Source organism: Micromonospora sp. LOL_014 (assembly GCF_048060245.1).
Lineage (GTDB): Bacteria > Actinomycetota > Actinomycetes > Mycobacteriales > Micromonosporaceae > Micromonospora_E.
Genome location: NZ_JBHMIP010000012.1, coordinates 1 through 176,175 on the forward strand (window position 1 = coordinate 1; position 176,175 = coordinate 176,175).

At 71.0% G+C, this 176,175-nt stretch carries 153 protein-coding genes and 1 pseudogene; 115 read left to right on the forward strand and 39 right to left on the reverse strand.

The annotated features are described in order from the left end of the window. Positions 1-425: 425 nt before the first annotated feature. Both ACFHW1_RS12660 and ACFHW1_RS12665 read right to left on the reverse strand, forming a co-directional pair. Entirely contained in the window at positions 426-899 is a 474-nt protein-coding gene (locus ACFHW1_RS12660; RefSeq protein ID WP_416552470.1) for a hypothetical protein, read from the reverse strand. 1 nt (position 900) lies between these two features. Then, positions 901-2,157: a helix-turn-helix domain-containing protein gene (locus tag ACFHW1_RS12665; RefSeq protein WP_416615467.1), complete on the reverse strand. Its 1,257-nt coding sequence runs from the start codon at positions 2,155-2,157 to the stop codon at positions 901-903. Between the two features lie 548 nt (positions 2,158-2,705). Between ACFHW1_RS12665 and ACFHW1_RS12670 the strand changes: the two genes are divergently transcribed. Continuing rightward, positions 2,706-3,071, forward strand: a complete 366-nt coding sequence (locus ACFHW1_RS12670) for a hypothetical protein (protein WP_416552474.1) — start codon at positions 2,706-2,708, stop codon at positions 3,069-3,071. Continuing rightward, on the forward strand, positions 3,065-3,688 hold the full coding sequence (locus ACFHW1_RS12675) for a GNAT family N-acetyltransferase (RefSeq protein WP_416552758.1): 624 nt from the start codon (positions 3,065-3,067) through the stop codon (positions 3,686-3,688). The genes ACFHW1_RS12670 and ACFHW1_RS12675 overlap by 7 nt, the downstream gene beginning before the upstream one ends. A 103-nt stretch (positions 3,689-3,791) precedes the next feature. Here the strand turns inward: ACFHW1_RS12675 and pepN are convergent, their stop codons facing one another. Continuing rightward, entirely contained in the window at positions 3,792-6,344 is a 2,553-nt protein-coding gene (gene pepN, locus ACFHW1_RS12680) for an aminopeptidase N (protein WP_416615469.1), read from the reverse strand. A 220-nt stretch (positions 6,345-6,564) separates the two neighbouring features. On the opposite strand from pepN, the gene ACFHW1_RS12685 reads away from it, so the two are divergent. The 4 genes from ACFHW1_RS12685 (at position 6,565) to ACFHW1_RS12700 (ending at position 9,568) form a co-directional block, all read left to right on the forward strand. Continuing rightward, positions 6,565-7,191, forward strand: coding sequence for a DsbA family protein (locus tag ACFHW1_RS12685; RefSeq protein ID WP_416552477.1), 627 nt, complete (start codon positions 6,565-6,567; stop codon positions 7,189-7,191). A gap of 150 nt (positions 7,192-7,341) precedes the next feature. Next, on the forward strand, positions 7,342-7,575 hold the full coding sequence (locus ACFHW1_RS12690) for a hypothetical protein (RefSeq protein ID WP_416552479.1): 234 nt from the start codon (positions 7,342-7,344) through the stop codon (positions 7,573-7,575). Positions 7,576-7,835: 260 nt separating this feature from the next. Further along, entirely contained in the window at positions 7,836-9,035 is a 1,200-nt protein-coding gene (locus tag ACFHW1_RS12695) for a DUF1015 family protein (protein ID WP_416552481.1), read from the forward strand. Positions 9,036-9,100: 65 nt separating this feature from the next. Further along, a complete protein-coding gene (locus ACFHW1_RS12700) occupies positions 9,101-9,568 on the forward strand; it encodes a ribose-5-phosphate isomerase (RefSeq protein ID WP_416552483.1) in 468 nt (155 codons plus the stop codon). A gap of 57 nt (positions 9,569-9,625) precedes the next feature. Here ACFHW1_RS12700 and ACFHW1_RS12705 read toward each other — a convergent pair whose 3' ends face one another. Continuing rightward, entirely contained in the window at positions 9,626-10,126 is a 501-nt protein-coding gene (locus ACFHW1_RS12705) for a hypothetical protein (RefSeq protein ID WP_416552485.1), read from the reverse strand. A gap of 23 nt (positions 10,127-10,149) precedes the next feature. Then, positions 10,150-11,409, reverse strand: coding sequence for a GNAT family N-acetyltransferase (locus tag ACFHW1_RS12710; protein ID WP_416567875.1), 1,260 nt, complete (start codon positions 11,407-11,409; stop codon positions 10,150-10,152). Positions 11,410-11,523: 114 nt separating this feature from the next. Here ACFHW1_RS12710 and ACFHW1_RS12715 point away from each other — a divergent pair, with 114 nt between their 5' ends. From ACFHW1_RS12715 to ACFHW1_RS12725, 3 genes are all read left to right on the forward strand, one after another. After that, positions 11,524-12,150, forward strand: coding sequence for a hypothetical protein (locus ACFHW1_RS12715; RefSeq protein WP_416552488.1), 627 nt, complete (start codon positions 11,524-11,526; stop codon positions 12,148-12,150). A 90-nt stretch (positions 12,151-12,240) separates the two neighbouring features. After that, the gene (locus ACFHW1_RS12720) at positions 12,241-13,149 is read left to right on the forward strand and encodes a phosphatase PAP2 family protein (RefSeq protein ID WP_416567876.1); all 909 of its coding nucleotides are present in this window, start codon (positions 12,241-12,243) and stop codon (positions 13,147-13,149) included. Positions 13,150-13,197: 48 nt separating this feature from the next. Further along, positions 13,198-14,088: a hypothetical protein gene (locus ACFHW1_RS12725; RefSeq protein WP_416552492.1), complete on the forward strand. Its 891-nt coding sequence runs from the start codon at positions 13,198-13,200 to the stop codon at positions 14,086-14,088. A 27-nt stretch (positions 14,089-14,115) separates the two neighbouring features. On the opposite strand, the gene metH is transcribed toward ACFHW1_RS12725, so the two are convergent. Continuing rightward, entirely contained in the window at positions 14,116-17,763 is a 3,648-nt protein-coding gene (metH, locus tag ACFHW1_RS12730) for a methionine synthase (protein WP_416567914.1), read from the reverse strand. Between the two features lie 346 nt (positions 17,764-18,109). Here metH and ACFHW1_RS12735 point away from each other — a divergent pair, with 346 nt between their 5' ends. The 5 genes from ACFHW1_RS12735 to ACFHW1_RS12755 all read left to right on the forward strand — a co-directional run bounded on the left by ACFHW1_RS12735 (position 18,110) and on the right by ACFHW1_RS12755 (position 22,317). Further along, on the forward strand, positions 18,110-18,640 hold the full coding sequence (locus ACFHW1_RS12735) for a hypothetical protein (RefSeq protein ID WP_416552494.1): 531 nt from the start codon (positions 18,110-18,112) through the stop codon (positions 18,638-18,640). Positions 18,641-18,759: 119 nt separating this feature from the next. Further along, positions 18,760-19,860, forward strand: a complete 1,101-nt coding sequence (locus ACFHW1_RS12740) for a WD40/YVTN/BNR-like repeat-containing protein (RefSeq protein ID WP_416615471.1) — start codon at positions 18,760-18,762, stop codon at positions 19,858-19,860. 1 nt (position 19,861) lies between these two features. Then, the gene (locus ACFHW1_RS12745) at positions 19,862-20,137 is read left to right on the forward strand and encodes a ubiquitin-like small modifier protein 1 (protein ID WP_416552498.1); all 276 of its coding nucleotides are present in this window, start codon (positions 19,862-19,864) and stop codon (positions 20,135-20,137) included. 46 nt (positions 20,138-20,183) lie between these two features. Continuing rightward, complete coding sequence (locus ACFHW1_RS12750; protein ID WP_416552500.1) at positions 20,184-21,458, forward strand: MFS transporter; 1,275 nt, start codon at positions 20,184-20,186, stop codon at positions 21,456-21,458. A gap of 100 nt (positions 21,459-21,558) precedes the next feature. Next, on the forward strand, positions 21,559-22,317 hold the full coding sequence (locus ACFHW1_RS12755) for a beta-ketoacyl-ACP reductase (RefSeq protein ID WP_416552502.1): 759 nt from the start codon (positions 21,559-21,561) through the stop codon (positions 22,315-22,317). Between the two features lie 13 nt (positions 22,318-22,330). On the opposite strand, the gene ACFHW1_RS12760 is transcribed toward ACFHW1_RS12755, so the two are convergent. Further along, positions 22,331-23,956 carry a glycoside hydrolase family 43 protein gene (locus ACFHW1_RS12760; RefSeq protein ID WP_416552504.1) on the reverse strand — a complete coding sequence of 542 codons (1,626 nt, stop codon included), beginning with the start codon at positions 23,954-23,956 and terminating at the stop codon, positions 22,331-22,333. A gap of 260 nt (positions 23,957-24,216) precedes the next feature. Between ACFHW1_RS12760 and ACFHW1_RS12765 the strand changes: the two genes are divergently transcribed. The 3 genes from ACFHW1_RS12765 to ACFHW1_RS12775 are packed head-to-tail and all read left to right on the forward strand — an operon-like array spanning position 24,217 to position 27,332. Beyond that, a complete protein-coding gene (locus ACFHW1_RS12765) occupies positions 24,217-25,500 on the forward strand; it encodes an extracellular solute-binding protein (protein ID WP_416552506.1) in 1,284 nt (427 codons plus the stop codon). 9 nt (positions 25,501-25,509) lie between these two features. Beyond that, positions 25,510-26,439 carry a carbohydrate ABC transporter permease gene (locus tag ACFHW1_RS12770; protein WP_416552508.1) on the forward strand — a complete coding sequence of 310 codons (930 nt, stop codon included), beginning with the start codon at positions 25,510-25,512 and terminating at the stop codon, positions 26,437-26,439. After that, a complete protein-coding gene (locus tag ACFHW1_RS12775; RefSeq protein WP_416552510.1) occupies positions 26,436-27,332 on the forward strand; it encodes a carbohydrate ABC transporter permease in 897 nt (298 codons plus the stop codon). Before ACFHW1_RS12770 ends, ACFHW1_RS12775 begins: the two co-directional genes overlap by 4 nt. Positions 27,333-27,688: 356 nt before the next feature. On the opposite strand, the gene ACFHW1_RS12780 is transcribed toward ACFHW1_RS12775, so the two are convergent. Next, on the reverse strand, positions 27,689-28,696 hold the full coding sequence (locus ACFHW1_RS12780) for a sigma-70 family RNA polymerase sigma factor (RefSeq protein WP_416615473.1): 1,008 nt from the start codon (positions 28,694-28,696) through the stop codon (positions 27,689-27,691). A gap of 123 nt (positions 28,697-28,819) precedes the next feature. Here ACFHW1_RS12780 and ACFHW1_RS12785 point away from each other — a divergent pair, with 123 nt between their 5' ends. From ACFHW1_RS12785 to ACFHW1_RS12810, 6 genes are all read left to right on the forward strand, one after another. Next, a complete protein-coding gene (locus tag ACFHW1_RS12785) occupies positions 28,820-29,464 on the forward strand; it encodes a maleylpyruvate isomerase family mycothiol-dependent enzyme (RefSeq protein WP_416552514.1) in 645 nt (214 codons plus the stop codon). Positions 29,465-29,914: 450 nt separating this feature from the next. Further along, on the forward strand, positions 29,915-30,697 hold the full coding sequence (locus ACFHW1_RS12790; protein WP_416552516.1) for a hypothetical protein: 783 nt from the start codon (positions 29,915-29,917) through the stop codon (positions 30,695-30,697). Between the two features lie 456 nt (positions 30,698-31,153). After that, on the forward strand, positions 31,154-32,515 hold the full coding sequence (locus ACFHW1_RS12795; protein ID WP_416552518.1) for a Rieske 2Fe-2S domain-containing protein: 1,362 nt from the start codon (positions 31,154-31,156) through the stop codon (positions 32,513-32,515). Next, entirely contained in the window at positions 32,508-34,040 is a 1,533-nt protein-coding gene (locus ACFHW1_RS12800) for a glutamine synthetase family protein (protein WP_416567879.1), read from the forward strand. Before ACFHW1_RS12795 ends, ACFHW1_RS12800 begins: the two co-directional genes overlap by 8 nt. A gap of 12 nt (positions 34,041-34,052) precedes the next feature. Further along, complete coding sequence (locus ACFHW1_RS12805; RefSeq protein WP_416552522.1) at positions 34,053-35,507, forward strand: aldehyde dehydrogenase family protein; 1,455 nt, start codon at positions 34,053-34,055, stop codon at positions 35,505-35,507. A 101-nt stretch (positions 35,508-35,608) separates the two neighbouring features. Beyond that, positions 35,609-38,155 carry an aminotransferase class V-fold PLP-dependent enzyme gene (locus ACFHW1_RS12810; RefSeq protein WP_416552524.1) on the forward strand — a complete coding sequence of 849 codons (2,547 nt, stop codon included), beginning with the start codon at positions 35,609-35,611 and terminating at the stop codon, positions 38,153-38,155. On the opposite strand, the gene ACFHW1_RS12815 is transcribed toward ACFHW1_RS12810, so the two are convergent. Further along, complete coding sequence (locus ACFHW1_RS12815) at positions 38,091-38,846, reverse strand: GntR family transcriptional regulator (protein WP_416552526.1); 756 nt, start codon at positions 38,844-38,846, stop codon at positions 38,091-38,093. The genes ACFHW1_RS12810 and ACFHW1_RS12815 overlap by 65 nt on opposite strands. A gap of 308 nt (positions 38,847-39,154) precedes the next feature. Between ACFHW1_RS12815 and ACFHW1_RS12820 the strand changes: the two genes are divergently transcribed. The 14 genes from ACFHW1_RS12820 (at position 39,155) to ACFHW1_RS12885 (ending at position 55,625) form a co-directional block, all read left to right on the forward strand. Next, a complete protein-coding gene (locus ACFHW1_RS12820; protein ID WP_416552528.1) occupies positions 39,155-41,176 on the forward strand; it encodes a primary-amine oxidase in 2,022 nt (673 codons plus the stop codon). Between the two features lie 181 nt (positions 41,177-41,357). Beyond that, a complete protein-coding gene (locus tag ACFHW1_RS12825) occupies positions 41,358-43,004 on the forward strand; it encodes an ABC transporter substrate-binding protein (protein ID WP_282231900.1) in 1,647 nt (548 codons plus the stop codon). Between the two features lie 30 nt (positions 43,005-43,034). After that, positions 43,035-43,904, forward strand: coding sequence for an ABC transporter permease (locus tag ACFHW1_RS12830; RefSeq protein WP_416552530.1), 870 nt, complete (start codon positions 43,035-43,037; stop codon positions 43,902-43,904). Beyond that, the gene (locus ACFHW1_RS12835; RefSeq protein WP_282231899.1) at positions 43,901-44,953 is read left to right on the forward strand and encodes an ABC transporter permease; all 1,053 of its coding nucleotides are present in this window, start codon (positions 43,901-43,903) and stop codon (positions 44,951-44,953) included. Before ACFHW1_RS12830 ends, ACFHW1_RS12835 begins: the two co-directional genes overlap by 4 nt. Before the next feature lie 7 nt (positions 44,954-44,960). Then, positions 44,961-45,653, forward strand: a complete 693-nt coding sequence (locus ACFHW1_RS12840; protein ID WP_416591602.1) for an alpha/beta fold hydrolase — start codon at positions 44,961-44,963, stop codon at positions 45,651-45,653. Then, the gene (locus ACFHW1_RS12845; protein ID WP_416615475.1) at positions 45,650-46,708 is read left to right on the forward strand and encodes an ABC transporter ATP-binding protein; all 1,059 of its coding nucleotides are present in this window, start codon (positions 45,650-45,652) and stop codon (positions 46,706-46,708) included. The genes ACFHW1_RS12840 and ACFHW1_RS12845 overlap by 4 nt, the downstream gene beginning before the upstream one ends. Further along, on the forward strand, positions 46,705-47,712 hold the full coding sequence (locus tag ACFHW1_RS12850; RefSeq protein ID WP_416552535.1) for an ABC transporter ATP-binding protein: 1,008 nt from the start codon (positions 46,705-46,707) through the stop codon (positions 47,710-47,712). The genes ACFHW1_RS12845 and ACFHW1_RS12850 overlap by 4 nt, the downstream gene beginning before the upstream one ends. Next, positions 47,709-48,473, forward strand: coding sequence for an amidohydrolase family protein (locus tag ACFHW1_RS12855; protein ID WP_416615476.1), 765 nt, complete (start codon positions 47,709-47,711; stop codon positions 48,471-48,473). The genes ACFHW1_RS12850 and ACFHW1_RS12855 overlap by 4 nt, the downstream gene beginning before the upstream one ends. Next, positions 48,470-48,925, forward strand: coding sequence for a hypothetical protein (locus ACFHW1_RS12860; RefSeq protein WP_416552539.1), 456 nt, complete (start codon positions 48,470-48,472; stop codon positions 48,923-48,925). The genes ACFHW1_RS12855 and ACFHW1_RS12860 overlap by 4 nt, the downstream gene beginning before the upstream one ends. Before the next feature lie 56 nt (positions 48,926-48,981). Further along, positions 48,982-49,794: a creatininase family protein gene (locus ACFHW1_RS12865; RefSeq protein WP_416552541.1), complete on the forward strand. Its 813-nt coding sequence runs from the start codon at positions 48,982-48,984 to the stop codon at positions 49,792-49,794. Positions 49,795-49,838: 44 nt separating this feature from the next. Continuing rightward, complete coding sequence (locus ACFHW1_RS12870; protein ID WP_416552543.1) at positions 49,839-50,471, forward strand: cyclase family protein; 633 nt, start codon at positions 49,839-49,841, stop codon at positions 50,469-50,471. A gap of 5 nt (positions 50,472-50,476) precedes the next feature. Further along, positions 50,477-52,042 carry a gamma-glutamyltransferase gene (locus ACFHW1_RS12875; RefSeq protein ID WP_416615478.1) on the forward strand — a complete coding sequence of 522 codons (1,566 nt, stop codon included), beginning with the start codon at positions 50,477-50,479 and terminating at the stop codon, positions 52,040-52,042. Continuing rightward, positions 52,042-54,003, forward strand: a complete 1,962-nt coding sequence (locus ACFHW1_RS12880; RefSeq protein ID WP_416552547.1) for an FAD-dependent oxidoreductase — start codon at positions 52,042-52,044, stop codon at positions 54,001-54,003. The genes ACFHW1_RS12875 and ACFHW1_RS12880 overlap by 1 nt, the downstream gene beginning before the upstream one ends. Continuing rightward, positions 54,000-55,625, forward strand: a complete 1,626-nt coding sequence (locus tag ACFHW1_RS12885; protein ID WP_416615479.1) for an amidohydrolase — start codon at positions 54,000-54,002, stop codon at positions 55,623-55,625. Before ACFHW1_RS12880 ends, ACFHW1_RS12885 begins: the two co-directional genes overlap by 4 nt. Before the next feature lie 76 nt (positions 55,626-55,701). On the opposite strand, the gene ACFHW1_RS12890 is transcribed toward ACFHW1_RS12885, so the two are convergent. Then, a complete protein-coding gene (locus ACFHW1_RS12890) occupies positions 55,702-57,735 on the reverse strand; it encodes a cellulose binding domain-containing protein (RefSeq protein WP_416552551.1) in 2,034 nt (677 codons plus the stop codon). Positions 57,736-58,129: 394 nt separating this feature from the next. On the opposite strand from ACFHW1_RS12890, the gene ACFHW1_RS12895 reads away from it, so the two are divergent. The 3 genes from ACFHW1_RS12895 (at position 58,130) to ACFHW1_RS12905 (ending at position 60,007) form a co-directional block, all read left to right on the forward strand. After that, the gene (locus ACFHW1_RS12895) at positions 58,130-58,255 is read left to right on the forward strand and encodes a hypothetical protein (protein WP_255500449.1); all 126 of its coding nucleotides are present in this window, start codon (positions 58,130-58,132) and stop codon (positions 58,253-58,255) included. Between the two features lie 169 nt (positions 58,256-58,424). Continuing rightward, entirely contained in the window at positions 58,425-59,495 is a 1,071-nt protein-coding gene (locus tag ACFHW1_RS12900; protein WP_416552553.1) for a TauD/TfdA family dioxygenase, read from the forward strand. Between the two features lie 98 nt (positions 59,496-59,593). Further along, complete coding sequence (locus tag ACFHW1_RS12905; protein WP_416552555.1) at positions 59,594-60,007, forward strand: hypothetical protein; 414 nt, start codon at positions 59,594-59,596, stop codon at positions 60,005-60,007. A gap of 60 nt (positions 60,008-60,067) precedes the next feature. Here ACFHW1_RS12905 and ACFHW1_RS12910 read toward each other — a convergent pair whose 3' ends face one another. Then, complete coding sequence (locus ACFHW1_RS12910; RefSeq protein WP_416615480.1) at positions 60,068-62,314, reverse strand: cytochrome P450; 2,247 nt, start codon at positions 62,312-62,314, stop codon at positions 60,068-60,070. Between the two features lie 125 nt (positions 62,315-62,439). Beyond that, positions 62,440-63,522 carry an NAD(P)-dependent alcohol dehydrogenase gene (locus tag ACFHW1_RS12915; protein WP_416552559.1) on the reverse strand — a complete coding sequence of 361 codons (1,083 nt, stop codon included), beginning with the start codon at positions 63,520-63,522 and terminating at the stop codon, positions 62,440-62,442. A gap of 75 nt (positions 63,523-63,597) precedes the next feature. Between ACFHW1_RS12915 and ACFHW1_RS12920 the strand changes: the two genes are divergently transcribed. The 8 genes from ACFHW1_RS12920 (at position 63,598) to ACFHW1_RS12955 (ending at position 73,875) form a co-directional block, all read left to right on the forward strand. After that, positions 63,598-65,067 (forward strand): aldehyde dehydrogenase family protein, encoded by a 1,470-nt coding sequence (locus ACFHW1_RS12920; protein WP_416552561.1) that lies wholly within the window; start codon positions 63,598-63,600, stop codon positions 65,065-65,067. After that, complete coding sequence (locus tag ACFHW1_RS12925) at positions 65,064-66,242, forward strand: PucR family transcriptional regulator (protein ID WP_416552563.1); 1,179 nt, start codon at positions 65,064-65,066, stop codon at positions 66,240-66,242. Before ACFHW1_RS12920 ends, ACFHW1_RS12925 begins: the two co-directional genes overlap by 4 nt. Before the next feature lie 190 nt (positions 66,243-66,432). Continuing rightward, positions 66,433-67,452: a zinc-binding dehydrogenase gene (locus tag ACFHW1_RS12930; protein WP_416615482.1), complete on the forward strand. Its 1,020-nt coding sequence runs from the start codon at positions 66,433-66,435 to the stop codon at positions 67,450-67,452. After that, on the forward strand, positions 67,449-68,927 hold the full coding sequence (locus tag ACFHW1_RS12935) for an amidohydrolase family protein (protein WP_416552567.1): 1,479 nt from the start codon (positions 67,449-67,451) through the stop codon (positions 68,925-68,927). The genes ACFHW1_RS12930 and ACFHW1_RS12935 overlap by 4 nt, the downstream gene beginning before the upstream one ends. A gap of 11 nt (positions 68,928-68,938) precedes the next feature. Further along, positions 68,939-70,018, forward strand: a complete 1,080-nt coding sequence (locus ACFHW1_RS12940) for a BMP family ABC transporter substrate-binding protein (protein WP_416552569.1) — start codon at positions 68,939-68,941, stop codon at positions 70,016-70,018. 49 nt (positions 70,019-70,067) lie between these two features. Further along, positions 70,068-71,666 carry an ABC transporter ATP-binding protein gene (locus ACFHW1_RS12945; RefSeq protein WP_416552571.1) on the forward strand — a complete coding sequence of 533 codons (1,599 nt, stop codon included), beginning with the start codon at positions 70,068-70,070 and terminating at the stop codon, positions 71,664-71,666. Beyond that, positions 71,666-72,964, forward strand: coding sequence for an ABC transporter permease (locus ACFHW1_RS12950; protein WP_416552573.1), 1,299 nt, complete (start codon positions 71,666-71,668; stop codon positions 72,962-72,964). Before ACFHW1_RS12945 ends, ACFHW1_RS12950 begins: the two co-directional genes overlap by 1 nt. Then, positions 72,961-73,875, forward strand: coding sequence for an ABC transporter permease (locus ACFHW1_RS12955; protein WP_416552575.1), 915 nt, complete (start codon positions 72,961-72,963; stop codon positions 73,873-73,875). Before ACFHW1_RS12950 ends, ACFHW1_RS12955 begins: the two co-directional genes overlap by 4 nt. A gap of 43 nt (positions 73,876-73,918) precedes the next feature. Here ACFHW1_RS12955 and ACFHW1_RS12960 read toward each other — a convergent pair whose 3' ends face one another. Continuing rightward, positions 73,919-74,437 carry a DUF421 domain-containing protein gene (locus tag ACFHW1_RS12960; protein ID WP_416615517.1) on the reverse strand — a complete coding sequence of 173 codons (519 nt, stop codon included), beginning with the start codon at positions 74,435-74,437 and terminating at the stop codon, positions 73,919-73,921. Positions 74,438-74,611: 174 nt separating this feature from the next. Here ACFHW1_RS12960 and ACFHW1_RS12965 point away from each other — a divergent pair, with 174 nt between their 5' ends. Further along, entirely contained in the window at positions 74,612-75,649 is a 1,038-nt protein-coding gene (locus ACFHW1_RS12965; RefSeq protein WP_416552577.1) for a sodium:calcium antiporter, read from the forward strand. A 19-nt stretch (positions 75,650-75,668) separates the two neighbouring features. On the opposite strand, the gene ACFHW1_RS12970 is transcribed toward ACFHW1_RS12965, so the two are convergent. Next, positions 75,669-76,697: an aldo/keto reductase gene (locus ACFHW1_RS12970; protein WP_416552579.1), complete on the reverse strand. Its 1,029-nt coding sequence runs from the start codon at positions 76,695-76,697 to the stop codon at positions 75,669-75,671. Positions 76,698-76,864: 167 nt separating this feature from the next. Between ACFHW1_RS12970 and ACFHW1_RS12975 the strand changes: the two genes are divergently transcribed. The 3 genes from ACFHW1_RS12975 to ACFHW1_RS12985 are packed head-to-tail and all read left to right on the forward strand — an operon-like array spanning position 76,865 to position 78,528. Further along, positions 76,865-77,314: a VOC family protein gene (locus ACFHW1_RS12975; protein WP_278170800.1), complete on the forward strand. Its 450-nt coding sequence runs from the start codon at positions 76,865-76,867 to the stop codon at positions 77,312-77,314. Then, on the forward strand, positions 77,302-77,712 hold the full coding sequence (locus ACFHW1_RS12980) for an ester cyclase (RefSeq protein ID WP_416552581.1): 411 nt from the start codon (positions 77,302-77,304) through the stop codon (positions 77,710-77,712). The genes ACFHW1_RS12975 and ACFHW1_RS12980 overlap by 13 nt, the downstream gene beginning before the upstream one ends. Before the next feature lie 36 nt (positions 77,713-77,748). After that, positions 77,749-78,528: an IclR family transcriptional regulator gene (locus tag ACFHW1_RS12985; protein ID WP_416552583.1), complete on the forward strand. Its 780-nt coding sequence runs from the start codon at positions 77,749-77,751 to the stop codon at positions 78,526-78,528. On the opposite strand, the gene ACFHW1_RS12990 is transcribed toward ACFHW1_RS12985, so the two are convergent. Beyond that, complete coding sequence (locus tag ACFHW1_RS12990; RefSeq protein ID WP_416552585.1) at positions 78,525-79,385, reverse strand: IclR family transcriptional regulator; 861 nt, start codon at positions 79,383-79,385, stop codon at positions 78,525-78,527. The two genes, ACFHW1_RS12985 and ACFHW1_RS12990, sit on opposite strands and share 4 nt — an antisense overlap. 101 nt (positions 79,386-79,486) lie before the next feature. Next, positions 79,487-80,800, reverse strand: a complete 1,314-nt coding sequence (locus tag ACFHW1_RS12995; protein ID WP_416552587.1) for a hypothetical protein — start codon at positions 80,798-80,800, stop codon at positions 79,487-79,489. Between the two features lie 183 nt (positions 80,801-80,983). Here ACFHW1_RS12995 and fdxA point away from each other — a divergent pair, with 183 nt between their 5' ends. The 7 genes from fdxA to ACFHW1_RS13030 are packed head-to-tail and all read left to right on the forward strand — an operon-like array spanning position 80,984 to position 86,526. Continuing rightward, complete coding sequence (gene fdxA, locus ACFHW1_RS13000; RefSeq protein ID WP_416552589.1) at positions 80,984-81,298, forward strand: ferredoxin; 315 nt, start codon at positions 80,984-80,986, stop codon at positions 81,296-81,298. Further along, positions 81,295-82,275 carry an NAD(P)/FAD-dependent oxidoreductase gene (locus ACFHW1_RS13005; RefSeq protein ID WP_416552591.1) on the forward strand — a complete coding sequence of 327 codons (981 nt, stop codon included), beginning with the start codon at positions 81,295-81,297 and terminating at the stop codon, positions 82,273-82,275. Before fdxA ends, ACFHW1_RS13005 begins: the two co-directional genes overlap by 4 nt. After that, a complete protein-coding gene (locus tag ACFHW1_RS13010) occupies positions 82,272-83,204 on the forward strand; it encodes a fumarylacetoacetate hydrolase family protein (protein WP_416567888.1) in 933 nt (310 codons plus the stop codon). The genes ACFHW1_RS13005 and ACFHW1_RS13010 overlap by 4 nt, the downstream gene beginning before the upstream one ends. Next, positions 83,204-84,391: a hypothetical protein gene (locus ACFHW1_RS13015; RefSeq protein WP_416615483.1), complete on the forward strand. Its 1,188-nt coding sequence runs from the start codon at positions 83,204-83,206 to the stop codon at positions 84,389-84,391. Before ACFHW1_RS13010 ends, ACFHW1_RS13015 begins: the two co-directional genes overlap by 1 nt. Positions 84,392-84,403: 12 nt before the next feature. Next, the gene (locus ACFHW1_RS13020) at positions 84,404-85,201 is read left to right on the forward strand and encodes an aldolase/citrate lyase family protein (protein WP_416552597.1); all 798 of its coding nucleotides are present in this window, start codon (positions 84,404-84,406) and stop codon (positions 85,199-85,201) included. A 25-nt stretch (positions 85,202-85,226) separates the two neighbouring features. Then, entirely contained in the window at positions 85,227-85,607 is a 381-nt protein-coding gene (locus ACFHW1_RS13025; protein WP_416615484.1) for a cupin domain-containing protein, read from the forward strand. Between the two features lie 4 nt (positions 85,608-85,611). Continuing rightward, on the forward strand, positions 85,612-86,526 hold the full coding sequence (locus ACFHW1_RS13030) for a ribokinase (RefSeq protein ID WP_416552601.1): 915 nt from the start codon (positions 85,612-85,614) through the stop codon (positions 86,524-86,526). A gap of 125 nt (positions 86,527-86,651) precedes the next feature. Here the strand turns inward: ACFHW1_RS13030 and ACFHW1_RS13035 are convergent, their stop codons facing one another. After that, a complete protein-coding gene (locus ACFHW1_RS13035; protein ID WP_416552603.1) occupies positions 86,652-87,758 on the reverse strand; it encodes an acetamidase/formamidase family protein in 1,107 nt (368 codons plus the stop codon). A gap of 277 nt (positions 87,759-88,035) precedes the next feature. Here ACFHW1_RS13035 and ACFHW1_RS13040 point away from each other — a divergent pair, with 277 nt between their 5' ends. The 4 genes from ACFHW1_RS13040 to ACFHW1_RS13055 are packed head-to-tail and all read left to right on the forward strand — an operon-like array spanning position 88,036 to position 91,224. Beyond that, positions 88,036-89,463: an aromatic ring-hydroxylating oxygenase subunit alpha gene (locus ACFHW1_RS13040; RefSeq protein ID WP_416552605.1), complete on the forward strand. Its 1,428-nt coding sequence runs from the start codon at positions 88,036-88,038 to the stop codon at positions 89,461-89,463. 4 nt (positions 89,464-89,467) lie between these two features. After that, positions 89,468-89,989: an aromatic-ring-hydroxylating dioxygenase subunit beta gene (locus ACFHW1_RS13045; protein ID WP_416552607.1), complete on the forward strand. Its 522-nt coding sequence runs from the start codon at positions 89,468-89,470 to the stop codon at positions 89,987-89,989. Between the two features lie 14 nt (positions 89,990-90,003). Continuing rightward, positions 90,004-90,309, forward strand: a complete 306-nt coding sequence (locus ACFHW1_RS13050) for a Dabb family protein (RefSeq protein WP_416591219.1) — start codon at positions 90,004-90,006, stop codon at positions 90,307-90,309. Between the two features lie 21 nt (positions 90,310-90,330). After that, a complete protein-coding gene (locus tag ACFHW1_RS13055; protein WP_416615485.1) occupies positions 90,331-91,224 on the forward strand; it encodes a VOC family protein in 894 nt (297 codons plus the stop codon). 28 nt (positions 91,225-91,252) lie between these two features. Here the strand turns inward: ACFHW1_RS13055 and ACFHW1_RS13060 are convergent, their stop codons facing one another. The 3 genes from ACFHW1_RS13060 to ACFHW1_RS13070 form a co-directional block, all read right to left on the reverse strand. After that, positions 91,253-91,516, reverse strand: coding sequence for a hypothetical protein (locus tag ACFHW1_RS13060; protein ID WP_416552611.1), 264 nt, complete (start codon positions 91,514-91,516; stop codon positions 91,253-91,255). A 98-nt stretch (positions 91,517-91,614) separates the two neighbouring features. Then, positions 91,615-92,679 carry a 3-deoxy-7-phosphoheptulonate synthase gene (gene aroF / locus ACFHW1_RS13065; RefSeq protein ID WP_416615486.1) on the reverse strand — a complete coding sequence of 355 codons (1,065 nt, stop codon included), beginning with the start codon at positions 92,677-92,679 and terminating at the stop codon, positions 91,615-91,617. 54 nt (positions 92,680-92,733) lie between these two features. Then, complete coding sequence (locus ACFHW1_RS13070; RefSeq protein ID WP_416552615.1) at positions 92,734-93,537, reverse strand: TIGR03084 family metal-binding protein; 804 nt, start codon at positions 93,535-93,537, stop codon at positions 92,734-92,736. A gap of 407 nt (positions 93,538-93,944) precedes the next feature. Between ACFHW1_RS13070 and ACFHW1_RS13075 the strand changes: the two genes are divergently transcribed. Continuing rightward, complete coding sequence (locus ACFHW1_RS13075) at positions 93,945-94,475, forward strand: DUF5987 family protein (protein WP_416552617.1); 531 nt, start codon at positions 93,945-93,947, stop codon at positions 94,473-94,475. Further along, positions 94,472-96,124 carry an FAD-dependent oxidoreductase gene (locus ACFHW1_RS13080; protein ID WP_416552619.1) on the forward strand — a complete coding sequence of 551 codons (1,653 nt, stop codon included), beginning with the start codon at positions 94,472-94,474 and terminating at the stop codon, positions 96,122-96,124. The genes ACFHW1_RS13075 and ACFHW1_RS13080 overlap by 4 nt, the downstream gene beginning before the upstream one ends. Before the next feature lie 39 nt (positions 96,125-96,163). Here the strand turns inward: ACFHW1_RS13080 and ACFHW1_RS13085 are convergent, their stop codons facing one another. Next, positions 96,164-96,622, reverse strand: coding sequence for a winged helix-turn-helix transcriptional regulator (locus ACFHW1_RS13085; RefSeq protein WP_416615487.1), 459 nt, complete (start codon positions 96,620-96,622; stop codon positions 96,164-96,166). Between the two features lie 57 nt (positions 96,623-96,679). On the opposite strand from ACFHW1_RS13085, the gene ACFHW1_RS13090 reads away from it, so the two are divergent. Then, on the forward strand, positions 96,680-97,759 hold the full coding sequence (locus ACFHW1_RS13090; protein ID WP_416552623.1) for a carboxymuconolactone decarboxylase family protein: 1,080 nt from the start codon (positions 96,680-96,682) through the stop codon (positions 97,757-97,759). A gap of 37 nt (positions 97,760-97,796) precedes the next feature. Here the strand turns inward: ACFHW1_RS13090 and ACFHW1_RS13095 are convergent, their stop codons facing one another. Continuing rightward, positions 97,797-98,825: an NAD-dependent epimerase/dehydratase family protein gene (locus ACFHW1_RS13095; protein WP_416552624.1), complete on the reverse strand. Its 1,029-nt coding sequence runs from the start codon at positions 98,823-98,825 to the stop codon at positions 97,797-97,799. 31 nt (positions 98,826-98,856) lie between these two features. Then, positions 98,857-99,510, reverse strand: a complete 654-nt coding sequence (locus tag ACFHW1_RS13100; RefSeq protein ID WP_416552626.1) for a MerR family transcriptional regulator — start codon at positions 99,508-99,510, stop codon at positions 98,857-98,859. Between the two features lie 801 nt (positions 99,511-100,311). On the opposite strand from ACFHW1_RS13100, the gene ACFHW1_RS13105 reads away from it, so the two are divergent. Continuing rightward, positions 100,312-101,217: a helix-turn-helix domain-containing protein gene (locus ACFHW1_RS13105; protein WP_416552628.1), complete on the forward strand. Its 906-nt coding sequence runs from the start codon at positions 100,312-100,314 to the stop codon at positions 101,215-101,217. Here ACFHW1_RS13105 and ACFHW1_RS13110 read toward each other — a convergent pair. Beyond that, the gene (locus ACFHW1_RS13110) at positions 101,153-102,178 is read right to left on the reverse strand and encodes a sigma-70 family RNA polymerase sigma factor (RefSeq protein ID WP_416552764.1); all 1,026 of its coding nucleotides are present in this window, start codon (positions 102,176-102,178) and stop codon (positions 101,153-101,155) included. The two genes, ACFHW1_RS13105 and ACFHW1_RS13110, sit on opposite strands and share 65 nt — an antisense overlap. Before the next feature lie 217 nt (positions 102,179-102,395). Between ACFHW1_RS13110 and ACFHW1_RS13115 the strand changes: the two genes are divergently transcribed. Beyond that, positions 102,396-104,045, forward strand: a complete 1,650-nt coding sequence (locus tag ACFHW1_RS13115; protein WP_416552766.1) for an MFS transporter — start codon at positions 102,396-102,398, stop codon at positions 104,043-104,045. Between the two features lie 103 nt (positions 104,046-104,148). Here ACFHW1_RS13115 and ACFHW1_RS13120 read toward each other — a convergent pair whose 3' ends face one another. Genes ACFHW1_RS13120 through ACFHW1_RS13130 form a run of 3 tightly spaced genes read right to left on the reverse strand, consistent with a single transcriptional unit; the run spans position 104,149 to position 107,048 of the window. After that, the gene (locus ACFHW1_RS13120) at positions 104,149-105,714 is read right to left on the reverse strand and encodes an amino acid adenylation domain-containing protein (protein ID WP_416615489.1); all 1,566 of its coding nucleotides are present in this window, start codon (positions 105,712-105,714) and stop codon (positions 104,149-104,151) included. After that, positions 105,711-105,965 (reverse strand): acyl carrier protein, encoded by a 255-nt coding sequence (locus tag ACFHW1_RS13125; RefSeq protein ID WP_416552632.1) that lies wholly within the window; start codon positions 105,963-105,965, stop codon positions 105,711-105,713. Before ACFHW1_RS13125 ends, ACFHW1_RS13120 begins: the two co-directional genes overlap by 4 nt. 36 nt (positions 105,966-106,001) lie before the next feature. After that, positions 106,002-107,048 carry a ketoacyl-ACP synthase III family protein gene (locus ACFHW1_RS13130; RefSeq protein ID WP_416552634.1) on the reverse strand — a complete coding sequence of 349 codons (1,047 nt, stop codon included), beginning with the start codon at positions 107,046-107,048 and terminating at the stop codon, positions 106,002-106,004. Between the two features lie 245 nt (positions 107,049-107,293). Between ACFHW1_RS13130 and ACFHW1_RS13135 the strand changes: the two genes are divergently transcribed. From ACFHW1_RS13135 to ACFHW1_RS13235, 21 genes are all read left to right on the forward strand, one after another. Further along, complete coding sequence (locus ACFHW1_RS13135; RefSeq protein ID WP_416552636.1) at positions 107,294-107,845, forward strand: dihydrofolate reductase family protein; 552 nt, start codon at positions 107,294-107,296, stop codon at positions 107,843-107,845. Positions 107,846-108,079: 234 nt separating this feature from the next. Further along, entirely contained in the window at positions 108,080-108,334 is a 255-nt protein-coding gene (locus ACFHW1_RS13140; RefSeq protein WP_416552638.1) for an acyl carrier protein, read from the forward strand. Next, on the forward strand, positions 108,331-109,716 hold the full coding sequence (locus tag ACFHW1_RS13145; RefSeq protein ID WP_416552640.1) for an aminotransferase class III-fold pyridoxal phosphate-dependent enzyme: 1,386 nt from the start codon (positions 108,331-108,333) through the stop codon (positions 109,714-109,716). The genes ACFHW1_RS13140 and ACFHW1_RS13145 overlap by 4 nt, the downstream gene beginning before the upstream one ends. Continuing rightward, positions 109,713-110,153 (forward strand): acyl-CoA thioesterase, encoded by a 441-nt coding sequence (locus tag ACFHW1_RS13150; RefSeq protein WP_416552642.1) that lies wholly within the window; start codon positions 109,713-109,715, stop codon positions 110,151-110,153. Before ACFHW1_RS13145 ends, ACFHW1_RS13150 begins: the two co-directional genes overlap by 4 nt. Beyond that, the gene (locus ACFHW1_RS13155) at positions 110,146-110,625 is read left to right on the forward strand and encodes a 3-hydroxyacyl-ACP dehydratase FabZ family protein (protein WP_416552644.1); all 480 of its coding nucleotides are present in this window, start codon (positions 110,146-110,148) and stop codon (positions 110,623-110,625) included. Before ACFHW1_RS13150 ends, ACFHW1_RS13155 begins: the two co-directional genes overlap by 8 nt. Continuing rightward, entirely contained in the window at positions 110,622-111,752 is a 1,131-nt protein-coding gene (locus ACFHW1_RS13160; RefSeq protein ID WP_416552646.1) for a beta-ketoacyl synthase N-terminal-like domain-containing protein, read from the forward strand. Before ACFHW1_RS13155 ends, ACFHW1_RS13160 begins: the two co-directional genes overlap by 4 nt. After that, positions 111,739-112,254, forward strand: coding sequence for a beta-ketoacyl synthase N-terminal-like domain-containing protein (locus tag ACFHW1_RS13165; protein ID WP_416552648.1), 516 nt, complete (start codon positions 111,739-111,741; stop codon positions 112,252-112,254). The genes ACFHW1_RS13160 and ACFHW1_RS13165 overlap by 14 nt, the downstream gene beginning before the upstream one ends. A gap of 5 nt (positions 112,255-112,259) precedes the next feature. After that, positions 112,260-113,651: a class I adenylate-forming enzyme family protein gene (locus tag ACFHW1_RS13170; protein WP_416552650.1), complete on the forward strand. Its 1,392-nt coding sequence runs from the start codon at positions 112,260-112,262 to the stop codon at positions 113,649-113,651. Then, on the forward strand, positions 113,652-114,368 hold the full coding sequence (locus ACFHW1_RS13175; RefSeq protein WP_416552652.1) for a thioesterase II family protein: 717 nt from the start codon (positions 113,652-113,654) through the stop codon (positions 114,366-114,368). It begins immediately after the preceding gene. Positions 114,369-114,444: 76 nt separating this feature from the next. After that, positions 114,445-116,028 carry an MFS transporter gene (locus ACFHW1_RS13180; protein ID WP_416552654.1) on the forward strand — a complete coding sequence of 528 codons (1,584 nt, stop codon included), beginning with the start codon at positions 114,445-114,447 and terminating at the stop codon, positions 116,026-116,028. 321 nt (positions 116,029-116,349) lie between these two features. After that, positions 116,350-117,663, forward strand: coding sequence for an extracellular solute-binding protein (locus ACFHW1_RS13185; protein ID WP_416615490.1), 1,314 nt, complete (start codon positions 116,350-116,352; stop codon positions 117,661-117,663). Positions 117,664-117,842: 179 nt separating this feature from the next. After that, on the forward strand, positions 117,843-118,058 hold the full coding sequence (locus ACFHW1_RS13190; RefSeq protein ID WP_416615491.1) for an MbtH family protein: 216 nt from the start codon (positions 117,843-117,845) through the stop codon (positions 118,056-118,058). Between the two features lie 27 nt (positions 118,059-118,085). Then, positions 118,086-119,168: a 4-hydroxyphenylpyruvate dioxygenase gene (hppD, locus tag ACFHW1_RS13195; protein WP_416552658.1), complete on the forward strand. Its 1,083-nt coding sequence runs from the start codon at positions 118,086-118,088 to the stop codon at positions 119,166-119,168. 32 nt (positions 119,169-119,200) lie between these two features. Next, the gene (locus ACFHW1_RS13200; protein WP_416552660.1) at positions 119,201-120,442 is read left to right on the forward strand and encodes a cytochrome P450; all 1,242 of its coding nucleotides are present in this window, start codon (positions 119,201-119,203) and stop codon (positions 120,440-120,442) included. 74 nt (positions 120,443-120,516) lie between these two features. Then, on the forward strand, positions 120,517-122,286 hold the full coding sequence (locus ACFHW1_RS13205; protein ID WP_416552662.1) for an amino acid adenylation domain-containing protein: 1,770 nt from the start codon (positions 120,517-120,519) through the stop codon (positions 122,284-122,286). A 57-nt stretch (positions 122,287-122,343) separates the two neighbouring features. Continuing rightward, on the forward strand, positions 122,344-123,726 hold the full coding sequence (locus ACFHW1_RS13210) for a condensation domain-containing protein (protein WP_416615492.1): 1,383 nt from the start codon (positions 122,344-122,346) through the stop codon (positions 123,724-123,726). 77 nt (positions 123,727-123,803) lie between these two features. Continuing rightward, positions 123,804-124,985, forward strand: a complete 1,182-nt coding sequence (locus ACFHW1_RS13215; protein WP_416552666.1) for an acyl-CoA dehydrogenase family protein — start codon at positions 123,804-123,806, stop codon at positions 124,983-124,985. Between the two features lie 222 nt (positions 124,986-125,207). Then, a complete protein-coding gene (locus ACFHW1_RS13220) occupies positions 125,208-125,627 on the forward strand; it encodes an SgcJ/EcaC family oxidoreductase (protein ID WP_416552668.1) in 420 nt (139 codons plus the stop codon). A 43-nt stretch (positions 125,628-125,670) separates the two neighbouring features. Continuing rightward, positions 125,671-127,056 (forward strand): FAD-dependent oxidoreductase, encoded by a 1,386-nt coding sequence (locus ACFHW1_RS13225; RefSeq protein ID WP_416615493.1) that lies wholly within the window; start codon positions 125,671-125,673, stop codon positions 127,054-127,056. A gap of 24 nt (positions 127,057-127,080) precedes the next feature. Continuing rightward, on the forward strand, positions 127,081-128,241 hold the full coding sequence (locus tag ACFHW1_RS13230; RefSeq protein WP_416552770.1) for an epoxide hydrolase family protein: 1,161 nt from the start codon (positions 127,081-127,083) through the stop codon (positions 128,239-128,241). 29 nt (positions 128,242-128,270) lie between these two features. Beyond that, complete coding sequence (locus ACFHW1_RS13235; RefSeq protein WP_416615495.1) at positions 128,271-129,752, forward strand: multicopper oxidase family protein; 1,482 nt, start codon at positions 128,271-128,273, stop codon at positions 129,750-129,752. Positions 129,753-129,918: 166 nt separating this feature from the next. On the opposite strand, the gene ACFHW1_RS13240 is transcribed toward ACFHW1_RS13235, so the two are convergent. From ACFHW1_RS13240 to ACFHW1_RS13280, 9 genes are all read right to left on the reverse strand, one after another. Then, entirely contained in the window at positions 129,919-131,283 is a 1,365-nt protein-coding gene (locus tag ACFHW1_RS13240) for a cytochrome P450 (protein WP_416552674.1), read from the reverse strand. Then, complete coding sequence (locus tag ACFHW1_RS13245) at positions 131,280-131,816, reverse strand: flavin reductase family protein (protein WP_416552676.1); 537 nt, start codon at positions 131,814-131,816, stop codon at positions 131,280-131,282. Before ACFHW1_RS13245 ends, ACFHW1_RS13240 begins: the two co-directional genes overlap by 4 nt. Before the next feature lie 21 nt (positions 131,817-131,837). After that, the gene (locus ACFHW1_RS13250; protein WP_416552678.1) at positions 131,838-132,275 is read right to left on the reverse strand and encodes an acyl-CoA thioesterase; all 438 of its coding nucleotides are present in this window, start codon (positions 132,273-132,275) and stop codon (positions 131,838-131,840) included. 5 nt (positions 132,276-132,280) lie between these two features. Beyond that, a complete protein-coding gene (locus tag ACFHW1_RS13255) occupies positions 132,281-138,055 on the reverse strand; it encodes an SDR family NAD(P)-dependent oxidoreductase (protein WP_416615496.1) in 5,775 nt (1,924 codons plus the stop codon). Then, the gene (locus ACFHW1_RS13260) at positions 138,052-139,062 is read right to left on the reverse strand and encodes an enediyne biosynthesis protein (RefSeq protein ID WP_416552682.1); all 1,011 of its coding nucleotides are present in this window, start codon (positions 139,060-139,062) and stop codon (positions 138,052-138,054) included. The genes ACFHW1_RS13255 and ACFHW1_RS13260 overlap by 4 nt, the downstream gene beginning before the upstream one ends. Positions 139,063-139,066: 4 nt before the next feature. After that, a complete protein-coding gene (locus ACFHW1_RS13265; RefSeq protein ID WP_416552684.1) occupies positions 139,067-141,013 on the reverse strand; it encodes a CRTAC1 family protein in 1,947 nt (648 codons plus the stop codon). Positions 141,014-141,016: 3 nt separating this feature from the next. Continuing rightward, positions 141,017-141,991 (reverse strand): DUF1702 family protein, encoded by a 975-nt coding sequence (locus ACFHW1_RS13270; RefSeq protein WP_416552686.1) that lies wholly within the window; start codon positions 141,989-141,991, stop codon positions 141,017-141,019. A gap of 194 nt (positions 141,992-142,185) precedes the next feature. Continuing rightward, the gene (locus ACFHW1_RS13275; protein ID WP_416615497.1) at positions 142,186-143,208 is read right to left on the reverse strand and encodes a DUF1702 family protein; all 1,023 of its coding nucleotides are present in this window, start codon (positions 143,206-143,208) and stop codon (positions 142,186-142,188) included. A 78-nt stretch (positions 143,209-143,286) separates the two neighbouring features. Beyond that, on the reverse strand, positions 143,287-144,390 hold the full coding sequence (locus ACFHW1_RS13280; RefSeq protein ID WP_416552690.1) for a carboxymuconolactone decarboxylase family protein: 1,104 nt from the start codon (positions 144,388-144,390) through the stop codon (positions 143,287-143,289). A gap of 242 nt (positions 144,391-144,632) precedes the next feature. On the opposite strand from ACFHW1_RS13280, the gene ACFHW1_RS13285 reads away from it, so the two are divergent. Genes ACFHW1_RS13285 through egtD form a run of 4 tightly spaced genes read left to right on the forward strand, consistent with a single transcriptional unit; the run spans position 144,633 to position 148,910 of the window. Next, positions 144,633-145,913: a glutamate-cysteine ligase family protein gene (locus ACFHW1_RS13285; protein ID WP_416615498.1), complete on the forward strand. Its 1,281-nt coding sequence runs from the start codon at positions 144,633-144,635 to the stop codon at positions 145,911-145,913. Then, complete coding sequence (gene egtB, locus ACFHW1_RS13290) at positions 145,910-147,217, forward strand: ergothioneine biosynthesis protein EgtB (RefSeq protein WP_416552694.1); 1,308 nt, start codon at positions 145,910-145,912, stop codon at positions 147,215-147,217. The genes ACFHW1_RS13285 and egtB overlap by 4 nt, the downstream gene beginning before the upstream one ends. Further along, the gene (gene egtC, locus ACFHW1_RS13295) at positions 147,217-147,969 is read left to right on the forward strand and encodes an ergothioneine biosynthesis protein EgtC (RefSeq protein ID WP_416552696.1); all 753 of its coding nucleotides are present in this window, start codon (positions 147,217-147,219) and stop codon (positions 147,967-147,969) included. Before egtB ends, egtC begins: the two co-directional genes overlap by 1 nt. Beyond that, positions 147,948-148,910 (forward strand): L-histidine N(alpha)-methyltransferase, encoded by a 963-nt coding sequence (egtD, locus tag ACFHW1_RS13300; RefSeq protein WP_416615499.1) that lies wholly within the window; start codon positions 147,948-147,950, stop codon positions 148,908-148,910. Before egtC ends, egtD begins: the two co-directional genes overlap by 22 nt. 23 nt (positions 148,911-148,933) lie before the next feature. Here the strand turns inward: egtD and ACFHW1_RS13305 are convergent, their stop codons facing one another. Next, positions 148,934-149,332: a rhodanese-like domain-containing protein gene (locus ACFHW1_RS13305; RefSeq protein WP_416552700.1), complete on the reverse strand. Its 399-nt coding sequence runs from the start codon at positions 149,330-149,332 to the stop codon at positions 148,934-148,936. Next, positions 149,329-149,529 (reverse strand): hypothetical protein, encoded by a 201-nt coding sequence (locus ACFHW1_RS13310; RefSeq protein WP_416552702.1) that lies wholly within the window; start codon positions 149,527-149,529, stop codon positions 149,329-149,331. Before ACFHW1_RS13310 ends, ACFHW1_RS13305 begins: the two co-directional genes overlap by 4 nt. A 409-nt stretch (positions 149,530-149,938) precedes the next feature. Here ACFHW1_RS13310 and ACFHW1_RS13315 point away from each other — a divergent pair. The 7 genes and pseudogenes from ACFHW1_RS13315 to ACFHW1_RS13345 form a co-directional block, all read left to right on the forward strand. Beyond that, positions 149,939-150,220, forward strand: a pseudogene (locus tag ACFHW1_RS13315) (helix-turn-helix domain-containing protein); the annotation flags it as partial. A gap of 204 nt (positions 150,221-150,424) precedes the next feature. Continuing rightward, positions 150,425-151,321, forward strand: coding sequence for a hypothetical protein (locus ACFHW1_RS13320; RefSeq protein ID WP_416615518.1), 897 nt, complete (start codon positions 150,425-150,427; stop codon positions 151,319-151,321). A gap of 83 nt (positions 151,322-151,404) precedes the next feature. Further along, entirely contained in the window at positions 151,405-152,046 is a 642-nt protein-coding gene (locus ACFHW1_RS13325; RefSeq protein WP_416552704.1) for a hypothetical protein, read from the forward strand. Between the two features lie 50 nt (positions 152,047-152,096). After that, entirely contained in the window at positions 152,097-152,732 is a 636-nt protein-coding gene (locus ACFHW1_RS13330) for a hypothetical protein (protein WP_416552706.1), read from the forward strand. Positions 152,733-152,913: 181 nt separating this feature from the next. Beyond that, entirely contained in the window at positions 152,914-154,452 is a 1,539-nt protein-coding gene (locus ACFHW1_RS13335; protein WP_416552708.1) for a type I restriction-modification system subunit M, read from the forward strand. Beyond that, positions 154,449-155,648: a restriction endonuclease subunit S gene (locus ACFHW1_RS13340; RefSeq protein WP_416615500.1), complete on the forward strand. Its 1,200-nt coding sequence runs from the start codon at positions 154,449-154,451 to the stop codon at positions 155,646-155,648. Before ACFHW1_RS13335 ends, ACFHW1_RS13340 begins: the two co-directional genes overlap by 4 nt. Then, positions 155,645-159,076, forward strand: a complete 3,432-nt coding sequence (locus tag ACFHW1_RS13345; RefSeq protein WP_416615502.1) for a DEAD/DEAH box helicase family protein — start codon at positions 155,645-155,647, stop codon at positions 159,074-159,076. Before ACFHW1_RS13340 ends, ACFHW1_RS13345 begins: the two co-directional genes overlap by 4 nt. A 147-nt stretch (positions 159,077-159,223) precedes the next feature. Here ACFHW1_RS13345 and ACFHW1_RS13350 read toward each other — a convergent pair whose 3' ends face one another. Then, positions 159,224-159,460 (reverse strand): winged helix-turn-helix domain-containing protein, encoded by a 237-nt coding sequence (locus ACFHW1_RS13350; RefSeq protein ID WP_416567903.1) that lies wholly within the window; start codon positions 159,458-159,460, stop codon positions 159,224-159,226. Between the two features lie 222 nt (positions 159,461-159,682). Here ACFHW1_RS13350 and ACFHW1_RS13355 point away from each other — a divergent pair, with 222 nt between their 5' ends. The 15 genes from ACFHW1_RS13355 to ACFHW1_RS13425 all read left to right on the forward strand — a co-directional run bounded on the left by ACFHW1_RS13355 (position 159,683) and on the right by ACFHW1_RS13425 (position 176,078). Further along, positions 159,683-160,015 carry a hypothetical protein gene (locus ACFHW1_RS13355; protein WP_416615503.1) on the forward strand — a complete coding sequence of 111 codons (333 nt, stop codon included), beginning with the start codon at positions 159,683-159,685 and terminating at the stop codon, positions 160,013-160,015. Further along, positions 160,012-160,731, forward strand: a complete 720-nt coding sequence (locus ACFHW1_RS13360; protein ID WP_416615504.1) for a hypothetical protein — start codon at positions 160,012-160,014, stop codon at positions 160,729-160,731. Before ACFHW1_RS13355 ends, ACFHW1_RS13360 begins: the two co-directional genes overlap by 4 nt. After that, on the forward strand, positions 160,728-161,195 hold the full coding sequence (locus tag ACFHW1_RS13365; RefSeq protein WP_416615505.1) for a hypothetical protein: 468 nt from the start codon (positions 160,728-160,730) through the stop codon (positions 161,193-161,195). The genes ACFHW1_RS13360 and ACFHW1_RS13365 overlap by 4 nt, the downstream gene beginning before the upstream one ends. 82 nt (positions 161,196-161,277) lie before the next feature. Further along, positions 161,278-162,117 (forward strand): maleylpyruvate isomerase family mycothiol-dependent enzyme, encoded by an 840-nt coding sequence (locus tag ACFHW1_RS13370; RefSeq protein ID WP_416615506.1) that lies wholly within the window; start codon positions 161,278-161,280, stop codon positions 162,115-162,117. A gap of 195 nt (positions 162,118-162,312) precedes the next feature. Beyond that, complete coding sequence (locus tag ACFHW1_RS13375; protein ID WP_416615507.1) at positions 162,313-164,517, forward strand: acyltransferase family protein; 2,205 nt, start codon at positions 162,313-162,315, stop codon at positions 164,515-164,517. After that, complete coding sequence (locus ACFHW1_RS13380) at positions 164,517-166,046, forward strand: hypothetical protein (RefSeq protein WP_416615508.1); 1,530 nt, start codon at positions 164,517-164,519, stop codon at positions 166,044-166,046. The genes ACFHW1_RS13375 and ACFHW1_RS13380 overlap by 1 nt, the downstream gene beginning before the upstream one ends. Positions 166,047-166,071: 25 nt before the next feature. Next, on the forward strand, positions 166,072-166,800 hold the full coding sequence (locus ACFHW1_RS13385; RefSeq protein ID WP_416552772.1) for a sugar phosphate nucleotidyltransferase: 729 nt from the start codon (positions 166,072-166,074) through the stop codon (positions 166,798-166,800). A gap of 47 nt (positions 166,801-166,847) precedes the next feature. After that, entirely contained in the window at positions 166,848-168,149 is a 1,302-nt protein-coding gene (locus tag ACFHW1_RS13390) for a nucleotide sugar dehydrogenase (RefSeq protein WP_416615509.1), read from the forward strand. Beyond that, entirely contained in the window at positions 168,149-169,189 is a 1,041-nt protein-coding gene (locus ACFHW1_RS13395) for an NAD-dependent epimerase/dehydratase family protein (RefSeq protein WP_416615510.1), read from the forward strand. The genes ACFHW1_RS13390 and ACFHW1_RS13395 overlap by 1 nt, the downstream gene beginning before the upstream one ends. Then, a complete protein-coding gene (locus ACFHW1_RS13400; RefSeq protein ID WP_416552732.1) occupies positions 169,180-170,013 on the forward strand; it encodes an FkbM family methyltransferase in 834 nt (277 codons plus the stop codon). Before ACFHW1_RS13395 ends, ACFHW1_RS13400 begins: the two co-directional genes overlap by 10 nt. Beyond that, positions 170,013-171,032 (forward strand): sulfotransferase, encoded by a 1,020-nt coding sequence (locus ACFHW1_RS13405; RefSeq protein WP_416615511.1) that lies wholly within the window; start codon positions 170,013-170,015, stop codon positions 171,030-171,032. The genes ACFHW1_RS13400 and ACFHW1_RS13405 overlap by 1 nt, the downstream gene beginning before the upstream one ends. A gap of 46 nt (positions 171,033-171,078) precedes the next feature. Next, the gene (locus ACFHW1_RS13410; protein WP_416615512.1) at positions 171,079-172,341 is read left to right on the forward strand and encodes a glycosyltransferase; all 1,263 of its coding nucleotides are present in this window, start codon (positions 171,079-171,081) and stop codon (positions 172,339-172,341) included. Next, complete coding sequence (locus tag ACFHW1_RS13415) at positions 172,338-173,570, forward strand: glycosyltransferase (protein WP_416567908.1); 1,233 nt, start codon at positions 172,338-172,340, stop codon at positions 173,568-173,570. The genes ACFHW1_RS13410 and ACFHW1_RS13415 overlap by 4 nt, the downstream gene beginning before the upstream one ends. Then, the gene (locus ACFHW1_RS13420; protein ID WP_416615513.1) at positions 173,567-174,925 is read left to right on the forward strand and encodes a lipopolysaccharide biosynthesis protein; all 1,359 of its coding nucleotides are present in this window, start codon (positions 173,567-173,569) and stop codon (positions 174,923-174,925) included. The genes ACFHW1_RS13415 and ACFHW1_RS13420 overlap by 4 nt, the downstream gene beginning before the upstream one ends. A 19-nt stretch (positions 174,926-174,944) precedes the next feature. Next, entirely contained in the window at positions 174,945-176,078 is a 1,134-nt protein-coding gene (locus ACFHW1_RS13425; RefSeq protein WP_416615515.1) for a DegT/DnrJ/EryC1/StrS family aminotransferase, read from the forward strand. The last annotated feature ends 97 nt before the right edge of the window (positions 176,079-176,175 follow it).

Sequence of the window (176,175 nt, forward strand, 5' to 3'; positions counted from 1 at the left end):
GATCGAAGTTTTCAACGATCTGGTCAAGAACGCAGTGTCGCCATGATCACTTGATCCCGCCCTGGTTCGCTATTGGTTCGCTGAATAGTGTAGATTCAATCCAAATCTACCAGTTGTGTGACGGCGAGTCGATCCCTCGGCTCTGCGACCGATTGACCCCGCCGTTCAATCCGTTACCAGGGGAGTAGGCTGCGTTTGTAGAAGAGTTGGCCAGCGGCTCGGTCGTCGAAAGAAGTATGGCCAGCCAGGCGAAGGTGCTGGCCGCCTTACAGGGGTATGGCCGGCTTTTCCGCAGGCGAGGCGGTGTTGGCCCTGCCGGGGATGTCGTTGGGTTGGTTCCGGTGATCACTGCAGCTCGCTGGCGAACCGAGGCCACGCCGATACCCACCGCCGTTTCCTGGCCACACGCCCGCTGCCAGCGAGACTCAGTCACGATGGGTACCGGGTGGCCAGATGACTGTCACTGGGACGCCGTTGTTTTCGGCGTAGGCGACGACGTCGGCGGTTCCGCCGTAGCTTCGGGCGGGCATGCCGTCCCAAACGGCGAAGAGCTGATCCGATTGGTCGACCATCAACTCGCTTGCGGCCATGTGGGCAGTCGAGTCGGAGATGTGGTAGTCGCAGCGGTGGACAGCTACGGCCTGGCTGATCAACTTGTCGTACGCAGCATGGGCGTGCTCGGGTAGTCCGTCGCGGTACTCCTGGGCGGGGACGACGACTTCAAGCTGACCGCCGTGCCGGAGCACCGCCTCGGCAAAGAGTTGATCGGCTCCGTCGGCGAGGCAGGTTAGGCCGACGATTTCCTCCTTGACTTCGGACAGCCTCATGTTCAAGGTTTCGGTGACCTTGGCTGTGACTTCGTCGTTCAGTCCGCGATGTCCGGTGATGGCAATCCGCAACTTAGCGATCCTCCTGGTATCTTCCGTAGAGTCGTTCGTCCAGATCGAGCGTCAGTTTTCCGGCCCGTCCTCCGAGGGATTCGCGGAACCGCGAGACTGATTGGAGGATCTTCTCTGACTCGTACTTCTTGCCTGCGTCGAAAGCCTCACAGGCGATGTTGCATGCCTCGTCGAGGCGTCCAGACTTCGCCAGGATCTGGGCTCGTAGGACGTCTGATAGGGCTTTGGTCTTCGGACTCTGGGCTGGACCGCTGGCTGCTATAGAGAGCGCCCGGCTGGCCAGGCTTGGTTGATCCAGCTTGCTTGCGACTTGCGCTCGAAACGACGCCAGTTTTTGGTGATCGAAGCGGAAGATCCAAGGCCAGACAGGTTCATCGTTCCGGGCCTTCGCTAGGCGATCCTCGGCGTGGTTCAAGAGGTGCAGCGACTTTTTGTCGCCAGCCTCAGCGAGCGCGAGTGATTCGATCGCGTCCATCCAGACTGTGGAGATGGCGGGCGCTGAGCGGGGAAGGGCGCGGCGAGCGGATGCGACGATCTGGACGGCTTCGCGTGCGTCGCCGCAGTTCGCTGCGAACTGGCCCAGGCTAGCCCGCATGTATGCGAGTAGCAGCGGGTGTCCAGACCGATCTGCCGCGTGGACCGCGAGTTGGTAGTGTCGGCGGGCGTTGGCTCGGTCGTCGACATCCACGTACAGCCAGGCGGTCAGCCCGGCGGTTTCGCTGAGCACCGAGTAGAGCTGGCGGGTGTGCACAGGTGAGCGTTCGTTCCGCGATGCGAGTTGGCGGATGAGCGCGAGGTGTGCGCTCACCGGCGGAAGCAGGCTACGCGCAGGCATGCGCTGCTCCAGCCTGCGGTAGGTGGTCGAGGGGATGGTCAGTAGTTGCTCGTCGTCGCGTGATTCGAGGGGAACGCCTCCAGCAGCTGTGCCGACCAGGGCAACCCGCGTGGCTGCTGCGGCTGCGGCGACGAATTGGCGGCGGTTCGTGTCACTCTCCTGTTCATCCAGCGAGCCGGCCAGAGATCGAGGTATCCCCAGGCCGTCGCAAAGTGCCCGCACGGTGCGAAGCCCCGGATCTCGGCTCCGTCCGGTGAGCAGGCGGGAAACGTGTGGCTGCGATATGCCAACGGCTTGCGCGATCTCCGTCTGCGACACCCGAGTTTGGGTCGTGACGACCTGAAGGACGGTAGCCCAGTCGCCGGCCTTCAACGCCTGGCGGACATCTACTCGCTCCAGGATCTCGGGTGGCAGCTTGATCATTTGCTCATGCCTGCGCAGCTCGGCGTTGGTTCCTGCTCTTGCATCTGTCCCTCCTGCGGTGCTGCGCGTCCGTCCGCTAGGAAAGCGAACCGGACCTCCTCTACTATGCCGCTTCCGTGTCGGAGGCGCATGCCTGAAGGTATAGATCTTGATTCCTATGCCGCTGGGAGTGGCGCTGACTATCTGTGATCGCCAAGCTGCGTGTCGTCGCGATCCGCGACAGGACAACTCAGACGATCAGGAGCACGCCGATTGGCCACGGCCGCACCGGCGTGGTGGGGAGGATCAAGAGTGTTGACCTTGGTAGGAGTCGTGTTGGCGGCGCTGGGCGGGTTGTGCGTCGGCTTCTTCACGTTCCGGGTGAAGCAGCGGTGGTGTCCGGTGTGTGGGGCGACGTTGCGGTGTCCGGAGTGTGCGCCTCGGCATTCGATGCGGTTCAGCCCGACGGGCCCGTCCGGCGTGCCTGGTTCGGCGGGTGCTGGTCGGGCTGGTGCTGTGGGGCGGGCGGCGGTGGATGCGGCTCGGGTGAACCGTGGCCGGTGGTCGCGGTGAGGGCAGAGTTGCGGGAGTTGGCCGCCGCTGGTGGTGGGGTGCTGGTGGTCCGGCATGACGGGCGACCTGGGGTCGGCCGGGGCGCGGGTGCGGCGTACCGCGATGTGACCGGTGCGGAGCCGGTGGCCGACAGCGGTGGCGGTGGTGGTCATGTGGCGGTGCGGCCGTCGTGGTCGTGTGCCGGTTGCGGCGAGTTGTGGCCGTGTCTGGTGGCGCGGGTCGAGTTGGCGGGGGTGTTCGGGCCGGTCGCGTTGGCGACGTACATGGTTGAGCGGATGACCGAGGCGGCGTTCGACCTGCCCGACGTCACCGCGGCCGAGTTGTTCGACCGGTTCCTGGTGTGGACGTGGCGGCCATGCTGACCGTACGGCCGGCGACGGCCGCCGACGTGGAGCCGTTGGCGGAGTTGTTGGCGCAGTCGTGTGTGCTGGACCCGGTGGTGTCCTGGCTGATCGGCGACCATGCGCTGCGCTATCTGACGATGCACCGGTTCTTCACCGCCGAGCTGGAGTTCGCCGTCCGGCACGGGATCGTCGACGTGGTCGGGCACTGCGACGGGGTAGCGATCTGGTACCCGCACCCGTTCGACCGGCTGCTCGGTGCGGAGCATCAGCGGCGGCGGTTGCGCGCCTGCGGCGACCGGCACGGCCCGTACGCGCACTACACCTTCACCGCCGGCCGCGTGGAAGCGACCGGCCGACACCACCACCTGGCGTTCCTGGCGGCGGCACCCTGGCTGAGACGGCAGGGGATCGGGTCGGCGCTGCTGGCCGCGCACCACACCCGGTTGGACCGGATCGGCATGCCGGCGGTGGTCGAGGCGAGCAGCCCACGCTCCCAGGCGTTCCACCTGCGCAACGGCTACCGGATCGTCCGGGTGGCGCACCTGCCGGCCGGCGGACCGCCGCTGTGGGCGATGCGCCGGGGCGGCGCACCACCCGACCAACCACCCCTGGCCGCCGCACTGCGCGTCGGCTGACCAGGTGACCCGAGGTCCTGCATCGAGGTGAGGCTGAGACACCTCAAATCTGCGTCGTAAGGTGTCTCAGCCTCACCTCGATGATGCCCGGGACGGGAGTCGCTCAGCGGGCGGCGGCCGTGTCGGTGGCCCGTGCGGTCAACGCCCGGACCACCCCGTCGCGGCCCTCGGCGACCAGCCGGCGCAGCGGAGCCGGATGCCCCTCACTGGCCAGCCACTCGTCCGTCGCCGCGACGGTCTCCTCGGAGACCAGGTACGCCGGGTAGGCCAGCGTGACGAACTCCTGCGCCGGCTCGCTGTCCCGGGTGGCCCAGATCCGGCCCACCACGTCGAAGTACGCCGTCCGGTACGGCTCGGTCAGCTCCACCTGCGTCGAGTGCTGGAAACCCTGCAGCAACGCCCGGTGCTGCCAGTTCGGCAGGCTGTCCGGCCCGGTCAGCTTGGCCCAGATGGCGGCCTTGTTGGCCGGGTCCGGCAGCAGGGCGCGGGCCAGCGCTGCCTCCCGCTCACCGCTGGCGGTCCGGTCCCGGGCCAGCTCCGCGTCGATCTGCTCGCCGGTGGCGGCACCGTTGGCGGCCAACGACTGCAGCACCGTCCAGCGCAGCTCGGTGTCGATGGTCAGCCCCGGCACCACATCTGCCCCGTCGAGCCAGCCACGCAGCACCGCCAGGTCGCCGTCGGAGCGGGCCGCCGTGGCGTAGCTGCGCGCCCAGGCCAGCTGGAAACCGCTGCCCGGCTCCGCCGCCTGCAGCGCCGTCCGGGCGGTACGGGCCAGGTCGGCCCAGCCCTGCGCCGCCCAGCCCGGCTCGGCGTAGAACGTCAGGGTGTTGGTGGCCTGCCGCAGGGTCGCGGTCACCAGGTTGATGTCGGTCTCGTTGGGCAGCCCGGTGAGCACCAGGGCGACGTAGTCGCGCGCGGCGAGTTCCCCGTCCCGGACCATGTCCCAGGCCGCCGCCCAGCACAGTGCCCGCGCCAGCGACGACTCGAACGCGCTGATGTGCTGCACCACGTTGGCCATCGACCCCGGGTCGAGCCGCAGCTTGGTGTAGCTCAGGTCGTCGTCGTTGAGCAGCAGCACGTCGGCGGCGGGCAGCCCGGCCAGCCCGGTCAGCTCGGTGCGTTCGCCGCTGATGTCGACCTCGACCCGGTGCCGGCGGACCAGCCGGCCGTCGGTTAGGTCGTAGAGGCCGACCCCGATCCGGTGGGTACGCAGCGTCGGGTGCCCGGCCGGTGCCTCCTGAAGCACCGTGACCTGCTGGTAGGTGCCGTCCGGGCCGACCGACAACTCCGGCCGCAGCGTGTTGACCTGGGCGGTCTCCAACCACTGGGCGGCGAATTTGCGCAGCTCCCGGCCGGAGGCGGCCTCCAGCTCGGAGAGCAGGTCGTCGAAGGTGGCGTTGCCCCAGGCGTGCCGCTGGAAGTAGGTGCGCAGACCGGCGAGGAAGGGCTCCAGACCGACGTACGCGACGAGCTGCTTGAGCACGCTGGCGCCCTTGGCGTACGTGATGCCGTCGAAGTTGACCTCGACCGCCTCCAGGTCCGGCATCTCGCAGTAGACCGGATGGGTGGAGGAGAGCTGGTCCTGCCGGTAGCCCCAGTTCTTGCGGACCGACAGGAAGGTGGTCCAGGCGTCGGTGAACCGGGTCGCCTCCGAGTTGCACCAGTGGCTGGCCCATTCGGCGAACGACTCGTTCAACCACAGGTCGTTCCACCAGCGCATGGTCACCAGGTTGCCGAACCACATGTGGGCCAGCTCGTGCAGCACGGTGTTGGCCCGCTGCTCGTACTCGAAGTCGGTCACCTGGGAACGGAAGATGTAGTGCGCCTCGGCGTGGGTGACCGCGCCGAAGTTCTCCATCGCACCGGCGTTGAAGTCCGGCACCCAGATCTGGTCGTACTTGGGCAGCGGGTAGCGGACCCCGAACTGGGCCTGGAAGAAGTCGAAACCCTGCGCGGTGATCAGGTGCAGGTCGTCGACGTCGAGGTGCTCGGCCATGCTGGCCCGGCAGAAGTAGCCCAGGTCGACGCCGTCGTGGCTGCGTCGCACCTCGTGGTACGGGCCGGCGCACAGCGCGGTGATGTAGGTGCTCATCCGGGCCGACTCGGCGAAGTGGACGGTCTTGGTGTCCGGCCCGGCCGGCTCCTCGGTGGCCACCGGCATGTTCGAGATGACCCGCCAGTGGGCCGGCACGACAGCGTGCCAGGTGTAGACGCTCTTCAGGTCGGGCTGGTCGAAGCAGGCGAACACCCGCTGCGCGTCCGCGGTCTCGAACTGGCTGTACAGGTACGTCTCGCCGTCGACCGGGTCGACGCTGCGGTGCAGCCCCTGCCCACTGGCCGAGTAGATGAAGTCGGCCTCGACGACCAGCGTGTTCTCCGCAGCCAGGCCCGGCAGGGCCAGCCCGGACTCGGCCGACCAGCCGGACGGGTCGAGTCGCTGGCCGTTCAGCGTCGCCGAGTGTAGCTGGTCCGCCGCCACCTCGATGAACGTGCTGGCTCCGGGCTCGGTGCAACGGAAGGTGACCGTTGTCGTCGAGCGGAACACCCGGTTGTCCGTTGCGCTGCCGGCGGCGGACAGGTCGAGGTGGATGTCATACCCGGTCACGTCGAGCAGGCGGGCGCGTTCGGCCGCCTCGACCTGGGTCAGATTGCGCACTCCAGCCACCGTGTGCCTCCGTCCAATCGTTCAACCGCCGACGTCGACGTCGGCGGCGTCGGGGACAGCTGGGAATGACCCCGTTCGGCCAAGTCTTTCACGTCGTGGGGGCCTGGCGAGGCCGGCCCAGATCCTGGACTTGGTGGGTTGGGGCGCCGTCTGGCGAGGTGACCCGGACAATGGCGGCGGACAGCCGCCGGACAAAAAGAAGGAGAGTCTGATGTCGGACCGTCAGACCGTGGACATGTACTTCGATCCGTTGTGCCCGTGGGCCTGGATCACCTCACGTTGGTTGTTGGAGGTCGAACAGGTCCGGCCGGTCGACGTGCGGTTCCGGGTGATGAGCCTGGCCGTGCTCAACGAGGGCCGTGACCTGCCGGAGAGCTACCGGAAGCTGCTCGACGGGGCCTGGGGGGCGGTCCGGGTCGCCGTCGCGGTCCAGCAGGACCACGACGACGCTGCGGTACGGGCGCTCTACACCGCGCTGGGCAACCGGATCCACCTGGAGAAGCAGCCGACCGCACCGGAGCTTTACACCGCCGCGTTGACCGAGGCCGGGCTGGACCCGGCGCTGGCCGCCGCCGCCGACGATCCGGCCTGGGACGGCCCGCTGCGGGCCAGCCACGCCGCCGGGATGGCCCCGGTCGGGATGGACGTCGGTACGCCGGTGATCCACGCCCCGGGCCCGGAGGGTGCCGGCCCGGTCGCGTTCTTCGGCCCGGTGATCACCCCGGTGCCGCGCGGGGAGGCCGCAGGGCGGCTCTGGGACGGTGTGCTGCTGGTCGCCGGGACGCCGGGATTCTACGAGCTGAAGCGGTCCCGCGAGGTGGATCCCACGTTCGACTGACCAATTTGTCGGTGTCGGCGACGAGTTCCACGTCGCCCGGCGTGTCGCTGCGCGGCGCACGTGACGCGTCCCAGGCCACGTCGTTGCCCAGGATGTTCACCCCGCCGGCCCGGTAGGAGACCGGGCCACACCGACGCATCGGAGGTCAACATGCTGGTCGACATCGACTCCGACTACTGGGATCTGCCCGTGCTGCGCGAGGCGATCGCAGCCCAGGTCTGGGGCGCGCCGAGTGACGGCAGCCGGCACCGGCGGGAACCGTCGGTCCACGAGGCGGAGCGGGTGCCGGTCGCCGTACCGTCGGGGCTGCCGGCGTCGACGGTCGGCACGGTCCCAGCGGCCCGGTCCGGCGGCCGGCACCGGCGCCCGACCCCGGTCGGGTGATCCGGTCCGGCCGGTCACTGCGACCACCGCCGTCGACAGCGGCCCGGGCGACCGGGCCGCTGTCCGTTCCGCTTGCCGGGGCCCCCGGGCCCCCGGGGCCCCCGGGCCCCCGGGGCCCCCGGGCCCCCGGGGCCCCCGGGGCCCCCGGGCCCCCGGGCCCGCGTCCGTCGGGCCGGTCCGGCGACCAGGTCGGCGTCCATCCGGTGGACACGGCCGATGTATCGGTCGTCACAGCGGACCCCGCCGGTAGCGTCCGCGCCATGACGGTCGTTCACCCGATTCCCCGCGCCTGGATCACCACCGGTGAGACCGGTGCGCAGAACTACGACGAGTTCGCCGACGACGCCGAGATCACCGCGATCATCGGGGCGAATCCCCGTAGCGCGCTGGCAGTGGAGATGCCGCACCGGGCGCCGGACAGCCTCGGCCGGTCGTTTCTCGACTGCCTGCCGTCGGCCGCCCGACGGCTCGCCGAGGCCCGCGCCGACGGTAGCTACACGCCGGCCGAGCAGGTCGCCGTGCTCTACCGGATCACCGAGCCGGCCAGCGACGCGGCTGCGTACGGCCTGTTCGTTATGGTCGACACCGACCAGATCTCCACCAGCGCCGACGAACCGGGCCTGGTGATCCGCAACGAGGACGTGTTCATCGCCAAGGTCCGGGAGCGGGTGGCGCTCGCCGAGGCGGTCGGACATCTACTCTCCCCGGTGCTGCTGCTGCAGACCGGGCGCGGCGACGAGCTGCACGCCGCGCTCGCCGAGGCGGCGGAGGCCGCCGGCGCTCCGGCCGCGACCGATCTGGACCAGGCCGGCCGTACCCATGCAATCTGGCCGGTCGGTCCGGGAGAGCTGCAGCAGCGGCTCTGTGCCCTGGCCGGTGGCGGTGAGCTGGTCGTCGCCGACGGCAACCACCGCAGTCTGGCCGCGCAGACCGGCGGCCTGTCCCGGTTCCTGGCCGTGGTCACCACTCCCGCGTCGGTGGCCATCCAGCCGTACAACCGGCTGGTCAGCGAACTGACCCTGAGCCCGGACGAGACGCTGGCCGGGCTGCGGGCCGCCGGTGCGGCGGTGGCCGCGCTCGACGGCGCGCCGACGGTTCCGGATGTCGGCGGCGAGGTACGGCTCTACCTGGCCGGAGGCGGCTACCAGGTCACCCTGCCTACCAGCGGCGGTGACCGGGTGGACAACCTCGACCACGCCCTGGTGGAGCGGGTGCTGCTGCGCGGTGTGCTCGGCCTCGACCCGGGCGACAAGCGGATCACCTACGTCGGCGGCGACTATCCGGCCAGCTGGCTCACCGGCGAGGTCGACGCCGGTCGGGCCGAGCTGGCCGTGCTGATCGCCCCGGTCACCGTCGACGATTTCGTCGCGGTGAACCTGGCCCGGCAGAAGCTGCCCCGCAAGAGCACCTGGTTCACCCCGAAGGCGCGCGGCGGCCTGGTGCTGGCCGAGATCGGCTGAGCCGTTACGCGGGACCGGCTGACCCGGCTGTACGGCCTACCTGCCGGCGCTGAGAGACTGCGGGTATGCGCGTCTACCTGGCAGCCGACCACGCCGGCTACGAGCTCAAGGTGCATCTGGTCAACCACCTCGTCAAGCAGGGGTACGAGGTGACCGACGTCGGGCCGCACGAGTTCGACCCGGACGACGACTACCCGGCGTTCTGCCTGCACGCCGGAACCCGGGTGGTCGCCGACCCGGGCAGCCTCGCAGTGGTGATCGGCGGCTCCGGCAATGGCGAGCAGATCGCCGCCAACAAGGTGCCCGGGGTGCGGGCGGCCCTGGCCTGGAACCTGGAGACCGCGCAGCTGGCGCGCACCCACAACGACGCCAACGTCGTCGCGATCGGCGCCCGTCAGCACACCCTCGACGAGGCGACCACGCTGGTGGAGGCGTTCCTGGCCACCGGTTTCTCCGGCAACGACCGGCACGCCCGCCGGATCGCCCAGGTCGCCGCGTACGAGGTCGACCGGGAGTTGCCCGCGCTGCCCTGACCAGGGACGCCACGCGCTGCGTTCCGGCGTCCGGTGGTTCGCGGGGAACCGGCCGGTTCACCGCTCCCGGCGGGGCAGTTCCTCCCGGGGTACCCAGTGCCGGCGGACGATGGTCAGGGTCTCCTCGGCCCGGGCGAGGTCGTCCTCACTGGGGCGGGACGCGTCCCGCGCCCGCAGCGCCGCCGAGGTGCTGACCTGCGAGGTGCCGGAACCGACCAGTCCGCGCAGGCCACGGTCGGCTTCCCGGTCGTCGCCGCCGGACCCGCCGCCGGCGGAACGGCCCGACGTCTGCCGGCGCTGACGGTGCGTCGGCGGTGGCTCCGGGACGCGCTGCGACGGCTCTGGAGCACGCGGTCCCAGTGGCTGCGGGCGCGGCCCCGGCCCTGGTACCGGCCTGCCGTCCGGCTCCGGAGTGCTCGGAGTGCTGCCCGGCTCCGGCGTACCGTCCTGCTCCGGGTCGTGCACCTCAGCGGTGCTGGCGCTGGCCGGTCCGCTGTCGGGGCGTCGCGGCGGGCCGCCGTGCCGGTGCCGTCGCCTGCGCCGTTCGAAGTCCGCCATCCGCCGACCGTACCGCGACCGGCTCAGAAGATCTCGATGCCGGCGGGGGCACGGTCCCAGCCGAACGCGGTGTTGGCCTCGGCCACCGCACCGTGGCGCAGCTCGCGCACCCGGCCGGCGTCGGCCAGCGACCGCAGCGACGGGCCGCCCAGGTACACCGCCGCCAGATCGGCGACCCCGCAGGCGAGGTCCGCCGGTTCGTCGGTGGGTACGCAGCGGGCCTGTTCCCGGCCGCCGGTCAGCCGCCAGCGGCCGGAGTTCTCCGGCAGCAGCGGATCGGTGACGTCGACGACCACGTCGACTCCGGTGGCGTACCGACGGGCGGACAGCGCCGCCGCGACGTCGACCAGCCGCACCCAGAGGCTGTCGGCGAGCGCTGCACCGAGTTGCCGGGGCTCGTCGACCAGTTGGAACAGCGGCTCGTCCAGCGCCGCGAACCGGAAGGAGAGCGTCCGGCTGAGGTCGATGCCGGTGAGGAACCGCCACAGGGCCCGGTATCCGTCGACGCTGCCGGCCACCGCCTCGGTCACCCGTACCCGGCCCTTCGGCCCACGGGCGTCCCAGTCGCTCACCGTGCGCCACAGGGCGTAGCCGTCCGGGCCGGTCGGACCGTCGTGCAGCACCACCCGCAGCGCGGTCTGGCCGGATCGGCGGGCCGGGCCGTCGGCCAGCACGTACCGCCACCACCGGTCGTCCCGGCCGGACCAGCCGGGACGATTGGGGCGCAGCCGTTCGTACACCGCCGCCAGCTCGGGCCGCAGCTGCCCGGGGTCGCCGACGCGCAGCGACCCGACGCCAGGGCCAGCGGACAGGTCGGCACCCGCGCCCGGGCCGGTCGGGTCGAGCACCCGGGTCTCCCGCAGGTCGACATCCAGTTCCAGCCGCTGTGCGGCCATCCCGTAACCGTACCGCGGGTAGATGCGGCCCTCGCTGGCCCACAGCACCGCGACCGATTCGCCGCCGTCGCGTAGTTGGCGCAGCTGGCGGTGCATCAGCCGGGTCAGCAGCCCGCGCCGACGGTCGGTCGGGGCGACCACGACCATGGAGACGTGGGCGGCGGGCAGCATCGCGCCGGGCACGGTCAACTCCCTGGTGTACGCCCCCGCGTGCCCGACCATCCGGTCGCCGTCGGTGACCACCAGCGACCGGTCCGACTCGAAGACGTCCCGCTCGACGTGGTGCAGGTCCGGGTCCGGGTTCTGGTGGAAGGCCGCCAGCAGCAGCTCCATCACTGGGTCGAAGTCCTGCGGCACGCCGGCCCGGATCGGAAACGGTGCATCCATCTGCTCTGTCTAACCGATCGGTGGCGGGGTCGGCGAGTCATTTGCCGGCTCGCTACTCTCGGATGTGAGCGTCTAAATGGTACGGGGGTCCGCCCGCACCCGTGGGGAGGAAAGATGGCAGATCGGCATACACCCTGGGCCGAGCGGACCGTGGAGGTGCCGCCGCAGCGTACGGTCCCCGGCGCAGCGGACGCGGACCAGCCGACGACACCGGACGCGGACCAGCCGACGACACCGGGTGTCGCCGGCCTTTTCCGGCGTGGGGTGGCGCAGGTCGGCCGGGGCGGGCCGCCGCCGACCGCCGAGTTCACCGCGTCGCACGAGCCGACCGGCACAGGCTGGCCGTCGGAGGTCGGGCCGGGCTGGTCGGACGGCCGGATCCGGCCGCCCCGGCCACCGCTGAGTCAGCAGCTCGCCCAGCTCCGTCGTGGCGGCGAGTGGAGCGTGCTGGGTGGCTTGTTCGCCTTCGTCTGTTGGGGGGTCTGGGCCATCTCCGCCCGGGGGGACCTGGCCAGCCCGGTGCTGACCTTCGCGCTGACGATGCTGGTCGGGGCGGGTCTGTTCGCGCTGTGCCGGGTGATCGGCCGGGTGGTGCTGGAACGCCAGCTGGGTCGGGTCCGGCACGGTGCCCGTGCCTCGCACATGGTGACCGGGGCGTACCTGATCGTCGTCGGGTTCGCCTACCTGCGGCAGACCGAGTGGGTGGTCAGCGTCTGGAACTGGTTCGCTGGTTGGTTCTGAGGTGCTGAGCTTCCGGGTTCCTGCGTTGTGACCGAGCGCGGGACGTTCTGACCGAGCGCGGGAGCCGGGCCGGGCGGCTACCGTGACGGCATGCGCAGTCGCGGCGCGGTGTTCCTGGGCGTCTGGTGCCTTCTGCTGGCCGCCGGCCAGACCGCGGCCTTCGGCGTGGTCTGGTGGGTCTTCGTGCGGACCTGGCGCGGCCAGTGGCTGGACACCATCGCGCTGACCGGCAACTCGATTGGCCAGGACGAGGCGTACGGGCCGGCGAACACCGTGCTCGGTGTGGTCTCGGTGGCCTCGCTCGCCCTGGCCACCGGGGTGATCGGGTTCATCGCGCTGATCCGGGGCCGGGTCCTGCTGGCGGTGGTCGCCACCGGGGTGATCGCCGGCTCCAACCTGACCACCCAGTGGGTCAAGTACGCCGTCGCCCGGCCGTCGCTCGGGGTCGATCCGGTCGACGCGAACTCGGCCAACAGCCTGCCCAGCGGGCACACCACGGTAGCCGCCTCGGTCGCGGTGGCGCTGGTCCTGGTACTGCCGGCGGCGCTGCGCGGCATCGGGGCCCTCGCCGGTGCCGGCTACGCGGCGGCCGCCGGGGTCGCCACCCTGTCCGCGGGCTGGCACCGGCCCAGCGACGCGGTGGCGGCGCTGCTGGTCGTCGGGGGGTGGGCGGCGGCCGGGATGCTCGCACTCACGCTGGCCCGGTCGCCGGACGACGAGCTGCGCCCGAGCGGACACCACCCGATGTCGCTGGCGCTGCTGCTGCTCGCCGGGGTCGGACTGCTGGCGGCGGCCGGGGCCGCGATGGCGGTGACCGACCAGGTGACCGGGCTGCCGCTGGAGGCGCTGAGCCGTCGGCGGCTGTTCGTGGCGTACGCGGGCAGCGCGGCGGGGATCGCCGGCACGGCAGCGGTCACCATGGCCCTGGTGCTGGGGACGGCCGGCTACGCCGTACCGGCCTCGGCGTCCACCGGCCCGGATCCGGCGGGTGGGAATTGAACCGGGTTGGGGTGGAACCGATCGGGAACAAGTGACGTCTCAGCAGACATGACGATTCTTCGAGGCGTACGGGCGGCGGCCACCGCCGCCTCCCTGTTGCTGCTCACCGCCGCGTGCGGACAGAACCCGGGCACCGACTCGTCCACCGGCGGCACCGCCGGCGGGTCGTCGCTGCCGGCCGACACGCTGGTCCTGCGGGTGGACCACACCGGCGGTTTCACCATGCCGGCGGCGTTGCTGACCCGGCTACCGGTGGTCAGCGTGTACGCCGACGGCCGAGTGATCACCCAGGGCCCCACTATCCTGGTCTACCCCGGTCCGGCCATGCCGAACCTGCAGGTGCAGACAATCAGCGCGGAGCAGGTCGACGAGCTGGTCAAGCAGGCGCTGGCCGCCGGGGTCGGCACCGAGCAGGACCTGGGCCGGCCGCCGGTGGCCGACGCGACGTCGACCCGGTTCACGGTGCTGACCGACAACGGCGTCGAACAACTCGAGGTCTACGCGTTGTCCGACGACGCCTCGGGTGACGCCGGGCTGACCGACGAGCAGATCGCCGCCCGGGACAGGCTGCGGGACTTCGCCGACTCGCTCACCGAGCTGTCCGGCGGTGTCGGCGCGGCACCGGAGGACTCCGAGCCGTACGTCGCGCACGCGATCGCCGCGGTCGCCGAGCCGTGGGTGGCGGTTGACGAGCCCGTCGACGCCAGCCAGCCGGAGGTGGCCTGGCCCGGCCCGGAACTGCCCGGCGAATCGCTGTCCGAGACGCTCGATCTCGGCTGCGTGACGGTCACCGGTGAGGCGTTGGAGGAGTTGCGATCCGCAGCGACGGACGCGACGACCGCCACCCCGTGGACGTCGGCGGGTAAGCGGTGGACGGTGACCCTGCGCCCGCTGCTGCCGGACGAGACGGACTGCTCGGACCTCACTGCCGCGGGCTGACTCCTCCCCAGCCCGCGCGGTGCGGTTTCAGTCGGTCTCGTAGCCGAGGTTGGGGCGCAGCCAGCGCTCCACCTCGGCGAGCGGCATCCCACGCCGGGCCGCGTAGTCCTCGGCCTGGTCCCGGCCGATCCGCCCGACGGTGAAGTACCGCGACGCCGGGTGGGCGAAGAGCAGGCCGCTGACGCTGGCCGCCGGGGTCATCGCTCCGGACTCGGTCAGCTCGATGCCGGCCCGCCCGGCGTCCAGCAGGTCGAACAACTGCGACTTCTCGCTGTGGTCCGGGCTGGCCGGGTAGCCCAGCGCCGGCCGGATTCCCCGGAACCGCTCGGCGTGCAGGTCGGCCACGTCCGGGTCGGCGTCCGGCTCGTACCAGTCCCGTCGGGCCCGCAGGTGCAGGTGCTCGGCGAACGCCTCGGCCAGCCGGTCTGCCAACGCCTTCACCATGATCGCCCGGTAGTCGTCCTGAGCGGCCTCGTATCCGGCGGCCAGCTCCTCCGCGCCGTGCACGGCCACCGCGAAGCCACCGAGGTGGTCCCCGGCCGGGGCCACGTAGTCGGCGAGGCAGCGGTTCGGCCGCCCGGCGGGTTTGGTGGTCTGCTGGCGCAGCATCGGGATCCGTACCGGCTGGTCGGTGTCGGTGCCGCCGCCCGGCGGGTCGGCCTGTCCGGCGGCGATGACCAGGTCGTCGCCCTCGGAGTGGGCCGGCCAGAAGCCGTAGACGCCGTGGGCCCGCAACGAACCGTCGGCGATGATCTGGTCGAGCATCGCGTTGGCGTCGTCGAACAGTTCACGGGCGACCGGCTGCTCCAGGATCGCCGGGTACTTGCCCTTGAGCTCCCAGGCGAGGAAGAGGAACTGCCAGTCGATCATCGGCCGCAGCTCGTCGAGGCCGGGCTCGACGTACCGTACGCCGGTGAACGCCGGCACCGGCAGATCCTCGAAGGACACCGGCTCCGCGTTGGCCCGGGCCTGGGCTAGGGTGAGCAGCGGCTGCCGTCGGTTGGTGTGCTGCTCGCGCAGCCGGTCCTGCTCGGCCCGGTTGTCCCTGTCGAACTGCTCCACCCGGTCGGCGCTGAGCAGGTCGGAGACCACCCCGACCACCCGGGACGCGTCGAGCACGTGCACGGTGCTCCCGTCGTACGCCGGTGCGATTCGCACCGCGGTGTGCTGCCGGGAGGTGGTGGCCCCGCCGATCAGCAGCGGTAGTTTCAGCCCACGCCGCTGCATCTCCCCGGCGACGGTGACCATCTCGTCCAGCGACGGGGTGATCAGGCCGGACAGCCCGACCGCGTCGGCGTTCTCAGCGACCGCGGTGTCCAGGATCTTCGCGGCCGGCACCATCACCCCGAGGTCGATGACCCGGTAGTTGTTGCAGCCCAGCACCACCCCGACGATGTTCTTGCCGATGTCGTGCACGTCGCCCTTGACGGTGGCCAGCACCACGGTGCCCGGCCCGCGTTCCCCACCGCCCTCGGCAGTGGTCTCCTGCCCGGCCGGTGCGTTCTCGGCGTCCTGCCGGGCCTGTTCCTTCTCTGCTTCCAGGAACGGTTCCAGGTAGGCCACCGACCGTTTCATCACCCGGGCGCTCTTGACCACCTGCGGCAGGAACATCTTGCCCGAGCCGAACAGGTCACCGACGACCTTCATGCCGTCCATCAACGGCCCCTCGATCACGTCGAGCGGCCGGGCCGCCAGTTGGCGGGCCTCCTCGGTGTCGGCCTCGATGAAGTCGACGATGCCGTGCACCAGCGCGTGCGACAGCCGGCCGGCGACCGGGGCGTCCCGCCAGGACAGGTCGACGGCGCGCTTCGTGCCGGAGCCGGAGACGGTGCCGGCGAAGGTCACCAGCCGGTCGGTGGCGTCCGGGCGGCGGTCGAACAGTACGTCCTCGACCAGCTCCAGCAGGTCGGCCGGGATGTCCTGGTAGACGGTGAGCTGCCCGGCGTTGACGATGCCCATGTCCAGCCCGGCCCGCACGGCGTGCAGCAGAAACGCCGAGTGCATAGCCTCGCGGACCACGTCGTTGCCCCGGAACGAGAACGACAGGTTGGAGATGCCGCCGCTGGTGCGGGCACCCGGGCAGCGCTGCTTGATCAGCGGCAGCGCGTCGATGAACGCCTTGGCGTACCCGTTGTGTTCGCTGATCCCGGTGGCGACGGCCAGCACGTTCGGGTCGAAGATGATGTCGGTGGGGTCGAACCCGGCTTCCCCGGTGAGCAGGTCGTACGCGCGGGCGCAGATGTCGACCTTGCGTTCGGTGGTGTCGGCCTGGCCCAGCTCGTCGAAGGCCATCACCACCACCCCGGCCCCGTACTCGCGGATTTTGCGGGCCTGGTCGAGGAAGACCTCCTCGCCCTCCTTCAGGCTGATCGAGTTGACCACGGCCTTGCCCTGTACGCACTTGAGGCCGGCCTCCAGCACGCTCCACCGCGAGCTGTCGATCATGATCGGGATCCGGGCCACCTCGGGCTCGGTCGCGATCAGATTGAGGAAGGTCACCATTGCCTGCTCGCTGTCGAGCAGGTCGGCGTCCATGTTGACGTCGAGCAGGTTCGCCCCGCCCCGGACCTGGTCCAGCGCCACGTCTACGGCGGCCTGGAAGTCGCCGGCCTCGATCAGCCGGCGGAACTTCGCCGACCCGGTCACGTTGGTCCGCTCACCGATCATCACGAACCCGGTGTCCGGGCCGATCTCGAACGGCTCCAGCCCGCTGAACCGGCTGGTCCGCGCCGGCTGCGGCACCGGCCGCGGTGCCTTCCCGGCGACCGCCTCGGCGATCCGGGTGATGTGCGCCGGCGTGGTGCCGCAGCACCCGCCGACCAGGTTGACCATTCCGCTGTCGGCGAAGTCGGCCAGCATCGCGCCGGTCTCGTCGGGGGTCTGGTCGTACCCGCCGAACGCGTTCGGCAGACCGGCGTTCGGGTGGGAGGCGACATAGCTGTCGGAAATGCGGGCCAACTCGGCCACGTGCGGGCGCATCTCCTCCGCGCCGAGCGAGCAGTTCACCCCGACGACCAGCGGCCGGGCGTGCTCGACGGAGCGCCAGAACGCCTCGACGGTCTGCCCGGACAGGGTCCGCCCGGACAGGTCGACGATGGTCACCGAGATCCACAGCGGCAGCTGCGGCACCACCTCGCGGGCCGCCGCGATCGCCGCCTTCGCGTTCAACGTGTCGAAGATCGTCTCGATGAGCAGCAGGTCGACGCCGCCCTCGGCGAGCGCCGCCAGCTGCTCGGCGTACGTTGCCTTCACCCGGTCGAAGGTGACGGCGCGGTAGGCCGGATCCTCCACCCGGGGCGACAGCGACAGCGTGACGTTGAGCGGGCCGACCGAGCCGGCCACGAACCGGCCGCCGAACTCGTCGGCTGCCTGCCGGGCCAGCTGCGCGCCGCGCAGGTTCATCTCCGGCACGTACGCCTCCAGACCGTAGTCGGCCTGGGCGATGCTGGTCGCGGTGAAGGTGTTGGTGGTGGTGATGTCCGCGCCGGCGGCCAGATACTGCCGGTGAACGTCGAGGATCACGTCCGGGCGGGTCAGGTTGAGCAGGTCCGGGTCGCCGGTGACGTCGCGGGGGTGGTCGCCGAACCGGTCGCCACGGTAGTCGGCCGGGGTGAGACCGGCACCCTGCAACATGGTGCCCCAGGCACCGTCGAGCACCGCGATCCGCTGACTCAGCAACTCCCGCAGCGCCCGCTCGCTGTCGCTGGTGCGTGACAAATGCTTCACCTGACACCTCCGCTGGTAGCTCGGAGGCGCCCTTGTCTGGTGGTCACGCCCAATCAGGGGCCGTGATCGTGGCCGAGCGTGGCGGGCTTCTCGCGGCCCGTCGCAGCGCCTCTCGACCTCGTGATGATCCTACCCGTGGCCCGGTCCGGTCACCCGGCTGATTCTAGCCGGCCCGGTCGGACACAACAGTGACCAGGCTGTTGCGGTCTTCGCACACCTGTCGGGTAGCTTCGGTGACCGGCTCCGCCGCCAGCGGACGCCGGCAGCCATCCGGACCGACGGGAGATCTATCGACATGGGCAGGAAGACGGTGTACGTCTCCGATTTCAGCGGTGCCGTGCTGGACTCGGCGGACGAGCTGGTACGGATCGTCGTCCTCGAACATCCCGACCTGGTCGCCGGTCCGGTGCGGCTGGAGGCCCGGCCGGACGAGGTGGAGAGCATTGACGACGCGGCGCTCGACGTCGCCGTCGTGGAGATCCACGACGGACAGGGCGATGGCGAACCGCGTCGGGTGGTACTGACCGCCAGCGAGTTCGACTCGCTCGCCACCGACGCGCCGATGGCCCAGCTGCTGCGTACCGCAGAGCGGGTCAAACCGGCTAAGACCAGCCGCAAGGCCGTCGAGCGGGTGGACTACGCGACCCTGGAGCACGCCGGCAAACCACACCGAGGCAAGACCACCGATGAGGAGGCCCGGCTGGTCCGCGACCACCTCGACGAAATCAACAAGCGGTTGGCCGACGAAGGGCTGCGCCAGATCGACCCGGCCGATCCCGACCACGCCGAGCGGTACGGCTTCGCCCGCTCGGCCGATCCCGACTGACGCCGGGCTCGCCACCCCAGCTGACCTGACCTGACCTGAATTGTCGGTCCGCCTCGGCATACTCCGGTTCCGGCCGGCGACGTCGCCGGCCGGTTACCAGAGGTGACCAGGAGGAATCGATGGGGACACCGCATACCGGGGCGCTGCTCGCGATCGGCACGGAGAAGGGTCTGTTCCTCGCGACCAGCACCGACGACCGGCGCGGCTGGCAGGTCAGCGGCCCGCACTTCCCGATGACCGCGGTGTACGCGGTGGCGATCGACAAACGCCGGGCGGCGCCCCGGCTGCTCGCCTCGGTCGCCAGCTCGCACTACGGGCCCAGCGTCGCGACCAGCGACGACCTCGGGCACACCTGGTCCGAGCCGGAGCAGCCGCCGGTCGCCTTCCCGGCCGGCACCGGGGCCACCCTGGAACGGGTCTGGCAGCTCACGCCGGCGTCGGCCGACGAACCCGACGTGGTGTACGCCGGCAGCCAACCCTCGGCGCTGTTCCGGTCGACCGACGGCGGGGCCAGCTTCGAGCTGGTCCGGCCGTTGTGGGAGCACCCGCACCGGCCGCAGTGGGAGGCCGGCTTCGGCGGCCAGGCGATCCACACCGTCCTGCCCGACCCGCGGGACCCGGCGGCCATGCTGGTCGCCATGTCCACCGGCGGCGTCTACCGTTCCGCCGACGCCGGGGCGAGCTGGGCACCCGGCAACACCGGCATCCGCGCGTACTTCCTGCCCGACGAGTGGCCCGAGTTCGGCCAGTGTGTGCACAAGGTGGCCCGGGACGCCGTCGACCCGGACCGGCTGTACGCGCAGAACCACCACGGCGTCTACCGCTCCGACGACGCCGGCGCCACCTGGTCGTCGATCGCCGACGGCCTGCCCAGCGACTTCGGCTTCCCGATCGCCGCCCACCCGCACCGGTCCGGGGTGATCTACACGTTTCCGCTGGTCGCCGACTCGCGGCGGTTCCCGGTCGACGACCGGTGCCGGGTGTTCCGGTCCGCCGACGCCGGCGCCACCTGGCAGCCGCTCACCGTCGGGCTGCCGCAGCATCCGTACTATCCGGCGGTGCTGCGCGACGCGCTGACCACCGACGACGCGCCGACCGCCGGGGTCTACTTCGGCACCCGTAGCGGGGACGTGTTCGCCAGCCGTGACGAGGGCGACTCCTGGCAGCCGGTCGCCACCGGCCTGCCGGACGTGCTCTGTGTCCGGGCCGCGGTGGTGTGACATGGTGGTGCTGCTGGTGCCGGGCGCGCTGCGGGCGGACAGTGGTGGGCAGGCCCGGCTCACCATCGACGCGGACGGCACGCTGCGGGCGGTCCTCGACGAGGTGACCCGCCGTTGGCCGCGACTCGCCCGCCGGATCCGCGACGAGCAGGGCCAGATCCGGCGGTACGTGAACATCTACGTCGACGGTGCGGACCACCGGCACAGCGGCGGCCTGGACACCCCGGTCTCGGCCGGTGCCCAGGTACAGGTGGTCCCGTCGGTCGCTGGCGGGTGACCCGGCACACGTCACTGCGGGCGGCGGCACGGGGCATGATCCACGGGTGCCCAGTCTCCTGATCGACCTCGGCCCGTTGCGGGCCAGCGCGCCGTACCGCCGGATGTGGCTCGGTGCCTCGCTGTCCGGCATCGGCACCAGCCTGACCACGGTGGCGGTCGGTCTGCAGGTCTACGACCTCACCGGCACCACGTTCCACGTCGGCCTGGTCGGGCTTTTCGCGCTGGTGCCGCTGGTGGCGTTGGGCCTGTACGGCGGCGCGGTGGTCGACGCGCACGACCGGCGGCGGGTGGTGGTCGCCACCTCCACCGGCCTGCTCCTGGTCGGGGTGGGTTTCTCCGGGCAGGCGCTGTTCGACGTCGGCAGCGTCGGGCTGCTGTACGGCCTGGTCGCGGCGCAGAACGGACTGTTCGCGATCAACAATCCGGCCCGTACCGCGATCGTGCCGAGGCTGCTGCCGATCGGCTTGCTGCCGGCGGCGAACGCCTTGTCCAACCTGTCCATGGGTGTGGCATACACGGCGGGGCCGCTGCTGGCCGGGGTGCTGGTCGGCTGGTGGGGCTACCCCGGGACCTACCTGATCGAGGTGGCGTTGGTCGCGGTGGCCCTGGCCACCCTGGTGGCGTTGCCGTCGATCCCACCGGAAGGCGAGGTCCGCCGGGCCGGGCTCGCCTCGGTCTGGGAAGGCCTGCGGTTCCTCGGCACCCGGCCGAACGTGCGGATGACGTTTCTGGTCGACCTGGCGGCGATGGTGCTGGCCATGCCCCGAGTGCTGTTCCCGGCGATCGGCGCGACCGCGCTCGGCGGCGGGGCCACCACGGTGGGGCTGCTCACCGCCGGCATCGCCGGCGGCACCATGGCGGCGAGCCTGCTCTCCGGGCCGCTGGATGCGGTGCGCCGGCAGGGCCTGGCGGTGCTGGTGTCGGTGGCCGGCTGGGCGGTGGCGATCACCGTGTTCGGGTTGATCGTCGTGGCGGCGCCAGGGCCGGGGCCGGGCGGTGGCGCGCATCCGCTGCTCTGGGCGGCGGTGGCGGTGCTGCTGCTGGCCGGCGCGGCGGACGCGGTCAGTTCGGTGTTCCGGATGACGATCCTGCAGGCGGCGACGCCGGACGCGTTGCGCGGCCGGCTGCAGGGGGTGTTCATCGTGGTGGTCGCCGGTGGCCCGCAGCTGGGCCAGCTGGTGCTCGGCACCACCGCGCAGCTGACCGGTGAGGCGGTCGCGGCGGTCGCCGGTGGCCTGGCCTGCCTGGTGGTGCTGGCGGCGCTGGCCCGCCACCAGCCGACGTTCGCCCACTACGACGCCCGGGATCCCACCCCGTGAGCGGACCCCCGGCACCGGGCACAATGGTCTGCGCCGACCCGAGGGTCCGCACCGGCGAACACCCCCGCCGGTTCACCCCAGCGCCGAAGGAGCCGCTTCAATGGACAGATTCGCCGACCGGGTCGCCCTGGTCACCGGAGCCGCGCAGGGTATCGGGGCAGCCACCGCCCGGCGGTTGGCCGCCGAGAGCGCCACGGTGGCGGTGGTCGACCTGACCGCCGAGCGGGCCGGTCCGGTGGTCGACGAGATCGTCGCGGCCGGCGGCAGCGCGGTCGCGGTCGGCTGTGACGTGACCGACCCGGTCGCCGTCGACGCGATGGTCGACCAGACGGTCGACGCGCACGGGCGGCTCGACATCCTGGTCAACAACGCCGGGATCACCCGGGACAACCTGTTGTTCCGGATGCCGGCCGACGACTGGGACGCAGTGCTGCGCACCAATTTGTCCAGCATGTTCCACTGCTGCCGGGCGGCGCAGCGGCACATGGTGCCGGCCCGCTACGGCAAGATCGTTAACCTGAGCAGCCGGTCGGCGCTGGGCAACCGTGGCCAGGTCAACTACGCCGCCGCCAAGGCCGGCGTGCAGGGGCTCACCGCCACCCTGGCGATCGAACTGGGGCCGTACGGGATCAACGTGAACGCGGTCGCACCCGGCTTCGTGGCGACGTCGATGACCGCGGCGGTGGCCGCCCGGATCGGGGTCGACCCGGACGAGCACCGCCGGCAGGTCGCGGAGCAGACGCCGCTGCGCCGAGTCGGCCAGCCGGCCGAGATCGCCTCGGTGATCGCCTTCCTGGCCAGCGAGGACGCGTCCTACGTCAGCGGGCAGACGCTGTACGTCAACGGTGGTGCCCGGTAAACCGGCCCGCCGCTCACAGCTCCCGGTAGGTGGCGTGGTCGAAGTCGGCGTACCCGCCGTCGTTGCCGATGTCCTGCACCCAGAGCCCGACGAACGCGCCGGTGAAGCCCCATGCCTCCGGCTCGCCGTCGGTCATCCGGGCGGCGTACTCGTCGGACAGGATGGTGGCGTCCAGCTCGACCGGCAGCTCGCGCCAGTGGTCGCCCCGGTGGTAGCCGAACCGCAGCACCGGGCCGCCGAACACCACCCGCAGCCCGAGCCGCGCGATGTCGGTGACGTCGACGCTGACCTGCGGGTGGGACTGTCGGCGGCCGCTGTCGCAGCTGAGCAGCTGCAGCACCTGGCGACCGTCGTCGGCGCGGGTCAGGTAGGCGTAGTGCCAGTTCTCGGTGTTGTAGTAGCCGGTGACCCCGGCGAGCTGGCGGGGGGTGGCCGCGCGGAACTCGACGAGCGTCTCAAAGACGCAGTTCGGTGCGGTCACCCGGCGGGCGACCAGGCTGGGACGTTGCCGTCCGACCGGGGACTGGCCGCCGACGATCCGCAGGTGTGACGGGCGGCTGGTCAGGTCGGTCCAGTCCGGCCCGGCCGGTCGGCGCAGGGTCGACCAGCGCGGGCCGAGGGTCGCGGTGTCGAAGTGGTCGGTGGACGGCTCGGCAGGCCAGGGGTGCGCCGGCAGGTCAGGGGCGGGCACCTGCTCGGCCGGGATCTGGCCGGCGACCCGCGGCCAGCCGTCGGCGGACCAGTAGATCCGCTGGATCGCGGTTTCCCGGCCGAGGACGCACCGCCCGAGTGGGGTGTAGGGCCGACCGACCAGGTGGGCGAGGTACCACTCGCCGCGCTGGGTCTGCACCAGGCTGCCGTGCCCGGCCTTCTGCAGGGTCAGTTCGGGGCGACCGGCCGAGGTGAGCATCGGTCCGGCCGGGTCGGCCTCGTACGGCCCGAGCAGGGCGCGGGACCGGGCGACCGTCACTTGGTGCTCCCAGCTGGTGCCGCCCTCCGCGGTGACCAGGTAGTACCACCCGCCGTGCCGGTAGATGTGCGGGCCTTCGGTGAGCCCGGTCGGCGTACCGGTGAAGATGGTGACCGGGTCGCCGACCAGCCGCCGGGCGTCGCGGTCGTAGCGCTGGATCTCGATGCCGCCGAACCGGTCGCGCCCCGGCCGCCAGTCGGCGGTCATCGCCAGCAGCCAGGTGCTGCCATCGTCGTCGTGGAACAGCGACGCGTCGAAGCCGTGGGCGTGCAGCGGCACCGGGTCGGACCACGGGCCGCCGATCGACGGGGCGGTGATCAGGTAGTTCTGCGGGTCCCAGTAGCCACTGGCGAAGCTGGCAACGTCGCTGTAGACCAGGTGGAACAGTCCGTGTGCGTACGTCAGGTCGGGTGCCCACACCCCGCACGAATCCCCGGCACCGGTCAGGTCCAGCAGCCGTCGTTCGGTGAGGATCCCGTCGAGCGGGCGCCAGTGCACCAGGTCCCGAGAGTGGTGCAGGGTCACTCCCGGGTACCACTCGAAGGTCGACGTGGCCAGGTAGTAGTTGTCGCCGACGCGCAGCACCGACGGGTCGGGGTAGAACCCGCGCAGCACGGGATTGGTGATAACCCGGGCCGAGGTGGCCACGTCGGTCGTGTCGGTCGGCATCGGTGGTCCTCCGGGCTCGGCTCTCGGAAGCTTCGGCAGGTTTCCGGAAAGTATGCCACCCGTAGAGGCTTCTGTGGTCCGTTGGCGACGGTCGCTGTTTGGAGATCGGGTCTTGACCGGGCGGTAACGCCGTCGTAGCGTGCGCAACGTCACCAGTTCATTGGCGTTACGCAGGTGAAATTTTCGGTGACACTGGTCGATTGCTCGGCATCCAGCGGTGGGTGGGGACCAGGCCCGCTGCTTACCTGAGGGGACGGCACATGGCGACACCGATCCACCTTTCCCGCCGTACGCTGCTGAGCCTCGCCGGCCTCGGAGCCGGCGCGGTCGCGCTCGGCGGGTGCGGCGACTCCGGAAGCGACAGTGCGGGCATCGAGTGGTGGCACATCCAGAACACCGACCCGATGCTGCCCGTCTGGGCGGCGTTCGCCGAGGAGTTCCAGGCGCAGAACGAAGGCGTCGGCATCACCATCACCCCGCTGGAGAACGAGGCGTTCAAGGCCAGGCTGACCACGGTCACCCAGGCCGGCGACCCGCCGGACATCTACCACACCTGGGGCGGTGGCGTGCTTCGGCAGCAGGTCGAGGCCGGGCTGTGCCAGGACATCACCGACGCGGTCGCCCCCTGGCGGGATATCCTGCAGCCGGCCTCGACGCTGCCGTACGAGATCGACGGACGACTTCACGGCGTCCCGTTCGACATCGGCATGGTCGGCTTCTGGTACAACAAGGCACTGTTCGCCGACGCCGGCATCACCGCGCCGCCGCAGACCTGGGCCGAGTACCTCGAGGTCGTCGGCCGGCTCAAGTCCGCCGGGATCACACCGATCGCGCTGGCCGGCGGCGAGAAGTGGCCCGGCCACTACTACTGGGCCTATCTCGCGATGCGCATCGGTGGCATCGAGGCGCTGAGTCAGGCCGCCGAGGACGACGATTTCACCACCCCGGCGTTTATCGGCGCCGGCGAACGGTTGGCCGAACTGGTCGCCCTCGAACCGTTCCAGCAGGGTTTCCTCGGCGCGTCGTACGGGGAACCCGACGGCCAGGCCGCCGCGATGGGCAATGGCGACGTGGCGATGGAGCTGATGGGCCAGTGGGCCCCCGTCGTCCAGGAAGAAGCATCAGGTGTGGAGGGCGGGCTCGGAACCGACCTCGGTTTCTTCCCGTTCCCGGCGGTCGACGGCGGTCAAGGATCGGCGTCCGACGCGTTCGGTGGCGGCGGCGGGTTCACCATCGGCCGCGACGCCTCGCCGGACGCGATCCGGTTCCTGGAGTTCATCAGCCAGGTGGACAAGCAGCGCCGGGCCGCCGCAACCGGCGCGATCCTGCCGGTCACTATCGGTGCCGAGGACGCGATCGAGGACCCCAACCTCGCTGCCGTCGCCGATACCCTGGCCAACGCCAGCAACTTCCAGCTCTACCTGGACCAGGCGTACGCCCCGGCGGTCGGCCAGGAGGTCAACGACCGGGTCGCCGAGCTGATCGCCGGGCAGATGACCCCGGAGCAGGTCGCCGAGGCCGTCACCGTTGTCGCGCAGCGCTGACCGGCGACGATGGACCGCAGCCTGAGACGTCGCCGGATCAGCGACCGGATCACCATCGCCCTGTTCCTGCTGCCGGCGCTGGTGCTGTTCGGCGCGCTGGTCGTCGCCCCGATCCTGGTCGCGGCGTACACCAGCATGTATCGCTGGAACGGGTTCGGCGGCGTACCTACCGACTTCATCGGACTGGACAACTTCGTCCGGCTGCTCGACGACCCGGTTTTCATCGGAGACCTGCGACGCGGAGCCCTGCTGGTGGTGCTGTCGGTCACCGTCCAGTTGCCGCTGGCGTTGGGGCTGGCCCTGCTGCTGAACCAGAAGCTGCGCGGCCGGGCGGTCTACCGGGTACTGTTCTTCGCCCCGTACGTGCTGTCCGAGGTCATCACCGCGGTCCTGTTCACCATGGTCTTCAGCCCGAACCGGGGCCTGGCCAACCACGTGCTGGGCCTGATCGGGCTGGAGAGCCTGAGCTCGACATGGCTGTCCGACCCGTCGACCGTGCTGTACTCGGTGTTCCTGGTGATGACCTGGAAGTACTTCGGCTTCCACATGATCCTGCTGCTCGCCGGCAGACAGAACATCCCCCGGGAACTACACGAGGCGGCAGCGACCGACGGTGCCGGCGGCTGGCAGATCTTCCGGCATGTCACGCTGCCGCTGCTGGCCCCGACCATCCGGATCTCGATGTTCCTGGCCGTGATCGGCAGCATCCAGCTGTTCGACCTGGTTTGGGTGCTCACTGGCGGCGGCCCGCTGAACGCGTCCGAGACCATGGCGGTGACCATGTTCCAGTACGGGTTCCGGCGCTTCGAAGTGGGCTACGCCAGCGCGATCAGCATCGCGATGTTCCTGATCAGCCTGACCTTCGCGGTCCTGTACCAACGCTTCGTCCTGCGCCGCGATCTCGAAGGAGCGATGACCACCATGGGGGACCAGCGATGAGCGCCCCGACTCGGACCCCGCGGACCCGGCCGGAACGGGGAAACCAGGGTGGCAGCCCGACGTCGCGGCCGCCCGGCCCCGCGCGGGTCCTGTCGCTGCACGCCGTCTCGATCATCGTGGGGCTGATCATCGTCGTCCCGATCGCCTTCGCGCTGCTCGGCGGGTTCAAGGACAACCGCCAGCTGTCCACCGACCCGTTCGGTCTGCCGTCGCCGTGGATTCCGGACAACTACCTCGAAATTCTCATCTCCGGATCGTTCTGGCGGCAGTTGTTCAACAGCACGCTGATCGCGCTGGCCACTGCGGTGATCGTGGTCGGGGTGGCGGCGCTGGCGTCGTTCGTCTTCGCCCGGTACGCGTTCCGGGGTCGCGAACTGCTGTTCCTGTTCTTCACGATCGGGCTGATGTTCCCGTTCGCGGTCGCCATCCTGCCGCTGTTCATCCTGCTGCGCACCATGGGTCTGCTGGACCATCCGCTCGGGGTGATCCTGCCGCAGGCCGCGTTCGGCCTGCCAGTGACGATCATCATCCTGCGGTCGTTCTTCCGGGCGATACCGGGTGAACTGGAGGAGTCGGCGATCCTCGACGGCTGTACACCGTTCGGCTTCTTCTGGCGGATCCTGCTGCCGATGGCCCGGCCGGCGATCGCCACCGTGTCGGTGCTCGCCATCGTGACCAGCTGGAACAACTTCATGCTCCCGCTGGTGGTGTTCAACGACCCGAACTGGTGGACCATCCCGGTGGGTGTGCAGCAGTTCCAGGGCCAGTACGCCGACGACAGTGCCAAGGTACTGGCGTACGTCGTGCTGGCGATGGTCCCGGCGCTGGCCTTCTACTCGATCGCCGAACGTCAGCTGATCGGCGGCCTCACCGCCGGTGCCACCAAAGGCTGACCGGGCGACCCGGATGACCGCCGCGCAGGCGGCCCTGGCGCTGCAACGCGGAATCAACGCCAACCGGTACGTGCCGGAATCGCCGGCATCCTGTCCGTACCGCCGCGGTTGGAGTGCCGCTACCAGGCCCTGCCGGTCCGGGTCGAGCTGGACAACTCCGTCCCCGGCCTGGAGATCTGTGCGACCTCCCACCCCGACCGCGACCGGCATCTAAGCGCCGACGCTCAACCAGCCGAGGCACTCACCCTCTCCGGCCCGCAGGGCGAGCGTGCCCACCTGTCTTCCGTTTCCGCGATCCGTCGGCGGAACTCACGACCGTTGGCTCCCGGTACAGGTACTCCGTCTCGCGTCAGTCGTCATCGTCTGGCTTGACCGACCCGCGCCACCGGACCGTGAGTGTCCCGCGACGGTCGCTGCCGGAACAGCGTCAACAGTCGATCGGCGTCGAGGTACGTGGTGATACCAGTGACCTGGCCGTCCAGCACGTCGAGCAGGACCAGGGCGAACGGTGCGTGCCCGGTCGAGCCAGGCCGGGTCTGCCAGAACGCCGGGGAGCCGTTCGCGGCGGTCGGCAGCAGCCGTGCACCGGCACAGCCCGACCGGGGGTCGAGCAACGCGGTCCGGATGTGCTCGCGACCCCGCAGCGACCACCGGAACGGCGGCATGGACATCGTGGCGTCCTCGCGCAGCAGGGCGACGAGGGCCGAGACATCATGCTGCTCGAACGCCGTGCAGTAGCGGGTGAGCAGGTCGCGTTGCCGGCTGTCGGACGGTCGCAGCGGTTCCCCCGGGTCGGGGGCGGCGGTGCGCAGCGTCGCCCGCGCCCGTTGCAGCGCGCTGGTCACCGACGCGACGCTGCTGTCCAGCAGCTGCGCGACCTCGTCGGCCCGCCAGCAGAGCACGTCGCGCAGGATCAGCACCGCCCGCTGCCGGGGCGGCAGGTGCTGCAGCGCGGCGACGAACGCCAGCCGCAGCGACTCCCGCTGCAGCACCACGCTCTCCGGGGACGCGTCGACTGGCACGACCAGGTCGTCCGGGACCGGCAGCACCCAGGCCCGCTCCGGTACGGGCGGGCCGAGGCCGCCACCGGCCTGCGCTGTCGGGTCGAGTTCCATGGTCAACGCCCGCCGCTGCGCGCTGCGCAGCATGTCGACGCAGACGTTGGTCGCGATTGAGTAGAGCCAGGTGCGCAGCGAGCCGCGCCGCCCGTCGTACCGGTCGAACGAACGCCAGGCGCGGACCAACGTCTCCTGGACCGCGTCCTCGGCCTCGAAACCGGAGCCGAGCATCCGGTAGCAGAAGCCGGTCAACTCGACGCGGAACGGCTCCAGCCGTTCCGCGTCGCTGGTCGAGGTCGGTGCCACCCGCCCGACGATACGGGCCACCGCCAGGCCGGGCAGATCCGGCGACGACCGATGAGTTCCGCCGGCCCACGCCGTACACCCTCGGAGGGCGCGATTGTCGCGTCGGTCACGGAGGGACGAATCATGGAATACACCGACGAGGTACGGGCAGCGGTCGTCGCGCACCGCCGCGACCTGGTGACGCTGCTCGCCGAACTTGACCCGGGTCAGTGGGACGGGCCGACGCTGTGCGCCGGCTGGCGGGTACGTGAGGTGGTCGCCCACATCACCATGGCCTTCCGTACCTCACCGGGCCGGATGATGCTGGACCTGGTCCGCGCCGGTGGCCGGTTCGACCGGATGGCCGACCGCAGCGCACGACGCGACGCTGCCGCCATGTCGCCCGAGCAGTTGCTGGCCGCGTTGCGGGACAACGTCACCCACCCGTGGACACCGCCCGGCGGCGGCCCGGCCGGGGCGCTCGCCCACGAGGTCATCCACGGTCTGGACATCACCGTGGGACTCGGGCTCGGCCACCGGGTGCCGCTCGACCGGCTGTCCCTGGTGCTGGTCGGGCTGCGGCCCCGCAGCATCGCCTACTTCGGCACCGACCTGACCGGCGTCCAGTTGCAGGCCACCGATCTCGACTGGCGGCACGGCACTGGAACGCCGGTGCGTGGGACGGCGCAGGACCTGCTGCTGGTCTTGTCCGGCCGTCGCCTCCCGCCGGGCCGACTCGTCGGCGACGCCGCCGACCGGTTCACCGGCCGGTCGGCAAACCGGCGCTGACCTGGTCGGCCCCCGGCCTTCGGCGAAGACGCCGGGACGGCGTAGCGCCTGCTTGAAGACGCGGGCGCTGACCGGGATGCCGTCCCGGTCAGGGCGGTCGCTGGCTTCGGCGCCGAGCGCCACCGTCTGCCACGCCAGGTCCGGTGTTGTCGCGGGAGTGCCGGTCGTCGGGGCGGGCGGCGACGAAGGTCCGGCCGGTAACAGCGGACCGGCTCACCGGGCTCGCCCTCGGCGCGCTGGGGGTGCTCGCGTTCAGCATGTCGCTACCCGCCACCAGGGTCGCCGTTCAACGACTCGACCCGTGGTTCGTCGCCCTCGGCGTCGTCGTCGGGTTCCCGCTGTTCACCTCGCTGGCGTTGACCACCCAGCCGTCGGCGCACGCATCTAGCGCCTGGTCTCGGCCCTCGACGAGGTCGGCTGCTGCTGGTCAGGTGGTGCCACAATGCGTCCATGAGCGACGGTATACGCGGGCTGGCGATGGTGCGTGCCGTTCCGTGGTGGACGGTGCTGCGGCTGGTGCTCGTCCTGCTGTGGCTGGTCGCTGCGACGACCGCCTGGTGGACAGCGCCCCGGCAGCACGACTACGACCAGGCGAAGGCGGACGTTGCAGCGGGTCGGGTGGTGGCGTACCAGTGGGGTGACAGCTGGGGCCAGAGTCGACGCGGATGGTTCGACGTCGCCGAGCTGCGGTCGTCCGGTCAGCTCGGCCCGCTGTTCGGCTGGCGTACCGCCGACGGCCGGGTGCGCTGGACCAACACCGCGACCTTCGGTGCGGTGACCGCTGCCGCTGCCGCTGCCGACGGCGGCAGCAGCTACGCCGGCCCGGGTGCCGCCGCCCTGGCCCGCGACCTGCGCGCCGCCGGCCTGGAAGAGCGGGTCGGCGGCGTGCAGACCTCGGTCAGGATCGGTACCCAGATCGGTTTCGTGCTGCTCGTGACCTTCCTGGTGGTGCTGGTCGGTGGGCCGGCTCCGGCGCTGGGCACCCGGTGGTACTGGTTCTGGCTGGTCTTCCTGGCCCCGTTCGGGCTCGGTCTGCTGTGGTGGCTGGGTCTGGAGCGTCCGTGGTCGGGCAGGGCGGCGGCGTTGCCTGGCGTGGTCGGCGTCGACCGGCGTCGGTACCCCGGCGTTCTCGGCTTCGCGTTCGGGCTGCTCGCGGCCCTCGGGATCAGCCTGCTGACCATGGTGCTGCACATTGTGCTCGGCGACTGGTGGGCGCCTCGGCCCGGCGGTTAGCGGCGGAGTGATTTCGCCGGTAGCGGTCAGGGAGTCAGGACGACCGGCGACGGTGCCGGACTCGGCAAGCCGCAGCGCGGCGAGGACCTGGGCCAGGTCGGCCCCGCAGCCGGGTTCGGAGCCGATCCTTGACCTCTAGGCGAGGAGGATGTCAACCAGGACGCTCTCCGGCAACTGTCGCCGAGCCGCTTCCGGTGAGGTTCCTGCGGTAGTGCATGGTGCGCTGTCGTGCGTAGGCAGGTACTGCGCTCGATGCTGGGATGCTGGCCGAGGCGTCGGGCGTCCCGCGCGCCGGAAGCGGCGGTCGCCGCCGGCGTGAGTGACCTCGCGGTACGACGGGGCAGAAGCGCTGATCGTCGGTGGAAACCGGGATGCTGCATCTATCGCTCTGCCGACATCTGTGCCAGGATTGGATCCAATGCACGCTTGATAGGATGCCTAGCTGGGAGGGGTGCCATGCTGCGGCGCGAGGAGAACGAGCGAATCACCCGCTCCGGGCCGGGCACGCCGCTCGGTCGGCTGATGCGCGCGTACTGGCAGCCGGCGGCGCTGGTGTCGGAGATGGACCCGCAGCGGCCGGTCAAACCGGTCCGGCTGCTCGGCGAGGACCTGGTGCTGTTCAAGCAGGCCGACGGCGGCTGGGCGCTGGTCGGGCGGTTCTGCGCGCACCGGGGCGTCGACCTGGCGTACGGCCGGCACGAGGACGGCGGGCTGCGCTGCCTCTACCACGGTTGGCTGTACGGGCCGGACGGGCGCTGCCTGGAGCAGCCGGCCGAGCCGCCGCACAGCACCTTCGCCAGCAAGGTGCGCATCCCCAGCTACCCATGCGTCGAGCGCAACGGGATCATCTTCGCCTACCTCGGCGAGGGCGACCCGCCGCCGATGCCGCACTACGACTGCTTCCAGGCCCCCGACGAGTACACCTTCGCCTTCAAGGGGCTGTGGGAGTGCAACTGGCTGCAGGGCGTCGAGGGCGGCATCGACCCCAGCCACGTCTCGTTCCTGCACCGGTTCATCGACGAGGATCCGCGCGACGTCTACGGCCAGCAGTTCAGCGAGGAGGTCGCCGGCACCGGGCAGAAGCTGTCCAAGCTGGTCGGCGACGCCTACCGGCCGGACATCGAGGTCGAGCAGGCCGAGCACGGCCTGCGGGTGTACGCGCTGCGCCAGCTCACCGACGAGATCCGGCACGTACGCATCACGAACCTGGTCTTCCCCAACGCGTTCGTGGTGCCGTTCGGCAACGACAAGGTCTTCTGCCAGTGGCACGTGCCGATCGACGACCACCACCACTACTGGTACATGATCTTCTACGACTTCGCCGAGCCGACCGACAAGCAGACCCTGCTCGCCCAGCGGCTCGACGAGGTCTCCCTGCCGGACTATCGGCCGCTGCGCAACCGGGCCAACAACTGGGGCTTCGACCCGGCCGAGCAGCGTGACCTGACCTACACCGGGATGGGCCTGGACATCAACGTCCACGACCAGTGGGCGGTGGAGAGCATGGGCCCGATCCAGGACCGCACCGTGGAGCGACTCGGTGTCTCCGACCGGGCGGTCACCGCCAACCGCCGGCTGCTGCTGCGCGCGATCGACGCGTTCGAGGCCGGTAACCCGGTCCCGGCCCGCCCAGCCGACGAGGCCGCCGCCGCCGAGCTGACCGGCCCGCTCGCCGTCGACACCGTCGCCCCGACCGACAGTTGGGAACAGACCTGGCGTGAGCGCGAGGCACAGCGGCGGGCCGGCTCCCCGTGGGCCAGCGATTCGGCCCGGTCGGCGGTCGGCGGTCCGACGCGGTCGGCGGCCGGCGATGCGTAGCCTCGACGAACGGCCCGTCGCCGACGGTGGGGACGGCCGCCGCGCCGTGCCGATGCTCGCCGCCGACCGGGGCGGCTTCATCGATCGTCACGGACTGTGGACCGACACCCAGTACGCCGCCGCCGGCCAGCTGCGCCGGGTCGTCGACGAGCTCGGGATCGAGCTGATCCGGTTCTCCTTCGCCGACCAGCACGGCGTGCTGCGCGGCAAGACGTTGACCCGCGAAGCGGCCGCCACGGCACTGCGGTCCGGGGTGACCGCGCCGTCGTCGCTGCTGCTCAAGGACCCGTCGGGTGCGTCGGTATTCCCGGTCTTCGCCGCCGACACCGGCGTCGGGGTGGACGGGTTCGCCGGTGCCGGGGACATCGTGCTGGTGCCCGACCCGACCACGTTCCGGGTGCTGCCGTGGGCGCACCGGACCGGCTGGGTGCTGTGCGACCTGCGGTTCCCCGACGGTGCCACGGTGCCGTTCTGCACCCGTGGCCTGCTGCGCACGCAGCTCGACCGGCTGGCCGCCGCCGGGTACGCGATGACCGTCGGCGCCGAGCTGGAGTTCCACGTCTTCGCCACCGACGGTCCTACCGACGGCGGGCTCGACGACGACCAGGTGGGCCGGCCCGGCGCCCCCGGCCAGGCCAGCGGCACCCGGCCGCTGAGCCGGGGTGCGCAGCTGCTGCACGAGGACGGGCTGGACCGCGCCGACGAGGTGGTCCAACTGCTGCACCACGGGCTCACCCGGCTCGACCTGCCGCTGCGATCCCTGGAGCTGGAGTTCGGGCCGAGCCAGTTCGAGATCACCATGACCGCCGGGGACGCGGCGGTCGCCGCCGACCAGGTGCTGCTGGCCCGCTCGGCGATCCGCCAGCTCTGCCGCCGGCACGGCTACCACGCCACGTTCATGTCCCGCCCGGCTGGTGCCCAGACCGCCTCCACCGGCTGGCACCTGCACCAGTCGCTGCGTGAGCTGGCCACCGGCGCGGCGGCGTTCGACCCGACCACGCCGGGGGAGGCGCTCTCCCCGGTCGCTGGGCACTACCTCGCCGGTCTGCTGGAGCACGCCGGCGCGGCCGCCGCCTTCGCCACCCCGACGGTCAACGGCTACAAGCGCTACCTGCCGTTCTCGCTCGCCCCGGACCGGGTGGCCTGGGGCGTCGACAACAAAGGGGCCATGGTCCGCGCCGTCGGTGCCGGCTCCGACACTGGGGTACGGCTGGAGAACCGGTGCGGCGAGCCAGCCGCCAACCCGTACCTGTATATCGCGTCGCAGCTGGTCAGCGGCCTGGACGGGATCGACCGGCGGCTCGCCCCGCCACCGGCGGTGCGGGATCCGTACGCCGCCGACGCGCCCCGGCTGCCGGACTCGCTCGCCGAGGCGCTGACCGCGCTGGAGGCCGATCCGGCGTTCACCGCCGCGCTCGGCGCCCCGGTGATCTCCTGGTACGCGACGCTCAAGCGCCGCGAGTTCGCCCGCTACCTCGCGCACGTCTCCGACTGGGAGCAGCGCGAGTACTTCGATCTGATCTGAGGGAGTAGCCCGATGACGTCGTCTGTCGCCCCGCTGGCCGACCTGGAGCCGTTTCACGTCGACGGCGAGTGGATCGCCCCGGGCGGGCGCGCGCTGATCGAGGTGCGTGACCCGTCCACCGGTGCGGTGATCAGCCGGGTCGCCCAGGCCACCGCCGACGACGTGGACGCGGCGGTGGCCGCCGCCACTCGGGCGTACGCCGACCGCCGGTGGAGCGGGCTGGCCCCGCTGGAGCGCACCCGGGTGCTGCACCGGCTCGCCGACCTGATCGAGGCGCACCTCGAGGAGTTGGCGGTGCTGGAGACCCGGGACAACGGCAAGCCGATCGAACGTTCCCGGGCCGACACCGGCGCGGCGGCCCGGGCGTTCCGGCACTTCGCCGGGGCGACCAGCCGGCTGACCGGCACCGTGGTGCCGATCGACGGCGGCGGTCACCACGTCTACACGGTGCTGGAGCCGGTCGGCGTGGCGGCGCTGATCCTGCCGTGGAACTTCCCGATCATGACCGGCTGCTTCAAGATCGCCCCGGCGTTGGCCGCCGGCTGCCCGATCGTGGTCAAGCCGGCCGAGCAGACCCCGCTGACCATGTTGCGGGTGGCCGCGCTGGCCGCCGAGGCCGGCGTACCGCCGGGGGTGTTCAACGTGCTCACCGGCGACGGCGAGGTCGGCGCGGCGCTGGTCGCCCATCCTCAGGTGGCGAAGGTGTCCTTCACCGGCTCCACCGAGGTGGGTCGGCTGGTGATGGCCGGGGCGGCACCGACGATGAAGCGGCTCACCCTGGAGTTGGGCGGCAAGAGCCCGAACATCGTCTTCGCCGACGCCGACCTGGACGCCGCGGTGCTGACCGCGATGCGGGCGTCGTTCGGCCACTCCGGGCAGATGTGCACCGCCGGCAGCCGGCTGCTGGTGCAGCGGTCGATCCTGGACGAGATGACCGAGCGGCTGGCGGCGGCGACCCGCCGGGTGCCGCTGGGCAACGGACTGGACGGCGGGGTGACCGTCGGCCCGCTGGTCTCCGAGGAGCAGCGCCAGCAGGTGCTGTCGTACATCGAGACCGGCGTGCGGGAGGGCGCCACGGTCGCGGTCGGCGGCGGGGTGCCGGACCGGCCCGGCTACTTCGTCGAACCGACCCTGTTCACCGGGGTACGCAACGACATGGTGATCGCCCGGGAGGAGATCTTCGGGCCGGTGACCGGGGTGATCGCCTTCGACGACGAGGACGAGGCGGTCGCGATCGGCAATGACACGTCGTACGGGCTGGCCGCCGGGGTGTGGACCCGGGACCTGTCCCGGGCGCACCGGATGGCGGCCGCGCTGCGGGTCGGCACGGTCTGGGTGAACACGTATAACATCTTCGACCCGGCGTTGTCCTTCGGCGGGGTCGGGGACTCCGGTCTGGGCCGGGACCTGGGCGACGAAGCCCTGCATTCGTACTGCGAGCGCAAGGGCGTCGTCGTCGCGCTTTGACCGGCGGTGCCGGTCCGGTCGGTGGCACCTCGCCGGACCGGGCACCGCCCCGATCACCGATGGGATCCATCTTGAAAGACACTGCATCCCAGACTGGACCGGTGGGCGCGGTCGCGGAACCCGCCGACCCGGCGCCCGCACCGCTCGACCCGGCGGCGCTACGGGCCGTCACTCCCGGCGCGACCCTGGCCCACCACCTCAACGCCGCCGGCGCCGCACTGCCCAGCCTCGCCGTCCTCGACGCGGTCATCGACCACTTGCGGCTGGAGTCGCGGCTCGGCGGCTACGAGGCGGCCGAGGCCGCAGCCGAGCGGACCGCCGACGTCTATCACCTGGCCGGCCGGCTGATCGGCGCGACCGGGGAGGACGTCGCCCTGGTGGAGAGCGCCACCGTCGCGTGGCACCGGGCGATCGACGCGCTGCGTCTCGGCCCCGGTGACCGGATCCTCGCCTCCGCCTCCAGCTACGTCAGCTCCGCACTGCACCTGCTCGAGCTGCGCCGCACCCGGGGCATCAGCGTCGAGGTGCTGCCCACCGACGACTCGGGCGGCGTCGACCTGGACCAGTTGGAGCAGGCACTGCGGCAGCCGGCCGCGCTGGTCACCGTCGCCCACGTACCGACCTCGTCGGCGCTGATCGAACCGGTCGCGCAGATCGGCGCCCGGGTCGCCGCGGTCGGCGTGCCGTTGCTGGTCGACGCCACCCAGTCGGTCGGCCAACTGCCCGTCGACGTCGGCGCGATGCGCGCCGACATCCTGGTCGCCACCGGTCGCAAGTTCCTGCGTGGACCGCGCGGCACCGGGCTGCTCTACCTCGACCCGACGCTGCGCGAGCGCGCCCGGCCATTGACCCCGGACGTGCGTGGTGCCCGGTGGACCGGAGACGAGGAGTACGACCTGCTGCCCGGCGCCCGACGGTACGAGACCTGGGAGGCGTCGCACGCGCTGCGGCTCGGCCTGGGCGCCGCGCTTACCGAGGCGCTCGCCCTCGGCGTCGACGCCATCTCGGCGTACGTCAGCGGCCTGGCCGCCCGGTTGCGGGCCGAGCTGGCCGAGCTGCCCGGGGTGACCGTGGTCGACCCGCCGGCGGCCGGCGGCGGCATCGTCACCTTCGTCCGCGACGGCGAGGAACCGACCACCACGGTACGCACGTTGCGCGCCGCCGGACTGCACCTGGTCGCCGTGCCGGCCAGCCACGGCCAGTGGGACCTGGGCCGGCGCGGCCTGCCGGCGGTGGTCCGCGCCTCGGTGCACGTCTACAACGACGACACCGAAGTGGACGCGCTCCTGGCCCGACTGGCCCGTCCGACGGCCACCGGTGTGCCGACCCTACCGTCCGTGCCGACCCCACCGTCCGTACCGGCTGTTTCGGAGGCTGCGCCTCCGCCGTCGGCTGTGCCCACGGCGACGACGGCCGCGCCGGGCCCGGCTCCCGCGCTGCAGACCGGTGCAGACCGCCGGGCCGAGGTGATCGTCGTCGGTGCCGGCGTCCACGGTCGCAGCGCTGCCTGGGCGCTCGCCGCGCGGGGCGTCCGGGTGATTCAGCTCGACCGGCTGCCGGCCGGGCACACCGAAGGATCGTCACACGGACGGACCCGGATGATCCGCCGCGCCTACCCGTCGCCGGTCTGGGACGACCTGGTGGACCGCGCGTACACCGGTTGGCGCCAGCTGGAGCAGGCCGCTGGTCGCCGGTTGGTGAGCACCGTCGGGGGCCTGTACGCGCGACCGGCCCGGACCAGCAGCACCCTGCGTGGGCCGGATTGTGTCCTGGTCGACGCCAACCAGGCCGCCGGCATCGCGCCGGGGCTGGTGCTCGGCGCCGACATGGTGGCCGTACACGATCCGGCGGCCGGCGTGATCGACGCCGCCGCCGTGATGGACGCGCTGGCCGGGCTCGGCCGGACCGCCGGGGTGCACCGCCGCGACGGCTGCCGGGTAACCGGTTGGCATCCGGACGGTGCCGGGGTCCGGGTGCACACCGACTCCGGTGACTTCCTCGCCGACCGGCTGGTCATCTGCGCCGGACCGTGGACCGCCGACCTGGTGCCGGAGTTCGCCGGCCGGCTGACCACCGTGCGGATCGTCAACATCCACATCGGCTCGTCAACCCCGGCGTTGCTGGCCCCACCGGCGCTCGGCCCGTTCTCGGTCGAGGTCCCCGGCGTCGGTCTGCTCTACGGCATCCCGGCGTACGGTCCGGACGCCGTCAAGGTGGGGTTCGACCACGGGCCGGTTGACGACCTGAGCCGGGCACCCGGGCCGGTGACCGCCGCCGAGCGGGCCGAGCTGCTCTCTGTCGCCCGTCGGTTCCTGCCGGCCGCCGACGGCCCGGTCACCGCCGAGCTGGCCTGCCGTTACACCATGGCACCGGGCAACCGGTTCGCGGTCGGTGCGCTGCCGGCGCATTCGCAGGTGTTGATCGCGGTGGCCTGTTCCGGGCACGGGTTCAAGTTCGGGCCGGCGATCGGCACCGCGCTGGCCGACCTGGCGACCGGGGTGCCCCGGCCGGATCTGGAGTTTCTCGCTCCGGAGGCGATGGGGGTCGCCGGGGTGCCACCCGGGGACTGGGCCGCCGACCGGGTCAACCCCGGAACACCGTCGCCGATCGCCGCTCGTACCAGCGAGCCAACTGCTCACCGGCGCTGATCACATGGGCCTGCATCTCGCGCCGAGCGCGTTCGCCATCCTCCGCGGTGAGCGCGGCGATGATCCGTTCGTGCTCGTGGAAGTTGTCGTCGCGGTGCCGCGGATTGTCCTGCAGCACGAGTGCCGAGACGTTGCGCGGGAACGCCTCGTTGATCTCCTTGATCACCCTGGCCAGCCAGTCGTTGCCGGCCACCTGGTGGATGAGGGTGTGGAACCGGTCGTTGGCGGTGTTGGTGGAGCCGGCCAGGGCCACCCGGGCGCGGGCGACCCCCGGGTCGTCGTCGACCCGTCGCTGCGGGATGCTGCCCCGGGCGGCCTGCTCGGTACGCCGCAGCAGCGAATTGGCCTCCCGCAACTCGTGCAGGACGTCGTCGGTGATCCGGCTGACCGCCCGCTCGCAGGCCAGCGCCTCCAGCTCCGCACGGACCTCGTAGGCTTCCCGGACCTCCCACGGCGCCGGGACCCGGACCACTGCCCCACGGTGCGGCACCACCTCGATCAGCCCGCCGGTCTGCAGCTGCCGCAGCGCCTCCCGGACCGGGGTGCGGCTGACTCCGAGGAGCTTGGCCAGCTCGGCCTGGCGCAGTTGGGCGCCGATCGGGATCTCACCGGACATGATCTTGGCGCGGATCTTGGCCGCGGTGGCGTCGACGAGGGCACTGCTCGTGGTTTCCGTCGAGCTGACTGGCATGCCCGGTGCCCCTGTCTGATCGGTGTGCGGCCCAGCCGGCCGGGTTCCGGCCCGGCTGCCATCGTCTCCACAGTGGTGCGATGTGAGTGTCACGATAGCAAGCCGGCCGGCGACCCTGCGGGTCCCGTACATTTCGCTTTGGATCCTGGTTTTGGATCCAATGATCCTACGGTAGTATCCGAGACTACCTTGGCCAGGGAGTTCTTAGGAAGCACCGGCCCGCCGCAGCCACCACGACGCGACGCAGACCGACCCCAGACGAGCCGGACCGCATCGGAACGACTCCCGCGACGGCGACAGGAGCAATCGTGAGCGCGTGCCACCCCAGCCCGGACGGGCGCAACCACCGTAACCATCCGCTCGACCCACCCAGCCCGGCGGAGATCGCCCGGGCCGTCGCCGTCGCCCGCGCCGACGGTCGGCTCGGCGAGCGAACCCGGTTCTGGGGGGCCACGCTGGACGAGGCGCACGCCCGGGCCGTCCTGGCCGGCGCGGCCGCGGCCGGGGAGGTCCGACTCGGACTGGTGGCCATGGACCATGCCGCCGGCACCGCCTGGGAGATCGACGTCGCGCTGGCCGTCGGGAGCCGGGACGACGGTGCGGCGTCGAACCACGCTGCAGGCGACGGTGCCGCCGACCGCTGCCTGGACTGGCGTCCGCTCGACCCGCGTCGGCCCGGCATCACCTCCGAGGAGGCCCGCGCGGCCGCCCAGGCCTGCCGGCAGAGCCCGAGGTTCCGCGAGGTGCTCGCCAAGCGGGGCATCCACGACGTCTCCCTGGTGGTGGTCGACGCCGAGTCGATGGGCGGCTTCGAGCCGAAGCGGTACGCCGACCGGCGGCTCACCTGGGGCACCGTCTGGCACCGAGTCAACGAGGGCGACAACGGTTACGTGCGCCCGGTGCAGGGCGTGGTGCCGATCATCGACATGGCGACCATGGAGGTCCTGGAGGTCGAGGACCACGGCGTGGTGCCGATCTCGGACGAGGCCGGCCCGCTGGAGGCCGAGGCCTGGCCGGCCCGGCCCGGGCTGCGGCCGTTGGACGTCGTGCAGCCCGACGGTCCGAGTTTCGACGTCGACGGCTGGCAGGTCAGCTGGCAGGGCTGGCAGCTGCGGGTCGGCTTCACCCACCGCGAGGGCCTGGTCCTGTACGACCTGGAGTTCCAGGGCCGGCCGGTGGTCAAGCGGGCCGCCTGCAACGAGATGTACGTGCCGTACCTCGACCCCAACTCCACCCAGTACCGCAAGAACTTCTTCGACTGGGGTGAGTACGGGGCCGGGCCGTTGACCAACTCGCTTGCCCTCGGCTGCGACTGCCTCGGCGTCATCTACTACTTCGACACCGCCTACCTCGGCGGCGACGGCGACCCGGTGACCATCCCGAACGCGATCTGCATGCACGAGGAGGACCACAGCATCCTCTGGAAGCACAACGACCTGCGGCGCGGGGTCAGCCAGGTGCGCCGCTCGCGTCGGTTGGTCATCTCCAACTTCCAGACCGTGGCCAACTACGACTACGGCTTCTACTGGTCGCTCTACCAGGACGGCCGGATCGAGCTGGAGGTCAAGTTGACCGGGATGCTCTCCGCCTCCGGCATCGCTGACGGCGACGAGGTGCGCTACGGCCGGGTCGTCGCGCCGAACGTGCAGACGCCGACCCACCAGCACTACTTCGGGCTACGCCTGGACATGGCGGTGGACGGACCGCGCAATCGGCTGGTCGAGGAGCACGCCGAGGGCGAGACCGACCCGGAACTCGACCCGTACGGCAACGCGGTACGCAACGTGCGTACCCCGCTGCTGCGTGAGTCGCAGGCGGCGCGCCGCACCGATCCGTCGTCGGCCCGCCGCTGGCGGGTGGAGAGCACCACCCGGACCAACCGGTTCGGTGAACCGACGGCCTATCGGCTGCTGCTGCCGAACACCACCCGGTCGTTCGCCCGGCCGGACTCGGTGATGGCCCGCCGCGCACCGTTCATCCACCAGCACCTGTGGGCCACTCCGTACGACCCGCAGGAGCAGTTCCTCGGTGGCCGCTATCCCAACCACGCCGAGCCGGGCGACGACGGTGTGCAGGTCTGGCAGCGCCAGGACCGGTCGATCGACGGTGTGGAGCTGGTGCTGTGGCCGGTGCTCGGCACCCACCATTTCCCGCGTCCCGAGCAGTGGCCGGTGATGCCGGTGGACGCGATCCACATGATCCTTGAACCGGACGGCTTCTTCGACCGCAATCCGGCGATGGACGTTCCGGATCCGGCCACTGCCCGCGGCGCGGGCAGTGCCTGCTGCGCCACCGGAACAGACGGAACAGACGTGGTGCCGGCCGACTGACCCGGCCGGTACGTCGGCCACCGCGCCGGCCATGGGGGAACCTGTCCATTCTCGACATCCCGACACCAGACGTTCACAATCGCGATACGGACCCGAATCGGGTACCGCAGATGATGATTTTGGATCCAATCCAAATGAAATTTCATCCATCTTCGTCCCATACCCTGCCGAGGAGCGCACTATGTCGGACGATCCCCGCAACCTCCCGCAGAACCTGATAACCCGCCGCGCGATGCTGCGTGGCACCGGACTGCTCGGCCTCGGCTTCGGCGCCAGCAGCCTGCTCGCCGCCTGCGGCGTCGCCTCCGACGGCAGCGAAGACGGCGACGACGGCACCAGCAGCGGCGGCACCCTCACGCTCGGCATCGACGCCACCAGCGCCGTCCACGACCCGGCCTTCTACACCTCACTGGGCGACTGGATGGCGGTCGACTGCATCTGCCGTGGGCTGACCTTCATCTCCTTCGAGACCAACGAGCCGCAGGCCGACCTCGCCGAGAGCTGGGAGATCTCCGACGACGGGCTGACCTACACCTTCACCCTCCGCCAGGGCGTCACCTTCCACGACGGCACCACCTTCACCTCGGCGGACGTGCTGGCCAGCCTCGGTCGGCAGTTCAACGAGGACGACCCGACGCTGCCCGAGGGGTCGTCCCGGCCGCTGCGCAGCCTCGGTGCCAACGTCGCCTCGCTGGACGCCCCCGACGAGTACACCGTGGTGATGGTGCTCAACAGTCCGGACGCCACCGTGCTCAACCGGCTCTCCGACATCGGCGGCCGGATCATCTCCTCCGCCGCACTCGCCGAGTACGGCGCCGACATCGGCAAGAACCTGGTCGGCACCGGCCCGTTCCAGTTCTCCTCGGCCACCGCCGGGCAGCAGGTGGTGCTGACCGCTTTCGAGGACTACCGCACCGGCCGGCCCAAGGTCGACCGGCTGGTGATGCAACAGGTCCAGGACCCCTCGACCATCGTCAGCTCGCTGCTCAGCGGCGACCTGTCCGCCACCCAGTTCACCCCGTACTCGGCGGTCGAGCAGCTCAAGGCCGACGACGCGGTGACCTTCCACGAGACGCCGTACAGCTTCGACGCGATGATGATGATCGACGCCCGGCGGATCCCGGAGCTGGAGGTGCGCCAGGCGATAAACCTGGCAGTCGACCGCGAGGCGATCATCGCCCAGGCGTTCTTCGGGATCGGCGCGCCACCCGACGGCTACACGATCCCACCGTCGCAGGACGGCCACGACCCGAGCCTGGCTGACCTGAGCCGGTTCGATCCGGACGAGGCCCGGCGGCTGATCGAGTCGGCCGGTGCCAGCGGCCGGCAGGTGGCGTTGATGGCGGCCAGCGACTCCTGGCACCCGCGGGCGGCGCAGATCGTCGCGCAGAACCTCACCGACATCGGGCTGACGGTCGTCACTGACTCGGTCGACCCGGCGACCTACTTCAGCCGGCTGCTCGACCCGGACGACGAGTTCCACGAGCTGATGATCTGGGAGCGCAACTCCTACATCCCGGACCCGGACAACATGATCGGGGCGATGGGCCTGCCATCCGGGGTGTACGGCGACTTCACCTCCGGATTCAACACGCTGCCCGGATCCGAGGCGTTCGCTGACGACCTGGCCGCCGCGAAGAACCTGCCCAACGGTCCCGAGCGCACCGCCGCGTACAGCGACATCCAGCGCCGGTTCGCCGAGCAGTACATGGTGCTGTCGATGCTGTGCTACTCGGCGAACCCGGTGGTGACCGGGGCGAACGTCGAGGGCGCCAACGTCGCCGCGCTCGGCAACCACCGCTGCTTCATGGAGAACGCCAGTGTCTGATCCGATCCGCACGGCCCGGCCGGGGGACCGGTGACGGTCGCCGGGGCGCGGCCGGTCGGGCGATGGAGAGCCGCCTTCGCGCGGCGCTCCATCGCCCGGTCCTGGCTGGCCACCGTCTCCTGGCTGGTGGTCGTCGGTTTCGTGCTGATGGCGACAATCGGGCCGCTGATGATCGGCGCCGACCCGGAGCGGCAGTCCAACGTCACCCTCGCCGGGTTCGGCACCGCCGGGCACCCGCTCGGCACCGACGATCTCGGCCGTGACTTCCTGGCCCGGCTGGTACACGGCGCCCAACCACTGCTGCTGGTCGCGTTCCTCGCCACCGTCCTGGCCGCGCTCATCGGCACCACCGTCGGCATGCTCGCCGGCTACCTCGGCGGCTGGGGTGAGCAGATCCTGATGCGGGTCACCGACGTCGGGCTGGCCTTCCCGTCGATGCTATTGATCATCCTGGTGGTGGCGGCCAGCGGACCCGGCGTACGCAGTCTGGTGGTCGGGGTCGGGGTCGCGCTGTCACCCGGCCTGGCCCGGCTGGCCCGGGCGTTGACCGCCCGGGAGGCCGCCCGCGACTACGTGCTCGCCGCCCGGCTCGGCGGCACCCGGTCGCCCCGGATCATGATCCAGGAGATCCTGCCGAACATCGCCGGCCCGCTGCTCGCCCAGATCGTGATGACCCTGTCGGTGGCCGCCGGATTTGCCGCCGGCCTGTCCTACCTGGGCCTGGGCATCCAGCCGCCCACCCCGGACTGGGGCTACATGGTGCAGGCCGGCCAGGAGTTCATCTACTCGGCACCCCGGATGGCGGTGCTGCCCGCAGCGTTGACGCTGGTCTTCGTGGTCGCCAGCAACTTCGTAGGCGACGACCTGCGCGACGCGCTGGACCCGAGGAGCCGCCGATGATCCGGCTGCTGCGCGGCAGGTCACTGCCGATGCTTACGGTCCGCCGGCTGGCCAGCGTGCCGGTGGTGCTGTTCGTCCTGGCCTCCCTGGTGTTCCTGGCCATCCGCCAGCTGCCCGGCTCACCGTCGTCGACCCTCGCGGCCAGCGGCACCCAGGGCCTCAGCGCCGAGCAGATCTCGGCCAACGAAGCCCGGATCAACGAGGCACTCGGCCTGGACCGGCCGATCTGGGAGCAGTACCTGCGCTACCTCGGCGATCTGTTCGGGCTGGATCTCGGGCGTTCCTTCTACGGCGGCAACAGCGTGCTGGACCTGCTGGGTGGTGCGTTGCCGGCGACGATCGAGTTGACCGTCGCGGCGATGCTGATCGCCATCCTCATCGGGGTCGTCACCGGGGTGATCGCCGCGCTGCGCAAGGACACCTGGGTGGACACCGCCACCCGGTCCATCGCCACGGTCAGTTTCTCGCTGCCCTGGTTCGCCCTCGGCGTACTGAGCATCGTGGTCTTCGGCGTGTGGCTGCGCTGGATGCCGGTGATCGGTCGGCTGCCCAGCCAGCTCGACTACCAGCCCACCACCAACTTCGTACTCCTCGACGCGATCCTGCAGGACCGGCCCGAACTGGTCGGGCCGTGGCTGCATTACCTGATCCTGCCGGCGACCACCCTCGCGTTGGCGATGGCCGGCTTCATCACCCGGATCGTGCGGGCCTCGGTGCTGGAGGTGCTCAGCGACGACTTCGTGCGGACCGCCCGGATGAAAGGGCTGCGGGAGCGGACCATCCTGCGCCGGCACGTGCTGCGCAACGCCGGCCTGCCCATCGTGACCGTGCTCGGTCTGCAATTCGGTTCGCTGCTCGGTGGCTCGGTGATCACCGAGACCGTCTTCTCGTACCCGGGCGTCGGCAACCTGCTGGTCAGCTCGGTGCTGCAACGCGACTACCCGGTGGTGCAGGGCGCCGCGCTGGCGATCGCGCTGCTCTTCGTGCTGGTCAACGCCGTAGTCGATCTGTTCTACCTGGTCCTGGACCCGCGCCTACGGAGAGGATGAATCCATCATGGATATCGTGCTGGTGCACGGTGCTGGCGGCACCCCGAGCACCTGGGCCCACGTGGCACCGTTGCTGCGCGCCACCGGACACCGGGTTCACTTGGTGACCAATCCGATGAACTCGCTCGTCGAGGACGTCGCCAACACCACCGCCGTGCTTGCCGACTGCACCGCACCGGTGTTGCTGGTGGGTCACTCCTACGGCGGGGCGGTGATCACCAACGTCGGCCGGGACGAGCGGATCGCCGGGCTCGTCTACGTCTGTGCGTTCGCCCCCGACAATGGCGAGTCGATCCAGGACATCATCGGCCGCTACCCGCCCGCCGAGGTCAGTCGGCACATGCGACGCGGTCCGAACGGCGAATGGGCCTCGGAGCACAGTCCCGAGTACTGGGCGGAGATCGGCTGGGACGTGCCGGAAGCCGAACGGGACAACTTCGACGCCGACTCGCGCCCCAGCGCCGACGCCATCTTCGCGCAGCCCACCGGGGTGCCCGCCTGGCGCGACAAGCCGACCTGGTACCTGGTCGCCGCCGAGGACCGGACGCTGCGGCCGGACACCCAGCGGGACATGGCCGCCCGCGCCGGCGCTGCCGTCTCCGAGGTCGGCGGCAGCCACTTCACTCCCCGCGTGCGGCCCCACGCTGTCGCCGACCTGGTTGAGCAGGCCGTCGCCAGTATCACCGGAGCGCCCCGGTGACCTCCACCCCGACCGGCCCGGCCCCGACCGGCCCGGCGGCGCCGGTACTGTCCGTGCGCGGACTGCGGGTCGAGTTCGACGTACCGGCCGGTCGGCTGCCGGCCGTCGCCGGCGTCGACCTCGACCTGCACGCCGGTGAGATTCTCGCTCTGGTCGGCGAGTCCGGCTCCGGCAAGTCCGCCCTGGCGATGAGCCTGGTCGGGCTCAACCGGGCACCCGGCACGCACATCACCGGCCGGGTGGAGTTCGACGGGCGGGACCTGACCACCGCCAGCGAGGCCGACCTGCGCCGGGTCCGGGGCCGGGACATCTCGGTGGTCTTCCAGGACGCCCTCGCCGCGCTCAACCCGTTGCAGCGAGCCGGGGCCCAGGTCGCCGAGATGATCCGTACCCATCAACGGATCAGCCGGGCGCGGGCCTGGCAGCGGGCCGAGGAGCTGCTCGCCGACGTCGGCATCGCCAACCCGGCCCGTAACGCGCGCGCCTACCCGCACCAGCTCTCCGGCGGCATGCGGCAACGCGTCATGATCGCGATCGGGCTGGCGAACGACCCGACCGTGCTGATCGCCGACGAGCCGACCACCGCCCTCGACGTCACCATCCAGGCCCAGGTGCTGGCCACCCTCAAACGGCTGCAGGCCGAGCACGGCACCTCGATCGTCCTGATCACCCACGACCTCGGAGTGGTCGCCGAGGTCGCCGACCGGGTCGCCGTCATGTACGGCGGCCGCATCGTCGAGCAGGGCACCCGCGACCAGGTGCTGTACTCACCGCAGCACCCGTACACGATGGGGCTGCTCGACTCGGTGCCCCGGGTCGACGGGCCGGTCGCCGACCGGCTGCCGGCCATCCCCGGCAGCCCGCTTACCGGCGTCGACCGACCACCCAGCTGCGGCTTCGCCCCACGCTGCGCGTTCGCCCACGCCGACTGCGACACGTCGCCGCCCGAGCTTGTCAACCGGTACGGCGAACCGGGCCATGTCGACGCGTGCCTGCTCGACGCGTCGGCCCGGCACACCGCCCGCACCCCGACAGCGGTCGGAGGTCGACCGTGACCAGCGTGCCACTGATCCAGCTGACCGGCCTGCGGGTGGAGTACCCGGGGCGCGGCGGTGATCCGGTCCGCGCCGTGCGCGACGTCGACCTGGAGATCCGCGAGGGTGAGACCCTCGGCCTGGTCGGCGAGTCCGGTTGCGGCAAGTCCACCCTCGGCCGGGCCGTCCTGCGGATCACCGAACCCACCGCCGGCAGCATCCGACTGCTCGGCCGGGAGATCACCGGCCTGCGCGGGGCCGTGTTCCGGCAGATCCGCGCGGATCTGCAGATGGTCTTCCAGGATCCGTTCAGCTCGCTCAACCCGCGGCGGCGGATCGCCGACAGCGTCGCCGAGCCGCTGCTGCGCGGCCGGGGGGCCAGCCGGGCCGACGCCAGCCGGGCCGTCGACGAACTGCTCGACCTCGTCGGGCTGGGCCGCGACGCCGGCCGACGCCGGCCGCACGAGTTCTCCGGCGGCCAGCGGCAGCGCATCGGCATCGCCCGGGCGCTCGCCCCGTCACCCCGGTTCATCGTCGCCGACGAGCCGGTGTCCGCACTCGACGTCTCCATCCAGGCCCAGGTGGTGAACCTGCTCGCCGACCTGACCCGGGAGCGCGGGCTGACCATGCTGTTCATCTCGCACGACCTTGGCGTGGTGCGGCACATCGCCGACCGGATCGCCGTCATGTACCTCGGCCAGATCATCGAGGTCGCCGACCGGGACACCTTCTTCGGCAGGCCGGCACATCCGTACAGCGAGGCACTGCTGTCGGCCGTGCCCACCCTCGACCGGAAGTCCGACCGGGAACGGATTGTGCTCGCCGGCGAGCTGCCTGATCCCGCTCACCCACCGGCCGGCTGCCTGTTCCACACGCGCTGCCGGTACGCCGTCGACCGCTGCCGCATCGAAGCGCCGGCGCTGCGACCGATCCACCCGGGCCGTACGGTCCGCTGCCATTTGCCCTTGGTGCCGGCTGACATTCCGGCACCGTCGACCGTCACCACCGGAGGCACAGCACAGTGATCATCGACGCATACAACACCACCCAGGACGTCCGGGGCAGGTCCGACTACCTGACCGGTGCCCGGCCGGGGCAGGCGCCGCCACCGTACACGCCGTTCGACCCGCGACGAATCCTGGACCGGATGGACGCCGCCGGGGTCGACATGGCAATGGTCTGCTCCCTGGCCCAGCGGATCGAGAACGACTTCATTATCGGCCTGACCAAGGCCCACCCGGACCGGCTGTTCGGCTTCGGGCAGGTCCGCCCGGCCGACGACGACGCGCTCGACGAGATCGCCCGGATCGCCAACGCCGGCCTCAAAGGGCTCAAACTGCACCCCAGCCTGCACGGCTACCACGTCGCCGACCACGGACTGCTCGACCCGGTCTTCGCCGCCTGCGCCGAACACGGCCTGATGGTGCTGATCAACGCCCTCGATGACGCGTTCTGCGCGCCGCTCGCGATTGAGGAGATCGCCAAGGGGCACCCGCAGGTGCCGACGATCATCGCCCACATGGGAGCGGTCTGGAACGTTCCCGAGGCGATCATCGTCGCCGAACGGAACCCGCACGTCTACCTGGAGACCTCAGCCACGCTGATCAGCGACGTCAAGCGGGCGTACGCTCGGCTCGGCCCGGAGCAGATCCTGCTGGGCAGCGAGTGGCCCGGCTCCGACTTCGACCTGGAACGGATGAAGATTGCCAAGGCGATCCCGGACGCCGCGGACCGGGCACTCGTCGAGGGCGGCAACATGGCCAGGCTGCTCGGGATCACCGCATGATCACCGAGGATGTCGCTCCGGTGCCGGCACCGGCCGGGATGACCCCGGGCGAGGTCGAGTTGCTCGACGTCGCCCAGCGGCTGCTGTCGAAGGTCTGGGTCGCCGGCCGGCACGAGGTCGCCACCGCGCTGCGCGCCCCGGACGGCACCATCCACACCGGCGTACACCTGGAAGGGTCCTGCCGGCGCAGCTCGATCTGTGCTGAAGGTGTCGCCCTCGGCGCGGCCCGCGCCGCGTTGCCCGCCGGGACGCCGCTCACCGTCGACAGCGTGGTCTCGGTGCAGATCAAGCCGGCCGGCCGGTTTCGGGTCATCGCCCCGTGTGGGGTGTGCCGCGAGCTGATCAGCGACTACAGCCCGCAGGCCCGGGTCTGGATCACCACCGTCGACGGCGCCGTCACCGCGATGGAGGCCATCGACCTGCTGCCGGAGAAGACTCGCCGGGCCTGGTGACCCGTCCACGTATCGCACCGCGCCCGACTCCGTCCATGTACCGAGAGAGGAACACCGTGTCTGAACCGTCCCGCACCGACCTTGACCGGGCGGCGCTCGCCGCCGAGCTCGGCGGCCCCGGCACGCCGGTCGCCTGGGCCGACCTGACCTGGCCCGAGGCCGGCCAGACGGCGACCACCGTCGACTCGGTGATCATCCCGGTCGGCGCCACCGAACAGCACGGCCCGCACCTGCCGCTCGCCGTCGACACGCTGATCTGCGACGCGGTCGCCCGTGACGTCTCCGCGCTCACCGGCGTGCCGGTGGTGCCCCCTATCGGGTACGGCGTCTCCGCCTCACACGGCGACTTCGCCGGCACCATCGCGCTGCGCCCGGAGACCCTGATCGCCGTCGTCGAGGACGTCATCGACTCACTGCACGCCAGCGGCGTCCGGCAGTTCATCCTGCTCAACGGGCACATCTGGAACAACGGCTCGCTCGACGTATCCGCCGAGAAGCTACGGGTACGCCACCGCGACTCACGGGTACGGGCGTTGGCCTACGTGACCATGTACCCCGGACCGGAGGTCGACGGCCACGTCTACCACGGGCGCGGGCTGATGCACGCCAACTACTTCGAGACCTCGGTGATGCTGCACCTGTATCCGGACCTGGTCCGGATGGACAAGGCCACCTCGCACCGCGACGTCGACTCGTTCTGGGACTACCGGATGGACCAGGTCAGTGACACCGGTGTGTGGGGCCGCGACGTCGCCGACGCCACCGCCGAGCACGGCCGGGCCGAGTTCGACCGCTGCGTGGCGACCACCGCGCGGGCTGTCGCCGCCGCCGTGCGCGAACCCTGGCCCGACCCCACTCACCGGCCCTGACTGTCCGTTCATCGGCCGACCAGTGCCGCGAAGGAGCACTCCGCGTGAAAATCTACGACATCACCCTGCCGATCCACCCGAAGATGCTGCACTGGGGCCGCAAACCTGAGGTGGAGATCGTCGAGTCGCTGGCCAACGGCGACGCCTCCAACGTCACCCGATGGCGACTCGGCGCGCACACCGGAACCCACGTCGACGCACCGGCGCACTTCGTCGACGGTGCCACCCCGATCGACGAGGTGGCGCTGGAGACCCTGGTCGGCCCGGCCGTGGTCGCCGACCTGACCGCCGTCGACGGGGACGTGTCCGTCGCCGACCTGGTCGCCGCCGGAGTTGCCGGTACCACCCGGGTGCTGCTCAAGACCAGCAACTCGGCCGGCCCGTTGCGCGAGACCGAACGCGCCGAATCCTGGGTCGGGCTCTCCCCGGAGGCCGCCCGCTGGCTGATCGACCAGCAGGTCGCGCTGATCGGCATCGACTACCTGACCATCGAGAGCCACCGGCGCACCGATACCTGGGACGCCCACCACGCGCTGCTCGGCTCCGGCGTGATCATCCTGGAGAACGCCGATCTGGACGCCGTGCCGCCAGGGGAGTACGAACTGGTCTGCCTGCCGACGAAACTGGTCGGCGCCGACGGGGCGTTCGCCCGTACCATCCTGATCCAGCGAGACTGACCTACATGTCGATCGAGATCGCGCTCGCCGCGCCACATCCGTCCGCGCTGGACGCCGCCGCCGACGTGGTGGCGGCCGGCGGCGGCGTCGTCGACGCCGCCCTCGCCGCCGCCGCGGCGCTCACCGTCGCCTACCCGCACCAGTGCTCGGCCGGCGGTGACCTGATCGCTCTGGTCCGCACCCCCGACGACCGAGTCCGGGCGGTGCTGTCGGTCGGCGCGGCTGCCGCCGGCGTCGACGTCGCGGCGCTGCGCGCAGCCGGGGACCGGATGCCTGCCGGCGGTCCGCTGACCGTCACCGTGCCCGGTGTCGTCGCCGGCTGGGCCGCGCTCGCCGATCTCGGCGGCCGGCTGCCGCTGGCCCGGGTGCTGGCACCCGCCGTCGAGTTGGCCGCCGGCGGCGTCCCGGTCAGCCTCGGCCTGGCTGCGGCGATCCTGCGCAGGCTCGATGTGGTCCGCGCCGATCCCGGCCTGGCCGCACTGCTGCTCGACGGCGACGGTACGCCGCTGCCGGCCGGGGCGGTGCTGCGCCAGCCGGCGCTGGCCCGCACCCTCGGCACCATCGGCGCCGACTGGCGCGACTACTACCAGGGCGAACTCGCCGATACGCTGACCGCCGGGCTGGCCGCACTCGGCAGCCCGCTGACCACCGCCGACCTCGCCGGGCACGCCGCCGAGCTGACTGATCCACTGCGGTACTCCGCCGCCGGTTCCCAGGTGACCTGGTCGGTCGCGCCGCCGCCCAGCCAGGGCGCCACCCTGCTGGCCATGCTCGCCGCCGCCGGCCGCACCGCCGACGGCGGCCCGGCGGCCGGCGGTGCCACCAGCGCCCGGCCCGCTGACGCCGCCGCGCTGACCACCGCGCGGACCGCCGAGCAGCGCCGCGACACCCTGCTCGGGGATCCCCGAGTCGGCCCGGTCGACCTCGACGGGCTGCTGCTGCGCACCGACCCGCCGACCGGACCGGTGCCGCCGCCCGGCCCGAAACCGGCCGGCGACACCGTCGCGGTCACCGCCGTCGGCAACGACGGCACCACCGTCACCCTGATCCAGAGCGTCTTCCAGACCTTCGGCGCCGGCATCTGCGAACCCGGCACCGGCCTGGTGCTGCACAACCGGGGGTCGGTGTTCAGCCTCGACCCGGCCCACCCCGGCCGGCTGCGCCCCGGTGCCCGGCCACCGCACACTCTCTGCCCGGCGATCGCCACCGGCCCGGACCGGGTCGTCGCGCTCGGCTGCCAGGGCGGCCGGGCCCAGCCGTGGATCCTGGCCCAGGTCGCCGCCGACGCGCTGACCACCGCCGACCCGGCCGGCCTGCTGGCCTGCCCCCGCTGGGTGATCGGTGCCCGCGACGTCGGCCAGGACCGGCCCAGCCTGCTGCTCGAACCCGACACGCCGGCCACCGACGCGCTGCGGGCCGCCGCCGCCGATCTCAACCTGCGGGTGGTGCAGTTGCCACAGCGCCACGACGACGCCGGGCACGTCCAACTGGCCCGGCTCACCCCCGCCGGCCTCGACGCGGCCAGCGACCCCCGCGCAGACGGCGCCGCCCGGGTGCTGCGGGGCCACTGATGGACTCCGCCGAAGCGGCCACTCTGCTCGCCGACCCGTACCGGCTCGGGCCGGTCACGCTGCGGTCCCGGATCGTCAAGGCACCCACCTCGACCGGTGCGGCCGACGCCGGCGGGTACGCCCAGCCGTGGCACCGGGACCACTATGCGCGGGTCGGCCGGGGGAGCGCGTTGACCATCGTCGAGTTCACCGCGATCGACGACGGGACCGCCCTTGGCTTCCCCGGCCATCTCAGCATCGCAAGTGATGACCACGCCGCCGCGTTGGCCCCGGTCGCCGAGCGGATCCGGGCCGGCGGTCGCGTCGCCGGGCTGCAAATCGCCCACGCCGGACGGCAGCGCACCCTGCCGGGGGAGGCACTTGCCGCGTCGGCGGTGCCCTGGCCCGCCATCGAACACCGGCTCGGCCTGCGCCCCCGCGCGATCACCGTCGACGAGATCGCCGCCGTCGTCGACGGATTCGGCCACGCCGCCGCCCGTGCTGCCCAGGCCGGCTTCCAGGTGGTGGAGATCCAGGCGGCCAACGGCTACCTGCTCGCCGGATTCCTCTCCCCGCACACCAACCGGCGCGACGACGACTACGGCGGCGGTCCGGCCCGGCGACGTCGCATCCTGCTGGAGGTGGTCGCCCGCTGCCGGGCCGCGCTGCCGGCCGAGGTGGCGCTCACCGTACGGCTGTCTGACCGCGACCACGAACCCGGCGGGCAGGATCTGGCCGAGACCGCCGAGTTGGTCGCCGCCCTGGCCGTCACCGGCCAGGTCGACGCGGTGCACGTGTCGTCGGGCAACCACGCCACGCGGGTACGCCAGGTGCCGCCGGCCGCCGTACCCCTCGGAGCCGCCTGGCGCTCGGCCCGGACCCTGCGGGCCGCCGGGCTGCCCACCATCGCCTGTGGTGGGATCACCGAACCGGCACAAGCCGCCATGCTGCTCCGCGACGGCACCGCCGACCTGGTCGCGCTCGGCCGGGCTTTCCTCGCCGACCCGGACTGGGCGGCCAAGGCGCTGGCCGGTGCCGCCGGACGGATCCGCCCCTGCGTACGCGGCAACGACGGCTGCCACGCCCGTGCCGCCCTGGTCGGTCGGCCGGTCGCCTGCACCGTCAACCCATCGCTGAGCCTGCCGCCAGCCACCGCGCCGCCCGCGCCAGAGTCGTCCGACCCGGTGCAACCGGACGCGCCAGTGCTCGTCGCCGGGGCCGGTCCGGCCGGCCTGGAAGCCGCGCACCGGCTCGCCGGGTCCGGACACCGGGTCCGGCTCTACACCGGCGGCCGGCTCGGCGGGGCCCTGCGGGACGCGGTGGACAGCGGGGTGCACGACAGCTTCACCCCGTACCTGCGCTGGTTGACCGACCGGCTTACGGCGAGCACCGTCGAGGTGATCGACGCCCCGTTGCACCCGACTGACCTCGGTAGACAGTGGGCCGGGCTGCTGGTCGCCACCGGCGGCGTGGCGCGGCCGCTGCCCGGCGCGGTGCCCGCGCTCGACGTGTTGCGCGGCCTGGTGCCGCTGCCCGCCGACGGTTCGGTGCTGGTGATCGGCGCCGGCCGGACCGGCACCAGCACGGCGGCGTCGCTGGCCCGGCGCGGTGCCGACGTCACGCTGCTCGGCGACACCACCCGGGTGCTCGACGACGAACCCCCCGACGACCCACCGACCTGGGCCGACCTGCTCGCCTCGGTCGGTGTGCGGACCGTGCTCGGCCACCGGGCCAGGGTTACCAACGACCAGGAGGTGCAGGTGGACGGAACGGTACTGCGGGCCGGGCTGATCGTCGCGGCGGTCGGTCGCGAACCCCACCACGACCTGTACGAGGCTGTCGTCGAGGTGGCCGCCGGCCGGCCAGTGCTGCGCTGCGGCGACGCGCTGCGCCCGGGGCGGCTGCACGACGCGGTGCACGCCGGGGCGCGGGCCGCCCGGACCGTGCACGAGGCCCTCGCCTTCCGGCAGGTGACCCGGTGACCGGCGGTGACCTGCTCGTTGTCGGCGACGTGCGGACGATGGATCCGGCCGGCCCGCGGGCCGAGTCGGTGGCCGTGCGTGCCGGGCGGATCGCGGCCGTCGGTGACCTGCGCGCCGCCCGCGCCGCCGTCCCCACCGGTACGCCGGAGCTCGCCCCGCCCGGCGCGGTGGTGCTGCCCGGCTTCGTCGACAGTCACGTCCATCTGATCTGGGCCGGCCGGGCCGCTGCCCGGGTCGGGCTGGACGACGCGGTCAGCGTCCGCGCCGTCTGCGACCGGATCAGCGGGTACGCCCGCCGGCATCCCACCCGCCGATGGATCGAGGCCGACGCCGGCTTCGACCCAGGTGATCTGGCCGAATGTCGGCTACCCAGCGCAGCCGAGTTGGAGGCCGCCGCCCCCGGTCGGCCGGTGCTGCTGGATCGCAAGGGCCACGACGGCATCGCCAACCTGACTGCGCTGCGGCTGGCCGGGATCACCGCCGACACCCCGGACCCGCCCGGCGGGCGGATCGACCGGTACCCCGACGGCACCCCGACCGGGCTGCTCGTCGAACATCCGGCGGTCGCCCTGGTCCGGGCGGTGGTCCCGGAGCCGGACCAGCGGACGAGGATCGACTGGATCACCGCCGGGCAGGCGGAACTGCTCGCCCACGGGATCACCACGGCCGTCGACCCGGCGGTGCCGGCCGCAGAGCTGGCCGCCTACGCGGTGGCCGGACGGGCCGGTGCGCTGCGGTTGCGTACCGTTGCGATGCCGTTGGGCGGCGACGACGTCAACGACGCGCAGCTTCGCCGTACCCTCGATGATTGTGACTTTGACCGGGCCACGCCGGGTCTGCTGCGCGCCGGGCCGACGAAGCTGTTCCTCGACGGCGGCGGCTCGCTCGGCACCGCGCTGCTGTCGGCACCCTGGCCGGGCACCAACGGCTACCACGGTAACCAGAGTCTGCGTACCGAGACGGTGCGGGCGCACTGCGCGGCGGCTGCGGCCCATGGGCGCGGCGTCGGTGTGCACGCGGTCGGCGACGCCGCGATCGACCTGACGCTGTCGGTCTTCGCCGAGGTCGCGGCCGGTACGCCAATCGCCGGCCTGGGTTTTCATCTGATCCACGCCTATCTCGGTCCAGGGCCGGAGGCGATGGCGACCGCCCGGCGGCTCGGCGTGTCGGTGTCGGCGCATCCGGCGCTGCAGTGGGCGTTCGGGCTCAACCTGATCGACCGGCTCGGCGAGCCGGCGGCGGCCGCCGCCAACCCGCTTCGCTCATGGTTGGACGCGGGCGTGACGGTCGGGGGCGGCTCGGACGGCCCAGGGCCGCCGATGTCGGTGCTGCACGGCATCTGGCAGGCCCGTACCCGTCGGGTCCGGGGCCGTGACGAGCCGCTCGGTCCGGACCAGGCCCTCTCCGCCGCCGAGGCCTTGGCGCTGTTCACCACCGGCGCGGCGCAGGTCGCCGGCAACCCGCAGGCCGGCTGGGGCGGCGGGATGCTCCGGGTCGGCGAACCGGCGGATCTGACCGTGCTCGACGTCGATCCGCTCACCCCGGACGCCGACGTGCTGACCGCTGGCACCGTGCTGGCCACCATCGTTGCCGGCGAGGTCCGGCACACCGCCGCAGACTGACCGGCTGTTGCGCCTTCACCCGGCCGGGGTTCGGCCGGCACCGCTGGCCCGAGGGCCACCGGTGCCGGCCGGTTGATCAGGCGAATGCGCAGGCGGTGCCGTTGAGTGTGAACGAGGACGGTCGCCCGGTGTTTCCGGTATGGGTGGCCTGGAAGCCGAAGTCGACTGAGGAGTTCGGTGCGATCGTGCCGTTGTAGGAGACGTTGCTGGCTTTGACCGGTCCGCTCAGCGGGGAGTAGGTGGCGTTCCAGCCATTCGTGATGGTCTGCCCGCTGGGCAGCGTGAACGCCAGCGTCCATCCGTTGACCGTCGTAGTGCTGGTGTTGGTCACGCTGATGGCCGTGGTGAGCCCGGAGTTCCAGGCGTTGACCGTGTACGTGACCCGGCATCCTGTCGTGGGTGGTGCGGTGGTGGGTGGTGCGGTGGTGGGTGGTGCGGTGGTGGGTGGTGCGGTGGTGGGCGGCGGGCCGCCGTTGCCTCGTACCAGGACGCCCACCCCAACCGGGCCGAAGCTCAGCCCGGTGGCCGGGTCGGTCGCGGTGTAGGTGAAGTTTGCCAGCCCGCTGTAGTTCGTCGCCGGGGTGAAGCGGGCGGTGCGGCCGTCACCCAGCAGGGTGACCGTGCCGTTGCGACCGGAGGCCGCGGTGAAGTTCAGGTTCGATCCGCCGTTGAGGGCGCGCAGGTCCACGTCCACGGAACCGTTCCGGTCGACCACAGCGTGGCCCTCAGCCAACCAGTTCAGGTAGTTCTCGAGCATCGTGTAGCCGGCCGCGTCGGTGTTGTTCCGGTCCGCGGCGTTGCTCGGGTTGAGCCCGAGGGCCTGCTCCCAGTAGTCCGGCATGCCGTCACTGTCGGTGTCGGTGGGCGCCGGCTCCGAGACGAGAGTGGGCCAACCGCCGACGTCAGAGACGTTGTTGATGATTCTCCCGTTTTGCTGGCGGACGGAGTCGATGATTCGTCTGTCGACCGAGTCGCGACGCCACGGCATTGCGCCGCCCTGAGCAAGCACTCGCGCGTATGCCGCGCCCGCGGAATCGGTCGTTACCGGCGGGACGGGCCACTCGTTGCCGTGTTTGGTGTAACTGCCGCAGAACATTCCCCACCCGGTGTCGCTACCGTCGACCCGGCCGTTCCTGTTCAGGTCGATCATGTTGCCTGACTGGTAGTTCTGGAGACTACCGCCGCTGTCCATGGCACATGTCTCAGTCGAGTTCGGCCCGGCCACGAGGTAGTTGTTGACGTAGTTCAGCTCGATCCGGCCGTCGTCGCTGCCGCTGTAGCCGGCGGCGTAGCCCCAGTTGGAAAAAACGTTGTTGCGCAGGTCCAGCCGGAAACCGGGGTCTGGGGCGTCGGTACCCGGACGCGGGTTGCGGCTGACGTTGTTCGCCCACAGGTTGTGGTGCCAGGAGTACGTGGTGTCGTGTGCGGAGGCGATGATGCTGCCGAAGCCGTGGTTGGCGCGGTTCAGCGCCTCAGAGATGATCGTGTTTTGTACCGTCAGATCTTGAACATCGCGACTTGCCGAAATCACCTCGTCCGATCCCCATGACGCGGATACGTGGTCGATGATGATGTTGCGGCCAGACGAGATCCACATGCTGTCGCGCGAGTCGTTCGCCCCGGTGCGCAGCCGGATGTGACGGATCACCACATCATGTGCGCCGTTGCCGATGCCGATGGTGTAGTTGCGGATCGCGATCCCATCGCCGGGCGCGCTCTGGCCGGCGATCGTTATGTTCGACTTGTTGATCCCGAGGTTTGAGTTCAGTGCGATCGTGCCAGAGACCTTGAACAGAATCGTCCTACCGCCGGCCGGCGCGCTGTCGATGCCGGCCCGTAGCGACCCGGCGCCGCTGTCAGCGAGTGTGGTCACGTAGTAGACGTCACCGCCACGGCCGCCTTTGGCGTTGGCTCCCGCTCCCTCTGCCCCGGGAAAAGCGGGTGGGACTGCCGCCGCTGCGGGTTCCGAGTCCGCCGCTGCCACAGCGCGTGACGCGAGGGTGGACTCAGCGCCCAGCGCCGGACCGACAGTGACCACCATCGCTGCCACTGTGAAGACTGCCCACCGCCGGCTGCGCCGGCGGACCGACAGGATTTCACCTGCTTTCATCCTTGCCTCCTCTTGGGGTGTGCAAACAGGAGATCGGGATGCATCGAGGCATCCTGAGGCGGGCTCCAGTGGAGCGCCCCGGTGGACGAGCCATGATCGTCCACCATCCCGTCATGAGTGGCTGTCCGGTCGCGGCCTCGGCTGACCGGCATCGTCGCCATGAATATTCAGATATGCATGAATATCGATGTGCGCGGCTAAGGGTAGGCTTTGTTGGGGTGGATGTCAAGGTAGAGGCGTCCGTCAAGATCTCCGCTTGGTGTGGGTTCCCTGCGCGGCCTGCGTCTGGATGGATCCTCATGCGCTGTCGTCTTGCGAGATGGCGTCTCTGTTGACGGTTGATGGGTGCTGGCCTAGGCTGGAGACCACGACCAAACAGCCGCAGGAGACCGCCATGATCCGAGTTCCGCAAGGTGCTGGATTGCTGGTGCGCGGTTACGAGGAGCCGCTGCGGGTCCACCCGCCGCGTGAGGGCATGCGCCCCGGGACCGCTGCCGGGGACCCGCAGACCCCGTTCTGATTGTCGAGTACGCCCGACCGTCGCACCCCGGCACCTGACACACGCCGTGGACACGGCGGGCACGCCACCCCTGTCCTGACCGAACCGGTCCGCGCACGCCACCACGCGTAGTACCCGGGACACCGGCCGACTCTTCCATCAGAACCGACGACCCTCGGAGCGCATCATCATGACGACCGCAATCGACCTGGCCCCGATCTCCGGCCCGTCCGCCTGGCGCGGCGACGAGCTGAGCGAGTCCACCGAATGGATCTACCACCTCAGCGACGCCGAGCGGACCGAGTTGGAGACCGTCGGGCGCAAGTTCGTCGCCGACGACCCCGACCTGCGTACGGTGACCGCCGCCGACTACCCGCTGCCGGTCTGCGCCGGCCTCAACGCCGAATGCGCCCAGCAGATGGACTCGGGCCGCGGCTTCATCCTGGTGCGCGGGCTGCGCACCGAGGAGTACGGCGACACCCTCGCCGGCGCGATCTTCTTCCTGATGGGGCTGCACCTCGGCGTACCGATGGGGCAGAACCAGATGGGTGACGTGCTCGACCACGTCATCGCCACCTCCAACAAGACCCTCGACGACCCGTCGGCGCTGCCGTCTCGGGTGCGTGACCGGCTGCCGTTTCACTCCGACAGCTCCGACGTCGTCGCGCTGATGTGCCTGCGCGCCGCCAAGGACGGCGGGTCGAGCAGCCTGGTCAGCGGCACCACCATCTACAACGAGATTCTGCGCCGTCGGCCCGACCTGGCCCCGCTGCTGTTCGAGCCGTGGCACTGGGACTGGTACAAGCAGGACCACGACGCCCCGGCCAAGACCTACCTGTCACCGATCTGCAGCTACGTCGACGGCGTCTTCAGCACCTACGCCGGCAGCTCGATGATCTTCTCGGCGCAGGACTACCCGGAGGTACCCCGGCTCACCGAGGCCCAGATCGAGCTGCTGCACCTCTACGACGAGATCGCCCAGGAGCCGGGCCTCGCGCTGGACATGGACTTCCAGCCCGGCGACGTGCAGTGGCTGCTGAACTATGCCGCTCTGCACTCGCGGACCGGCTACGTCGACTACCCGGAGCCGGAGCGTCGACGGCACCTGCTGCGGCTGTGGCTCAAGCGCGACGTCGGCCGTCCGCTAGTTGACGGATTCGGTAAGAACGTGGTCACCGACCGCAGCGCGGCGGCCGTGGTGCCAGGTGGCCGGTTCAAGATCGCCGAGGCCGCTGAGCCGAACTTTGAGTGGGGCAGCTGACCTCACCCGCCGATACGTGGACGGCCCGCCGCGCTCCAAAGTCGTAGCGCAGCGGGCCGCCCGCATTCCCACTCCCGCTGACCAGCACACTGGCGGGTATGAATTTTCGCCAGACGTACGAGTCGGCTGCGTCGACCTACGCCGAGCTGGTCCATCGGGTGCCGGCCGACCGCTGGACCGGTCCAGGACTCGGTGAATGGTCCCTTGCTGATCTCGTCGGCCACACGGTCAGCGCGGCGCTACGTCAGGTGCCCGAGGTGCTGGCCACGGCCGGGCAGGCCGTACTGCCCACCACCGGGCCGGTGCCCGCGCCGGCCACTGCGCCGACGGTCGGAGTCGCCTCGCCGGAGGCCTACTGGGCGGCCCGGTTCGGCGTCCCGGCCGAGGCGCTGGCGGCGGCGGTGGCCGCGTCGTCGGCGAGTTCGCGGCACCGGCCCTCGCCGAGACGGCCGCGCAGGCAGCCCGGCTCGCCGCCGTCGTGGGTGACGGACCGCTGGTGCTGCGAGCGCTGACCGGCCGAGGCACGTTGCCGCCGGGCTTCTCCGTCGTGTAAGTCCGGTATTTCCCAGGGGTCAGAGGTCGAGCACCAGGCGGTCGGAGCTGCACCGGCCGACGCAGATCATCATGCTGCGGCCGGCGGCCCGTTCGCCCTCGGTGAGCAGCGAGTCGCGGTGTTCCGGCGTACCCGCCAGTACCCGGGTCTCACACGCCCCGCAGTAGCCCTTCTCACAGTCGTAGGTCAACCCGGGCACGGCCTCGCGCAGTACCTCGATCATTCGCTTGTCCTTCGGCACCCGCAGGGTCACCCCGGTGCGGGCCAACTGGACGTCGAACTCGGTGTTGGCCGCCGGGTCGAACGCCACCTCCAGGTCGTCGCCAGCGGCAAAGCGCTCCACGTGCAACTGCCCGGTGCGTCCGGCGTCGGCCCACACCTGCTCCACCGCGTTGATCATCGCGCCGGGTCCGCAGCAGTAGACGGCGGTGCCGTCGCCGACGCCACCGATCAGCCCGGCGAGGTCGGGCAGCCCGGCCTCGTCCTGCGGCAGCAGCACGGCCCGGTCGCCGGCGAGGGCGGCCAGTTCGTCGGCGAAGGCCATCGAGACCCGGCTGCGGCCGCCGTAGACGACCCGGTACGGCGTGCCGCGTCGGACAGCTTCGCGGACCATGGCGAGGATCGGGGTGATCCCGATCCCGCCGGCCAGGAAGAGGTACTGGTCGGCGTCGACCAGCGGGAAGTGGTTACGCGGGCCGCGTACTGTCAGCGTCGTGCCGGCGGCGGCGACGGCGTGCAGCTCGACGGAGCCGCCGCGCCCGGCGGTCTCCCGCAGCACGCCGATCCGGTAGCCGCCGGTGTCGGCGGGATCGCCGCAGAGCGAGTACTGCCGGACCCGGCCGGACGGCAGCCGCACCTCCAGGTGGGCGCCGGGTGCCCAGGCCGGCAGCGGTGCGCCGTCGGCGGCGGCCAGCCGTACCTCCAGCACCTCGTCGGCGGCCCGGGTGACCGCCGCGACGACCAGTTCCCGGTCGCCGCCGGGGCGGGTGAGCGCCGGGGCGCCGCCGGCCGCCGCGTCGGCGGCGCGGCGGCCGGCGGTGAACACGGCCGGGATGGCGTCCCAGCCGGTCTGGTTGCCCTTGGTGGGGTAGCCGACGAGACCGTCCTCGACGACCTGGTAGTCCGGCAGCCGGGTCAGCACCTGGGTGATCATTTCGCGGAACATCAGCCGGGCCAGGTGGGCGCCGGCGCACCGGTGGCTGCCGATGCCGAAACTGAGGTGCCGGGTGGCGTCGCGGTCCAGCCGGACCTGCTCCGGCTCGGGGAAGACCGCCGGATCGTGGTTGGCGGCGACCCAGGGGATCAGGATCCGTTCGCCGGCGCTGACCGGGCAGCCGCCGACCTCGGCGTCGGCGCGTGCGGTGCGGGCCATCGACTGGGACGGCGCGAAGACCCGCAGGAACTCCTCGGTGGCGCCGTCGAGCAGGTCGGGTGAATCGATCAGCCGTTGCCGCTGCTCCGGGTGGCGGCTCAGGTGCACCAGGGTGGAGCCGGTCAACGAGGTGGTGGTGTCCACCCCGCCGGCGATCAGCAGGCCGATGACGGAGACCAGTTCGTCGACGCCGAACAGTTCGCCGTCGGGTCGGCGCTGGGCGACCAGGTAGCTGACCGCGTCGTCGGCCGGCTCGGCGCGCCGGGCGTGGATCAGTTCCCGGATCCGTTCGTCCATGTATGCCAGGCCCTGGCCGCCCCGGATGGCCCGTTCGCTGCCGGGCAGGGCGGCGAAGATGTCGTGGATCGGCTTGGCCAGCTTGGGCCATTCCGCTTCGGGGAAGCCGAGCCAGTCCAGGGTGACGGCGGCCGGCAGCGGGTTGGTCAGGTCGCGGACGAAGTCGACTGAGCCTTCGGTGACGAAGTCGTCGATGATCCGGGTGGTGTGCCGGGCGATCATCGGGGCGAGTTTCGCGACTGCGTCCTGGGTGAGCAGCGGGTTGATCAGGTCGCGGTAGTCGCCGGCGGCCGGCGGGTCCAGCTCGATCGGGTACTGCTCCAGGCCGGGCCCGCGCGGGATGACGATGGCGGTGCCGTCGCCACCGGCGGTGGCGCGGGCCGAGGAGAAGGTGTCGTCGTCGCGGGCGACGCGGACCACGTCGGCGTACCGGGTGGTGTAGACGAAGCCACCGTGCGCGTCGGTCCGGCCGACCGGGCACTTTTCCCGGTACGCCCGGTAGTAGCCGACCGGGTCGGCGTTGCACTCGGCGGAGTGGTGGTCGAACGGTGCCGCGGACTGCGGGTCGGACGGACCCGCGATACGAGATTCAGTCATGGCGGGCGAGCTCCACATGTGCTGACTGCCGCGCGGTGTTTCCCAGCCGCGCCACTGGGTGTCTGGAGCCGAGGGTAATCCCACTCACATGGCGAGACAACGTTTCGCAGTGGGACACGGTCGGGTCAGAGCGTCAGGACGGCCTTGCCGACGGTGCCGGAGCGTACCGCCGTCACCGCATCGTTGATCTGCTCGAACGGGTAGTAGCTGAGCAGCCGGTCCACCGGGAACCGGCCGGCGGTGTGCAGGTCCAGCAGCCTCGGCAGGAACACCTGGGGCAGGCTGTCGCCGCCGATGATCCCGGTGACGCTGCGCCCGTTGAGGATGCTGCGCCAGTCGAAGCTCATCCGTTCGCTGGGGCCGACCCCGACGACGCCGCACCGACCCAGCGGGCCGAGGGATTCGACCGCGGTCCGCAGCACCTCCTCGCGCCCGGTGGCGTCGATGGCGAAGTCGAAGCCGTACGGGGCGATCGCGGCGAGCAGTTCCTTGGCGTCCCCGGCGCGCGAGTCGACGCCGTGGGTGGCGCCGAGGAGCCGGGCGGTGTCCAGCTTGTCGGCGTTGACGTCGACCGCGGCGATCGTGGTGCAGCCGGCGATCCGAGCGGCCAGGATCGCCGCGACGCCGACCGAGCCGGCACCGAAGACGACGATCGACGACCCGACCGGCGGGCGGAGCACGTTGAGCACCGCGCCGGCCCCGGTGCCGAAGCCGCAGCCGAACGGCCCGACCAGCCGCAGGTCGATCTCCTTGCTGATCGGCACCACGGCGCGGGCCGGGGCGACCACATGGCTGGCGAACGACGACTGGCCGAGAAAGTGTCCGTTGACCGGTTCGCCGTCGCGCGACAGCGCGCTGCTGCCGTCCGGGCGGCGGCCGGCGAAGTTGACCGCGTCGAAGCTGCGGCAGTACGCCGGGCTGCCGGTCAGACAGAGCGGGCAACTGCCGCACGAGGTGAAGCTCATTGCCACGTGGTCGCCGGCCGAGACCCCGGTGACCCGCTCGCCGACCTGCTCGACCACGCCGGCACCCTCGTGGCCGAGCACCGCCGGGGTGGGAAAGAAGTTGGCGAACTCCAGGTCGGTGCCGCAGATACCGACGCTGTGTACGCGTACCAGCACCTCGTCCGGCCCGGGTCCGGCCAGGTCGAGCTCCTGCAGGGTGAACGGTGCACCCGCGCTGTCCAGTACCGCCGCCGTGACCCGCACGCAAATCCTCCCGGTGTACTCACAAAGCGAGACTGCATCTTGACATGCGGAACATGGAGGGTCAAGGATTCCACCATGGCTGACCTGGACATCCCCGCTGCCCGCCAGCTGATCGACGGTGCCTGGGAGGCGGCCGCCGACGGTGGCGAACTTCCGGTGCTCGACCCGGCGACCCGGCAGAGCATCCAGCCGGTCGCCCGGGCCCGCGCCGGCGACGTGGACCGCGCCGTCGCCGCCGCCCGTCGGGCAGCCCCCGGCTGGGCCGCGACCTCGCCGAGCGAACGCGGCGCCGCGCTGCGCCGGTGGGCCGACCTGATCGCCGCCCACGTCGAGGAGCTCGCCGCCCATGAGGCCCGTGACGTGGGCAAACCCCGTTCTGGCGGGCGGCTCAACATCTACATCGCGCAGGGCATCGTCGACTACTTCGCCGGCGCGGCCGACAAGCTGACCGGGGTCACCCTGCCCACCCGTACCCCTGACTACTTCGGTTACACCCGCCCGGAGCCGTACGGCGTCTGCGCGGTGGTGATCCCGTGGAACGTGCCGTCCGTGCTCACCGCCGCGAACGTCGCCCCGGCGCTGGCCGCCGGCAACACCGTGGTGCTCAAGCCGTCCGAGATCGCCCCGCTCGCCCCGTTCGCCCTGGCCGAGCTGGCCCGGCGGGCCGGGCTGCCGCCCGGGGTGCTCAACGTGGTGACCGGGCTCGGCCCGGAGGCCGGCGTGGCGCTGACCGGCCATCCGGACGTCGACCACATCAGTTTCGTCGGTTCGACCGGCACCGGCCGGGCGGTGATGCGGGCCGCCGCCGAGCACCTGGTCCCGGTGAAGCTCGAACTCGGCGGCAAATCGCCGAACGTGGTCTTCGCCGATGCGGACCTGGACACCGCCGTCCCGGCGATCGTCGCCTCGATCACCGAGAACGCCGGCCAGAACTGCTATGCCGGCTCCCGGCTGGTGGTCGAGGAGTCGGTCCGGGCGGAGGTGGTCGAGCGGGTGGCCGCCGCGATGGCCGAGATCCGGGTCGGGTCGTGGGAGCAGGACCTGGACATGGGTCCGCTGGTCAGCCAGGCCCAGTACGAACGGGTCCGGGGGTTCCTGGCCGAGGCGCCGGGCGCCGGGGCGCGGCTGGTCACCGGCGGGGAGTCGGCCACGGCCGCGTTCGGCGACGGCTGGTACGTGGCCCCGACCGTGTTCGACGGCGTCAACGAGACGATGCGGTTGGCCCGCGAGGAGATCTTCGGCCCGGTCCTGGCCGTGCAGGGGTTCCGGACCACCGAGGAAGCGGTGTCGATCATGAACGGCACCGACTTCGGCCTGCTCACCTGCGTCTGGACCTCCGACGTGTCCCGGGCGTTGCGGGTGGCCGGCCAGGCCCGCAGCGGCCAGGTGGCGGTCAACCAGTTCCACGATGTCGGGGTGATCGGGTTCCCGTTCAACATGCAGAAGGAGAGCGGGTTCAGCTGCGGCGGCGGGTATGCGGCGCTGCGCGAATACACCCAGGAGAAGGCCGTCGCGGTCCGGCTGCTCGATCGAACGTCGACGTGACCGGGGCGGCCGACCTTCCGGTGCCGGCCCGGCCCCGGCTGGCCGTCGCCGCCGAACCGACGCCGGCCCAGTTCGCCCAGTGGCTGACCGACCTCGCGTTCGGCGGTGCCGGCTGGCCGGTGCTGCTGGCCCGGCTGGCCGAGGCCACCGGCCGTGACTGCCGGTTGGTTGCCGAGACCGGCGAACTGCTGGCCGCCAGCGGCAGCGCCAGCGGCAGCGCCGTCGTCGACCCGGAGGCGCTGCGTGGCGACCGGGTGCGGTGTGCCGACGGCTGGCTCGGCCGGTCGGTGCCGGTCGGATCCGGCGGCCGCCGGCTGGGCGCCCTGCTGCTGGCCGAGCCGGTCGGGACCGGCCAGCTCGACTACGCCCGGGCCGCGGTCACCGCGTTGCTCATCGAGGCGGTACGCCGGGAGCCGCCGCAGTCGCCGGCGCCGGTGGGGGCCGACGGGCTGCTGCGGGCGCTGCGGGACGGTACGGGTGACCGGTCCCCGGCCGGCCAGGCGAACCTGGTGCGGGCCGCAGCGGCGTACCGGTGGCGGCTGGACCAGCCACACGCGGCGGTGGCGCTCGGCTACACCGGCGCTCAGCGCCGCCGGTGGGCCTCCGCGTTGACCTGGCTGGACCGGCCGGTGCTGGCCGACGGGCGGCTGGGCTGGACCCTGCTGCAGGGCGACGCCGAGCGGGAGGTGGCTCGGCTGCGCAGCCGGTTGGAACAGATTGTCGGTGCCGGTCAGGTCCGGGTGGCCGGCGGCCGGTCGGTGACCGGCCCCGCCGCGACCCCGGACTCGTTCCGGGACGCCCGGCTGTTGCTGCGGCTGCTGCTGCACCGCAGCCCGGCGGCAGAGCTGACTGAGCTGCCGTTCGAGCGGGCCGGTCTGGCGCAACTGCTGCTGGCCGTGCCGCAGGACCGGCTGCGCTGGTACGTGGACCTGCACCTGGGGCCGATCGCGCAGCGGGACGACCTGCTCCGCACCCTGGACCACTGGTTGGCAACCGGGGGAAGCAGGCAAGCTGTGAGTGAACAACTACATTTGCACCGTAACTCCGTCGGCTACCGGGTGGGTCTGATCAAGCGGCTGCTGGGGGTGGACCCGTTGCATCCGTCGACCGCTGCGGTGCTGCGTACCGCGCTGGTCGCGCGGGAGCTGCTGATCGCCATCGCTGATGGCGGGTAACCGCAGGTCGATGGCGACTTCCGCCCGGTTGCGCCGGCCTGGATCACAGGCACGTTACGTAGCTGAGCCAGTTTCGGTCGAGGCGTTGACAGGCCGCCGGAGCGCAGGCAGAGTACGTCGCTAAGCAGCACGAATCACAATGCAAGACGGCATATTGTTTGGTAGACCGGTGGAGGTCAGTGTGCGAGCGATGGTTCAGACCGACTTCGGTGGCCCCGAAGTCGTGCGGCCGCGCGCCCTGCCGGACCCCGAGCCCGGCCCGGCCGACGTCGTCGTCGCCGTCCGCGCCGCCGCGTTGAACCGTCTCGACCTGCTCCAGCTGCGCGGGCCCGGTCTGCTGCCCGGCTTCACGCTGCCGCACGTCGCCGGCATGGACGTCGCCGGACAGGTGGTCGCCATCGGCACCGAGGTCGGCACGCTGCGTACCGGCGACCGGGTCGTGCTCGACCCCACCATCGGCTGCGGGCACTGTCCCGCCTGCGTCGGCGGCAACCCCGGCTACTGCCGTACGCTGCGCGTCGTCGGCGGCAACCGCCCCGGCGGCTTCGCCGAGTACGTCGCCGTACCGGCCGCCGTCGCCCACCGGGTGCCCGACCACGTCGACCTGGCCGACGCCGCCGCACTGCCCACCGCCTGGAGCATCGCCTGGCACGCCCTGCACCGGGTCGGCGCCCTGCGCCGCGGCGAATCCGTCGTGATCCAGGCGGCCACCAGCGCGGTCAGCATCGCCGCCATCCAACTCGCCCGTGCCAGCGGTGCCTGGGTGATCGCGGTGGCCCGCAGTGAGGCCAAACGGGCAGCCGCCGTATCGTTCGGCGCCGATGCGGTGCTCGACCTGAACGACCTGACTGCCGCCGGGGTTCGGGAACACACCGGCGGGCACGGCGCCGACCTGGTGCTGGACCACGTCGGGGCGGCCACCTGGGAGAGTTCCCTGGCCAGCCTGCGTACCGGCGGCCGGCTGGTGCTGCTCGGCAACACCAGTGGCGACCAGGTCAGCCTGTCGCTGGCCCAGGTCTACCACCAGGGCCTGCGCCTGCTCGGCGCCGGCGCGTACGCACCAGCCGACTTCGCCGCGATGCTCGACGCCTACTTCACGGGCGGGCTGCGGGTGGTCCGGGGCACCGAGTACCCGCTCGCAGATCTACCTGCGGCGTACGCCCGGTTGGAGTCCGGTGACCTCGTCGGCAAGATCCTGATTCGGCCATGACCGCGCCCACGCCTGCGGCCCCGACCGCCGCCTTTGAAACCGGCACCGCCGCCCCCGCAGACCTACTTGTCGTCGACGCTGACATCGTCACCATGGCCCCCGGCCGGGAGGTGGTCACCGGCGGCGCGATCGCGGTGGTCGACGGCCGGATCGCCGACATCGGCCCGACCGGCGCGCTGCGGGTCGCGTACCCGCAGACCCCGGAGCTCGACGCGGCCGGCTGCCTGGTCGTCCCCGGCCTGGTCAACGCCCACCAGCACACCACCGCCGACCCGCTGATCCGCAGCGGCATCCCCGACGACGTCCCCGCCCAGCAGGCGATCTTCGACTGGATCGTGCCGCTGCACGCCGCCGTCACCGGCGACGACGACGAACTCTCGGCCACCCTCACTGCCGTCGAGGCGCTCAGCTACGGCGTCACCACCCTGCTCGAACCGGGCACCGTGGCGCATCCGCTGCGGGTCGCCGCCGGGCTGCGCGCCGCCGGCATCCGGGGCCGGGTCGGCCGCTGGGGCTGGGACACCGCCGACGCCCCGTACTCGATGCCGGCCGCCGACACCCTCGCCGCGCAGGCCGAGACGGTCACCGCGCTGGCCGGCGACCGGCTGGTCACCGGCTGGGTCACCCTGGTCGGCCACGACCTGGTCAGCGACGAACTGTTCACCGGTGCCGCAGAGCTGGCCGAGCGGCTCGACGTGCCGATGACCTGGCATCTGTCGCCCAGCGCCGAGGACCCGGCCGGGTACGCCGTCGCTGGCCGCCCCCGCCCGGTGCTGCACCTGCGCGACCTCGGCGTGCTCGGCCCCCGTCTGCTGCTCGGGCACGCCGTCTGGCTCGACGACGACGAACTCGACGTTCTCGCCGGCAGCGGTGCCGCCGTCGCCTCGTGCCCCGGTGCCTACCTGCGACTCGGCCAGGGCTTCACCCGGGCGGGCCGGCACACCGAGCTGCGGCGGGCCGGCGGTCGGCTGGCGTTGGGCTGCGACTCGCACAACGCTGGCGACACCCCGGACGTGTGGCGGGCCGCCCGGCTGTTCGCCGGGCTGGACCGTGACCGCGGCGCGGCCGAGCCGCTGCCCGCCGACGAGATCTTCGCCCTGGCCACCGTTGACGGCGCCGACGCCGTCGGGCTGGGGCGGTTGACCGGTTCGATCGAGGTCGGCAAGGCCGCCGACCTGGTCGTACTGGACACCCGCACCATCGCGTGGACCCCGCGCGGGGACCTGGCCACCCAGCTCGTCTGGGGCGCGGCCAGCCACACCGTGCGGGACGTACTGGTCGACGGCCGGTCGGTGGTCCGGGACCGACGGATCACCACCGTCGACGTCGACGCCCTGCGGGCCGAGGTCGCGTCGCGCGGCGCGGACCTGCTCCGCCGGGCCGGCATCGACATCCCGCATCGCTGGCCTGCCGTGCCGGCGACCGAGTACCGCGCGCACCGGACCGGACCGGCCGGCGCGACGCCTTCAAGGTGAAAGGAACAGCTGTGACAATAAGGATCGGAAAGGGTGCGGCGGCGCTGCTCGCCGGCGCCGTCAGTCTCGCCCTGGTCGGCTGCGCCGACAACGACGCCACCGCGCCGGATCCCGCCGGCTCCGAGGGCGGCGGCACCGTCATCGCCGGCCAGCCGGACGTCAACGGCGACGGCAAGGTGCTGATCGGGGTGCTCAGCCCCGGTGACATCAATGACAACGGCTACTACGAGAGCTTTGTCGCCGAAGCCGAGCGGTTCGCCAACGAGCAGGGCTGGGAGGTCATCAAGCGGGGTTCGGTGCCGCCGACCGAGGCGCTCAGTTCGGCCCGGGCGCTGTGCCAGCAGGGCGTCGACATGGTGGCGCTGGGCGCCTCCGAGCTCAAGGACGCCATCCCTGCCTCCGAGGAGCCGGCCTGCGAGAACGTTGCCTGGTACGTGCCGTCGTCGGAGAACATTCCGCAGACCCCGGAGATCGTCATCTCCAGCGACGACCCGAACCAGAGCATGCTCGCTGCGGGGTACGCCACCGGTCTGCTGATGGAGGAGAACGGCGACACCAAGGCCGGCTTCGTCACCGGCTTGGAGGTCGACTTCGCGATCAACGCCGCCCGGGCCTTCAAGGCCGGCATCCGGATGGTCGTTCCCGACGCCGACCTCGTCATCACCTACACCGGTGACTTCAACGACTCCGCCAAGGCCCGGGAAGCTGTGCAGGCGCAGATCGACCAGGGCGTCAGTGTGGTCTACCCGTACCTCGGCGGGGCCACCGACGCCGCAGCCGAGTTGGCCAACGAGGGCGGCGCGCTCACCCTCACCCCGGGTACCGACCGGTGCGACTCGACCGAGCCGGAGTTCGACATCTCGGTAATCTTCGACCCAGGTGCCTACTTCGCCGCCGCGCTGACCCTGTTCGCCGAGGGCGAGCTGGAGATGGGCACCACCAAGGTGTGGCAGATCGGCGTCGACCCGTACCCGGCGATCAAGATCTGCGACCCGACGGCAGAGCAGACCGAGCGGATGGAAGCCTTCGTCACCGACGTGGCTGAGGGCAACATCGACACCGCCGCCGAGGTGGAGCGGCTCGGCGGCTGACCCGCCACCGCCCCGCACTCGGAATCCCCTGCCTGACCCGACTAGCGAGGTGGAACGGACTGTGCACACCGACGGCCATACGGCGCCGGCGCTCACCCTGCGCGGAGTGAGCAAGCGCTACGGTCCGGTCGTCGCCTGCGACGCCGTGGATCTTGCCGTACGACCCGGCGAGATCCACGGCCTCCTCGGCGAGAACGGGGCCGGCAAGTCGACCCTGATGAAGATTCTGCTCGGGCTGGTGCACCGGGACGCCGGCAGCATCCTGCGCGACGGCGAGCCGGTGGAGATCGACACCCCGCAGCGGGCGGCCGATCTGGGGCTGGGCATGGTGCACCAGCACTTCAGCCTGATCGACCCGCTCACCGTCTGGGAGAACGTCATCATGGGCGACAGCGGCCGGGTCGACAAGGGCGCGGCCTGCGCCCAGGTCGGGCAGGTCGCCGAGCGGTACGGTCTGCCTATCGACCCGATGGCGCGGGTGGACCGGCTGTCCGCCGGAGAGCGGCAACGGGTAGAGCTGATCAAGTGCCTGCGCCGCGACCCGTCGGTGCTGATCCTCGACGAACCGACCTCAGTGCTCACCCAGGCCGAGTCGGCCGAACTGTTCACCGTGCTGCGCCGGGTGGTGCAGGCGGAGAACCGGGCGGTCATCCTGATCAGCCACAAGCTGGCCGAGATCATCGCGGCCACCGACCAGGTCACCGTGCTGCGCCGGGGCGCGGTGGTCTTCCACGGGCCGACCGCACAGACCACCCCGCAACTGCTGGCCCGGCAGATGGTCGGCCGGGAGGTGTCGCTGCGGGCAGAGAGCGCCGCGCTGGGCATGTTGCCGGTCGAACGCTCCGGCGACCAGCCGGTGGAGCCGCCGGCTGCGGTACCGCCCGATCAGCCGGCTGCCGGCACCCCGCCGGCGCTGCGGCTGCGCGAGCTCACCGTGCTCCTCGGTGAGCTGCGGATCCTCGACAAACTTGATCTCGATGTTGCACCGGGGGAGATCGTCGGCCTGTACGGCGTCGAAGGCAACGGCCAGGCCACCCTCGGTGATTTGCTCTCCGGGCTGCTGGTGCCCGACTCCGGAACGGTCGAGATCGGCGGCGAGCCGGTCGACCTCGACCGGGCTGGCGCGCTGCACACCGCCGGACTCGGCATCGTGCCCGAGGACCGGCACCGCTCCGGCGTGGTGCTGGACATGACCATCGCCGAGAACCTGGTGATGAAGTCGCTGGCCGGGGTCTCCGGCACCGGCGGGGTGCTCAGCCGGCGGCGGATCCAGCAGATCGCCCGGCAACGGATGACCGAGTTCAACATCATCGCCCCGTCCCCGGACACCCCGGTACGCAGCCTCTCCGGCGGCAACCAGCAGCGGGTGGTGCTGGCCCGGGAGCTGTCCGCCGGACCCAGGGTGCTGATCGCCGCCCAGCCCACCCACGGGCTGGATGTCGGCGCGATCGAAGACATGTACCTGCGGCTGCGGCAGGCCGCCGCGGAAGGGGTGGCGGTTTTGCTGATCTCCACCGAGCTCGAAGAGGTGATGGCCCTGTCCGACCGGGTGGCGGTGATCTCCTCGGGCCGGATCGTCGGCGTGCTCGATCCCGCCGAGGCCACCGCGGAACGCCTCGGGATGCTGGTCGGCGGGGTGAGCCACTGATGGCCACCTTGACCGGTGCGGACCCGGCCGGCCGGCGGCTGCTGGCCCGGCTCACCCCCGGCCCCGGCGGCTGGCAGGTCACCGCGGCGACGGTGGTCACGGTCGCCGTCGCCCTCGGCCTGTCCGCGTTGCTGATCGCGGTCACCGGCGGCTCGCCGAGCGCCTCGGTGCAAGCGCTGTACCAGGGCAGCATGGCCAGCCCGCGAGCCTGGAGCAACTCGCTGCTCTACGTCGCGCCGCTGCTGCTGGTCGCGGTCGGCGCGTGCGTGAGCGCCCGGTCCGGCTTCTTCAACATCGGCCAGGAGGGCCAGGTGCTGATCGGGGCGCTGGCCGGTGCCTGGGTCGGCCTGCGACTCGCCCTGCCCGGGCCGCTGCTACTGGTCGTCGTGCTGCTCGCGGCCCTGCTCGCCGCTGGCGGCTGGGCCGGACTGAGCGCGCTGATGTACCGCTTCCGAGGGGTCAACGTGGTGGTCAGCACGCTGCTGATGACCTTCCTGGCCCAGCAGCTGTTGGCGTTCGCGGTCAACACCCCGTGGCTGCTGCAGGAGTCCCGGCTGGGCACCGGGGTGGTCTCGCCGCAGTCCAACCCGCTGCCGGAGAACGCCCGGCTCGCCTCCCTCGGTGAGTACCCGAACCTGCAGGTCAACGGAGGGCTGATCCTGGCCGTCCTGATCGCGGTGGCGATCAGCCTGGCGATGACCCGGACCCGGTGGGGGTTCCGGCTCAAGATGCTCGGGCTCAACCCGGTCACCGCCCAGCACGCCGGGGTCCGGGTCGGCGCCCTCGGTGGGATGGCGCTGGCCATCTCGGGAGCCTTCGCCGGCCTGGCCGGCGCGCTGCTGCTGACCAGCCCGATCGGCAGCCACCGGCTGCAGCCGGGGATGTCGTTGAACCTCGGCTGGGATGGCCTGCTGGTCGCCCTGGTCGGCCGGAACAATCCGCTGCTGGCCATCCCGGTGGCGGTGCTGTTCGGCGTGTTACGCGCCGGTTCCAGTTTTCTGGCCGCCACCGGCGTGCCGTCGTTTCTGGTCGACGTGGTCAAAGCGCTGCTGGTGCTGGCGTTCGTGGCGCCACCGGCGGTGATCGCCCTGCTGCGCCGGCGGCGGGCCGGCGGTGAGCCGGCCGGCACCCCGCCGCCGACCGGTGGCCTGCCGACCCCAACCCCGTCGACAGGGGAGCCGGCACCACCGGGTGCCGAGGTGCCGGCGATCGACGTGCCGGAGGCGGCCGGTAGTGGGTCAACCGGTAGCGGATCGGCTGGAAACGAGAAGACCACCATGGAAGGCAGGCCGGCATGAGCGCCGCCGACAACATTGCCACCATTCTGTCCAGTGGGGCGCGGCTGACCATCCCGTTGGCCTTCGCCGCCTGCGGCGAGTACGTGGCGCAGCGCGCCGGCACGCTGAACATCTCGGTCGAGGGCATGATGCTCGGCGCGGCGTTCGGCTCGGTCGCGGTCGCCAGCGCCACCGGCAGCGCCACCGTCGGGCTGGCCGCCGGCGCACTGGTCGGCGTGCTGGTCGCCGTGCTGCACGCCAACCTGTCGCACCGGGCCCAGATCAACACGTTCGTCGTCGGTCTGGTGCTCAACGCGCTGGTGCTCGGCCTGACCAGCTACCTGATCACCATCAGCAGCTTCACCGGGCATCAGGTGTGGCGGGTGGACATCCCGGTGTTGCGCGACATCCCGATCATCGGACCGATGCTGTTCGTACAGCGTTGGCCGGCGTACCTGCTGCTGATCGCGGTCCCACTCACCTGGTGGCTGGTGGAACGCAGCCGGTGGGGCCTGGAGCTGCGGGCGGTCGGGGAGAACCCACAGGCCGCCGACGTCAGCGGAATCCGGGTCAACCACCGGCGCCGGCAGGCGCTGCTGTTCTGCGGCCTGCTCGCCGGGCTCGGCGGTGCATACCTGGCGGTCGGCGAGGTCGGCTCGTTCAACCAGAACATGACCGCCGGCCGTGGTTATCTGGTGATCGCCGCAGTGATCTTCGGCGCCTGGCGGCTCGGCCGGACCATGGTCGGCTGCGCGGTGTTCGGCCTCGCCGACGCGATGCGGCTGGCGCTGCCGGCACTCGGGGTGACCATCAACTCGCAGCTGCTCATCGCCGCGCCGTACCTGTTGGCGCTGCTGGCCATGCTGGTGTTCGCCACCCAGCACCGGGAACCGAGAGCGCTGGCCAAACCATTCCAGCGCGGCACCACCTAGTCGGGCGACCTGACTACCGGCGTCCCGGTGTCGCTGGCCCGGCTCAGCGCGTCGCTCCGCACGTGACATCTTCCAACGCGGTACCGTCGCCCATCTGCCGACGGGTGATCACGCTGAACGAACCGTCGGTCTCCAGCACCACGGCGGCCACCTGGGCGATGTCGCCGACGCCCTGTGCCCGGACCGCCTGCCAGATTTCGTTGTCGGTGACCCGTTGGCGGCGCATCGACGCGGTGAGCAGTTCTCCATCGTGGAGCAGCAGCGTCGGGGTGGACTTCAGCGCGGACCGGAGCGGAGCCCACCGTACGGACAGCCAGCTCGCGGCGAACTGGAGAGCCACCAACAGGATCAACGCCGCCGCGCCTTCGGCGAACGAGACGTCGCCGGAGAGCAGGATGGTCGCCAGAGTGGAGCCGAGCGCGACCGTGACGACCAGGTCGGAGGCGTTCAGCTTCGCCAGGGTCCGTTTGCCGGACGCTCTGAGTACGCCGACGAGAAGGACGTAGGTCAGGACACCGACAGCGGTGACTCGCCACAGGTCATCTGGATTGTCGAGTAACATCCTGCTCAAATACCCGCGACGCCCCGGGCTACCCCGTCGACCGGATCACGGGCGAATGATTCGCCGCGGCGGTGATCGGGTAACGGGGGCGGTCATGGGACGTGAACGGACGAAGACGGCTCGGTCGTGCCCACCGTCACCGGGCCATCCGTCACGAGGCGACGGCGAGCGACGGTGACCGGCTCGGCCTGGCCGCTGGCGCCGAGCATCGCGGCGCTCGCGGTCGCCCTGCTCGTGATCGTCTTCGCCGGCAAGTCGCTGGCGGCGACCGCCGACACCCTCGCCGACCGGACCGGGATGGGCGAGGCCGTCGCCGGAGCGCTGCTGCTCGGCGCGGTCACCTCGCTACCCGGCATCGCCACCACCGCGATCGGCGCATGGCAGGGCGACGCCCAGTTCGCCATCGCCAACCCGATCGGTGGCATCGCCGTACAGACGGTCTGGCTGGCCATCGCCGACCTGCTCTACCGGCGGTCGAACATCGAACACGCGGCCGCCTCGCTGGAGAACATCATGCAGGCGCTGGTGCTGGTGGCGCTGCTCTGCCTGCCGGTCGTCGCCTACGCCACGCCCGGCCTGACCCTCGGTTGGGTGCATCCGGCGAGTTTGCTGATCCCGGTCCTCTACCTGTACGGGCTGCACCTGATCCGCCGGCTGCGACAGAACCCGATGTGGCGGGCCGAGCAGACGTCGGACACCCGGCAGGACGTACCGGACGACCCCGACGGCGACGCCGAGGGTGCGCCCAGCACTCGCCGGCTGTGGTGGCGGCTGGCCGCGCTGGCCGCAGTGGTCGGTGGCACCGGCTACCTGATCGGGCAGGGTGGCCTGGGGGTGATCGCGGCGACCGGGCTGCCCAGCGGTTTCGTCGGGTTCACCGTCACCACGGCGATCACGTCGTTGCCGGAACTGGTCACCCTGATCGCGGCGGTCCGGATCGGGGCGTTGACCCTGGGGATCGGCAACATCCTCGGCGGCAACGCCTTCGACTCACTGATGATCTTCCTCGCCGACACGGCGTACCGGCCGGGGTCGGTCTACGCCGACGCGGCCTCTGCCGGTCTGCTTCTCGCCGGATCGACCACGCTGCTCACCGTGACCCTCGCCGCCGGCCTGATCATGCGCGAACGCCGGGGTGTCGGCTTCGAGGGCATCGCCATCCCGGTGGTCTACCTGGTCACGGTGGTGCTGCTGCTCATCCGCGCCGACTGACCCGCCGCCGGGCGGTCGGTCAGTCCCGGCGGCGCAACCCCGGGTCGGTGAGCGCCGGCGGCCGGTAGCCGGCGTCGGCGGGGTTGACGTTGTGCCCTGGCGGCACCAGCTCGTCGATGCGGTCCAGCACCGCGGCGGGCAGCCCGGTCAGCTCCCCGGCGCCGAGCTGGCTGCGTAGCTGCGGGAGGGTGCGCGGGCCGACGATGGCGCCGGTCACCGCCGGGTGGCTCAGCACGAAGCCGAGAGCCAGCTCGATCAGGGTCAGCCCGGCCTGCGCGGCCAGCTTCTCCAACTCGCCGACCACGTCAAGTTTGCGCTGCCGGGCTGCGGCGTCACGGAAGTCGAAGTGGTCGGCGTTGCGTCCGGCCCGTGAGTCGGCGGGGACCTCGGCGGAGCGGTACTTGCCGGTCAGCCAGCCGCCGTTGAGCGGGCTGAAGGCGAGCACCCCGAGTCGGTGCCGCTGGCAGGTCGGCAGCACGCCGGCCTCCACCCCCCGCGCCATGATCGAGTACGGCAGCTGTTCGGTGGTGAACCGTTCCCGCTGCCGTCGCTGGGCGACCCACTGCGCCTCGACGATCTCCTCGGCGGGGAACGCCGAGGAGCCGATCATCAGCACCTTGCCCTCGCGGACCAGGTCGGACAGCGCACCGAGGGTCTCGTCGATGTCGGTGCCCGGGTCGGGCCGGTGCACCTGGTAGAGGTCGATCCGGTCGGTGCCGAGCCGGCGCAGGCTGGCTTCGACCGCCTGCCGGATCCAGCGCCGCGAGTTGCCGCACCGGTTGCGGTCGTCCCCCATCGGTTCGTGGAACTTGGTGGCCAGCACGACGTCATCGCGCCGTCCACGCAGCGCCCGGCCGAGGATCCGCTCGGATTCGCCGTGCGCGTACACGTCGGCGGTGTCCACGACGTTGATTCCGGCGTCGAGTGCCTCCCCGACGATCCGCCGGCACTCCTGCTCGTCGGTGTTGCCCCAGGCACCGAACATCATCGCGCCGAGGCAGAGCGTGCTCACCTCGACGCCGGTGCCGCCAAGTCTGCGGTACTGCATCAGAACCTCCCGCCGCCAGCCTGGCACCCGACCACCGACGCTGGCACCGTTGACGCGGCTCGAAGGCCGATCGCCGGGTTTGTGTCCCCGGCACATGGATCCCGGCTACGGTGCCGAATAGCCTGGTAGACGCGCTGCAACAGACATTTCGGCAACTGGAGGTTCCTGTGGCGACCGGCCTGACCCACGCCCGATGGACGCACGTGGCACTGCCCACCGGCGACCTCGACAAGGCCATCTCGTTCTATACCTCGCTCACCCCGCTGGTGGTGGTGGAGCGCTTTGCCGACGCCGACGGCGAAAGCGTCTGGCTCTCCAACGACAAGCAGGTTGAGACGCCGTTCGTGCTGGTGCTGGTCTCGTTCAACAAGGACAAGGGCGGCCAGTTGGGGCTGCTGCACCCGTTCGCGCACATCGGTATCGAGGTGCCGAACCGGTCCGACGTCGACGAGATCGCCGAACGGGCCCGTGAAATGGGCTGCCTGCACTGGGAGCCGCGGCAGATGCCGCCGCCGGTCGGCTACATCTGCGCGTTGAAGGACCCGGACGGCAACGTCATCGAGATCTCCCACGACCAGCAGGTGTTCGACACCGTACGGCGGCTGTGGGGGAGCTGACCGGCGGACGCACCCACGACGCGGTACGGCGGTACCTGGCCGCGCTCAATGCCGGGGACGCCGACGCGGTCGCCGGCTGCGTCAGTTCCGGGTTCGTCAACGAGCACACCGCCGCGCTGGGCCGCACCGTCACCGGCCGGGCCGCTTACCGCGCCCGGCTGGACGGATTCCTGGCCGAGTTCGCCGACCTGCACTACGAGGTAGAGGATCTGCTGATTGACGGCGACCGGGCAGCGGTGGCGTACCGGATGTCGTTCCGGCTGGTATCGGCCGGCCGCGCGCCGGTGAGCATCCGGGGCATGTTCCGCTTCCGGGTGGACGCCGACGGGTTGATCGCCCGCCGGGTCGACTATTGGGACAGCGCCGAGGTGCGCCGACAGATCACCGCCGCCGGCTGATCCCGCCGGTGACGTAGAGCTCGGTAGAGTGGTGCCGTGGTGGTCACGGGTCGGGCGGCGGGTGCAGCGAGCGAGGTGACCGGCGATGGGCCGGCCATCCAGACGGTGCAGCGCGCCGCGACGATCCTGCGGGCATTCACCGTGGAGCGGCCCCGGCTCACCCTGGCCGAGTTGACCGCCGACCTGGCGGTCAGCCGGGCCACCGCGCACCGGTACGCACGGGCGCTGCGCGCCGCGAACCTGCTGCGGTTCGACGTCGCCACCGCCACGTACACGTTGGGGCCGCAGATCCTGGCCATGGAGGCGGCGGCCCGCGCCGCGCTGCCGATCGTCACCGTCGCCGAGCCCTACCTCGATCGGCTGACCCGCGACACCAACCAGACCTCGGTGCTGAGCATCTGGAACGGGGAGGCGCCGACGGTGGTCCGGTGCCTGGACAACACCAGCGGCGACGTGCGGCTCAGCGTGCGTACCGGCTCGCCGTTGGAGCTGACCCGTTCGGCCCAGGGTCGGGTGTTCTGCGCGTACCTGCCGCCCGCCGAGAACCCGGTGGTGGCGCGGCAGCTGAGGCTGTCCGCCGCGCTGCGGGAGGTGGTCGCGCAGGTCCGCCGCGACGGCGTCGCGGTCAACTCACCGGAGGATTTCGGGGTACGGGTGATCGCCGCACCGGTGTTCGAACGCACCCAGGTCGTCGCCGCGCTCGCGGTGCTCGGCACCAGCGTGGCGCTGGCCGGTGCGGCCCAGACCGCAGCCGTGGACCAGCTGCGGCAGGTCGCGGGGGAGTTGTCCGAGACGTTGGGGGCAATCGCCGGTTAACTCCGGCCGGTCCGTCCGTTGCCGCCCGGGTGGTGGCCGTTGCGTCCGGTGCCACCCGGCTGCTGGTGGCCGTTGCCGGCGACGCTGCCCAGTTCGGCGGTGACCACGGCGGCGGCGCGTTGCAGGGCGGCGGCCAGCGGACTGTCGGTGCCCTCCGGCACCGACGTGGTGGTGCCGACGATCGCCATCGCGGCGATCAGTGTATGGCCCCGGAAGATCGGCGCGGCGATGCTGCGTACCCCATTGACCGACGGCGTGTTGGCGGAGATGCCGGTGCGGCGGATCTTGTCGACCTCATGGCGCAGCTCGGCCGAGGCCGCCAGGTCGGCGGCCAGCCCGGGGACGTCCTCCGCCGGCAGGAACGCGCAGAACACCCGACCCTGGGCGGACTCGGTGCGCGACAGTCGGGATCCGGTGCGGACGCTGACCCGGATCACCCGGTCGGTGTTGTCGTCGGCGCGTACCACCACCGCCGTGTCGCCGTCCCAGACGCTGAGCACCACGGTCTCGTCGACCTCGCGGACCAGCTGCTGCATGTGCGGGCCGGCGATGCTGATGACCGGCATGGCGGCGCGGGCGGCGGCGGACAGGGTGAGGATCTGCGGGCCGAGGGAGTAGAGGCCCTCGCGTTCGTCGTAGCGCAGCAGGTTGCTCTCCCGCAGCGCCTTGGTGTAGCGGTGCGCGGTGGCTTTACTGGTGCCGAGGCTGGCGGTGAGCTCGTTGAGGCTCAACCGGGGGCGGGCGGCGGTGAACGCGTTGAGGATCACCGCGGCGCGCTGCACGGTCTGGATCGCCGGGGTGCTCGGCTCGGCGAGCACCGGGGGGCTCACCTCGGCGGGAGAGCTGTCGTCCGCCATCTGGCTTCCTTATCTGGCTTCCTGGTCGGAAGCGGCGGGGCGTGCGCACCGGACGGGGGTAGGTGCGGGCGGCCGGGACGCGTACGGAAGGTGAGACAGCATCATGCCATACGGTACCCTGTGCTGTCGATGGTGCCGGTGTGCCGTATCGCGATGTCCGCATAAATGCCGGCGAACGTCCGCAGATCGGCCAGCGCGTACCGGTCCCGTCGGGGATCGGCGGGATCGGCACCCCGGCCGGGCGGTCCCAGCCGTACCGTCGGCACGCCCCGACCGCGCAGCACCACCCCGTCGGTCGAACCGGTCCAGCCGAGGACCGGCCGCGGCTGTTCACCGTACGCCGCCGTCCAGGCGTCGTACGCGTGCCGGGCGATCGACGCGTCCGGTGCCGTCGCCGCAGCCGGGTGAACCAGCTGCCCGTCCACCGAGACCAGGCACTCGGCCAGCGGGGTGCCGACGGTCGCGGCGGTGACGGCGGCCTGCACCTCGTCGCGGATCAGTGCCGGATCGTCACCGGGCACCGTCACCAGGTACAGGTGCACGTCGAGCCGGCCCGGCAGCAGATCCGGCTTGGCCGGCTGGCCGGCGCGTACCGCACCGATGCCGACCTCGGCGCCGACCGCAGCGGCCGGATCGGCCCGGGCAGCCAGGTGTCGTCGCCGGAAGGCCTCCAGTGCCTCGATCACCACGCCGAGATGGGTGATCAGACCGCCGGGCGGCACCGCGTGCTCGCGGGCCAGCACCGGATGGAACCGGCTGGTCAGCCGTACCCGCAGGTAGAGGGCGCCCGGTTCGGCGGTAAGCACGCCCGGCGGGCTGGTCTTGGCCAGTACTGCCGCAGCCGGCAGCGGATGCCGGTCCAGGTGCCGGGCGACACCGCCGGGCTGCTGCCGGGTCACGGCGCCGGCATCCCCGCGCTGGTGCGACAGGTGGTACCGGTGGGTCCCGGCGGCGGCCAGCAGCAGGGTCAGCCGGTGCGGCCGGTCGGCCGCCCGTAGCGCCTCGGCGGCCGCGATGAAACCGACCAGCGCGGTCGCTGCGGCGGCGCGGGCGACCCCGAGGCCGAAACCGTCGACCAGGGTGTCGCCGCCCGGCCCGAGTGAACGGTGTAGTCCGCCAGCTGGACCGGACGAGCCGGTCACCGGTTCGTCGAAGTCCGGGTCGCCGGTGAGCGAGGTGTCCAGGTGGGAGCAGATCAGCAGCTCGGGCGCGTCGCCGTGGCCGGCGGTGACCACGAGATTGGCGCTGCACGGCAGCTCGGTGGTCGCCGGCAGCCGGTCGACCTGCCAGGTCAGCTCCGGTCGGCGGGCAGCGCCCCAGCCGGCCAGCCGCTCGGCGGTGGCCAGCTCCTGCCCGTACGGGGTCGGCCCGGCGGTCAGCACCGTCAGGGCGTCAACGATCCGGTCCTCGCTCATCGCCTCATCCCATCACTCCCGTGACAGTTATCCAAGATGACGTCTCGCATGTTGACATAGCCAGGGTGGGGTCTCTAGCGTGACGTCACATCAACGACGCCGCTGTCCAACCAGATAACCGCAGGTCGCAGAGGCGCGAGGCGCGAGCAGAACGGCGAGAGGCCCACTGATGCGGGAGGACCGATGACCTACGTGGTCACCGACGAATGCGTGGACGTACAGGACCGCTCCTGCGTCGAGGAATGCCCCGTGGACTGCATCTACGAGGGCGACCGGATGATGTACATCAACCCCGACGAGTGCGTCGAGTGCGGCCGGTGCGAACCGGTCTGCCCGGTCACCTCGATCTTCCACCTGGACGACCTGCCGGCCGACCAGGCACATTTCGGCCCGATCAACGCCGAGTTCTTCAGCGATCTCGGCGCCCCCGGCGGCGCACGCAAGATCGGCCGGGTCGGTCGCGACCACCCGGCCGTCGCCGGGAGCACCGACTCATGACCGCCGAACACGACGTCGACCTGGCCATCATCGGCGCCGGCCCGGCCGGCCTGTACGCCGCCTACTACGCCGGCTTCCGTGGGATGAGCGTTGCGATCATCGACTCGCTGCCCGAACCGGGCGGACAGATCGCCGCTCTCTATCCTGAGAAGGACATCTACGACATCGCCGGCCTGCCAGCGATCAAAGGCCAGCAGCTCGTCGACGACCTGCTCACCCAGGCCGCCACCGCCAAACCCACCTTCCTGCTGGGCGAGAGCGCCGTGGAGCTGACCAACGCCACCGACCACGTGCAGATCGGCACCGACACCGGCAGCCGGGTACGCGCCAGGGCGGTCCTGCTGACCGCCGGGATCGGCACCTTCACCCCGCGCGAGCTGCCGGTCGGCAGCGACTACCTCGGCCGTGGACTGCGCTACTTCGTGCCCCGGCTGGAAGAACTCGCCGGACAGCAGGTCGTCGTGGTCGGCGGCGGCGACTCCGCCGTCGACTGGGCGCTGGCCCTGGAGCCGTACGCCGCCAACGTCACCCTGGTGCACCGCCGGCCGCAGTTCCGCGCCCACGAACGCAGCGTCGAGCAGTTGCACGCCTCCACCGTTCGGGTGGTCACCCCGTACGAGGTCAGCGGCATCGCCGGCGACCCGCAGCTCACCTCCGTCACGATCAGCGAGGTACGCGGCGACGGGCGCGAGGAGCTGCCCGCCCAGGCGGTGGTGGCCGCCCTCGGCTTCATCGCCGACCTCGGCCCGATGCAGCAGTGGGGGCTGGAGATGACCAAACGGCACATCACCGTGGACCGGTCGATGCGGACCAACCTGCCCCGGGTCTACGCCGCCGGGGACGTCACCGACTACCCGGGCAAGGTGCGGCTGATCTCGGTCGGCTTCGGCGAGGCCGCCGCCGCCGTCAACAACCTGGCACCGCTGGTCAACCCGGCGCTGAGCACCGTGCCCGGCCACTCCTCGGACGCCGCGTGAACGCCCCGACCGGTCTGCAGCTGCTGGCCACCCGGCACGGACTGGCCCGGATCTGCGGCGACGGCACCGCCGAGCTGCTCGACCTGCCGTACCGCGACGTCGCCGAGCTGCTGCGGGCCGGTGCCGGCCTGACCCCGGCCGCCGACGCCCCGGCCCGCGACCGGCTGCCGCTGGCCAGCGTCACCGCCGAGCTGGTCGCCCCGCTGGGCAGTACCAGGGCGGTGTGGGGAGTCGGCCTCAACTACCACTGCAAGGCGCGGGCAGCCGGCCGGGCCGTCCCCACCGAACCGGTGCTCTACCTCAAGTCGGCCAGCGCCGGCTCCGGCCCGGACGCCACCGTGGCGCTGCCCAGCTCGATCAGCGCCCAACCCGACTACGAAGGCGAGATCGCGCTGGTCATCGGGGCCCGGATGCACCGTACGCCGGCCGACCAGGCCTGGTCGCACGTCGCCGCGATCACCGCCGCAAACGACCTGACCGCCCGGGACGTGATGACCGCCTCGGCCAACCCGACGCTGGCCAAGAGCTTCCCCGGATTCGGCGCGCTGGGCACGTCGGTGCTGGACATCGCCGCCGTCGCCGACCGCGACGCCATCGAGGTGCGGACCACCGTCAACGGTGAGGTGCGCCAGCAGGCCACCATCGCCGACCTGATCTTCCCGGTGCCGCAGCTGCTCGCCTGGATCACCCGGTACGTGGTCCTGGAACCGGGCGACGTGGTGCTCACCGGTACCCCGGCCGGCACCGGCCAGGACCGGGGCTGCTTCCTGCGCCCCGGCGACCTGGTCGAGGTCTCGGTCGGCGGGGTGCTGCCGCTGCGTACCCGGTTCTGCGCTGAAAACCCCGACGGTGATCCCGCTGAGACCTCCGATGAAACCCTCGACGCGGTGGCGCCGTCCCCTCCTTCGCACAGAAAGTCCGCTGACTGATGACTGAGAATGCTTCCCGGTACGACCTGGTGCTGGCCGGCGGTGAGGTCTTCGACTCCGCCACCGGCGCCAGCCAGGTCGCCGACGTCGCGGTGACCGGCGACCGGATCGCCCGCATCGCCCCCGGCCTGGCCGCCGACGCCCGCGAGGTGGTCGACTGCGCCGGCCGGTACGTGCTGCCCGGCCTGGTCGAGGGACACACCCACATCTTCGCCGAGGTGTCCAAGGTGGGTGCCCCGCCGGACGAGGCGCACCTGCACCGGGGCGTCGTCGCCGCCTGCGACGCCGGCACCGTCGGCGCATCCACCTTCGCCGCCTTCGAGCGGTACGTCGCCGCCCCGGCGAAGCTGCGGCTGGTCAACTTCCTCAACGTCAGCGTGCTCGGGCTGATCGACTTCCGGTTCGGCGAGCTGATGAACCCGGACACCCTGGTCCCCGAGGACGCGCTCGCGGTCGCCGCCGCCAACCCGCACCGGGTCCGCGGCTTCAAGATCCGGCTCTCCGAGGACGTCGTCGGGCACAACTGGCGGCCGCTGCTCAAGCGTTCGCTGGAGCTGTCCGCCGAGGCCGGCCTGCCGTTGATGATCCACATCGGGGAGACCCCGGAGCCGTTGCCGGCCGTGCTGGAGATGCTGCGCCCCGGCGACGTCGTCGCGCACTGCTACACCGGCAAGCCGTACGGCATCCTGGCCGACGGCACCGTGCTGCCCGAGGTGTACGCCGCCCGTGAGCGCGGTGTGCTGTTCGAGTCGGCGCACGGCAAGAGCAACCTCAGCTTCAAGGTGGCCGAACCGGCGATCGCGCAGGGCTTCTACCCGGACGTGATCACCTCGGACACCTCGGCCCGCAACTGGCGCGGCCCGGTGTTCGACCTGGTCACCAGCATGGCCAAGCTGCGCGCGCTGGGCATGACCATGGAGCAGATCGTGCCCCGGGTGACCAGCGCCCCGGCCCGGCTCACCGGCCTGTACGCCGAAGGCTACGGCAGCCTCGTCGAAGGCGGCCCGGCGCACGTCACCGTGCTCGCCGACGCCGACGAGGCGGTGCTGCCCGACGCGGCCGGCAACCAGATCACCGCCCCCCGGCTGGAGCCGGAAGTGGTGCTGCTGGCCGGCGAGCGGGTGCCGACCGTACCGTGGCGTGGCCTGCCCGCCGACCAGGCCGGTGCCGCCGGCCGGGCCAGCTGAGGGCGGACACTGATGCGCACCGGGGTGCACACCGGCCGGGCCGCGCTGCGCGAGCGGCTGCGGCGCGGCCGGCGGGTGGTCGGCACCTTCCTGAAACTGCCCGGCACCGACGCGGTCGAGCTGGCCGCCCAGGCCGGCTTCGACTTCGTCGTGGTCGACCTGGAGCACTCCGGGTTGGACGAGCGGACCGCCGCCGGGCAGCTGCGGCACGCCGCACTGCTCGGCCTGCCGGCCCTGGTCCGGCTGGCAGCGGTCGACCCGGCGCAGGTCAACCGGCTGCTGGAGGCCGGAGCCGCCGGCGTGCAGCTGTCCACCGTACGCGCCCGCGCGCAGGTCGCCGCGCTGCACGCCGCCGTGCGGTACGCGCCGGTCGGCCGGCGCAGCATCAGCCTCGCCCACCCGGCCGCCGGCTACGGGTCCGGCGGGCTGGACGCCTACCTGGCCGCCGAGGCAGCCGACCCGCCGCTGCTGGTCGCCCAGATCGAGACCGCCGACACCGACAACCCGCTGCCCGACCTGCTGACCGGCCCGGACGGCAGCTCCAGCGTCGACGTGGCGTTCGCCGGCACCACCGACCTGGCGGTCAGCCTCGGCCTGGCCACCACCGACGACCAGGCACCGCTGCTGCGCCGGGTCGGTGAGATCGCCGACGCCGCCCGCGCCGCCGGGGCCACCCTGGGTGGGTGGGCACCGGCCGCGACCGACCAGACACTGCGCCGGTACGGACTGGCCGGGGCCGGCTACCTGGTCGCCGGATCCGACCTGCAGTTGCTCGGTGCCGGTCTGCGCCATCTCGCCACCGACAATTGAGTCAGCCCTCGAAGGGAGCCCGGACGTGCTGAACCCGCAGCTCTACCGCACCTCGGTCAACTGGGACGACATCCCCGCCACCGACGTACGCCCCGGCGTGCGACGCAAGGTGTACGCCACCGACGAGGTGGTCCTCGCCTGGCACGAACTCGCCGTCGGCATGGCCCTCAACCCGCACACCCACGACGACTTCGACCAGCTCGTGATGATCCTCGGCGGGCGATGCAACTACTACGTAGACGGGGTGCCGCACAACATGGGCGCGGGGTCGATGCTGCTGATTCCGCGCGGTGCCGAGCACTACATCGAGCCGACCGAGGGCCCGTGCATCAACCTGGACGTGTTCGCCCCACCGCGCGCCGACTTCCTGGCGCACGCCTGGCGTCCCGCCACCGCTCAGGGGTGAGCCGATGACCGACATCGTGGTGGTGGGCAGCCTCAACGTCGACGTGGTGGTGCCCCTCGACGAACTGCCCGCCGCCGGGCAGACGGTGCTCAGCGCCGCCGACCATTCCCGGGCCGGCGGCGGCAAGGGCGCCAACCAGGCGGTGGCCGCCGCCCGACTGGGCCGGTCGGTGGCCATGGTCGGCGCGGTCGGCGAAGACCCCGAGGGGGAGTGGCTGACCGGGCTGCTGTCCGCCGAAGGCGTCGACACCTCGGCGGTGCTGCGCGCACCCCGCCCCACCGGGCAGGCGATCGTGCTGGTCACCGCCGACGGCGACAGCACCATCGCGGTCAGTTCCGGGGCCAACATGTGGCTCGCCCCGGAGCACCTGCGGCCGTACGCCGACCTGGTCGGCGACGCCGCGGCCGTACTGCTGCAGCAGGAGGTCGACGCGGCGGTGGTGGCCGCAGCGGTGGCCGCCGCCCGCGGCCTGGTCGTGGTGAACCCGGCACCGGCCCGGCCGATCGACGCGGCGACGCTGGCCCGGGTCGACGTGCTGGTGCCCAACCGGGGTGAACTCACGGCGCTGGCCGGTGCCGACTCGTCGGTGTCCGGTGGCGGGACCGGCGATGTCGCCGCGCTGGCCGCGATGGCCCGGTCGCTGCGCACCCGGGGGCCGGTGGTGGTGACCCTCGGCGTCGACGGTGCCCTGGTGGTGACCGCCGACCGGGAGCATGTCGTGCCGGCCGAGCAGGTCGACGCGGTGGACGCCACCGGTGCCGGGGACACGTTCTGCGCGGCGCTGGCCGACGCGCTGCTCGACGGTGCGGCGATCGACGACGCGGCCCGCTGGGCGAGCCGGGCGGCGGCGGTGACGGTCACCCGGCCAGGTGCGATGGCCAGTGCCCCACGCCGGGCCGAGGTGCTCGCCGTCGGCTAGGTGGCCAGCCCTGGTCGGTCTTTGGTAGCCGGTCGGCGCCGGTGACCCCGGTCGGCGTCGGAACAGAGCGCGCCGACCATACGTCACGGACGGGAGTGCCGAGGTGCCGCGACGCGCAGGTATGGTCAGTTCTGGGGCGGGAAGTCGGCCTTGCGGATCAGGCAGTGCACGCCCTTGACCGCGTCGACGACCTGGCTGACCTCGAAGTCTGCGGCGGCGCTCAGGTAGGCCAGGGCGGTGTCGCGCGGCATGCCCCGGGTGCGGGCGAGGAAGTTGACCGCGGCCCGGACCGCCCGGCGCATCGCCTCGTTCAGGTCGGCGTCCAGGCCGACCGGGATCCAGTGGGTGTCGGTCTCGGCCAGCGGGGCCTCCCCGGCGCCGACCAGCAGGGCGGCCTGCGCCGCCGGGATGACGCTTAGCCGCAAAGTGGCCCGCAGCGGTGCCTCCAGCGCGGTGAGCGCCACCTCGCCGTCGCCCTGGGCGTAGTGCGGGTCACCGGCGTAGAAGCCGGCACCGGGCAGTTGCACCGGCAGGTAGAGGCTGGAGCCGACCTGCAGTTCGTTGATGTCCAGGTTGCCGCCGTGCCCGCCGGGCGGCACCGAGTGCACCATCTCGTCGGTGTCGACGGCGACCCCCATCAGGCCGAGGAACGGCGCGAGCGGAAACCGGGCGGCCCGGCCGGCACCGAACGGCAGTACGCCGTAGAGCCGGCCGCCGCTGGAGACGACCTCGGTGAAGTGGCAGACGCTGCCGTAGGCGCGGGGGTCGCTGTCGGGCCCGGTGTCGACCGGGGTGAGCGGGAACTCGCCGGGCAGCGCGCCGTAGCCGTGCCGGCTGCTGACAAAGCCGTACGGGGCCCGGATCGTCAGGTCGAGCACGTCGACCCGGAGCAGGTCGCCGGGCTGTGCGCCGTCGACGGTGATCGGGCCGGTGACCACGTGCGGGCCGTCGTCGTCGTAGTCGTGGGCGATGTCGGAGGCGGCCAGGTCGCGGGAGTCGGTGAGGACCTGATCGGCGGGTACGTCGTACTGCTTGAGGTAGCCCACCGGGTCGCGGCCCTGGTCTTCGAGGATGCCTTCGTGGCTGAGGGTGTCGATCGTCACGGTCTCGCCGGAGCGCACCCGTAGCACCGGGGCGTGGCCGCGGTTGGGCAGCCGGCCCCACAGGCAGGTCTCGGGGGTGGTCGGCAGGTAGTGGGCGCCGGCGATCGGTCCCTGGTGCGGCTGGAGCATCGGTTCCTCCGGAAGGGGTACCCGGCCGGCGGGCGCAGGGCGCGCGGCGGTGCGTGCCGCTGGTGGGCCGGGGGTGACGGGTGGATGACCGGATCTTTTCCGGCGAACCCGCAGGAACGTGTTGCTCCCCTGTTAACAGTGAGTAACCCGATCACGGAAGATGCCCTGCTCTTGACAGGTGTAGGGCTCTGATAGCAGCATCGGAGTGCGAGACACTGTCTCGCATGACGTAGCGCCGCCGAGGCGGGCGGACGGGACGAAAGAGGGCGGTGGGGTGATGACGCAGCAGACGCCGGTGCGACCGCTCGGCGGAGCCGACGGTGGCGCGCTGATCGACGAGGACTGGGAGGCGATGCGCTTCCGGGTGCACCGCTCGGCGTACCGCGACCCGGGTGTGTTCCGCGACGAGATCGCCAAGATCTGGGGCCACACCTGGCTCTACCTCGGCCACGAGACCGAGATCCCCAACGCCGGCGACTTCAAGACCCGCACCCTCGGCGGCCGGCCGCTGATCTTCTGCCGCGACTCCGCCGGCGAGGTCAAGGTCTTCCTCAACGCCTGCACCCACCGCGGCACCATCCTGTGCCGGCACAACGAGGGCAACACCAAGTTCTTCCAGTGCTTCTACCACGCCTGGGCGTTCAGCAACTCCGGTGACCTGGCCGCGCTGCCCGGCGACGAGAGCTACCCCGACGACCCCGGCTTCCGCGAGTCGATGCGGCTGCGCCAGGTGCCCCGGCTGCAGATCCACGAGGGCTTCGTCTTCGTCGCGTTCGACCCCGACGTGCCCGATCTGCTCACCCACCTCGGCCCGGCCGCGCACTACATGTCGCTGACCGCCAAGATCGGCGCGCACGGCATGCAGACCCTGCCCGGCGTGCAGCTCTACAGCGTCAAGGGCAACTGGAAGCTCGCCGTCGAGAACGCCATGGACGGCTACCACTTCGCGCCGACCCACAACACCTTCGTCGGCTACCTGCGGGAGACCGGCTTCGCGGTCACCGACGACGACCAGTACGCCTACGACCTCGGCGGCGGACACGGACTGCTCGTGCTCACCGGCCACAACGGCCGGATCGGCATGGTCTGGGAGCCGCGCTTCGGCGACGAGGAGAAGGCCCGTACCGTCGCCAAGCGCAACGAGATGATCGCCCGGCTCGGGCCGGAGCTTGCCGCCGAGATCGCCGACGCCAGCCGGATCCTCTTCGTCTTCCCCAACCTGCTGCTGTTCGACCTCGAAGCGCTGACCATCCGCCAGCTCGAACCGGTCGCCCCGGACCGCACCGACGTGCGGGCCTGGCAGTTCGTCGAGACCGGCGAGCCGGAGTCGGTCCGGGCGCTGCGGATCAAGACCATGGTCAGCTTCGTCGGCCCCGGCGGCCTGGCCACCCCGGACGACATCGAGGCGTACGAGGCGGTGCAGCGCGGCATCGTCGCCACCGCCGACTCGGCCGACCCGGCCCACGACTGGTCCGACATGTCCCGCGGCATGGCCAACGAGAAGCAGGGCAACCAGGGCCGCTCCATCGACGAGGGCGCGATGCGCAGCTTCTGGCGGCACTGGGCCGACCGGGTCGGGGCGGCCACCGCCGTCGCCGGCGACCCACCGGCAGATCCCGGTGCGCCTGGCCCGTCCACCGTCTTCACCAGCGACTCCGCAGCCAGCGCCGGCTCCGCCGTGCCCACCACCAGCGGGAAGGAGTGACCCGATGTCCGCGACGACCAGCGGAGCAGTGCTCAACGTGGGGGCCCGTGAGGTAACCCGGGCCGACGTGGAGGACTTCCTCTACCGGGAGGCGCAGCTGCTCGACGAGTGGCGCCTCGACGAGTGGTTCACCATGTTCGAGCCGGACGGCCGGATGGAGGTGCCGACCACCGACTGGGCCGGCTGGGACGCCACCACCGCCGGGTTCTTCGTCTGCGACGACTATGACCTGATCCGGGCCCGGGTGAAGCGGCTCAAGAGCCGCAAGGCGCACGCCGAGAACCCGCACTCACGTACCCACCGGATGGTCTCCAACGTGATCCTGCTGGAGGCCGGCGCGGAGACGGTGTGGATCAGCGCCAACTTCCTCATCCACCGCTACCGCGACGGCGGCGCCTACACCTACGTGGGCCGCTACGAGCACGTACTCAAGGTCGACGACGACGGCCTGCGCTTCCGGGTTCGCCGCTCCATCCCGGTGATGGAGTCGATGGACCCCGGCGCCCGACTCAGCTTCATCCTGTAGCGGGGGCCGCCGTCGTGATCACCCACATGCTGGCGTTCAAGTTCCGCGACGACCTGCCGCCCGGTGTCGCCGAGTCGGTCCTCGCCGAGCTGGACACCTTCCCGAGCAAGTACCCGGCGATGCGCAACTGGCGCAGCGGGGTCAACGTCAGCACCCGGGACACCACGATGACCCACGGTTTCGTCGTGGAGTTCGCCACCGAGCAGGACCTGCTCGACTACCTGCACAGCGAGTCGCACGAGCGGTTCGTCCGGGAACGCTGGCGCCCGGTCGTGCAACGCCAGGTCATCGTCAGCCTCCCCACCGCCGGGGACGCGTAATTCACCATGAAGGGGTCGCAGATGTCCACCGAGGCCGCCACCCGCCGTCGCGGGCCCTACGGCATGGAGTACGCCCGGATCGAGGTGCCGGATCTGGCCGCCTCCATCGAGTTCCTCCAGTACCACGTCGGGCTGCAGTTGGAGCAGCACGACGACGAGTACGCGTTCCTGCGCGCCGACATCGAGCACCACAGCGTCGAGCTGATCGCCGCGCCGCACCGCACCGAGTCGTGGACCACCGCGGTCGGGTTCAGCGTCGAGTCCGACGAGGTCCTCGACGACCTGCGGGAGCGGGTCGTCGCCGCCGGCCACGAGGTGCTTGAACTGCACGAGCGGATGAAGGGCCTGTGTCAGCGCGGATTCGCCGTACGCGATCCCAACGGGCTGATCGTCGAACTGTTCACCGAGTTCGTCGAGTACGCCGAACCGCCGTTGATCGAGCTGCGCCCGGTCGACCTGGTGCACCCGTTCCTGGCCACCGACAAGTACGAGGAGTCGCTCGACTTCTACACCAAGGTGCTGGGCTTCCTGCCCAGCGACTACGTCGGCGACGTCACCGTCTTCCTGCGCTGCGAGGACCGCTACCACCACAGCCTGGCGCTGCAGCGCAACAAGGAGTTCTACGTCGCGCACCTGTGCTTCAAGATGAAGAGCTTCGACCACGTGATGCGCGGCCGCGCGCGGGCCCAGTACAAGAAGGTGCCGATCGCCTCCGACCTGGTCAACCACTCGGCGTCGACGTCGATCGCGTTCTACATGCACGACCCGAAGCACGGGCCGCGCTACGAGCTGTGCGACCGGCACCGGGTCTTCACCCCGGAGGAGCACGCCACGCACCGGGCCCGGCGGATGGCCGTCGACCCGCGCAACATCGACGTGTGGCGGCCGGCCGCCGACGACTGGGGTCGATTCTGACCGGCGGTCGTCGGCCACACCTGACCGGTCAACCTTCGTCCGCGTCGAGGCTCGGTACCTCCAGCCCGGCGGCGCGCAGCGCGTCGGCGCGTTCGTCGCGGGTCGCCTCCTCACGGGCGAGCAGGTTGGCGTACTCGGCGATGTCGGCCGGGTCGGGCAACGTACCAGTCCGGTCGAGGTAGCGGGCGGTCTGGGCGGTCGCCTCGGCGTACGCCCGGGCGGCCCGCACGGCCCGTGGCATCGCCCGGTCGTCGGTCCCGCGGTCGACGTCGGGTATGGCCTGGTCAGTCACGTCGCTGGTCCTCTCCGCCCGTGCCGCTGCACCGGATGTGAGGGCTCCTACCCACATCCGGTGCAGGCATGCGTCGGGTCGCGGCCGGGCGGTCCCCGTCAGCAGCCCGACTGGGCAGCGGCCCGTGGCCGGGCCGACCGCGCTGGTGTCGCGGGCCGGCGACCCATCAGCCGGGTGAGCTCGGTGATCCGGTGCCCGAGCTCGACGAGTTCGGCACCGACCAGCGCCTGCGGTCCGTCGCACAGCGCCTTCTCCGGCTCCGGGTGCACGTCCACGATGACGCCGTCCGCGCCGACGCTCACCGCTGCCCGGGTCAGCGGAAGCACCAGGTCGCGGCGTCCCCCGGAGTGCGACGGGTCCACGATGACCGGTAGGTGGGACAGCTGCTGGACCACCGGCACGGCGGAGATGTCCAGGGTATTGCGGGTCGCCGTCTCGAACGTACGGATGCCCCGCTCGCAGAGCACGATGTCGAGGTTTCCCCGCTGGGCGATGTACTCGGCCGCCATCAGCCATTCCTCGACCGTCGCGGACATGCCGCGCTTGAGCATGACCGGCCGGCCAGCCGACCCGGCGGCCTGCAGCAGCGGGAAGTTCTGCATGTTGCGGGTACCGATCTGCAGCATGTCGGCGTACCGCGCGACCAGCGGCACGTCCTCGGCGCTGAGCACTTCGGTGACGACCGGCATCCCGGTGTGCTCCCGGACCTCGGCCAGGATGCGGAGTCCGTCCTCGGCCAGTCCCTGGAAGGCGTACGGCGAGGTCCGGGGTTTGAACGCGCCGCCCCGAAGGAGGCTCGCGCCGGCCTGACGGGCCAGCTGCGCGGCGGCCAGCGTCTGTGTACCGGACTCCACCGCGCACGGTCCCGCGATGAAGGTGACCGTGCCCGGCCCGATCGGTACGCCACCCACCCATACCACCGAACGCTGCGGATGATGCTCCCGGCTGACCAGCTTGTACTTCGCCGAGATCCGGGTGACCTGGTGGACCCCGCGCATCGCGGCCAGGTTCAGCGTGGCGAACCGGTCGACGTCGCCCACCAGCCCGATGATCACCCGTTCGATTCCCCGGCTGACGAAAGCCTGGCCGCCAGCTGACTCCACGCGGTCGATGATCGCGGCGATGTCGGTTGCTGCGGCGTCTGCCCGCATGACGATCACCATGGTGACTCCTCCGTCGCGGTGGCCAGGTCGGAGCGCAGGTCCGTCGCGGCCGGACTACCGGCGGCCATCGGCGAACTGTCCGGGCCGTCGTCCGGGTCCGGCCGGCCCCCGGTACGCCTGGGCGATGTCGAGCCACTGGTCGGCCTCGGCCCCGGTGGCGGTCAACGTCAGGTCGGCCCGGTGCCGGCGCCGGGTCACCAGCAGGCAGAAGTCCTCGGCCGACCCGGTGATCCGCTGCGTGCCGTCGGCCGGGCCGAACTCCCACAGCTTGCCTGACGGGGCGGTGAGCTCGAACCGGAACTGCACGTCCGGTACGGCGAGTCCCCGTGCCAGGTAGCCGAAGTCCCAGGTGCGCACGGCGAAGCCGACGAGGAACCCGATGCGGTCGGTGCGCTGCGGTCGGACACCGAGCGCGTCGGCGATGTCCTGGCCGTGGCCGAACAGCTCCATCATGCCGGCCGACGCGAGCACCGCCGGCGGCAACGGCCGTACCAGCCAGGGTACGACCTGGTCGGCCGGCACTGCGGCCAGAGCCTTCTCGGCGGCGGTCCGCTCCGCCCGCCACCGGGCGAGCAGGACCTGAGGCGGGTCGGCGAGGTACTCCGCCAGCGCCCGGTCGACGTTGGCGTTGAAGTCGGGGCTCAGCCGTGCGGCCATCGCGGTGAAGCCCGCCGGGTCCGCCGCCGCGAGCGCTGCCATCCGGAACGTCGCGGCCAGATGGGCGATCTGGTGAGCGATCGTCCAGCCCGCAGCGGGGGTCTCCCGCTGCCACTGGCCGGCGTCGAGTCCGCTCACCAACTGGTCGACGGCCGCGCCGTCGGCGGAGAGAGCGGAGATCACATCCAGGTTCTGGGACATGGTGCTTCCTTCCCGGTAGTCACAGGATCTGTTCGTTCTCGACCGTCCGTGGTGGTCGGCGCATTCTGCTGCAGCCGTGACGGCGCGGGCTTCCATCGAGCCTAGGCGGCAGCCGTAACGGCCACGTCTTGCAAATTGCGGACCTGTTCGGGAATCGGCCGATCGCCGGTCGGTCCGCTCTTTGGTCTCTACGTACGGGAACAGCAACAGAGTTGAGCAGTTGGGTTGCTTCAAGCAACCATGAAGATGATGGGCGGGGTCGCAGCGTCCAATATGAGTCAAGGGCGGCCTGATAATTGACGGCGAACCTTGTCGGTTAGGTCGAGATGAGGCGTTCTTCTGCCCGGTCATTTAGTAGTAGCAGGAGGCTTTCCGTGATTCCAGCCCCGGCTGACGATGAGATGAGCATGACATTGGAGGCCTACGCCGACACGATTCTTCCGGGCGAGAAACGTTCGGCCGAGGACCACGCGGTCGCGGGCGTCGCGTCGGGCGGCGGTGCGGCATCCGCCGGCGCGCTGGAGGTCCTGCGCAGCCCCGAAGGCGGTATGGAACCCGTGCTGGAGACGCTGGCCGAGCAGCTCAACGAGCACGCTCGTCGGTTCGCCGAGGAACATGGCCACCCGCTCGCCGCGGCCCTGCCGCCGTTCGTGGCCCTGGCCTACCCCGAGCGGGTCGCGCTCATCCAGGAGCTCACCGCGCCCGACCACGTCGAGCGGGAGTTCTGGGTCAGCCTGGCGATGTTCAGCACGATCGCCTTCGACTCTGGCTCACACCTGCACACCACCGACGCCCTCGCCGCAGGTCATCCCGGGCTGACCACACTCGGCTACTTCCCGCCGGACGCCGACGGGCTCTGGCGGTTCCCCGCCTACTCGTACGGGCGGCAGCTGGCCCGCCCGCATCCCGACACGACCCCCTCAGGGAGCCCGGCATGAGCAGCATCGAGAGCACCGACGTCCTGGTGATCGGCAGCGGCTTCGGCGGCGCCATCACCGCGTACCACCTTGCTGCCGGTGGTGCCCGGGTGACCATCCTCGAACGCGGCCCGTGGCTGTCCGGCACGGACTTCGACCAGGACTTCAAGTTCGGATCGTCGACCACCCGGGCGTTCGACTTCGTCATCGGCGACGGTATGAGCGTGCTGGGTGGCAACTGCGTGGGTGGGGGCAGCGTCGTCTACTTCGCCGCCATGCCACGTGCCCCACGGTTCGTCTTCGAACGGCACGGCAGCATCGGCCGGCGGATGTGGCCGGCCGCCGTCTCCCGCGACACGCTCGAACCCTGGTACGACCGGGTCGCCGAGGCCCTGCCGGTCACCCAGCAGGAGTGGCGGAACGTGCCGTACGCGGGCGGCCTGTGGGCCGCCGCCTGTGACCACGCCGGCCGGACCGCCAACCCGGTTCCGGTGGCGATCGACGAGGAGAAGTGCACCAACTGCAACTGGATGATGTCCGGCTGCCGCTTCGACGCCAAACGTTCGCTGCTGCTGAACTACCTGCCGGCCGCGATCAGCCACGGTGCCGAGATCCGCCCGTTGCACGAGGTCCAGCATCTGACCCGCAACGCAGACGGCAGTTACCGGGTGCACTACACCGTGATGGACGAGGTCGACTACCGGATCGAGGTGGCGAGCGGGACGATCGACGCCAAGATCGTCGTCGTGGCGGCCGGGGCCGGCGCGACCCCGGTGATCCTGCAGCGCTCCGCGCCGTACCTCGGGCAGATGCCGGCCGCGGTCGGGCGCTACTTCTCCGGCAACGGGGAGCGGCTGAACACCGCCGTCGTCGAGGACGACCGGGTCCGCGAGGTGCTCGGCCTGCAGCGGACCGACGGCGTCGGGTACCAGGCGTACCAGATCGGCAAGGGGCCGGCGGTGGCCAGCTGGGACCGGTTGGATGCGGCGCTGCCGGAGTACGAGCGGTACTCGCTGGAGCAGCTCTACTTCCCGCCCGGCTTCGGCACCATCCTGGCCCAGGTGCCGGACGCCACCGGCCCCACCTGGTTCGGGGTGGAGAAAAAGGAGCTGATCCGCAAGTGGCAGTCCTGGTTGACCATCTTCATCATGAGCGAGGACGACAACGAGGGGGTCTTCGGCGAGCTGCCGCCGTCGGGCAACGGGGTCCGGCTGTCCCAGCAGATGCTCGCCCATGGCCCGCTGCGCTACCGGCCGACGGCGAACACCCTGCGGGGCTGGGCCGCTGCCGACGCCGACATCCGGGACATTTTGGAGCGCGACGGACTGGCCCGGGTGATGCCGTGGACCAACGACCTGGTCGGCGCGTACACCGTCCACCCGCTGGCGTCCTGCCGCATCGGCGACGACCCGGCGACCTCGGCCCTTGACGACCGTCACGAACTGCGTGGCCACCCGGGGATCTTCGTCACCGACGGATCGGCGGTGCCCGGTGCGCTCACCGTGAACCCGGCGATGACGATCGCCGCGCTCGCCGAGCGGGCCGTGCCGGCGATCGTCGCCGCAGCCGGGGAACGGGGCCTGTCCGTGACGTACGGGGCACCGGCCCCCAACGGGGAGACCGCCGGTCGACGCGGCGTACTGCAGCAGACGGGCACCCGACGGGCCTGAGGTCGGCGTGACCGGTGACCGGCCGGTCACGCCGACCGGTCACCGGTCCGGCGTCGGCCGGCCCGTCGGGCGAGTGTCGATCTGTCGACTGTCCAGCCGTTCGGCGCACCGGCTGCAGCCGACCTGTACCTGGGCCCGGCCGCCGCAGCCGTGGTGCGTCAGCGCCCGGCCCGGCCCGTCGGCACCGAGCTGCTGCGTTCCCCAGTCCATCAACGACATGACCACCGGTGCCAGCGCGCGGCCCCGCTCGGTCAACTGGTACTCGTAGCGCGGTGGCCGTTGCTGATAGGCGACCCGGTCGAGCACGTCCGCCTCGACGAGCGTCTGCAACCGGTTCGACAGCACGTTGCGAGCCACGCCGAGGTTGGCCCGGAAGTCGTCGAACCGCGTCGTGCCGAACAGCGCGTCCCGGACGATCAGGATCGTCCAACGCTCACCAACGACTTCCAGCGCTCTCGCTACCGGACAGGTCTGGCTGTCGTACATGCGGCCGAGCATCTGCCGATCGTACGAGGGCCGCCCCCGGCGGAGTTGGCCGAGACGAGGAGGTAGCACATGCGCGGCTGGCTCATCCGCAGCGGCGTCGAACGGTCGCTGGCCGAGGTGCGGTACGTGTCGCCCGTGGCCCGTACCGCCGCCCAGGGACTGGTCGCCGACACGTACCGCCAGATCGACCGGGAGTTCGGCATCCTGGCGCCACCACTGGTGCTGCACTCGCCGAACCCCACCGTACTGGCGGCGGCGTGGGCGATGCTGCGGGCCACCCTGGTACGGCCCGGTGTGGCACCCCGGGCGGAGAAGGAGTCGGTGGCCGCCGCCGTCTCGCTCGGCAACCAGTGCCCGTACTGCGTCGAGGTGCACAGCTCGGTGCTCGGCGGGCTGGGCGGCGGCCGGGCCGCCATGTTGATCAGCCAGGGCCGGCTCGACGAGCTGCCACCAGGCCGGTTGCGCCGGCTCGCCCGCTGGGCACGGGACACCACCGGACCCGGCGCGGCGTCGGCCCCGCTCCCGGTGCCCGCCGACGCCGCCGCCGAGTACGTCGGGGTGGTGGTGACCTTCCACCTGCTCAACCGGATGGTCAACATCTTCCTACGGGAGTCACCGATGCCCGTCGGCGCGCCGCCGATGGTGCGTCGAGCCATCCGGCGTGGGCTCGGCCGGGTCATGCGCCTTGCCGCGGCGCGCCTGCCCGGCGGTGCTGACGACGCGCTGCTGCCTGCGGCGGCGCCGCAGGCGGATCTTGCCTGGACGGCGGGCCGGGCCGACATCGCGGACGCGCTCGCCCGTGCCGTCGCCGCCATCGAGGACGCCGGCCGCCGCGCGGTGCCGGTCACCGTACGGGACCTGATCGTGGACCGGGTGTCCGGCTGGCACGGCCAGCACCCCGGCCTGAGCCGTCGGTGGATCCAGGACCTCGTCGCGGGGCTGCCGGCCGGCGACCGCCCGGCGGGCCGGCTCGCGGCGCTCGCCGCGTTCGCGTCGTACCAGGTCGACGACGAGGTCGTCGCGGCCTACCGCAGCTCGGGGGCCGACGACGCGGCTATGATCGCGCTCACGTCGTGGGCCAGTCTGCAGGCCGCGCGTCGCGTCGGCGGCTGGGCCGCCACCTCGCTGCCGCCGCCGGCTGCGGTCTGAGCCGGCTGCGGTCTGTGCCGGCACCGGGCGGGCCGGGTCAACCTGCGGCTCGTCCGGCCTGCCGGGCGGTTAGCCGGCCGGTCCGGTGCAGCCAGCGGACCGTCTCGGTCAGGGTACGGGCGAGGGGGATGCCGGGATCGCCGAGCAGGCTCTCGGCGGCAGTGTTGTTGACCTGGACGCCGCTGGCGATCCGACAGGTGTAGATCGCTCCGTACTCCGCCGGGATGTGCACCGGGACCATCCGCTGCGCGGCCGTGGCCAACCGTCCGACCGGCAGCATGCCGGCGGCGGGCAGGGTGACCGACGGTAGGCGTCGGCCGGTGACCGCGCGAAGTGCCGCCCGGTACTCCCGGGTGGACACGTATCGCCCGCAGGCGAGCAACCGCCGGGGCACGCTGTCTGCGGTGAGTACGGCGGCGTGCAGCCGGGCGACGTCCCGGACGTCCCCGATCGGGAACCCGCCGTCGGGCCACATCGGCATCAGGCCGAGCAGCGTGGCACGTAGCCGGCCGACCTGGTCGCCGACGTGTGGATCGTACGGGCCGAGCGTGGCCAGCGGATAGGTGATGATCACGGGAGCGCCGTCCGCCTGGTGGCTGCGGGCGATCGAGTCCGCCTCGGCCTTGCTCCGCAGGTATGTCTCCCGTGGGTGGCCAACCGGGGCGTCCGCGGAGATGGTCGCCGAGTCGGCGGGCAACAGCGCCCCGAACGTCGACACGTGGACGATCGGTTCCAGACCGGCCCTGCGGGCCTCGCCGAGGACGACGGCGGTGCCGGTCACATTGGCGGCCCGCATCGTCGCGTGACGTCGGCTGTCGAAGCTGTAGGAGCCGGCCGCGTGCAGCAATGCGTCGGCGCCGGTGACCGCTCGGCGTACGGCGCCGGGATCCGAGATGTCCCCGGTTACGTGTTCCACGTCCGCCGGGTCGACGCCGAGTGGCTGCAGCGCCGTCGCCAGTCGGGCCGGGTCGCGGACCAGCAGGCGTACCTGGTGACCGGCCCTTCGGACCGCCGCGACCGAGTGGGCGCCGAGATACCCGGTGCCGCCGGTGATCACCACCAACATGGCTGCTCCTCGCTCGCGTGCGGTCGGAGATTCAGGGACATTCGTCCGTTTTGCTGGATTCGTTAAGTCGATTGGCGATGATGTGCTCATGTGCCATACCGCGAAGAGTGCACCAGGCGACCTCGAAGAGTACGGTCCGGGCGACCAGCATCACGGCGGCCTGCTCGTCGTCGGCGTCGACCGGGATGGTGTCGAGTTCCCGACTGGCGATCTGCGCGGCGGCCTGTTGGTACGGGGTGAACACGTCGACGTCGTCCTCCCAGCCGAGCAGGCGTAGCGCGGTCAGCACCTGAGTCAGGGTGGACCGACCTGGTGCGCCCGGCTCGACGCTCCAGTCCAGGCCGTCGACAAAGGCGTCGACTTGCTTGCGCACTGTCGTTCCTATCGCACCGGCCTTCTCCTCCTGGTCCAGTGGAACGAGCGCGTTGTTGATGACACGACACAGTCCATCGAGTTTGGTGCCCCGGTCATCGACGGCAGCGGTGATCTGCCGGACTGCGGAGAGGGGAAGTCGGCCCACAACCGTCAGCGTAGAAATGAGGTACAGCCGGCTGAGGTGTTCGTTGCCATAGTCTGCCTGGTTGCGGGCCGTACGTTTGCCTGGCGGCAGCAGACCCTCCCGTAGGTAGAACTTGATGGTGGCGACCGGGAGCCCACTTTGCTGGCTCAGTTCTGAGATGCGCATCGAGCTCCGTGGCGTAGAGGGGCAGTGATATTGGCCAGTCTTCCATACGTCCGGACCGAGGGCCTACTTGTTGCATGCCTGGATTGGTCCAGAAAGGCGCTGCGCTAATCCGACTTAATATCTATATCCGTTAGCAGTGTCTGGCGGCTTATGTCAGATATGGTGGCTATGGTGCCGAGAAGGTCTTCTTCGGGATTGCCTTAAGCGCAACTTGCAGTTACTAAATGTGACCTAAGGTTGATTTGAAGGTCGCTGCGGAGTGTGAAGACGGGGAGTGATCGATGCTGCTTCCGGGTGATGGTGGACCCTGTCACGCTCGATCACTCCTTCCGTTCACTGGTCCTCGTTTGGAGATATTTGTGCCTGTCATGCTCTTTGGGTGGCGACCGAAGTCGTTCATTGCGTCAACATGAAGACGTTTTGTCCGATCGGTCTGGTGTGAAACACTGGTTGCGAACCGTGCAATACAATTGTTTGCTCCGTCAACCATTTTATGGGTAGTGGGGATATCCACCAGCTAGATCTGGCCTGTTGTGAATGCGTCTGGTGACGTCGGCCTTTAAGTGCCTCGGTTACTCATCGTGATCAATCGATCGAGTAATCGTTGCTTCGTTGCTGTTGATGGGCTAGTATCGATCTTGGCTGCGCCGGCCGGCAGCCGAAATCGGACCAGTTACCCCTGTTTCTTCGGTGATGTTTCTGAACTTCTCGTGGAAGGATGAGTCAGGAGCTATCTTTCCTGCGTCCTTCTTGGTCGTCATTCGGGATATTTTGTCGTCGCGAGGCAGATGGGGAGTCGCGGTGGGAGAAGCAATCGAGAAGGCGGCAGAGCGGGTAATCGAGTACATGCAAGAGAACCTTGGTGAGCAACTGACGGTCGATGACATGGCGCGAGCTGCGCTGTTCAGCAAGTTCCACTTCTCCAGAGCATTTCAACGGGTGACAGGTGTCTCACCCGGGAGATTTCTGTCCGCGCTTCGCCTGCAACGCGCCAAGCATCTGCTCCTATCGACCTCCCTCAGGGTCGCCGACATCAGCATTCAGGTCGGCTATGCCAGCGTCGGGACTTTCAGCTCCAGGTTCTCGCGTAGCGTCGGGCTGTCTCCGACCGCCTATCGCCGTCTCGGTGGCTTCACCAACGATGTGCCCACCGCCGATCGGTACATCCTGGCCTGCCGTTCCACCGGTTCGGTGTACGGCGAGATCCGCACCGAGGAGCACGGTCGACAGGGCAAGGTCTTCGTCGGACTGTTTCCGGACCGGATACCGCAGGGGCGGCCAGCGCAGTGCGCGGTGCTCGACCGGCCCGGCCCCTACCGGCTCGAGCCGGTGCCCACCGGGGTCTGGTATCTCTTCGCGTACTGGGTGGCCGACGACGATACCGGCGGCGACGGCCCCACCTGGGTCGGCAGCGGCGGGCCGGTCGCGGTGTACCCGGACGCGCCGGTTCCCGTCGACGCGACGCTCGCCCCGATGGCCAGTCTCGACCCACCGGTCCTGCTCGCGCTGCTCGACGTCAGGCAGGCTGCGCAGACCGCCGTGGGGTCTGCGCCGGGTTTCAGTCGGTGCCGGCCAGGCGAACTGACCGTCCCGCCAGCCGGAGCCGGGTCGCCCGCCTCGGCCGTAGCCGAGGTGGGCGACCTCAGGCGGGTAACCGTTGGGGCAGGTGGAACGCGGCGAACATCGGCGGGTCTGCGAAGGCGGTGACATGCGTGATGCTCGCCTGCGCCAGTGTCAGGACCTGGAGATTCACCAGCCGGTAGCCACCGTGTGCCGGGTCGGGCAGGTAGGTGCCGAAGGCACGCTGTCCGTTGGCCGAGGCGGGCACCAGCCGTACCGGACCCGGCCCGGACAGGCAACGTGCCGCCAGATGCTGGACGATCTGGTCGCCGCCCCGGTACCAGCCGACGTACGGCGGCATCTCCCAGACCGCGTCGGCGGTGAACAACTCGACCAGGGCCGAGATGTCCTTGGACTCGAACGCGCGGACGTAGCGCTCGACCAGCTGGCGCTGTTCGGGTGCGCTCGGCTCGACGGTGGTGTCCGGCGAGGGCGCCAGCTGGTTGATGCTGGTCCGGGCACGCTGGAGCATGCTGTTGACGGCGGTGGTGGTGATGCCCAGCGATTCGGCGACCTCCGCCGCCCGCCACTGCAGGACGTCCCGCAGGATGAGAACCGCGCGTTGCCGCGGCGGCAGGTGCTGCAAGGCCGCGACGAAGGCGAGCCGGACGCTCTCCCGGCTCGTCACGATCGTCGCCGGATCGTTCCAGTCGGCCTGAAGCAGATGGTCCGGGACCGGTTCCAACCAGCTGAGGCCGGGGCGGCGGTCCAGGGAGTCGGCCGGGTCCGCCGCCGGCGAGCCCAGCCCGACCGGCAACGGTCGCCGTTCCCGGCTCTCCAACGCGGTCAGGCAGGCGGTGGTGGCGATGCGGTAGAGCCAGGTGCGCAGCGACGCGCGACCCTCGAAGCCGGTCCAGCTCCGCCAGGCGCGCAGGTAGGTCTCCTGGACGAGATCCTCGGCGTCCTGCACAGAGCCGAGCATCCGGTAGCAGTGGACGAACAACTCACGGCGGAACGGAGCGGACAGGGATGGAAAGTCCGCCGGGACGGCGACCTTCGTCCCGGGGGTCTGGGTCACCGGGGCCTCGGTGACGAGGGCCTTCGTCATCGTCATGGCCATCCCTTCCCTGCTGACCACGTCGAGTGTAGGCGACCAAGGTCCACCAGCGGTCCCGATGGCGCGCCCAACCGCACGATCCCGACAGCCCTTTCGCGGATTCACCCAGGATGACCGGCCGTTCACCGATGAGTTTGCCCCGGCCGGCTGGTCTGTACGGGTGACCAGATTCGACGTGGAGACCAAGATCGACGTGGAAGGATCTGCCATGCAGGACACCGCTACCAGCGGCCCTGGCCAGCGGGCGACCGGACGGGAGTGGCTCGGGCTCGCCGTACTCGCGTTGCCGACGCTGCTGCTCTCACTGGACCAGAGCGTGCTGTACCTGGCCTTGCCGCACCTGAGCGCCGACCTCGGCGCGGACAGCACGCAGGCGCTGTGGATTCTCGACATCTACGGGTTCATGCTCGCGGGCTTCCTAATCACCATGGGTACGCTGGGGGACCGCATCGGGCGGCGCCGGCTCCTGATGATCGGCGCGGCGGCCTTCGGGGTCGCGACCGTCGTCGCGGCATACTCACAGACGGCGGAGATGTTGATCGCCACCCGGACCCTGATGGGGATCGCCGGCGCCACCCTCATGCCGTCCACTCTCGCGTTGATCAGCAACGTGTTTCACGACGCCAGGCAGCGTGGTGTCGCCATCGCCGTCTGGTTCAGCTGCCTGATGGTCGGCGGTGCGCTCGGCCCGGTGGTCGGCGGCGCGCTGCTGGAGGCCTTCTGGTGGGGCTCGGTGTTCCTGATGGGAGCCCCGGTGATGGTGTTGCTGCTCGTCCTCGGGCCGATCCTGCTGCCGGAGTACCGTGACCCGGACGCCGGCCGGCTCGACCTGCCGAGCGTACTGCTGTCGTTGGCCGCCATCCTGCCGGTGATCTACGGCGTCAAGGAGTTCGCGCAGCACGGTGCCGGCCTGGCGGCAGTCCTCGCCGTCGTGATCGGTATCGTCTTCGGAACGATCTTCGTCCTCCGCCAGGGTCGGGTCGCCAATCCGCTCGTCGACCTGCGACTGTTCCGCAGCCGCAGCTTCAGCGCGGCGCTGACCATTCTGATGTTCGGCTCGGTGACCACCGGTGGCATCTACCTCCTGGTCAGCCTCTACCTGCAGACGGTCGAGGGCCTCTCGCCGTTGCGTGCCGGCCTGTGGCTGGTGCCGTCCACGCTGGCGATCATCGTCGGCTCGATGATGGCACCGGCCCTGGCGCAGAAGGTCCGCCCGGCCTACCCGATCGCGGCCGGGCTGGTCGTGACGTCGATCGGTTACCTCTTGCTCACCCAGGTTGGCGCGAGCGGCGGCCTGCCGCTACTGGTCGCCGGCTTCGTCCTGGCTTTCTTCGGTGCGGGCCCGATGGGCGCGCTCGGCACCGACCTGGTCGTCGGATCCGCGCCGCCGGAACGGGCCGGGTCGGCGGCGTCGTTGTCCGAGACCGCCAACCATCTGGGCATCGCGATCGGTATCGCGGTGATGGGCAGCATCGGTGCTGCCGTCTACCGCGACCGGATCAGCGACACCGTGCCCGCTGGCGTACCCGACGCTGCGGCGGACACCGCCCGGGAGAGCGTCACCGGTGCCACCAGTGTGGCGAGCGAACTGCCGACCGGTGTGGCCGACCAGCTGCTCACCGCGGCCCACACCGCCTTCACCGCCGGCCTCAACGCCGCAGCGGTCGTCGGCTCCGCGCTGTTCCTGCTACTGGCGGTCGTCGCCCTGGTGGCCCTGCGCCACGCGAAGGCCGGTGGCGACGCCGCGGCACACGGCGCTGCGCCGCCGGGCGGGCCGTCCGGGCCCGGGTCCGACGGCGGTGACCCGGTCGCCGTCTCCGTTCCCGCCACCGACGGCAGCCCTGCCGGGCGCGGCTGACCGGCGCGGGCCCGGACGAGGGCGGGTGGCGGCACGACCGTGCCGCCACCCGACCCTCGTCCGGGCCCGGTGGTCGGGTCGTCGGGGTCGAGGCCGACTCCGGTCAGGCCTCGGTCAGGTGGAGCGCTTCCTGCGCCAACCGCTTGCGGTCGACCTTGCCGTTGAGATTCAGCGGCAGCGTGCTCATCCAGCTCAGCCACCGGGGGATCATGTAGGGGGGCAGATGGGATTCCAGGTGCGTCTGGAGCGCGTCCCGGCAGGGGCGCTCACTGACGTAGAACCCGGCGAGTTCGACGGTGCCGTCATCCGCCGTGCAGGCGACCACGACGGCGTCGTTGACGCTCGCGCAGCGCCGCATCACCGCCTCGATCTCGCCGGGCTCGATCCGGTAGCCGTTGACCTTGACCTGGTTGTCGAGCCGGCCCAGGTAGGCGTACCGACCGTGCTCGAGCCGGACCCGGTCACCGGTGCGGTACCAGTGCGCCGGCGTGAGGTTTGCGCTGGTGTCCGGCCGGAACGCCTGACCGTCCCAGACGACGAAGCGGCCGTCGTTGTCTGCCGGGTCGAGGTAACCGTCGAAACGTTGTGGGCCACGGACCAGCAGTTCGCCCTCGGCGTCGGGCCGGCCCAGGTCGTTTATGACCGCGCACTCCACGGTGGGGTACGACGGACCGAGCGGGACGGCGCCGAACGCCACGACCGGCCAGTCCGCCGGGTCGTCCGGCAACCGGTAGGTGAGGCAGGTGACGGTGGTCTCCGTGGGGCCGTAGACGTTGGCGATGGCGCTGTTCGGCGCCGCCTCCCGCCAGGCCTGCGCGTTGTCGACGGTGAGCGGCTCCCCACCGAACAGACTCCAGCGCAGCGAGGGCATGCGGCCCGGGACGAGGTCGCCGAGCCAGCGGGCCATGTTGATTGAGGCCGGTGTGGAGAACCAGTGGGTGATTCCGTCCTCGTTGATGTGCCGGGCCGGTGCCAGCAGGTCGGTCCGTGCCGGCACCACGACGGCGCCGCCGGAGCCCCAGGCGACGAAGACGTTGAAGACCGACAGGTCCCAGGACAGGTCCGACGTCTGCGAGATCCGGCAGTCCGGGCCGGCGTCGAAGTATTCGACTACGTAGGACAGCCAGGGGGCGACGTTGCGATGCCGGACAGGGACGCCCTTGGGGGTGCCGGTCGACCCCGAGGTGAACACGACGTAGGCGAGATCGTCGAGGCCGGGACCGGCCGTGGCGAGCTCGTCCGCGGTACGGATCGGCAGGTCCCGGGGATCGTCGTCGACCTGCCAGCTGCGGATCCGGCTGTGGCCCGCCAGCTGGCGGGCCTGGTCGTGGTCGCTGGGCGTGTGCAGCAGCAGGTCGACGCTGGCCATCGTGATGATGCGTTCGTGCCGGGCGGCCGGGGCCTCCGGGTTCAGCGGCACCACCGGTACGCCGAGTCGCATCGCGGCCAGGTATCCGATGTACGTCCCCGCCGTACGGGAGCCCAGCAGGCCGATCGCCCGGGGCGGCGCTGCGGCGTCGTGTCGGACGAGCCGCTCCGCCAGCGCGGCGACGGCGGTCGCGAGCTGGCCGTACGTCAGATCCACACCGTCCGCCCGCAGCGCCAGGTTCGTCGGATGACGACGCGCCGACGCGGCGAACCACTCGTACATGGTCTGGCCTGATGTCACGTCTCGGACTCCTTTGCCGTCGTGTCCGTCGCGACGAACAGTTGGTAGATGCCGGCGACCGTCTGTTCCTCGAACAGCCGTCCTACCGGTATCCGCCGCCCGGTCTCCTTCTCCAGGGCGGCGTAGAGGCGCACCCGCTGCACGCTCCGCCACCTGATCGGCTGGTCGAACGCCTGCTCAAGGTCGGGATCGGTCAGCGGCAGCTTGAGCTCGTCACGCACGATGGTGATGAACCGGTCACGGGTCAGCACGTCGGTCTCCCTTCTCGGCGCGGTTCCCGCGCCCGGTCAGCCGGCGCTTGCCGGCCACTGCGGCTGGGTGAGGATCTCCACCACGGCCGAGGCGAAGGTGAAGCCGGTGCCCGCGCCGTGCAGCAGGATCCGCTGCCCGGGGCGGGCGGCGCCGGACTCGATCAGGTGGGCCAGCCCGGCGAACTGGTCGCCGGCACCGAGGTGACCGGTGCGCCGCCCCCATTCCCAGGTGCTGCGGGCCTGGTCGACCCCGATCGACGCGCGGGCGTCCCAGTCGGTGAGCGACAGTCCCATGTTGGGAAAGACCCACCAGTCGATGTCGTCGGCCCCGAGCCCGGCTTGCGTCAACGCGCCGACGACCGACTCGCGTTCGGCGGTGAAGATCGATCGCACGAGTTCGACGAAGATCTCCGGGCCGTGCTGTTCGACGTATCCCGCGACGCGGGCGTCAGTGTCGATCGGCCAGCCGTTGCCCCCGTTGACGTTCGTCCACGGCTCGGCACCACGCTGCAGTCCCTCATGGGTGGTGTCGGCGACCGACACCGTGCTGAGCAGACGTGCCACACCACCGCCCCGGGCCAGCACGAGGGCGGTGCCGCCGTCGCCGTTGAGCGTGCCGCTGGTGCCGTACCGGTCGTAGCCGGGGGGCGCGAATACGTCGCTGGTCGTCAGCAGCGCGGCTGCCGCCGGTGGGCCGGCGGACAGGTGGCCGGCGGCCAGCTCCAGCGCTGTGAGGCCCCCGTTGGACGCCTGCCGAATCTCCACCGCGTTGGCGCGCCCGCCGGTGGTCCGGCGTTGGACGTAGGCCGCCGGAGCGAAGTCGTCGAGGCCTTGAAACGCGACACTGGAATGGGTGACGATGGTGAATCGATCGGCCGGCAGGCCCGCCCTGTCCATTGCCAGCCGTCCTGCCTTGACCGCCAGATCGACCGGAGGAACGGTTTCCGAGACGCTGACGGAGAGGAATCCGCTCGCCTTCATCTCGTCTGCGTCGTAGCGGCCGTCAGCGACCGCCGCAGCGGTGCTCTCCCTACGTCCCAGAGACGCCGCAACCGCGTTGATGAATACATCGTCCCATCGCACCGACGGTCTCCCTTCGTGGTTGCAGATCTGGCTTTCGAGGGTGCGGGCCCGATCCCCGACACCGATCGATTGTGGCGCGATGCATGTTTCTGTCGCGACTCCGAGAATGCGCTTGTCCGGTGCCTCCGGGTCATCGTGGGTCGCGGTGGAACGCCGGCGCGGCGAACACATTGGCGTGGTACGTTAGGTCGTATACACGAAGTTAAGTCATGGTTGACCGGTTGAAGCAACTATCTGGAGGTATCATGGGAAAAGTCATCCTCGACATGACGGTGTCGATCAATGGGTGTGTCGCCGGAGCCAACGATGAGCCCGGCGGCCTGCACGACTGGTTCTTCATCCCGTCCGAGGTGAACCAGGCGGTGATCGAGGAGCAGATCAAGAGCACCGGCGCACTCGTGATGGGGCGGCGCACCTACGACATGGGCGCGAGTCAGGACGGGTTCGCCGAGAACCCGTTCCAGGTCGATCACTTCATCGTCTCCCACAGCGAGCCGGACAGCCGGCCCAAGGGCGACACCAGCTTCACCTTTGTCTCGACCGGGGTGCCGGACGCGGTCCGGCTGGCCCGCGCCGCCGCAGGCGAGCGCAACGTCGTGGTCGGCGGTGGTGCCAGCATCGCCCAGCAGTGCCTTGCCGCAGACCTGGTCGACGAGATCCGGCTCGCGGTGCGTCCGGTGGTGCTCACCGGCGGCATCCCGCTCTTCGGCGGCGACGCCGGGATGATCGAGCTAGAGCGGCTCGCTGTCGTCGACACACCGGAGGTGACCCACTTCCGGTTCGCGGTCGTGCGGTAGCGGCAGCGCCGGTCCGGCCCGATTGCCGACGACCACCGGCCAGGCGACGGCCGTGCCACCCAAGGACGCTCGCGTCCTGGATGGCACGGCCGTCGCCTTTCTGGTTTCCCCTGCCCATCCTGATTGGCCGGATGGCGGCGGCGCACGACGGGAGATGCCAGTCGGCAGAAGGGCGCGCACGATGGTGATGGCAATATGCGGCACGGGAGAGCTTGTCGGAGATGGAGAGGTTCTATGGAAATCGAAGACGGCATCCGGCGGATCCTGAATTCCGAGATCATGGTCGAGTCGTCGCCGGACCAGATTGGCGTGGGGGACAGCCTGCGGGCCGTTCACGGTTTGGATTCTCTGGCGTTCGTGGAACTTCGTGTCCAGTGCGAGGACATGTTCGGCGTAAAGATATCCGATGAGGATTTCTCGCCGGAGAACTTCCACAGCGTGCAGTCGGTGGCGGCACTCGTCCGGCGGCTTGCGCAGGGGCAGTCGTGACCGGTGACCGGATCACCGCCGCGGAGCTGGAGCTCCTGCGCCGGGGACAGGACCTCCATCTCGACCACTACCAGGGCGGTCGGCTGCCGTACGCGGTGCTCAGCGGTGCCGGCAACCGGGCCCGGCTCGCGCTGCTCGACGGACCGGACGCCGGACGGGCCCACCCGGTGCTGGATGCCAGCGGCTCCTACGCCAGCGCCTGCCTGGGCGCCGGACACGAGGCCATCCGGGCGGCGCTCGACCACGGCGTCCGGCAGGCCGGTCAGGCGACGGACGAGATCGGCTCGCTCGAGCGGGCCCGCCTGCTGCAGGAGACGCTCGGCCCCGACGGGCTGTGGACCGACCACTTCCCCTACGGCGAGTACCACGTCAGCGCCCGCAACTCCGGCTCGGAAGGGATGGAACTGGCGCTGCGCCTGATGCTCGAGTCCCGGTTCGACCGCCACACGTTGCGGCCGGCGCAGGGCCGGGCGCAGCGGGACCTGATCGTGGGGTTCCAAGGCGCCTGGCACGGCTGGACCAGCGGTCTGGTGCCGATGCTGAACCGCCGCCACTACCGCACCGGGCTGCCCCAGCTGGACACCACCGGTCCGTACGGAGTCAGCGTCGTCCACCTGCCGTTCGGGGAGCCGGAGGCGCTCGCCGAGTTCTTCGACGCCAACGGCCACCGGATTCTGGGCGTCGTCGTGGAGCCGGTCCAGGGCGACGCGGGCATCCTCGTGCCGCCGCCGGGCTACCTGCGTGACCTGAGCGAACGCTGCCAGCGAAACGGTGCGCTGCTGATCGCCGATGAAGTGCTCACCTTCGCCAAGACCGGCAGGTTCTTCGCCATGGCCGACGAACTCGGGCCGGTGCCGACCGATGTCACGGTCATCGGCAAGAGCATCGGCATGGGGGCGTTCTCCCTGTCCATGGTCATCGCTCGGCGCTCGCTGACCGTCCGGTCCTCCGGAGCGGTGGCGACCTCCGATCTGCGTCCACTGGCCTGCGCGGTGGTACGCGGCGGTCTCGAGGTGATGGCGGCCGAGAAGCTGGTGACGCACGCCGAGTCCCTGGGCCAGCAGCTCACCGCGCTGTTGCGCCGTGAGCTGCTGGATCAGTTCCCGGCGTTGTACCAGGACGTGCGGGGGACCGGCGTCATGCACGGCGTCGAACTGACCGAGCGGGCCGCGGCCCGGCTGCGTGAGCTGCGCGCACACGTCATCCAGGCAGGTGTGTACGTGGAGTTCATGGCCGGCGCCGGCCGGCGGACCAACGGTCTGCGCTACGTGTTCCCCACGATGCGCATAGCGCCGCCACTGATCACCACCGCGCTCGACGTGGACGAGATGATCGGCCGCATCGCCGACGGGTCCCGTGCCTTCCTGAAGAGCCAGCCGTGAACGGGTTGCACGACGTCCGGCGCCGGGTCGAGCACGTCGACACCGACGCGGGCGGGGTCGTCCACTTCAGCCGCTACGCCTCGCTGCTGGAAACCGCGTTGCTCGACAACCTGGAGCGACTCGGTGTGGGCGTGGGCGCGCTGGTCGATGCGGGGCTGGATCTGACGGTGACCGAGCTGCAGGTGCGCTACCGGGCGCCGGCGAAGTTCCCCGATCCGTTGCGGATCGCCGTCCGGGTGCAGCGCCTCGGGGGCGCCTACTGCCAGATCGCCGGTGCCGTGCACCGGGAGTCGGGCGGCGTCCGCGGCGGGGACCTGCTCGCCGACGGCAGCCTGCGGATCTGTGTCACCCGTCGGAGCGACGGCGCTGCTACCGCTCTACCCGACCCGTTGCGCGCGGCGCTGCGGGACTGCCTGAACGGAGATCCAGATGGCTGATGAGCAGACCGACACCTCGTTGGGCTTCACCGAACTCAAGCAGTGGCTGCGGCACCGGCATCCGATGATCTACATCGACCGGGTGCTCGACTATCGGGCGGGTTCGCATCTGCGCAGCCTGATGTCGGTCTCCGGCACGATGGACAGCATCGCCGGGCACTTCCCGGAGCGGGCGGTGTTCCCCGGCAGCCACCTCATGCAGGCCTTCGCCCAGTCCGGCATCATCCTCTACCAGCTGAGTACCAGCCCGCTCGCCGACGACGAACTGACGCTGATCGGCAGCTCCCAGAGCCGGTTCATGCGGGTCGTCGTACCCGGCGACCAGGTGGTGTTCGACGTGCGGTGCGACCGGCTCTACGGCACCTCGTTCCACTTCTCCTGCCGGGCGTCGGTCGACCAACGACCGGTAGCCGCGTTCCGCGGCTCGCTGGTGCGCACGAAGGTCGCCGAACTGGGGCGTCAACTGTGGTGAACCGCACCGTCGTGGTCACCGGCATGGCGTGGTCGACAGCGTTGGGTAGCGAACTCGACGCCGTCTGGCGGCGTCTGCTCGCCGGCGACAGCGGACTGCGGCCGGTGTCGTCGCCGTACCCGTTGCGCAACCTGCGGGCCGCGGCGCTGCCTGGACCACCGGACAGTTCGCCGCCGGACCGACGCCAGGTACGACTCGCCGTGCGCACCGTCACCCGGGCGTTGACCGACGCCCGGCTCGACGCCGGTGAGCAGTTGCTGGTCGCCGGCACCAGCTACGGCGCCCACCTCGACGACGACGTGCCGGGCCTGCACCAGTGGGCCGCCGAGACGGCGGCGCAGGTCGGGCTACGCCGGTCACCGGTCTCGCTGTCCACCGCGTGCTCGTCGGGCGCGGACGTGATCGCCGCCGGTGCCGCTCTCGTCCAGGCCGGCGAGGCCGACACCTGCGTGTGTGCCGGCGTCGACATCCTGACCGAGGCCAAGCGGTTGGGTCACTCCGCGCTGGGCACCATGTCGCCCAGTACGCTGCGTTCCTTCGACCCCTCCTGCGACGGGACCCTGCTCGGCGAGGGCGCGGCGGCGGTCGTGCTGGAAACGGCGGCCGCTGCCCGGCGCCGTGGCGCCGAGGTCCACGCGACGTTCCGTGGCGCCGGTGCGGCCAACGACGCGGCCGGGCTGACCGCCCCCGACGTCTCCGGCGACGGTGTCGTCCTGGCACTTTCCCGGTCGCTGGCGGCCGCCGGGGCGGACCCTGACGACGTTTCGGTGATCAACGCGCATGGTTCCGGCACCCCGGTCAACGACACGGTCGAGGCGGCCAGCCTGGACCGCGTCTTCGCCACGGGCGATCGGCGGCCGGTCGTCTTCGCGACCAAGGGCGCTTTCGGACACACGCTTGGGGCGACCGGCGCGATCGAGGCGGTTGCGTTGATCAAGGCGTTGCAGAGCGGGCAGGTGCCGCCGGTCGTCGGGCTCGGTCAGGGCGTACCGCCGCTGTCGGACCTGCCGGTGCCGGCCGGCGTGCCGCGCGGGATATCCAGCGGGCTCGGCGTCAGCCTGACTCTCGGGTTCGGCGGCTTCAACACCAGTCTCGTGTTCGAAGGGACCACCGGTGCTGCGCACTGAGACCATCCCGCTCGAGGTCGTCGGCCACGGCGTGCACCGGGCGGTACCGCTGCCGACCAGGTCACGGCGGACCGCGTCCGGGTACGCCGACCCGGTGGCGTGGCTGGTCGCCGACACGGTCGCCGAGGCACTGCGCGACGCCGGCCGGGTGGTCGTCGGCAGCGGCCGGGACACCGGCGTGCTGGCGGTCAGTGAGTACGCCACCCGACCGACGATGGGGCTGGTCGCCGCCGGGGCGGGACGGGGACGGGTGTCGCCGATGCGGTTCGCGGCCGCCAACCCGGGCTCGATCGCCGGTCTGGCCTGCATCGAGCACCGGCTGCGTGGTCCGAGCCTGATGCTGTCCATGCCACCTGGCGCGGCCCGGCCGGTGGCGACCGCCTTGCTCTGCGGCTGGCTGTCCAGCGGTGCGTGCCAATATGCGGTCCTGAGCGAACACGAACGCCATCCAGCCGGGACACACAGCGTCCACAGCTGGGTCTTCCAGGATCGGTCCAGGTGAGGACGATGCCTGTCTCGTCAGCGTTTCCAGTGACCATCGACGACGTCCGGGCGCATCTGGCGCACGCGGTCGACCTGACGCCGGAGTACAGTGCCGAGCGGCTCGACGAGCTGATCGTGGACGGGCTCGAGCCGGCCGGCGTCGAACCCGGCGAGATCGTGCTGATCGAGAGCACGAACGGGACGGCCCTGCTGCGGTGCTTCTACGGAGTGCTGTTCGCCGGGGCCGTGCCCGCGCTGCTCGCCCCGGGCACGCCCGCTGCCCGGATCCGCGAGATCGCCGAGCGGTTCGGCGCCCGCACCCTGCTTACCCTCGCCCGGATTCCGCAACTCGAGTACACCGACGTGACCCGGCTCGGACCACTGTGTCTGCTGCGGCTGTCCGGGATCGAGCCGCACCGGCACACCCCCGGCGACGTGGTGATCCTGACCTCCGGCACCTCGGGCGCGGCCAGCGGGTGCCTGCACCGGTGGTCGTCGTTGCTGCGCAACGGAGCCCGGCACGCCGCCTCGGTCGGGCTGCGCGACAGCGACAGCGTGCTGGTCAACCTGCCGCTGAATTTCTCGTACGCGCTGGTGGCGCAGGCCATGGCGAGCCTGCAGACCGGAGCGCGGCTGGTGATCACCGGTCCGCCGTTCTCCCCGCGCGGATACACCGAGGCGCTGGCGCGACACCAGATCACCAGCTCGTCGCTGACGCCGTTCATGGTGCGCCACCTGTTGCGGGGAGACTGGCGACCGCCGCCGACGCTGCGCATGCTCAGCGTCGGCGGCGAGTCCATCGAGCCGGCGGCGGCCGAGACCCTGCTCGGCCGGCGGGCAGGGCTCGAGCTCTACCTGACCTACGGGCTGACCGAGGCCGGGCCGCGGGTGAGCACTCTGGCCGCGCATCTGGAACCGGCGCACCGGCTCGCCTCGGTCGGTCGGGCGTTGTCCGGGGTACAGGTGTCCCTGCGCAACGTCGGCCCCGACGGAGTCGGTGAGCTGCTGGTCACCTCCGACACTGTCCTGCGGCGCGGGATCGGCGTGGCGGAGGGCCGGGCGGGCGCGTGCCTGGTGGGTCCGGACCAGATCGCGACCGGGGATCTGTTCACTCTCGACGACGAGGGCTACCTCTTCTTCCGGGGCCGGCTGAGCGACTTCGTCATCAGCGGTGGGATGAAAGTGTCGCTGGCCTCGGTCCGGCGGATCGCGAACTCCCTGCCCAACGTCGTCACCTCGGTCACCCGCTCGTACGGCACCGAGCAGGGCACCCGCTTCGATCTGGATCTCTACCTGCGGGACACCGGAGCGGACGCCGTGGCGCAGGCGCGGCGCGCGTTGCTCCGTCAGCTGGTCCGGGCCGAGCGGCCGCACCGGATCCGTGCGCTGTCGATCCATCAGATGGGGCACAAGTAGATGAAGTTGCTCTGTCTGGGGCATGCCGGCGGATCCGGCAGCCGGCTGTCCCGCGCCCTGGCACGGAGACTGGACCGGGTCAGTGTCGTCGCGCTCGACCTGCCCGGCCGTGGCCGTCGCTGGCGCGAACCGACCCACGCCCGCTGGCCGGGGCTGCGCCGGGACCTGCTCGAGCAGGCCCGCCACCACCTGGACGGAGAGCCGTACGCGGTTCTCGGACACAGCCTGGGAGCGTTGCTGGCGTACGAGCTGGCGATCGCCCTCGACATGGCCGGCACCGTGCGACGGCCCGAGATCGTGGTGGCCGCCGCACGGCACCCGCCGCACGCGCCGCCGGCCGGACCGCCGCTGGCCGACCTCGACGACGAGCAGTTGCTCGGCGTCATCGGCCAGCTCGGCGGGCTACCCGCGCGGGCCGGTGGCACGCTCCTGCGGCAGCAGTTCCTGCCTGCCCTACGCGCCGATCTGGCGCTGGCCGCGAGCTACCGGGCGCCGTCTGGGCGGCACCCGCTGTCCGTCCCGCTGGCAGTGCTGATCGGCAGGTCCGATCCGCTGACCACGGAGCCGGCGGCGGCCGGCTGGCGGGAGTACACGCGGTCCACGTTCACGCTGCGCCCGATGGACGGCGGCCACTTCTTTCTCACCGACGACCCGGGCGCGACGGCTGCGGTGCTCGGCGAGCTGTTGACCGTGGCGATCATCGAACACGACCACTGAACACGACCACTGAACACGACCACTGAACACGACCACTGACTGCAGACCGTGGCGGCACCGTGACCAGGGGGCGGAGATGGCAGACACCGGCTCGACCGGTACGGCGTCCAGACGTGCGTGGCTCGGGCTGGCGGTGCTCGCGTTGCCGACACTGCTGCTCGCGTTGGATCTGAGCGTGTTGTTCCTCGCTTTGCCGAGGATCAGCGTCGACCTCTCGGCAAGCGCCGAGCAGCAGCTGTGGATCGTCGACATCTACGGTTTCATGATCGCCGGGTTCCTGCTGACCATGGGTGCGATCGGTGACCGGGTGGGACGCCGCCGGCTGCTGCTGGCGGGGGCGGCCGTCTTCGCAGCCGCGTCGGTCGCCGCCGCGTTCGCCCCGAGCGCGGAATGGTTGATCGTCGCCCGGGCACTGCTGGGCGTGGCCGGGGCGACCCTGATGCCGTCGACGCTGGCGTTGCTGAGCACCATGTTCCGCGACCCGAGTCAGCGGGCGTTGGCCGTCGCCGTCTGGATGAGCTGCTTCATCGCGGGTACCGCGTTGGGTCCGCTGGTCGGTGGCGTGCTGCTGGAGTTCTTCTGGTGGGGGTCGGTGTTCCTCATCGGCGTACCGGTGATGGCGATCCTGCTGGTCGCTGGCCCCGTCCTGCTGCCGGAGCAGCGTCACCGGCAGGCCGCGCGGCCGGACCCGCCGAGCGTGCTGCTGGCCCTGGCCGCGGTGCTGCTGGCGGTCTACGGCGGCAAGGAACTCGCGCGGACCGGGTCGTCGCTGGTGGCCTGGCTGGCGGTGGCGGCCGGGGCCGGGATCGCCGTCGGCTTCGTGGCACGACAACGCCGTCGCGACGACGCGCTGCTCGACCTCGGCATCTTCCGGCACCGGGCGGTGCCGCCGGCTCTCGCCGTCCTGGTCGTCGGCGGAGTCGTGCTCGGCGGTACGACGTTGGCGGTGACGCAGTTCCTGCAACTGGTCCAAGGGCTGTCGCCGCTGTGGGCCGGCGTGTGGTTGATCCCGTCGACGGCGGCCATGATCGTCGGATCGCTGACGGCGCCGGTACTCGCGCGTCGGATCCGACCGGGATTCGTGATCGCGGGCGGGTTGGTGATCGCTGCGGCCGGCTACGCCCTGCTCACCCGACTCGACGGCACGGGCGCGCTGCCGGTTCTGGTGATCGGCTGGTCACTGGCCATGTTCGGCAACGGCCTGCCGGCCGGTCTCGGAGTGGACCTCGTGGTCGGGTCGGTGCCACCGCGACAGGCGGGGATCGCCTCCGGGACCTCCGAGACGGCGACGGAACTGGGTCTGGCGACCGGAATCGGCCTGCTGGGCAGCGTCGTCACGGCCACGTACCGCGCCGAGCTGGCCCGTGACATGCCGGCAGCGGTGCCGTCCGACCTGCATGTGACGGTGCTGGACAGCGTGAACACCGCCCTGGTGACGTCCGGTTCCTTCCCGGATCTGCTCGCCCCGGCCCGCGACGCCTACGCCAGTGGCTTCGTCACCGTGTCCCTGCTCAGCGCGATTCTGTCGATCGGGCTGGCGGTTCTCGCTGCGGTCGCGCTACGCCACGTCCCACCGTACGGGGACACTCCGGCTGCTGCGACTCAGGATCCGGCAGAGTCCGCCGACGTCGGCCCGGCGGGATCCGCATCCGCTGGTTAGAGATGGTGAGCGCAATCCCAGAGATGATCTGATCCGGGGGGACCTGGATCATGGACTTACGCCGTCCTGGGAACAGCCCCCTGGCGTGCTTGTCGTCCGCCAACCTGAAATGAGGTGAAGTGGGTCTGTCATGAACGTCGAGAACGCGGGAAACTGGGTCACCTGGTGCAGCAAGACGACGATTGATCTGGAGGATTCATGCGCCGTTTCCGTGCGCTGACAGCATCGCTGATGACCCTTGCGGTCGCACTTTCACTCATTACTGCAGAGAGTCTCACCAGTGCGTCGGCAAGTGCACACGGAAGAACTACGGTCATCAAGGTGTGGCTGGCCGACTACCCATTTCCTGGATACCTCGATCAGCGGCTTCAGCTGGCGGAAGAGTTCAACCAAAAATACCCCAGGTACCAGGTGGAGATCGAGGCCGTCTACCATACGGAACTTCCTGCCGAGGTCTACCGTGCGGTCCAGGAGGGAAACCCGCCGGACGTAGCGAACTACTACTACAACGCCACTCAAATTGCTCGCGATATGCGGGCGAAGAACGGCAGGCCGCTGTTCGTCTCGGTCGAGCAGGCCATCGGTAACCGGAAAAAGATCCTGGACGAAAAGGTCGTACTCCGGGATCTCGTACCGCATTTCGCCTCGTACTACGAGTACCGCGGCGACATGATGTCGATGCCGGTCACCGCGATGACCAGCCTGGTCTACGCCAACACCACGATCCTGGACGCGGCCGGCCTGTCGCAGGTGCCGCGTACCTGGCAGGAGCTGGAGCGGGCGTGCGCCGCGATCACGGCCCTGCCGGACGGGCCGCAGCACTGTGTGACCTGGCCGAACCACAACTGGTTCTTCCAGCAGGCGGTGGCCCAGCAGGGCGGGCACCTGACCAACAACGGCAACGGCAGGTACGCGCGGGCCACCCGGACCAACCTGCTCTCCCGCGAGATGTTGGAGTACGTGACCTGGTGGCAGCGCATGCACGAGGCCGGCTACTACCAGTACTCCGGCGTGCCGGAGGACTGGGGGAGCTCCTTCGAGGCGTTCGTCGGGCAGCAGGTAGCGTTCACGTTCGACTCGGCGAACCAGGGCGACACCTTCGTCGAGTTCGGCCGGCAGTCGGGGTTCGAGGTGGCCGCCGGGGAACTGCCGTACAACGGCCAGGCCCGCCGTCACGGCAACGTGAACTCGGGTGACTCGCTCTTCCTGCGCGCCGGCCTCGACCGCCGGACCCAGGACGGCGCACTGGCCTTCATGCAGTTCGTCAACAGCCCGGAGAACTCGGCCGGGTGGCACCAGAGCAGCAGTTACCTTCCGATGAACCGGAAATCGGTCGACCTGCTGGAACGTGCAGGTTGGTTCGCCGACCATCCTGCGCCGGGTGTGGCGCTGGACCAGATCGCGGCCAGTAGGAATTCGTCGGCCGGGCTCGGCATGGTCACCGGTGCCTTCGACGCGATTCAGAACGAGATGGTCGTCGCCATGGACGATGTGCTGGTGCGGGGTGCGAATCCGTGGTGGCGGTTCAAGCAGGCCGACGCCAACGCCCAGCGCCTGCTGAACACCTACAACCGGGAATGTATCGGACCTGGCCTGCGGGACGCGGAGTGCTTCCGGGTCGGCATGTGGGGTTGATGAGGCGTCGCGTGCACGGATAGCCGGAGCGAAGCTTCCGGCGGGCTCGTTGTCCGTGGCGATCCTGGCCACGGACAACGAGCCGCAACCACAAAGATGCCGGCGATTGCGATCGATGCGACGGTTGACAGGGCGCAACAACAGGAATTGGTCAGCCATCGATTGTCTAGGAGGAGCCCATGTCCAACCCATTCGATGATGACGGGGCAGATTTCGCGGTGTTGTCGAACGCGGCGGGACAGCAGAGCCTGTGGCCGGCGAACCTAGCTGTTCCGGGCGGCTGGGAGGTCGTGCACGGGCCGACGTCCCGGGCCGAATGCCTGGCGTACGTCGACGCCACCTGGACCGATCAGCGCCCTCGTGAACTGGCCGATTACCTGAACTCGGGCAACTGACCGGTCGACAGTGAGGAGTAGGGGACAGTGACCGCGCAGGACTGGGTCTTCGAGGACATCCAGGTCGACCACGTCGGGTTCTACGTCGACGACGTGGCTGCCAGCGCCACCTGGCTCGTCGAGGGCTACGGCTTCGAGGTGTACGCCGAGAGCGTCACGGACGCCACGGCCGAGGCCCGCTCCGTCGGGCTCGGCCGGGAGCAGATCCGGTTGGTCCTCACCGAGCCACTGGTGGGCGACCATCCCGCCGCCGCGTATGTGGACCGGCACGGCTGGGGGGTCGCCGACATCGCGCTCGGCGTCCGGGACGTGCCGGCGGCGTTCGAGCGGGCGGTCCGGCGGGGTGCCCGGCCGGTGGCACCACCGGCGCGGGCCAACGGCGTGACCCACGCGACGATCATGGGCTTCGGCGACGTCGCGCACACCTTCGTGCAGCGACCGGCCGGGGTCGACGGGCGGGAACTGCCAGGGCTAACCGCCATCACCGAGGTTCGGCCGTCCTGGGCGAGCGGCCTGCTGGGCGTCGATCACTTCGCGGTCTGCCTCGAGGCCGGCCAGCTGGAGCCGACGGTCGACTTCTACTGCGAGGTCCTCGACTTCAACATGATCTTCACCGAGCGGATCGTGGTCGGTAGCCAGGCGATGAACTCCAAGGTCGTGCAGAGCCGGTCCGGTGCGGTCACCCTGACGCTGATCGAGCCCGACGTCTCGCTCAGCCCCGGACAGATCGACGATTTCCTCAAGAACCACGGTGGCGCCGGAGTCCAGCACATCGCGTTCACCGCGACCGACGTCATCGGGTCGGTGGGCGCGATGCGTGACCACGGTGTCGACTTCCTGCGTACCCCGCCGGCCTACTACCGCCTGCTCGGCGAGCGGATCAACCCGATCGGGCACCCGGTCGAGCAGTTGCGTGACCTCAGCGTGCTGGTCGACGAGGACCATCACGGCCAGCTGTTCCAGATCTTCTCCCGATCGGTGCATCCACGGCGGACGTTCTTCTTCGAGGTCATCGAACGGATGGGGGCGCGGACCTTCGGCAGCAGCAACATCAAGGCCCTTTACGAGGCCGTCGAACTTCAGCGGCAACAGGACCAGGCCGGTGGCTGAGCCGGGTCGGGCAGAGTAGGGAAGCAGCGAACATGTCACAGGTCTCCGCCGCTGGCGAGCTCGGCCGGGTCGATGTCAACCTGGCCGATCCAGCGACCTTCGCCGATCCGGGCATCGAGGACGTCTGGCGGCGGCTGCGCCGGGAACAACCGGTCTTCCGGCATCCGGCCACCCGGCACGGGCCGGCGTTCTGGGTGCTGACCAGGTACACCGACGTGCTGTCGGTGTACCGCGACGCCGAGACGTTCAGCTCGGCCCGGGGCAACATGCTGACCTCGCTGCTCGACGGTGGCGACAACGCCGGTGGCAAGCTGCTGGCGGTCACCGACCCGCCCCGGCACACGGCGGTACGGATGCTGCTGCTCCGCTCGTTCTCGCCGCGGGTGCTGAAACCGGTGCTGCAGGCGGTACGGCAGCGGGCCGGCCGGCTGGTCGGCGCGGCGGTTGATGCTGGTCGTTGCGACTTCGCCCCGGCGGTCGCCGACCAGTTGCCGATCGGGACGATCTGCGACCTGCTCGGGGTGCCCCCGACCGACCACGCGGAACTGTTGCGGCTGAGCAAGCAGGCGCTCAGTTCGGACGAGCCGGACGCATCCGCGCACGAGACCTGGCTGGCCCGCAACGAGATCCTGCTCTACTTCCGGGGGCTGATCGAGAAGCGTCGGGTCGATCCGCGCGAGGACGTGGTCAGCGCGTTGGCCCTCGGCGAGGTCGACGGCGCCCCGCTGAGCCTGGAGGAAGCGGTGCTGAACTGCTACGGCCTCATCCTCGCCGGTGACGAGACCAGTCGCCTGGCCATGATCGGAGCGGTGTGGAACTTCATCCAGTTCCCGGACCAGTGGCGGGCGCTGCGCGACGGCGAGGTGGCGCTGGAGACGGCGGTCGAGGAGATCCTGCGGTGGAACACGCCGGCGATGCACCTGGGGCGGACCGCCCGCCGGGACGTCACGATCAGCGGTGAGCTCATCCGGGCGGGCGAGCTGGTGACGGTGTGGAACGCGTCCGCCAACCGGGACGAGGAGGTCTTCGCCGATCCGGACACCTTCCAGCTGGCCCGTACACCGAACAAGCATCTGACCTTCGGCCATGGGCCGCACTTCTGCCTCGGTGCCTTCCTGGGGCGCGCCGAGGTGACCGCTGTCGTCGACGCACTGCGCCGGCAGGTCGTGGAGATCGCAGCCGTGGGCGAGCCCCGACCGGTCTACTCGACCTTCCTGCGCGGCTTCAGCAGCCTGCCGGTCGCTTTCACCCCGAGCGGCTCCGGCACCGGCTGACCCCGTTGCCGGCCGTGCCCGCCACCCGCCAGACGACCTGGCACAAACCCCGCCCGTACCGGTCAGGAGTGATCATGGCTTTCTCCTCCATCCACGCGGCCTTCGCACACCGGGCCGCCATCGATCCGGACGCCCCGGCGATCTCCGCCGGGACGGTTCGGCTGACCTACCGGCAGCTCGACGAACGCGCCAACCGGTTGGCGCACCGCCTGCTGGCACTCGGTGTGGGACCGGAGACCCCGGTCGGCATCCTGATGGAGCGGTCGATCGAGGTGGCCGTGTCGATGCTCGCCGTCCTCAAGACCGGCGGTTGCTACCTGCCTCTGCACAGCGCCTATCCGATGGACCGGTTGCAGTGGATCACCGATCGGCTCGGCGGCCCGGTGCTGTTGGTCGACGAGACGATGCGCCGGCGCGGGCTGCCGCGCAGCGGCCCGGTCGTGCAGGTCGAGACCGACGCGCAGCTGTCGATGATGCCGGTCACCGACCCGGCCGTCGAGGTGCATCCGCAGCAGGCGGCCTACCTCATGTACACCTCGGGATCCACCGGGTTCCCCAAGGGAGTGGTCCTCACCCATGGCGGCGTCATGGGCCTGATCGGTGACCAGGCGTGGCAGGGCGACCAGCACCGGAAGGTCCTGATGCTCGCCCCGTACGCGTTCGGCGTGTCCACCTTCGAACTGTGGGTTCCGCTGCTGCACGGCGGAGAGGTGGTCGTCGCCCCGGGCGGCGATCTGGAGATCAGCACCCTGCGCCGGCTCATCGCCGAGGAACGGATCACCGGCCTGCACCTGACCGCAGGGCTGTTCCGGGTGGTCGCGGACGAGGCGCCGGACAGCCTCAAGGGCGTCCGGGAGGTGATGACCGGCGGCGACGTCATCGCGCCGACGGCGGTGCGTCGGGTGCTCGACGAGTGCCCGGGCATCACGGTCCGGGCCATGTACGGCTCGACCGAGTCGACGCTGTTCACGACGCACCATCCGATGGCCGAACTCGACCAGACGGCACCTGCGGTACCGGTGGGCCGGCCGATGGACGGGATCCGGGTGTACGTGCTGGACGAGCGGCTTCAGCCGGTCGCGCCGGGGACACCGGGCGAGCTGTACGTGGCCGGTAGCCGGCTCGCCCGCGAGTACGTGGGACGGCCCGACCTGACCGCCGAACGGTTCGTCGCCGACCCGTTCGTCCCGAACGGCGAGCGGATGTACCGCACCGGTGACGTCGTGCGACTGACCCCGGACGGCCTGATCGACTTCCTGGGGCGGGCCGACGACCAGGTGAAGATCCGGGGCTTCCGGGTGGAGCTGGCCGAGGTGGAGGCGAAGCTGTCCGGGTTCGCCGGGGTGTCCGATGTCGCCGTCGTCGCCCGCGAGCTCGATGCGGGCAGCAAGTCGCTGGTCGCCTACGTCGTCGCCGGCCCGGACGGGGTCGATCTGGGCGCGCTGCGGTCCGCCGCCATCACCACCTTGCCGGACTTCATGGTGCCTGCCGCATTCGTTCCGCTCGTCGCGCTGCCGCTGACGGCCAACGGCAAGCTCGACCGGCGCGCGCTGCCGGCACCGGACTTCGACAGCGTCGTGCCGTACCGGGCACCGCGCACGGTCACCGAGGAACTGCTCTGCGAGCTGTTCGCGGAGGTGCTGGGCATCACCCGGGTCGGCGTCGACGACGACTTCTTCGCGCTCAACGGCCAGTCGTTGCTGGCGATGCGGCTGATCAGCCGGGTGCACGCCGTGCTGGGGGTGGACCTGCCGTTGCGGCTGTTCTTCGACGCGCCGACACCGGCGGGACTCGCCGCTCGGCTCGACCGGGCCGCCGACTCCGCGCCCACCACGTCTGGCTGAGGCGCCCTCGGGCGCCTCGGCTCAGCCAACCCGTGATGACCGAAAGGTGTGCAGCTCATGAGCATCTCTGAACTCGGGGCGGTGCCCGATGGCCGTGTCCGGCAGGCGCCGCTGTCGCTGAACCAGGAATTCCTGTGCATGTACGACCGCGGCGACCAGGAAGGTCCGTTCGGCCCGGCGTACCACATCGTGCACGGCTGGCGGGTCCGTGGCCGGATCGACGTCGACCTGCTGCGGGCGGCGTTGACCGACGTCGTGGCCCGGCACGAGGCGCTGCGGAGCCTGGTGGTCCGGGGCGAGCACGGCCATCAGGAGATCCACCCGCCGGCGCCGCCGGAGCTGGAGGTGCGCGACCTCGGCGCCGGGGCGCCGCAGGAGCGCGATCAGCGCGCGGAGGAGTTGCTGATCCAGATCGAACAGGACGACTTTCCGGTCCGTGTTCCGCTGCTGCGGGCGGTGCTCGGGCGGTTCGACGCCGATGACGCCGTCCTCGTCCTCGTCTCGCACCACTCCGCCACGGACGGTTGGTCGATGCGCCTGATCATCCGCGAGGTGGCCGCGCGGTACGCGGTGCGCGGCGGGCATCCGGTGGACGACCTCGACCCACCCCGGCAGTACGCGGAGTTCGCCCGCTGGCAACGGGACCTGGTGGCCGACGCCGGGGCGACGCGGACACAGCGGGCGTACTGGCGCGGTCAACTGGCTGGCGCCGAGGTCTTCACGATCGGTACGGACCGGCCCCGGTCCGCTGGCGTGGCCCAGTCCACCGGCGTGCACCGGTTCCTCATCGAGGCCGACGTCGTCGACGCCGCCCTGCGGGTCGGCAAGCGGACCCGTAGCTCGCCGTTCATGGTGTTCTACGCGGCCTTCGCGGTGCTCGCCCACCGGATGAGCGGCGACCCGGACGTGGTGGTGCCCACGTTCACTCCCGGTCGCGGCGGCGACCTGTTCGCAAACGCCGTCGGCTCGTTCTTCAACTTTCTTCCGCTGCGCACCGATCTGACCGTGTGCCGGACGTTCCGCGACGTCGTCGGACAGGTGCGGGACAACTGCGTGGACGCCTACTCGAACGACTTTCCGCAGATTCTCGCCGAGGCACCGGCTCTGATGATGCCGGCGATCTCGGACGACCGGGCGCCGTGCGTCTTCCAACTGTTTCCGTTTCCGTTCCTGATGGACGGGGAGAAGGTCGGTGACCTGGAGTATTCCGAGATCCGCCGTCGTCTGGTATCCCAGCCGTTCGGGTCCGACGTGCCAGATGGAGCACTATGGACGTTGAACCTGGATTCGGCAGGTGATGTGATCGGCAGTGTGTCCTACAAGAACAATCTCTTCGACGCGGACACCATCGCCACGATGGTGCGGGAGTACCGCGAGGTCCTCGCCGAGGCGGTGGCAGTGCCGGACGCGCCGTTGCCGGTGCGCGACGCCCGTGGATGAGTCCTGGCTGAGGACGTCGCGACCACAGTCGGCGCAGACGGTCCAGCTAGATGCTCGAAATCGACCAGGAGGTATGGATGGAGACCACCGCAGCGCCAGCCCGTGCGGAGCTCGTGCAGCGTGTCACGGAGCTGCTGCCGACTCTGCGCAAGAACGCCCTGTGGGGTGAGGAGAACCGGCGGCTGTCGGACGAGACGATCGAGGCGCTCACCGCGTCGGGCATCCTGAAGATGCGGGTACCCCACCGGTACGGTGGCTACGAGTCCGACATGCGCAGCGTCGTCGACGTGGTGTCCCAGCTCGGCCGGGGTGACGGAGCGACCTCGTGGACCGTGGCGGTCTGGATGATCAGCGCCTGGATGGCCGGGATGTTCCCGGACGAGGTGCAGGACGAGATCTTCGCGACGCCGGACGTACGGATCAGTGGGATTCTCAGCCCGAGCGCTCTCGCCGTGCCCGCCGACGGCGGCGTGGTCCTCAACGGCAAGTGGTCGTTCAACACCGGTGCCCAGCAGAGCCACTGGAACACCAACGCGGCGGTGCTGGCCCAGCCGGACGGCGCTCACGTCCCGATAATGGTGGCCATCCCGATCTCGGACCTGGCCGTCGTGGACGACTGGTACACCTCCGGGCTGCGCGGTTCGGGCAGCATCACCACGATCGCGGAGAACCTGTTCGTCCCGCAGGCCCGGGTGCTGCACATGGGTCCGGTCCTGCAGGGGCAGCACCAGTCGGTGGCCAACGCGGCCTCGGTGATCTACCGGGCACCGTTCATGTCCACCGCCTGTACGACCGTGGGGGCGGTGTCGCTCGGGATGGCGCTCGCCGGTCGGGAGGCGTTCCTCGACCGGCTCCCCGGGCGGAAGATCACCTACACCGACTACGCCAACCAGGGTGAGGCGCCGGTGACCCACCTGCAGGTCGCCGAGGCGACCGTCAAGGTCGACGAGGCACGGTTCCACGCCTTCGGTGCCGCCGAGATGCTGGACACCAAGGCGGTCGCCGACGAGCCGTGGACGATCGAGGAACGGGCCCGGATCCGGCTGGCTCTCGGTGCCACGACCCAGCGGGCCAAGGAGGCGGTGGACATCCTCAACGCCGCCAGCGGCGGCTCGTCCATCTACCACGATGTGCCGATCCAGCGGATCTTCCGCGATGTGCAGACACTGAACCTGCACGCGATCATGAACCCTTCCACCAACCTGGAGCTGTACGGCCGGATCATCTGTGGTTTGGAGCCGAACACGCTCTACATCTGAATCGGAGTCCGGGTCGGACCCGGAGAACTCGCGACGGACGAGGTGCCATTCCTGGCACCTCGTCCGTTGCGCATCTGGCGTACTTGATCTTTCTCGCACGATCAGAGATGCCTACCGTGCGTGACGCGGGAAGAATCAGAGATGCGTGGCCTCCGCTTTCTGGTGTTCGTGCAGGCGGATCACGTCGTCGAAGGAATCGCATCGGTACGGAGAGGAAGCATCATGACCAGTGAGGCGACTGTCACCATTTCCGCCGAAGACCAGGCAGCGGTTGCGGCTGTTCCGCAGCGCATCACCGCCGCCTGGGCCGAGCACGACGCCGCGGCGTTCGCGGCGGCGTTCGTCGAGGACGGCACCCTGATCCTGCCCGGTGTCTCGTTGGCCGGCCGGGCCGAGGTCGAGTCCTTCATGGCGCGCGGCTTCGCCGGGCCTTACAAGGGGACCCGGGTCACCGGCACCCCGTTTCGGGTCACCGGGCTCGCCGACGGTGTCGTGCTGTTGCTGACCAAGGGCGGCGTACTGGCACCAGGGGAGTCCGAGGTCGCCCAGGAACGGGAAATCCGGGCCAGCTGGCTGCTGGTCAGGCGCAACGGTGAATGGCTGCTTGCCGCGTACCAGAACACTCCAGCCAACCTGGCCTGATTATTCGTACGTCGACGACGTCGGCCGAACGCGGGAGTGACCTATGAATCGTGCAGTCGTGCTGGGCGGAAGTATGGCCGGACTGCTGGCAACGAGAATTCTCGCGCAGCGATTCGACACGGTCGTAGTCATCGACCGTGACGAGCTGCGGGGGGTGTCCGGATATCGTCAGGGCGTGCCGCACGGACGGCATGCGCACGGGCTCGTCGCACGTGGCCACCAGATCCTGGAAAGGCTCTTTCCGGGGCTGACCGACGATCTGGTCTCTGCGGGCGTCAGGCCCGGCGACTTCAGCGGTGACATCCGCTGGTACTTCAACGGTGCGCGGATCCAACCGTCGCGGTCCGGGCTGATCTCGGTACCGGCCACCCGGCCGGTCCTCGAGGACCACGTCCGGCGGCGGGTGTTCGGCCTGCCGAATGTGGAGGTCCGGGACGGGACCGACATCCTCGACCTGGTCACCACCGACGACCGGCAGCGGGTCACCGGGGTACGGGTCCAGCGGCGCGCCGGCGGCGCGCCGGAGACGGTGCACGGCGACCTGGTCGTGGACACCACCGGCCGGGGCTCCCGTACTCCGGCCTGGCTCGACGGTCTCGGCTACCCCCGGCCTGGCGAGGACCGGGTGAAGATCGGGCTCACCTACACCACGCGGCACTACCGTCTCGACGCCGATCCGTTCGGCTCGGATCTGGCGATCATCCCCGCCGCCACCCCCGGCATGCCCCGGGGTGCCTTCTTCTACCGGGTGCCCGGCGACGACGGCCGGGTGGAGCTCTCCCTGACGGGGATGCTGGGCGACCACGCGCCCACCGATCCCGAGGGCTTCCTCGCCTACGTCCGGTCCCTCCCGGTGCCGGACATCTACCAGGCGGTTCGCGACGCCGAACCCGTCGACGATCCGGTGATGTTCCGGTACCCGGCCAGTGTCTGGCGACGCTACGAGCGGCTCGACCGGTTCCCCGGCAACTTCCTGGTGATGGGCGACGCGGTCTGCAGCTTCAACCCCATCTACGCCCAGGGGATGACCTCCGCCGCGTTGCAGGCACTCGTGCTCGACCGGCATCTCGACGACGGCACGGTGCCGGACCCGCTGGCGTTCTTCCGCGACGTGGCGGCCGAGATTGAGACACCGTGGACGTTCTCGGCCACGGCGGATCTCGGATACGCCGGGGTGGCGGGCCGCCGCACGATGAAGATCCGTTTCATCAACGCGTACGTGGCGAGGCTGCAGGCGGCGGCGGTCCACGACGCGCGGCTCACCGAAGCGTTCATCCGGGTGGCCGGACTCGTCGACGAGCCGACGGCGCTGCTGCGCCCGGCGAACGTGATCCGGGTGCTGCGCCAGCTTCGGCGCGGCACCGGCGCGCCCTCGACGGCACAGCGCGGCGAACTGCTCGGCGGTAGGTCCGAGTCACCGGCCAGGTAATCCACTCTCATCGGAGATGCCATGATCCGACCGTTCCGTATCGAGATACCGGACGCCGACCTCGAAGACCTGCGCCAGCGGCTCGCCGCTGTCCGGTGGCCGGCCGAACTGCCCGGGGTGGGCTGGCACCGCGGCGTGCCACTGGACTACCTGATCGAACTTGTCGAGTACTGGAAGGACGGGTTCGACTGGCGGGCCGCCGAACGGCGGCTCAACCAGTACCCGCAGTTCCTGACCGAGATCGACGGCACCCAGGTGCACTTCGTGCACGTGCGGTCGAAGGAGGCGTCCGCCCGGCCGATCATTTTCACCCACGGTTGGCCCGGCTCGTTCGTCGAGTTTGTCGACCTGATCGGGCCACTCACCGATCCGGTCGCGCACGGCGGTACGCCAGCGGACGCGTTCCACGTGGTCGTCCCGTCGATCCCCGGGTACGCCTTCTCCGGGCCGACGAACGACACCGGCTGGGACACCCGGCGGGTGGCGCGAGCCTGGGCGGAGCTCATGCGCCGGCTCGGCTACCACGACTACCTGGCCCAGGGCGGCGACTGGGGGTCGCCGATCTCGCTCGAGCTGGGGTTGGCCGCACCCGACGAGGTGGCCGGCGTGCACGTCAACATGCTCGCCACCTTCCCGCCCGAGGACCCGTCGCTCTTCGTCGACCTGCCGGAGGCCGACCTCGCCCGGTTGTCCTTCGCCGCCCAGTTCGAACAGGACGGTGCCGGCTGGCGGAAGATCCAGTCCACCCGCCCGCAGACCCTGGCGTACGCGCTGACCGACTCACCGGTCGGTCAGCTCGCCTGGGTGGTGGAGAAGTTCAAGGAGTGGACCGATTCCGGTAAGTCACCGGAGGACGCGGTCGACCGGGACGCGATCCTGACCAACGTCTCGATCTACTGGTTCACGGCCACCGCCGGGCCGAGCGCGCAGCTGTACTACGAGTCGAACCGTCTGGACGCCGACTTCGTGCGTACCTGGGCCGGCCCCTGGCCGCTGGCGATGCCGGTCGCGGTAGCGCTGTTCCCGGCCGACGCGGTACGACCGGTCCGGCGGTTCGCCGAGCGGATCCTGCCGACCCTGCACCGGTGGACCGAGTTCGACCGGGGCGGCCACTTCGCCGCGCTGGAGCAGCCACGCCTGCTCGTCGACGACGTCCGGGCATTCGCCCGGTCGCTGCCTCGTTAGCCGGCCAGCACACCTCGTCTGGGAGAACAATGCTGACTAGAAGGAACCTGTTCATCGCCGGCGCCGCCGCTGGCGGCTCCCTGCTGATCCCGGCCGGCAACGCGGTCCTCGCCGGCACCGTCCGAGGCGCCGATTCCGGTGTGCGGCCGGCGACCGGGCACGTCCACGGCTCCACCGGCGCCGGCCCGGCAACGGCGCCGGGCACGGCCCCGATGGTCGACCCGTTCACCGTACGGATGCCGATCCCGCCCGTGCTCGCTCCGGTGCGCTCGCACGGCGCGACCCACTATTACCACATTCCCATTCGGCCAGCGAACGTCGAGATCTTCCCCGGGAGCCGTACGTCGGTCCTGTCCTACGGCGGCGGTTTCGTCGGGCCGACGATCCGGGTGCGCCGGGGCCGCACGGCGAAGGTCAGATTCGTCAACGAACTCGGTATGCCGGCCAACGTCCACCTGCACGGTGGTCACGTCTCGCCGGATAACGACGGCCATCCGATGGACCTGATCGAGCCGGGACACAGCCGGGTGTACGAGTACCCGAACCAGCAGCACGCCACCACCCTGTGGTACCACGATCACAGCCACCACATGGAGGCCGAGCACGTCTACCGTGGGCTGCACGGCTTCTACCTGATCGAGGACGGGGCCGAACGCCGGCTACGGCTGCCGTCCGGCGCGTACGACGTCCCGATCATGCTCCGCGAGGCGCGCTTCGACGAGCAGGCGCAGCTGCACTTCGACCCGTTCGACTTCGAACGTCCGACGGTCCTGGTCAACGGCAGGCCACAGCCGTACTTCCCGGTTGCCGCCAGACGCTACCGGTTCCGCCTGCTCAACGCCTCCGCCCATGGCAGCTACACCCTCTCCCTCGACGGGGCCAAGATGGTCCAGATCGGGTCGGACGGCGGGTTGTTGACCGAGCCGGTCGAGCTCGCCGAGCTGGTGCTCGGGCCCGCGGAGCGGGCCGACATCGTGATCGACTTCTCCCGGCTGCGTCCCGGCCAGCAGGCCATGCTGGCCAACGCGGCCGGCCCGGTCCTGCGCTTCGACGTGATCCGCCGGGCGCGCGACGACAGCCGGGTCCCGGACCGGCTCAACTGGCTCGCGCCGCTGCCCCGGGCGAGCCGGCACCGTACCGTCACGTTCAGCACCGACTTCGAGAACATCCGCAGCCTGATCAACGGCAAGGAGTACGACCCGGAGCGGATCGACTTCCGGGTCAAGCACGGCACCTCGGAGATCTGGACCATCGAGAACGTCGACACCGACTTCGGCGGGGTCGACCACACCTTCCACATGCATCTGGTGCAGTTCCGGGTGCTGGAACGCAACGGGGCCCCGCCGGCACCGTCGGAGGCCGGTCTGAAGGACACCGTGTTGCTGCGTCCCGGCGAGCGGGTACGCATCATGGCCCACTTCCGCGGCCAGCTCGGCCGGTACGTCTACCACTGCCATATGCTCGAACACTCCGCGTTCGGCATGATGGCCCAGTTCGAGGTCGTCAGGTAACGACCGCAGGGCAGCCGGTGCGGCCGGTCGGGAAGCTTCCCGACCGGCCGCACCGCTGTCCGGTGAGGGCACCGGTCGGCATCCCCGCAACAGCAGGACGTCCCTACCCAGACGACCGGGCCGTTGGTCGACCGACTGGTCGACCAACGGCCCGGGGGCGTGCGGGTCAGGCGGCGGACTCGACGGACATCGGCAGCCCGCCGCGGATCCGCAGCGACAGCATCGGTTCGGGTACCACCCGGTACGACTCCGGCTTCACCAGCCGCAGTTCCCGGCTGACCATGGCGATCACGAACACCGCTTCCATCATCCCGAGGTGGTTGCCCACGCAGAAGCGTGGCCCGGCCCCGAACGGCACGTACGCGTACCGGGGTCGACTCACTGTCCGGGTCGGGTCGAACCGTTCCGGGTCGAAGCGGTCCGGGTCGGGCCAGAAGCCCGGATGCCGGTGCAGGGTGTACGGGCAGATCAGCACATGGGCCCCGGCGGGCACCGGGAACCCACCGATCTCGTCCGGCCCCTGCGCGATCCGCGAGAGCATCCAGACCGGCGGATACAGCCGCATGACCTCCTCGACCACCATCGAGGTGTAGGTCAACCGGCGCAGATCCTCGTAGGTAGGCAGCCGGTCACCGAGCACCGCCACGGCCTCGTCCCGGAGCCGCTCGCGGACCTGTGGATGCTGGTCGATCAGGTAGAAACTCCACCCCAACGTGCTCGCGGTGGTCTCGTGGCCGGCCAGCAGCAGGGTGACCAGCTCGTCGCGCATCCGCTGCTGACCGCGCCGGGGGTCCGGCTCACGCCGGGTCGAGACGATCAGCCGGGACAGCGCGTCGTCGCCGGTCGCGTCGTCGCCGTCGCGGGCGGTCCGCTCGGCCACCATCCGGTCGACGATGACCTGAAGGTCCCGACGGGCCCGCCGGAACCGCAGCTGCTGCGGTAGCGGCACCCACATCGGCACCATGCTCATCGACGCCAGCTCGAACATCGCCTGGTCCTGCATGACCTCGAACGAGTGCCCGATCGACTGGTACCGGCTCAGATCGGTGTCCAACAGGGTCCGGCCGAGCACCCCGAGGGTCAGCTCGGTCGCCTCCTGCAGCACGTCCACCGGCGCCCCGCCACGGTGACCGCGCAGCCGCTCGACCAGACCGGCCGCCTCCTGTGCCACCGTGGCGGCCTGTCCGGCGATCCGCTTGGCCTGGAACACCGGCTGCATCGTTCGGCGCTGTTCCCGCCACAGCTCACCCTCACTGGTGAGCAGCCCGTCGCCGAGTGCCCGACGGGCATGCACCAGCCCGATGCCCTTGTGGTAGTTGCGGCTGTTCTCCGCGAGCACGTACTTGGCGTGGTCCGGATGGTTGAAGAAGTAGAACGGCCACGGCCAGGTGGCCAACCGGACGGCGTCGCCGTGGCGGCGCGCCGCGGTGCTCATCACACCCAGCCGGTCCCGGCCGAACTTCCACAACGTACCCAGCGACGCCGGTCCGGTCGGGCCCGGCGGGGCCTGGCCGGTCCGGGCCGGCGTCACGTCGGCACCTCGTCGCGTCGCGGGTCGAGCTGGCGGAACCGTCCCCGCAGGAACAACACCGGCTCGTCGTCACCGTGACGCCTCGCCGACAGCAGGCGACCGGTGAAGATGGTGTGGTCACCGCCGTCGTAGGCGCGCCACAGCCCGCATTCCAGGTGGGCCAGCGCCCCGTCGATCAGTGGTGCCCCGCTGGCCGGCCCCGGCCGCCAGGCGACCGCGTCGAACTGTGCCTGTCCCAGTGGCCGCCAGCGGTCGGCGAAGTGGCGGGCCACCGGCTCCTGGTCGGCGGCGAGCACCGACACCGCGAACGCGCCGGCGCTGACCAGACACTCGTGCATGACCGCTTGCCGGTCCACGCAGATCAGCACCAGTGGTGGGTCCAGGGACACCGAGGTGAAGGAGTTGGCGGTCATCCCGTGCGGTTGGCCGCCGCCGACGGTCACCACGGTGACGCCGGTGGCGAAGGTGCCGAACACCTGGCGTAGGGCGCCCGGGTCGAGTACCTCCCCGGGCGGTGGATGGTCGACGTTCATTTCGTCCTCCTCCTGCCGTGCTCAGGCACGCGCCAGCGCGGAGTACGGCGCCAACGCCCGTACCAGCGCCTCGGGGACCCGGGTCGGAACGGTCCTGGTGTTCGGCCCGCGCATGCAGGCCACCCGTTGCCGGCCCCGGGCCACCGGCAACTCGCCGTCGGCACCCAGCCGGATGTAGTCGAAACTGAACTCCAACTGGGTCTGCGCCAGGTCCACCAGCCGCATCCGGACGGCGAGGTCGTCGAAGGCGGTGATCTCGGCGAAGAACTCGCAGTCCACCCGCAGGGTGAACAGCTTGAGGTCGGCCTGCACCTCGGCGAGCACGCTCGGCGCCCGTTCCTTGAGGAACATCTCCCGGCACCGTCCCTGCCAGCGCAGGTAGTTGACGTAGTAGACGTTGCCCACCACGTTGGTTTCCTCGAAGCCCACCGTGTGGCGGTACTCGTAGTAGTCCGACATCCGGCTCACCGCCCCTGCGCCAGGACAGCGACGACGACCGGGCCCGGGTGGTCACGCAGCGTCGTCGCCACCGTGGCGATCCGTTGACTCCCGCTGGCCAGCACCACCCAGCCCGCCGGTCCGCCGGTGAGCTGGGACAGCGGCGTCGGCTGCGGACGGCCGATCTTCTGCAGACACTCCACCGCGCTCCACACCCGGGTCGCGGCGACGTCGAGCGGCTCGGCGAGCTCGCGGGCCAGCAGTTGGGCCAGCGGCAAATGGTTGCCGAGCAGGTCACGCCACTCGTCGGCGGAGCGGGCCGCCACCGCTTCGACGTCGCAGCCCAGGTCGCCCGTACCGGTCACACAGAGGGTCACCCCGGCGCCGTGCGCGGCTGAGACCGCCGTGCCGGCCAGTTCAGGCCGACCGTCCGGGCGGTGGGTGACCGACACCGGCCGGCCGAGTGCCCGCCCGGCGGCCCGCCCGGTGCGCTCCCGCCGGGTCGTGGCCTCGTCCTCGTCCGGCAGCGCCGGTTCGACGACCACTGCGGTGTCGCTGCCGAGCAGGTCCTGCACGGTGCGCTCCAGGTACGGCCCGAGCAGCGGGGCGACCCACGGTCCGGCGCCGCCCTTCTTGCGGACCGCGCGCAGCCGCAGCCCTTCCCACCGTTCGACGACTCTGCCGTCGCCGTCGCGTACCGCGATGTCGTAATGGTAGGTGTCGCCGTCGCGGCTGCGTTCGACGGCGCAGAACCGGAAGTCGCCCGGACCGACCAGGTCGGCCCCGCCGGGGTGGACCCGGTCGATGCCCTGCGGCAGCAGCGTCGCGTCCGGTACGCACACCTGGTTGGCGTGCATCAGCGCGTCCCGCAGCCCGGGGTCGCCGAGCAGCAGGTCGCCCGGCAGGTACGGGGCGAACCACGCGGTCTGCGGGTCGGCCGCGACCTCGGTGTCGATGTGCCGCGCGGCGGCCCGGTGGTAGCGGCGTACCCGCTGGAACCGGGCCCCCTGGAACATGGTGTCCACGTACAGGTCCCGGGCCGGGTCGAGGGCCACCGGCGGCAGCCCGTCGGCGACCTGGTCCGGCGGCCCGTCCGGGGCCGGGTCGGTGTCGAAGCGCAGCCTGGCCCGGAAGTGCTCGGCGGCGAAGGCGGTCTCCGCGCTGCGGATGGTGACGTCCACCGTCGCGTCGTCAACGACGGTCGCGGCGATCCGGACCGTGGTGCTGCCGTCCGGCGGCACCACGATCGGCCGCAGGAACTCGGCCTGCTCGATGCGGGGCACCGTCGACGCCCCGGTCACCGCGGTCGCCACCTGGGCCATCGCCTCCATACCGAACACCGCCGGGAACAGCAGGTTGCCGTCCAACCGGTGATCGTCGAGGTAGAGGTCGCTGCCCGGGTGCAGGACGGTCTCGCAGACGAGTTCGACGCCGTGGTAGCGCACCAGTGGCTTGTCGACGAAGCGCAGCAGCGGCAGGTCGGGCAGGTCGTGCGCGACCGTGTCGATGCCCGTGGTCCGTCCGCTGACCACCACCACCGGTGGGACGTCGGGATCACCGACGAGCCGCCGCATCAGCGCCACCCCGTCGTCGAGGGAGATCGGGATCACCCCTTCACGCTGCAGCGACTCGACGACCGACAGCCGTTCGCCCATGCCCACGCCGGACCAGACCGACCACTCCATGCAGACGGCCCGGCACTGCGGATGCTCCCGCTGGAACCGGACGGTCCGTTCGGCGAGCCATTCGTTGGCGGTCGCGTAGTGCGCCTCGCCGCGCAGGCCGGCCCGGCCGATGATGCTGCCGAAGGTGACCAGCAGCCGCAGTTGGTCGGGGTCGACGGCGGCCAGCACCGCGTCCAGCCCGTCGACCTTCGGGGCGAAGGTCTGCCGGACCTGCACCATGTCGAGGTTGGTCAGCGCCGTCGGCTCGTTGCGCCCGGCACCGTGCAGGACCGCGGTGACCGGCCCGAGAGCGTCCGTGACCTGCGCCACCGCCCGCTGGACCTGGTCGGTGTCGGTGACGTCGGCCCGGCCGTAGTGGACGGTGATCCCGGCGTCGGTCATCCGCCTCAGGTTGGCGGCCAGATCCGGGTCGTCGGCCGGGTCGGAGCGACCCAGTACGGCGAGCCGGGCACCGCTGTCGGCGGCCAGCGCCAGGGCACACTCGGCGGTGATGCCCTTGCCGCCGCCGGTGACCAGCAGGACGTCGTCACCGCCGAGGACCTGCGCGGTGCGTTCGGCCCGTACCGGCAGTGCCCGCAGCACCGGGACCCGCCGGCTGCCGTCGGGTTCGTAGTAGGACTCGACGAACCCGTCGGTCGCGGCGACCTCGGCGCACACCCACGGCAGCGCCTCGCGGATCAGCGGCACGTGCACCACGGTCACCTTCAGCTGCGGTGCCTCCAGCCGGAGCGTCTTCGCCAGCCCGGCCGCGCCCCGGTCAGACTGGACCAGGACGAAGCGGTCGCCGCCACCGCCGGCGAGCAACTCGCGGGCGGCCCGCAGCGCGAGCTCCACCTCGTCGGCTGGGCACTGCGGGGAGAGGCAGACCAGCACCCCGCCGCCGAGCCCGGCCCGGTCCAGGGCCAGCCGCAGTGGTTCGGCCAGTGGATGGTCGTCGCGGGCGTACACCCGCCAGCCGCCACCGGCCGACGCGCCGCCGGCGGCGGCCACCGGTACCGGGGGGCCGGCCGGGTCGAGGTCGATCCGGAAGGCCCGCGACCAGGTCGCGGCACCGTCGACCACGGCCGGCGCGTGGGCCTCGCCGTCGGTCGCCGTCGTGCTGAGCTGGTCGAGGGCGTCGGCGAGCTGACCGACGGTGGCGGTGGCGAAGTTCGTCGGGGTGGCACTGGCCGCGATGCCGCGCCGGGCGGCCGCCTGGTTGACCAGCTGCCCGACGGTGATGGAGCTCAGGTGCAGGTCGTCGAGGAGTCGACTGTCGTCGCGGACCATCTCCATCGGAAGTTCGGCCCGGTCGGCGGCCATCCGCCGCAGCAGGTCCACGGTCGACTCGGTGTCGTCGACCGGGGTCGCCTCGGCAGCCGGTGCCGCTGCCATGGTCGCCGGCGTGGCGATCGTGACGGTCGGTGCCGCCTCACAGGGGCTGGCGAAGAACGTGAACTCGGCCCCGACCGCCAGGCTGCGGGTCAACCGGCCGTGGAACAGCCCGGAGTGGATGCCCGCAGCGCCGACCACGAACGCGCCCGCCACCACCCGTAGCAGCCCCACCAGGGACTGGCTGTCGGTGTCCAACGCCAGCGCGGGCACGTCGGTGATGGCGGCGGCCAGGCCGCTGAGCACCCGGCCCGGTCCGACCTCGACGAGCAGGTCGACGTCCTTGGCGGCGGCGGCCGCCGCCGGCGCGAACAGCACCGGGTCGACGATCTGCCGGTGCAGCAGGGCCGGCACGTCGGTCTCCGCCGGCAGGACCTCGCCGGTCACCGTCGACACGACCGTACGGTGCAGCTGCTGGAACCGCTCCCCGGTCAGCTGGTCGGCGAAGGCCCCGGCGGCGGGAGCGACCAGCGGCGAGTGGAACGCGTGGGACACCGCCAGCGGGGTCGCCGCCAGCGCGGCCTCCCGGGCCGCGTGGCAGACCCGCTCGACCTGGTCGACCGGGCCGGCGACGACGGTCTGCTGCGGCCCGTTGTATCCGGCGATCACCACGTCGGTGCCGGTGAGCAGCTCCAGCACGGTGTCCGGGTCGGCACCGACACCGGCCATCGTGCCGGACGCGCTGTGCGTGGCCATGGTCTGGCCCCGCACCCGCGCGACCCGCAGCAGCGTCTCCTCGTCGATGGCACCGGCCCAGTGCAGCGCCGAGATCTCGCCGAGACTGTGGCCGACCGCGACGGTCGCCTCCACCCCGAGGTTCGCCAGCACGGTGAGGCCGGCCAGCGACCCGGTCACGATCCGGGGCTGGGCCACCGAGGTGGCGACGCCGTCGGCCGACTCCGGTAGGGCCGACCGGCGGTACACCTGGTCCGCCTCGGTGAACCGGCGGCGCAGCGCACCGCCGCTGGTGCCCCGCCCGGACCCCTGGCCGGGGAACAGGTAGCCGATCCGGCCGGGCCCGCTGGCGTAGCCGAGGAAGGCCCGGCCGTCCTCGGTCACCAGGCGGGTCTGGTCGGTGTCGAGCGCCTCGAGGACCCGCTGCAGTTGCCGTACCGCGTCCTCCGGCGAGGTGACCACCACCGCCGCCCGGTACGGCAGGTCGCGCAACTCCCGGTGCAACGTGGCGGCCAGGTCGGCCAACTGCGCGTACGCCACCGTCGGCACGAACGCGACCAGCTGGTGCAGCCGTTCGCGCAGCTCGTCGCGGGACAGCGCGTCGACGGCCAGCAGTTCGGCGTCCTGCACCGACGTCGCCAGCGAGAAGGTCCGGCTGTCCAGCCGGCTGCGCCGCCGGGCGTCGCGTTTCTCCAGCACCACGTGGGTGTTGATCCCGCCGAAGCCCATCGCGGTCACACTGGCCCGCACCGGCACGTCGGCGGACCACGGTTCGGCCTGGCGGAGCACCCGCAGCGCGGCGTCCGGGCGGGTCAGCTCGTCGTGCGGATCGACGCAGCCGATCGCCGGGGGCAGCACCTCGTGATGCACGGCCATCGCGGCCTTGATCAGGCCGGCCACCCCGGCCGCCGCCTTGGTGTGCCCGATCATGCCCTTGATCGAGCCGATCACCGCCGGTCGCCCGTCAGGATCGGCCGCCTGCCGGGCCAGGGTGAGCGCCTTCAGCTCGGTGCTGTCGCCGACCGCTGTCCCGGTGCCGTGTCCCTCGAACAGGCCGACCGTGTCGATGCCGAAGCCGGCCCGCTCGTACGCCCGGTGCAGCGCCAGCTGGTAGCCGCTGACCTCGGGGCGGGTGATGCCGCCCTTGCCGTCGGAGGAGATGCCCCAGCCGGCGATGGTGGCGTAGCTGCGGTGTCCGGCCGCCGTGGCGTCCGGCTCGCGCATCAGCACGATCATCCCGCAGCCCTCACCGGGCCAGAACCCGTTGGAGCCCTTGTCGTACACCCGCATCTCGCCCCGGGCGAGCGCCCCGGTCTTGGCGAAACCGATGATCTCGAACGGGTCGATCGACAGGTCGACCCCGCCGGCGATGGCGACGTCGACCTCGCCGTCGAGCAGCGACTTGCAGGCGGTCGCCACCGACAGCAGCGACGACGAGCAGGCGCCGTCCACCGTGTAGCCGCCGCCCTTGAGATCGAAGTGGTTGCAGATCCGCCCGGCGATGGTGTTGGACAGACCGCCGGCGAGGGTGTCCTCGTCGACGGCCGGGAACGGAGCCTTGTAGCTGGTTTCCAGGTTGGCCAGGAACGCACCGAGCTGCTCGTCGTCCCAGTCCTGCTCCTTGAGCGCGGCGGCGACCATCCGGCGGACGTACGGCCAGCGCAGCCGCATCAGGTTGGCCCGGGAGAACTCGCCGGTGAGGCTGTTGCCGACGACCACGCTGGTCCGTTCGCGGGGCAGTCCTTCGGCCATCGGGAACCCGGCGTCGGCCAGGGCCGTCGCGGCGACGTCCAGGGCCAGCCAGTGGGCCAGGTCCGTCGACCGGTACGTGCTTCCGGCGATCTTGTACGCGATCCGGTCGAACTCGTACCCCTCGATGACGGCGGCGTTGCGGGCGTAGAACCGGTCCGGGGCGGCCGGGTCGGCGTCCCAGTAGTCGGCCAGCCGCATCCGTACGTCCGGCAGTCGGCGGAACGCCCGCCGCCCGGCGAGGGCGTTGTCCCATAGCTCCCGCGGCGATGTGGCGTCCGGGTAGCGGCAGGCCATGCCGACGATGGAGATCCTGGTCACGCCACCACCACCTCCTTCGTGTCCGACGGTGTGGTCAGCGGTGTCGCGGTCGGGTCGCCCGCTGCGGCAGCAGCGGCGGCGCGGGCCTGGGCCTCGTTGGCCTCGCGGACCTTGTTCACGATGTGCACGGACCAGAGGAAGATGCCCCGGACGGCGCACACCGCCGCCGTGGCGAAGAACAGCCCGTACGCGATGCCGGCGCCGGTGAGCATGCCGTAGACCAGCGCCACGCTGCCGCCGAAGGCGACCTGCGAGGCCGGTTTGGACGGGCTGGTCCCCGGGTCGGTGATCATGTAGTTGGTGAACAGGACGAACGCCACGCCGGTCATGGTGGCCAGCCCGCCGAGGATCGAGGTGTCGAGCAGGACGCCGCGCACGACCGACTGCAGCGCGAAGACCCCGAGCCAGGCACCGATCAGCCACATCCGGCCGGTCAGCTTGGCGTTGAGCATCGTCCCCAGGCCGAGAATGGCCAGTGGCAGGAACCAGTCGACGAAGCCGTCCACGTTCTCGGTGAAGTGGTACGGCGGCGCGATGCTGGCCCACGGGAAGACGACGAGGATCATCATGATCCCGAAGTTCGACGGGTTCATGTAGTGCCGCAGCCGGCCCCGTACCGGTGCCCGCAGCACCCACTTGGCGCCGATCGCGACCGCGACACCGAACATCATCGCGAGGACCTGGTCGTTGACGTAGGTCAGCATGTTCACCGCCAGCGCGGTGATGTGCGCCGGGTACAGGAACTCGGTGAGTCCGCGTAGCCCGCCGCCGAGGAACCGTGGCGGGCGACCTTCGGTCCGGGCGCCGATGATCTCCAGGCCGATCTCGATCGTGTACGCCGTGGCGAGCGCGACGAACGGCCACAGCCACGGTTGCTCGAAGCCGAGCACGGTGTAGCCCAGGATGTTGAACACCGTGATCGAGATGGCGAACCGGCGGAGCGCGGTGACGACTTTGGGGTCGTGCCGGGGGGCGGAACGGGCGGTCTGCGGGGTGGTCGTGGTCATCGGTTCACCTCACCGTGGCCTGGGACCCGAGCTGTACGGAGTGCCAGCCGGGGGTCATCTCAAGGATCTGTTCGTGTGCCTGACCAGTGCGGTCCCGCCAGCTGATCTGCACCTGCACCGGCCCGGTCACCTCGCCGAGTCCGATGTGCACCTCGTGGCTGCGGTGGCCGGAGTGGCCGCTGCCGCCGTCGACCCGGGACAGGAAGACCCGCCCGTCGGCGGTGGTGGCGACGACCTGGGCACCGGTCGCCGGCGAACCGGCCTGCCCGGGGTCGGTGTCGTGCGGGTGGGCCAGGTGCAGGCCGAGGAAGGCACCGGCCGACGGGCTGTCGTTGTGGTAGTAGACCGGTTCGGCCCACTGCCGGGCGACCGCCCAGTCGAGCAGCCCGTCGCCGTCGGCGTCGCCGGTGGCGATGCCCCGGGTCGGCACCGGGACCGCCAGACCGAGTTCGGCAGCCACGTCGACGTAGCGTCCGGTCTCGTCGGGTACGAAGAACCGCAGGGTCTGCCCACCAGCGACGTCGTCACCGGCGCGTACGTTCGGCCACCAGGCCGGATCGGACAGCAGCAGGTCGTTCGCGGTCGCCAGTTCCTGCAGCTGCGGCCACCGGTTGACCTCGCCCTTGACGAATCCGAGCGCCTGGGTGACCACGGTCTGGCCGCTGTTGTTGAAGTCGGCCAATTTGGTGTCCCAGCCCCAGCCGGACCAGGCCAGGCCCATCGGCGCGCTGCGGTCGGTGAAGGGCGCTTCACCGGCGGCGAGCCGGCGACGCATCTCCTCGGTGTCGGCGGCGTCGTTGATGAAGGCGTAGTTGCTCTCCACGATGCCGAACGACGTGGTGATGTTGCTGACGAACAGGTCGTAGTTTCCGTCCCCGTCGAGGTCACCGAAGTCGACGCCCATGCCCTTGAACGAGTCGATGCCGAGCTGCTTGGACTTCGGCACGGTGCCCTTGCGGACCGCCTCGACCATGGCGAAGTCGATGTTGCCCGGGGTGGACCGGTTGTGCAGCAGCCGGTCGGGGCCGAAGTCGTGCGCCAGGTACAGCTCCGGCAGCAGGTCGCCGTCGAGGTCGACCGCGCCTGAGGCCAGCGCCCAGCCGGTCGAGGCGTCGGCGGGGATGGCGTCGTCGACGCGTTCGTAGCGCACCGTCGGCGTGGCGCCGCTGGTCGACCCGGCCCACCGGAAGATGTAGTCCGGGCCGCCGTTGAGCCCGTGGGACATCGAGTGGTTCATCTCCACCCCGCCGTACACCGTGTGGTCGAGCACCGGACTGTGCGGGAAGTAGTTGCCGACGTGGATGTCCTCGTGGCCGTCGCCGTCGAAGTCGGCGACGGTGACCGTGTTGGTGTTCCAGTCCGGTCCGGTGTAGCCCGATCCGGACGGCCCCGGCATCAGTTCGGTCGGCTGGTAGCTGTCCGGGCCGAGTTCGTCGACGTCGGCTTTGGCCAGGTAGATGATCGGGGTGCGGCCCCACAGGTAGACCAGCAGGTCCATCCGGCCGTCGGCGTTGAAGTCACCGGGTGCGCAGCCCATCGGCGCCATCGCGAAGTGCATGGGCAGCGGGTCCGGGTCGAGCGCGAACGGTGCGTACCGGGCCGGGCTGTCCGGCGTCGGGCTCACCACGACCTGGTCGATCCGGGGATCGGTGACGCACAGGTCGTTGGCCAGGCCGTCGCCGTCGAGGTCGTTCATGGCGATCGCGGCACCGACCGAGGAGATCCAGGCGTCGATATGTTCGTACTCCTGGTTGACCTTGCGGATCGACTGCTGGGTGAAGCCACCCGGCATCGCGATCGACATCGGCGTGAAGGAGTAGCCGGCGGCCAGGCCCGCACGGGTGTCAGCGGCATAGCCGGGCTGACGGGCGAGCACGAACAGGCTCACCATCAGCAGGACCGCGATGACCCCGGCGAGTTGCCGGCGAAGCAAGCCAACTGTCGACGACACGGACTAGCACCTCCCAAGAGAGACGAACTGGCTGGCGGCCCGCTCCCGCCACACCTCGTAGGCCGGCACCGGGCCGGTGGTCGCGGGGTCGGGCCGGGTCTGCCGGCTGACCGCCGCCGCGTCGGATACGGACATTCCGCAGAAGATCTCGGTGGCGAGCTCGTTGTGCGACACCACCAGGCCGGCCCGCACCCGTGCCTCGGCCGCGAAGGCGCTGGCCTGGGCGACCTGCGGCCGGGCGTCACCGGCGCGGTCCCACAACGTCCGCAGTTCGTCGGCGTCGGCGCCGCCGGCGTAGGTCGCCGCCAACGCGGCACCGCTGTACAGGTCGGCACGCCGGTGGGGAGCGAAGGCGTCGATCAGCTCGGCCACCCGCTGCGGGTCGCTGCCCCCGACGAACCAGCTGGCCCGGCCGACACCCTGGTCGATCGCGCGGCTGGCGTACCAGCGTGGGCCGCTGATCGGCCACGGAAAGTCGGTTTCCTCGTGCTGCTGGTGGACGTGCCGGTCGGTGTGGAAGTACGCCTGGTGGAATCCGTACCCGTCCAGGGCCAGCCAGCGCAGCAGCGGATCCGGCGCGGTCAGTGTCCGCCACCGGAATCTCGGCAACCGGGCCATTGCCCAGCCGATGCCGACGTAGGCCATGTAGACGTGTGCGTCTCCCGGACCGGCCAGGAAACGTGAGACGTGGTCGGAACGACCGAACGGCAGTGCGTCGAGAATGGCGAAACCCATGGCCGCGCCCTCGTAGGCGAAACCCTGGTAGCGCACCGGCAGGTCGGCCAGTGGCGTGGCGACCTCCGCTGGTGTGCCCGCCTCCATGGCCGCCGCGTATCCGGCGATGAAGGACCGCCCGACGGTCTCCAGAACGTCGCGTGAGGTGGAGTTCTTGGCATGGAAGCCGCGGACGTCCAAGGTCGTCTCGGAAAGCTTCGGCGTCAGGAGCGCGCGTCTCGTCTTGCGCCAGTACGTTGCCAACTCTCTCCCTCACTCGTCCTCGATGAATGGCAGTCGTCGCCCTGTATCATGGCCAGCAGGGCGACGGAATTCCTTCTTTGGAAATGCCACGTTGGGGAATTTCTCCGAAATTGCTCGATAATGCGGAACGGGCGTGCGTGAACCGGCCGTCGACGGTGACAGCCGTTCCTTCGCGTTGCTCTGATTTCTGTTGTTCAGTGGTGGGTCGAATGCAGGCCAGGGGCGAATCTCTCCCGTATGCGTCGCCGCCATGTCTCGTAGGCCGGCGGGCCGTCAGGCCGGCCTACGCCAGAACGGGTGTCGTCGGCGCCCGTACCGTCGGTGTCGGTCACCGCGACCTCGTCGGCGAGCGCGGCGGCGGCGGCGGCCGACGTCCCGGTCAGCACCTGGGTCGCGGTCTCCACGTGGGCCGGCACGAAGCCGGACTCGGCGCGGGCCTTGGCGGCGAACACCGCGCCCTGGGCGAGCTCCGCGCGGTACGGGCCGGCCAGCTCCGGTAGCAGGTCGAGCTCACCGCCGGCGAAGGTCGCCGCCAGCCCGACACCACTGAACAGGTCCGCCCGCCGGGCCGGTGCGAACTCTTCGACGGCGGCGGCGACCGCCCGTGGCTGACCGCCGTGGATGAACCACAGTGCCCGGCCGATGCCCTGGTCGAAGGCGCGGCCGAAGTAGTCGGGCCGGCTGAGCCACGGGTAGGGCGCCGGCTGCCGCTGCTCGACGACCCAGCGCCGGGTGTGGAAGTACGCCCGGTCGAAGCCGAGCCCGTCGACCGCCAGCCACGACATGGTGGGGTGGTAGGGCAGCCCGGCCAGGTCGGGCAGCACCTTGCGCCACAGCGGCCGGGGCAGCCGGGCCATCGCGAACCCGATCCCGATGTACGCCAGCAGCAGGTGCGGCCGGCCGCTGCCGGTGAGCAGGTCGCGGGTGCGCCGGCCGAGCCGGGCGCCGGTGACGTCCCGTACGGTGAGTGCCATCGTCGCCCCTTCGTAGGCGAAGCCCCGCAGCTCCTGCTCGACCAGCTCCAGCCGGCGTTCCAGCTCCCACAGGTCGGTGCTGTCGATGGCCCACTCGAAGCCGCAGATCACCGCCTGGGGGACCGCCTCCAATCGGCGGGCGGCCGGTGCCGATGCGCCGGGAAAGCCCCGGCGCGCGAAGGTGACCTCGGCCAGCGGTGGCGCCAGGGCCAACCGCCGGACGGCGCCGATGACGCCTGCCATGCGTTTCTCCATTCCGGTACGGGTGCCGGCCGATGCCGGCACTGGCCGGCGCGGGCAGCCGGTGCCCCTTTGGGTCGGCTATCCGGTCCGGGCGTGTCGATCCGACGACGGCGCCTCGGGCAGGACCGGGTCGGTCGGGAGGTGCCAGGCGCCGACCCGACGGGCCGCCGCGAAGCTGGCCCAGGCCGCGGCCTCGATCAGCGTCCGGTCGCCCGGGTGGTGCCGGCGGAACTCCGCGACCGTCTCGTTGTCCACCTGGTACGACGCCAGGGCGGTGAGCAGCGCCAACCGTGCGGCGGCCTGATCGGGTGGGGAGAGCGGGGCGATGAGGTCCTCACACCACTGCCGGGCCAGCCCCGTCTCCTCGCCGCGCCAGCTCGCCAGCTGCTCCTCGACCAGCTGCCGGACCGGCGCGGACAGGCAGCGTTCGCCGGCGGCGGCCAGTGCCGCGTACGACCGGGCCGTAGCCTGGGCGACCGTCGGGTCACCGGCCGCCCAGCCGGCGTCGGCCGGCAGCGCCGCCGCCGGCAGCAGCGGCAGCGACCGCCCCGGTGCGGGTGCCGCCCGCAGCGTCGGGTCGAGCTGCCGGCCGACGAGGTGTTTGAACCGTCGCCGTGCCGCCGGGGTGAGTCCGGGCGGCAGCAGGAAGCTGGTCAGAAAGACGTTGACCATCCGGGTCAGGTAGTGGAAGGCGACGACGACGCCGACCAGCTCCGGCCGTTGCGCTTCGGTGAACGGCACCGGTGTCGGGGCGTCCGGCAGATGGGCGCTGCGGGCCCATTCGACCAGCGCCCGCAGCCGCGGGTCCGTCATCGTCTGTGGCCGGTCGGCGACGACCGCTTCGGCGTCGTGCTCGCCGGCCTGCGGGTACAGCCCGGTGCTGTGCATGTCCACGCAGTACGGGCAGATGTTGGCGACCGACACTCCGGCGGCGACCGCCTCCTTGGCGACGCGTTCCACCGCGCCCATCACCAGCAGCGGTTCGCGCATCAACATCCAGCAGGCACTGAGTGTCTCCGGTGCCGGCGAGTGGAGCAGGACCGGTGGGATGACCAGCCGCATCTCCTCGGCGCACTGGGCGTACACGGTGGCGACCGTGCCGAGCGCCGACTGCTCGGACACCGGACGGACGTGTCGCACCTGGCGTTGGGCGACCGACGCGACGACCCGTCGGATGACCATCGTGGCTCCCTCATAGTGCGGCGCACGGATGATGCTGTGTCAGTCCGATCACTGAAGGTGATCGCATGTTCATCAGAATGCCGACCGTTGGACGTCTGAGGGAACTTCCATATTGCCGAGGATCCCTGGTCACGGGGCTGGATAGCGGCGCTGCCCGATCGCCGGGGCGCTGATTGTCGGACCGTGCGGCTAGGGTGAGATGATCTGTTGTCACAGAGTCGCATACGGTGACAATTGGAGGGGTGGGAGTGCGACACCTGCACCTGTCCGACGCCGTGCGGCCGGCCGACGGCGACGAGGTCATCGCCGACGTCGCCGCCGCCGTCGGCCACATCGGGCGGATCTGCTTCAAGACCGGACCACCACGGCGGGTCGGTGTCGAGCTCGAATGGACCGTGCACCACGTGGACGACCCGGCCCGTCCACTCGACCCGGAGATCCTCGGCCGGGCGCTCGGCGACCACGCCCCAGCCACCCTGCGCCGCGACAGCCCGCACCGGCCCCTGCCGCACGGCGGGCAGGTCACCGTCGAGCCCGGCGGCCAGGTGGAGATCTCCAGCCTGCCGGTCGACTCCGTCGCCGACCTGCACCGGCACACCGTCGCCGACACCGCCGCCCTTGACGCCCGGCTCGCCCGGGCCGGCCTGCGGCTCGGCTCCCACGGCTGCGACCCGTACCGGCCGCCCCGGCGCATCCTGCACAACCGCCGGTACACCGCGATGGCCGACGCCTTCGGCCGGTACGGCGCGGCCGGAGCGACCATGATGTGCGCCACCGCCGGCCTGCAGGTGTGCCTCGATGCCGGCACCCCCGCCCAACTGCCGCTGCGCTGGGCGGCCGCGCACGCACTCGGGCCGGTGCTGCTGGCGACCTTCGCCAACTCGGCACGGTACGCCGACCGGGACACCGGCTGGGTGTCGCACCGGATGCGGACCTGGCTCACCCTCGACCCGGCCCGCACCGCCCCGCCGACCGCCGTCGCGCCGGGGCAACTGCGGGGAGAGCCGGCGGGACAACCGCCGACGGACCCGGTGGCGGCCTGGACCCGCCGCGTCCTGGACACCCCGCCGCTGTTCATCGCCGACGGGCGGCACGGCTGGTCCCGGTCCGGCGCCGTCGGGTTCGGCGACTGGATCCGCAGCGGGCTGCCCCGCCCACCCACCTACGCCGACCTGTCGCTGCACCTGAGCACGCTCTTCCCCCCGGTACGCCCGCAGGGCCACCTGGAGATCCGCTACCTCGACGCCCAACCGGCCGACGACTGGCTGGCGCCGGTCGCCGTACTGGCCAGCCTGTTCGCCCGCGACGAGACGCTGCGTACCGCGTGGCGCCACGCCGCCCCGGTCGCCGACCGGTGGGCCGACGCCGCCCGCGTCGGCCTGGCCGACCCGGCGTTGGCCGCCGCCGCGCGAGCCGTCGTCGGCCTCGCCTGCGACCACCTCGCCGACACCGGCCTGCCGGCGACGACCGCCACCACGATCCGGCACTCGCTGCGTCGCCGGCTGCCGAAGGAGGACCTGTGACCGGACCGACCGACCTACGCGCCGTACTCGCCGACGACCTCGACCGCGCCCGACGACGCAGCAGCGCCCTCACCGACGCCGTCGACGACGCCGACCTGGTCCGCCAGCATTCGCGGCTGATGTCGCCGCTGGTCTGGGACCTGGCCCACATCGGCAACCAGGAGGAACTCTGGCTGGTCCGCGACGTCGGCGGCCGGGATGCGGTCCGCGCCGACATCGACCACCTGTACGACGCGTTCAAGCACGCCCGCGCCGACCGCCCCGCGCTGCCGCTGCTGGACCCGGCCGAGGCGCGCACCTACACCCGTACCGTCCGGGACAAGGTCCTCGACCTGCTCGACACGGTGACGTTCGACGGCCGCCGGCTGGTCGAGCAGGGCTTCGCCTTCGGCATGATCGTGCAGCACGAGCAGCAGCACGACGAGACGATGCTCGCCACCCACCAGCTGCGGGCCGGCCCGCCGGTGCTCACCGGCGCGCCGACCCCGCCGGCCCCGGCCGGACGCGTCGACGGTGAGGCGCTCATCCCGGCCGGGCCGTTCACCATGGGCACCTCCACCGAGCCGTGGGCGCTGGACAACGAACGTCCGGCGCACACCGTCGACGTGCCGGCCTTCTTCATCGACCGCGCGCCGGTCAGTAACGCCCGGTACCAGCAGTTCATCGACGACGGCGGCTACCACGACGAGCGGTGGTGGAGCGCCGAGGGGTGGGCCCACCGGCTGCAGGCCCGGCTCAGCGGGCCGGCGCACTGGCACGGCGACGGCAGCTACACCCGGTTCGGCCGGCGGTCGGCGATCGTGCCCGACGAGCCGGTGGTGCACGTCGGCTGGTACGAGGCGCAGGCGTACGCCAGTTGGGCCGGCCGCCGGCTGCCGACCGAAGCCGAATGGGAAAAGGCGGCCCGGTTCGACCCGGTGACCGGCCGGTCCCGCCGCTACCCGTGGGGCGACGACGACCCCGGCCCCGAGCGCGCCAACCTGGGCCAGCGGCACCTGCACCCGGCACCGGTCGGCGCCTACCCGGCCGGCGCGTCACCGGCCGGCGTGCACCAGCTGATCGGCGACGTGTGGGAATGGACCGGCACCTGGTTCACCGGCTATCCCGGCTTCGCGGCGTTCCCGTACCGTGAATACTCGGAGGTCTTCTTCGGCCGCGACTACCGGGTGCTGCGCGGCGGTTCGTTCGGCACCGACCGTGCCGCCTGCCGGGGCACCTTCCGCAACTGGGACTACCCGATCCGGCGGCAGATTTTCAGCGGTTTCCGCACCGCTCGTGACCCGCACCCCGGCGAGACCGCCTAGTGTGCCGCCACCAGCTCTACCTTGGCCCGCCGGTCAGCCTGACGCAGCTGCTGGTCGAGCCGCCGTACGGCCTGTACCGCCAGTCCTGGGCGCCCCGGGACATGCGCGGCGGCGGCACGGTCAACGTCGACGGTTTCGGCGTCGGCTGGTACACCCCGACCGGTCCGGTCCGCTACCGGCGGGCCGGGCCGATCTGGGCCGATCCCGGCCTGGTCGAGCTGGGTCGGGCCACCGCCGCCGGCGCGGTGCTGGCCGCGGTCCGCTCGGCTACCCCCGGGATGCCGTTCGGCGAGACAGCCTGCGCGCCGTTCACCGACGGAAGCTGGCTGTTCAGCCACAACGGGGTGGTGGCCGGCTGGCCGGACAGCGTCGCCGTCCTGGCCGCCGCCCTGCCGGTGACCGATTTGCTCACCCTCGACGCGCCGACCGACTCGGCGCTGCTGTGGGCGCTGCTGCGGCACCGGCTGCGGTCCGGCGCCGACCCGGGTACGGCGATCACCGACACCGTCACCGGCGTCCTGGCCGCCGCCCCGGCGTCCCGGCTCAACCTGCTGCTCACCGACGGCGAACGGGCCTGGGCCAGCGCCGTCGGCCATTCCCTGTCCGTCCTCGCCGGGCCGGAGCGGCTGATCATCGCCTCCGAACCGTCCGACGACGACCCGGCCTGGCGCCCGGTCGCCGACCGCCGGCTCGTCGTCGCCGACCGGCACACCTACACCGTGGAGGATCTGTGCGGATCGACATCGAGCTGACCGACGCCGACCAGCGGCACGCGCTGCGGACCGACGCCCGCGCCGGACTCACCGCCGACCCGAAATGGCTGCCCCCGAAGTGGTTCTACGACAAGTACGGCAGCGAACTGTTCGAACGCATCACCGCCCTGCCGGAGTACTACCCGACCCGGGCCGAGCGGGCCGCGTTGGCCGCCCATGCCGACGACATCGCCGCCGTCACCCGGGCCCGGACCCTGGTCGAGCTCGGCTCCGGTTCGTCGGAGAAGACCCGGCTGCTGCTCGACGCGCTGCGCCGGCAGGGCAGCCTCGACCTGTTCGTGCCGTTGGACGTCTCCGAGGCGGCGCTGCGTGACGCCGCCACCGCCATCGACCGGGACTACCCGGGTCTGCCGGTGCACGCGATCGTCGGCGACTTCACCCGCCACCTCGGGCGGATCCCGGCCGGCGACGACCGGCTCGTCGCGTTCCTCGGCGGCACCATCGGCAACCTGGTGCCGGACGAACGCGCCGAGTTCCTGGCCGCGCTGCGCGGGGCGCTCGGCGCCGGCGGCTGGCTGCTGCTCGGCACCGACCTGGTCAAGGACCCGGCCACCCTGGTCGCCGCCTACGACGACAGCCAGGGGGTGACCGGCGAGTTCAACCGCAACGTGCTGCGCGTACTGAACCAGCAGCTCGGTGCCGGCTTCGACCCGGCGGCGTTCCGGCACGTCGCGCTCTGGGACACCGACCGGGAGTGGATCGAAATGCGGCTGCGTGCCGACCGGGACACACAGGTGTACGTGGCCGATCTCGACCTGCCGGTGAGCTTCACCGCCGGCGAGGAGATCCGGACCGAGGTGTCGGCGAAGTTCCGCCGGGCCGGGGTTACCGCCGAGCTGGCCGCCGCCGGTTTCGAGCTGACCCACTGGTGGACCGACCCGGCCGACCGCTTCGCGATCAGCCTGTCCCGCAGCCACTGACGCAGCTGCTGACCGGTGGTCGCTCAGCCCGGCTGGGCGAGCACCGGAAGCCCGGCGGCCCGCCAGGCCGCGAAGCCACCGGCCAGGTCGGTGGCCAACGGCAGGCCGGTGTCCTGCAGCGACGCGGCGGCCAGCGACGACGCGTACCCCTCCTGGCAGACGACGATCGGCCACAGCTGCGGGGTGTCGGCCACGTCGAGCCGCGCCGCGCTGTGCGGGTCGAGGCGCCACTCAAGCACGTTGCGTTCGATCACGTACGCCCCGGGAATTCCGCCGTACTCTGCGCGTTGAGCGGCCGGACGGATGTCGACCAGCACGGCCCTGCCGTCCTGCTGGGCCTGGTAGGCGGTCCGGGCGTCGACCCGGTCGAGGCGACCGCGGACCTGGTCGAGCAGTCTGTCGATGCCGGGTTCCGGGGTCACTGTGGCTCCTCCGTCGTCACGTCTGTCCTTTTGACTTGCCTCATCCGGCCGTCGACCAGGTCGGCGACGGTGGTGCCGTCCAGATGCAGCGGGGCCGCCGCCAGCCCCGCCGACCAGTATGCGGCGGCCAGCTCCGGCTCCACCGGGCCGTGCACCAGCGGCAGGTCCGGCCGGTCCGCCTGCAGCAACGACTCCACCTGGCAGGACGCCACCGTGTCCGGCAGACGAACCCGGAGTGGCCGAACGGGGTGACCAGCTCCTTCAACAGCCGGGGTGCCCCGGCCGGGAACACCGTACGCAGCATCGGATGCCGGGCCACGACGACGTCGACCGCCTGCTGGAAGCGGCGTCGGTCCAGCCGACCGGACAGCCGCAGCCGGGCCTCTTCCATGGCCTCGGTGGCGGGGTCGGCACCGGGACGGGCGTCGCCCGCCGACCGTCGTCCAGCATGACGAACTCGCCGACGGCCCCCGGGTACGCCTGCCACCCGCTTCCCGCTCCGGTCGCCGTGGCTGCTACTGGTACTCCTGCAGCCTTTCACGCGACCGGACCAACGAGAAAGCAAGACCGTTGAGGTCAAGAGGAAGGGTGGAACCTCCACGAAAGATGACAAGTGCGAGTTGTCCACAGCCCGTTGAATTGATCTCTTTGATCTGCGTTACTGGTGTTCACCGTGGACACGGGCCGCGACGGGAGGGCGTCCAGTTGACCGGACGGCGAGACGGTTTCATCAGGAGGCGCAGGGCGGCCGGCTTCAGCCAGGAAGGGCTGGCCGCGCGTCTGCAGGTCGACCGCACCACCGTTGCCCGGTGGGAGCGGGGTAAGGCCGAGCCACAACCGTATACCCGAGCACAACTCGCGGAAGCGCTCGGCACTTCGTTCGACGAGCTTGACGCCCTGCTCGCCGGGGAGCCGGAAAATCGATCTCTGGACATTGGCGATTGGGGCGGTACCGTTACATCGGGGGACGACAATGGAGGTGATCTTACGGACCGGCGTGCTTTCACGATCAATGCCGCTCTGGCGGGCCTGGGCATCGCCACCCCGCTGCGAGACTGGGTCACCGCTCCCGATGTGCCGCAGCACCTGAGCATGGAGCACCTGCAGCAGGTGTCGGCCACCATCGCGAGCCTTGAGCGGGCCGACGCGGCGGCCGGCGGCGGCAGCCTCTGCGACGTTGCCATCGCCATGCACCGCCGGCTGACCCGCTGGGAGCGGCAGGCCACCTATCCACGGCAGGTCGGCGACGCGCTGCAGAGCAACCTCGGCGACCTGGAAGCCTGGATCGGCTGGCTGGCGCTGGACGCGGAGCGGCGTGCCGAGTCGCGCCGCTACCTGCAGGAGGCGATCGTCCGCGCCCGACTGCGCGACGATCCGCACCTTGAGGTCCACGCCATGGTGGTCATGGCGATGCTGGTCAGGGAGGTGCGGCCGGTCGAGTCTCTGCAGATCGCCGAGGCTGCCCGACGCATCTCCGGCCCGTGGGCGACCCCTCGGCTGACCAGCCTGCTGCATCTGCGGACGACACACGCGTCCGCAGAAATGGGTGACGCCGTTGAGTTCAACCGCGCACTGGCCAGGGCAAAGACCGCGTACGACCGTGGCCCCAGCGACGACGACCCGCTCTACACCAGGTTTGTCAACGACAACGAGGTCAATGCGGTGGAGGCGTTGTCGCAGCTGGCGCTCGGTCGCCCAGAGCGGGCGGTTCCCTGCCTGCAAGCCCGGTTGGCGCACCACGATCCGGTCTACCGGCGGAACCAGATTCTCGGCAAGGTCAGCCTGGCGATCGCGCTGCACCAGCAGGGCGACTCCACCGCAGCGGGCACCGTCGCGCTGGACGCGCTGCCCGACATCGCCGAGCTGAAGTCCGGGCGTGGCCGTAAGCGGCTCGCCGGATTGCGGGCCGACCTCGGGCAGGTGGCCGACCGGGTGCCAGCGGCACGGGACTTCGTCGAGGCGTACGACGTGGCGAAGGTGGCGGCCTGACGAGCCGGTCGACCTGCCGGTGCCGGCGGGCTGGGCCAGATGCTGGCGGCATCGGCTTGGCTGAGGCTGGGAGACTGGGCGGTATGTCGACTGTGATCGTGCCCGCCGGGTTGAGCATGGGTCCGCGCTACCGGTACGTCCGTCCACCGGATCCGACGCCGGAGTGCTACGAGGTGCATCTCGGTGACGACCTGGTCGAGCTGACCGAGACCGAGGCAGCGGTGTGGGCGGCGGCGTTCCTCTACCCGGACCGGCACGCCAAGCTGTCGGTCAACCGGGAGTCGCTGGTACGAATGCTAGAGACCGCACCCAAGCCGGAGCCGCAGGCCGCCCGGTACGTCGACGACCTGATCGCCCGGGGCCTGCTGGTCGAGTTCGACCCGGACGGCGACCTGCGTCCGGTGTTCAGCCGGCACAAGCTGCTGCCGTTGGCCCAGGGCCTCGGCTCCACCCCGGACGCCCCCCACCAGCACCGCATCGGCATCGGCGACCAACCCCTCGTCGCCCTACCAAACTCGGTGTACGGGCTCTGGTCGTTCTCGTTCCACAGCAAGAACCTGTGGCAGGCGTGTGCCTACTATGCGGCGGCTGACGAGGACGAGCTGGAGCCGGGGGAGGAGCCCTTGGGGCTGACGCCGGAGTCGATAGCTCGGGAAGTCGCCGAGAACCTGCCGGTACTGATTTCGGCGACCTGCGCCTTCCTCGATCCGGTGGTCGACGAGTGAGCTGGCGGCGGCGTCAGTATCGGGCTGGTGAGAGACCAGCCCAGTCGTTCGTGCAGCAGTGGCGGCACGAGACGACGAAGGAAGGCACCGGCAACCTCGTCCAGCAGTTGGGGGCCGGCCTCGGTGCCCTTGCTGCGTTGGCGACCACGAAGTGGGGACTTCCGTCGTCCGTCGCGATCGTCGGTGCGATCCTCGGACACGCGGTGAGTGTCGCGGGCAAGGGCTTCGTCAACACGGTGTTGGACCGGCGACGTGAGGCTCGGGCGGGCGACGGCACGACCTCGGGCGGCTCCGGCGCTGGTGGTGGCGGTGCGAGACCGTTGAGCAGCGTCCGCCGCCGCTACCCCGGCCATCGGAGCCGGGGCGGTGGCGACCGGACGATCACTATCGGCGGCCCGGCGAGCCGGGGCGGCAGTGGCGGGGGCGGCGGGAGCACCGGCTCATACCTTCAGCAACTGCGTCGGCTGCTCGATGAGATCGAGACGCAGCAGGCGAAGCTGGCGAATGTCGCCAACGCGATGCGGGCGAGTCAGCTCGGCGTGGCACAGCTGCTCGCCGGTGGGCGTCAGGACCGTACGCAGGAGATCTACACCTGGTCGGAGCTGTCCCGCGCCAACGTCGAGGAAGCCGCCGTCCTGACTCACCAAGCAGTCAAGAGCCTGAAGGCGTACCTGTCGAATCTTTAGGTTGATCATGCGTTGACCAGCGTTGATTCCTCCGTGTGGTCACGAAGGTCGGCACGGTCGTTTGTGTCGTGCTGCGACAGTCGCAAGTAATCCGGCTCACAGTCCCTTGTGGCATGTGGAGACATGGCTGACTCTAAACGGTTCCGTGTCCACCACCACTCAGCCCTTGGGACATGACTCCGTGATCACTGGTGAACTGAAAAGCAAGATCGACCGCATCTGGGATGCCTTCTGGTCGGGCGGTATCTCCAATCCCCTCGAAGTGATCGAGCAGATTACGTATCTGCTGTTCATCCGCCGTCTCGACGAGTTGCAGACTCTCGCCGACAACCGGGCACAGCGCCTCGGCCCCGACGGGGTCCGGCACATTTACCCCGACGGCGACGACCCGCTCGGCGTGCCATACAGCGAGCTGCGCTGGCAGCGCTTCAAGAGCATCGATCCGCGGAAGATGTACGAGATCGTCGGCGAGCACGTCTTCCCGTTCCTGCGCACCCTGGGCGGTGACGGGTCGGCGTACTCGCGGCACATGAAGGACGCCCGCTTCACCATCCCGAACCCGGCGCTGCTCGGGCGGGTCGTCGACATGATCGACGACATCCCGATGGATGACCGGGACACCAAGGGTGACCTGTACGAGTACATGCTCAGCAAGATCGCGACGGCTGGGCACAACGGTCAGTTCCGGACGCCCCGGCACATCATCAACCTGATGGTCGAGATGGTGGAGCCCGGCCCGAAGGATCGCATCTGCGACCCGGCCTGCGGCACCGCCGGCTTCCTGGTCGGCGCGGTCGAGTACATCCGCCGGCGGCACCCGGACGCGCTGCACGACCCGGTGCTACGTGACCACTTCCACCAGGACATGTTCCACGGCTTCGACTTCGACAACACGATGCTGCGGGTCGGCAGCATGAACATGCTGCTGCACGGGGTGGAGAACCCGGCCATCGACTACCGGGACTCCCTCGGTGACGACGTCAGCGACGAGACCGAGGCGTACTCGGTGATCCTGGCCAACCCGCCGTTCGCCGGCAGCCTGGACTACGAGCGCACCTCGCGGATCCTTCAGCAGACGGTCAAGACGAAGAAGACCGAGCTGCTGTTCCTCGCGCTGTTCCTGCGGCTGCTGCGCAACGGCGGCCAGGCGGCGGTGGTCGTGCCCGACGGGGTGCTCTTCGGCTCCAGCAAGGCACACAAGGAGCTGCGCCGCATGCTGGTCGAGGACCAGAAGCTCGACGCGGTGGTCAAGCTGCCCGGTGGGGTCTTCAAGCCGTACGCCGGGGTGTCGACCGCGATCCTGTTCTTCACCAAGACCAACAGCGGCGGTACGGGCAACGTCTGGTTCTACGAGGTTAAGGCCGACGGCTGGAGCCTCGACGACAAGCGCAGCCCGCTGCTGCCGGAGGCGAAGCTCGGCCCGGTGCCGGCCGAGGCGCTGACCGCTGAGGAGCACGCCAAGAACAACCTGCCGGACGTGCTGGCCCGCTGGAAGCAGCGCGACGGGGCCGAGCGGGAGCGGGCGCGCACCGAGCAGTCCTTCTGCGTGCCGAAGGACGACATCGTCGCCCAGGACTACGACCTGAGCCTCAACCGCTACAAGGAGATCGTGCACGAGGAGGTCGAGCACCGGCCACCAGCCGAAATCATCGCCGAACTCGAACGCCTCGAATCCGAGATCCAGCAGGGCCTCGCCGACCTCAAGGGGCTGCTCGGGTGAGCGCGGTTCGTGAAGTGCGTCTCGGCGATGTGGTGAAGGTCATCGGGGGAGGGACGCCAAGCCGTGCAAACCCTGCCTACTACGGTGGCGACATCCCGTGGGTGACCCCCAAGGACATGAAGTCGTGGTCCATTGTTGGCGCACAAGTCAACATCACCCGTGAGGGTCTGGATAATAGCTCGGCACGTATGGCTCCTGAGAACTCCATCTTGGTGGTAGTGCGGTCAGGAGTGCTTAAGCACACTGTGCCGATTGGTCTCAACCGCGTTCCTGTTGCTATCAACCAAGATATGAAGGCAGTCATCTGCGGTGAAGGGGTGCACCCAGACTATCTGGCTCGAGCGCTGAAGGCGCGATCTGGCGAGATCCTTAGTTGGGTAAGGGCGACCACTGCTGACAATTTTCCAATAGATAAGCTCAAAGAGCTGAAGGTTGTCCTGCCGCCGTTGGCTGAGCAGCGGCGGATCGCGGACGTGCTGGACCGCGTCGACACCCTGCGCGCTAAGCGTCGCGCTGCTCTCGATCTGTTGGGTGCGGCGCGCACTGCCGCCTTTGTTCACATGTTCGGCGATCCGATCTTGAATGACCGATCATGGAAGAGGATGGCGCTTGGTGCCTTGGTCGAAAGGATTCATAGTGGGCGTAGCCCGATCTGTCTCGATCGGCCGGCTTCTGAGGGTGAGTGGGCTGTGCTCAAACTGGGGGCTGTGACAAGCGGTGAGTTCCGACCTGCCGAGAACAAGGCGCTTCCGGTAACCGTCGCGCCACGCGCTGAAGACGAGGTGCGTGCTGGTGACATCCTATTTTCGCGTAAGAATACGAGAGATTTGGTTGCTGCATGTGTGCTTGTGCGGTCGACCCCGGTGCGGCGGCTGATGCCTGACTTGATGTTTCGGCTTGAGCTGAAGGAGGAAGCCCCTGTCGTAGCGGAGTATCTTCATGCATTGCTCAGTTATCCACCGAAGAGGCGGACCGTCCAAGATCTTGCATCTGGTTCGGCTGGATCTATGCCGAACATCTCAAAGGGCAACCTGGCCACTGTGGCTGTCGAGGTTCCTCCCTTGGATCTTCAGCGGGAATTCGCGAGCGCTATCTCTTCGATTGAGACTGCCAAGGTGGTGCAGCGGAGGGCGTTGGGGGAGTTGGATGCGTTGTTTGCGTCGTTGCAGCACCGGGCGTTTCGGGGGGAGCTGTGACGGCGGCCAGCAACTTCGCGTTCCTGCGGGCTGAGTGGCCCGACCTGTTCGACGAGGCGCAGCGCGTCGAGCAGCACACGTACGCTGACCCGCGTACCGCCTGCTTCTATGCCCGGCGCTGCCTCGAACACCTGGTCAAGTGGCTCTATCGGGCCGATGAGGCGCTGCGGCGGCCGTACCGGGGCCAGCTCGCGGCGCGGATCGCGGAGCCGGCGCTGAAGAACCTGGTTGGCGAGGACCTGCACGCCAAGATGGAGATCATCCGGTTGCAGGGCAACAAGGCGGTGCATGAGAGCCGTCGGGTCAGTGATCGGGACGCGCTCGTGGTCTGCCAGGAGCTGTTCCACCTGATGTACTGGCTGGCCCGCACCTACACCCGCGACCAGGCCGCCGTGCCGTCGAGCAGCCTCGTCTTCGACGAGGCGCTGCTGCCGAGGCCGGCGGTGCGTCAGGCCAAGACCCGTGCCGAGCTGCGCGCCCTCGCCGACCAGCTCGCCGCGCAGGAAGAGCGCGAGGAGCGCGAAGCCGCCGCCGAGCTCGACGGCGACCTCGACGAGCAGGTCAAGCGACTCCGTGAGCAGGTCGCCGCCGCCAAGAAGCGCAACAGCAGGGTGCCGGACACCCACGACTACAACGAGCAGCAGACCCGGGACCTGTTCATCGACCTGCTGCTGCACGAGGCAGGTTGGGCGCTGGATCAGGCACGGGACACCGAGTTCCAGGTCAGTGGCATGCCGAACCAGACCGGCATCGGCTACGTCGACTATGTGCTGTGGGGTGACGACGATCGGCCGCTGGCGATCGTCGAGGCCAAGAGCGCCCGGCGGCACGCCATCGACGGCCAGAATCAGGCCCGGCTGTACGCCGACGCACTGGAGCGGATGTACGGCCGGCGGCCAGTGATCTTCTACACCAACGGCTACGAGATCTGGCTCTGGGACGACGTCAGATACCCGTACCGCAAGGTCCAGGGTTTCTACACCAAGGATCAGCTTGAGCTGCTGATCCAGCGTCGGTCGACCCGGCAGCGGCTGGCTGACACGTCGATCGACCGGGGCATCGTCAACCGGCACTACCAGCAGCGGGCGATCCGCCGGATCGCCGACACGTTCGAGGTCGACGGCCAGCGTAAGGCGCTGGTGGTGATGGCCACCGGGGCCGGTAAGACCCGCACCACGATCGCCCTGGTCGACCTGCTGCAGCGGGCCAACTGGATCAAGCGGGTGCTGTTCCTCGCCGACCGGTTGGCGCTGGTACAGCAGGCGACGAACGCCTTCAAGACGCACCTTTCGGACACGGTGACGGTCAACCTGTCGCAGGACCGCAACCGCACCGACGGCCGCGTCTACGTCGCCACGTACCCGACGATGATGGGCCTGATCAACGAGCTGGACGAGGGCGGCAGCCGACGGTTCGGGCCGGGCTACTTCGACCTGGTGATCATCGACGAGGCGCACCGGTCGGTCTACCAGAAGTACGGCGCCATCTTCGACTACTTCGACTCGCTGCTGGTCGGGCTGACCGCCACTCCGAAGGACGAGGTCGACCGCAACACGTACCGCCTGTTCAACCTGGAGAACGGCGTGCCGACCGACGTGTACGGCCTGCAGGACGCGATCCGCGAGGGCTACCTGGTCCCGCCGCGTGCCGTATCGGTCGCGATCAGGTATCCGCGGCACGGCATCCGCTACGACGACCTTCCCGAGCACGAGAAGGAGGAATGGGACGAGCTGGAGTGGGGTGAGGAGGAAGCCCCGGACCGGGTCGACGCGCAGGCCATCAACCAGTGGCTGTTCAACGCCGACACCGTCGACAAGGTCCTCGAACTGCTGATGACCCGGGGGCACCGGGTCGCCGGCGGCGACCGGCTCGGCAAGACCATCATCTTCGCCAAGAACACCCGGCACGCCGAGTTCATCGCCGACCGGTTCAACGCCAGCTACCCGCAGCTGCTCGGCAAGTTCGCCCAGGTCGTGCTGCACAAGGACCGGTACGCCCAAACTCTCATCGACTCCTTCGGCGCACCAGTCAAGGATCCGCACATCGCCATCTCCGTCGACATGATGGACACCGGCATCGACGTGCCCGAGGTCGTCAACCTGGTCTTCTTCAAGCAGGTCCGGTCCAAGACGAAGTTCTGGCAGATGATCGGCCGGGGCACCAGGCTGCGCAACGACCTGTACGGCCCCGGTCAGCACAAGAAAGACTTCCTGATCTTCGACTTCTGCGAAAACTTCGAGTACTTCGGCCACTCGCCCACCCGCACCGAGGGGTCCACGGCCGCGTCGCTCAGTGAGCGGATCTTCAAGGCGAAGGTTGAGCTGATCAGTCAGCTCGACCAGCGGCTACCGACCGGCACGGTCATCGACGGCGACGGTACCCGCAGCGAATCCGGGCTGCGCTGGGACGTCGCGAACGAGCTGCGCGGCCTGGTCGCCGGCATGCGGCTGGAGAACTTCCTGGTCCGCCCACACCGGCAGGCAGTCGAGCGGTACGCCGACCCGGCGAGCTGGCAGCGGCTCACGCCGGCGGCGTCGGAAGAGATCAGCCACGAACTGGCTCGGTTGCCGAGCGACATGCGCCTCAGCGGTGACGAGGAAGCAAAACGGTTCGACCTGATGATTCTGCGGCTGCAACTCGCCCGGCTCGGTGCCGGTGGCCGCTTCGACCGGACCAAAGCCGATGTGCAGGCGATCGCCGCCGCGTTGCTGGAGCAGAGCAACATCCCGGCGATCCGCGCCGAGGTGGAGCTGCTCGACCAGGTCGCCGCCGAGGAGTGGTGGCGTGACGTCACCCTGCCGATGCTGGAAGGGCTGCGGCGACGGGTCCGGTCGCTGGTCCGGCTGGTCGAGAAGTCCAAGCGGGCGATCGTCTACACCGACTTCGAGGACCAGATCAACGACGTGACCGAGGTACGCCTCACCGGCCTTGACGTCGGCACCGACTTCGAGCGGTTCCGGGAGAAGGTCCGGGTGCACCTGCGGACCCACGAGGACCATGTGGCGTTGCAGAAGCTGCGGCGTAACCGGCAGCTGTCGCCGACCGACCTGGCTGAGCTGGAACGGATGCTGGTCGACTGCGGCGGCAGTGAGCAGGAGATTGCCCAGGCCCGGCGGCGGGCCAACGGTCTCGGGCTGTTCCTGCGCTCCCTCGTCGGGCTGGACCGCCAGGCCGCGACCGAGGTGTTCGACGAGTTCACCGCCGGCCGCAACCTCGACGCGGGGCAGCTCGACTTCATCAACACGATGATCGACCACCTGACGCAGAACGGGGTGATGGAGCCGAGCCGGCTCTACGAGTCGCCGTTCACCGAGAAGGCTCCGGCTGGCCCGGACTCGGTATTTCCGTCGGCGGACGTCGACAAGCTGGTCAGCATCCTGCGTACGGTCAAGGCGAGAGCGGCCGAGCCGGAGGCCGACGCCGCCTGACCCTGGGCCACCAGAGCGACGGTCGTGGGCCGCATCCGTTCGCGAATGGAGGGCTGAGGCACGTTAAGACGCCCGAATTTCGTGCCTCAGCCCTCCACTCGCGGAGGTCGCGGGGGATGCTGCCGGCGGCGGTCCAGCAGGGTCGGGCTACGAGCCGCCGGCGTCGTCGCGGTCGGCGACGAACACCCCAAGCCCGTGTACGCCATGGACCAAGCGCTCCATCTGCAGCACGAGGATGGCGTGCCGGACGACGCCAGCGGAGACGCCGTATTCGGAGCGCATTTCGGCGGTCGAGGGCAGCTTGTCGCCTGGACTGAGCTGGCCGGACGCGATCTGCTCACGGACGTGATCGGCGATCTGCGCCCACTTCGGTTTGGCGGGCATCTGGACTCCCTGGTCTGCACCGCCATTTGATCACGCCCTGCACTGGTCAGACAAGTAGAGACTAGTAGGGAGTTGACTTGTACAGACTAGTATGACAAAGTTCAGCCCGGCTCCTTGGTCTGCAAACCCGGAGCTGGTTCCCCGCAAGGAGCCTGGTCAGCCGGCCGCCCCGCCGGCTGACCAGGTGCGCCCTCTCCACGCCTGAACGGGAGGCACCGACCGGTGACATCCGACCCCCGACTCGCCCCGATCCCGACCGCCACCGTCAACCAGAGGCCAGCGAACTACTACACGGCGTACGCCCGTGACCGGGTCGTCGCGGCGCAACAGGCCGTCGACACGCACACCACGTCGGCGTACAACGGGTGTTGTCTGGGCTGCGGACGACCCGGCCCGTGCGCCGACCTGGCCGCCGCCGAAGCGACCCTGGCCCGCTACCACCGGCTGCCGTTCCGTCGGCCCGGCGCGACCCTGCTCGACCAGACCCTGCTCGACCCGGCCCGGACCACCGACGCCGACCAGGCGCGGTTCACCTGGTGGCGGAGGTCGGCATGACCGACATGCAAGCTGAAGTCAGCGCGGCCGACGGGCAGGCGTTGCAGGTGGCCGCCGACATGATCGACGTGCTGCGGACCGTCGCCCTGGCGATGGAGACCGCCGTCACCCACGCCGACGAGCAACTGGCCGGCGTACGGCACCCGGACGCCGGGCTGACCACCGACCGTTATCAGAATGCGCTGCACGAGGCGTGGGACGCGTACGGTGATGTTCTCGACGCCGTCAGCGCCGGACGCCCGCAGCTGCCGGGTGGCCGACCGGTCGCGGTCGCATCCATTCTGTACGGCCTGCAGACCGCCCGCCAGCACGCCGCGCACGCCGCCGCCCAGCTGCCCGACCTGCGGCACCGGCTGGCGTACGCCACGGACCGGCTGCACCGCAGCGAACACCCGCACGCCCAGGCCACCGCCGACCGGCTGGCCGTAGCGCTGAGCCGGCTGCGTGACGTCGAGATCAGTCTGAGCGTCGGCACCGGCGCGGTGGACCGCTACCTCGACGCCCTCGACGCCGGGGTCGATCCGCCGGCCGCGCGGACCGCCCGGCTGGCCGCGGTGCGGCCGATAGCCAGCCCCAACGGGGACGCCCTTGCCGTCGGCACCCGGATGGCGGCGACGGTGGTGGCCGCCAACCGTCGGCACCTGCGATTCCGGACCCGCTGGCAGGTGTTCCGTCGGACATTGTGGAACAACGTGAAGCGGGAGATGCGCCTGTGACGACCCAAAAGCCGGTGCCGAACCAAAAGCCGGTGCCGACCAACCAGCCGGTGGCGGCGCTCAGCTATCTGATGGCCGGGCAGGTACATGCCCATGATCGCTGGGTGCAGCGGTTCACCGAAGCCGACCGCCAGCACTATCTTGACCTGCTCAGCGCGTTGTTCGTGCTCTGCGCCGACCGGCGGTTCCGCCGCGACGACCACGGCGCGGTGATCCGGTTCGTGGCCAGCGTCCGGGAACGCTTCGACCCCGACCGCACCCTGGTCGATCCGGTCATCGCGGAGAACCTGTTGCTGGCCGCGCTCGGCAGTCACGAGACACTGCCGGCCACCGCCGAGAACATCACCGTGCAGACGCTGCTGACCGTCGCCCTGGTCAGCGACGAGCAGCCCAGCCCGGCCGGCTACGACGCGCTGCTGCGCGAGGTTGACGCCATGGTCACCCCCGCCTCTCCCGTCGGCTAGGCATCCACCTCGAACGCCGATCCCTGGTGGACAACTCCGGAATATGCTGATGCCTTTGCGACCGACCGGAGGGGACTCGATGATGACCGGGAACAGCCCGCCACCCACGCTGCTGCTGAGGACCGCCGGTCAGTCCGTTCTGGATCCCGCGCGGCTGCTCGACGTCTTCGCCGCCCAACGGCGGCAGCTCTGCGCCGACCTGCGGACTCTGAGCCCTGAGCAGTGGTCCGCGCCGACCCGCTGTCCCGGCTGGTCGGTGCAGGACACCGTCCGGCACCTGGGCGACGTCACCGTTGCGATGGCTCCCGATCCGGGCGACCAGATGTTCGACGTGACAGCCGGGTTCGACCCCCGGACCACTCCCCGCCACTGGCTGGCGGCATCGACCGGCGAGTCGCCGACCGACACCCTCGACCGGCTCGTCGCGACGACGGAAAAGTCGCTCGCCGTGGCCCGGGACCGGCTGGCCCGCGACGACCGGTTCGACGTCGTCCTGCCGTACGGACCGATGGACTGGACGGTGCAGGCGCTGCACGTGCTGTGGGACTCGTGGCTGCACGAACGCGACATCTTCCTGCCGCTCGGCGTCGACCGCCCGACCAGCCCCGAAGCGACCAGCTGCGCGACCGCGTACGGGCTGTTCATCGCGGCGGCGGTGGCGCAGAAATTCGGTGCCCAGGCACGTCAGCGTCTTGACCTCGGTGGCGACGGCGGCGGCGTCTTCGAGGTGGTCGCCGACGAATCGGTGACGCTGACCGCGACGCCTGCCGCGACTCGGGCGGAGTCGGCCGCCCCGCCGGCCGCCGAGGTCGCCGACGCGCTGGCCGGTCGCGGCTCGGCCACGGTGCTCGACGGCGTGCCCGACGAGTCGCGTACCGCACTGACCGTCCTCGCCACCTTCTTCACGACCCCGGCCGAGTAGGCCATGGTCTGACGTAGCACGGCATCGGCCGGGTGACGATCCGGCCGCAGGCTATCGACTAATCAGCGGACCTCGTTCACTTATGGGGTGGTTTTGCGCTCTTAGTGAGGTAATTCGGCAAACGTCGCTCTAGCGGTGAAAAGCACTGATAGAACTGTCCGTACCCGTCGGGGTTCGGAGAGTGGGTGCGTAGCGATGACCAGTTCCGAGCTGGCCACGACGGACGTGCCGGCGGGTATGTCCGGCGCGTCCGGCACGGTAACCACCGCTCGGGACCGGGAAAAGCCGCCCGGGCCGGCTCAGGGTCCGGCCCGCCCGGTCGCGCTCGGTGGCCGTGGGCACGGCACGTTCCGGCGCGACATCGAAGGGCTGCGCGGGGTCGCCGTACTGCTCGTCGTGCTCTACCACGCGGGCGTCCCACTGTTCGGCGGCGGCTACGTCGGCGTTGACGTCTTCTACGTCATCTCCGGCTTCGTGGTCACCTCGGTGCTGCTGCGCGAGTACGCCACCGACGGCACCATCTCCATCCTCGGCTTCTACGCCCGGCGCGCCCGGCGGCTGCTGCCCGCCGCCGTCCTGGTGCTGGTCACCACCCTGGTCGCCGCCTGGTGGTGGCTGCCGCTGCAACTGCAGTGGATCGCCACCCAGGCGATCGCGAGCGCCGCGTACTGCGTGAACTTCCTGCTGGCCCGTAACAGCGTCGACTACCTGGACACAATGCGCCGGGAGTCGCCGCTGGAGCACTACTGGTCGTTGGCGGTCGAGGAGCAGTTCTACCTGTGCTGGCCGCTGCTGCTGCTCGTGCTGCTCGGCTGGCCCCGCCTGCTGCGCTGGCGTCCGGGTGATCTGCGGCCGGTGCTGGTCGTCGTGGCTGGCGTCGCCGCGCTCTCCTTCGCGCTCTGCGTCTGGCTGACCGCCACGTCGCCCGGGTACGCGTACTTCGGCTCCCCGGCGCGGGCCTGGCAGCTACTGGCCGGCGTGCTGATCGCCCTCGGGGCCGGTGCCGTGTCGCGACTGCCGGCCCGGCTCGCCGCCGGCCTGGCCTGGACCGGGCTGGCCGCCGTGCTGGCCGCCGCCCTGCTGTTCGACAGCACCACCCCGTTCCCGGGTTACCCGGCGCTGCTGCCGGTCGCCGGTGCGGCGCTGGTGATCGCCGCCGGCTGCGCGCCGCACACCGGTGGAGCTGCCGGGCTGCTCGCCCTGCGTCCACTGCAGTGGATCGGCCGGCTGTCGTACTCGTGGTACCTGTGGCACTGGCCGTTCCTGGTGATCGGCGCGGCCCTGCTCGGCGGGCACGGCACGATCGGGCAGAACCTGGGCCTGGTCGGCGGTGCGTTGGTCGCCGCCGCCGGCACGTACCTGCTCGTCGAGGCCCCGTTGCGGCGGCGTCGGCATGCGCTCCGGCCGTGGCGCACCGTCGGCCTGGCAGCCGTGGCGTCCGCCGTCGTCGTCGCGGTGGCGGTGCCGGCGCTGGCGATGAAACCGACGCTGGTGGGGCCGGGCCGCCCGGTCGACACCGTCGCCACCCTGGCCGCCTCGGCCGACGTCGAGCGTGACCTGGCCCGGCTGGTCACCGCCAGCGCCGAGACCGGCCCGGTGCCGGCCAACCTGACCCCGCCGCTGCCCGAGGTGACCACCGACATCCCGGCCGTGTTCCACGACGGCTGCGTGGTGCTGCGGATCACCGACACCGGCACCGACCACCCGTGCGGGTACGGCGACCCGGCCGCGGCGCAGACCGTGGTGTTGTTCGGCGACTCGCACGCCGGCAGCTGGTTCCCGGCGGTGCGTCGGCTGGCCGACGAGCGCGGCTGGCGACTGGTCGTCATGGTCAAGGGGTTCTGCAGCGCCGCGTCGGTGCGGTTCCACCTGGACTCGGCCAACCGGCCGTACGACGAGTGCGTCCAGTGGCGGGAGCAGGCCCTGCGACGGATCGGCGAGCTGCGACCCGCGCTGGTGATCACCTCGTCGACCAACTACACCTTCGGTGACCCGATCGGCGTGTTCACCGACCGTGACCGGGTCTGGACCGACGGCTGGGCGCGGACCGTCGACACGATCAGGTCCACCGGCAGCGAAGTGGTGCTGATCGGTGACGTGCCGTGGCTGCCGGCGACCGTGGTCGACTGCCTGGCGCTGCACCTGGCCGACGCGCGGACCTGTCACGGTGCGGTGTCCGACGTGGTGCTGGAGCCTCGTCGACGGCAGATGATCGCCTCCGCCGCGCGGGACCGGGGCGCACTGGTCGTCGACCCGACCCCGTGGTTCTGCACGTCGACGGTCTGCCCGGCGCTGGTCGGCAACGTGGTCACCCTGCGCGACGGTAACCACATCTCGGCCACCTACTCGCGGTTGTTGTGGCGGGCGCTGGACGAGCGGATCGGGCTGGCGGGCGCCTAGTGGACACCCGGACCGGGCCGGGCCCAAGTGACGACGCGCGTACGCCGGCGACGAGCTGGGTGCTGGCCGCCACCCTGATCCCGTCCGCCAGCGCGGTGCTGGCCTGCGTGGACCCGCGGCTGCGGCACTGGTTTCTGATCCCGGTCACGGTCTGCGGCGTACTGATCGGCGCCGACGCCTTCGAATGGTTGCGGCGGCGGCGCGACGTGTTCGACCCGCAGGCGATCCTCGGCCTGTTCGGCGTCCACTTCTACTACCTCGCGCCGGTGCTGCACGTGCTGCTGGATCACTGGCCGCCGCTTCTGCACCCGTCGGCGGCGGGGTGGCGATCGGCGTTGGGTGCGATGGCACTGCTGAACATGGTCGGGCTGGTCGTCTACCGGGTGGTCCTGTCGCTGCCCGGTCGCGGTCCACGGCCGGTCGGGCCACCCCGGCTCGACCCGGCGCGTTTCCAATCGGTCGCCCTGATGGCCGTCGTCGTCGGTGTCCTGGCGTTCGGGGCCGAGGTGGTACTGCTCGGCGGGCCGGGTGGCTTCCTGACGGCGATGACGCAGGACCGCACCGCCCTGGCCGGGATGGGCTGGCTGCTGCTGCTGAGCGAGTCCTTTCCGCTGCTGCTGTTCTGCCTGGTCCTGGTGCGCTGGCGGCAGCTGCTGCGCCGCCGCGTCGACCTGGTGGTGCTGCTGCTGGTCGGCCTGGTCGCGGTCCAGTTCCTGGTGGGTGGCCTGCGGGGCAGCCGGTCGGCGGTGCTGTGGCCGCTGGTGCTCGGCCTGGTCCTGGTGCATCTGCTGGTGCGGCCGATCACCCGCAAGGCGTTCGTCGCCGCGGCTGCGGCGGTGGTTGTGTTCGTGTACGCCTACGGGCTCTACAAGGGTGCCGGGGTGGAGGTCGTCGACATCGCCAAGGGCACCCGTACCGTCGAGGAGGTCTCCACGGAGACGGGCCGTGACCTGCCGACGGTGCTGCTGGCCGATCTGGGTCGGGCGGATGTCCAGGCGCTGCTGCTGGACCGGCAACGCCTCGGGGCCGCCGACTGGAGCTACGGGAGCACCTACGTCGCCGCACCGCTGTTGCTGGTGCCCGGCAGCGCGGGTGCCGAGCGGTTCCGGAGCAAGTCGGCAATCGGTACGGACGTGCTGTACGGGCCGGGCGTGTACGACTCCGGCCTGCGGTCGCAACGGGTCTTCGGCGTCACCGGCGAGGCGATCCTCAACTTCGGACCGGCCGGCGGCCTGCTGTCGTTCGTGTTCCTCGGGCTGTTCCTGCGGTTCGCCACCCGGTACTACGCGCAGGCGCGGCGTCGTGACGCCCTCGCCGCGAAGCTGCTCTGCCTGCCGCTGTGCGCGATCACGATCATCCTGGTCACCGCCGATCTGGACAACATCCTGGCTTTCTACCTCGGTGAGGCGCTGCCGCTGGCGATTGTGGTGCTCTGCGCGATCGCGCGCCGGCCACGGACGGCCGTCGATCATCGTCAATACCGACAATCAGGGCCTAACGCTCTGCTAGTCTCAAATCATCTCAAATAGCCGAAGGGGTGCACCGGTGGACGACATGCATGTCGTGATCATGGCGGGCGGCCGAGGGGTACGACTACGGCCGTACACCACCGCGCTGCCCAAGCCGCTGGTGCCGATCGGCGAGCACTTCGCGATCCTCGACGTGGTCCTGCACCAGCTGGCCGCCTGCGGATTCCGGACCGTGACCATCGCGATCAACCACCACGGCTCGCTGATCCGGGCGTTCGTCGGCGACGGCTCCCGGCACGGACTGTCCGTCGACTACGCCCAGGAGCGGACTCCGTTGTCCACCGTCGGACCACTGTTCACGATGCGCGACCGGCTGCCGGAGCGCTTCCTGGTGATGAACGGCGACATCCTGACCAACCTCGACTACGCCGACCTGCTACGCGCCCACACCGACTCGGGCGCCCCGGTGACCGTGGCGACTTTTCGGCGCAAGGTGCAAATTGACTTCGGAGTGCTGGCCGTTGAGGGCGACAAGGTCGTCGAGTTCAAGGAGAAGCCCACCTTGGACTACCGGGTCAGCATGGGCGTGTACGGGCTTACCAGGCAGACGATCGCGGCGTACCCGAGCGGCATCGCCTTCGGCTTCGACCAGCTGATGCTCGACCTGATCGGCCAGGGCAACCCGCCAGCCGCCTACGACTTCAACGGCTACTGGCTCGACATCGGTCGACCCGAGGACTACGACGAGGCGAACCGCAGCTTCGAGACGTTGAAACCGATCCTGCTGCCGGCCGCGCTGCGGGAGTCCGCATGAGCGTGGGCCCGGCCCGGACAGATCTCGATTCCGGACAAGGAGCGACAATGGCAAACCGGATCGGCATCGTGGGAATGGGGTATGTCGGGCTGACCCTGGCAGCCGGCCTGGCCCGCAACGGATGCGAGGTGCACGGCGTCGACAGCGAGCCGCGCGTCCGGGAGGAGCTGTCGGCCGGCCGGGTCCATCTGTACGAGCCGGGCCTGGCCGAGGCGCTACGGGACACCCTCGGCCGCAACCTGTTCGTTCACCCGGCGCTTCCGCCGGACCTCGACGCCGCCGTCATCTGCGTGTCGACTCCGGTCCGCGACGACACCCGGCAGCCGGACCTGACCAACGTCGCGGCCGCCGCAACCGAGATCGCCCGGCGCTGCGGATCGCAGACCCTGGTCGTGGTGCGCAGCACCGTGCCGGTCGGCACCAGCCGGCGGGTCGTCCTGCCGGCGTTGACCGCCGCCTGGGGCCGGGCCCGGCTGGTGATGGCACCGGAACGGACCATCCAGGGGCAGGCGCTGCGCGAGCTCACCGAACTGCCCCAGGTGGTCGGTGGTCTCGACGACGACAGCCGACGCGCCGGGGTGGCACTGTTCGGCCGGCTCGCCCGGCAGGTCGTCCCGGTCTCCAGCCTGGAGACCGCCGAGCTGGTGAAGCTGGCCAACAACTGCCACACCGACCTGATCTACGCGTACGGCAACGAGGTCGCCCTGCTCGCCGGGGCGCACGGGGTGGACCCGTTGGAGGTCATCCGGGCCGCCAACCACGACTACCCCCGACCCGACCTGGCCCGACCCGGCTTCGTCGGCGGAAGTTGCCTGTCCAAGGACCCGTATCTGTTCGGCGCCTCTGCACCGGCGCACACCCCACTGCTCGTCGCCGCGGCCCGGCGACGCAACGAGCAGCTGCCGGTACAGGTGGCGGAGACCGTCGTCCGGCGACTGCGACAACTGCGTGGCGCGACCGCTGGCGCGACCCTCGCCGTCCTCGGCTGGGCGTACAAGGGCTGGCCGCCTACCGACGACATGCGCGGCGCGGCGGTCGTGGCGATGCTGCCGGCGTTCGGCCGGGCCGGGCTACGGGTGCTCGGCCACGACCCGCTGGTCGCCGACGAGGTCATCCGGGCCCACGGCGGCGAGCCGGTCAGCCTCGACAAGGCGTTCAGCGAGGCCGACGCGGTCCTGGTGCTCAACGACCACCCCGACTACCGGGGGCTGCCGGTGGGTACGCTGTTGCCCGGCACCGCCGTCCGGTTCGTTTATGACTCGTGGCGGATCCTCGACGAGGAAGCGGTGCGGGCGGCCGGAGTGCACTACGAGAGCCTGGGCTACCGGCCGACCAGGGAGCCGGTGTGATGCGCGCGCTGGTCCTCGGCGGTGCCGGGTTCATCGGCCTGCACCTGGTACGCCGGCTGGTCGCCGACGGCCACGCGGTCACCGTGGTCGACGACTTCTCCCGGGGCCGCGATGACGCCGAACTCGCTCAGGTCTGCGCCGACCCGGCGGTCGAGGTGGTCGCCGGTGACCTCACCCGGGCCGCGACCTGGGCGGCGCTGCCCCGGCAATGGGACCAGGTCTACCTGCTGGCCGCCGTGGTCGGGGTGCGCAACGTCGAGGCCGACCCGGCCCGGGTGGTCCGGATCAACACGCTCGTCGCGCTGCACCTGATGGACTGGATCGCCGCCGCCGACCGGGTCTTCTTCAGCTCCACCAGCGAGGTGTACGCCGGCGCGGTCGACGCCGCAGTGGCCGCCGTACCGACCGGTGAGGACGTCCCGGCGATGGTGGCCGACGTGACGGCACCCCGCTTCGCGTACGCCACCAGCAAGCTGCTGGGCGAGGCGGCCGTGCTGCACGGGTCCCGCGCGGTCGGCGCACACGCCGTGGTGGGTCGATTCCACAACGTGTACGGGCCCCGGATGGGCACCGACCACGTGGTACCGGAGATGTCGCTGCGGGCGCTACGCGGCGAGGACCCGTTCCGGGTGCCGGGCGCCGACCAGTACCGCGCCTTCTGCTACGCCGACGACGCCGTCGAGGCGGTGGTCCGGCTGATGGCCACCCCCGACGCCGCCGGCCGGATCGTGCACATCGGCGACGACACGGAGCAGACCAACATCGCCGACCTGGCGAAACTGGTGCTGCGTACCGCCGGCAGCCACGCCAGCCTGCGGCCCGAGCCGGCGCCCGCCGGCTCGGTGCACCGACGCTGCCCGGACCTGGGTCGGCTGCGCCGGCTCACCGGCTACCAGCCGGCGGTCGCGCTGGAAGAGGGTGTCGGGCGGACCTTCACCTGGTACCGCGACCACGGCCGGCCGGCCGGCACCGAGGCCCCGACACCGCCAGGTGCAGGTGCGCCGGACCGGATCGAAGGGCAGGTGCCGTCGTGGCGGTGAGCCTGCGTCGCCGGATCCTCGACGTGGCCGACGACCGGGTCGATCCCCGGATCATCGCCGGGCTCGGCGGTATCGCGCTGTCACTGCGGTCCCGCTCGCGCTGCGTCGTGCGGTACGAGGAGGACACCTGGATTCACCGGTACCGGGGCGGGACGGTCGTCAACACCGAGCTGGGCGGGCTGTCCGCCGAGCGGGAGGACCTGGTCGTGCGGGACACCTTCCTGTACGGCTACCACCCGCGTTCCGGTGACACCGTCGTCGACATCGGCGCCGGCGTCGGCACCGAGGTCCGGTTGTTCTCCCGGGTCGTCGGTCAGCAGGGTCGGGTACTCAGCATCGAGGCGCACCCGCGTACCTTCCACTGCCTGCGCCGGACCGTGCAGCTGAACCGGCTGTCCAACGTGACGCTGCTGGAGTGCGCGGTGGTCGGCGAGGCCGGTCCGGTCCGCATCGGCGAGGACGCGCTCAGCCACATCCGCAACGGGATCAGCCAGGAGGGCACCGGCGGGATCGAGGTCACCGGCCGCCAGCTGGACGAGATCCTGCGGACCTGCGGCGTCGACCGGGTCGACCTGCTCAAGATGAACATCGAAGGTGCCGAGCTTGGCGTGCTGGAGGGGGCCCGCGACGTACTCGACGTGGTCGGCAACCTCGTCGTCTCCTGCCACGACTTCAAGGCCGAGGGCCCGGCCGACGCGTGGATGCGCACCTTCGCCCCGGTCAAGGCGCTGCTGCGCGACGCCGGGTACACGATCACCACCCGACCGGCCGACCCCCGGCCGTGGATCCCGTACTACGTGTACGCCTCCCGGGGCAGGCAGTGATGCGGCTGTTCTACATCGGCGGGATCGGCCGCAGCGGCAGCACCCTGGTCGAGCGGGTGCTCAACGAGCTGCCCGGGGTGTGCGGGCTGGGCGAGGTCGCGCAGGTCTGGGACAACGGGGTACGGGACAACCGACGCTGCGGGTGCGGTGCGGCGTTCCGGGACTGCCCGCTGTGGAGCGAAATCGGCGAGTACGCCTTCGGTGGCTGGGACAACGTCGACCTCGCCCGGATCACCTGGCTGCGCGCCGTCGTCGGCCAGACCCGGCACGTCGGGCTGCTCGCCGCCCCACGGCTCGGTGAGCGGCGTCGGGCCCGGCTGATCGAGTACGTCGACTACCACGCACGCATCTACGCCGCCGCCGCGGCGGTGACCGGGGCCCGGGTCGTCGTCGACTCGTCCAAGGACACCGCGTTGGCGTACGGCCTGCGCTGGGCCGGTCCGGCCGATCTGCGGATCCTGCACCTGGTGCGGGATCCGAGGGGAGTGGCGTACTCCTGGATGCGCCGGGTGCACGACCCGGAGTCCGACACCGACGTCGCGGTGCCCCGGTTCCCGGCGCCCCGGTGCGCGCTGACCTGGAGCGGGCACAACGCCGCGTACGACCTGCTGGGCCGGCTGGGCCGGCGGCGGCACGGCGCGGTCGCCGGGCGGCTGGTGCACCGGATGCGGTACGAGGAGTTCCTCGCCGACCCGCCGGGTACGGCCGGGACGCTGAGCCGGCTCGCCGGTCTGCCCCAGACCGGGCTGGATCTGTCCTATCTGTCCGGTGGAGAGGTGGAGCTGGGCGAACTACACAGCGTCTCCGGCAACCGGATGCGGTTCACCACCGGCCGTCTCGCGTTGCGGATCGACGACGCCTGGCACACCGGACTGCCGGCCGCCGCCCGCCGGACCCTCACTGGGCTGTGCGCGCCGCTGCTGCGCCGGTACGGCTACCACCGTGCCCGGCCACCTGAGCCGTCAGCGTCCGAGACGGCGGAGATTGGGCCCGAGACGGATGATCGACTGAAAGTGTAGCTATCGCGCTGAACAGGGGATTTCCGACGGATGCCGGGGAGGGACGATGCGAGTGGTGGTGACCATCGAGGCGCGGTTCGCCCGCACCCCGGACGGCGCGATCTGGGCTCAGACCGGGCAGGACCACCAGTTCTGGAGCGGGTACCTGGCGGCGTTCGACGAGGTCCGGGTCGTCGCCCGGGTACGCGACGCGGCCGAGCCGGCCGCTGAGGCGAAACGGGTCGACGGCCCCGGCGTCGAGGTCTGGCCGGTGCCGTACTACCTCGGGCCGTACCGCTACCTCGCCCAGCGGAAGGCGATTGGCCGGGCCGTGCGCGATGCCGCCGGCTCGCAGGACGCGGTGATCCTGCGGGCGCCGTCGCCGATCGGCACGCTGCTGGCCACCGCCCGGGACCGCCGTCGCCTGCCGTACGCGATGGAAGTGGTCGGTGATCCGTACGACCTGTTCGCCCCCGGGGTGGTGGACCACCCCCTGCGGCCCGTCCTGCGGCGGCTGTACGTCGACCGGTTGCGCCGGCAGTGCCGCCGCGCTGTCGGTGCCGCCTACGTCACCGACCGTTTCCTGCAGGACAGGTACCCGACCTCGGTGGGCGCGGTGAGCGTCGCGGTGTCCGATGTCAACCTCACTCCGGTCGCGTACGTCGACACCGCCCGGACCATCGGACGGACCGGGACCGTCGCACCGACCCGGCAGCCCGCCACCCTGATCTCCGTCGGCTCGCTCGAACAGCGGTACAAGGGCATCGACACCCTCATCGCCGCACTCGCCACCCTGACCGCCGACGGCCGGGCGGTCCGCCTGGTCCACGTCGGCGACGGACGGCACCGCGCCGAGCTGGCCGACCTTGCCCGCCGGTACGGCGTCGCCGACCGTGTCGTCCTGACCGGCGCGCTGCCCGGCGGGGACGCCGTCCGCCGGCAACTCGACGCCGCCGACCTGTTCGTCATGCCGTCGCGCACCGAAGGGCTGCCCCGGGCGCTGATCGAAGCGATGGCGCGGGCACTGCCCGCGATCGGTTCACCTGTCGGCGGCATTCCCGAGCTGCTGCCACCCGGGTTCCTGGTCCCGCCGGACGACCCGGGCCGGTGGGCCGGCGCCGTCGCGGCGCTACTGGACCGCCCGGAGCTGATGGCCGCCGCGTCCGCCCGCAACCTCACCCGGGCCCGGGACTTCTCGGCCGATGTGCTCACCGCCCGGCGGACCGCCTACTACCAGGCGGTCGCCGAGGCGACCGTCGAGCGCACCGGAGGTCGCGCCGGAGGTCGCGCCGGAGGGCCCGGCCGAGCCACCCAGAGGAGCTACGTGTGACCCGCCCAACTGCCATCCCAACCGAAGCTCCACCACAGGCGGGATCGCACCGCCCGGCCGGCAGAGCCGTGCACGTCGTCCACGTCATCGGCACGCTGGACCGCGGCGGCGCGGAGACGCTCTCGCTCGACATGTGCCGGGCCGTCCCGGCCACCGAGGTGCGCCAGACGTTCATCACCATGGGCGGACGGGCCGGCAGCCTGGCACCACAGTTCCGGGCTGCCGGGGCGGCGGTCGTCCAGGTCCCGCAGCGTCCTGCCCTCACCTTCCCGCTGCGACTGCGTCGCTGCCTGCGCCGGCGGCGGCCCGACGTCGTCGTGTCGCACATCAGCCTGTTCAGCGCGGTGGTGCTGGCGGTAGCCGCCGGGATGGGCGTGCCGGTGCGCATCGCCCGGATGTGGAGCGAAGGGGACGGCCGCCGCGACACGGTCGCCCGCCGGCTGCTGCGCGCCGCCCTGCGCCGCCTGCTGCATGTGGTCGCCACCGACATCGTCGCGGTCAGCGACGCGGCGATGGCGTACGCCGGCCGTCACGTCGGCATGCCCGGCTGCCGAATCCTCTACAACAGCGTCGACGCGACCCGGGTCGTCGGCGGCGACCGGGAATCGGCCCGCCGCCGGTGGGGCATCCCACCCGAGGCCATGGTCATCGGCTACATCGGCCGGTCCGCGCCGGAGAAGAACCGGCCGTTCCTGGTTGACGTGCACCGTGCGGTCCAGGCCCGGACCGACGCCCCAGGCGGTACGGCGTCGCCAGCGGGCGCGGCAGGGCCGGCGGGTACGGCTCCGCCGGATACCCGGCTGCTCATCGTCGGGCCGTGCGGGGTCGACGACGTGGTGTCGGCCCACCCGGATGTGCCGGACGACCCGACGGTGATCCTCGGCGGAGAAGTGGACGAGATCGCCCCGGTGCTCGCCGCCGCCGACGTGTTCGTCCTGCCCTCCCACTGGGAGGGGTTGCCCGGCGTGGTGCTCGAAGCGCTCGCCGCCGGGCTACCCGTCGTAGCCACCGATCTGCCCTGCCTGCGCGAGGCGTCCCGGTACGTCGACGGCCTCACCCTCGTCGACCTTTCGGCCGGCGCGCACCGGTGGGCCGAGGCGGTGCTGCGCAGCGCCCGGACCGGCCCGGCCGACCGGGACCGGATCCGGGCGAGCTTCGCGACCTCACCGTTCCAGACCCGGCACGCCGCGGCACAGTGGCGGTCGCTGTGGCGGGCCGAGGCGCGGTGACCCGCGACCGGCGGTCCACCCTGGCTCTGCTGGCCGGCTCCAGCGCCGTCCAGATGAGCAGCAACATGGTGGCGGCGCTGCTGGCCGCCAGCGTGCTCGGCCCGCACGGTCGCGGTCTGATGGTGCTGGGCGTGTCCACCGCCGGCATCGTCCCGCTGCTCGCCGGCCTCGGCACCGGACCGCAACTGCGTTCGGCGTATCCGGTGGTGGGCGGCGGCGCCCGGCGACGCGACCTGGTCGCCAGCTACACCTGGTGGTCGGTGGCGGCCACGGTCAGCGCCGCCGTACTCGCCGTCGCGGTGTCGGCGCTGTCCGCGCCGCTGATCGCCCCGGCGCTCGCCGACCCCCGCTACCTGCTCGCCCTGTCGGTGCTGACCTGCGGGTACGTCGCCCACACCCAGTTACCCGACGGCTGGTACGCGGCCGGTCTGTTCCGGTCCGGCAGTCTCTGGGCGATGGCGACCACGCTCGGCGGCGGGCTCGGCCTGCTCGTCGCGGTCACCGTCGCACCGAGCGTCTGGTCGCTGCTGCTCGGGCAGGGGGCCGGCATGCTGACGGCGACCACCGCGCAGGTCGTCGCGCTGCGGGCCACCGGGCTGCTCTGCTTCCAGACCCCGACCCGACGCGAACTGTCCCGACTGCTCGGCCGGGGCTGCCGCGCACTCGGTCTCACCCTCGGGCTGGCCCTGGCGCTGCGGCTGGACCGCTACGTACTCGGCGCGCTCACCGGGGCGGCGGCGGTCGGTGTCTACTCGGTGGCGTCCACCCTCGGCCAGGTGCCGAGGATGGTGCCGAACGCGATCGGCCAGCTCGTCAACCGGGACGCGGCCGTCGCGTCCGGACCGTTGCGCCCGGTCCGCACGGTCGCGGCGACCGCCGGCGTGGTGACCGCTGTCGGCGCGGTGACCGGGCTGCTGGGCTGGCTGGTGGTCATCCCGCTGCTCGGCCCCGGGTTCGCCGCCGCCGGGCCGCTGCTGGTGGTGCTGCTGGTCGCCGAGGTCGCGTTCGTGCCGTACGCGGTGGCGAGCCGGGCGCTGCTCGGTGCCGGCCGGATGGGCGCGGTCGGTGCGTTCGGTTTGGCCTGGAGCGCGGCGGCGCTGGCGCTGTTCCTGTTGGCCGTCCAACTGTGGGGTACGGCGGGCGCGGCGGTCGCCTGCGTCGCCGTGTACGCCGGCATCTCGGCGTCGTCCTGGCTGCTGCTGACCCGCCGGGCCGCCCCCCGGTCTGCTCGCCGCCGACCAGGTGCGGACCGTCGGCGGGGACCGGGCGGACCCCGCCACACGGACTCCGCCGACCCGCGTCCCGAGCCAGCAGGCGACGCCCGACCGCGACCGTCCCCGCTCAGCCGGGTGTGACTCACCGACCAGTGATGGAGTGATGTCGATGCTTCCCTACGGGCGTCCCTGTCTGGACGAGTCCGACGCCGAAGCGGTCGCCGCCGCCGTACGCACCGAGTGGCTGACCGCCGGCCCGACCGTACGCCGGTTCGAGGGCGAGCTGGGCGGCTACCTCGGCGGGGTGGGCTGCGTCAGCGTCAGCTCCGGCACCGCCGCGTTGCACACCGCGTACGGTGCCGTCGGCCTGCGCCCCGGCGACGAGCTGGTCACCACGCCGTTGACCTTCGTCGCGACAGCCGCGACCGCCGCGCTGCACGGTGCCCGGGTGGTCTTCGCCGACGTCGAGGAGGCGACCGGCAACCTGGATCCGGCCGCCGTACAGGCCGCGGTGACCTCGCGGACCCGGGTGGTCACCGCCGTCGACTACGCCGGCCATCCCGCCGAGTACGGGCAGCTGCGCAAGGTCGCCGCCGACGCGGGGGCGCTGCTGTTCGACGACGCGGCGCACGCGATCGGGTCGACGTACCGTGGGGCGCCGGTCGGCGGGCTCGCCGACCTGACGACCTTTTCGTTCTTCCCGACCAAGAACCTCACCACCGGCGAGGGCGGCGCGGTGACCGGCACCGACCCGGACCTGCTGGACCGGGTACGCCGGTTCGCCAACCACGGCATGGTCCGCGACCCGCAGCAGCTGCGGTACGGCGACGAGGGCGGCTGGCACCAGGAGGTGCACAGCTTCGGTTTGAACTACCGGCTCTCCGACGTCCTCTGCGGGCTCGGGCTCAACCAGCTGACCCGGCTGTCCCGGTTCAAGGCCTACCGGGCCCGGCTGGCGGCCCGCTACCACGAACTGCTCGCCGATCTGCCGGGTCTGCGGCTGCCCGAGCAGCGGCCGTGGGTCGACCCGGTCTGGCATCTCTACCCGGTACGCGTTCTCGCTGGTCGCCGACGCGAGGTCTACGACCGGATGCGGGCGGCGGGCATCGGTGTCCAGGTCAACTACCTGCCGGTCTACCGGCATCCGGTGTTCGCCGACCTCGGTTACCGGCAGGGGCAATGCCCGACAGCGGAGGCGTACTACGCCGAGGAGCTGTCCCTGCCGATCCATCCCGACCTGACCGACGCCGACCAGGATTGCGTGGTTGACGCCCTGCGAACGATCTTGATGTGACCGGGACGATCCTCGGCTGGACATGGGTGGCCGGGCCATACGTCGAAGGGCCGGACCCCGGGGTACGGGGTCCGGCCCTTCGACGCTGTGTCTGCGG

Bases quoted from the DNA above. Each gene is read 5' to 3' on its own strand.
- ACFHW1_RS12995 (WP_416552587.1), bottom strand. From the start codon at position 80,800: ATGAGCGAGGACCGGATCGTTGACGCCCTGACGGTGCTGACCGCCGGG.
- ACFHW1_RS12745 (WP_416552498.1), top strand. From the start codon at position 19,862: ATGGTGGTGCTGCTGGTGCCGGGCGCGCTGCGGGCGGACAGTGGTGGG.
- ACFHW1_RS12685 (WP_416552477.1), top strand. From the start codon at position 6,565: ATGTCGGACCGTCAGACCGTGGACATGTACTTCGATCCGTTGTGCCCG.
- ACFHW1_RS13210 (WP_416615492.1), top strand. From the start codon at position 122,344: ATGAGCATCTCTGAACTCGGGGCGGTGCCCGATGGCCGTGTCCGGCAG.
- fdxA (WP_416552589.1), top strand. From the start codon at position 80,984: ATGACCTACGTGGTCACCGACGAATGCGTGGACGTACAGGACCGCTCC.
- ACFHW1_RS12765 (WP_416552506.1), top strand. From the start codon at position 24,217: ATGGCGACACCGATCCACCTTTCCCGCCGTACGCTGCTGAGCCTCGCC.
- ACFHW1_RS13075 (WP_416552617.1), top strand. From the start codon at position 93,945: ATGACATTGGAGGCCTACGCCGACACGATTCTTCCGGGCGAGAAACGT.
- ACFHW1_RS13190 (WP_416615491.1), top strand. From the start codon at position 117,843: ATGTCCAACCCATTCGATGATGACGGGGCAGATTTCGCGGTGTTGTCG.
- ACFHW1_RS12775 (WP_416552510.1), top strand. From the start codon at position 26,436: ATGAGCGCCCCGACTCGGACCCCGCGGACCCGGCCGGAACGGGGAAAC.
- ACFHW1_RS12815 (WP_416552526.1), bottom strand. From the start codon at position 38,846: ATGCCAGTCAGCTCGACGGAAACCACGAGCAGTGCCCTCGTCGACGCC.
- ACFHW1_RS13260 (WP_416552682.1), bottom strand. From the start codon at position 139,062: ATGACCACGACCACCCCGCAGACCGCCCGTTCCGCCCCCCGGCACGAC.
- ACFHW1_RS13155 (WP_416552644.1), top strand. From the start codon at position 110,146: ATGGCTGATGAGCAGACCGACACCTCGTTGGGCTTCACCGAACTCAAG.
- ACFHW1_RS13325 (WP_416552704.1), top strand. From the start codon at position 151,405: ATGTCGACTGTGATCGTGCCCGCCGGGTTGAGCATGGGTCCGCGCTAC.
- ACFHW1_RS12825 (WP_282231900.1), top strand. From the start codon at position 41,358: ATGTCGGACGATCCCCGCAACCTCCCGCAGAACCTGATAACCCGCCGC.
- ACFHW1_RS12785 (WP_416552514.1), top strand. From the start codon at position 28,820: ATGGAATACACCGACGAGGTACGGGCAGCGGTCGTCGCGCACCGCCGC.
- ACFHW1_RS13100 (WP_416552626.1), bottom strand. From the start codon at position 99,510: ATGCGCATCTCAGAACTGAGCCAGCAAAGTGGGCTCCCGGTCGCCACC.
- ACFHW1_RS13095 (WP_416552624.1), bottom strand. From the start codon at position 98,825: ATGTTGGTGGTGATCACCGGCGGCACCGGGTATCTCGGCGCCCACTCG.
- ACFHW1_RS13015 (WP_416615483.1), top strand. From the start codon at position 83,204: ATGACTGAGAATGCTTCCCGGTACGACCTGGTGCTGGCCGGCGGTGAG.
- ACFHW1_RS12860 (WP_416552539.1), top strand. From the start codon at position 48,470: ATGATCACCGAGGATGTCGCTCCGGTGCCGGCACCGGCCGGGATGACC.
- ACFHW1_RS12990 (WP_416552585.1), bottom strand. From the start codon at position 79,385: ATGGCGGACGACAGCTCTCCCGCCGAGGTGAGCCCCCCGGTGCTCGCC.
- ACFHW1_RS13200 (WP_416552660.1), top strand. From the start codon at position 119,201: ATGTCACAGGTCTCCGCCGCTGGCGAGCTCGGCCGGGTCGATGTCAAC.
- ACFHW1_RS12695 (WP_416552481.1), top strand. From the start codon at position 7,836: ATGACGGTCGTTCACCCGATTCCCCGCGCCTGGATCACCACCGGTGAG.
- ACFHW1_RS13020 (WP_416552597.1), top strand. From the start codon at position 84,404: ATGCGCACCGGGGTGCACACCGGCCGGGCCGCGCTGCGCGAGCGGCTG.
- ACFHW1_RS12725 (WP_416552492.1), top strand. From the start codon at position 13,198: ATGACGATTCTTCGAGGCGTACGGGCGGCGGCCACCGCCGCCTCCCTG.
- ACFHW1_RS13180 (WP_416552654.1), top strand. From the start codon at position 114,445: ATGGCAGACACCGGCTCGACCGGTACGGCGTCCAGACGTGCGTGGCTC.
- ACFHW1_RS12960 (WP_416615517.1), bottom strand. From the start codon at position 74,437: ATGTTACTCGACAATCCAGATGACCTGTGGCGAGTCACCGCTGTCGGT.
- ACFHW1_RS12930 (WP_416615482.1), top strand. From the start codon at position 66,433: ATGGTTCAGACCGACTTCGGTGGCCCCGAAGTCGTGCGGCCGCGCGCC.
- ACFHW1_RS12950 (WP_416552573.1), top strand. From the start codon at position 71,666: ATGGCCACCTTGACCGGTGCGGACCCGGCCGGCCGGCGGCTGCTGGCC.
- ACFHW1_RS12970 (WP_416552579.1), bottom strand. From the start codon at position 76,697: ATGCAGTACCGCAGACTTGGCGGCACCGGCGTCGAGGTGAGCACGCTC.
- ACFHW1_RS12770 (WP_416552508.1), top strand. From the start codon at position 25,510: ATGGACCGCAGCCTGAGACGTCGCCGGATCAGCGACCGGATCACCATC.
- ACFHW1_RS13140 (WP_416552638.1), top strand. From the start codon at position 108,080: ATGGAAATCGAAGACGGCATCCGGCGGATCCTGAATTCCGAGATCATG.
- ACFHW1_RS12795 (WP_416552518.1), top strand. From the start codon at position 31,154: ATGCTGCGGCGCGAGGAGAACGAGCGAATCACCCGCTCCGGGCCGGGC.
- ACFHW1_RS13205 (WP_416552662.1), top strand. From the start codon at position 120,517: ATGGCTTTCTCCTCCATCCACGCGGCCTTCGCACACCGGGCCGCCATC.
- ACFHW1_RS12735 (WP_416552494.1), top strand. From the start codon at position 18,110: ATGGGCAGGAAGACGGTGTACGTCTCCGATTTCAGCGGTGCCGTGCTG.
- ACFHW1_RS12760 (WP_416552504.1), bottom strand. From the start codon at position 23,956: ATGCCGACCGACACGACCGACGTGGCCACCTCGGCCCGGGTTATCACC.
- ACFHW1_RS12955 (WP_416552575.1), top strand. From the start codon at position 72,961: ATGAGCGCCGCCGACAACATTGCCACCATTCTGTCCAGTGGGGCGCGG.
- ACFHW1_RS13085 (WP_416615487.1), bottom strand. From the start codon at position 96,622: ATGCTCGGCCGCATGTACGACAGCCAGACCTGTCCGGTAGCGAGAGCG.
- ACFHW1_RS12755 (WP_416552502.1), top strand. From the start codon at position 21,559: ATGGACAGATTCGCCGACCGGGTCGCCCTGGTCACCGGAGCCGCGCAG.
- ACFHW1_RS13320 (WP_416615518.1), top strand. From the start codon at position 150,425: ATGGAGCACCTGCAGCAGGTGTCGGCCACCATCGCGAGCCTTGAGCGG.
- ACFHW1_RS12720 (WP_416567876.1), top strand. From the start codon at position 12,241: ATGCGCAGTCGCGGCGCGGTGTTCCTGGGCGTCTGGTGCCTTCTGCTG.
- ACFHW1_RS13235 (WP_416615495.1), top strand. From the start codon at position 128,271: ATGCTGACTAGAAGGAACCTGTTCATCGCCGGCGCCGCCGCTGGCGGC.
- ACFHW1_RS13045 (WP_416552607.1), top strand. From the start codon at position 89,468: ATGTCCGCGACGACCAGCGGAGCAGTGCTCAACGTGGGGGCCCGTGAG.
- ACFHW1_RS12710 (WP_416567875.1), bottom strand. From the start codon at position 11,409: ATGGATGCACCGTTTCCGATCCGGGCCGGCGTGCCGCAGGACTTCGAC.
- ACFHW1_RS12905 (WP_416552555.1), top strand. From the start codon at position 59,594: ATGAATTTTCGCCAGACGTACGAGTCGGCTGCGTCGACCTACGCCGAG.
- ACFHW1_RS12800 (WP_416567879.1), top strand. From the start codon at position 32,508: ATGCGTAGCCTCGACGAACGGCCCGTCGCCGACGGTGGGGACGGCCGC.
- ACFHW1_RS13350 (WP_416567903.1), bottom strand. From the start codon at position 159,460: ATGCCCGCCAAACCGAAGTGGGCGCAGATCGCCGATCACGTCCGTGAG.
- ACFHW1_RS12715 (WP_416552488.1), top strand. From the start codon at position 11,524: ATGGCAGATCGGCATACACCCTGGGCCGAGCGGACCGTGGAGGTGCCG.
- ACFHW1_RS13250 (WP_416552678.1), bottom strand. From the start codon at position 132,275: ATGTCGGACTACTACGAGTACCGCCACACGGTGGGCTTCGAGGAAACC.
- ACFHW1_RS13090 (WP_416552623.1), top strand. From the start codon at position 96,680: ATGCGCGGCTGGCTCATCCGCAGCGGCGTCGAACGGTCGCTGGCCGAG.
- ACFHW1_RS13280 (WP_416552690.1), bottom strand. From the start codon at position 144,390: ATGGTCATCCGACGGGTCGTCGCGTCGGTCGCCCAACGCCAGGTGCGA.
- ACFHW1_RS12790 (WP_416552516.1), top strand. From the start codon at position 29,915: ATGAGCGACGGTATACGCGGGCTGGCGATGGTGCGTGCCGTTCCGTGG.
- ACFHW1_RS13030 (WP_416552601.1), top strand. From the start codon at position 85,612: ATGACCGACATCGTGGTGGTGGGCAGCCTCAACGTCGACGTGGTGGTG.
- ACFHW1_RS12900 (WP_416552553.1), top strand. From the start codon at position 58,425: ATGACGACCGCAATCGACCTGGCCCCGATCTCCGGCCCGTCCGCCTGG.
- ACFHW1_RS12910 (WP_416615480.1), bottom strand. From the start codon at position 62,314: ATGACTGAATCTCGTATCGCGGGTCCGTCCGACCCGCAGTCCGCGGCA.
- ACFHW1_RS13410 (WP_416615512.1), top strand. From the start codon at position 171,079: ATGCGAGTGGTGGTGACCATCGAGGCGCGGTTCGCCCGCACCCCGGAC.
- ACFHW1_RS13135 (WP_416552636.1), top strand. From the start codon at position 107,294: ATGGGAAAAGTCATCCTCGACATGACGGTGTCGATCAATGGGTGTGTC.
- ACFHW1_RS12875 (WP_416615478.1), top strand. From the start codon at position 50,477: ATGTCGATCGAGATCGCGCTCGCCGCGCCACATCCGTCCGCGCTGGAC.
- ACFHW1_RS13215 (WP_416552666.1), top strand. From the start codon at position 123,804: ATGGAGACCACCGCAGCGCCAGCCCGTGCGGAGCTCGTGCAGCGTGTC.
- ACFHW1_RS13360 (WP_416615504.1), top strand. From the start codon at position 160,012: ATGACCGACATGCAAGCTGAAGTCAGCGCGGCCGACGGGCAGGCGTTG.
- ACFHW1_RS12675 (WP_416552758.1), top strand. From the start codon at position 3,065: ATGCTGACCGTACGGCCGGCGACGGCCGCCGACGTGGAGCCGTTGGCG.
- aroF (WP_416615486.1), bottom strand. From the start codon at position 92,679: ATGGTGATCGTCATGCGGGCAGACGCCGCAGCAACCGACATCGCCGCG.
- ACFHW1_RS12705 (WP_416552485.1), bottom strand. From the start codon at position 10,126: ATGGCGGACTTCGAACGGCGCAGGCGACGGCACCGGCACGGCGGCCCG.
- ACFHW1_RS13375 (WP_416615507.1), top strand. From the start codon at position 162,313: ATGACCAGTTCCGAGCTGGCCACGACGGACGTGCCGGCGGGTATGTCC.
- ACFHW1_RS12740 (WP_416615471.1), top strand. From the start codon at position 18,760: ATGGGGACACCGCATACCGGGGCGCTGCTCGCGATCGGCACGGAGAAG.
- ACFHW1_RS12700 (WP_416552483.1), top strand. From the start codon at position 9,101: ATGCGCGTCTACCTGGCAGCCGACCACGCCGGCTACGAGCTCAAGGTG.
- ACFHW1_RS13170 (WP_416552650.1), top strand. From the start codon at position 112,260: ATGCCTGTCTCGTCAGCGTTTCCAGTGACCATCGACGACGTCCGGGCG.
- ACFHW1_RS13055 (WP_416615485.1), top strand. From the start codon at position 90,331: ATGTCCACCGAGGCCGCCACCCGCCGTCGCGGGCCCTACGGCATGGAG.
- ACFHW1_RS13405 (WP_416615511.1), top strand. From the start codon at position 170,013: ATGCGGCTGTTCTACATCGGCGGGATCGGCCGCAGCGGCAGCACCCTG.
- ACFHW1_RS13370 (WP_416615506.1), top strand. From the start codon at position 161,278: ATGACCGGGAACAGCCCGCCACCCACGCTGCTGCTGAGGACCGCCGGT.
- ACFHW1_RS13390 (WP_416615509.1), top strand. From the start codon at position 166,848: ATGGCAAACCGGATCGGCATCGTGGGAATGGGGTATGTCGGGCTGACC.
- ACFHW1_RS13070 (WP_416552615.1), bottom strand. From the start codon at position 93,537: ATGTCCCAGAACCTGGATGTGATCTCCGCTCTCTCCGCCGACGGCGCG.
- ACFHW1_RS13175 (WP_416552652.1), top strand. From the start codon at position 113,652: ATGAAGTTGCTCTGTCTGGGGCATGCCGGCGGATCCGGCAGCCGGCTG.
- ACFHW1_RS13040 (WP_416552605.1), top strand. From the start codon at position 88,036: ATGACGCAGCAGACGCCGGTGCGACCGCTCGGCGGAGCCGACGGTGGC.
- ACFHW1_RS12840 (WP_416591602.1), top strand. From the start codon at position 44,961: ATGGATATCGTGCTGGTGCACGGTGCTGGCGGCACCCCGAGCACCTGG.
- ACFHW1_RS12895 (WP_255500449.1), top strand. From the start codon at position 58,130: ATGATCCGAGTTCCGCAAGGTGCTGGATTGCTGGTGCGCGGTTACGAG.
- ACFHW1_RS13385 (WP_416552772.1), top strand. From the start codon at position 166,072: ATGCATGTCGTGATCATGGCGGGCGGCCGAGGGGTACGACTACGGCCG.
- ACFHW1_RS13035 (WP_416552603.1), bottom strand. From the start codon at position 87,758: ATGCTCCAGCCGCACCAGGGACCGATCGCCGGCGCCCACTACCTGCCG.
- ACFHW1_RS13275 (WP_416615497.1), bottom strand. From the start codon at position 143,208: ATGGCAGGCGTCATCGGCGCCGTCCGGCGGTTGGCCCTGGCGCCACCG.
- ACFHW1_RS13080 (WP_416552619.1), top strand. From the start codon at position 94,472: ATGAGCAGCATCGAGAGCACCGACGTCCTGGTGATCGGCAGCGGCTTC.
- ACFHW1_RS13395 (WP_416615510.1), top strand. From the start codon at position 168,149: ATGCGCGCGCTGGTCCTCGGCGGTGCCGGGTTCATCGGCCTGCACCTG.
- ACFHW1_RS12935 (WP_416552567.1), top strand. From the start codon at position 67,449: ATGACCGCGCCCACGCCTGCGGCCCCGACCGCCGCCTTTGAAACCGGC.
- ACFHW1_RS12920 (WP_416552561.1), top strand. From the start codon at position 63,598: ATGGCTGACCTGGACATCCCCGCTGCCCGCCAGCTGATCGACGGTGCC.
- ACFHW1_RS12690 (WP_416552479.1), top strand. From the start codon at position 7,342: ATGCTGGTCGACATCGACTCCGACTACTGGGATCTGCCCGTGCTGCGC.
- ACFHW1_RS13115 (WP_416552766.1), top strand. From the start codon at position 102,396: ATGCAGGACACCGCTACCAGCGGCCCTGGCCAGCGGGCGACCGGACGG.
- ACFHW1_RS12805 (WP_416552522.1), top strand. From the start codon at position 34,053: ATGACGTCGTCTGTCGCCCCGCTGGCCGACCTGGAGCCGTTTCACGTC.
- ACFHW1_RS13005 (WP_416552591.1), top strand. From the start codon at position 81,295: ATGACCGCCGAACACGACGTCGACCTGGCCATCATCGGCGCCGGCCCG.
- ACFHW1_RS13110 (WP_416552764.1), bottom strand. From the start codon at position 102,178: ATGACGAAGGCCCTCGTCACCGAGGCCCCGGTGACCCAGACCCCCGGG.
- ACFHW1_RS12835 (WP_282231899.1), top strand. From the start codon at position 43,901: ATGATCCGGCTGCTGCGCGGCAGGTCACTGCCGATGCTTACGGTCCGC.
- ACFHW1_RS12665 (WP_416615467.1), bottom strand. From the start codon at position 2,157: ATGATCAAGCTGCCACCCGAGATCCTGGAGCGAGTAGATGTCCGCCAG.
- ACFHW1_RS12880 (WP_416552547.1), top strand. From the start codon at position 52,042: ATGGACTCCGCCGAAGCGGCCACTCTGCTCGCCGACCCGTACCGGCTC.
- ACFHW1_RS12890 (WP_416552551.1), bottom strand. From the start codon at position 57,735: ATGAAAGCAGGTGAAATCCTGTCGGTCCGCCGGCGCAGCCGGCGGTGG.
- ACFHW1_RS13225 (WP_416615493.1), top strand. From the start codon at position 125,671: ATGAATCGTGCAGTCGTGCTGGGCGGAAGTATGGCCGGACTGCTGGCA.
- ACFHW1_RS13220 (WP_416552668.1), top strand. From the start codon at position 125,208: ATGACCAGTGAGGCGACTGTCACCATTTCCGCCGAAGACCAGGCAGCG.
- ACFHW1_RS13245 (WP_416552676.1), bottom strand. From the start codon at position 131,816: ATGAACGTCGACCATCCACCGCCCGGGGAGGTACTCGACCCGGGCGCC.